Consider the following 230686-nt stretch of genomic DNA (forward strand, 5'->3'; position numbering starts at 1 on the left):
GGCGCCAATGGACATACCAGCGGCGCGATCGTGACCGAGTGTTGGGGGAAGTGATCGCGCGCCAACGCGCCTTCTGCGCCAGAGCAAAAAGCCGGCTGGATGCCGGCTTTTTGCATGCCTGCACGGGCGTCAGGGGGCGGCTGGGCATGATGCACAGCCATCTTCAAGCCTCCATGGCTGAGGCACGCTGGATTCAGTCCTCGGAGGAGTGGGCTTGAATGTCCGCCCAATTCAGCCCAAAGCGGGCCAGGTATTTGCGCAGGCGGTCGCTGTCGTTGGCGGTGCTGCGCCGGGTGCGCGAGTGGTTGAATAGCTGGCGTCCGGCATCGGCCAGGCTGGCGCTGCGCTGGCACAGGGCGATGACGGCGCGCAGTTGCAGGCGGTCGAACAGGTCGAGCGCGGCCAGCCGTTCGGGCCCGAGCAGGGCGTGCAGCAGTGCGTCTTCGTCGTGGCCGTGGTTGGCGGCAGTGCCATCGGCGTCATTGCCAGCGGGCGCGGCATCGGCACCGGCTTCGGCCTTGCCGTGCCACAGCCATTCGAGGCGGGCGATTTCGGCTTCGACCAGGGCGCTGCCGATGCGGCCGCCTTCGGCCAGGGTGGCCAGGCGGGTGATGCTGGCGGCCAGGTCGCGGAAGTTGCCGCGCCAGGGCGCCCTGGGCGATTGGGCAAAGGCGAGATAGCGCGCCCGCGCCTCGCTGCTGAAGCGCGCCAGGCGGCCGTCTTCGCTGGCGTGGCGCGCGAGCAGGTGGTTGATGTTGGGGGCGATGTCTTCGGGCCGCTCGGCCAGTCCGGGCAGGTGGTAGGTCCAGAGGTTGATGCGCGCGAACAGGTCTTCGCGAAAGCGCCCGGCGGCTACCTCGGCGCGCAGGTCGCGGTGGGTGCCGGCGATGAGCTGGAAGTCGCTGGCCACCTCCTGGTCGCTGCCCATCGGGTAGAAGCGTTTTTCCTCCACGGCCTTGAGCAGCATGGCCTGTTCGTCCAGGCCCAGCTCGCCGATCTCGTCCAGAAACAGCACCCCGCCATCGGCGCTGCGCAGCAGCCCGGCGCGGTCGGCGGCGGCGCCGGTGAAGGCGCCGCGCTTGTGGCCAAACAGGGTGGAGGCGGCGCCATCGCCGCGCAGGGTGGCGCAGTTGACCTCGACAAAAGCGCCCTGCACCTGGTGGCGGGCCTTTTTCAGTTCGTACATGCGCCGCGCCAAGTGCGATTTGCCCGCGCCGGTGGGGCCAACCAGCAGGATGGGCGCGCGCGAGCGCACCGCCACGCGCTCGATTTCGTCGATCAGCGCATTGAAGCGCGCATTGCGCGTGGCGATGCCGCTTTTGAGGTGCGCGCGTGCCTCGCGCTGGGCCTGGCGAAAGCGTTGGGCCAGCGCGTCGTAGCGCGAAAGATCCAGGTCGATCAGGGTCAGGCTGCCGGGCTGCTCGCCGTTTTGCCGCCGGGGCGGGCTGGTTTGCAGCAGCACGCCGGGGATGAAGCGCGCCTCCACCAGCAGGAACAGGCAGATCTGCGCCACGTGGGTGCCGGTGGTGATGTGCACCCGGTAGTCCTCGCGCGCGCTGTCGAAGGGGTAGCTGCGCGCCCAGTCGTACAGCCCGGCATAGACCTCGCCGAAGTCCCAGGGGTCGTTCAACTCCATCGGGACGAGCTTGACCTGGGTCGCGGGCGACAGCTCGGCAATGTCGGCCAGCACGCGGTCTGCCAGGCGCTGATAGCGGCTGGCGTAGAACAGCTCCAGCCTGTCCACTGGCCAGGCCGCCTGCTGCACCAGCGACACCGTGGGCCGCCATTTCTCCCACCGGCCCTTGCCGCCGCCTGCATCCAGCTGTGTGCCCAGGTAGCCGATGACGACGTTTTTCTTGCGCATATCGAATCTAGATCAAAAGATAGAAATGACGGATTGATTCGCCAATATTCTATTTTCAGCCATGCAACCAATCAGCAAGATGCTCATGTGCATTTTGGTTGAAAAAAATAATTCCTCATTGAAATCAATGGCTTAAAAACAATTTCAGCCCATCTGGGGCGACTTGGCACGGCCTTTGCGATCCACCAGAGTGTCAGGCGTATGCGCCAGTCGCTCGCAGGCCAGGGTTGGGGCCAAAGGCCCGCCCTGCCGGTGCCGGTGGCCGCCCGCTGAGGTTGATGAAACCGCCACGGGTGTTGTGCATCCGGTATGCCGCGCGGCGCGAGCGTCTGACAGGGCATGGGCCGTTTGGGGCCACCTTCGTGTCCGGTTCGACTCCGGGCATGCCTCCACTGGTAGCTCAGTTGGATAGAGCAACGTGCTGATAACACGTGTGTCGCGGGTTCGACTCCCGCCCATCCTTCCCCAGCCGTAAGGCTGGCTACAAGTGAAACGGTCGCAAGACCACCCGCCGAACCGTGGCAGGCCGGGCAGGGCAGGGCCTTTGGGGCTTGAACTGCACCGGCCAGCCACACGCCCTGGCGGCTTTGCGCTGGCGGCGTCCGGTTACGTGCTTACACGCAACCGGGCGCAGGCCGCGAGGCCGCGGCGGCATGGCCAGCCGGGCCGGATGCGCGTGTTTTTTCGCGCCATCCCACCCCGGCCCGCCATGCCCCGCCCCCGCGCCACGCCAGCCCGTCGTTAGAGCCTGTGCAGCGTCTCGGCGCGAGTGGGCAAGAAGCGGTTTGGGATGGGCTGCAAGGCGCAAAACGCAGCCGGGCCGGTTGGCCCGGCGAGGCTTTGCAACGCAGCAGATCGCCCAAATCCGCTTCATGGCCCGCCGTGCAGAGACGTTGAACAGGCTCTCGGGCGAGGTTCGGCACCTTTTGATGTTGTTGTTGTGAGAGAGAAGAAAACCATGAAAACCTACGGCTTCAAGACTTTCCAGGTGAACAAGAACGAGCGCGGCCTGCTGCTGCGCGGCGGCGACTTCGCGCGCGTGCTGGGCCCCGGCAAGCACCGCATCTGGGCCTTGGGCGAGGCGCTGCAAGTGCAGCGCTTCGGGCAGGACGCGCCCGCCTTCACCCACCCGCTGGCCGACTACCTGATGGCGCACGAGCCCGAGGTGCTGGCCCAGCACTTCGTGCGCGCCGAGCTGGGCGAATCAGAAGTGGGCCTGCGCTACGAGGACGGCCTGCTGGCCGAAGTGCTGCCGCCCGGCACCCGCCGCCTGTACTGGAAGCACCTGCACGAAGTGCGCGTGGAGGTGCTGCCGTTGCCGGCTGACGCCCGCATCGCGCCCGAGCTGGCCGCGCGCCTGCAACAACTGGCCGAGCGCCGCGACCCGGCCAGCCTGGCCGGCGGCGTGCTGCTGACGCAGGTGCCGCAGTTCCACACCGGCCTGCTGTGGCTGGACGGCCAGTTGCAGGCCGCGCTGGCGCCCGGCGTGCACGGCTTCTGGCGCTTTGGCCGCAGCCTGGCGGTGGAGGTGGTGGACCTGCGCGCCCAAACCGCCGAGGTCGCCGGGCAGGACATCCTCACCCGCGACAAGGTCGGCCTGCGCCTGAACCTGGCCGCCGTGTGGCGCTATGCCGATGTGCAGGCCGCCTTCGCGCAGCTGCCCAAGCCGGCCGAGCACGTCTACCGCGAGCTGCAATTCGCGCTGCGCGCCGCCGTTGGCCAGCGCACGCTCGATGCGCTGCTGGACGACAAGGCCGCCATCGACAGCGCCGTGCTCCAAGCCGTGCGCGCCAAGCTGGCCGGCTGCGGCATCGCGCTGGAGAGCGTGGGCGTCAAGGACATCATCCTGCCCGGCGAGATGCGCAGCATCCTGGCGCAAGTGGTGGAGGCCGAGAAGGCCGCCCAGGCCAACGTCATCCGCCGCCGCGAGGAAACGGCGGCCACGCGCTCGCTGCTCAACACCGCCAAGGTCATGGAAGACAACCCCGTGGCCCTGCGCATGAAAGAGCTGGAAACCCTGGAGCGCGTGGCCGAGCGCATCGACAAGATCTCCGTCGTGGGCGGGCTGGATCAGGTCTTGAACGGGCTGGTCAAGTTGCGTTGAAGGGAGGTTGAACGTTGAACGTTCGGCGTTCAACCTGCCCGGACAGTTTTTTTGACACACACAGGATTTCAGGGCGCGCTGGCACAGAAGGGAGCGCCACTGCCAAAAATGTTTGTGAACAACCGGCAGTCCGGGTAACACCGGGTGCGGCAGGCAAGTTGGTTGGCGAGCAAGGTTGAGGATGCAGGTGCTGGCTCCGATGACGGGTCTGTCACTGGCGCGCGTTTCCAATCGCCGACTGGGCCAGTGGATTCGAACACCCTGGTTGCCGCACTGATGCGGGTTCGAATCCCGTCGCGTCCACCAACATCCACAAGAAAAACACCATGAGACACACCCATGAAAAGCGCACGAAAACCCAAGCGCACCACCGCGCCAGACTGGACGCCACAGGCCATGGGACTGGCAGAAAACAAATACCAGGCAGCCTTGCGCTACCTGTTCGACCGCCCCGTGCCTGCCCGGCATGGGCAAGAGTGGTACTGGAACTGGGATGGAACGGAGGCCCCGTTCGACGCCACCCCGCTGGAGTGGACGCGCATCCAGACGGTGCTGTTTGCCAACGCGGGGCGCGACTTGGCGCCCTACAGCGACGAGCAAGTCGGCATGGGCCTGCACCATGTCATGAGCAACGATGCGGGCGATATTCCACTGGCCGCCATCGACCCCAGCGTACCGCTGGCCGAAGCCATGCGCATGATGCAGGCCTTCCCCAGGCTCTGGCAGGACTGCATCGGCCCGCGCCTGGCGCATGCGCGCACCGCCATCGGCCATGAGCCAGGGCGGCTGGGCTTTGTCTGCTACATGTGGTTCGACGTCTGGCCTACTTTCTACCTGGCCAGGCAGCGGTTCGAGAACCTGTCCGCGGTCTCGGCGCGAGAGGGCAAGGTATGGCGCGATGCGATGTGGCACGTGCTCTCGGCCATGCTGGACGTGCCTTGTCGCGCCGTGCAAATCGCCGCCTTGCATGGACTGGGGCATGAGGGAGAGCATCTGCAACGCGAGCGGGAAATCCATGCGCGCATCGACGGCTTCATTCAATCACTGCGCGGCCAGGATCAGGAACTGGCCGACTACGCCCGCGCCGCCCGGCAAGGCAGGGTGCAGTGAGCATTCATCAATACCGGAGCAAAGTGATGCCCTATATTTGTCGCATCCCGGACGATTGCATGGGCAAAAAGCGCTATCCGCTATTCATTGCTTGTAATGAGCCAGCGCTTCAACAGCGCCCAAGACCTGCAACAAACGCTGCTGCGCTACGTGGCCTTGTACAACCACCAACTGCCACAGTCTGTCCTCAAGGGTCAAACGCCCATGCAGACCATGAAACTATGGTATCGAGAGCGGCCTGATCTGTTCAATATGCGCCCATATGATCGGGCGGGATTTGACACCTAGGGTCTGTTCACACCGTTTCCGACCAGAAACTCACTCCAAATCGATCAAATACACCCCAGACTCCACCAAAATACCCGAGAAGGCACGGTCAACTTTTCGGATGGTGCAGTGCCTCATTAAAACTTGCGTGCCGTCAGTCGACTTCTTTTCTTCTTGCCCAAGCACCTTATTGTTCAATGATATCTGATTGAGTGGGGATTCCGAGCAGCGAATGCGCTCATCCAGCGCACTGTTCCAAACCCCCATCTGCACGGATCTCAACAAATCACTGCCCGATTGAAATCCAAACATCAATGCGGCATCCCCGCCATTCACCTTGTAGCACAGCTCATAATATGGAACTTCATACAGGTTTTTGGATTCCTGTGCGGCCCCAAAAATTTTCTCCACCTCAGCACGGGTGGTTTTATTCAAAACCAATGATTTGTCATTGACTTTGACTTCCTGAACGCATTCCTGTGATGCAAATACCATTGAAGAGAAAAACCCCAAAAAAACAATCAGTACCCTCATCGAACTACCTCCAATAAGTCACCGCTTCTGAGTCGGTCGCGCACCTCGCGCGGCATGATGATGCATCCTTCAGAAGCATCATTGGCTCGGTTGTCCCCATGAATTTGAAAGGCTCCGAGGCCACCGGCAAATCGCCCACTTGGGCAAACCCACCTGAACTCGCCTGTATTCCGCATTTTCACCATGCTCCGCCTCACCTTCCTCGGCACCTCCTCTGGCCTGCCCACGCGCTGGCGCAATGTGTCGGCCCTGGCCGTGCAAGCGCCCTTGGCCGGGCCAGGCTGGTATTTGGTGGACTGCGGCGAAGGCACGCAGCAGCAATTGCTGCGCACGCCGCTGGCCCTGCGCGATTTGGCTGGCGTGTGCATCAGCCACGTGCATGGCGACCACTGCCTGGGCCTGCCCGGCCTGTTGGCCAGCGCGGGCATGCACGGGCGCAGCCAGCCTTTGATGCTGGTGGCCCCGCTGCCGGTGTGGCAGTGGTGGCAGGCCACGCAGCAATGCACGGGCACGCACCTGCCCTATCCGGTGCACTTCATACCGGTGGAAAGCCTGCGCGCGCAGCCGCTGGATCTTCCCAGCGCTTCCGGCCAGGCGCAAGCCCATGTGCAAACCTATGTGCAATTGCGCCTGAGCACGTACGCGCAGCGCCACCGCGTGCCCAGCCACGCCTTCCGCTTTGATTTGCACCAGCAGCTGCGCCAGATCGACGCGCCCACCCTGCGCGCGGCGGGCCTGCCGCCCGGCCCCGCCTGGGGCCAGCTGCAAGCGGGGCAAGACGTGTGGCATGCTGGCCGCACCCTGCGCAGCGCAGACTTTGTGCGCACCCACACCCGCCGCCTGGCTGCCGTGATGGGCGGCGACAACGCCGAGGCGAGTGTGCTGCGCGCCGCCTGCCAAGGCGCGGCCCTGCTGGTGCATGAGGCCACCTACAGCCGCGCCGCGCTGGACAAGGTTGGCCCTGCCTACATGCACAGCGCCGCGCACGACGTGGCCGCCTTTGCCCAGTCGGCGGGGCTGCCTGGCCTCATCCTCACCCACTTCAGCGCCCGCCACCACAGCGACGCGCAGCAAGCCCTGCTGATGCAGGAAGTGCAGGCCGCCTACCAGGGCGCGGCCTTTCTGGCACGGGACTTTGACGTGTTCACCCTGGACTTTGACGGGGCCTTGCGCCACATCCCATCGGGGGCTCACGCATGAAAAGCAGCAACAAGCAAAGGCGCGCCCAGCAGCAACAGCAACGGCTGGCGCGCACGCAAGACTGGCCAACGCGCAAGAGGCCCGCGCCCTCATCGCCCAAGCCGCGTGCCAGGGCGAGGGTGTGGCACTGGTCGACCAGGCCGTGCTGGCCCAGCACAACAACGCCACCTTTCTGCCCGGCTACTACATCGACCAACCCTTTCACCTGCTGCCGCTGCGGCGCGCAAGAGGTGTGGACCGCCAAGCAGCAAAAGTGGTGGTACGAAGTGGCGCACGGCCCCATCTACAGCGGCGCCAAGCATTGCCGTGCCTGCCGCGACTGCGCGTATTGGTAATTTGCAGCGTTAAGCGGTGAAAGTAGCGGCAAGAAGCGCACAGTAAAGAAACAGCCATGAACACCATGTCTTCCGCCTTGGCGGCTGCCATTGAACACGCCTACCGTGTTTTCAGCGCCTGCCCGCCGCCTGCTGGGCCGCTGGATGTGTGCATGCCCTGTTGCGTGGAGCCCGAGATGGAAGAACAACTGCGTCGCCTGCCGTTGCGCCAGCTCACGCCCAAGCACCTTTATGAATACAACAACTCGGCCAAAAACGATGTGCAGAGCATCGCCGAGGTGGGCTATTTCCTGCCCCGTTTGCTGGAGCTGATTGCGCAAGGTAAAGAATTGCATCACAGCACCGAGCTGTATCTGGACCGCCTGGGCCGCTGCCCGGCGGACAGCCTCAGCCCCGAGCAATGGCAGGCCGTGCAAGCGGTGGCACAGGCGTTGTTTGCCGATTGCCTGGCCCGCTATCCGTGGGAGCGCGGCGGGCCTTGGAACGGCTACACGCTGGTTGACGTGCTGCTCATGCTCCACATCGGCGGGCTTGACATCCAGCCTTTGCTGGATCTTTGGCTGCGCACCGACACGCCCCAAGCCACGCTGCATTACGCCAACGCGGCCTGGTTCGACTACTGGCTGGATGGATGCGTCAGCAACGCGTTTACCAAGGATCGGCCCGACTACATCACCTGCGTGGATGGGTGGATGCGCCATGAAGCGCATCGCCTGATTTTTATGCAACGTCTGTTGGCGCTGGAGACGACGCGCATCCCGCATTTCGACCGATGGGAATGCGGTTGCCGATTCACGCCCGCACAAGTCATCCAGAACTGCATCGACGCCATGCGTCTGGATAGACCCGAAAGCGCTCGCCAACAGCGATCGAGCGATGAAAGGAGAAACCCATGAAAAACCAAGAAAACCTGAATGCCGAAACCATCCAGCAAGAGGGCAGGCGCTTCGTCTGAGCGCGACCATTGCCGATTGCCCTGAAGCGCTCGCCTTGGTCCGGTGAAGTTTGCTATCGCTTCAATCACCGTGGGCAAGACCTCCAGCCCTTGCTGCACAAGCTGGTGGAGCACGCTTCAATTCAGAGCATCAACCCCGTTCTGATTCGCAGAAGCCAGCAATTGCACGCCCCCGGCGCCAGTGCATCAAGACTTTCAAGCCATCAAAACAAGCGTTATGACCATATCTGCCGACATCATTCCCTCCACCGATACCGTGCGCGGCGTTTTGCTGGGCCTTGCCTTGGGCGACACGTTGGGAGCGCCGTATGAGGGCGGACTGCTGGCGCGCGGCCTGTGGGCGCTGCTGGGCCGCACACCCGAGGGCCTGCGCCGCTTTACCGACGACACGCAAATGAGCCTGGATTTGGCCGAATCCTTGCTGGCCTGTGGCGGCCTGAATCAGGACGATCTGGCGCAGCGCTTTGCCCGCAGCTACCAGTGGCGGCGCGGCTATGGGCCTGGCGCAGCCAAGGTGCTGCGCCGCATCCGCGCGGGCCAATCTTGGCGGCAGGCCAACCGCAGCGTTCACCCCCAGGGCTCATGGGGCAATGGCGCAGCCATGCGCGCGCCCGTGCTGGCGCTGTGGCCTTTTGTCACCGAGCAGGCGCTGGCGCAGGCTGCACGCCAGTCGGCGCAAGTGACCCATGCCCACCCGCAGGGCATGGCGGGTGCGGTGCTGCTGGCCCTGGCGACCCGCGCCCTCATGACGCCTGGCACCAACGCTGACGCCGTGTTGACTGCCGCCCGCGGCGCCCTGTCGGATGCTGAAGCAGAAGCATTCGATCCCGCCTTGCGCACCGCTTCAGCCTGGCTGGCCCAGGGCGATGCGCCCACCCCGCGCCAGGTGGCGCGCATGCTGGGTCACGGCATCACGGCCCGCACCTCTTGTGTGACTGCGCTGTACCTGGCGCTGCGCCACCTTGAGCAGCCTTTCGAGGCGCTGATCCGCTTTGCCACGGCCTGCCGGGGCGACACCGACACCATTGCTGCCATGGCCGGCGCGCTGTGGGGCGCCCGGCGCGGCGCCCAGGCCCTGCCCACGCTGCGGCTGGAGCAGCAAGGCCGCCTGGAAGATGTCGCTGGGCGCTTGCAGCGCTGCTGGCTGGATGCTGCGGCTTGAATGAATCATTGGCGGCAGAGCGCCGCATCGACGAACCATCGCACGCCCGAAGCGGGCCTGCCAACGGCACGCACCCTGCAAAGACGGTTGCACCCACCTGATCCACACACAACAACAAAATCACCCATGCGCACCGAACAAAGCACCGCGAACATGACCGCCGCCGATGACGCCGCCGCTGTCCGTCTCGCCCGCCGCCTGGCCACCGCGCAATCGCGCCATGCGCCTGCTGAAGAAAAGCCGCAGCCCGAGATCGTGGAAATCCGGGGCGAGCACGGCAGCCATCTGCACGTGCAGCAAGGCAGCGCCGCGCCCATCAAGATGTGGACGCAGGGCGTGCCGGTGGAGGACGAGGCGCGCCAGCAATTGCAAAACGTTGCCAGCCTGCCCATCGTGTTCAAGCATGTGGCGGTGATGCCCGATGTGCACTACGGCATTGGGGCAACCATCGGCTCGGTCATTCCCACCGTGCGCGCCATCATCCCCGCCGCCGTGGGCGTGGACATCGGCTGCGGCATGATGGCCTGCAAAACCACGCTGACCGCTAGCGACCTGCCCGACAACCTCGGCCCCTTGCGCGCGGCCATCGAAAAAGCCGTGCCGCACGGCATGACGCCCAAAAAATACGGCCGCGACAAGGGCGGCTGGGAAACCCCGCCCGAGGAAACCGACGCTGCCTGGGCGCGGCTGGTGGATGAGTTCAACGCCATCTGCGACAAGCACCCGCGCATGCGCAACACCAACAACCACAAGCACCTGGGCACGCTGGGCGGCGGCAACCACTTCATCGAAATCTGCCTGGACGAAGCGCAAAGCGTGTGGATCATGCTGCACAGCGGCTCGCGCGGCGTGGGCAACGCCATTGGCACCCACTTCATCGAGCTGGCCAAGAAAGATGCCGAGCTGCACCAGCGCAACCTGCCCGATGCCAATCTGGCCTACTTCGAGGAAGGCGCGCAGTACTTTGGCGACTACGTGCAGGCCGTGGGCTGGGCGCAAAAGTTTGCCGCCGCCAACCGCGAGGTGATGATGACGCGCGTCATCCACGCGCTGCGCCAAGTCATCGCCAAGCCCTTCGACACGCACGTGGAAGCCGTGAACTGCCACCACAACTACGTGCAGAAAGAAACGCACTTCGGGCAAGACGTGTTCGTCACCCGCAAGGGCGCGGTCAATGCCGAAAAAGGGCGGCTGGGCATCATCCCGGGGAGCATGGGCGCCAAAAGCTATATCGTGCGCGGCAAGGGCAACCCTGACAGCTTCAACAGCTGCAGCCACGGCGCAGGCCGCACCATGAGCCGCACCCAGGCCAAAAAGCAATTCACCGTGGCCGACCAGATCGCCGCCACCGCCGGGGTGGAATGCCGCAAGGACGAGGCCGTGATTGACGAAATCCCGATGGCCTACAAGGACATCGACGCGGTGATGGCCGCCCAGCGCGACCTGGTGGACGTGGTGCACACGCTCAAGCAGGTGTTGTGCGTGAAGGGGTGAGGAGGCAGCAGCCCCCGGCTACTGCCTTTGCCATCCGCTTGTGCGGGCAATGCCGATTTTCAGATCGGATCCCGAGCGGGTGAAAATGTCACATGTTTTGGGTTTGCGCAATCATGATGGTTTTTGTACGGCAACCTGAATGCTTTAGCAGCCTGCCAATGGAATAAAGCCTGCGCAAGTGAAAAATTAGGATTTTTAATCAATCGCCATGATTGCCATTGAATTCGAGTCGCCAGAGGTGGAGCGCTGCAGCTGCTGCAATGAAGTCATTACCCGTTTGACACGTTTTGTGTACCAGGATCATGATGCCTTTGCGTATTACTATGCCTTGCTGGAGCAGCACGCAAACCCCAAGGTAGCCATGTGCCTTGTCGTGCTCTTGGAATGGGGCGAGAAAAATGATGAAATCATCGGGAAAACAGGCTTTCCGCTACGCATCTGGCAAGGTGAAAGCGGTTTCAATGCCATGCTTCTTGATGCGTCGGAATCCCCCTGGAAAGATATTCAAAATATTCAAATATTGAATAGAAATGAGAGTCTGCAACACCCCCAAAAAAGCGATGTCTTTCACATCGTGGATCATATGGTGGGGGAGGATCAAGAAATTTTGGCTTATTTCAAGGCTTGAGCACTGCGTTGTGTCATTGCATTAAAAAGGTGTTTCGCAAGGTCTATTGATCGCCATGCCGAAATTTTCATGGTTTAAGGATTTTCCTCGATCCACCCAGGCGCGTGCCCGGGCTTTTGCCCAATGGATGCGCGCCGCGCTTTGCCCGCAATCCCCCGTGCCAGCCGAGCGCCACAGTTTGTTGACCGAACTGCTCAGCCCCGATGGGCGGGTGCGCGAACGCGCCCTGAAGCGCATCACGCCAGGCAATGCCGATGCCGCCATCTGGCAAGCCGTGCTGCTGCGCCTGAACGACTGGGCGCCGCAAGTGCGCGCTGCCGCTTGGCAGGCCTTGCAGCGCTTGCTGCCGCAATGGGACTTTGCCACCGCGCTGCAGGCCTTGCCCGCCTTGCGGGCGCTGGAGCGCGGCCAGCGCGCGCACCACGGCGATGCGCTGGAGCTGGTGCGCCACAGCCTGCGCAAAAACCTGCAAGACATGGATGCTGCCCAGCGCCAGCCATTGCATGTCTTGGTGCGGCGCGGCGCGCCTGCGCAGGCCGTGTTTTGCTTTGATGCGCTGCTCGACTGGGCGCTGCATGCGCCGGGCGCCCAAGCCCTGGCCCAGGTGCTGGCCCCGGTGCTGGCCAGTGGGCTGGCCGCGCGCCAGCCGGCCATCACCCGCCGCGCCGTGCAATGGGTGCACAAGCTGCCCAGCCCTGAGCTGCGGCAAAGCCTGTATGAGCAAGCCCTGCGCACGCCCCATATCCGCACCCGTTTGAGCGCGTTGCGCGCATTGAGCCTCACGCTGAGGGCCGCGCACGGCAGCGCCGCCGCGCCAAGCCTGGGCAGCGGGCAAGCCCTCTGGCCCAATTGGTTGCAAGCGGCCCTGCTCGATGCCAGCCCCAGCGTGCGTTATCTGGCGATTCAATTGTGCGGCGGCCCCGGCGAAGATCTGCTGGCCCATGCCACGGCCACTTTGCACAGGCCCGATGCCCTGCCGCGCCAGCGCGCCGCTGCGCTGGGTTTGTTGGCCGATCTGGCCCTGCCGCAAGGCCGCCCGCTGGCGCTGGCCGCGTTGGATGATGCGTCGGTTCGTGTGCGCTGCGCCGCCTACGCTGCGGCCTACCGCCTGCAAGCGCAAGCGGCCGACGCGCTCACCCTGCGCGCGCTGCAAGACCCTGCGCGCGCCGTTTTCCGCGTCGCCCGGCTGCACACCGAGCGCAGCGGCAACGCGCCCACGTTGGAGATGCTCAAACCACACATGCGCGGCGAAAGCGCCGAGCACTGGCTGCGCCTGCTGAAGCTGAGCCGCCTGGGCGATGCGTGGAACCACTGCATCGTGCTGCTGAGCGTGCCCCGCGCTGCGTTGGGCGATGAGGCCTGCGCTGCGCGCCTCTTCCAGCCCTTGGCTGCGCGGTGGCTGGCGGTGGTGAGCCTGCATTGCTTCGTGCAGCCCACCGATGCGCAGCGCCAGCGCATCCGCGCGCTGCTGCCTGTTGCGCCCCTGCCGCAGCTGTTTGGCAGGGCCAAGCTGTTTGCTTTGGAGACAGTGGTCAAAGACCTGCAGCTGGACAGGCCCTGATCAGGCGGTTCAAAGCCACTGCACGGCAAGCAAGAAAGCGGGGTGGGGCGGGCTGCAGCGGCGTCGCAAAGCATTGCCGAGCCAATGGTTTGACTGTGTGTTGATGCTGGCGCTCCGCCCCAATCGCTGGCTGCCCATTCGCATCGCAATTCAGGCTTCAGTCGATGGCGCTGGGGGCCTGGCCAGCATGGGCGCGCTGCAGCAGGGCGCGCAGTGCGTGGCGCGCTTCAGGGCCTACGGGGCGCGGGTTCCAGTAGGGGTTGGCGACGGCCAGGTCTGCGGCGCGCTCCAGGTCTTGCTCGCGCATGCCGATGTCTTGCAAGGCCGTTGGCGCTCCGTTCTCGCGCGCCAATTGCTGCAGCCCTTGGGCGGCTGCGAGTGGGTCATCGGCCTCAATGCCCAGGGCGCGCGCGATTTTGCGCATGGCCTGTGGGGCAGCGGCTGCGTTGTAGGCGATGGCATGGGGCAGCACGACGGTATGCACTGGGGCATGCGGCAGGTTGAAGCTCCCGCCCAGGGTGTGGCAGAGCTTGTGGTGGATGGCCATGCCTACGCTGCCGAGTACGGAGCCGCACAGCCAGGCGCCATACAGGGCCTGGGCGCGTGCATCGAGGTGTGCCGGGTTTTGGCGCAACTGGGGCAGCGCTGCTGCAATGGCCCGGATGCCTTCTTCGGCCATGAGGCTGGTGACGGGGTTGCCGTCCTGGGCGTAAAGCCCTTCAGCCGCATGGGCGATGGCGTTGATGCCGCTGGTGACGCTCAAGTCAATTGGCAAGCCCACTGTCAGCTCGGGGTCGTAGATCACGGTTTGGGGCAGCACGCGGCGGTCGCGCCCGGTCTTCTTCACGCCGTTTTCGGTGATGCCCCAGATGGGCGTCATCTCGCTGCCGGCATAGGTGGTCGGGATGGCGATGATGGGCAGTGCGCTTTCCAGGGCGATGGCTTTGCCCAGGCCGGTGGTGGAGCCGCCGCCAATGGCCACGGCGCAGTCGGCGTTGAGGCGCTGGGCTTCCTGGCGCGCGGCGCGTGCCGTTTCGATGGGCACATGCATGACGGCCTTGGCAAATACGCCAGCGGCGCGCTGGCCCAGCAGGCTGGCTGCGCGCTCGGCCATGTGCGCTTGCTCCGGGGTGGACAGCACCAGCGCCCTTTGCAGGCCCAGGCGCTCGATCTCTTCGGGCAATGTGGCCAGCGCCCCTGCGCGGAAGACGACGCGGGTGGGCGCAGGCTCATGGATGAAGGACAGCATGGCGCGTTCACTCCAGCGAGAGGTTGCGTTCGCTGATCAGGCGCTGCCACTTGGCGTATTCGTCCGAGAGCGCCTGGGCGAATTGCGCCGGGGTATTGGCGATGGGCTGCAAGCCTTGCTCGGCAAGGCGCGCCTTGACGTCGGCGTTGTTGAGCGCGGCAGTCACCTCGGTGTGCAAGCGATCAATGATCGCACTGGGCGTGCCGGCAGGCGCCAACATGCCAACCCAGGATTCGACATGGAAATCCGGGTAACCGCTCTCGGCGACGGTAGGCACATCTCGGTAGGCATCGACGCGTTTGGCGCCCGTCTGCGCGAGCGCGCGCAGCTTGCCGGCGCGCACATGCGGCTGTGCGAGCACGGCCGAGAGGAACATCATTTGCACCTGTCCACCCAGCAGATCCTGTTGGGCCGGCCCACCGCCCTTGTAGGGGATGTGCGCCACGTCGATCCCGGCCACGCTCTTGAACCATTCGGCCGTCAGGTGATTGCTGCTGCCCGCGCCCACCGAGGCGTAATTGAGCGTGCCAGGCTTGGCCTTGGCCAGGGCGATCAGCTCTTGCAAGTTGTTGGCGGGCACGGAGGGGTTGACCACCAGCACGAGCGGGTTGCTGGCCATCTGCGTCACCGGCACCAGATCCTTGCGACTGTCGAAACCCAGGTTCGGATAGACCAGCGGGTAGGTGGTGAAGGCATCAAACACCATCCCCACCGTGTAGCCGTCGGGAGCGGAGCGTGCGACCTCGCGCACGCCCACGGTTCCGCCTGCGCCGGCGCGGTTGTCGATCAGCACCGTTTGGCCCAGTGCCGCTTGCAGGCGCGGCTGCAGCAGGCGCGCGACGCCATCGACCGTCCCGCCGGGCGGGAAAGGCACGACGATGCGAACGGTTTTTTGGGGCCATGCCGGCGGTGCGGCCAAGGCCGTGTTGGCGGCCAAGGCCAAGGCAGTGGCTGCCAGAAGCAGTTTGCGGCGCTGGGATGAGGCCAGAGTGTTCATAGCATGCTCCTTCAACGTGGATACCAGGGGGCAATCTGTGCGTCGACGTTCACCCACACGCTTTTGACCTGGGTGTACTCGTGCATGGCGTCAAATCCCATTTCCCGGCCGTAGCCGCTTTGGCCGTAACCGCCAAAGGGCGAGCCTGGGTTGACGCGCTTGTAGCTGTTGATCCAGACCATGCCGGCGTACAAGTCGCGTGCAAAGCGGTGCGCGCGCTGCAGCTGGCTTGTCCATAGCCCGCTGCCCAGGCCGTAGTCCGTGCTGTTGGCAATTTCGAGCGCCTCTTCATCCGTGCGGAAGGTCAGCACGGTGACAAAGGGGCCAAAAACTTCTTCCTGGGCAATGCGATCGCGCAAGGACTTCGCGCGCATCACGGTGGGCTCGACGTAGCAGCCCGCGCCCAGGCTGCCGGTTGGGGCGCGGCCACCTGTGAGCACCTGGCCGCCTTCCTGAAGCCCCACATCCACATAGCTGAGCACGCGATCGCGGTGTGTGGCGCTGGTCAGCGGGCCCATCTCCGTTTGCGGGTCCAGCGGATTGCCAAGGCGTATCGAGCGCGCCAAGGCGATGAACTTCTCCAGAAATTCATCGGCAATCTTCTCGTGCAGGATCAGCCTCGAGCCCGCAATGCATGCCTGGCCCTGGTTGTGGAAGATGGCCCAGGCGCTGCCGTTGACGGCCGCGTTCAGATTGGCATCTTCAAAGACGATGTTGGGCCCTTTGCCGCCCAGCTCCAGCTGCACTTTCTTCAGGTTGCCGGCGCTGGCCTGCACGATCTTGCGGCCAGTGGCGGTGCTGCCCGTGAATGCCACTTTGGCAATGCCCGGGTGCTGCGCGATCGCCTCGCCAGCCTCGTGCCCCAGGCCTGGCAACATGTTGACCACCCCATCGGGCATGCCCGCCTCAGACATCAGCTCGGCGATCTTCAGCGAGCTCAGCGGCGTGACCTCTGCCGGCTTCATGACGATGCAGTTGCCCGCTGCCAGGGCCGGCGCCATTTTCCAGCTGGTGAACATCAGCGGGAAATTCCAGGGCACGACCTGCCCGACGATGCCCAGCGGCTCGCGCAGCGTGTAATTCAGAAAGCCCGCTTCAACGGGAATCGTCTCGCCCTGAAACTTGTCTGCCATCCCCCCGAAATATCGGTAGCAGGCGGCCGTGCGTGGCACATCCAGCGCGCGCGAGTCGCGAATCGGGTGGCCTGTGTCGAGTGACTCTAGCCTGGCCAGCTCCTCGGCATTGGCCTCGATCAGGTCGGCCAGGCGCAGCAGAATGCGGCCGCGGTCTGCCGCAGGCATGCGGCTCCATTGGGGGTAGGCCGCCTGGGCTGCCGCAACGGCGCGGTCAACGTCCTCGGCATCGGCCATGGCCACATCGGCAATGGGCGTGTTGTCGTGCGGATTCAGCGTCGGCAGCGTTTTGCCCGACGCCGCATCGACAAAGCGGCCATTGATGAACAATTGGTGCCTGATGGCTTGCTTCAGGCCAGCGGCCGCAGCCACGTCTGCGGTGCTCTTGGTCATGCTTTCGTCTCCTTTCGTCCCAGAGCAAAAGAGCTCTTGATGCGTTGGACTGTAGGAGGCAGGCAGTCTTTGCAGAAGCCAGCAAAGCAAGGTCAGATTGTTCTTTTCTATCGAACAATCATGCGGGTTTTCCCTGTGACTGACCTGCAAAAACACCGTGCAGGGAAACGCGACTGGGGGCTGGGATGGAACGCGGGCGCGATGCAGGGCCTGCACGAATCCGCAGATGCATGCGCCTCAGCGATGCATTCGGGCCGTGCATCACATGCTCTAGGCTTCAATGATTTCCTCAGGGATGATTCCAGAGGCCAGAAGCTGGGCATCCCAGGATGGCAAGTGCGGGAATCTTGCCGTGACGTAGTCGAGAAACAGCTTCAGTTTGACGGCATTGCGCGAGGTGGGCGAGAACACCGCCGCCAGGGTCAAGGGCTTAACAGGTCATGGGGCAGCACAATCTTCAGCCGCCCATCGAGCAGGGCGGGCCAGGCCACGAAAGTGGGCAGGCAGACAATGGCCGAGTGCTCCAGCGCAAAGTTGTAGAGCAGGTGCACGCTGTTGGTCAGCAGCGCCGGGGCAATGGTCAATGTGCGCTCTTGCCCATTGCGATAGAACGCCCATTTGTCGCGGCTGGCGTATCGGGAGTAATACGCGATGCGGTGCTGGTGCAGATCCTGGGGCTCCTGCGGGGCGCCGTGCTGGGCCAGGTACTTGGGCGTGGCGCAGAAGAAGCGCCGTATCGGAAAGAGCGGCCGGCTGACCAGATCCAGGGAAGTGACGGGGTGGATTTGCATGGCGCAGTCCACGCCGGACTTGACCAAATCAATCAGCTCGTCACCAACGCCCAAATCAATGTGTATGCCAGGGTAGGCCTGCTGGAAGTCGCTGATGACAGGGGCGAAATGGCCTTGCACAAAACCCGTTGCAGCGTGGATTTTCAGCGTGCCTTGAGGGTTGTCGTACACATCGCGCATCTGGTCGATCAGCTCGTTGGCCTTGGCCACCAGCTCGGTGCATTCGCCAAGAAAGGCATGCCCGATCTGCGTCAACTGCACATTGCGTGTGCTGCGAAAGAACAAAGGCGCGCCGACGTGCGCCTCCAGTTGCTGGATTCGCGTGGTAACGACTGAGCGGGCCACGCGCAGCTGCCGGGCCGCTTCGGTGAAGTTCCGCGTCGCGGCAACGCGGACAAATGTCTCGATGTTCTGTAGCCGATCCATACGCGCTTTCTGAGAACTTGTTCCAAATCTCGGCGCGAGTGGGCAAGAAGCCAATTGCGGTGGGCAGCAAGGCGCAAAACACAGCCGTAGCCGTGACTGTTGGCTGTGGCGAAGTTTTGCAGTGCAGCAGGGCGCCCAACCCCATGCTCTTGCCCGCCCCGTGCAGAGATTTTGAACTGGTTCTGAGAGCCTGCCCGCGATCTTTGCACGGGCGCATGGCGGGCATGGGGCCCCAAGTGAGCAGCACAGCTCTCAGCGCGGCAGGTGCTGCCTGCCCAGGGCCGGGGTAGAGGCTGCGCTACAGCCCCAGAACGCGCGCCAGCCAGCTTTTGCGTGGCGCGGCTTCGGCGGCGGCAAAGGCTTCCCCGGCGGCCTCCAGATCCTGCTCCGCCTCCAAAGGCTGCGTGGGCAATTGCGTGGCGGGCTGCTGATCTCCCAGCAATCTGCGCTGATAGGCTTGCACGGCCTCCACATAGCCGTGGTCCTCATTGCGCACGTGGTTGAAAAGCCAGCGCGAGAGCATGTCGTGCAGCTCTGCGCTCACATCCTCGCCGCTGTCAAAGCGCCGTTGCATTTCAGTCACCTTGCGAGTGAACAGTTCATGCACTTTTTTGTGCGGCCCGGTGAAGATGTAGCCCGCCTCCTCGATCAGGGCCTCTTCAAAGGCGAAGTGCGAGATGGTGTAGTCCACCATTTCTGCAATCACCTCGCCCAGGCGCTGGCGGTCGTGCGTTTGCCGCGCTTCGTGCAGCATGTTGATGTATTCGACGATGCGCCGATGCTGCCTGTCGATTTCGACAATGCCGGTATCCATGTCCGGCGTCCACTGAAGAATGCTCATGGCGATGGTCTGATCGTGAAAATGTGAAGACGCTCACGCTGGTGAATGCGGTTGCCGAGGGCTTGTTGAGATGGAGTGCTGCGGCGGTGTTTTTGGTCAGAAAACCGCAACTGCTGGGCTTTCGCCTTGTGCATAGTGTGAACAGGCCCTAGCTTCATGCGGGGCATTCTCTTACATTTTTTTGACGATTGGTCGATGGCATAGTGCCGTGCAGGGAGACCGCTTGGCATGCCGGGCCCTTCCCTTTGGCCCTCCTTTGGGCCTTGTCCTGCGCCGCCAGCGCCTGCCCCAGCGCTGGCCTTGAGCGTTTGCAGAAGCGGGCATTGCCGCACAATCGCCTGCCATGACTGCAGCCGCCCATCGCCCAACCGTTTGCCCGCCGCCCGTATTGGACACCGCCACCTTGGTGCTGATGGCTTGCGCCTGCGGCCTGTGCGCAGGGGCCAATTACTTCAACCAGCCGCTGCTGCACTCCATGGCATTGGGCTTGAACATCAGTGATGCCTCGGCCGCCCTGACGGTGACGCTGGCCCAGCTGTCCTATGCCGCAGGGCTGTTGCTGCTCGTGCCCCTGGGCGACATGCTTGAGCGACGCCGCCTGGTGGTGGGCCTGATGCTGCTGGCCGCAGCGGGCATGTTGATCAGCGCCTTGGCGGGCAGCTTTGTGCAGCTGGCGCTTGGCACTGTGATGACGGGCCTGTTCTCCGTTGCCGCCCAGGTGCTGGTGCCCATGGCGGCCAGCTTTGCTGCGCCAGGCGCGGGCGGGCGGGCCGTCGGGCTGGTCATGAGCGGCTTGCTCGTGGGCATTCTGGCTGCACGCAGCGTGGCAGGCCTGCTCTCGGACTGGGGCGGCTGGCAAGCCGTGTACTGGGCAGGGGCGGCTGCGACCGCCGCCATGGCCTGGCTGCTTTGGCGCAAGCTGCCGCTCGCGCATCCGGCGCAGCGCATGCGTTACGCCGCCGTCATGGCCTCATTGCTGGCCCTGCTGCGCCAGCAGCCGCGCCTGCGCAGCCGGGCCTTGATTGGCGGCCTGGGCTTTGCCGCAGTCAGCACCTTGTTCTCCACCATGGCCTTGCTGTTGGCTGGCCCTGGCTACGGCTTCAGTGACGCACAAATTGGCCTGATCGGCCTGGCAGGCATTGCCGGCGCACTCATGGCCAATCTGGCCGGGCGGCTGGCCGATCGCGGCCTGGTGCTGCGCACCACGCAGGCTGGCGCTTGGCTCATGCTGGCTGGCTGGGCCGTGCTGTCGCAGGGCGGCGCCAATCTGTGGTGCTTTCTGGCAGGCCTGCTGATGGTGGACGCCGCACTGCAGGCGTTGCACATCAGCAACCAGAACGTGATCTATGCGCTGGCGCCCCAGGCGCGTTCGCGCGTCAACGCCATTTACATGACGGGCTACTTCATGGGCGCATCGCTGGGCTCGGCCCTGGGCTCTTATGCCTGGCTGCGCTGGGGCTGGGCAGGCGCCAGCGCCACAGGCCTGGCACTGGGCCTGGTTACGCTGGCTGCGGTGGCCTGGGATCGCGCCCTGGGGCGACAGACCATGGCATGACGCCAAGCCACGCATGGCCAGTGCGGGGCGTCTGGCCATGCTGCCCGCGCGCCACGATGGGCCGAGATCGGGCGCCTGTACTTCAGAAGCGGTACTTCAGGCTGGCCGTCACCGTGCGCGGCGTGCCGGGGTAGTAGCCCCAACCGTAGCTGGCGGCGTAGCGCTTGTTGGTCAGGTTGCTGAAGTTCAGCGCCGCCTGCCAGGGGCCGCGCTCGTAGCGCAGCGCGGCGTCCAGCAGGGTGTGGGCGGGCATGGCGATTTGGTTGTCGCTGTAGGCGTAGCGGCTGCCGGTGTGGCGCAGCCCGAGGCCGGCGCTCAGGCCTGGCGCGGCGGCAAAGCGGTAGTCCACCCAGGCTGAAGCCAGCACGCGGGGCACGTTGTCCACGCGGTTGCCCTGGTCGCCATCCTCGCTGCGAGCGATCTTCACGTCCTGCACGGTGAGCTGGGCAGTGAGCTTGAGCTGGCGCGTGAGCGCGCCCTTGGCTTCCAGCTCCAGCCCGCGCGAGCGGATTTCGCCGGTCTGGCGCTGAAAGCCGTAGTGCTGCGGATCGGTGGTCAGCACATTGGTCTTGCGCAGGTCGAACACGGCGGCGGTGAGCAGCAGCTCGCGCCCGCTGGGCTGCCACTTCAGGCCCAGCTCCCACTGCTGGCCGCGCGTGGGCTTGAACAGCGCGCCGTGGGCGTCGGCGCCGCTTTCGGGCAGGAAGGAGGTGGCGTAGCTCAGGTAAGGCGCCCAGCCGCTGGGCCAGACATGGCCCAGCGCCACTCGGCCGGAGAAGGCGCCGTTTTTCTCGCGCGTTTGCGAGCCGTCCAGACGGTTGTCCAAGCGCGTGCGCACGCGGTCATAGCGCCCGCCCAGCGTCAGCCGCCAGGGGCCGTGCTGCATCTGGTCTTGCACGTACAGGCCGATCTGGCGCTGGCGCGTTTGCTCGTCGGTATTGACTGTGGTGGGCGGCGGCACGGGGCGACTGTATTGCGGCTGCGGTGGCAAAAAGATGTTCAGGCTGTCGGCCGGATCGTCGCGATTGACGCTGGCAAAGCGCGATGCATGAGCGTCCAGCCCCAAAGCCAGCGTGTGGCGCACGCGGCCGCTGTGCCACTGGCCTTGCAGCTGCGTGTCCAGCGCGGTGTGGCGCATTCGGTTGTCGTTTTCATAGGCGGTTTGCGCCAGCTCGCCCGTTTGCGGGTCGGCCGGGCCTTCGCCATACAACCAGCCGCCATGAAAACGGTGGCTGCCGCTCACGAAGCGCTGCTGGATCGACCAGCCAGCGTGCAGGCGGTGGCTGAACTGGTAGCCCCATTCGCCTTGCCGGGTATTGCCGAAGCTGAAGTTCGGATTGCTGTTCGACCAACCGCTGGGCGACTGACGGTCGGCGCCCAGAAACTGCGTTTCCTGATCCGCCCCCTGCTTGCGGAACCAGCGGCCATGCAGCGTCAGCGTGGTGTCGGCATTGGGCGTCCAGGTCAATGAAGGGGCCAGCACATGGCCACGGTAAGTCTGCCGACCATGGCCGGGAATGGCGAAGAAATGCCGGTTGTGGTTGGCCGCGGCCACCACGCGCCAGTGCAGGCTGCGCTGCGCATCCAGGGCGCCGCCCACGTCCACGCCCAGCGCCTTGCGGTGGCTGCCCAGCTCGGCCTGCACCTGCCGCTCCGCTTCCGGCCCGGCCTGCTTGGTGATGACGTTGATGACGCCGCCCGCATCACCCAGGCCATACAGCGCCGAGCTGGGGCCGCGCAGCGCCTCGAAGCGCTCCACCTCGAACGGGTCCGTCAGCCGCGAGACATAGCCTGACGAAGGCGCGCGCAAACCGTTGACGTAGGTGGAAGCATTGGCATTGAAACCGCGCAGGCTGATCCAGTTGTAATGCGCGCCATTGCCATACGACTCCACCTGCACGCCGGCCGTATAACGGCCGATTTCCATCAAGTTGGTGGCGCCCCGGTCCTCGATCTCCTCGGCGCCGACCACGCTGACGGACTGCGGCGTCTCCAAGAGCGGCGTGTCCGTCTTGGTGGCCGTGGCGCTGCGGCGCGCGGCGTAGCCCAGCACCGGGCCGGTGGCGGTTTCGGGCGCGGCCTGCACGGTGACGGCGGGCAGGGTCTGGGCACCGCCCGCGCTGCTTGCGGCGGCAGCTTGCGCAGGGGTCGGGGCGGGCTGGATCGTCCAGGTCTGGCCCTGCTGGCGCGCTTGCAGGCCGGTGCCGCGCAGCATTTGCGCCAGCGCCGCGGCCACGCCAGGCGCGCCTTGCACGGCGGCGGCCTGTTTGCCCGCCACCAGCTCAGGTGCGTAGGCCAGCGATGCGCCGCTGCGCTGCGCCAGCGCGGCCAGGCTGTGCGCCAGCGGTTGGGCGGGCAGGTGGATGGCAGCAGCCGCTTGCGCAGGCGCGCTCGGTTGCGGGGCGCTTGGCGCAGTGGCTGGGGCCGTGGCCGGGTTGGTTGTTTGGGCCTGGGCTGCAGGCCAGGCGGCCAAGGTGCAGGCCAGCGCGGCTGCGGTGGCGGCGGCGCGGGGGCGGAACGGGGCAGCAAGCATGGTGGTGTCGTCCTTCGTCAAATGGGCAATGGGCGCGCGTGCGCGCGGCGAGGGAGCGGGTTGGGTTTGTGTTCTCGGCCTCGGCACGGTTGGAGCAGCGGGCGAATGGGGTGGCCTGCCGCTTGGCATGCCTTGCCCCAGCGGCTGCTTGCCAGCGCGTGCCAAGACGGTGGGCTGACGCCGCAACCCGCCCGGTTGACCAGCCCAAAGCGGGCCGTCATGGGTGTTGACGAACGACGCGGGCGTTTCCCTCAGGTTTTTTGTAACAGCGTGGCAGGCGCCCCCAAACGCGAGGGTTTGCGGCGCGGGTGCGCTGTGGCGGAGGGCCGCTGGCGCGGCCGCTTACCGCTGCGCGCGCGGATGGCTGCGCGGGGCAATGTGCCAGCCCTGGCCCTGGCGGCGCACGGTGACGGGCAGCACGGCGGGCAGGGATTGCAGCCAGTCGTGGGCGTGGCGCACGGGCACCTGGCCGCTGATGGCCAGCGCAGCCACGCGCGGATCAAGCTCAATGGGGGCGGCGTCTTCGCGCTGGTAGCGCGCCAGGCGGGCGATGGCGTGGGCCAGGGGTTCGGCGTGAAAGCGCAGGTGGCCGTGGCGCCAGGGGGCGGCGTGCTGGTCGGCGTCATCACCAAGGCCGGCGGCGCTGCTGGCGGGCAGTTCGATGGGGGCGGGGCTGGCGGCATGCAGGCGCAGGCCCTGGCCAGGGTGCAGATCGCGCTGGCTGCGTGGCTGGCCATCGGCGCCCAGCCATTCAACGCGCACGCGGCCCTGGGCCACGCGCACGTCGATGCCGGCGGGGGCCATGTCCACGCTGAAGCGGGTGCCCAACACGGTGATGCGCACGCGCGGGCGAGCATCTGGGGCATGGGGGGCGGCTTGGGCGATGCCGGTTGCGGCAGTGTCTGCGGTGGCGCCTGCGGAAGTGGCGGCGGCGGGCTGGGGCAGGGCGGCCTCGACGACGAAGGGGCGCTGGGGGTCGTGGGCCACTTCGGCAAACAGCGCGCCGTGCAGCAGTTGCACGTGGCGCAGGGCGCGGCGGTAGGTGATGTGGGCGCGGCTGGCGGCGTCGAGGGTGAGGGCGCTGCCGTCGGGCAGGGCCTGGCGGGCGAGCTGGCCGCGCGGGGTGTGCAGCGCCAGCTCCAGCAGGGGGCGGGCGGCGATGGATTGCCATACCCGCCAGCCCAGCAGGCCGCTGCCGCTGAGGGCGGCCAGGCCGAGCAGCGCGGTGAGCGAGCGGCGGCGAGTAGCAGGGGCGGTCTTGACGGATTGGGCCTCGTGGGCGTGCTGGGCGTGGTGGGCTTGGCTGGCGGCGTGGTCGCCGGGGTGTTCGCCGCGCCAGTGCAGCAGGGCGGTGTGCAGGCGGGCGTTGGCCTGTTGCAGGTCGCGCTCGATGGTGGCGAGGCTGACGCCGTGGCGCGCGGCCAGCTCGCCTTGGGGCGTGCCGTGCAGGCGGTGGGCGAGAAAGGCTTGGCGCGCGCGTTCGGGCAGGGCGTGCAAGGCGGCCTGCACGGCATCGAGCGCCTGGCGGTACATCAGGGATTCGGCGGCGTCGGGCTGGGCCTGCCAGGGGGCGATGGCATGGCCGCCGTCGTTATGACCATCGCCATCGCCGTTGCCGTTGCCGTGGCTGCCTTGGCGGGGCAGGCCGCAGCGGGCGGCGGTCTGCCGTTGGCGCAGGTGGTCGAGCGTGAGGTGGTGCGCCACGGCGCTGAGCCAGGCGGCGGGCTCGCGCAGTTGGCGCGCGGCCTCGCCTTGCTCCAGCAGGCGCAGCCAGGCGTCTTGCACCAGATCGCGCGCGTCTTCGGCGCAGCCGGTGCGCCGCTGCACCTGTTTTTGCAGGCGGGCCGTGATGGCGCGAAAGCCCGCCGGGGCGGGCCAGTTGGGGGCGTCGAGCGTGGGCGGTGGGGGCATGGGGTGCAATTATCAATGCGAATCATTGCTGTTTTCGCACTCTGCACCCCATGCGGGCGCGACTTTTGAGCAGCACCCTGGCCGCTGCGCTCAGTCGCCCATGAAGCGGTAGTCCTCGATGGGGGCGGGCTCGTCGCCGAGGTGGTTGATGCTTAGCCAACCCAGGCTGCCGTCGCTGGCCTGGATGAGCAGGAAGTCGCGGTAGTCGTCTTCCTTGCGCGGGCGGAAGGCGTCGTGCAGCAGCACCTGGAGTTTGTCGCCCTTGGCGATGCGGGCCACGGGCTCGCCCCCTTCGGGCTGGCTGCTGAGGGTGATGGGCGCCAGTGCCGTGCTTTTCAGGCCCACGTAGTAGAAGGCCTGCGCCACTTCGGCCAGCTGGCCATCGTCTTTCAGGCGGTATTTGCTGAAGGTCTGGTGGTGGCGGTTGATGTGGGTGCTGCTGTAGAGCGTGCCATTGCCGGGGAAGTAAAAGGTCTCCCCGCCCAGCATGCGCCCGGCGCCGAGCTGACCATCGGCGCGTTGCTTGAGGTCGGTCGCGTCGAGCAGCTCGCAGTATGGGTCGGCGCTCGGGCCAGGGCCGCATTCGAGCCGGTAGTTGCGATCATTGGCGGCAAACTGCCCTTGCAGCAGCACGTAGCTGTCCTCATTGCTTTGCGCCGCCGGCGTGAGCGGCTGGATGCGCTGCGGGTTGTAGTGCAGGGCAAAGGGCGGCAGGCCTTCGATCTTCAGGCCCTCGGGGATGGGGCTGAGTTTTTTCAGTTGGCTGAAGTCCTCGCTGTCGCGGCTGTCGGCAGCGGGCTGGGCGTCGGCGGCAATCCAGCCTGTCAGGCCAAGGCTGGTCTTGACCAGGTAATGCGCTTTGTCGGGCGTGGCCAACAGCACGGTCAGCGGGGCCTGGGCGGGCACGGTCGTCACCGGCGTGCCTTTGCCTGGTTGGCTGCTCAGCGCCAGCGGGGCCTTGGCCGTGGTCGCCTGGCCGACGTAGAGGTAGGGCGCCTTGCCCGTGCCGCTTGCAGCGGGGGCGATGGCATCGGCAAACAAGGCCTGCTGCGCCAGCGCAGGCAGGGCGGCCGCGCACAGCGCCGCCAGCAGCATGGGTTTTTTCATGGCTCGTCCTCTGGTTGTGAAATGACAGTGCGCGGTTGTACACCAAACCGCGCCTTGGGCCTTGGCAGGGGGCGCAGCCGTGGGTGTGGTTTGGATATATCTGTTGCAGAATGTGCGGCGTTGGGCTTTTTTATTTAGAGCGTGCTATGCACTTTGCGCTCTCGCGGGGGGCAAAAAGTGCATAGCACGCTCTAGAGAAGCCCAGGGCGTGTCGATGAACAAACAAGGAGCCTGGATGTACCTGCTTGCCATTTCTTTGATCCTGCTGGCCATGAAGTACTTTGCCTTCGGGCCGGTGGCCGATTGGCCTTGGTGGTGGATTGCCGTGCCGTTTGGCCTGACGGCGCTGTGGTGGGCTTGGGCCGACTGGTCTGGCTACACCAAGCGCAAGGTGGTCGAGAAGGAGAATGAGCGCAAGCAGGCGCGCATTGCCCGCGACCGCGAGCGCCTGGGCCTGATCGTGCGCAAGGGTAAGAAGTGAGGCCTTGAGCCACTTCTCGCGCCCGCCTCGCAAACAGCCCATGCGGCCTGCTGCCCATGGGCTGTGTCGTTCTGTGTTGGTGTGGCGCTGTCGCGTCTGGCAGCGCCTGAGGCCCGCCGCGTTTTGCGCAGCGGGCCCAGTGTGCTGCAAAATCCGGGCATTTTTTGGGCCGCTGCTCGGGCTATTGCCCGGGTGGCCGACTGGCCCTGCCGATGCTGCCTGTTTGCAAAGATTGCTTCATGACCGATACCGCCACTCTTGCCGATACCGCCGAACACCAGAGCGCTGCCAGCGTGGTGCGGCGCGAGGATTACCGCCCGCCCGCATTCTGGATCGACACGGTGGATCTGAGCTTTGACCTCGATCCTGCCAAGACCCGCGTGCTCAACAAAATGCGCGTGCGCCGCAACCTCGATGTGCCGGCCCAGCCGCTGCGGCTCGATGGCCAGGAGCTGAACCTGGCGCGCGTGCTGGTCAATGGCCAGGGCGCGAGCTTCAAGATGGAGGGCGAGCAGCTGGTGCTCTCCAACCTGCCCGAGGGGGCAGAGCCTTTCGAGCTGGAGATTTTCACTACCTGCCAGCCCGAGAAGAATACCCAGCTCTCGGGCCTGTACGTCAGCCAGGGCACCTTCTTCACGCAGTGCGAGGCCGAGGGCTTTCGTCGCATCACCTACTTTTTGGATCGGCCCGATGTGATGAGCGTCTTTACCGTGACGCTGCGCGCCGACAAGGCGGCCTACCCGGTGCTGCTGTCCAACGGTAATTTGCTGGAGCAAGGCGAGCTGGAAGACGGGCGCCACTTCGCCCGCTGGCACGACCCCTTCAAGAAGCCCAGCTACCTGTTTGCGTTGGTGGCCGGGCAATTGGTGGCGCGCGAGCAGGCCATCACGGCGCGCAATGGCAAGCAGCACCTGCTGCAGGTGTATGTGCGCCCGGGCGACCTGGAAAAGACCGAGCACGCCATGCGCTCGCTCATGGCCAGCATCGCCTGGGACGAGGCGCGCTTTGGCCTGCCGCTGGATCTGGAGCGCTTCATGATCGTGGCCACCAGCGACTTCAACATGGGCGCGATGGAGAACAAGGGCCTGAACATCTTCAATACCAAGTTCGTGCTGGCCAGCCAGGCTACGGCCACCGACCAGGACTTCGCCAACGTGGAAAGCGTGATCGGCCACGAATACTTCCACAACTGGACGGGCAACCGCATCACCTGCCGCGACTGGTTCCAGCTCTCGCTCAAAGAGGGGCTGACGGTGTTTCGCGACCAGGAGTTCTCCATGGACATGGCCGGCAGCGCCAGCGCCCGCGCCGTCAAGCGCATCGAGGACGTGCGCCTGCTGCGCACCATGCAGTTTGCCGAGGACGCTGGCCCCATGGCCCACCCCGTGCGGCCCGACAGCTACCAGGAAATCAACAACTTCTACACCCTGACCATTTACGAAAAGGGCGCCGAAGTGGTGCGCATGATGCACACCCTGGTGGGCGAGGCGGGCTTTCGCAAAGGCATGGCGCTGTACTTCGAGCGCCACGACGGCCAGGCCGTCACCTGCGACGACTTCGCCCAGGCCATTGCCGATGCCAACCCGGATAGCGCTCTGGCGATGCATCTGGCGCAGTTCAAGCGCTGGTATAGCCAGGCCGGCACGCCCCACGTGCAGGCCCAGGGCCAGTACGACGCCGCAGCACAGACTTACACCCTGACGCTGACGCAAACCACCCCGCCCACGCCGGGTCAGGGCGAAAAGCAGCCGCTCATCATCCCCGTGCGCCTGGGCCTGCTGGGCCGCAGCGGCGCCGCCCTGCCGCTGTGCCTGCAGAGTGAACAAGGCGTGCAAGAGCTGGGGCTGGAGACCACCTTGGTGCTGCACGAGCGCCAGCAAAGCTTCACCTTCACCCAGGTGGGCGAGTCGCCCGTGCCCTCGCTGCTGCGCGGCTTCAGCGCGCCGGTGGTGCTGCAACACAGCCTGGATGACGACGCGCTGGAGATCCTGCTGCAACACGATAGCGATCCCTTCAACCGCTGGGAGGCCAGCCAGCAATGGGCCCAGCGCATCATGCTGGCGGCCATCCAGAACCCCGAGGCCGAGATCGCACTGCCGGCGCGCTTCGTGCAGGCCATGCGTCAGGTGCTGGGCGATGCGCAGCTGGATGCGGCCTTCAAGGACCTGGTGCTGACGCTGCCCTCGGAGGGCTACATCGCCGAGCAGCTCAAACAGGTCGATCCGCAGCGCATCCACACCGTGCGCGAGGCCCTGCAGGACCAGCTCGCCCAGGCCTTGCAGAACGAGTGGCAAGCCGTGTGGGCGTTGCATCACGACACTGGGGCTTACCAGCCCGACGCCCACAGCGCAGGCCGCCGCGCCCTGGCTGGCAAGGCCTTGGCCATGCTGGTGCGCCAGGCCGGCCACAGCGGCGATGCCGTCTGGCCCGGCAAGGCCTATCAGCGCGTCAAGGACGCGGGCAACATGACCGACCGCTTCAACGCGCTGGCGGCGCTGGTGCAGGCGCGCCATCCGCTGGCCGAGCAGGCCCTGCAGCGCCTGCACCGCCAGTTCCGCGACGAAGCCCTGGTGCTGGACAAGTGGTTCCAGCTTCAGGCCATGACGCCCGACGTGGACGGCGACCTGCTGCCCAAGGTGCGCCAGCTGATGCGCCACCCGGACTTCAACCTGAAGAACCCCAATCGCGCGCGCAGCCTGATCTTCGCCTACAGCAGCCACAACCCGGCGGGCTTTCACCGCGCTGATGGCGCGGGCTACCAGTTCTGGGCCGAACAGGTGCTGGCGCTGGACGCCATCAACGCCCAGGTGGCCGCCCGCCTGGCGCGCGCCCTGGACGCCTGGCGCAAGCTGGCCGAGCCCTACCGCACCCACGCCGAGGCGGCGCTGCAGCAAGTGGCCGCGCAGCAGGGCCTGAGCAAGGATGTGCGCGAGATCGTCGGCAAGGCGCTGGCGGCGCAGTGATGCGTTTGCCGTTGCGGGCTTTTCCCTTCATGGATGGTCTGCACGAATCCGCAGATGCACACGGCGCTGCGATGGGTGCAGACCTTCCTTTCTCCAGCGGCGCCGGCGGCCAAGTTGCCCGGGCCTCTTTTCATTGGCTTTTCTGACCCACCATGTCCCAAAAACGCATTTCCCTCTCCCGTTACCTGGTCGAGCAGCAGCGCGTCGATGGCCGCATCCCGGCCCAGCTGCGCTTGCTGCTGGAGGTCGTGGCGCGCGCCTGCAAGCGCATCAGTTTTGAAGTCAACAAAGGCGCGCTGGGCGAGGCCATGGGCAGCGCCGGCAGCGAGAACGTGCAGGGCGAGGTGCAGAAAAAGCTCGACATCATCGCCAACGAGGTGCTGATCGAGGCCAACGAATGGGGCGGCCACCTGGCGGCCATGGCCAGCGAGGAGATGGAAGGCATTTACCTGGTGCCCAACCGCTACCCGCAGGGCGAGTACCTGTTGCTGTTCGACCCGCTCGATGGCTCGTCCAACATCGACGTCAACGTCAGCATCGGCACCATCTTCAGCGTGCTGGAAAAGCCCCAGGAGCAGCGCGGCGTGACGGTGGACGACTTTCTGCAGCCGGGCGCGCGGCAGGTGGCAGCGGGCTACTGCGTTTTTGGCCCGCAGACCACGCTGGTGCTGACCGTGGGCGACGGCGTGGCCATGTTCACGCTGGACCGCGAGCAAGGCTCGTTCGTGCTCATCGAGGAGAACGTCCGGATTCCCGAGGACACCAAGGAGTTCTCCATCAACATGAGCAATATGCGCCATTGGGACGGGGCCGTGCGGCGCTACATCGACGAGTGCCTGGCCGGCGAGGAGGGCCCGCGCGGCAAGAACTTCAACATGCGCTGGATCGCCAGCATGGTGGCCGACATCCACCGCATCCTCAGCCGTGGCGGCATCTTCATGTATCCCTGGGATCAGCGCGAGCCGGCCAAGCCCGGCAAGCTGCGCCTGATGTACGAGGCCAACCCCATGGGCTGGCTGATCGAGCAGGCCGGAGGCGTGGCCAGCAATGGCCGCCAGCGCATCCTGGAGATCCAGCCCACGCAATTGCACGAGCGCGTCTCGGTCATCATGGGCGCGAAGAATGAGGTCGAGCGCATCGAGCGTTACTACGCCGAGCTCGATGCCAGCCAGTCTTGAGCGCCCGCTCAAACCCTCGCGCCTAGCCGGTGTGCGAGCCGCAGTGAAAGGGCGCTATAATCGCGCCCTTTCACAAGGGCCGAATTAGCTCAGTTGGTAGAGCAGCTCATTCGTAATGAGAAGGTCGGGGGTTCGACTCCTCTATTCGGCACCACGCATTGCGCCACCGGCACCATGCCCGCCTGGTGGCAAGACTGGAAACGCCACTCTTCCCATGCGCGAAGGTGGCGTTTTTCCATTGGCTCCGCGCGCGGCTGGTTGTCTCAGCGTGCGTGCGCAGGCACAGCCCAGCTGCCATGTCCGAACTCAAATCCATCGCCCGCCATACCGGGGTCGTCTTTGTCGGCCAACTGGCCGTGATGGCCTTTGGCGTGACCGACACCATGGTGGCCGGACGCCATTCGGCCCAGGCGCTGGCTGCATTGTCGGTCGGCACGGCCATTTACATCAGCGTCTATGTGGGGCTGATGGGCGTGCTGCAGGCGCTGTTGCCGATCTGGGCCGAGTTGCAGGGCGCGCGCCGCCATGGCGAGGTCGGGCGCTCGCTGCGCCAGGCGCTGTATCTGTGCGCTGCCTGCATCGTGCTGGGCATGGCAGTGCTGCTGATGCCAGGGCCGCTGCTGCGCGCTGCCCAGGTGCCGCCGGCCTTGCAGGCCGAGGCCGAACGTTATCTGGCCGTGCTGGCCTGGGCGCTGCCGCCGGCGTTGCTGTTTCGCCTCTACAGCACACTCAACCAAAGCCTGGGCCATCCGCGCCTGGTCACGCTGCTGCAGGTCGGGGCGCTGCTGCCCAAGATCGCCTTGTCAGTGTGGCTGACGTTTGGCGGCGCTGGGCTGCCGCCGCAGGGCGCAGTCGGCTGCGCCTGGGCCACGCTGTTGGTCAATTGCGGGCTGCTGCTTGTGGCGCTGTGGTTGCTGCGCACGCAAGGCCTGTACGCCCCTTATGCCATTTGGCAACGCCTGGAGCGCCCCGACTGGCGCCAGCTGGCCGCCTTTGTGCGCCTGGGCGTGCCGGCCGGGCTGTCGGTGATGGTCGAGGTCACCTCGTTCACGCTGATGGCCTTGTTCATCGCCCGCCTGGGCACGCTGGCCTCGGCCAGCCATCAGATTGCCGGCAACGTGGCCGCGCTGCTGTACATGCTGCCGCTGGCGCTGGGCATTGCCACCAGCATGCGCGTGAGCCATTGGCGCGGCGCGGGCGATGCCGCCCGGGCCCGCCACGCCGCAGGCCTGGGTGTGGGCGCGGCGGCGGCGCTGGCCTTGTTGGCTGCGGCGGCGCTGGCCCTGGCCGCCGGCCCGGTGGCTGCGCTGTACGTGAGTGATCCAGCCATCGCCGCGGCCACGCAAGGGCTGTTGCTGTGGGTGGCTGCCTACCACCTGGGTGATGCGCTGCAGGCAGTGGCGCTGTTCGTGCTGCGCAGCTACCGCATCACGGTGCTGCCCTTCGTGCTTTACGCGCTGCTGCTGTGGGGCCTGGGCCTGAGCGGCGGCTACCTGCTGGCCTTCCAAGGGCTGGGGCAGTGGCCAGCCATGCAGGCGCCGCAGGCTTTCTGGATGACCAGCGCCACCGCGCTGCTGCTGGTGGCGGCGCTGCTGTGTGGCCTGCTGTGGCGTGTGGCGCGGGCCGATTGCTCGGATAATGGCGCGCCCTGCCGCAGCCCTGCCGGGCCTTGAATGAATCCGCCCATGCCTTTGCCCAACGCCTTGCCCCCATCCCCCCAGACCTTGCCGCAGGCCCTGGACGCGGCCACCCGGCCTTTGCGGGTGCTGGGCATCGAGTCCTCCTGCGACGAAACCGGCGTGGCCCTGGTGCAAACGCAACCGGCAGCGCCAGGCGCGGCCTGCCCGCCAGTGCCGCAGCTGCTGGCCCATGCGCTGCACAGCCAGATTGACATGCACCGGCTCTATGGCGGCGTGGTGCCCGAGCTGGCCAGCCGCGACCACATCCGCCGTGTGCTGCCGCTGACGCAACAGGTGTTGCAGCAGGCCGGCTGCAGTCTGCACGAGCTCGATGTCATTGCCTACACCAAGGGCCCGGGCCTGGCCGGGGCGCTGCTGGTCGGTGCGGGCGTGGCCTGCGCGCTGGGCGCAGCGCTGGGCACGCCGGTGCTGGGCGTGCACCATCTGGAAGGGCACTTGCTCTCGCCCTTCCTCAGCGCCGATCCGCCGCAATTTCCCTTTGTTGCGCTGCTCGTCTCGGGTGGGCACACCCAGCTGATGCGCGTCGATGGCGTGGGGCGCTATGAGCTGCTGGGCGAAACCATTGACGATGCTGCGGGCGAGGCCTTCGACAAATCGGCCAAGCTGTTGGGCCTGCCCTATCCGGGCGGGCCGGAGCTGGCGCGACTGGCCGAGCAGGGCGATGCCCAGGCCTTTGACCTGCCGCGCCCGCTGCTGCGCGGCGACAACCTGGACTTCTCCTTCGCGGGGCTGAAAACGGCTGTGCTCACCCAGGTGCAGCGCCTGGGCGAACAGGCGCAAGCGCGCCGCCACGACCTGGCTGCCAGCACCCAAGCGGCCATCGTTGACGTGCTGGTGCGCAAGGCCTTGCTGGCTTTGCGCCAGACCGGGTTGCAGCGCTTGGTGGTGGCCGGTGGCGTGGGCGCCAACCGTCTGCTGCGCGCCACGCTGGACGAGGCCTGCGCCCGGCGCGGTGTGCGCGTGCATTACCCCGAGCTGTACCTGTGCACCGACAACGGCGCCATGATTGCGCTGGCAGCCGCCATGCGATTGCAGGCTGGCCTGCAAGAACCCAGCCGCGCCTGGAGCTTTGATGTGCTGCCGCGCTGGCCGCTGGAAGACGTGGCGGTGTAAGAGCCTGTTCAAAGCCTCTGTACGGCGGGCTGGTCACTTGGGCTTTTGGGTGGTGCAGGTAAAGCGCGCCCGCGCCGGCATGCGCTCGGCGATGCGCGAGCGGTTCAGCGCCAGAGCTTGTTCGGTGGGCGTGTAGTCTTGCCACAGCGCCGGGTTTTCGGGCAGTGCCGCCGGCCAGATGTGCTGCACCTTGAAGCCGCGCGCCAGGCACTCGGCGTGCAGCGCTTCGTAGCGGCGCTGCAGGAATGCCAGCTTGTCGAAGAAAAAGCGCACGTGGCCTGTGCCCAGGCAATAGTCCTCGGGTTGGCCTTGCAAGCGGTATTTGCCCTTGGCGACGGCATTGGGGATGCGCGTGAGCTCACGGTGCTCGGCCAGCAGATGCTGGTCGCACAGTTCGGCGGGGGGGACGAGATTGATGCGGGTCATGCCAACGTGCCATCACTTGGCCGCGCCGCTGCCGCTGCAAGCCGAGCACAGGCCATAGAGCGTGATGTCGTGGCTTTGCAGCACAAAGCCTTCAGGCAGCAGGCGCGCAAAAGTGTCGTTGCAGCCATGCACGTCGAACACCTTTTCACAGTGCTGGCAGCGAAAGTGATGGTGGTGGTGCTCGGCTTGATGGGCCAGCTCGTAGTACAGACGATCGCCCGGCAGCGGCACGGGGCTGAGCTCGCCAGCCTCGACCATGGCCTTGAGGTTGCGGTACACCGTGGCAATGCCCAGACCAGGCACGAGCTGCTGCGCGGCGCTGAGCACTTCGGGCGGGGAGAGCGGGCGTGCCTCGCGCTGCAGCACGGCGCGGATGGCCGCGCGTTGACGCGTGGCGCGCTCGCCATGTGGCGGTCGGTCATGCGTTGTGCGGGCCTCGCCCGACGCGGGACTGGGGGCAGAGCGGGCAGTGGTGCGGGCTGTCGGCTTCATGGGGCGATTGTGCCATTGCTCTATCGTGCGCAGCAGAGCATGCAAATGCCTCGGCAGTCGCATCGGCGTGGCAGGGAGGGCACAAGCGCCAGCTTGTATTGCGCCGCCAGGCTGTTGCTATAATCGCGCGCTTTGCAGCGTCGTCGCTGGCCGGGTGGTCATGTCGCGTGTCTCTCAACGCTGCGGATTTTTTTTCGCATGTGCTGGGCGGGTTTTGTTTTATGCCAGCCATGCAGGCCCAAAGGAAATTCTCGCAATGGTCGTAATCAGACTCTCCCGCGGCGGCTCCAAGGCTCGTCCGTTCTACAACATCGTTGTTGCCGACAAGCGCGTGCGCCGCGATGGCCGTTTCATTGAGCGCATTGGCTACTACAACCCCAATGCCCGTGGCGCCGAGCAAGGCTTGCAACTCAGCCATGACCGCCTGAGCTACTGGCAAGGTGTGGGCGCCCAGGCTTCGGAGACCGTGCAGCGCCTGATCAAGCAATCGGCCAAGCAGCAAGTGGCTGCTTGATATGCAGTGTAGAGGCCCGTTGTGGGCCTCTCTTGCAAGATTTTTCGGGCCGTCTAATTTTTTAGTGCCGCCCGTTGCCATAGACAGGCTCTGGCCACGCAAGTGGTGCAGCGCCTGTTTTTTATTGTGCCCGGCGTGTGCGCCTGCTGCGTCTGGGCATGGGCCTTGCTTGGTGCCGTGGTTTTCATCGGCGCCGGCGTGTTCAAGCCACTGGAGACCTTGCTTTCATGCAGTATCGCAAGCGCAAGCCCACCCATTCCTCTGCAAGCTCCCGCGTGCAAGCCATGCCTAAGGCATTGGCCGATGCAGCTGCGCCAGCAGGGCCGCAGCTGCGCCAGGCATTGGCGCAATTGGCGGCTGAGGCGCCGCCCGAGCCGCTGATTGACCTGGCGCGCATCACTGGAGCGTGGGGCGTGCGCGGCTGGATCAAGCTCGCGCCGTTCAGCGCCGATGCCGATGCGCTGCACGAGGCGCGCGACTGGTTCATTGCCCCGCCCGATGCGCAGCGCCGCCAGGGCCCGCGCCATTTTGATGCGCCATTACAAGTGCGTGTGCTGCAGCTGAAGCCGCAAGGTGATGCGTTGGTGGCGCAGCTGCAGGGCATTGACGACCGCGACGTGGCGCAGGCCCTGCGCGGCGCCACCATTGCCTTGCCGCGAAGCGCCTTTCCGGCGTTGCCCGAGGGCGAGTTTTATTGGGTGGATCTGCTCGGCCTGCAGGTGCGCAACCGGCAGGCGGTGGTATTGGGCACGGTGGCGGAGATGCTCTCCAACGGCCCGCAGTCCGTGCTGGTGGTGCGCGAGCAGCCCCCGGCCGATGTGCTGAATGCACTCAATGCCCCCGGAGCGCCTGCGCCGCGCCTGCGCGAGCACCTGATCCCCTTCGTCGATGCCTATGTGGACAGCGTCTCGCTGGCCGATAGGCAAATCGTCGTGGACTGGCAGCCCGACTACTGATGGCGCCATGCCATGCGCACGCCTGCCGCGCGCAAGCAACTCAATGGAATTTCCCGTGACCGATCCCGAAACCTCTTCGCCCTTGCCCGAAGGCCTGCACCGCCAGAGCCTGGCCGTGCGCCAGGCCTTGGCGCCCAGCCAGTATGGCGAGCATTCCGAAGCCCTGTTCCTCACCAGCAGCTATGTGCAGCCCGATGCCCAGACCTCGGCGCAGCGCTTTGCCGGTGAGCAGCCGGGCTTTACCTACACCCGCACCGCCAACCCCACCGTCACCAGCTTCGAGCAGCGCCTGGCCGCACTTGAGGGCACCGAGTGCGCGCTGGGCACGGCCACCGGCATGGCGGCGATCGCCACGCTGGCCTATGGCCTGCTGCAAAGCGGCGACCACATCGTGGCATCGCGCTCCATGTTCGGCTCCACCATCAGGCTGCTGGGCAGTGAGCTGCAGCGCTTTGGCGTGGAAACCAGCTTCGTCTCCCAGACCGACGTGAACGAATGGCGCCAGACCATTCGCCCTGGGCGCACCAAACTGCTGTTTGCGGAGACGCCCACCAATCCGCTGACCGAAGTCTGTGACATCCAGGCCCTGGCCGATCTGGCGCACAACAGCGGCGCCTGGCTGGCGGTGGACAACTCCTTTCTGACGCCCGCGCTGCAACAGGCCGCTGCGCTGGGAGCCGATTTCGTGCTGCACTCGGGCACCAAATTCCTGGAAGGGCAGGGCCGGGTGATGGCTGGCGCAGTCTGCGGCAGCCATGCGCTGGTCGAGCAAAAGCTCGGCCCCTACCTGCGCACGGCCGGCTTCAGCCTCTCGCCCTTCAATGCCTGGGTCGTGCTCAAAAGCATGGAAACCCTGTTCGTGCGCATGCAGGCCCAGAGCCGCCATGCGCTGGCGCTGGCCCAGTGGCTGGAGCAGCACCCCAAGGTGGGGCGGGTTCATTACCCTGGCCTGGCCAGCCATCCGCAGCACGCGCTGGCCATGCGCCAGCAAGGCGGCGCCGGCGGCGCGGTACTGGCCTTTGAAGTGCCCGGCCAGTCGCCCGAGCAACTGCGCGCCAACGCCTTTGCCGTCATCGACCAATGCCAGCTGCTCAGCCGCACCACCAACCTCGGCGATGTCAAGACCACCATCTCGCACCCGGCCACCACCTCGCACGGCCGGTTGAGCGAGGCACAGCGCCAGGCCGCCGGCATTGGCCAGGGGCTGCTGCGCATCTCGGTCGGGCTGGAGCACCCGGACGACCTGCAGCGCGACCTGCAGCGCGGCCTGCAGGCCTTGTGAGCCGCCATTCGAGCCCCCATTCGCCCTACTCAACACCACCGCACGCACCATGAGCACCCAACCCACTGGCGGCAAAGTCCGCACCCGTTTTGCCCCGTCGCCCACCGGCTTCATCCACCTGGGCAACATCCGCTCCGCGCTCTACCCCTGGGCCTTTGCCAAAGCCAATGGCGGCGACTTCATCCTGCGCATCGAAGATACCGATCAGGAGCGCTCCACCCAGGCCGCCGTCGATGTGATCCTGGAAAGCATGGCCTGGCTGGGCATGGAGCCCGACGAAGGCCCGTTCTATCAAATGCAGCGCATGGAGCGTTACAAAGAGGTGCTGGCGCAGATGCAGGCCCAAGGTTTGGTCTACCCCTGCTACATGAGCGTGGCCGAGCTCGACGCGCTGCGTGAGCGCCAAATGGCCGCCAAGCAAAAGCCCCGCTACGACGGCACCTGGCGCCCCGAGCCGGGCAAACAACTGCCGCCCGTGCCCGAAGGCGTGCAGCCTGTGCTGCGCTTCAAGAACCCGCAAGGCGGCGTGGTCGCGTGGGACGACAAGGTCAAAGGCCGCATCGAGATCAGCAATGACGAGCTGGACGATTTGGTCATCGCCCGCCCCGATGGCACGCCCACCTACAACTTCTGCGTGGTGGTGGACGACATCGACATGGGCATCACCCACGTCATCCGAGGTGATGACCACGTCAACAACACCCCGCGCCAGATCAATATCTTCCGCGCGCTGGGCAAGGAGCCGCCCGTGTATGCCCACCTGCCCACCGTGCTCAACGAGCAGGGCGAGAAGATGAGCAAGCGCCACGGCGCCAAGGCCGTGACGCAATACCGCGACGAAGGCTACCTGGCCGATGCCATGGTCAACTATCTGGCGCGTCTGGGCTGGAGCCACGGCGACGACGAAATCTTCTCGCGCGAACAATTCCTGCAATGGTTTGATCTCGACCATCTGGGCAGCAGTGCTGCGCGCTTTGACGAAGCCAAGCTGCGCTGGGTCAATGCACAGCACATGAAAATGGCCAGCGACGCAGCCCTGGCCGAGCTGCTGGCGCCGCGCCTGACTGCGCGAGGCATCCAGGCCAGCGCCCTGGCCGATGGCCGCCTGCCGGCCATCGTCGCGCTCTTCAAGGATCGTTGCGAAACCCTTGAAGATCTGGCCCGTTGGGCCCAGCCGTTCTACAGCGAGCAGCCCAGCATCAACCAGGCGGACTACGAGCAGCACGTCACCGAAACCATCCGCCCGGCGCTTGACGCCTTGGCTCAGGCCCTGGCCGCACTGCCTCAGTGGCAGGCTGCGCACATCAGCGCCGCCTTCAAGCAAGTGCTCAAGGAGCAGGGCCTGAAAATGCCCCAGCTGGCCATGCCCGCGCGCGTGCTGACCATGGGCGTGGCGCAGACGCCATCCATCGATGCCGTGTTCGAATTGATGGGACAGAAAAAAATTCTCGAACTTTTGCAAAAGCGCTGAAAATTGCTATACAATGCGAGGATTCGCTGATGACGAAATCTTGAAAGCCAAGTTAAAGACAAAAGGCTGGCAAGAAGAAAGCAAAAGCGGAGACCAGCAAAAGCCCTGGGGCAACCCAAGGCAGCAAAATTCGGGGGTATAGCTCAGCTGGGAGAGCGCTTGCATGGCATGCAAGAGGTCAGCGGTTCGATCCCGCTTACCTCCACCAAAATACCAGGCCGCAAGGCCTGAGTCCAAAGGCTACGACCCTATCGTCTAGAGGCCTAGGACACCACCCTTTCACGGTGGGTACCGGGGTTCGAATCCCCGTAGGGTCGCCAAGTTCAGAGCACTTGGCCGGTTGCATCAAAAGCCGGCGAACGCTCCGCTACCAGGAGCGGTAGTTCAGTTGGTTAGAATACCGGCCTGTCACGCCGGGGGTCGCGGGTTCGAGCCCCGTCCGCTCCGCCAAAATAAACCCCTTTGCAGCATCGGTTGCAAAGGGGTTTTTTCTTGCGCAAAGCCTGCACAGCTTGCACAGCTGCTGGCAGCGGCACACAGTTTTCTCGTTGCAAAGCGCAGCCGGGCCGCCAGGCCCGGCGGGCGCTCACCAGCGCCAGCTCACGCTGGCTATCACCTTGCGAGCCTCTCCGTAGAAGCCCCGGTAGGTGCAGCTGGCGAGGTAGCGTTTGCCGGTGAGGTTGCGCACGTTCAGGCAGCGGCCAAGAGGCGCTTCAGAAGCGGTACTTCGCGCTCAGCACCACGGTGCGGCGCTGGGTATAGAAGCACTCGAAACCGCCCCCGGCGCCGTTGAAGCAGGACGGGATGTGCACCTTGTCGGCCAGGTTGTTCACGCTCAGCGCCATGCGCCAGGGGCCGCGCTCGTAGCTCAGGCTGGCGTCGATGAAGGTGGCCGAGGGGTTTTTCCAGGTGTTGGCGGCGTCGTTGTAGGTGCTGCCTACGTGGCGCACGCCCAAGCCTGCGCCCAGGCCGCTGAGGGAGCCTTGGGGCGCGCGCCAGTTCAGCCAGGCGCTGGCGGTCTGGCGCGGTACGAAGGCGGGCACTTTGCCAATGTCGCCGTCGTTGCTGTGGGTGATCTTCAGATCGTTGTAGGTGTAGTTGGCCAGCACTTCCCATTGCCGTGACAGGGCCGCCTTGGCTTCCAGCTCGATGCCGCGCGAGCGGACAGCGCCGGTCTGCTTGTTGTGATCGGGGTTGTCCAAGTCGGTGGTCAGCACGTTGGTCTTGCGCAGGTCGTAGAGGGCGGCGGTGAACAGTTGGCGGCCGCCTTCAGGGGCGTATTTCACGCCCAGTTCGTACAGCTTGCCGTGCGTGGGCTTGAAGGCGCGGCCCTGGGCGTCGGTGCCGATTTCCGGCTTGAACGATTCGGCGTAGCTGAAGTACGGCGTCCAGCCCGAGGGCAGCAGCCAGTTCAGGCCCAGCCGTCCGCTGAACTGGCGGTCGCGCTGGCTTTGATGGCTGCCTGCCAGCAAGTCTCGCTGGTGCTGGCGCACCCAGTCCATGCGGCCGCCCACGGTCAGCAGCCATTGGGGCGACAGGCGCATCTGGTCTTGCACGTACAGGCCGAGCTGGCGGCGACGTTCGTTGTTGTGGGTGTCGTCCGGCTCCGGCGAGACGGTGACGGGGCCTTGCCCATAGCGCGGGTTGTCCACGTCCAGCGGGGGCGCGCTGCCGTTGTGGGTGCGTTCACGCAGGCGCTGCCACTCCGCATCCAGGCCCAGCAGCAGCTGGTGGCTGACGCCGCCGGTGTGCATGCGCCCTTGCAAATGGGTGTCCATGCCCAGTTGCTGGCTTTTCTCGCGAAACAGGTTCACCCAGCGTGTCAGGGTGCGGCCATCGGGCTGCATCTCATCTTCGTTGATGCGGCGGAATTCAGCATCCACGCTGGCGTAGCGCAAGTTCTGGTGCAAGGACCAGGCGGGGCTGAAGCGGTGCTGCAACTGGTAGCCGATGGAGGCCTGATCGTGGTCGAAGCCACTGAAGTCTGGCTCTCCCATCAGCAGGGCTTCGTCCGGGTTCCAGACGGAGCGGCCGCGCGGCGTGTGCGGGAAGGCAAAGCCCTTGTTGCGGTCACGCAGAAGTTCGGTCGACAGCGTGAAAGAGGTGTCGGCATGGGGCTGCCAGGTCAGCGAGGGCGCCAGATAGAGACGCTGGTTGCGCACGTGCTCGCCGCTGGCGTAGCGTTCGGGGTAATCCGTGCCCATGCCCACGCCCACCAGGCGGTACAGCAGCTTGCCCTGCGCATCGGCCTTGCCGCCCACATCAAAGGCCAGCTGGCGGCGGCGCTGGTTGCCCAGCTGCACTTCCACCTCGCGCACGGCCTCGGCCTGCGGGCGCTTGCTCACACGGTTGATGAGGCCGCCTGCGTCGCCCTTGCCGTACATCGTGCCGGCCGGGCCGCGCAGCACTTCCACGCGCTCCAGCCCGTAAGGGTCAACGCGCTGGTTGGCGAAGTAGCCATGCGTGGTGCGCAGTCCGTCGAGAAACTGGCCGTCATTGACCACCAGGAAGCCGCGCACATGCGCCCAGTCGAAACCGCGCGCGTCCGGCCCGTAGACCTCGGTGGACACGCCGGGCGAATAGCGCACGGCGTCCATCACGGAAATCGCGCCGCGGTCTTCCAGCTCGGCGCGGCCAATCACGCTGACGGACTGCGGCGTCTCCAAGAGCGGCGTATCGGTCTTGGTGGCCGTGGCGCTGCGGCGCGCGGCGTAGCCGGTGACGGGGCCGGTGGCCGTTTCGGGCGCGGCCTGCACGGTGACGGCGGGCAGGGTTTGCGCGCTGGCGCCGGCGGCGCGTGCGGGGGCCGGGGCGCGGCGCAGCGTGAAGCTGCCGTCGGCCTGTTGCTCGGCTTGCAGGCCGCTGCCGGCCAGCAGCGCGGTCAGGCCGCTTTGCGGGCTGTGGCGGCCTTGCAGGGCGGGGGCCTGGCGGCCCTGGGTCAGCGCGGGGTCGAAGGACAGCAGCAGCCCGGCCTGCCCGGCAAAGGCCGCCAGCGAGGCGCCCAGCGGCCCGGCGGGCAGGTTGTAGTGGCGCGTGGCCGGGGTGGTGGCTGGGGTGGCTGTGGTGATGGCGGCAGCGGTTTGGGCCTGGGCGCTGCGGGCGGGCAGCAGCGCGCCGCCAGCGGCCAGGCTGGCCGTGGCGAATGCGGCCAATGCCAGCGCGCTGGGGCGCAGGCCATGCGGCTGCGCCCGTGCCTGTATGGCGGCTGGCGTGAGGCGGCGGGGGCGGCCTGTGGCCAGAGTGGCGGCAATGGCTGTGGGGCCGGCGGCGGGAATGACGGCGGAAATGACAGGGGGAAAAGCGATGGAAATGGCGCGGCGGGCCATGGGTGCTCCTTTCGTGGCGGCATGGGAGGGTCAATCAAGCTGTGGCTTGGCGCGCCCTGCCGCCCACGCACCTGCATGCACCTAGGGCACATGCAGGGCCGGGGCAGCCACACGCCTGGCTACCCCCTATGCCGCATGAGCGCGCAAAAGGGATACGGGCGGGGTGAAATTTTTTTGTGAAGGCAGGTCCGCAGGGCTGGCAGGCAGGCGCGGGCCGAAATCAAACGGCGGTTTGCCGGGCGCTGCGCCTATGGCGCTGGCGCCCACGGGTTGACGAGCGGCACGCCGGTGGGCGCGAAGTCGGCCAGGTTGCGCGTGGCCACGCGCATGCCATGCACCAGTGCCGTGGCGGCGATGAGGGCGTCGCGCTCGGCGCGCCGATCAGGCACGTGCAGCCGGGCGCAGCGCTGGGCCACGGCGGTGTCGATGGGCAGGGTGCGGGTGGCGAATTCGGGCAGCACGCGCTGCTCCAGCCAGGCGCGCAGCAGGGCGCCCTGGGCGGCGTCCTTGCGTTCGATGGAGAGCACGCCCAGCTCCAGCTCCATGACGGTGATGGCGGAAATGAACAAGTCGGCCGCGTCCACGCTGCGCGCCCAGGCGGCGACCTGGGGATCGGCCTTGCCGCCTTGCACGTTGCGCAGCTCGGACAGGACGTTGGTGTCGAGCAGGTACATCATGCGAGATCGGCGGGCTCGGCGCCCAGGCGCAGGCGCGGGGGCTCGAAGGCGATGTCCTCCACGCCGGGCATGGCCAGCGCATCGGCAATGCTGCGCTGCTGCCGGGTCAGGCGCTGGTAGTCCTCGAAGCTGAGCAGCACGTGCGCGGGCCGGCCACGGTCGGTGATGAGCACGGGGCCGCACTGGGTGGCTTTCTTGGCGCGCGTCACGTCCTGGTTCAGCTCCCGGCTGGATAGGGTGGTGATGGTCATGGGCGGCCTCCTTTTGAACAGGTGCTTAAAAAGTAGGTAAGTTACTACTTTCGTGGCGGCTCGGCAAGCAGGGTGTTGGCAAAGGCCCTTGCGCAGGGGCGTTTCAACCAATCTCCACCACTGCGCCTTCGCCCTGGCCCCGCTGGCGGATGCGCAGGCGCAAGGTGGCGGCGAGCATGCGCAGGGCGCGGTCGGGGTCGCTCAAGGGAAAGGTGCCGGAGATGCGCAGCGCCTGGGCGGCGGGCAGCACGCGGATGGCGCGGCCGCTGTGGCGGGCCAGGGCGGCGGCCCAGTCGGGCAGGGGCATGGCGTCGGCGATGAGCAGGCCCTGGCGCCAGGCGGTGTCGGCCTCGCGGGCGGCGGTGGCGGGGGCGATGGCCTTGCGCGTGAAGCGGGCCTGCTGGCCGGCGTGCAGGGTGCGGTGCGCGGCGCTCGGGGCGTCGTCCGGCTCGATGCGCACCGCGCCTTCGTAAACGGCGAGCAGGGTGCTGCCGCCATCGCCGCCGGGTGCTGCGTCCGGCTGCCCGTCCAGTTGCCCATCCAGCTGCCGCACGGCAAAGCGCGTGCCCAGGGCCTGCATGCGCCCGTGCGCGGTGCTGACGATGAAGGGGCGCGGCGGCTGGGCGTTGTCGGCGGCGGTGTGCACGTACAGCTCGCCTTGGCGCAGGTGCAGCAGGCGCTGGCGGCGGCTGTAGCGCACGTCGAGCTGGCTGCCAGCGTGCAGGCTGAGTTGGCTGCCGTCGTCCAGTTGCAAGTCCAGGTTCTGGCCGGGCAGGGCGGCGTAGTCGGCGTCCATCCAGTGGCGCCAGTGCTGCCAGGGCTGGCGCTGCCACAGCAGCCAGCTGGCGGGGGCGATCAGCAGTACCAGGGCCGTGCCTTTGGCCACATTGGCAATGCGGGCCAGGCTTTCGCGGCGGCTGGCTTGCGTGCTGGCGTGCAGGGCGGGGCCGGCCAGCGGGGCTGGCAGGGCGTTGAGCTGGCCCAGCAGGCGCTCGGCGCGCTGCCAGGCGCGCTGGTGCTGCGGGCTTTGCTGGCGCCAGGCGGCCAAGCGGGCTTGTTCGGCGGGGGGCAGGGGGCCGTCTTGCAGCTGGGCCAGCCAGGCGGCGGCTTCGGCCAGGATGCGCTCGTCGATGGGCTCGGCGATGGGGGCGCTGGCAGGGTGGTTGAGCGGCTCGGCCATGGGGCGCGGCGTCAGTCCTCGGGCATGAGGTGCAGGCAGGCCAGCCAGGCGCGCTGCATGTATTTTTTGACGGTGGGCACGGACAGGCCCAGGGCGGCGGCGATGTCGCGCTGCTTCATGCCGTCGAACTGTGCCATCAGAAAGGCTTGGCGCACGCGCGCGGGCAGGGTGTGCAGGGCGTCGTCGAGCTGGTGCAGGGTTTGCAGGGTGATGGCGCGCCGCTCGGGCGAAGGGGCGTGCGCCTCGGGCAGGGCGGCCAGGGTTTGCAGCCAGGCGGCTTCCAGCGCGCGGCGGCGCAAATGGCTGGCGGCCAGGCCGTGGGCAATGGTGCCCAGATAGGCGCGCGGCTCGCGCAGCTCGTGCAGCGCATGCGGGCGGCCCAGCAGGCGCACGAAGGTGTCGTGCGCCAGGTCGGCGGCGGCATCGCCATCGCCCAGGCGGCGGCGCAGCCAGCTGTGCAGCCAGCCGTGATGGCGCAGATACAGGGCTTGGACTTGCTGCTGATAAGCGGGCGCGAGGGACATTGGCTGGGCCTGGCCGGGACGGTATCGAGAGTGGTTCTTATTCTATTCAGGGCCAGGCATGGCTTGGCGCAGTCAGGGGCAGTGAGCGGAAAAAAAGCCAGCGCAGGCGCTGGCTTGGAGGGTTGCGCCGGTTGCCCGGCGCTCAGTGATCAGAGTGGTTGGCGCGATCAGCGGTTGGCGCGCTCGAAGCGTTCGAGCTGCTCGTTGCCGCGCTGCACGATGGCTTCCAGGGCCTCTTTAGGGGTTTTCTTGCCGGCCCAGATCTGCTCGGTTTCCTCATCGGCAATGGTGCGGATCTGCACGAAGTTGCCCAGGCGGATGCCGCGCGATTTGTCCGTGGTCTTGCGGATCATCTGCGTCACGGCCACGTCGGTGCCGGGGTTTTGCCCGTAGAAGCCAGCCTTTTCCGTCAGCTCGAAGGCGGCGGTGGTCACGGGCAGGTAGCCGGTGCGCTGGTGGCTGGCCGCCTGCACTTCGGGGCTGGAGAGGAAGCGGAAGAAGTCGGCCACGCCCTTGTATTCCTTCTCGCTCTTGCCGGCCATCACCCACAGGCTGGCGCCGCCGATGGCGGTGTTCTGCGGCGCGCCTTCGACGTCGGGGTAGTAGGGCAGGGTGGAGATGCCGTAGGGGAACTTGGCCTCCTTGCGCACGCGGGCGTACAGGCCCGAGGAGCCGGTGATCATGGCGCATTCGCCCGATGGGAAGGTGGCGTCGGCGGTGTTGCCGCGGCCCTTGTAGACGAAGCTGCCGTCCTTGGCGGCCTTGGCCAGGTTCTCGAAGTGGCGCAGGTGCAGCGGCGAGTTCACCAGCAGGCGGGCGCCGTTGCCGTCAAAGCCGTTGTTGGCGCTGGCAAACAAGGTGTTGTGCCACAGCGAGAAGCTCTCCAGCTGCGTCCAGCTGATCCAGCTGGTGGTCAGCGCGCACTTGTGGCCGCTGTCCTTGAGCTTGCCGGCCGCCTCGAACACTTCGGGCCAGGTCTTTGGGGCCTTTTCCGGGTCCAGGCCGGCGGCTTTGAAGGCGTCCTTGTTGTAGTAGAAGACCGTGGTGGAGCTGTTGAAGGGGAAGCTCAGCATCTGGCCGTTGGGCGCGGTGTAGTAGCCGCTGACGGCGGAGATGTAGGCGCCTTGGTCGAACTTCAGGCCGGCATCCTCCATGACCTTGCTCACGGGCATGGTCGCCCCCTTGGCGGCCATCATGGTGGCGGTGCCAACCTCGAAGACTTGCAGGATGTGCGGCGCATTGCCGGCGCGGAAGGCGGCAATGGCGGCCGTCATGGATTCGTCGTATTTGCCCTTGTAAGTGGGCACGATGCGGTACTCGCTCTGGCTTTCGTTGTATTGCTTGGCCAGGTCGTTGACCCAGTCGCCCAGCGCGGCAGACATCGAATGCCACCATTGGATTTCAGTCTGGGCCTGGGCGCTGCCAACGGCCAGGGCGGCTGCAGCGGCGAGAGCGAAGTGACGCAGTTTCATTGGAACTCCTTGCGTATTTGGGGAAGCGGATGAAAACCGAGGGGGCTGCCGCAAGATCTGCGGCAGGCGCCTTCTGAAAGCGGGGGCGATGGTAAGGCAGTTTTGTGACAAAAAAGTGTCAAGGTTTTCCCCAGGTTGGGCCTCTTGAGCGGGCCTGGGACAGCAGGTGTTACCTAGGGTTAATGCTAATATCCGCACTTTTCGCGCAGGCGGTCAGGGCATCTTGTTCTGGCTTGCGCTGGATGCATTTCGGGTGGGCAAATCATGGGTAAGACATCGCTGGACAAGGGCAAGATCAAGTTTCTGTTGCTGGAGGGCATCCACCCCTCTGCCGTGGATGTGCTCAGGCAGGCCGGCTACGACAATGTGGAGACGGTCTCCAGCGCGCTGCAAGGCGATGAGCTCAAGGAAAAGCTCGCCGACGTGCATTTTCTGGGCATTCGCTCGCGCACGCAGCTGACGGCCGATGCGCTGGCTGCGGCCAACAAGCTGGTGGCCGTGGGGGCGTTTTGCATCGGCACGAACCAGATTGACCTGCAGGCCGCGCGGCAAAAAGGGGTGGCGGTGTTCAACGCGCCCTATTCGAATACGCGCTCGGTGGCCGAGCTGGTGCTGGGTGAGCTGATCCTGCTGCTGCGCGGCATTCCGCAGAAGAACGCAGTGGCGCACCGCGGCGGCTGGCTCAAGTCGGCCACCAATTCGTATGAGACGCGTGGCAAGACGCTGGGCATCGTCGGCTATGGCTCCATCGGCTCGCAGCTGTCGGTGCTGGCCGAGTCGCTGGGCATGCACGTGATTTTTTACGATGCCATCACCAAGCTGCCGCTGGGCAATGCGCAGCAGGTGGGCAGCCTCAAGGAGCTGCTCGAACGCAGCGACGTGGTGACGCTGCACGTGCCCGAGCTGCCTTCTACCAAGTGGATGATCGGCGCCAAGGAGCTGGCCGCGATGAAGGATGGCGCCATCCTCATCAACGCCTCGCGCGGCACGGTGGTGGAGATCGAGCCGCTGGCCGAGGCCTTGAGGAGCAAGAAGCTGCTGGGCGCGGCCATCGACGTGTTCCCGGTCGAGCCCAAGTCCAATCAGGATGAGTTCGTCTCCCCGCTGCGCGGCATGGACAACGTCATCATCACGCCGCACATCGGCGGCTCGACCATGGAGGCGCAGGCCAACATCGGCCTGGAAGTGGCGGAAAAGCTGGTGCGCTACTCGGACAACGGCACCACCACCACCTCGGTGAACTTCCCCGAGGCGGCGCTGCCGGCGCACGCCGGGCGCGACCGCATCCTGCACATCCACAAGAATGTGCCGGGCGTGATGTCGGCCATCAACCAGATCTTCTCTGACGCCCAGCTGAACGTGGCGGCGCAGTACCTGCAGACCGATGAGGCCATTGGCTACGTGGTGATCGACACCGAGCCGGGTGGCGCCAGCAAGGTGCTGGAGCCGCTGCGCCGCGTGCCTGGCACGATCCGCGCTAGGGTGCTGTTCTGATCGGATCACCGGGCTGGCCCAGGGGCTGGCGCCGGCCTCACGGCGCAAGCTCTGCCGCCCGCGAGGTGCGCCATGCCCCAAGAAAAAGCCGCTGATTCCAGCGGCTTTTTCTTGGCGCGAGCAGGTTCTGCTCGCGCCGAGGGCATGAGCCGGCGAACCGGCTCTTGGGTTCAGCTCAGATGCACGCGCGCGAACTTGCGCTTGCCCACCTGCACCACGTAGCTGCCGGCAGTGAGTTTGAGGCCGCGATCGCCGACGGTGCTGCCATCGACGCGCACGCCGTGGCCATCGATCAGGCGGTTGGCCTCGCCGGTGGAGGCCGTCAGCCCGGCGGATTTGAGGATCTGCCCGATGCCCAGAGGCGCGCCGCTGAGTTGCACTTCGGGGATGTCCTCGGGAACGCCGCCTTTGCTGCGGTTGATGAAATCCTGCTCGGCGGCCTCGGCGGCGGCGGCGCTGTGAAAGCGCGCGGTGATTTCTTTGGCCAGCAACACCTTGGCGTCCTTGGGATTGCGGCCTTGGGCGACCTCCTTGCGCAGCGCGTCGATTTCGGCCAGCGAGCGAAAAGACAGCAGCGTGTACCAGTCCCACATCAGCTCGTCGGAGATCGACAGCACCTTGGCAAACATGGTGTTGGCGTCCTCGGTGATGCCGATGTAGTTGTTCTTGGACTTGGACATCTTGTCCACGCCATCGAGGCCGACCAGCAGGGGCATGGTCAGCACGCACTGCGGCTCTTGGCCGTATTCCTGCTGCAGATGGCGCCCCATGAGCAGGTTGAATTTCTGGTCGGTGCCGCCCAGCTCCAGGTCGGCCTTGAGCGCCACGGAGTCATAGCCCTGCATCAGCGGGTAGAGGAACTCGTGGATGCTGATCGACTGGCCGCCATGAAAGCGCTTGTGGAAGTCATCGCGCTCCATCATGCGCGCCACGGTGTATTTGGAGGCCAGCGCAATCATGTCCGCCGCGCCCAGGCCATTGCTCCATTCGCTGTTGTAGCGGATCTCGGTCCTGTCCGGATCCAACACCAGGCTGGCCTGGGTGTAGTAGGTCTGGGCGTTGGCCTTGATCTGCTCCTCGGTCAGCGGCGGGCGGGTGCTGTTGCGCCCGGAAGGATCGCCAATGCGGCCGGTGAAGTCGCCGATCAGGAAGATCACTTGGTGCCCCAGGTCCTGCAACTGGCGCATCTTGTTGAGCACCACGGTATGGCCCAGGTGGATGTCCGGGGCGGTGGGGTCCAGCCCCAGCTTGATGCGCAGCGGCTGGCCGCTGGCCTCGGCGCGTTGCAGCTTGGCCAGCCAGTCGGCCTGCGGCAGCAATTCCTCTGCGCCACGCAGGCTGATGGCCAGGGCTTGCTGCACGGCGGCGCTGGGCGGTTGCGAGGGGTGGGGGCTGGGGGAGGCAATAGTTGACATGAGAATAAAAGTAAATCCGCTTGGTAAAACGGGCAATCCCGCTATACTGCCCTGTGTTTTTGCGGGCTTATTGTATGGAAGCTCAGGCAGCAAATGAACTTTCCCAGGTGTCGCTGATCTGCCTGCTTCGTGCCATTGGCCGCATTTTTTGAATCTTCTTCCAAGCCTGCTTTGTGCCGCATGCATGGCCGATGCATCGGGTACGGTGGCTACAACCGCCTGATCCCTTGCGTGGCATGCGTGCTGCAACATTCTTTTGCATGCGTCTGGAGCCAAGCCCTGAGCTTTGACCCCGGGCAAGCGCAGTTGCAGTCGCTGTGGCGGAGGCGCTTTCCGGGGCGCTTTTTGCACTCTTGTGGCTGCATGTGAAAGGATGGCAGGTTTGTTTTTGTGTCAGGACAGTCCCTTGAACTCCGAGCAGTCAGCTTTCCCGCACCCTGTTTCTCAAGACGCTGCACCGACTTTCCCCGAAGCGTTGCCGCATCCGATGGCCCCACAAGGCCAAGCCGATGCAACGCCTGCAACTGGGCGCAGCCCGGTGGCCAAACGCCTGATGGGCGCAGTCAGCGCATTGCTGCTGTTGGGCGGTGGCGGCGCCTTTGCCGTGGCCAACTTGCAGGGCGAGCAGGAGTTGATTTTTCCGCGTCTGGCACAGTACGAAGTGCCTTCGCTGTTGGATGGGCAGAACATCGGCAGCCTGCTGGGCCAGAGCGATTACCTGCTCTACCGCAGTGAGCGTCTGCGCGCCAACGATACGGCCGAGGGCCTGTTGCAGCGCCTGGGCGTGAGCGATCCAGCGGCTGCAGCCTTTCTGCGCCGCAATGCCCTGGCGCACAAGAATTTGTGGGGCCGCCATGGTCGCTTTGTCACCGCTGAGGTCAATGCCAACCACGAGCTCGAACGCCTGACGGCGCGCTGGGTCAACGACGACAGCGGCTTCTTCCAGCGTCTGGTGGTGCAGCGTGGCACCGATGGCGAAACCTTCTCGGCCGAGTTGGATCGTGGCGAGCTGACCAAGAGCACCCGCCTGGCCAGTGGCGTGATCCGCAGCTCGCTGTTTGCGGCCACCGATGAGGCCAACCTGCCCGATCCGGTGGCGGTGCAGATCGCCGAGATGTTCTCTGCCGAGGTGAACTTCCACAAGGACTTGCGCAAGGGCGATACCTTCACCGTGGTCTACGAAACCCTGGAAGCCGATGGCGAGCCACTGCGCAGCGGCCGCGTGCTCAGCGCTGAATTCGTCAACAAGGGCAAGGCCCACCAGGCGCTCTGGTTCCAGGAGAGCGAGCACGACAAGGGCGCGTATTACGCGCTCGATGGCTCCAATTTGCGTCGGGCTTTCCTGTCCTCGCCGCTGGAGTTCTCGCGCGTCTCCAGCAGCTTTGGCAGCCGCTTCCACCCGATCAAGAAGACCTGGCGCAACCACAATGGCATCGATTACGCAGCGCGCACCGGCACTCCCATTCGCACCATCGGCGATGGCGTGGTGCAGGAGTCGACCTGGAGCAACAGCTATGGCAATGTGGTGTACATCGACCATGGCGAAGGCAAGGTCACGGTCTATGCGCACATGGATCGCCGCGATGTGAAGAAGGGCGACAAGGTCACGCAGGGCCAGTTCATCGGCACCGTGGGCTCAACCGGCATGTCCACCGGGCCGCACCTGCACTTTGAATTCCGCATCAACGGCGAATTCAAGGACCCGCAGATCATCGCCAAGGACAGTGCTGCCGCAGCGCCGATCGCCAAGGAAATCAAGCAGCGCTTTGATACTTTGGCCGAAGCCGCGCGCATGCACTTCGAACTCGCTCCGCTGATGACCCAGGCCAGCGCCGAGTGATCGGCCCGGGCGGGCGCGGCATCTGCAGCGTTTGCACCTTCTGCCTGAAATGGCAGCCACGTTGCTGACTTGCGCCGACATGGCAGCGCTGCGCGCCCCCGAGCCCATGCGGCATCGCAACCCGCAGGAATATGCGCATGACCGAACAAGCCGCAGCAGATCTTGCCAATGCGCAGTGGCAGCCCGCCGCGCCGGCCTGCCCCTCATGCCGTGAGCCTATGCAGGCGCTGCACGTGCAGTCCCACCGTGGCGAGCCGGTGGAGCTGGACTTGTGCTTTGCCTGCCATGGCATCTGGTTCGACTGGCGTGAAAACCTGCAGCTCTCGGCCCAGGGCGTGCTGGCGCTGTTCAAGACCTTGCATGAGCACCGCGATGAGCCGCACCGCCCGCTGGGCCAGCGCATGCAGTGCCCGGCCTGCCGCACGACACTGCAGCGCGGCACGGACCGTACCCTCAGCGGCGCTTACGTCACCTACCGTTGCCCGGCGCGACATGGGCGCTTTGGCACTTTCTCCTCGTTCATGGTCGAGAAAGGTTTTGTGCGCCACCTCAACCCAGCGCAGCTGCATGCGTTGGCCGAGACGGTGCGAACCATCCATTGCAGCAGTTGCGGCGCCACCGTCGATCTGCGCCGCGATCACGCTTGCCCTTACTGCCGCTCGGCCTTTGCATTGCTGGATCCGCAGGCCGTGGAGAGGGCCTTGCAGAAGTACCACGGCAAGGCGGCCCCCGCTGCTGCCGATGCAGACAGCGAAAAGTTGCGCGAAGCCACGGCCCGGGCCGAATGGCTGATGGCGCAGGAGCGCATCCGGGCCCAGAACGCGCAGCGAGAGCGTGAGGAGGGCGGAGGTCTATGGGGCAAGGACCGCTTCGCCGACGAGCTGTGGTCCATGGGGCTGGATACGCTGTGGCGTCTGCTGTCGCGCTGGCTGCGCTGAGAGGGCTTGTTCACACGCCCTCAGCTTGACAGGGCAAAAGCAGCCGATTGGGCCAGTCTGCGATGCTGAAAGACCGTACCGGGGCACTGGCCCTGTGTGCGCCATGGCAGCTTGCATCCCATCATCATCCCAAGCCCCTTTGAGCCCACTGCGCCGAGGCTGGTGGGCAGAAGGCTTTCAGCTATCGCGCTGCTCGGGGCTGGGGTTCAGCGGCAGCTGTGGCGCGGGGTTGTGGCGCAGCTGGTTCTCGATCTGGCCGATGTAGGCTGCGGTGCTGTTGTCGGAGTCGTCCACGCGGCTGTAGATGTGGTCTTCCAGCTCTTCCATCTGGCGCAGCAATTCTTCCTGGCCCTGCTTGTGCTGCTCGGCCAGGAAGCTGCGCAGCTCGGTAAAGCGCGAGGCCTCGGCCTTGTCGGCCAGCTCGCGCTGCTGCTTGAGCTCTTTGGTGTAGCGGTGGTAATCCATGATGACCGTGCTGTGCAGCCACAGTACATAGGCGATGAACAAGGAGCCCAGCAGGCACATCAGCACCAGCAGGATGATGCCGATGGGCGCATGCACCACGGCAAAGCCCAGCGAAACATCGGTGGGCACGATCAGCGCGTCCCAGTTGAAGTAGTACAGCAGGCCGATGCCCAGGGCCAGAAGAATGATGAGTCCCAGTCGTGCGTTCATGCGTGCAATCCTTGTGTGATGTGGTGGGCCAAGGCGAGGCCAAAGTGTCCCGCCGGTGTCGGCCGCTGCGGTTTCCCGCTGGCCTTGGGCTGGGCGCGTCGTGCGGCGAGATTATCATGTATCGCCTCTTGCCTGCGTCGTGGTGGCGCAGGCGTTCGAGCCCCTAGCCCTGGAAAGTACCGCATGCCCCCGACGACTCTTTCTGCAGACTCTCAGACCGATGCCCGTGGCCTGGGATTGATGCGCCTGTGGCGCCGTTTCATGGGTGGGCGCGAGCATGGCGAAGAAGTCGCCAGCGCCAGTGAGGCGCTGGACAAGCGCCAATGGCAAAAGATTGACACCCTATTGCACGAGGCGGCCACGCAGACCGACAGTGACAGCCGCGTGCGCGCCCGTGCGCGGCAACTGCTTGACGCCTATTTGCATGCCAATGCTGCCGACAGGCTGCTGTTCATGCTGCGCCTGGCCCAGGGCTTTCATGTGGACAAGGCGGCGCTTGATCGGGCCATTACCGCCTATCAGGCCGCTTCCGAAGGGCCTGAGAGCCTGCGTGCCCAAGCCGAGCTGGCCCAGGCGTTGGAATCCCCTCGGCTGCGCGTGCTGCGGCAATTCAACCTGCTGCCCAACGGCATCCACGCCTTGGTGCAAATGCGCGCCGAGCTGCTGCGCTCGGCCCACCAGGAAGAGCTGCAGCCGCTGGAGCAGGATTTGCTGCGCCTGTTCACCCTGTGGTTCGATGCCGGCTTTCTGGAGCTGCAGCGCATTGGCTGGGGCTCGCCGGCCTCGCTGTTGGAGAAAGTCATCCGCTACGAGGCGGTGCACGAAATCAAGTCCTGGAACGACCTGCGCAACCGACTCGACTCCGACCGCCGCTGCTATGCCTTTTTCCATGGTCGCATGCCCGATGAGCCCTTGATTTTCGTCGAGGTGGCCTTGGTCAAGGCCCTGGCCGACAATGTGCAGGCCCTGCTCGACGAGGCCCAGCCCACGCAGGATCCGGCCCAGGCCACGACGGCGATTTTTTATTCCATCTCCAACGCCCAGTCCGGTCTGCGCGGCGTGAGCATGGGCGAATTCCTCATCAAGCGCGTGGTCGAGCAGCTCACGCACGAATTCCCCAAGCTGCAGAAGTTCGCCACCTTGTCGCCCGTGCCGGGTTTTGCCAAATGGCTGCAGGGTCGGCTGGAGGATGCCCAATACCGTCAGCGCATTCCGCTGCAGGTCAAGCTCCTCATCGAGGAAGAAGAGCAAGGGGCACAGGCGCCGCTGGAGCGGCTGCGCCAGCTGCTGCGCGCGCCGCAGGAGGCAGCGCAGCCCGGGCAACAGTCCGCTGGCGAGGCGCTGGGCAAGGACGACATGGCGGCGCTGCGCCAATGGCTCATGGCCGAATGCGCGCACTACCTGCTGCTGGAAAAGCGCCGCCAGGAGCCGCTGGACCCCGTAGCGCGCTTTCACTTCGGCAATGGCGCCAGCCTGCAACAAATCAACTGGATGGGCGACAGCTCGGACAACGGCATGCGCCAGTCGCTGGGCCTGATGGTCAATTACCTCTATCGCCTCGACGCCATCGACGAGCAGTACCAAGCCTATGCGCGCGAGGGCAAACTGGCCTACTCGCCCGAGGTCAAGAAACTGCTGGCCAGCAAGCAGCCGCAGCGCTGAGGGCCTGCTCGCGGCTGAGGGCTGTCATCAAAATTGCCGCGAATGGCGCTCGTCCCAGGTCGGGATGGGCGCGGCGCGATGATTCTGATGACAGGCCCAGGCGCTGCGGGCCATTGAGGCAAGGTTTGCTGTTGGCGCTGCTGACGCTGATGGCGCGCGCTGAGATTCGCGCACAATACACGCCCTTTGGATTTGAAAGCCCAGCGGCGGGGCGCAGTGCCCCCGCTTGCCTTGCCTTGTGCCGTATGCCTACACGCATTCTTGATTCCACCTGGCCCACCAGCGCGGCCGCCGCGCCAGCGTCGTTGCGGGCGGATGGCCCCAATGGCTCGCACGCCCTGCGCAGCCCCGGAGCATGCTGGCTGGTTGGCGCCGGGCCTGGTGATCCCGAGCTGCTCACGCTCAAGGCCGTGCGCGCCATTGGCCAAGCCACGGTGCTGCTGGTCGATGACTTGGTGGGCGAGCAGGTACTGGCCTTTGCCGCGCCCACGGTGCGAATCATCCACGTGGGCAAGCGCGGCGGTGGCCGCAGCACGCCTCAGGCCGAGATCGAGCGCTTGATGATCGAGCAGGCCATGGCCGGCGAGACGGTGGTGCGCCTCAAGGGTGGGGATCCTGCGATCTTCGGTCGCTGCGGCGAGGAGCTGCAGCGACTGCATGAGGCGGGCGTGGCCGCGCAGGTGGTCAACGGCGTGTCCTCCGGCGTGGCGGCGGCCACGGCGCTGGCCGCGCCGCTGACGCACCGCGACTTTGCCCATGGCGTGCTGCTGGTGACGGGCCATCTTGCGCCAGGCCAGCCTGCCATGGATTGGCCGGCGCTGGCGGCCACGGCCCATGCCTGCCGCCTGACCCTGGTGATCTACATGGGGGTGCGCGGCGCGCAGGCGATTCAGGCAGGTCTGCTGCAAGGCCTGCCGGCGCACACGCCGGTGGCGGTGGTGCAATCGGCCTCGCTGCCGGGCGAGAAACGCCTGCTGACCGAGCTGGGTGCGATGGCGGCGGACATGCAGGCGCAGCACATCGCCAGCCCAGCCATCATCATCGTGGGCGATGTGCTCAAGGCGCGCCAGTGGCTGGAGCAGGCGCCGCAGGCCGCTGCGCTGGCGGCTGCGCCCTGCTGATGGCCATGGACTCGCCACCCATGCCACTGCAGGCCAGCGCTGCAGCCTCGTCGGCCCAGTTCGACGCCATCGTGCTGGGCGCGGGCGCAGCTGGCCTGTTCTGCGCGGCGCAGGCGGGCCAGCGTGGGCTGAAGGTGCTGCTGATTGACCATGCGCGCCGCCTGGCCGAGAAGATTCGCATCTCCGGCGGCGGGCGGTGCAACTTCACCAACCGCGATCTGGACGTGCGCGCGCCGCAGCGGCATTTCATCAGCGAGAACCCGCACTTCTGCCGTTCGGCGCTGTCGCGTTTCACGCCCCAGGACTTCATGGCGCTGCTGCAGCAGCACGGCATCGGCTTTCATGAAAAGCACAAAGGCCAGCTGTTTTGCGACCAGGGGGCGCAGCACATCATCGACATGCTGCGCCGGCTGTGCGAGCAGGCCGGCGTGCAGCTCTGGCAGGGCTGCGAAGTGCAAGGCGTGGAGCAACTGCCGCAGGCGCTGGCGCAGCCTGTCGATCAGACCAGCGCCGCGCCGCGCTATGCCGTGCGCACCGCGTGCGGCCAGGTGCAGGCCGCGCAGCTGGTGGTGGCCACAGGCGGGCTGTCCATCCCCAAGATTGGTGCCAGCGACCTGGGCCACCGCATTGCCCGCCAATTCGGGCTGCCGCTGGTGCCTTGCCGTCCAGGATTGGTGCCGCTGACTTTTGCCGCTGCCGATTGGGCTGCCTATGCCGCACTGGCGGGCTTGGCCGTGCCCGTGGCCATCGGGACGGCAAACGCGGCAGGTACGGCGCCCGGCGGCAAAGGGCGCGCGGCGGCTGCGCCGGTATTCCATGAGGATTTGCTGTTCACGCACCGGGGCCTGTCCGGCCCGGCCATCCTGCAGATATCGAGCTACTGGCAGCCCGGGCAGGCGTTGCAGATCAACTGGCTGCCCGGGCTGGATGTGCCGCAGGCCTTGCAGGAGGCCAAGCGCAGCAGCCGGCGCCTGCTGAGCAATGTGCTGGCGCAGTGGCTGCCGGCGCGGCTGGCTGATGCCTTGCTGGCCCAGCAACCGCAATGGCAGCGCCCCATCGACCAGGTGGGCGACAAGGCCCTGCAAGCGCTGGCGGTGCAGCTGACGCAGTGGCGCATCATCCCCAGCGGCACCGAGGGCTATGCCAAGGCCGAGGTCACCATCGGCGGCGTGGACACGCGTGCGCTGTCCTCCAAGACCATGCAGAGCACGGCGCACCCAGGCCTGTTCTTTATTGGCGAAGTGATGGATGTGACCGGCTGGCTGGGCGGCTACAACTTCCAGTGGGCCTGGGCCAGCGCCTATGCCTGCGCACAGGCGCTGGAGAAAACCTGCCCGGCGCAAGCGCAAGCGCAAGCGCTATAATTTGCAGCTTTGCTGGCAATTGCCCCGTTGGCCATACTAGTTACTGAACAAACGGGGCGAAACCGCCGGATGCCGGTTGCAAGGCCTGATCTCCCTTGTACAGCGCATTTGGCCATATTTGATTGATCTGAATGACTACCATCCGCGTCAAAGAAAACGAGCCGTACGAAATCGCCTTGCGCCGCTTCAAGCGCACGATCGAAAAACTGGGCCTGCTCAACGAGCTGCGCGCCCGTGAGTTCTACGAAAAGCCCACGACTGAGCGCAAGCGCAAGAAAGCCGCTGCCGTCAAGCGCCACTACAAGCGCGTGCGCAGCATGCAGCTGCCCAAAAAGCTGTACTGATTGCCTGCTGCCATGGCGCACGCCGTGGCCTGCGCCTGAAAAAACCGCTCCAGGGACGCCTGGCGCGGTTTTTTTGTGCCTACGGCGCGCACGGCGCCGTAAGCCTGCCCGCTGGCTGGCTGGCTGGATGCGCAGCGCGTGCACAATGGCGCATTTGCGAAAACTACGGAGAAATACCGTCATGAGCCTCAAAGAACGCATCACCGAAGACATGAAGGCTGCCATGCGCGCCAAGGAAAGCCAGCGGCTGGGCACGATCCGCATGCTGCAGGCGGCCATCAAGCAGCGCGAGGTGGATGAGCGCATCGAATTGGACGACGCGGCCATCGTGGCCATCGTGGACAAGCTCATCAAGCAGCGCAAGGATTCCATCGCCGCCTTCGAGCAGGCTGGGCGGCAGGATCTGGTCGCGCAGGAGCAGGCCGAGCTGCAGGTGCTGCAGGTCTATCTGCCTGCACGCCTGTCGGCCCAGGAGGTGGCTGCCGCCGTGGCGCGCATCGTTGCCGATGTGGGCGCCAGCGGCCCGGCAGACATGGGCAAGGTCATGGCCCAGGCCAAGCAGGAGCTGGCCGGCAAGGCCGACATGGGGGCTGTCTCGGCAGCGGTGAAAGCCGCGTTGGCAGGCTGAGTCTGCCGCCCATTTGCGCCGCGATCGTCCATCGCTGCGATTCGTGCTGAGCTGCCCGTGGGGGATTTGCCATGAATCTTGTGTTTCTTGCGCTGGTCGTGGTGGCCTTTGCCACAGCCGCCTGGCGTCAATGGCACTGGCAGCCGCCGGTGCAGGCGCCCGGCGCGGCGGCTGAAGGTGTGGCTGCACAGGGGGCGCACGCCGCGCAGGCCGCCAGCAGCCCGATGGAGCAGCTCTCGGCTGGCATGATCTCCTCGGCCAGCGGCGCGATCGAGCTGGCCATCGGCCTGGTGGGCGTGATGGCCTTGTTCCTCGGGCTGATGAAGGTGGCCGAGGAAGGCGGCATGCTGGTGGTGCTGGCCAAGCTGATCCGGCCCTTGCTGGTGCGGCTGTTCCCGCAGGTGCCGGCCAACCATCCGGCCATGGGCGCGATGGTGCTGAACATGTCGGCCAATGCGCTGGGCCTGGGCAATGCCGCCACGCCCTTTGGCATCCGCGCCATGCAGGCGCTCGATGCGCTCAACCCGCGCCCGGGAACGGCCACCAATGCCATGGTGATGTTCCTGGCCATCAACACCTCCAGCGTGACGCTGCTGCCGGCCAAGGTCATCGCCATCCGCGCGGCTTCGGGCTCGATGGATCCGGCCGGGGTGCTGCCCACGACGCTGTTTGCCACGGCCGCCTCCACGCTGGCGGCCATTGCCGCGGTCTGGTGCTTGCAGCGCTTCTTCCCGGTTGGGCAGGCCACGCCGCAGGAGATGGCCATGCAGCGACCCTGGGTGAGCGAGCCGGCAGGCGGCGAGGACGACAGCGCCCTGGCGCAGCAGCAGGCCTACCCACTGTGGGTCAGCCTGCTGGCGCTGGTGGCCATTGCGCTGGCCATCCCTGCCAGCATCGTCTGGGGCAAGCGCATCGCGCCCTGGATTGTGCCGGGCATGATGGTGGGTTTTTTGCTGTTTGGCTGGCTGCGCGGGGTGCGCATCTACGAAGCCTTCGTCGAGGGCGCCAAGGGCGGCTTCGAGGTGGCGCTGCGCATCATGCCTTACCTGGTGGCCATTCTGGTGGCGGTGGGCATGCTGCGCAGCAGTGGCGCGCTGGATGTGCTGGTGGGCGCGCTGGCGGTGTTCACCGCGCCGCTGGGCCTGCCGGCCGAGGCCTTGCCCATGGCCTTGTTGCGCCCGCTGTCGGGCTCGGGCGCCTATAGCGTGATGACGGCCACGCTGACCGATCCGGCCATTGGGCCGGACAGCTATGTGGGCTATCTGGTCTCCACCATCATGGGTTCGTCCGAAACCACCTTTTATGTGCTGGCCGTGTACTTTGGCGCGGTGCAGGTACGGCGCATTCGCCATGCACTGGCGGCGGCGCTGCTGGCCGATGTGGTGGCCGTCATGGCCGCGGTGGCCATTTGCAGCTATTTGTTTGCTGGCCGCTGAGGGCTTGTCTTCAAGCGCGCCCAACCCAAGGGGTAGCCTTGCTGCGTTTGCGCCAGCTGGTTGTTGGTTGCTGGGTGCAAACAGCATCTTGTTCGCCAGCGTCGAGAGATTTGCACGGCTCTGGCGCTGAGAGATAGAGGATCTTGGAGCAGTGGCGCGCTGCAAGAAATCAAAAAATGAAAAGAATTCTTACTTTGCAAATAAGAGTTATTTATAATTGAGAGACTAGATTGACAATCTGCGGAAGCAGTCGCCCGATCCTATTGGGCCAAGCGTGTCTTGCTCAGCCGAGGCCAGACCGGCCTGACACGCGCTTTACACAGATGCCATCCTAGGGCTTGTTGAGATTGAGTGTTGCGGCGGTGTTTTCGGTCGAAAAACCGCAACTGCTGTGTTGAAAACGCTTGCAAGCTGCCCAGGCCTTGTGCGCGTTTGCGCCTTGCATTTGCGACTTTGGCCTCGAAAAACCGCTTTGCAAACCCAATCTCAACAACCCTGGCCCCTTCGATAGGGGGCGGATGCCAAAAACCCCTCGATGCGTGTTTCGTCAAGGCCCAGTCGCGCCGCTTTGTGCGCAGCTGGGCCTGTTGTTGTATCCCAGAGGAGTTTTTATGCCATTTGCCCGCAAGCCCATTGCCTTGTTGGTCGCGCACATCTGCTGCGGCTGCGCTTTTGCCCAAACAGGAGGCGCAGTCGCGGCGGCACAGGCCGATCAGTTGCCGACCGTGACCGTCAGCGCCCAGCCGCAGCCGCAGACCACGGTGATCGGCCAGGAGCAGCTCGAGAAAGAGCCGCCCAGAAACATCCGTGGCGTGTTCGACAACACGCCGGGTGTGGATTTTTCCACCATGACCGGTGTGCTGGGCGACATTGAAATCCGCGGCATGGGCGGCATTGGCGATGGCCTGGGTGTGGGCAGCGACCGCGTGACTGTGGAGCTCGACGGCATGGACATCACGCAGAGCTTTTCCTTCGGCCACAGCATGCACTATGGCCGTCAGCTCTTTGATCCGGCAGACCTCAAGCAGGTCAACGTGCACAAGGGCCCGGGGGCCAATGGCCTGGCCGGCAGCGTGCAGTTCCGCACCAAGGATCCGGCCGATTACCTGCGCCCTGGCCAGCGCCTGGGCGGCGATGTGCGCGCCGGCTACAGCGGCGACACCCGCGACATTGCCGCCGGCTTCAGCCTGGCGGCGTTGATCGACGAGCGCCAGAGCGCCTCGCTGAGCTATACGCGCCGTTCGTACCAGGAGCTGGACAACAAGGGCGGGCTGGACATCGACGGCCCCCAGCGCACCAAGAGCCTGCCGGTGGATGGGCGCAGCCACTCGCTCAATGGCAAATGGGTGTTGCAACCCAATCGCGACCACAAGCTCACGCTTAACGCCCAGTACTACGGCGCCCACAGCGACATCGACCGGCGCAATGCGCTGGGCACCAGCACCTCCAGCCGCGGCAGCACCACCACGCACAGCGCCACGGAAGAGCGCAAAAACACCCGCAGCGCCCTGTCGCTCAGCCATGACCTGAACGCCGCCAACGCGCTGTTCGATGGCATGAGCTGGCAGCTGTCCATGCAAAGAACGCGCGGCCAGAACCTGGGCATCACCGACCGCACCGGCACGACCGGCGCGCGCACGCTGACCACGGACAAGAACTATTTCAAGACCAGCTCTTACACCTTCAAGGCCGATTTCGACAAGGCCATCGCGCCCGCAGGCGCCAGCCTGCGCCAGGACTGGAGCTATGGCTTCAAGCTGCAGCGCAGCGAGGCCGAGCTGGATCTGGTGCGCACAGTGGGCAGCCGCATCAGCAACCCTACGTACTTCCCGCGCAACCAGCAGTGGCAGGCCAGCGTGCACGTCGCCAACCGCCTGGGCCTGGGCGAGAGCGGCGTGAGCCTGACGCCCTCGGCCAAGGTCTCGCACATCCGCATCGATCCATCGTTCGATGCCGGTGTCACGCCTGTGGAGGGCACGCGCAAGTACAGCAAGACCGCTGTGGGCGGCGGCCTGCTGTTGGACTGGAAGCTCAATGACAACCACCTGCTGTCGGCCAGCTTCAACCGCAGCACCCGACTGCCGGGCTACGGTGAGAGCAATGGCCAAAGCTATGGCCACTGGCCCTCGCGCCCCAACCCCAATCTGAAGCCGGAAACAGCCACGGGCGTGGAGTTGGCCTGGAGCAGCTTTGGCGCGCTGGGGCGGCAAAAGGCCACGGTGTTCCACAACGCCTATAGCAACATGATCGAGGTCGATTGCGGCGACTATGGCCACGATGCCGTCTGCACGGTCTTCAACGAGCCGGGGCGCACCAAAGTCCATGGCTTCGAGTGGGAAGGCAGCCTGAACCTGGGCGCGCTGGGCGCGGCCCATGGCCTGCACCTGGATGGCGCGCTGGCTTATTCCAAGGGCAAGCAAGACGATGGCAAGCCGCTGCTGCGCGTCAACCCGTTGCATGGCCACGTGGGCTTGCGCTATGCCGAACCCGGCGATCGCTGGGGCGGGCAGTTGCGCGTGAAATGGTCGGCAGCGAAGAAAAAGGCCGATCTGCCCAGCAGCCGCTACGCCTCGCTGCCCGGCTACGGTGTTGTGGACCTGACCGCTTACTACAAGCCCACGGCCAACCTCACCCTCAGCGGCGGCATCTACAACATCGGCGACAAGCGTTACGCACTGTGGAATCGCGCGCGCGGCATCACCAAGCCCGACTTTTCCAGCTACACCGAGGCTGGCCGCTACGTTGGCGTGAACCTGCGCTATCAGTTCTGATCGCTCATACCGGACACGCACGGCAAAAAAACAGCCCATGGCGCAGCACAGGCCATGGGCTGTTTTTTTGCGGCCTTGCCGGCTTCAGCGCGGCGTTTGCAGTTGCGCGGCCAGTGCCGCGCGCCAATGCGGCGCGCTGGTGTCGATGCGGCGCACGAAGGGCAGCTCCTCCTCGCCCCATGGCTGCTGCCCCTGCAGCTGCTGGGCCACCAGCTCGGGCGTGGCTTCGGAAGGATCCTGCGCGGCGCTGCGGCGCTGGGCGATGCGCTGGCGCAGCGTCTGGGCCGGGGCCTCGCAGGCGAGGATGGCAAATGGCAGTTGCAGGCGTTGGGCCAGCGCGCGCAAGGCATCGCGCTGCTCGCATCGCAAAAAGGCCGCATCGACCACCACCGGCCAGCCCGCCTGCAGCGCCACTTCGGCCAGCTCGCCCAGGCGGGCAAAGGTGCGCTGCGTGGCCTCGGGCGTGTAAATGTTCAGGCCCTGGGCATGCGAGTTGGCCAGGGCATCCAGGCCGAACAGGCGCTTGCGCTCCACGTCCGAGCGGATGCGGATGGCGCCCAGCTGCTCCATGCAGGCCGCGGCCACGGTGGACTTGCCCGAGCCCGAGGCGCCGCAGGTGATGAACAGCGCCGGCGCGGGCGCGGCCTGGCACCACTGCTGGGCGCAGTGCGCGTACTGCTGCCCGGCCGGTGGCGCATCGGCCCCGGTCGCCCCGGCCGCCGGCGGGGAGATTTGCGCCACCATGGCGCGCACCAGCGCGCGGTAGACCTCGTAAAAGCGCCAGGTTTGCAGCGCGGCAAAGTCGCCGCTGTGCTGCAGCCAGCCGTCCATCACATGGGCCGCCAGGTCGCTGCGGCCGTGGGCGTGCAAATCCATGCTGAGAAAGGCCATGTCGTTGGCCACGTCGATCCAGCGCATCGCGGGCTGGAACTCGATGCAGTCAAAGGGCAGGATGGCGTCGCCCAGCAGCACCAGGTTGCCCAGGTGCAGATCGCCATGGCCTTCGCGCACGAAGCCGCCGGCGCGCCTGGCCTGCCAGATGGGGCGCAGCGCCGCGCACTGCCGCTCCAGCCAGGCTTGCCACTGCGGCACCAGCTCGGCAAAGGCGCTGCGCTGCAGTGGCGTGAATAGCGCGCGCACATCGGCCTCGATGCGCTCGGCGCTGCCGTACTCGGTCTGCGGCACTGCCGCGCCAGCCCCTTGGGCATGAAAGCGCGCCAGCCGCTGGCCCAGCTGGTGCAGCGCAGCGGGCGGGGGCGCTGCGCCGGCGTCGAAGCGGGTGCGCAGCAGCGCGTCATCGGCAAAGCGCCGCATGCGCACGGCCCACTCGGCTGCGGGCTGGTCGGGCGCAGGGGGATCGAAGTCCAGCAGGCCCTGGGCATTGCGCCACAGCGGCTGCACGTCCAGGTACAGCTGCGGAGCCAGGCGCTGGTTCAGGCGCAGCTCCTCATCGCAGAAATGGCGGCGCTGCGCCAGCGTGCTGAAGTCGGCAAAGGGCAGGCGCACTGGCTTTTTGATCTTCCAGGCCTGCTCATGGCCCAGCAGCAGCCAGGAGATGTGGGTTTGCAGCAGCTGGGCATGGCGCTGGCCGCGTGCCTGCAAACATTGGCGCAGGGCTTGCAGATCGGCGGCGTCGGCGCCGCGTTCGGGCGTGTGGAGGGCGGTGGGCGGCAGGGACATGGTGTTCAAGAGCCTGGTCAAACGCTTGGCACGAGGATTTTGAGGACAGGCTCTGAGAGCGGGAAAGAATGGCAAAGCAGCCGCTATGATGCCGCGTCTTGCCCCGCCCATGCCGCATGTTCGCCACCCAAAATGCGCTCGGCAGAAGCGCCCCCTGCTGTTCATCGAGAGCCAAGCCCCATGGAATTTGCCCAGCGCCTGAGCCAGGTCGAGACATCGGCCATCCGTGAAATCTTCAAACTGCTGGGTCGCCCCGGCATCATCAGCTTTGCCGGCGGCTTTCCCGATGCGGCGCTGTTCGATGCCCAAGGCATGGAGCTGGCTGCCCAGCGCGCCTTGCGCGAGCATGCCGCGCTGGCCTTGCAGTACGGCCCGACCGAGGGCCATCAGCCGCTGCGTGAGCAGATCGCCGCCCAGCTGCAAGGGCAGGGCGCGCAGGTGCAGGCCCAGGAGCTGATCGTCACCACCGGCAGCCAGCAGGCGCTGGATCTGTTGGGCAAGACCATGATTTCCCCGGGCGATACGGTGCTGGTGGAAGGGCCGACCTTTCTGGCCACCATCCAGTGCTTCAGGCTGTATGGCGCGCAGGTGGTGTCGGTGCCCATCGACCAGCAGGGCGTGCAGGTCGATCGGCTGGAGCAGGCCATCGTGCAGCACCGGCCGCGACTGGTGTACCTGATCCCCACCTTCGGCAACCCTAGCGGCGCGCTGCTGGGCCTGCAGCGGCGCAAGCGCATTCTGGAGCTGGCTGCGCGCCACCAGGTGCTGGTGGTCGAGGACAACCCCTACGGCGAGCTGTACTTCGATGCCCCGCCGCCGCCGACCCTGCTGGCGTTGAGCGAGCAGGTGCCCGGCAGCCGCGATTGGCTGGCCTATTGCGGCAGCTTCTCCAAAGTGCTTTCGCCTGGGCTGCGTCTGGGCTGGCTGGTGGCGCCGCCGGCGCTGCTGGCCCAGGCCGTGATGTGCAAGCAGTTCAGCGACGCCAACAGCAGCATGCTGGCGCAGGTCACGGCCAGCGAATATCTGGCCAGCGGCCGCCTGCAGCCGGCGCTGCAGAACGTGCAGCGCGTCTATGCCGGCCGCGCTGCGCTGATGATGCAATGCCTGCAAGAACAGTTGGGCGATGCGCTGCATTACACCCCGCCGCAAGGCGGCATGTTCATCTGGGCCCGGCTGACAGCGCCGGGCGCGCAGGCGGCGCCGTTCGTGCAGCGTGGCATCGAGCAGGGCGTGGCCGTGGTGCCCGGCGCGCCGTTCTACGCCACCGACCCCGACCCAGCCGCATTCCGCATGAGCTATGCCACGGTGCCCGATGACCGCATCGTTGAAGGGGTGCGCCGCTTGGCGCAAGCGCTGTGAGCCGCAGTCCTCGCGCTGAGCGCCAAAGCGCATGGCCAGGCCGTACCGGCAGGCCTTCGGCCCTGGCCTGCGCGCGGTCTGCTCTGATTGCCTTGGCCGACGATCGGGTAGCAGCATGAGCGTGCTGGCCTTGTTCGTTGCACTGCTGCTTGAGCAGCTGCGCCCGTTGCATGCCCGCCAGCGTTGGCACGGGGCATTGCAAGCGCTGCGCTGGCGCTTGCAGTACGCGCTGGATGCGGGCACGCCCGGCCAGGCCTGGGTGTTGTGGGCTTTGGCCGTATGCCTGCCGGCTGTGATCGTCTGGCTGATATTCGCGTTGCTGCAGGCGGGCCTGGGGCGCTTTGCGGCCTTTCTCTGGTCGGTGTTTGTGCTCTATGCCGTGCTGCGCTTTCGCGCTTTTGGGCCATATTTCACGCAGGTGCGCAACGCCATCAACACCGGCGATCGCCAGGCCGCCGCCCAGGCCCTGGAGCGCTGGCGCCATGCGCTGGAGGGTGGCTGGGCCCAAGGCCATGCACAGGGCGATGAGGGCGATGGGCTGAGAGAGCATGCGCAGCCCGACACGGTGCCTGCACAGGACGATGGCCCGGCCGCGCTGCTGGCTGCCAGCGTGACCTATTCCGTGCAGCACATGCATCACTACGTGTTTGGGGTGTTTGCCGCCTATTTGCTGCTGGCCTTTCTCGGGCTGGGGCCGATGGGGGCCGTATTGTTTTGCCTGGCGCAGGCTGCGCATGGCCTGTGGTGGCGCGCAGCAGGGCGGCACGATGACCCGCACGGCGCCAGCATGGCCCTGGCGCGCGTGGCGCGGCAGGGCTGGCAATGGGTCAATTGGCTGCCAGCGCGCATCACGGCCGGTATGTTCGCTGCCGTGGGGCGCTACGACGAAGCCATCAGCGCCTGGCGCGCCTGCACGGCGCGCCGCCCAGGCGATGGCGATGCGTTGGTGCTGGCGGCAGGCAGTGCAGCGCTGGGCTTGCCAGGGCGTAGCGTGCAATGGATCCTGGCGTGGCCGCATTGGCAAGGGCGCACGCCCTCGCGCATTCTGGATGGGGCAGAGCAGGGCAGCGACGAGCTGGTGGCCGGCCTGCTGCACAGGCTGGCCTCGCTGATGTGGCGCACGCTGGTGCTGTGGGTGCTGCTCTGGCTGGTGATCGGGCTGATCGGCGCGGTGCTGTAGACCGCCCGGGCCGCTGCGCAAAAGGCTTGGGGAGCGGTTTTCAGGCCTTGGCTTCGGCCTCGAACAAGCCTACGCGCAGATCATTGGCGGTGTAGATCTCCTGGCCGTCGGCCAGCAGGCGAGCGTCGCCGATGGCCATGTTGAGCTTGCGGCGGATAACGCGCTTGATGTCGATTTCGTAGGTCACCAGCTTCACGTCGGGCTTGACCTCGCCGGTGAATTTGACTTCGCCAGCGCCCAGGGCGCGGCCTTTGCCGGGCAGGCGCAGCCAGGTGAGGTAGAAGCCGATGAGTTGCCACATGGCATCCAGGCCCAGGCAGCCGGGCATGACAGGATCGTCCTTGAAGTGGCAGGCGAAGAACCAGAGCTCGGGCTTGACGTCCAGCTCGGCCACGATGCGGCCCAGGCCATGGGCGCCGCCTTCGTCGTCGATGTGGGTGATGCGGTCGAACATCAGCATGGGCGGCAACGGCAGCTTGCCGCTGTTGGGGCCAAACAGGCGCCCTTCGCCAGACGCGATCAATTGCTCGTAGGTAAAGGATTCAACCATGTGCGTGCGAGAAGGCCAAAAGGCCGCAAGTATATCGCTGGCATTGTGTGGCATTGCGCGGGCGCACCCGTGCAGCGCCTTTGCGAGAGGCGCTCATGGCCGCTGCCAGGGCGCCCATTGCTGAGCCGCAGGCAGGCGCTGCAGTGGTTGCTGCTGCGCCAGTTGCGCGCGGGTGGCGGCTTCTCCAGCCAACACAGGGTCGATGTCGGCCAGCGGCAACAGCACGAAGGCGCGCTGATACATGCGCGGGTGCGGCAGGCTCAGTTGCGGGCCATCCATCTGCATGGGCACGCCAGCCGGATCGTGGTAGCGCAGCAGATCCAGGTCCAGGGTGCGCGGGGCGTTGCGGTAAGGGCGCTGGCGGCCGGCGGCCTGTTCGATGCTCTGCAGGGCGTGCAGCAACGCCAGCGGCGCCAGCTCGGTGGCCAGGCGGGCCACGGCATTGAGGTAGTCAGGGCCGTCGGCATCGACTGGGCTGGATCGGTACAGCGGCGAGACGGCTTCCAGCCGGGTGCCGGGCAGCTGCGCCAGTGCGTCGCGCGCCGCGTGCAAGGTGGCCAGCGGCTCGCCCAAGTTGGCACCCAGTCCGACCCAGGCGCGGCTGGTGGGTTGCTCAGCCATGGCCTGCGTCGCAGGAGGGCGTCTGGGCCGCGCCTGGGCCGGAGGCATCGGCTGGGGCGGCCGCTGCGTTGCCAGAGGATTTCCTGCGCCGGCGGCGACGCTTGGCGCTGCTGCTGGATGCGGGCTGGGCCGGCTCCGTATGTTCTTGCCGCTCTGCGTCTTCAGGAAGGGTGCTCTCGATCAGGGCCAAGGCGGCGGCGTCGTTTTGCTGCGCTGCGCTGCGCTGGCGTGATTTCTTGGTCTTGCGACCGCTCTCACCAGCCTGTTTGGTCTGTTGGTTGCGCTGGCGCTCTTGCTCGAGCATGTCGGCGCGGGTGGCATCGTCGGCCAGGCTGAATTCCTCCCACCACGGGGCCCAGTCTTGTGCGGCTTCGCCTGCACGACCGCGCAGGCGAAGAAAGTCCAGCCCGGCGCGAAAGCGCGGCTGCTGCACCAGGCTGTAGGGGCCTTTGCCGCTGCGGCGCGCAAAGCGCGGCTGCATGGTCCAGATTTCGCGGATGTCGGCGCCGAGCTTGCCGCGCCCGGAGACATCGCCGACGCGGCGCTCGAACACTTCGCTGATGGCGTGCGACAGCGCCGGGCTGGGGTGCTGGCCGCGCTGCTGCTCGCGTTCCCAGGCCTGCTGCACGTCGTCCCACAGCACGCAGGCCAGCAGGAAGCTGGGCGCAACCGGCTTGCCTTCTTCGACGCGCCGATCGGTATCGCGCAGCGCCAGCTCGACCAACGGCCAGTCGGCGCGCTCGACGATCAGATCCAGCAGCGGGTAAATGCCCTTGGCCAGCCCCAGCGCGCGCAGTTGCGCCACGGAGGCCATGGCATGGCCGGTTTGCAGCAGCTTGAGCATTTCGTCAAACAGGCGGCTGGGCGGGATGTCCTGCAGCAACGGGCGCAAAGCGGCGATGGGCTGGGCGGTTTTGCTGCCCAGGGTGAAGCCCAGCGCGTCGAGCTTGGCGGCAAAGCGGATGGCCCGGATCATGCGCACCGGGTCTTCGCGGTAGCGCGCTTCGGGGTCACCGATCATGCGGATGGTGCGCCTGCGTGCATCGTCGATGCCATGGTGGTAATCAACCACGATCTGCGAGCGCGGGTCGTAGTACATGGCGTTGATGCTGAAGTCGCGCCGCGCTGCATCTTCCTGCTGGCTGCCCCAGACGTTGTCGCGCAGCACGCGGCCGCTGGCATCGACGGCATGTTGCACTCCCGCCAGCGCCTGGCGGCTGGTTTTTTCATTGCCGCTGATGCGGTCGGCGGCCTGGTTGTCCAGATAGGCGCGGAAGGTGGTGACTTCGATCACCTCGTGCTCGCGCCCCCGGCCGAACACCACGTGCACGATGCGAAAGCGCCGCCCGATGATGAAGGCGCGGCGAAACAGGCTTTTGACCTGCTCGGGCGTGGCGTTGGTGGCCACGTCGAAATCCTTGGGGCGCAGGCCCAGCAGCAGGTCGCGCACTGCGCCGCCGACGATGTAGGCCTCGAAGCCCTTGCTTTGAAGCGTATCGACCACTTCCAGCGCGCGCCGGTCCACCAGGGAGGGATCGATGCCGTGTTCGCTGGCGGGCACTTCATGGCGCTTGCCGAAAATCTTGCGCTGGGCGCTGGCGGTACCGGCGGCATTGGCGCGGCCGCTGCGCGCACTGGCCTCGGGGGCTTGGCCGGCCTGGGCAGCCGGGCGCTGGCGCGGGCGCTTGGCCAGCAGCTTTTCGATGAATTGCTTGATCATGAGGGCAGGGTGCTGGCAGGGGCGCAGCTCATGCGGGGGCGAATAGATCCATGATGGCCCAGCCGCGCTGCTGCGCGTGCTGGCGCAGCATGGGGTCGGGGTTGACGGCCACGGGCACGTCCACCTGCTCGAGCAGGGGCAGATCGTTGCGCGAATCACTGTAGAAAGTGGTGTGCACCTGTGACCAGGCCCAGCCGCGCTGCTGCAACCACTGCGCCACGCGCGTGACCTTGCCCTCGCGCATGCTGGGCACGCCGGCAATTTGGCCGTTGTACCAGCCGCTGTGCGCATCGCGCTCGAGCTCCACGGCCAGCAGGTGTGAACGGGGCACGCCCAGGGCCAGTGCAATGGGCTCGGTGACGAAGATGTTGGTGGCGGTGACGATCAGCACCTCGTCGCCGGCATCGCGATGGCGCTGCAGCAGCGCCTGCGCCGGCGGCAGAATGGCTGGGGCAATGACCTCGGCCATGAAGCGCTGGCGCGCGGCCAGGCTGGCATCGGGGCCCAGGCGGCAGATGGCCTCGGTGGCAAAGCGGATGTACTGCGCCAGATCCAGAGTGCCGGCGCGGTATTGCTCGAAAAACTCGGCATTGCGCTGCGCAAATGCCTGACCCTCGACCAGCCCTTGGCGCACGCTGAACTGGCCCCACTCGTAGTCGGAGTCCAGCGGCAGCAGGGTGTGGTCCAGGTCGAACAGCGCCAGGCGAACCCGGGTGTCAGCGGCAGGGGGTGAGGCGGTGGTGGTGGCGTGGCTTGGCATCAGGCAATGGAGCAGGCTACGTGTGCGGCGTGGCGCATGCGGCCTCTGAGCGCTTGGCGCTGGGGCAAAGGCGGCGATTTTCGCACGAACCGCAGCCCGGCCTCTGGCTGCGGTAGGGCTGTGCCGGCCCTGCTGCTTGTTGAGATTGAGTGTTGCGGCGGTGTTTTCGGTCAAAAACCGGCAACTGCTGCGCTGGAAACACTTGCAAGGAGTCTGGGCTTGCGCTCTAGCCTTGCGTCTGCGGTTTTTGCCTCGAAAAACCGCTTCGCAAACCAAACTTCAACAGTTCCTGGCGCTTCAGGCCAGCAGCTTTTGCAGCTCGCCCGACTCGTACATCTCCATCATGATGTCAGAGCCGCCAATGAATTCGCCCTTGACGTAGAGCTGCGGGATAGTGGGCCACTGGCTGTAGTCCTTGATGCCCTGGCGGATTTCCGGGTCTTCGAGCACGTTGACGGCCATCAGCGACTTCAAATCCACGCCGCAGGCCTTGAGGATTTGCGTGGCGCGGCCGGAGAAGCCGCACATGGGGAAGCTGGCCGTGCCTTTCATGAAGAGCACTACGGGGTGGGACTTGACCAGTTGGTCGATGCGTTGCTGAACGTCGCTCATGGGTGAATGTCCTGTTGGTTTTGTTGTTTGAGATGCGCTGCAAAGCCCGCGATTGTGACAAATTTGCGCTTGCCCTGCAGTTGGGGCCTGTGCATGGGCGGCTCAGAACCTATTCAAAATCTCAGTGCGAGTGGGCAAGAAGCGGTTTGGGATGGGCTGCAAGGCGCCACCTTGCGCATGTCACGCAGTCATAGCTGGGGCTATGGCGAGGCTTTGCAACGCGGCAGACCGCCCAAATCCGCTTGGTTGCACACCGCGCAGAGATTTTGAACAGGTTCTCAGGCCAAGGGGCATCGCTTACGGCGTCAACGCAGCCGGCAGCCGCAGGTCTGCGCCTGGGGGGCTTTCGAGTGCGATTGGTGCGCCGCTGTGCGGGTGCGTGAAACGCAGTCGCCAGGCATGCAGGTACATGCGCGCCAGCCCTTGTTTGGCCAGGCGGCGGTTCCAGTCAAAGTCGCCGTACTTGTCGTCGCCAGCAATGGGGTGGCCGCTGCTGGCGGTGTGCACGCGGATCTGGTGGGTGCGGCCGGTCTTGATCGTCACTTCCAGCAAGCTGGTGGCTGGCAGGCCGGCTTGCGACACGGCCTCGTGGCGCTGGCGCACGCGCACCAGCGACAGCGCGCGCTGGCCATCGGGGTCTTCGGCGTTGGTGGGGCGCACGCGACGCTCGCCGTCGGGCAGCAGGTATTTGTGCAGCGGCGTGTCCACCACTTTCAGACGCTCGGGCCAGTGGCCCTTGACCAGCGCCAGGTAGGTTTTGCCGGTGCTGCGGGCGCGGAATTGGTCCTGCAGGTGTGTCAGGGCGCTGCGCCGCTTGGCGATCAGCAAAATGCCGCTGGTTTCGCGGTCCAGCCGGTGCACCAGCTCCAGGTAGCGCGCTTGCGGCCTGGCGGCGCGCAGCTGCTCGATGACGCCAAAGCTCACGCCGCTGCCGCCATGCACGGCCACGCCAGCGGGCTTGTCGATGGCCAGCAGCCAGTCGTCCTCATGCAGCACGCTGAACTGTCGCGCGGGCGCCGGGGCGCTGGGCGCAGCGCCCCCACCAGTGCCTGCGCTCTGGGCGCTGCGCACGGGCGGGATGCGCACCACATCGCCGGCGTTCAGGCGGGTCTCGGCTTGGGCGCGCCCCTTGTTGATGCGCACCTGGCCGCTGCGAATCAGCCGGTAGATGTGCGTCTTGGGCACGCCCTTGACGGTGCGAAAGAGGAAGTTGTCCAGCCGCTGGCCGGCGCTTTCCTCGTCCACGGCCAGCTGGCGCACGGTTGGGGCTTCAGTCGTCATAGTGGCCCCGGCACTGTGCGATCACCAGCTCTTCGCCTTCCATCCGGTAGACCACGCGGTGCTCGTCCGTGATGCGGCGCGACCAGAAGCCCGAGAGCTCGTTTTTCAGCGCTTCGGGCTTGCCGATGCCGCCGAAGGGGTCGCGCTGGATGTCGCGGATGAGCCGGTTGAGCTTGCCCAGCACCTGGCGGTCGTGCTGTTGCCACCAGAGGTAGTCGTCCCAGGCGGCGTCTTCGAAGGAAATCATTCGTCGATCAGCTCGCGCTGGGTCAGGTTGCGCCGGTTGCGGATGTTCTCCACCGACTTCAGCAGCCGGGGGCCGTTCTTGCCGCGCAGCAAGAACAGGGTTTCCTTCCACGACTCGAACTCGCGCAGGCTCATCAGCACGGCGGCCTCGCCCTTTTGGCGCGTGATGACGGTGAAATCGCAGTCGTTGACCACCCGGTCCAGGTGCTTGGCCAGGTTGTTGCGGGCTTCAGAATAGGTGATGGCTTGCATGGCTTTTGCCTCCTGCACATGAAAGAGCTGCAATTGTACAAAAAATTGTTCAATCTTGCGGCCCTGTTGCACCATGCCCGTGCCCCTATAATGCGCCCACCTGAGCCCGAGCGGAGCCAAGAGCTTGTATTGCCTTGGTGATTTTTTGACGCGAAAACGGTTGTATCTGCCCTTGTGGCTCAGGCCGGTCGATGCCCTTGGGGCCGGTTGGGGTTGCCGAAGAACCATCTACCCAGACTCTGGCCCCGCCCTTTTCGGCGCGACGCGATAGAACACTGAATACGGAATCACTCCGGCTGGCCGGCATAGCACACGCTAGTGACAGCGTGCACTGCTGGCGAGCTGGATTCGAGCGAGCAAGCACACCATGTTGATGGCCTTGGCAAACCTGCTTTGGCACTGGCTGCGGCCAGCGGCCCCGGTGCCTTTGGGCTGGACAGCGCTCGCCACCCATCAGCCGCTGCTGGCAATGCGCTGGCCTGCAAACAGGCTCGGCGGCGCCCTCGCAGTCATGCAAGCCCCTTTGCCTGTGCCGCGCTGCTGAAGCGCCTATGCGCGTTCAGCAGCCCTGGGCCGCCATTGACGCGCGGCCGTTGGGGCGCAGGGGCCACAGGCCGCCACGGCGGCGTTTCCGTTGTGTCATCGCGAAGCCCGGATACAGGCATCGGGCGCCCCGCTGGGGCATGGATTGCTTTGACACAAAGGAACACGCATCATGAAACGGATGCTCATCAATGCCACGCAGGCCGAGGAACGCCGCCTGGCCATCGTCGACGGGCAGAAATTGCTCGATTACGAAATCGAGATCGAAGGGCGCGAGCAGCGCAAGGGCAACATCTACAAGGCGGTGGTGACCCGCATCGAGCCCAGCCTGGAGGCCTGCTTCGTCGATTACGGTGAGGAGCGCCACGGTTTTCTGCCGTTCAAGGAAATCTCCCGCCAGTACTTTGCCGAAGGCGTGGCCGTCAGCCAGGCGCGCATCAACGACGTCATCCGCGAGGGCCAGGAGCTGCTGGTGCAGGTCGAGAAGGAAGAGCGCGGCAACAAAGGCGCGGCGCTGACCACCTTCATCAGCCTGGCCGGGCGCTACGTGGTGCTGATGCCCAACAACCCGCGCGGCGGCGGGGTGTCGCGCCGCATCGAGGGCAGCGAGCGCAGCGAGCTGAAAGAGGCCATGGACCAGCTCGAATACCCCAAGGGCATGTCCATCATCGCGCGCACCGCTGGCATTGGCCGCAGCGCCGAAGAACTGCAATGGGACTTGAACTTCCTGCTCAAGGTTTGGTGCGCCATTGAGGAGGCCGCCGACGGCCTGCGCAAGCCCGAGCTGATCTACCAGGAATCCAGCCTGGTGATCCGCGCCATGCGCGACTACTTCCGCAACGACATCGGTGAAATCCTCATCGACACCGACGACATCTACGAACAAGCGCGCCAATTCATGGGCTACGTCATGCCCGAGAACGCCGCGCGCGTCAAACGCTACCGCGATCCGGCGGCGCTGTTCTCGCGCTTCCAGATCGAGCACCAGATCGAATCGGCCTACGCGCGCACCGTGCAACTGCCCTCGGGCGGCGCCATCGTCATCGACCAGACCGAGGCGCTGGTGGCCATCGACGTGAACTCCGCGCGCGCCATCAAAGGCGGCGACATCGAGGAAACGGCCACCCGCACCAACCTGGAAGCCGCCGACGAAGTGGCGCGCCAGATGCGCCTGCGCGACCTGGGCGGCCTGGTGGTGATCGACTTCATCGACATGGAGGACAGCAAGAACCGCCGCGAAGTCGAAAACCGCCTGCGCGATGCGCTGCGCCAGGACCGCGCGCGCGTGCAGTTTGGCTCCATCAGCAAGTTTGGCCTGCTGGAGATGAGCCGTCAGCGCCTCAAGCCCGCCCTGAGCGAGGGCAGCTCCATTCCCTGCCCGCGCTGCGGCGGCACCGGCCACGTGCGCGACATTGAAAGCTCGGCGCTGCAAATCCTGCGCGTCATCCAGGAAGAATCCATGAAGGACAACACCGCCGCCGTGCACTGCCAGGTGCCGGTGGAGGTCGCCAGCTTCCTGCTCAACGAAAAGCGCACCGAGGTCACCAAGATCGAAATCCAGCAGCGCGTCAACGTGCAAATCGTCGCCAATAAAACGCTGGAAACGCCCAACTACCGGCTGGAGCGCCTGAAGGTGGATGACAGCCGCCTGGACAGCCCCGAAGCCAGCTACAAGCTGGCCGAGGAAATCGAAGACCCGCTGGCCACATCGCGCCGCTCCAAGGAGCCCACCAACCGCCAGACCCCGCTCATCAAGAGCGTGCTGCCCGATGCCCCGCCGCCTGCGGCGACCAAGCCCGAGCCTGTGGCGGAAGCCGCGCCGACGGTTGCGGCAAGCCTGAGCAGCACCTTGGCCGGTTGGGTGGAGCGCCTGAAAACGCTGTTTGGCTTTGGCGCGCCAGCCACCCCCGCCGTGCAGCCCCAGGCCCAGCCTGAAGAAGGCGGCAAGGCCGGTGCTGCACGCAGTGGTGAGCGCCGCCGCAGCGGCGGCGAGCGCAACGAACGCCGCAGCGGCGAACAGCGCAGCCGCAACCAGCGCAGCAGCAATGGCCAGGGCGGGCGTGGCGGCAACGGGCGTCAGGAAGGCGCTGGCGCTGCCGAAGCCCCGCGCCAGGAGCGCAGCGAGCGCCGTGGCGGCGAGCGTGGCGGCCGTGACCGTAGCCAAGAGCGCGCCGAGGCCGCGCGCCAGCCGCAGCGCCAGCGCCGCGAAGCTGCGCCGACCGAGGCCAGCGCCGCGCTGGATGCCGAAAACGGCCAGCGCAGCCGCCGCCAGCCGCGCGCCGAACGCGATCCGGGTGGCGCTCGCGATGAGGAGCAGCGCACTTCCTTGAGCGTTGAAGCTGGCGCCATGACAGCCAGCTTGCCGCTGGCCGATGTCACCGCTTCCGATGCACCAGCTGCGGCGCCGCAGGGCAATACCGCGGCCGAAGGCGTCGAGGCCGATGGCCAAGGCCAAGAGCGCCGCGAACGCCGCCAGCGTGACCGCTATGGCCGCCATCGCCGCCGTCAGGATCGTGACGGCACCTCGGCCGATGCAGATCAGGCTGCGCAAGCGCAGGAGATGGACGAGCAGGCTCAAACAGGCTGGGCCGAGCCGCAGGGCTCGCAAGCGCCGCAGGAGCCAGCGCCGCGCCGCCGCAGCTATTTCGACCGCGCTGCGCAGGACGAAGCCGCGCCGCAGGCCGAGTCTGCGCCGCAGGCTGCTGCAGGTGAAGCAGCCGATGCTGCCCCAGCGGTTTCTATCGAGCCGGCCGCCCCCGTGGCTGCCCTGGCTGTGGAGTCGGCCCAGCCCTTGGCGGTATCCGACGAGCCAGTGCCTCAGCCAGAGCCCCTGCCCGCACCACAGGCAGAATCGCCTCAGCTTGCACAGCCTTCGGCAGAGCCTGCCCCCGCGCCTGCTGCAGAGCAGCAGCCTGCCCCACAGGCCGCTGCGCCAGTTGCAGCGCAGCCCTTTGTGCTCGATGTACAGGCGCTCTCGCACATCGTCACCACGGCTGGACTGGACTGGGTGCATTCGGATGCCGACAAGGTCGCGCGCGCGCAGGCCGAAATGGCCGCCGCCCCCAGGCCCGTACACGTGCCGCGTGAGCGGCCGCCGGTGCCGGTGCTTGACCAGGGCCCGCTGGTGTTGGTCGAGACGCGTCGGGATCTGCGCCAGCAGCAATACCCGTTTGACCCATCTGCACATGGCGTACAGGGCCACGCAGAGCAGCTTTGATACGGGGGAGGCGCTGCCATGCTGTTTCTGCTCTCGCCAGCCAAGTCGCTGGATTACGACAGCCCGGTGGATGCGGCCTTGCCTGCCACCGAGCCGCACTTCATGCCCCGGTCGGAGCAGCTGATGCAGGTGCTGCGCCAGAAGAATGTTGCTCAATTGGCTCAGCTCATGGGCATCAGCGACAAGCTGGCACAGCTGAACGTGCAGCGCAACCAGGCCTGGCAGCTGCAATCCACGCCGCAAAACTCGCGCCAGGCCGTGCTGGCCTTCAATGGCGACGTTTATGAAGGCCTGCAAGCGGCCAGCCTGAGCGCTCAGGATCTGGACTGGGCGCAGCAGCACCTGCTGATCCTCAGCGGCCTGTACGGCGCGCTGCGCCCGCTCGATAGCCTGCAGCCTTATCGGCTTGAAATGGGCACGCGCCTTCCCGTGGGCAGTGCCGAAAACCTTTATCAGTTCTGGGCCGAGCCGCTGGCCGAGTACCTGGCGCAGCGCCTGCAGCAGCAGAAAACGCCGCTGATTGTCAACCTGGCGTCGGGCGAGTATTTCAAGGCCGTCGATCGCCGGCGCCTGAAGGCGCGGGTGGTGGACTGTGTCTTCTATGACGAAAAAGGCGGGCAGTACAAGATCATCAGCTTCCTGGCCAAGCGCGCACGCGGGCTGATGGCGCGATTTGCCATCGAGCAGCGCGCCGAGCACCCCGAGCAGCTGCAGGCCTTTGCCAGCGAAGGCTACGCCTTCGATGCCCAAGCCTCCAGCCTCGATCAGCTGGTGTTTCGCCGTCTGGAGTCGGCCCGTCCAGCCCAGGCATAACACGCTCTAGGCTCGGCACATCGGCCCGCAAGCTGTGTGCGGCTGACGCGATTCCAGCCAGGCCGCGCTGCATCGCGCAGCCGCAGATTGTGAGAACATGCAGGCTTTGCCCTGGCTGCATGTTTTTGACGCCATGCAGCAGCGGCAGACACTGCGCATCGATGTTCAATATTCATAGGGAGGAAGCAGGACATGAGCGAGATCGCCACCACCACCAACCCCCATCTGGCCGCCGTGACGCCGGAGCTGCGCGCCTGGATCGTGGAGCAGGCTCAGGCCGGCGTCTCCGCGCCGCGCGTGTTGCAGGCCATGCTCGATGCAGGCTGGTGTGAAGAGGTAGCTCTGGCGGCCATGGAAGCCGTGCTCTCCGAACACCTGCAGGGCACGGCCGCAGCAGCCGTGCAGCCGCAGGCGCAGGCGCAGGCGCAGGCGCGCAGCGAGAATGTGCCGCCTGCCGTGCCGGTGCCCGATCTGACGCTGCAGCAGCATCCGGCCTTTCTGGATGCAGGCGATCGCCAAGTGCGTGTGGTGATGAACCTGCAGCAGCCGCGTGTGGTGGTCCTCGATGGCGTGCTCGATGCGCACGAATGTCAGCAGCTCATCGAGCTGGCCCAGCCGCGCATGAAGCGCTCGATGACGGTGGATAACAACAGCGGCGGCGACGAGCTCAACGCCGACCGCACCAGCGAGGGCATGTTCTTCGAGCGCGGCGAGCACCCCGTGGTGGCAGCGCTGGAGGCGCGCATCGCCCGTTTGCTGGACTGGCCACTGGAAAACGGCGAGGGCCTGCAGGTGCTGCGCTATGGGCCGGGTGCCGAGTACAAGCCCCATTACGACTACTTCGAGCTGGGCCAGCCCAGCACGGCCACCTTGCTGCGCCGTGGCGGCCAGCGCGTGGCCACCTTTCTCGTCTACCTGAACACGCCGCCCGAGGGCGGGGGCACCACCTTCCCCAATGCCGGGCTGGAAGTCACCGCCCAGCAGGGCATGGCCGTGTTCTTCAGCTACGACAAGCCACACCCCAGCACGCTGTCGCTGCACGGCGGCGCGCCCGTCATCTCAGGTGAGAAATGGGTGGCCACCAAGTGGCTGCGCGAGCGCGAGTTCCATTGACCTATGGCGGTGCCAGAGCCTCGCTCCTGGCCCAAGGCCTATTGCCTGTTTTCAGAGCATGTTGTCCCGTCTGCGAGCCGATATCCGATGCATTCTTGAGCGCGACCCCGCAGCGCGCAACGCCTGGGAGGTCGTGACCTGCTACCCTGGCCTGCACGCCATTTGGCTGCACCGCATTGCGCATTGGTTCTGGCGGCATCGGCTGTACTGGCTGGGGCGGCTGACCTCGCATTTCGGGCGTTGGTGCACCGGCATCGAGATCCATCCCGGCGCGCGCATCGGCCAGGGCGTGTTCATCGACCACGGCATGGGCGTGGTGATTGGCGAAACCGCCGAAATCCACGATGGCGTGACCATCTACCAGGGCGTCACGCTGGGCGGTACCTCGTTGCACAAGGGCAGCAAGCGCCACCCCACCATCGGCGCAGGTGCCGTCATCGGCGCTGGCGCGCAGGTGCTCGGCGGTTTTGAAGTGGGCGCTGGCGCCAAGGTCGGCAGCAATGCCGTAGTCACCAAGCCTGTGCCGGCAGGGGCCACGGCCGTGGGCAATCCGGCGCGTATCATCCAGGCCGACAGCGACCGTCGCCGCGAGGAGGCCTCGGCCCGCATGGGCTTTTCCGCCTACGGCGTCACGCAAAGCGACGACCCCGTCTCCCAGGCGCTGCGCGGCCTGATCGACACCGCCGCACACTACGAAGAGCAAATCGCCCGCCTGTGGCAGGAGATCGAGCGCCTCTCCGGCCAACAGCCCCGGGCCGCAGAGGCCCCGGCAGAGGCTGCGCCGGGCGAAGAATCCGAACTGAAAAAACTGCGCGAGCTGGTGGACGAGTAACGCACCGCGCCTGAGCGCGGTCGCGCTGGCCAAGCGCGCGCTGGTCGCCCGCACACTGCGCTAACATCTTGCGCATTGCCCGCACATGGCCCATGTCGCCCCAGCACGGCGCGTGGGCCGCGCTTTTTCATGGAAGCCCCGGCCATGGTCTTGCTCTATCGCCCCCATCAGGAACCTTCTTCCTATGCCATTGCGCTGCGCCCTGGCGTGGCAGCCGGCATGCGGGTCTGGGCCGGCCCTGGCCAGGGTGAGGCGGTGGCCTGGCATGTCTGCCCGCCTGCGGCCGACATGGATGCCCAGGCCGCCCAGCAGCGCGTGCAGCGCCTGGTGGCGGCGCGCGCGCGTGAGGGCTTTGTCGAACAGCAGGGCGCAGCGGGCAGCGCGGCCCAGGAGCCGCTGGCGCAGCTCTCGCTGGCCCTGCCGCCTTGGCAGGCAGAGCCAGCTTTGGCGCAGGCGCTGAGCCAGCGCCTGCACCCCGATGTCTGGCGCACCCTCTCGCCGCGCCAGCGCAGCCGCCTGGTCTGGCGCATTGGCGAAGTGCGGCTGACGGGCGTGGCCGGGCAGTTGCTGGCCTATGCCGGCAGTGGCGATGCCATGCTCGACTACTGCCTGGCCTGGGCCTTGTGCCGCTGTACGGCCGAGCACGATGCCCAGGCCGATGCCGTGCGCGCGCAACTGCAGCGTTGGGCCCGGCAAGCGCCCGATGCCGCCTTGCAATACCTGGCCGGCGTGGCCTGGTTGGCCCTGAGCAGCCAGGCCGAGCGTGAGCGGCATGCCCAGGCGCTGATGGCCGACTGGCCTGCGCGCCTGCGCGAAGCCAGCGCGGCCGCCACGCCGGCCAGCTTCGCCGCTGCGCTGGCCGAAGGCGCGCTGGATGGCAGCCCGAATGGCGGCCCGGATGGTGACCTGTGGCAGCGCCTGCCGCACGGGCAATGGCTGGAGCAGCTCGACCAGGTCGCCCAGTCGCCCGCGCACCGCCATTGGGCCCGACCCCTGCTGCTGCAGCAATTGCAGACGCTGCCGCTGGAGTACGGCAGCTTTCGCAGCCTGCGGCGCCTGTACAAGGCCGCGCAGCTGCGCCTGGACGCGCAGCTGTTGGGGCTGCTGAACTGGCGCTTCGAGACCACGCCGCACAGGCCGCCGCCCGATCCTGATGCGGCCCGCCCGTCGGCCCAGCCAGCGCTGGCCCACGCCTGGGGCCGGCGCACGCGCCAATACTTTCTGCGCCGCAGCTGGCGCACGCTGCGCCGCCTGGGGCAATTGGGCAGCCCGCACTACGTGCTGCTGGCCACGGCGGCCTTGCTGGCTTATGACGAGCAGCCACCCCAGGCCGGCAGCAGCTGGACCTTGCTCGAACACATCGCAGGCCAGGCCGCGCAGCAGGTGGCCGCAGCCGGCGGTGCAGGGCAGGGCGTGCCATTTGCCGCGCTGTGGGCGCAATGCCCGCAGGCCGTGCCGCTGCTGCTGCATGCGCGCAACCCGGCCGTGGCGGCGCTGGCCGTGCGCCTGATGCAGCAGCAGCCGGCCTTGCAGGCCAGCCAGACGCCCGATGCCTGGTTGCAGCTGCTGGACAGCCGCCATGCCTGCGTGGCCCGGTACGCGCTGGAGCAAGTGCGCCACCTGCTCGACGCCGGGCGCGGCGATGCCCAGCAGCACAGGCGTTGGCTGACGCAACTGGCCCGCGCCACCTTGCCCGAAGCACAGGCGCTGGTGCTTCAGACCCTGAGCCAGGATCCGCGTCGCCACGGTCGCGACCCCGAGCTGCTGCTGGCGCTGTTGCTGGCGCCGCAGCCGCCGATGCGGCAAATGGCGCGCCTGCTGCTCGACAGCGCAGCCCACGAGCCGGGCGTGGCGCGCGCCTGCATCCAGGCCCTGCAGCATTGGCTGGAGGACGCCGAGCCATGGAGCGCCGCCTGGCAGGATGCCGAGCCCGACGTGCTCTGGGCCCTGCGGGAGCCGCTGCTGCATGCGGCAGCCACGCAAGCCTATGCGCCATTGCTGCCCCTGCTCGAGCACCACGTGCCGCAGGCCGTGTGCTGGGCTGCGGCCTGGCTGGCGCAGCACCCGGGCTTTGCCGCGCAGCCGCCCATGGCTGCCTTGCAGCGCCTGCTGGACAGCCGCGACGAGCCGTTGCACCAGCGCGCAGCCGCGCTGCTGTTTGCCGCGTTGCCAATGCGCCTGCAGCAACAAGAGCCGGCGCTGCTGCAGGCCTTTGCCGGCAGCGCCCATGCGCCGGTGCGGGCCGTGGCGCACAGCGCCATCGCCGAGCTGGCTCGGCAGCGCCCAGCGGGCTTTGAAGCGTTGGCCCAGGCCTTGGTGCCGGGGCTGCTGGATTTGCTGTTTCGCGCCGAGCCCGCACCGGGCCTGCATGCCGATCTGCTGGCCCTGCTGCAAGGCCCGCTGCAACAGGCCGCGCAGGCGCTGGATGCCGCCACCGTGCTGCGCCTGCTGCTGGCCAAAAGCCAGGGCGCGCAGCAACTGGGGCTGTGGCTGCTGCCCGGCCAGCCGCGCAGCGCCTGGGCGGTGGGCGAATGGGCCGCGTTGGCGCGCAGCCCGCTGCAGGCCGCGCGCCAATGGGCCATCGAGGCCTACCGCAGCCAGCCCGAGCAGGTGCAGGCCAAACTGGAAGACGCGCTGCGCATTTTCGACAGCCGCTGGGACGACGCGCTGGACTTCGCCTGTGGCTACTTCCAGCAGCCGGCCTTTGTGCAGGCCGCGCTCTGGCCGCACGCGCGCCTGATCGGCCTGTGCGACCACAGCCAGCCCCAGGCCCAGCAATGCGGCCGCGCTCTGCTGGCGCAGCTGGTGCCCATGCCCGAGCTGCTGCACTACCTGCTGCAGCTGAGCCAGCACCCCAGCGCCGCCATGCAGCAGCTGGTGGCCGATTGGCTGGAGCAAGGCGCGCTCGATGGCGCTGCCGATGCCGTGCATGCGGCCCATACTGAAGATGGAGCATCCACCGCAGATGCCGCAGCTCAGGCCCCAGCCCGGCAGCTGGCGCGGCTGCAGCAGCTGCGGCCGTACTTCGTGCAGGTGCTCTCGCAGGTCAACCGCGCGCGCCAGCTCAAGAGCCGGGTGCAGCGCTTTTTGTTGGCCCAGGCGCTGCAATCGCCCGAGGCCGCAGCCTTTGTCAGCGGCCTGTACGAGCGCCTGGTGGTGGGTATGGCTGTGGGCGACCGGGAGCACTACCTGCACAGCCTGCTGGCCATCCAGGCGCGCTACCCGCAGGTTGCCACGCCGCTGCACATCCTGGCCACGCCGCTGTGGCGAAGGGAAAAGCCGCACGAATCCAGCGATCCCGTGTGCGCTGCGACTCGCGCAGGTCTGGCCAAGGGCGCAGCCGCGCAGCAGGGGGCCTTGCCATGAAGTTCCAGTACCGCTACCTGGGCCACAGCACGGCCCACAGCACGGCCCAGGCCACCCAGCTCTCGTTCGCGCCCGACACGCTGCGCAGCCCGGTGTTCTTCGAGGCCGAGCTGGCGCAGCAGCTGCCGTTTCGCGAAGCCATCAGCGCACTGCACGACGTGGTGCTCAGCGACCTGCGCCCGCAGCAGCAGGACCGCACGGCCTACTTCGCCTGGCTGCAGGCGCATGAGCCGCAGCTGCTGGCCGACTTCATGGCCCAGGAGCAGGCCGTGCGCCAGGAGATGGCCCAGACGCGCCGCGAGCTCGACGCCGTGCGGGCCGAAAAACATGCGCTGCAGGCCCCGTTCCTCAAGGCGCAGCAGCGCTATTTCGACTACCTCTACCAGCAGCACCGCGATGCCTGGTTCGTGCTCGATCCGGTCATCACCGTGCACCCGGACAAGCTGTTCTTCGAATGCTTCAGCCGCGATGAGGCCAGCTACGCCGCGCTCAGCTGCAGCCACGAGAGCTTTCGCCACCACGGCGCTTTCTCTTGCGGCACGACCAACATCGACTACTCGTCCGGCCTGTACCAAGAGTTCCAGCAAATCCGCGACTACCGCAAGACCACGCTGGCCGTGGCCGCCGACGGCTTTGCCGTGCAGCATGGCCAGGCTGCGGCCTTCGTCGAGAGCCAGATCGAGCTGCCCGACAGCTGGGTGCGCGGCTTTCTGCAAGTGAGCAGCGCCATGACGCTGCCGGCCCACACCGTGCAGCTGCACCCCATGGACGTTTACAACATCTGCCATGTGCTGCGCCGCCGCCGCGAGCGTACAGGGCCGCGCTCGATCCGCTTTTTCCTGCAGCCCGGCGCGCCGCTGCGCATGCGCTTCGAGCCCTGGAGCGTGGATGTGCACTGCCCGCGCTCCATCTACACCGGCAGCCAGGAGGCCGAAATCCGCATCTGGGGCCGCAGGCGCTTGCTGACGCTGCAGCGTCTGATCCCCGTGGCCGAGCGCTTCACCGTGCATTTGCTGGGCAGTGGCATGCCCAGCTTCTGGATCGCCCACCTGCCCGGCGGCATGCAATTCACGCTGGGCCTGTCGGGCTGGACGGCCAACGACTGGGCCAGCCAGGCGCAGTTCGACCTGCTGGGCCCGCGCCACAGCGTGGCACCGCAGGCCACGGCGCAGGTGCTGGCCGCGCTGCAGCAACACTGGCTGGGCAGCACGGCGCAGCTGGCGGCGCAGACCGGCCTGCCATCGCCCACCGTGGTGGCCGCGCTGGTGCTGCTGACCCAGGCTGGGCGCGTGGTTTTCGACTTGGTGCAAGGCCTTTGGCGGTTGCGCGAGCTCAGCGCCCAGCCCTTGCCGTTGGAGAGGCTGCGCTACGCCAGCGAGCGCGAAGCCCAGGCTGCGGCCTTGCTGCACGGTGCGCAGCAGGCCGGCCAGCCTGTGCAGGTGGCGCGCCAGGCGCTGGGCGGCGGCCGCGAGTGCCTGCAAGCCAGCGTGGCCGATGGCGCGCAGCGCCACGAAGTGCAGCTGGAGCTGGACGCCGACGCCCGGCTGGAATCGGGCCGCTGCCAGTGCAACTTCTTCACCCAGAACCAACTGCGCCGCGGCCCCTGCGCCCACATGCTGGCCGTGCGCATGGCCGACACCGCGCAGCGCATGCTGCAGCCCCAGGCCAATGCCGCAGCGCCTGCCTGGGCTGAAGTGCCAGGCGGGGATGAGGCATAGCCATCGCCCGTGATGGGCAGGGGCCATGTGCAGGCGCTGGACTTGCCCGCAGTGGCCACCTTGTCTGGCAATTGGCTGGTTTGGCTGGTTTGGCTGGTTTGTGACTGGCGCACGCCAATGCTTTTCCTTCAGCGCCGGCCCGCTGCCGCTGCGTTTTGCGCTCCCATCCCCAACCGCCTCTGGCCCGCTCTTGCCGAAGTTTTGAACAGGTTCTGAGCGAGTGGGCCTGCGCGAAGGTTTCATAATGCGCCCATGATTTATGGCATTGGCACCGACATTTGCGACATCCGCCGCATCGAGCAGGCGCTGCAGCGCTATGGCGAGCGTTTTGCGCAGAAAGTGCTGGCCGATGGCGAGCTGGCCACTTGGCGGGCCCGCGCGGCGCGTTCGCCGCAGCGCGGCGTGCGCTTTGTGGCCACGCGCTTTGCCGTCAAGGAGGCCTTCAGCAAGGCCATTGGCCTGGGCATGCGCCAGCCCATGGGCTGGCGCGATTGTGAAGTGGCCAATGGCGCATCGGGCCAGCCGCAGATCATCACGCATGGCGCCTTGCGCCAGTGGTGCGCGCAGCGTGGGCTGCAGTTCCACATTTCGCTCTCGGATGAGCAGGACTATGCCGTGGCCTTTTGCATTGCGCAGATCGGCGCCGCGCCAGGCACAGGCGCTATGGGAAGTACAGGAGGAGGCAGCGATGAGTGATCGAGCAGACCGGCTTGCCGCCAGTCCGGCAGCCGTTGCGGGAGATGCGGCGCTGGATGCGGATTTGCAGCACATGAGCGCCGCGCAACTGTCCGACGAGGTGCGCCGCCTGCGCGCTGGCATCCGCGCGCACCGCGACAGCTCCGGCCATGATCTGTGCTGGTACCACCCGCAGCTGTGGCAACTGCTGCCCGAGCAGGTGCAGCCCAGCCCTGAAGTGCCCGACTGGCCGCAATTCATGCGCGGCTGCATCCGCTACCGCCAATCGCTCGACGCGCAATGCCCTCAGGCGCCTCGCACACAGCAGGAATTCGATGCGCCGCCTGATGCTCCCAGCCGCTGACGCACAGCCGCAAGGCATCTTTTTCTTCTTTCCTTGTCTTCCATGTACGCACACGCCCCTTTGTTCATTGATGTGGCCGGCACCAGCCTGCAGGCCATCGACCGCGAGCGTCTGGCCCACCCGCTGGTGGGCGGCCTGACTCTGTTTGCCCGCAATTGGGAGGATCGTCGCCAGCTCGTGCAGCTGTGCGCGCAGATCAAGGCCGTGCGCAGCGATCTGCTCATCTGTGTGGACCAGGAAGGCGGGCGCGTGCAGCGCTTTCGCAGCGATGGCTTCACGCCCTTGCCGCCCATGCGCGCGCTGGGCGCGATGTGGGAGCAGGACGACCGCCGCGGCCCGCACCGGGGCCTGCCGGGCACGGGCGCGCTGCGGGCATTGGGCGCGGCCACGGCGCTGGGCCAGGTGCTGGCCAGCGAGCTGCGCGCCTGTGGCGTGGACCTGAGCTTCACCCCCGTGGTCGATCTGGACTGGGGCGGCAGCACCGTGATCGGCGATCGCGCGCTGCACGCCGATGCGCGCGTGGTCAGCCTGCTGGCCAAGGCGCTGATGCAGGGCCTGCTGCAAGGCGGCATGGCCCACTGCGCCAAGCACTTCCCTGGGCACGGCTTCGTGCACGCCGATTCGCACACGGAAATCCCCGTGGACCGGCGCAGCCTGCGCGCCATCCTGCAGGACGACGCCGCCCCCTACGGCTGGCTGCGCTCCAGCCTGGCGGCGGTGATGGTGGCGCACGTGGTCTATGCCCGCGTCGATGCCCGGCCGGCCGGCTACTCGGCGCGCTGGCTGCGCGACATCCTGCGCGGGCAGCTGCAGTTCGATGGCGCCATCTTCAGCGACGACCTGAGCATGGAAGGCGGGCGCCGCCTGGACGGCCGCGCCGTGGATGCTACCGAGGCCGGCGTGGCCGCGCTCAACGCCGGCTGCGACCTGCTGCTGCTGTGCAACCAAAGCCTGGACGGCGGCGCGGCCCTGGACGCCTGGATCGACGGCATGGCCGCCGCCCTCAAGGCCGGCGACTGGCAGTGCGACCCGCACAGCGAGCGCCGCCGCCAGGCCCTGCTGCCCACCACGCCGCCGCAGCCCTGGGACATGCTGATGCAAGACCCGGCCTACCTGCAGGCGCTGGAGCAACTGCCGTAAATCGCCATCGAGCTACCGCCATGCAAGCCAACACCATGCACCAAGCCACTGCCAACCCCGCCCCCATGCCTGCCTCCATGCCCACCTGTCGCGCCGCCGGGCCAAGCGCCATCTGGCGGCACTGGTGGCGCTGGCTGGCCGCGCTGCTGCTGGCCGCCGCTGCCGTGCTGGGCCTGCTGGCCGCTCCTGCGGCCCAGGCCGGTGAGCGGCTCGACCGCATCATGGAAAAAAAGCTGCTGCGCGTGGGCACGCCCGGTGACTACCGGCCCTTTGCCATCAAGACCGAGGGCGGCTACTCCGGCCACGACATCGACCTCATCGAGCTCATCGCCAAGGAGCTGGGCGTGCGCATCGAATACGTGCCCACGACCTGGAAAACCCTGCTGCCCGATTTGCAGGCCGACCGCTTCGACATCGCCATCGGCGGCATCACGCGCAACGTCGCGCGCCTGAGCCAGGCCGACATGCTGCCCGGCTATGCGCCTTTCGGCAAAGTGGCGCTGGTGCGCGCCGAGCACAAAGATCGCTTCACCACGCTGCAAAGCCTGAACCAGCCCGATGTGCGCGTCATCAAGAACCCGGGCGGCACCAACGAACTGTTCGTCGATGCGCATCTGGGCCAGGCCCAGGTGCGCACCCATGAGCACAACGCGCAGATCCCGGCCCTGATCGCCGAAGGCCAGGGCGACGTGATGATCACCGAAACCTACGAGGCGCTGCACTACGCCCGCGCAGACCCGCGCCTGCACGCCGCCTTCATCGAGCAGCCGCTGACGCCGCGCAACTGGCTGGGCTTTCTGCTGCCGCTGGACGACGCCGACTACCGCCGCGTGATGCACTTCGTCTGGCAGCAAATGCACGAGCGTGGCCAGCTGCGCGAGGCCCAGACCAAGTGGCTGGCGCCTTGAGCGTTTTCTGCACTGGCTGAGCAGGCGCGCAGCCCCTGAGTGGCTGCCGCCCAACCCATTGCGATCGCCGCGCACGGCGCCTTGAGCAAGGCGGTGTGCGCGGCATGGCGTTTCTTGTTTTCAATCCAAACCCATGACCCAGTCCGCTGCCCCCAACGCCGCCAACACCGCCAGTGCCGGTACTGGCCCGGCCGACTTTGCCACGCTGGCCCAATGGCTGGCCTACTGTGAGCGCATCCACCCCCAGCAGATCGAGCTGGGGCTGCAGCGCGTGCGCCAGGTGGCGCAGGCGCTGGAGCTGCGCTTTGACTGCCCGCTGATCACCGTGGCTGGCACGAACGGCAAGGGCTCGAGCTGCGCCATGCTCGAAGCCATTGCGCTGCAGGCCGGTTATCGCACCGGCGTCTACACCTCGCCGCACCTGGTGCATTTCGAGGAGCGCTGCCGCATTGGCGGCGAGAACGCCACGGCCGAGCAGCTGCTGCCGCACTTTGCCGCAGTCGAGCAGGCGCGCTGGCGCGCCGGGCAGGGCGGTGAGCCGGTGTCGCTGAGCTATTTCGAGTTCACCACGCTGGCCATTGCCCGTCTGCTCAGCCACAGCCGGCTGGACGTGGCCATCCTGGAAGTGGGCCTGGGCGGGCGGCTGGATGCGACCAATCTGTTCGATACCGACTGCGCGCTGATCACCAGCGTGGACATCGACCACGTGGACTACCTAGGCCCGGACCGCGAATCGATTGGCCGTGAAAAAGCCGGCATCATGCGCCCCGGCGTGCCGGCCATCGTGGCCGACCCGATGCCGCCGCAATCCCTGCAGGCCCATGCCGAGCGCATCGGCGCAGACCTGTGGCTGGCCGGGCGCGATTTCAATTACGCTGGCGACCGCCAGCAATGGAGCTGGGCCGGGCGTGGCAAGCGCCTGCACGGCCTGGCCTACCCGGCGCTGCGCGGCGCCAATCAGCTGGTCAATGCCTCTGGCGTGCTGGCGGCCCTGCAGGCGCTGCGCCAGCGCCTTCCCGTTACCGCCCAGGCCATCCGCCAGGGCCTGGCGCTGGTGCAGGTGCCGGGGCGCTTTCAGATCGTGCCAGGCCAGCCCACGCTGGTGCTGGACGTGGCGCACAACCCGCACTCGGTGGCGGCGCTGGCGGCCAATCTGGATGCCATGGGCTTCTTCCCCACCACGCACGCGGTGTTCGGCGCCATGCACGACAAGGACTTGAACGCCGTGCTGCAGCGCATTGGGCCGTTGGTCGATCGCTGGTATTTCACCGATTTGCCGCTGCCGCGCGCCGAGCAGGCGGCAGCGCTGGTGCAGCGCTGGCAGGCCCTGCAGGTGGCGGCCCAGCGCCCGCGCCAGGTGCCCGCGCAGGCCTTTGCCAGCCCGCAATTGGCGCTTGATGCGGCGGCGGCGGCGGCGGAGCCGGCTGATAGAATCGTCGTTTTTGGCTCGTTTCATACCGTTGGCGGTGTGCTCGCCCAGGGCGTGCCGCAGCTTGGGGCGCGCCACCTGCAGTAAGTTCTATGGCTTTATTCGACACGCGCGCTGCCGACAGCGGCGCAGAAAGCACCGGCCAGCGTGCGCGCGGCGCGCGCGCGCCAGTGAATCTGCTGGAAGACATGCGCCGCAGGGCGCGCCATCGGCTGATTGGGGCCTGTCTGCTGGTGCTGGTGGCGATCGTGGTCTTCCCGATGTTGTTCGACACCGAGCACAGGCCCACTGTGGTGGATGCACGCGTGAGCATCACGGGTGGCGAGACCGTGCCGGCCGCAGGGGAGGATCCGGCCCAGGTTGCGGTGCTCACGCCTTCAGCGCCCAACCGCTACGGTCTGGCCGATGACGAGGAAGTCATGGACCTGGACGCGCTGCCGCCCGCACGGGCCGGTCGTGGCCAGGCCAGCCCGGCACAGTCCGCAGCCGGCAATCAGCAGGCGACCGCGCGCAGCAAGCCCCAGGCGGCGCAGGAGCCACGAAGCCTGGCTGCCCAGCGCGCTCAAGAGGCCAAACAGCCCGCGGCCAAGCAGCCAGCGGCCAAGCCAGAGAGCAAACCGACCGAGGCCAAGCCCACCGAGAACAAACCCAAGGCCAAGCCTGAGGCCAAGCCCGCCGAGAGCAAGCCTGCGCCCAAACCAGAGACCAAGCCCAGCGCCAAACCCGAGGCCAAACCCGAAGCCAAACCAGAGAGCAAGCCCGAGGCCAAGCCAGCCGAAAGCAAGCCGGCGCGGCCCACCCAGGTGGCCGTGGCCACGCCCCCGCCAGCGCCAGCGGCCAAGCCCGCAGCCGCCCGCGATGAATCTGCGCGCGCGCGCGCCTTGCTCGAAGGCAAGCCCGTGGCAACCACCACGCCCGCCGGCCGTTCTGACGAAGGGCGCTTCATCGTGCAGATCGGCGCATTTTCGGACGATGCCAAAGTGCGTGAGATCCGCCAAAAGCTGCAAGGCATGGGGCTGCGCACCTACACGCAAGTGGTGCAAACCGGCGCCGGGCGGGCCACGCGCGTGCGCGTCGGGCCATTTGCCAGCCGCGCAGAGGCAGACCGCGCAGCAGAGCGCGTGCGGGGCGCCAGCCTGCCTGCGGCCATTGTCTCCATGTGAGCTTTCCATGCCCATGCGCGTGCAATCCCTCACGGCGGCGCGGCCGCTGCTGGCTGTGGCCGCCGCTGCACTTGAACGGGGCCGCCTGCGATGACGCTCAACGGCTTCGACCTGGTTTTTCTGATGCTGGCCTTCGTGTCCGTGGCCGTGGGCATCTGGCGCGGCTTCGTGTTCGAAAGCCTGGCCGTGCTCGGCTGGGGCCTGGGCGCGTTTGCAGCAATGCGCCTGGGGCCTGCGCTGGGCATGTGGCTGCCAGGCCAATCGCTGGGCATGCCGGCGCGGCGCGTGCTGGGCATGCTGGCGCTGTTCATTGCGGCAGTTTTTGGTTCGTCCGTCCTGGCCACCATGGCGCGGCGCTCGATCAAGGCCCTGGGCATGCGCGCGGCCGATCGCTTCGTCGGGGCGCTGTTTGGCGCATTGCGCATTGCGCTGGTCGGCGTGGTGCTGGCGGTGGCCGTACATGCCCTGCGCTGGCAAACGCAGCCGTGGTGGAGCGGCTCGGCCGTGGGGCCGGCGCTCGACGCCGCCCGGCTGGAGCTGGCCAGATTGCTGCCCGACTGGACCATTTTGCAAACCCCCGAGCCGTTGGAATTGCCTGCCGTGCCCATGCTGCCCGCTGGCACCGCGATGGAAGCCCTGGGCCGGCACCAGGGCAGCGCTGCTGGCAGCAGGCCCTGATGGCTGGCGCATGGCATTGCCTATGGGCCGTGGGGCCGCAACGCTTGCTTTCGTCTCCCTCCTTGAATCCGACTACTAGATAGGACTTACTGCCATGTGTGGAATCGTCGGCGTGGTCAGCCGCCATCCGGTCAACCAATTGATTTATGACTCGCTGCTGCTGTTGCAGCACCGTGGGCAGGATGCGGCGGGCATCGTCACGCAGCTCGATCGCAAATTCTTCATGCACAAGGCCAAGGGCATGGTGCGCGACGTATTTCGCACGCGCAACATGCGCGCGCTGCCGGGCAATGCCGGCCTGGGCCAGGTGCGCTATCCCACGGCCGGCGACGCCAACAGCGAGGAAGAGGCCCAGCCGTTCTACGTCAATGCGCCGTTTGGCATCGTCATGGTGCACAACGGCAACATCACCAATGCCAAGGCGCTGCGCCGCGAGTTGTTCGACACCGACCACCGCCACACCAACACCACCAGCGATTCCGAGGTGTTGCTCAACGTGCTGGCGCATGAGCTGGGCCGCGCCACAGGGGGGCGTCGGCTCTCTGCCGATTGCGTGTTCGAGGCCGTGCGCGCCGTGCATCGGCGCGTGCGCGGCTCGTATGCGGTCATTGCCATGATCGCCGGACACGGCATGCTGGCTTTCCGCGATCCGCATGGCATCCGCCCGCTGTGCCTGAGCCGCCCCAGCGAGGACGGCACCGTCATGCTGGCCAGCGAATCCGTGGCGCTGGAGGGCACGGGCTATGCGCTGGAGCGCGACATCCAGCCGGGCGAGGCGGTGTTCATCGGCTTCGATGGCAGCGTCAGCAGTGCGCTGTGTGTCGAGCCTGGCAAAGCCGTGCACGCGCCGTGCATTTTTGAATACATCTACCTGGCGCGGCCCGACTCGGTGCTGGACGGCATCTCCGTGTATCGCGCGCGTTTGAACTTGGGCGAGACCCTGGCCAAGCGCGTGCTGTCCATGGTGCCGCCCAAGGACATCGATGTGGTCATTCCCATCCCCGAATCCAGCCGCCCCAGCGCCATGCAGCTGGCCGAGCTGATCGGCAAGCCCTACCGCGAGGGCTTTGTGAAGAACCGCTATGTGGGCCGCACCTTCATCATGCCCGGCCAGAGCGTGCGCAAAAAATCCGTGCGGCAAAAGCTCAATGCCATTGCCAGCGAGTTCGAAGGCCGCAATGTGCTGCTGGTGGACGACTCCATCGTGCGCGGCACGACCTCCAAGGAGATCGTGCAAATGGCGCGCGAGGCCGGGGCGCGCAAGGTCTATCTGGCCAGCGCCGCGCCGCCGGTGCGCTTTCCCAACGTGTACGGCATCGACATGCCCACGCGCGAGGAGCTGGTCGCGCATGGCCGCGACATTGAGCAAATCCGCCAGCTCATCGGCTGCGATGCGTTGATCTACCAGGATGTGGAGGGCATGCGCCGCGCGGTTGGTGCGCTCAGCAGCACGCTGACTGATTTCGATGCCTCGTGCTTTGACGGGCGCTACATCACCGGCGACGTCACGCCCGATTCCATCGACGCCCTCAACCAGGGCCGCAACCCGGCCCAGACCCAGGACGAGGAAGCGCCAGGCTCGCGCCTGGCACTGCCCAACGCGCAGGACGAGTAATCACCGCCCAGACCGCTAAAGCGGCCCCTGCGCAAACAAAAAACCGCGCCATGGCGCGGTTTTTTGTTTGTCTGCGGGGCAAAGGCCTTGCCAGGCCCAAGGCTCAAAAGCTCAAAGCTGCGCCAGGTGCAGGATTTCCTGCCCCATCAGCAGGCACTGGCCACCTTGGGTGTAGTAGCTCAGGCGCATGCGGTACTCGCCCTTGTAGACAAAGCCCATCACTTCCAGCACCTCAAAACGCTGCTTGCGGTTGGCGGGGTTGGCGCGCGCGGGCAGGGCCTTGACGCTGCTGGCATCCACCTCGGCGCGGTCGTCGCCGTCGCTGTGAAACGCCAGCAGCTTGCGCGCCTGCGCCACGGCCTCGTCCTTGCAGGCAGGGGCCTGCTCGGTCGCCAGCGCAGAGCTGGCCAGCGCGGCCACAAAAAGGCGGGAAATGGTGTGTTTCATGGGTTGCTCCTCCCAATGGGCTCATTCGTCCACGGCCAGCATCACGTTCGAGGCCTTGATGACGCCAAAGGCCTGCGCGCCTTCCTTCAGGCCCAGTGCCTCGGCCGAGTGCGTGGTGATGGTCGAGACGACTTGCAGGCCGGGGGCCAGCTCCAGCGTGACCTCGGTGGTGACGGGGCCTTTGTGGATGGCCACGACCTTGCCGGGCAACACATTGCGAGCGCTGATTTTCATGGTGATGTCCTCTGTAGGGGGTGCTGCAAAAGCGGCCATTGTGCCAGGGCCTTGCCCCCGTCTGGGCAGCAGGACTTTTTTCCGCTCAGCAAGAGGGGGCGTGCTGCGCCGCCAGCCACTGCGCATGGCCGCGGGCGCGCAGCTGGCAGGCCGGGCAGTGACCGCAGCCATAGCCCCAGCTGTGCAATGTCTGGCGCTGGCCCAGGTAGCAGGTGTGGGAATGCAGCCGGATCAGCTCGACCAGCGCATTGCCGCCCAGTGCATGTGCCAGGGCCCAGGTCTGGGCCTTGTCGCGCCACATCAGCGGCGTGGCCAGGTTCAAAGGCCGGTCAATGCCCAGGCTGAGCGCCACCTGCAAGGCCTTGAGGGTGTTGTCGCGGCAATCGGGGTAGCCGGAGTAGTCGGTCTCGGAGACGCCGCACACCAGTACCTGCAGGTCGCGCCGGTAGGCCAGGGCGGCGGCCAGCGTCAGAAAGAGCAGATTGCGCCCGGGCACGAAGGTGTTGGGCAAGCCATCGGCCTGCATGGCGATGGCCACGTCCTCGGTCATGGCGCTGCTGCCCAGCTGCGCCAGCGCATCGACTTGCAGCAGGTGGTCGGGGCCGAGCGCGGTGCGCCAGTCTGGGCGCAGTGCGGCCATGCCATCGCGCAGCCGCTGGCGGCAGTCGAGCTCGACGCGGTGGCGCTGGCCGTAATCGAAGCCCAGGGTCTCGACATGGGCAAAACGCGCCAGCGCCCAGGCCAGGGTGGTGGCCGAATCCTGCCCGCCCGAGAGCAGCACCAGCGCGCGGCGCTGGGCCTTGAGCACGCGATTGCAGGAGGCTGCGCTGGAGTCAGCGGGGGCCGGGCACAAGGCGCCCGTCATGGCGCAGCGCTGCGGCAGGCGGTGCTGGCGCAGGCCGGAGCAGCGGGCGCGGGCGTCTTGATGCGCCGCACGATGGCCGCCAGCATCAGCCCGTAGGCGGGCACGAACAGCGCCAGGCTCACCAGCAGCTTGATGACGTAATCCACCAGCGCAATCTCGCCCCAGTGCGCGGCCATGAAGGGGTCGCTGCTGCGCCAGAACGCGATGGAGAAGAAGGCGGCCGTATCCAGCGCCTGGCCGAGGATGGAGGAAGCCGTGGGTGCCAGCCACCAGGCCTTGTAGCTGCGGCGCATGCGGTCAAACACCTGGATGTCCAGCAACTGCCCCAGTACGTAGGCGGCAAAGCTGGCCAAGGCGATGCGGAATACGAAGCCGTTGAACTCGCCCAATGCCGCCAGACCATTGAAGCGCCCTTCGTGGAACAGCACCGAGACCACGTAGGAGGCCAGCAGCGCCGGCAGCATGACGCGGGCAATGACGCGCCGCGCCGGCTGCTTGCCGATCAGGCGCACGGTCAGGTCGGTGGCCAGGAAGATGAACGGGAAGCTGAAGGCCCCCCAGGTGCTGTGAAAGCCCAGCAGATCAATGGGCAGCTGCACCAGATAGTTGCTGGCGATGATGATGGCAATGTGCAGCGCCACCAGCAGGGCCAGCGCTTTGGATACCCGTGGCGACGGGTCGGCAAACGCGGTCATGGCAATCCTTTTTGATGAATGGGGTGAGGGAACCCATTGCGATGAAAAACCAGACGGGCACATGCGCCGCGCCTGGGCAACCGGCGATTGTAGCTGCTGGTGACAGTCTTTTTCGAGGCTTCAGGCCAGCTCTTCCGGGCTGCGCCACTGCACCGCCTGGCCGCTGGTCAGCAGGCCGACGCGGTTGGCCATGATGCGCGCTTCCTGTTTGTTGTGCGTGACCAGGATGGCTGTGTGCTGGCCCTGGCGCAGGATGTCGCGCACTTCGTGCGCCAGGTGTTCGCGCAGCTCGGTGTCGAGGTTGGAGAACGGCTCGTCGAGCAGCAGCAACGCTGGCGAGGGCGCCAGCGCCCGTGCCAGCGCCACGCGTTGCTGCTGGCCGCCGGAGAGCTCATGCGGCCAGGCCTTGGCCGCCTGGGGCAGGCCCACCAGTTCGAGCATCTCGGCCACGCGCGCCTGGCGCTGGACGCGACCCAGCGTGCGCAGCCCGAAGGCGATGTTGTGAAACACGTTCAGGTGCGGGAACAGCGCGTAGTCCTGAAACATCATGCCCACTTGGCGCTGTTCGGGCGGCACGCTCTGGGCGGGGGAGGACAGCAGCTTGCCACCCAGATGTATGCTGCCTTCGCGCAGCGGCTCGAAGCCGGCGATGGCGCGCAGGATGGTGGATTTGCCGCAGCCGGAGGCGCCGATCAGGCAGGCGGTCTGGCCGCGCGGCAGCTGCAGCGAGAAGTCGCGCACGATCTCGCGCAGGCCCTGGGGCGTGTCATAGCCCAGGCGCAGCCGGTCAATGCCAAGAAAGGCGGCTTCCGGGCCGGTCTGCGGTGTGGCTTGCGTGGCGGGGAGCATCGTTTGCGACATAGGTGGCATAGGGCAATTCATGCGATGGCCTGGCGCTGCGCGGCTACGGGCTGGGACGGCTTGGGCGCCTGTGGCCGCCCCGACGGGCCGTTGCCGCCCACGGCCAGCTGGGTGCGCGCCAGCACGATCACCGGCAACAGGCCGGCCAACACAATGGCCAGGGCGGCGATGGCGCCTTCTTCATAGGTGCCGCGCGCAGCCTCGGCATACAGCCGTGTGGCCAAGGTTTCGAAGTTCAGCGGGCGCAGCAGCAGCGTAGCGGGCAGCTCTTTCATGGTATCGACGAATACCAGCAGCGCGGCTGCGGCCAGCGCCGGGCGCAGCAGCGGCAGGTGCACGCGCCAGAGCGTGGCGGCGCTGCCGTGGCCCAGCAGGCGTGCGGCCTGCTCCAGCGAGGGCGGGATGCGCGCCAGTCCGGCCTCGATGCCGCCAATGGCAATGGCCATGAAGCGCAGCACATAGGCCATGACCAGCGCTGCGCTGCTGGCCATCAGCCACAGGCCCGGCTCGCGCAGCAGTGCAGAGATGCCCCGATCCATCAGCGCCAGCGGGCTGAGCAGACCGATGGCCAGGATGGTGCCCGGAATGGCATAGCCCAGGTGGCCGATGCGGGCGCAGGCCATGGCCCAGCGGCTGCGCTGCCCGTCGATGGCCAGGCGCGCCTGCCAGGCCAGCAGCAGGCCGCACAGCAGCGCGATGCCGGTGGCCGCCAGCGCCAGCGCCACGGTGTTGCGCAGGCTCGTCCACAGCGCTGGGGAGATGCTGTGCGCCTCGTGCAGGCGCTCGGCAGCGGCGCCGGCCAGGTAGGCGGCGGGCACGACAAAACCCAGCAGCACGGGCAGTGCGCCCAGCAGCAGCGCCAGCCAGGCGCGGCCGCCGTGCAATTGGCGCGGCTGCGCCGGGCGCAGGCGCTGGGCGGTGGCAAAGCGCTGGCGCTGGCGGCCGCGCCGCTCCAGCAGGATCAGGGCCACGACCAGCAGCAGCATCAGCAGCGCCAGCTGCGCTGCGCCGCCCAGGTCGGAGCGCGTCACCCAGGTGTTGTAGGTGGCCACGGTCATGGTGCGCACGCCGAGGAACTCGGAGGCGCCGATGTCGTTGAGCGTCTCCAGCAGCGCCAGCGCCACGCCGGTGGCGATGCCCGGGCGCGCCATGGGCAGGGCCACGCGCCAGAACGCGCCGGCGGCCGAGCAGCCCAAGGTGCGCGCCGCCTCCAGCAGGCTGGCGCTCTGGCTCATGAACATGAAGCGCGTGCTCAGGTACACATAGGGGTAGAGCACCAGCGACAGCAGCGCGATGGCGCCGGGCAGCGAGCGCACATCGGGCAGGCGAAACTCGCGCGGGCTGCTGTAGCCCAGCAGTTCGCGCACCCAGCCTTGCAGCGGGCCGATGGGGTGCAGCACGTCCAGGTAGGCGTAGGCGATCACGTAGCTGGGGATGGCCATGGGCAGCAGCAGCGCCCAGACCAGCAGGCCACGGCCGGGGAAGCGGTAGGCCGTCACCAGCCAGGCCGCGCCCGTGCCGATGGCCGTGACCAGCAGCCCCACGCCCAGCAGCAGCAGCAGCGTGTTGCGCGCCGCCACGGGCAGCACGTGCCGGGCCAGGTGCGACCAATGGTCCCATTGCGCATGCTGGGCATGCCACAGCAGCGCGGCGATGGGCGCCAGCGCCAACAGCGCCAGCAGGGTGCAGGCCAGGCCGGCGGGCCAGCCCAGGCGGTGCGGGGCGCGCAGCGGCGCGGAAAGGGGCAGGGCGGTGTCGGACAAGGCGGGTCAAAGGCCCCAGGGGCCGAAGAAAAGCAGCCGGCGGTGGTGCTGCGCGTCAATGGCAAAACGCCGCCCAGTGCTGGGCGGCGGCGAGGAGGGGCAGCTGCGCTGGCCCGCCATGGACGGCGGGGCGCAGCTGGCAGGCAAGATCTGCGATTGCGATCAGTTGTCGAAGCCGACCTTGTCCACCAGTTCGCTGGCGAGCTTGCGGTGCTTGGCCACTTCCGTCAGCTGCAGGGTGTCTGCCTTGAGCGGGCCGAAGGATTCGGTCACCGGATCGAGCTTGACGCCTTCGCGGATCGGGTACTCGTAGTTGGCGTTGGCGTAGAGCTCTTGGGCCGGCACGGACACCAGGTACTCCAGCAGCTTGACGGCGTTGTCCTTGTTGGGGGCATTCTTGGCCACGGCGCCGCCGGAGATATTCACGTGCGTGCCGCCGTCCTTGCCGAAGGTCGGGCGCACCACTTTGATGGCCTGGCCCCACTTGTAGTCGTCGCTCTCGGGCTTGGCATTCTTCATGCGGCCCACGTAGTAGTTGTTGGCGATGCCGATGTCGCAGATGCCGCCCAGGATGTCGCGCGCCACGTTGCGGTCGCCGCCGGTGGCCTTGCGCGCCAGGTTGGCCTTGACGCCCTTGAGCCACTGCTCGGTGGCCTCGGCGCCGTTGTGCGCGATCATGGCCGAGATCAGCGCCGTGTTGTAGGGGTGCTGGCCGGCGCGGATGCAGACCTTGCCCTTCCACTTCGGGTCGGCCAGGTCTTCATAGGTGAAGCTGGACAGATCCAGATCCTTGTCCACGTACAGCACGCGGTCGCGCAGCGACAGCGCAAACCACTCGCCATTGGCGCCGCGCAGGTGTGCAGGCAGCGTGCTGGTCAGCGCCTCGGACTGGATCGGCTGTGTGACGCCGGCATTGACCAGATCCAGTAGGTTGCCGATGTCCACCACCATGAACACGTCCGCAGGCGATTGCGCGCCCTCGGCCTTGGCGCGCTCGAGCAGGCCATCCTTGACGAACACCGTATTGACCTTGGTGCCGCTGTCTTTCTCGAAGGCCTTGAGCAGCGGCTCGATCAGCGCCGGCTCGCGCGTGGTGTAGAGGTTGACCTCGCCAGCGGCCAGGGCAGCGGGCGAGAAAGCGCCTGCGCCCAGGGCGAGCAGGGCGGCGCACAGGGTGTTGCGCTTGAAGTTGCGAGCGGACATGGGAAAACCTCCGTCTTGGGGTGGGATGAAATACAGCAAAGCCGCCATTGTAGGCCGGGGCTGCGTGTGAGAATCAAAATCAATCATCACAGACAGAATGGTAAAGGCCTGGCCCAGCGCCGGGCCGGGCTGGGCCGGGTTGGCGCTGGGCAATAATCGGCGCGATGGACCCCCTACTGGATCACGACGAAGACGGCGGCAGCTTCGAGGCGTATTTCCGCGCCCCGGCGCTGGCCGCTGAAGCGCCCCTGGCCTGGGCGCTGGGGCAGCGGCTGGAACTGCTGGATGCGCTGCGCAGCCTGTTTTCCGGGCCGCGCCACGTGGTGCAGCTGCGCCTGTGGTGCTTTCTGGAACTGGCCAGCACGCCCAAGGGGCGTGTGGCGCGCGATGATCTGAACCTGCTGTTTCACGCCCTGCAGCCGCAGGCGCTGGAGAACGTGCTCAAGCGCCTGCGCGAGGCCGGCTTGCTGGTGTGGGATGCCACCCAGCAGGACTACGCCCTGTCCGATCTGGCGCGGCAGGTGCACAGCCTGCTGGCGCCGCTGACGCAGACCGCCGGCGAGGACGATGACCTGGCCGGCCTGCTGGCCCAGGTCGCTGGCGCGCAGGCCCTGGGCCTGGCCGATGCCACGCAGCTCAAGCACCTGCATGCCCAGTTGGCGCGCTTGCACGATGAGTTTGCCGATGCCATTGCCAGCGGCTCCGAGGCGCGGCTGCGCCAGGCCCAGCCGCGCTTTGCGCGCGCGCTGGCCCTGGTCGAGCGCGCCGGGCAGGCGCTGACGGCGCTGATCCGCAGCGACAGCGGCGATGTGCGGCTTGAGCGCGAGGCGCGCGCGCTGGGCTATGCCCAGGCGCGGCTGCTGTCCATGGCCAGCCAGTTCAACCGCGCCATGCAGCAGGCCGACCGCCAGCGCGTCACGCTGGGCAGCACCGGCGTGACCAACTCCGACGTGCGCGACTGGTTGCGCGAGCAGGCCGCCCTTCCTGAGCTGCTGTGCGGCGCGCTGGCCGTGGGGGTGCAGCCCTGGCTGCTCAGCCAGCACGATTTGCTGGACGTGGCCGAGGCCGAATTCGAGCGCGACCGGCCCGACCCGCAGCGCAGCAGCGCCTTGCCGCCGCCGGCCGATGCCGCAGGCGGCACGCTGGACGTGCCCAGCCTGCCCGAGGAGCTGCATGGCCTGATCGAGCTGCTGGCGCAGTGGCAGGCGTCGGCCCAGCAGGCCGGGCCGGCCGAGGCGCAGCCAGATACCCAGCCCGATGGCCCAGCCGCCGCGCCGCCGCGCCCGCTGCATGAGGCCGTGCTGGGCGGGCGTTTCGCCCAGGCTGCCTACCGCATGCAATTGCTGCCGCTGCTGGGCGATGCCCAGGCGCAAACCCTCAAGGGCCAGACTGGTGAGCTGGCGCGCTCAGGCTGGCGCGCTTCGCTCTCGCCGCGCGTGCTGCCGGTGCAGCACCACGCCGTGCAGGCCATGAGCGAAGGCTGCCTGCACCCTGAACAATCCCAGCCGCCGCCCTGGCCGGCCATGGCGTTGCCAACTGCCCAGGCCGCCCAGGCTGTGGCCGCCGGCCCGCGCCGTGGCCGCCCCCCGCGAAAAAATTCTTCCAAACCATGAACAGCACAACCGACGAAGCGGCCCTGCTGGCCGCCGAGCTGCTGGCGCGCCGCTGGCTGCCGCGCCAGCATCCGCGCATCCGCCGCGCCCTGGTCGATGCCGAACTCTGGCAGGCGCTGGAGCAGCGCCTGGCCGGCGTGGGCCTGCGCCTGGTGGACAACATCCACGCCGACCACGTCACCGTGGCGCTGGCGCGCAGCGCCGAGAACGCTGTGCTGGGCGAGACTGGGCTGGCCAGCCACAACAACTTTGACCTTCCGCGCGATGGCGTCTCGCTGCTGGTGGTGCTGTGGGCGCTGATCGTGCTTCCCAAGCGCGAGCGCCAGGCCGCGCGCGGCAACGCCGCCGATGCCCCCGGCCAGGGCGAGATGTTCGCCAGCGAAAAGCCCATGCCCAAGGCCGCCAGCGTCAGCCCGCTGGTTTCCTACAAAGCGCTGCTGGCCGACTTTGGCCCGCAGCTGGGCAAGAAAACCCGGCTGGACATGAACCTCAAGCGGCTGGAGAACCACGGCTTCATCCTGCGCCGTGGCGACGACATTGCCGAAGGCCCGCTGCTGGATCTGCTGCTGGACTACGACGTGATGGCGCCGCGCATTCTGGAAGGCACGCTGGCCCAGGTGCTGGAGCGCGCCCGCGCGGCCGAGGCCCAGGCTGCGCCGGCAGAAGCCGCATCGGAAGAGGCCACGCCACAGGCTGCGCCTGAAGCCACGCCCGCGCCCCCATCGGATGCGCGCCCCGATGTCGCGCCCGCGCGGCCCGAGGCCCAGCCGCCCGTCGCCTGAACCGAACCTGCCCCATGTTTCATCTCCAATCCATCGAACTGCTGCACTGGGACTACTGCCAGCGCCTGAGCCTGCCGCTGGACGGCGCCATCATCACCGTGGCCGGGCCCAACGGCTCGGGCAAGACCACGCTGCTGGATGCCATGCGCACCCTGCTGGGCCTGGAATGCTCGGGCGGGCGCAGCTTCAAGACCTACGCGCGCCACGCCAACGCCGATGCCTCCTGGCTGCGTGCAGTGGTGGACAACCGCCCGCGCACGCGGCAAAGCTCCAGCCGCCCCTTTGCGCGCAACCTGCTGTATGCCGACCAGGTCACGCTGGCCTGCCGCATCCAGCGCAACAGCGGCGACTGGCAGCGGCGCTACTACATGGCCGATGGCGACGTGGCCATCGAGCAGCTGCTGGAGTTGCCCGACAAGGACTGGCTGGGCATCGAGCACTGGCGCCGCCGGCTGGAGACGGCTGGCCTCTCGCGCGCCATCGCCCGCGTGCTGGCACTGGAGCAGGGCCAGACCGACCGCCTGTGCGAATACTCGCCCAAGGAGCTGCTGCGCCTGGTGTTCGACGTGTTCGGAGACCAGGAAGTGCTCGATCGCTACGAAGAAGCGCGCCGCCACCAGCGTGACGTGGCCGACGAAGCCGAGGCCGCCGCCAAAGAGCTGGCCCACGGCCAGGCCCAGCTGGCGCTGGTGGAGGCGCGCCTGAACCTCTACCGCCAGTACCAGGCCAAGCTGCGCGAGCGCGAGCGCCTGCACACCGAAGTCATCCCCGTGCTGGAATGGCGCGACGCGCGCGACGCCATGCTGGCCGAGGCCCAGGACTTGCACCGCCAGCGCCTGGAGCATGGCAAAAGCCTGGCGCGCCAGCGCCAGGACCGCCAGGCGCTGCTGCAGCTGGCGCAGCAGCAAGAGCAACTGGCCGTACAGCTGGCCCAGGCCGAGGCCCAGCGCAAAGCCGCGCAAGAGGCCCTGAGCGAAGCGCGCGGCCACGAAACCCCGGTCGAGGACCTGGTGCGGCAAGCCGACGAGCTGCATGCGCTGGCCCAGGTCGAAGGCGATGCGGAGCAACTGGCCCTGCGCGTGCAGCAACTGCAGCAACAGTGCCAGGCGCACGAGCGCGATTGGCACACCCGTCAGCAGGAACGCGAGGCCGCGCAGCGCGCCCTCGAACAATTGCGCAGCGCCCGCACCGCCCCGCGCCCGGAGGAAGCCACGCGCTTTGCCCAGCTGCTGTGCCAGCAGGGCATTGCCCATCACTTTGTGGCCGAGGCCATCGAAATCATCGACGAGCAATGGCGCGCGGCCGCCGAAGGCGTGCTGCGCAGCGCGCGCTGGGTGGTGGTGCTGGACGATCCCGCCGACGAAGCCCGCGCCAGCCAGCTGGCCGAGCAGCAGCGCTACCGCCACTACCTCGTGGCCGATGCCGCGCCCGCGCCCGAGCGCGTGCCGCCGCACAGCCTGCTGGCCGCGCTGCACGTGGCCGCGCCGCTGCCCGTGTGGCTGCTCAGGACGCTGGCGGTCATCCGCTGCGTGCCCGACACCGCCGCCGGTTTTGCCGCTGGCGGCGAGTGGATCACCCCGCAGGCCTACTGGCGCGACGTCCGCGGCGGGCGCAGCGTTTGGGTGCCGCCCGGCCAGCACCAGTTCGGCGCCGCTGCGCTGGCCGCGCGGCGCGAATCCATCGAACAGCGCCTGGCCGAGCTGGATGCGCAGCTGCAGGCCATCGCCCAGCAGCAGCGCGAGAGCGAGCGCCAGCTGCAGGCCGCCAAGGCCGCCGCCGCTGGCCACCGCGCTGCCGAGGAGCTGGCGCGCCGCAGCGAGGAATTTGCCACCGCGCGCAGCCAGCTGGCGCAGCTGCGCCAGGCGCGCATCAGCGCTGGCCAGCGCTACGCCGAACTCGATCAGCAGCACCAGCGCCTGGGCGAGCAGCTGCGCCAGGCGCAAAGCCAGTACCAGCAAACCCAGCAACGCCTGCAGGGCGACGAATCGGCTGCCAGCCGCTTTGCGCGCGAATGGCAGGGCCGCCGCGATGCGCTGCGCACGCGCAGCGCCCAATCGCGCCGTCAGCGCGGCCAATTCCCCCCGCGCTGGATCGCGCCCGAGGCCATCGCGCAACTGCGCGAGCAGTTCACCAACGCCACGCAGGCGCGGCTGCGCGGCCAGGCCGTGGCCCGCGAGCTGGAGGAGGGCGAATGGGAAACCGACCCCAGCATCGAGGAGCGCCACACGCTGATGGTCGCCCAAGTGGCTGGCCAGCAGGCCCAGTTGCAGCAGCGCCAGGCCAGCAACGAGTCGGCCCGCATCGCCGTGGACAACGCCCGCGAGCGCTACATCGATGTGCTGCGCGCCACCGTGCGCCGCTACCGCAAGAACATCACCGAGCTGGGCGAGCTGGCTGGCGTGGCCGTGCAAGCCGATACACCGCACCTGGAAAACGACGACGCGGCGCTGCGCCAGGCCGAGCTGAGGGTGCATTTCAACTTCGATGGCAAGGGGCAGATCGGCCTGAACGACGGCGAGGCTTCGGGCGGGCAGCAGGTCATCAAATCGCTGATCCTGCTGGTGGGCCTGCTCAAGGACGACGAAGCCTCGGGCGGCTTCGTCTTCATCGACGAGCCCTTTGCGCACCTGGACGTGCGCAACATCCAGCTGGTGGGGCACTTTCTCAAGTCCACGCGCGCGCAGTACGTGCTGACCACGCCGATCACGCACAACGTCGAGGTCTTCGAGCCGGCCGACGTCACCCTGGTCACCGCCAAGAAAAAGCCTGGCGAGCGCTGGGCCCCGCCCATTGGCGTGCTGCAGCGCCGCGTGGCGCCCGAGCAGTATTGAAGAAGGGCCAGAACACCATGCCCAGCGACACGCCACTGCCGAGCGCCGCCGCCCTGGATGAGCTGCCCGGCCAGCCCTGGTGGCCGCAGCTGACGCCGCCCATGCGCGCCATCGTCACCGGCATGGCGCGCGCCCAGCGCGCGCCGCTGCACACGCTCACGCCGCAGCAGGCGCGGCAGGCCTATCGCAGCGGCGCGCAGGTGCTCGAAGAAGATCGGCCGGCGCAGGTGCAGCACCGCGACGCGCACATTCCGGCGCGCGATGGCCATGCGCTGGCGGTGCGGCTCTATACGCCTCAGGCTCAGCGCGGCCCGGCCGCCGCGCCCTGGCCGGTATTGCTGTACCTGCACGGCGGGGGCTTTGTCGTGGGCGATCTGGACACGCACGACGTGCTGTGCGCGCGCATCGCCCACAACGCGCAGCTGGCCGTGCTGGCGCTCGATTACCGGCTGGCGCCGCAGTGGCGCTTCCCTACGGCGCTGCACGATGGCTGGGACGCGCTGTGCTGGCTGACGCGCCACGGCGCGCAGTGGGGGCTGGACGGCCAGCGCCTGGCCGTGGGCGGCGACAGCGCTGGCGGCACGCTGGCGGCGGTGTTGGCGCTGATGGCACGCGATGCAGCCCTGCCGCTGCAGGCGCAGCTGCTGATCCACCCGGGCACCAGCGCCTGGCAGGACACGGCCTCGCACCAGCGCCATGCCCGCGGCCCGGTGCTGAGCGCGGCGCTGCTGCAATGGTTTTTCGCCCACTACATCGAGCCGGCGCAGCGCCAGGACTGGCGCTTTGCGCCGCTGCTGGCGCCCGAGGTGCAGGCCGTGGCCCCGGCGCTGTTCGTGCTGGCCGAGTGTGACCCACTGTGCGACGAAGCCCTGGCCTATGCCGATCGGCTGCGCATGCAGGCCGTGCCGGTGGAGCTGGAGCTGTACCGGGGCGTGGCGCACGAGTTCATCAAGATGGGTCGCCTGCTGCCCGAAGCGGCCTGGGCCCATGCGGCCATCGGCCAGTTCCTGCGGGCGCGCCTGCACGCCTGAATGGGCGGCAAAACCGCTTATGCTTGCGGGATTTTTCGCAATCCGGGCCGGTTGCCGCAGACCGCCGCCACCATGGTGCCAGCGGCCCAGCATGCGCCTTTGAACCCTTGATGGAGAACACATGCAATTCATTCGTTTCAGCGATTTGTGCGCCCAGGGCCAGGCCCAGGGCAAGCGGGTCTTCATTCGCGCGGACTTGAACGTGCCGCTGGACGAGCAGGGGCAAATCAGCGAGGACACGCGCATCCGCGCCTCGGTGCCGGCCATCCGCATGGCTCTGGATGCAGGCGCTGCCGTGATGGTCACCAGCCACCTGGGCCGCCCCAAGGAAGGGCAGTTGCAGCCGGGCGATTCGCTGGCGCCGGTGGCGCAGCGCCTGGGCGAGTTGCTGGGCCAGGAGGTGCCGCTGGTGCGCGACTGGGTCGATGGCGTGGACGTGGCGCCTGGCCAGGTGTTGCTGCTGGAGAACTGCCGCGGCAATGTGGGCGAGAAGAAGAACGACGCAGAGCTGGCGCGCAAGATGGCGGCGCTGTGCGACATCTTCGTGCATGACGCCTTCGGCACGGCTCACCGGGCCGAGGCCTCGACCTACGGCATTGCGCAGTACGCGCCCGTGGCCTGCGCCGGCCCGTTGCTGGCCGCCGAGATCGATGCGCTGGGCAAGGCGCTGCGCGAGCCCAAGCGGCCGCTGGTGGCCATCGTGGGCGGCTCCAAGGTTTCGACCAAGCTGACCATTCTGCGCAGTCTGGCTGAAAAGGTCGATGCGCTGATCGTGGGCGGCGGCATTGCCAACACCTTCATGCTGGCCGCTGGGCTGCCGATCGGCAAAAGCCTGGCCGAGCCCGACCTGGTGGGCGAGGCCAAGGCCATCATCGACATGATGCGCGCGCGCGGCTGCGCCGTGCCCATCCCGCAGGACGTGGTGGTGGCCCAGCGCTTTGCCGCCGATGCGCAAGCCCAGACCAAGCCGGCCAGCGAAGTGCAGGCCGATGACCTGATCCTGGACATTGGCCCCAAGACGGCCGCCGAGCTGGCCGCGCAGCTGCAGCAGGCCGGCACCATCGTCTGGAACGGGCCAGTGGGCGTGTTTGAGTTCGATGCCTTCGAGCAGGGCACGCGCACCCTCTCGCACGCCATTGCCGATTCGCAGGCCTTCAGCATCGCCGGCGGCGGCGACACCTTGGCGGCCATTGCCAAGTACGGCCTGGAGCCGCGCATTGGCTACATCTCCACCGGCGGCGGCGCCTTCCTGGAAGTGCTGGAGGGTAAGCAATTGCCGGCTTTTGAAATCCTGGCGAAACGGGCGCAGTGAGGATGCAATCAGGGCGCAAGCGGCGGCAAAAACGTGGCTTTCCTGCCAATCACTGCCAATTTTTTGCAAACAATCGAAAAAAATTGCAGATCGCTGGTGAGGAATCGCTTATCTTGTTTTCCAATATGACATTAGGTGACTAAACGTTACTTTGTGAATGTGGGCCGCCGATTCAGCGGCCTGTCAATACTAGGAGAGTCATGATGCATCAACGCGTTTTTCACGCCGCCGCGCTGGCAGTGGCCGTCGCTGGTCTGGTGGGCTGCGGCAGCAGCGCAATCCCCCTGTCGCGCAATTTCGATCAGGCCGACCAGTACAAGGTCCGCTCGGCGCAGCATTGGAGCGTGATCAGCGCCGATGCGGCCAACCGCACCGCCGCCGCCCTGGAGGCCGCAGGCGTTACGCAGGGCTCGCCCATTTACGTGGCCATCCCGGAGAACGCCGGCCAGTTCGAGTGGGCCTTCCGCGACATGCTGATGACGCGCCTGGTCGAGCGCGGCGCGGCCGTGCAGCAGCACCCCGTGGCTGGCCAGTACACCGTGGTTTATCACTCTCAAGTGGTGCGTCACCCCTCCAATCTGTGGGTGGGCGGCCATGGCGGGCGCGATTACTACAACCTGGGCGATGGCGTGAGCGTGCGCTATGGCCGCCACAATGTGCAGACCACGCCGCTGGCGCCCCATTACGACCACGATGGTCCGCTGCGCAGCTATTCCGGCCAGTCCGGCACGGAGTTGGTGCTGACGACTGCCGTGCTGCACAATGAGCGCTTCCTCTCGCGCACGACCGACGTCTACTATCTGGAGAATGTGGACGCCGGCCTGTTCCAAAGCAGCTTCAAGAACATCAATATGAAAGTGGTGAACCAATGAAAGTCCAATTTCTTGCATCTGCGCTGGCTGCGGCCGCACTGGTCGCTGGCTGCGCGAATCACACCAACACCGTCCGTGTCGAGCCCAGCTACCAGGACGCGGCCAGCAACAGCTTTCTGAAAACCAACCAGAACGCTGCGCAGCAGTTGATCAGCGGCTACGACACCACGGCCTTTCAGAACAGCCCGCTGCTGGTGGCCACCATTGTGGACGTCAACGACACGCGCGTGTCCGCCCCGCTGGGCCGCACGCTCTCCGAGCAGTACGCCTCGACCCTGGCCAATGCAGGCTTGAACGTGCGCGAGATCAAGCTGCGCGGCAATGTTTTCGTGCAGGAAGGCACGGGCGAGCTGCTGCTCTCGCGTGAGATTCAGGACATCGCCAAGAGCCAGAACTCCGGCGTGGTGCTGGTGGGCACCTACTCTGCTGCAGCGCGCTTCACCTACGTCAGCCTGAAGCTGGTGCGCACGCAGGACAGCCGCATCATCAGCGCTTACGACTACACCCTGCCCAACAACCGCGACGTGCGCCGCCTGCTGCAGTCGAACTGATGGCTTGCGATGCCTGCGCCGGCTTGATGGCGCGGGCAGGCGCCAATTGGAAAAAATGCCAGCAACTCCTCGGGGCTGCTGGCATTGCTCGTTTTGGGGCCTGTGCTGTGGGCCTGCACTTTGGCGGCCTTGCGCTGGAGTTATCGCATCAACGCGGCTACCAGCCCAGGCCCAGGCGCAAAGGCAGATAAACCAGCATGCCGGTGATGATGGTGCCCAGAATGCCTCGGCGCAAAAAGAAGTACAGGCAGGCCGCTGGCGTGGCCCAGAGCCGGGCGTCGCGCCAGGTGTCAATCAATTGCCCATCGCTCATGAGCAGCTCCGGGATGATGACAGCCGCCAGCGCTGCCAAGGGGGCGTATTTCAGGCCACGGCGCAGCCAGTCGGGCAGCGGCAACTCACGGCGCGGGATGACGAAAAAAGCCCGCGTGATCAGCGTCACCAGGGTCAGGCCCAGGATGGCTGCCAGGGTGTACCAGTCGTTGCTGTCCATGGGGTGCGGCCTTATTGCGTCTTGGTGGGCGTCTTGGCGGATGTCTGGGCGTTCTGGCGCTCGCGCACGATACGTTGGGTGTGGTCGAACAGCAGGCCCAGTACCACGGCCGCGCCAATGGCCACCAGGATGTTGAGCCTGAGCGGCAAGCCGTAGGCCGCGATGGCCACGCCGCCGGCGACCAGCGCGGCCAGGGCGGTGTAGCGGTCCACCAGCATGGACAGCGTCACGCCCAGCAGGGCCAGGATGCCAGCAAAGCCCAGGCCCCAGTGCATAGGGATGAAGTTGGCCAGCAAGATGCCCAGCATCGAAGGGACTTGCCAGGCCAGCCAAGTCACGCCCACGCTGCCCCAGAGGTAGGGCTCATGCTCCGGGCTGGGGCTGGGGTCCTGAAAGCGCTTGAAGAACAGCACGAACACCATGTCCGTGGCCAGGTAGGTCATCAGCAGCCGTTTGATGGGCGGCCAGTGGGCGAGCGGCGTGCGCCACATGCTGCTGAAGATGACAAAGCGCAGGTTGACGCACAGGCCCGTCAGCCAGATCACCCACAGCGGCGATTGCAAGGCCAGCAAGGGCAGCACCGCCAGCTGCGAGCTGCCGGCATAGACCAGCAGCGACATCAGCACCGCCATGGGCACCGACAGCCCGCTTTTCACCATGGCCACGCCAGTGACCAGGCCCCAGGCGCCGATGCCCAGCGCCACTTGCAGCTGGGCGCGCGCACCTTCGCGAAAGGCCGGGTGGCGCAGCAAGGCCTGCATCCTCGTCTGGCCATGCGGCGCGGACTCGGGGGCGGGTGTGGGCGACAAGGGGGCGGGCATGGCGTGGGGCGCTCGGGGTTGGGACGGAGCGGATTCAGCCGCGCGCCTCGTGCGCGGTGGCTGCATCGGTGCCGACAGCGGCAAAGCCATCTCCGGCGGCGATGATAAAGCCGTTGAGAAACTGCTGCACAGGCTGGCGCTTGCCGCCGGCGCGCTGCAATTGCAGCAGGCGCAGCACGCTGCCTTGGCCGCAGGCCACGTCTACGCCTTGGCGATTGACCTGCAGCACGGTGCCTGGCGCAGCCGTTGCTCCGGTGCTGGCATCCGCATCTGCATTTGCATCTGTGGCCGGGGCTGGCAAGGCCTGGGCCTGCCAGATTTTCAGCGTCTGCACTGCGTCGCCGGTTGCGGCTTGGAACAGCGCCTGCGCACCGGGAAAGGGATCGAAAGCGCAAATCTGGCGCGCCAACTCATGGGCCGGGCGCTGCCAGTCGAGCTGGCTTTGCGAGCGTTCGATCTTGTGCGCATAGCTGATGCCCTCGGCCGGCTGGGGCTGGCTGGGCAGCGGCGCCTGGGTTTGCTGCAGCTGCTCAAGCGCTGTGACGATGCACTGGCCGCCCAGCTGCGCCAGGCGGTCGTGCAGTTGCGCCGTGCTTTCGCCGGCGTGGATCGGGATGGCCTGGCGGGAGACGATGGCGCCGGTGTCCAGGCCCTCGTCCATCTGCATGATGCTGATGCCGGTTTCGGCGTCGCCAGCCTCAATGGCGCGGTGAATGGGCGCTGCGCCGCGCCAGCGCGGCAACAGGCTGGCGTGGATGTTCAGGCAGCCGTAGCGCGGCATCTGCAGCAACCAGGTCGGCAGAATCAGCCCATAGGCGGCCACGACCATCAAGTCCAGCTGCAGCTCGGCCAGCGCCTGTTGGGCGGCGGCAGCATCGGCTGCGTACTTGCCATCCAGCCGCAGCCCTTGGGGTTGCAGCACGGCAATGCCGTGCGCCTGGGCGAGCTGCTTGACCGGCGAGGGCGCAAGGCGCAGGCCCCGGCCAGCGGGGCGGTCGGGCTGTGTCAGCACCACAACGGGGCGAAAGCCCGCCGCCAGCATGGCGGCCAGGGCCTGTTGGGCAAACTCCGGCGTGCCGGCAAAAGCAATGCGCATGAGGGCTCCTGGCGGTGGGCGATGCACGATGAATGAAGTGCGCCCGCTGTGTTGCGGGCGCGTGAGGTCAGGGGCTGTGAACGCGGTGCTCAGACCTGAGCAGGGGCCTCGCTCTTGCTGCGCTTGAGCATCTTGGTCTTGATGCGATTGCGCTTGAGCGGCGAGAGGTAATCAATGAACAGCTTGCCTTTGAGGTGGTCCATCTCGTGCTGGATGCACACGGCCTGCAGGCCTTCGGCCTCGATGGTGCGCCACTGGCCGTGCTCGTCCTGGGCCCTGACGTGCACGCGGGCATGGCGCTGCACCCCATCGTAAATGCCGGGGATGGACAGGCAACCTTCCTCGCCGCTGTGCATTTCCTCGCTGACCCAGACCAGCTCCGGGTTGATCAGCACTTGGGGCTGGTTGCGCTCTTCAGAGACATCCATCACGAACAGGCGCTCGTGCACGTCCACCTGCGTGGCGGCCAAGCCTACGCCGTTGGATTCGTACATGGTCTCCAGCATGTCGGCGGCGATTTGCTGAATGCGCGGCCCCACTTCCGTGACGGGGGCGGCCACCTTGTGCAGGCGCGGGTCTGGGTAGTGAAGAATGGGCAGAAGGGCCATGGCGTCTGTAAAACTCTTTTGTAAACTGTCGTTATTTTCGCCATTTTTGCCCTGGATGACCGCTGCGGCATAAAAAATCATTGATTTGTAAGGGCCATCGAATCAGAATCCCCTGCAATTTGTCACAAATTGGGACGTTTGTTAGTAAAGCCTGCTGCCGCGCCCATGCAGGTGTTTAGGGTCTAGTGCTCTGGTCATGCGCACCAGCCCAGCAGAGGGGGCATTCACTTGTTGTACGACACCATGAATCACATCAGAACAAACCAAATCGCTGTTCGTCTTGCAAGCCCGGTGGGGAGGCTGCTGTCCGTTGCGGTGGCGTGTGCGGCGCTGCTGGCCCCGGCGGCGCAGGCGCAGAAATACCCCATTACCCAGCAGCAGCGGGCCATTGCCCAGCAAGTGGCCGCGCGCGGCATTCCGGTGCGCGAGCTCAAGGCCGATGCGCCCAGCACTTATACCGTGCGCCGTGGCGACACGCTGTGGGCCATCTCCGGCATGTATTTGCACCGCCCTTGGCGCTGGCCGGCCCTGTGGGGCATGAACATGGATACGGTGCGTAATCCACACCTGATCTACCCGGGCCAGGTGCTGCACCTGGACGTGCGCGATGGCTATGCACGCCTGGGGCTGGCCCCTGGCGGCGGTGGCACGATCAAGCTCTCGCCTTCGGTGCGCTCCGAACCGCTCAGCGCCGCTGCGCTGCCCACCGTGCGGCGCGATCTGATCGAGCCCTTCCTGGTGCGCCCGTTCATCAAGAGCCTGGAAGACCTGAGCGGGCTGCCCGACATCGTCGCCTCGGTGGACGAGCGTCTGGTCATGGGCAATGGCGATCTGATCTACGTGCGCGGCACGGACAGCGTGCCCCTGGCGGTCAAGGATGGTGCGCCGCGCAATCTGTCCATCTTCCGCAAGGCCAAGCCACTGCAGGATCCGGAAACCAAGGAAATCCTGGGCTACGAGGGCGAATACGTGGGTCAGGCGCGCATCGTGCGCGATGAATACTTCGTCGAGCAGACCGATCGGCGCGGCCGCGTCATCGAGGAATACCGCCCAGCCACGCTGGAAATCACCTCGGTGGCCACGGACGTGCGCGTGGGCGACCGTCTGGACCTGATCAACGAGGAAGGAAATTACGACAACTTCGTGCCGCGCCTGCCGGCCAAGGATGTGCAAGGCCGCGTGGTGGCGCTGTACGGTGACCAGGCCGTGAAGAATGCCTCCTCGGGCCAGGTGGTGGCCATCAACCTGGGGCGCGACGATGCCATCGAGCAAGGCCATGTGCTGCAAATCCTGCGCCAGGGCCGGCTGGCGCGCGATCCCGAGCGTGGGCGCAACGCGCGCATCCGCCTGCCCGATGAGCCCAATGGCGTGTTGCTGATCTTCCGCGTCTTCGACCGCGTCTCCTATGGCCTGATCATGGATACGCACGATCCCGTCTCGGTGGGCGACAAGCTCGTCGTGCCCGAGTGATCCTGCACTGCAAGCGGCAGCATCAAAAAACAAGCGGCCTGTGGGCCGCTTGTTTTTTTGATACGCACGATCCGATGCAAAAACCGCAGATGCAAGGCGAAGACGCGCGCAAGGCTTGAACGCTTTGCAAGCGTCTTCAACGCGGCAGCTGCACAGTTTTGACCGAAATCGCCGTCGCAATACTGAGTCTCAACAAGCCTTAGCATCCTGCTAAGGGCCACGCAGCACGCGCACCGGATTGCCGCGATCGACCTGCCAGTGCAGTTGCGTGCGCGCCTGGCGTGCGGCGGCCTGGCGGGCCTGGGCCTGCTCAGCCAGCCGCAGTGCGATCAGGGCCCGGGCCAGCTGCTTGTTGGCATGCTGGCTGCGGGCGCTCATGACCTTGACGGCAATGCCGCTGGGGCGGTGCACGGCATGCACGGCCGAGTCGGTGGTGTTGACGTGCTGGCCGCCCTTGCCGCTGGCGCGGCAGGCCTGGTAGTCGATGTCCTCCTCGCGCAGGGCTGGGTGCGGGCCTTCGCCGGCCGTGGGGCAGCGCTGCACGGCCACAAACCAATTCTTGCGCCGGTGGCCGGGCCGCAGCGGGCTGGGGAAGATGCACTGGATGCTGCCCAGCCAGCCCTGCAGCCAGGCTTGCAGCCCGCGCTCATCGCCGGGCCTTGGCGGCTGCAGCTGCAGCAGCACGGATTTGTAGCCCGCTGCCGTGGCCAGGCTCTCGACCTGCTCGGCCTGCACGCCGGCGCGCCGGGCGTCGTCCAGCAGGGCCTGCAGCGTCAGTCGCACAGCCAGTTCGCACTCGGCCGGCCCTTGGGCGGCGGTGATCTGGATCAGCAGCATGGCTGGTCTCCTTTCTTGTAGGTCAGCAGCGGCTTGAAGCGTGCCAGCAGTCGCACCAGGCCGGCGTCGAGCAGGCTGGCGATGACGCTGTCGATGGCTTTGTAGGCCTGTGGCGCCTCCTCGTACAGCAGCGCCTTGTCGTTGCAGACCACGGTGCTGCCCAGGCGGGTCTTGCGCAAGGCGCTGGCCTGAAAGCGCGGCGCCAGCCGGCCCATGCAATCGCTGCGCGCCCACTTGCGCCCGGCGCCGTGTGCCAGCGAGTTCAGCGCCGCATCGCAGCCGGGCAGCGGTTGCACCAGGTAGCTGTAGTCGCCGCGCGAGCCGGGGATGAACACCGGCCCGACATCGGCCGGCGTGGCGCCCTTGCGGTGGATGAAGCCTTGCAGGCCGCCGTGGGTGGCGGGCAGCACGTGGTTGTGGCTCACGTCCAGCAGCGGCAGGCCGTCGCTGCGCAGCGCCTGCAAAAAGCGCTGCGCGATGGCCTCGCGGTTCAGGCGAGCGTAGCGCAGCGCGGCCTCGTGCTGCATGAGGTAGTGCTGCGCCTGGGGCGTATCGGCGGCCAGGCCGGCGTGGCCATGGGCCTCGACCTGGGCGCGCAGGATGGCGCCGCCCAGGCCGCGCGAGCCGCTGTGCACCAGCAGGTACACGGCCTTGGGGTCGAGCGCCGCGCACAGTGCAGTCGTGGCTGCGGCATCGGCAGAGTCGTCGCCTTCGGGCACGGCGTACAGCTGCTCGCAGGCCAGCAGCTCGGCAAAGTGGTTGCCGCCGCCGATACTGCCCAGGCTGCCTGCCAGCTGCGCGGCGGACAGCGGCAGTGCAGCGTCGTGGCACAGGGCGGTCAGCTCGGGCTGCGCCTGGGCCAGCAGCGCCTCAGGCAAAGGCCCTTCCTGGCTGCCCAGCAGTTTTTCCAGCCGGGCAGGAGAGGTTTTGTGCGCTTTCAGCCCTGTGCGCCACAAGGCCATGCCGCAGCCTATGTCGCCGCCCACCAGCGCCGGGTACAGATGGCCGACTGAGAAAAACGCCGCGCCGATGGGGTAGCCGCGGCCGGCGTGCAGGTCTGGCAGGCCAACGGCTGCGTGGATGTGCGGCAGTTGCGCCGTGGTGTGCAGCTGCGCCACGGCATTGGCTTCCAGCCAAACGTCGTTGTTGGCAAACACGCGCACCTTGTCCGCGCTGGGTTTGCCTTGCAAAGAATTGCCCATGAGAAATCCTTGTCGGGAAAACAAACACGATGTGATGGGCAACCTGGGGCGCTGCAGGCCCATGCGGCCACGGCGCGGCCAGCGTGCGCCTGCCGCAGAAGCGGGCATGGCACACGGGGCTGGCGTTGCTGTGTCGGGGATGGCGCGTGAGATACGCTGCGGGCCGGGTGGTCAGGCGATGGGCCTGCTCAGCCCACCGGCGCGGGCGCGCTGTCGCACGGGGTGCGTGCGCAGTTTCTTAAACCCTGCTCAGGACTTCAAAGCGCAGGCCACGGCGCTGCCAGGTTGCAAAGTGCGGGGGCATGGCGTTGGGTCATGGGTGGCTCCTTTGCAAATGGTGGGGCAGGGTGAAAAGGTGGGCAGAGCGCAGGGGGCTTTCCCCTGCCCTGTGGGGCAGGCATGGCAGTGCGCGCTGCGCCGCCTAACGAAAGCGCGCAAGTCTAAATGCCCTGGTGCTGGCAGGGCAAGGTTTGGCCGGGCCTGATGCAACGGCAGGCGGGCATGTGTTGCGCGCCTGCTGCATGGGCATGCCGGGGCGCTCTCACGGGGGGCGGAAAGTGCATAACACGCTCTAGCCTTGGCGCGTTTTTTTCGCAGGCTTGACCTGGGCATGCTGCTGCAGGTAGCGCTCAAAGGCATCCAGTGTGGCCTGGCTGACGTGGTGCTCCATGCCTTCGGCGTCGCGGCTGGCGCATTCCGGGTCCACGCCCAGGGCCAGCAAAAACGATTCCACCAGTTGGTGGCGCTGGCGGCTGTAGTTGGCCGTTTGCTCGCCTTTTTCGGTGAGCAGCACCCCTTGATAGGGGCGCAACTGCACGTAGCCCTCGCTGTGCAGGCGCTTGAGCATTTTGGCCACCGTGGGCTGGGCCACGCCCAGGCGCTGGGCGATTTGCACCTGCCGGGCCTGGCCGGTGCTGTGCAGCAGGTCGGAGATCAGCTCCACATAGTCCTCGATGATTTCCATGCGGTGCGCTTGGCGAACCTGCTGGAAACCGGCCACCTGCGCCTGGGTGTCGGGCAGGGTTGTGGGCTGGGCGGGGCGATTCATCGTTTTGGGTGTGGGGCGGGCCGTCGGCAGCGCGGCGGGCGTTGCGGCGACCCGCAGGGACGTGTTTACTTGGCGCTGACCACGCGTGCCAGATCCAGGCACTTGTTGGAGTAGCCCCATTCGTTGTCGTACCAGGAGACGAGCTTGACGAAGGTGCCATCGAGCGCGATGCCGGCGTCGGCGTCGAAGATCGAAGTGCGCGGGTCGCCACGGAAGTCGGTGGCCACGACCTTGTCCTCGGTGTAGCCCAGGATGCCCTTGAGCTTGCCTTCGGACTGGGCCTTCATCTCGGCGCAGATTTCTTCATAGGTGGCGGGCTTTTCCAGCTCCACGGTCAGATCGACCACGCTCACATCGGAGGTCGGCACGCGGAATGCCATGCCGGTGAGCTTGCCCTTGAGCGCTGGCAGCACCACGCCCACAGCCTTGGCCGCGCCGGTGGAGCTGGGGATGATGTTTTCCAGAATGCCGCGGCCGCCGCGCCAGTCCTTGGAGGAGGGGCCATCGACGGTTTTCTGCGTGGCTGTGGCTGCATGCACAGTGGTCATCAGGCCGCGCTTGATGCCCCACTTGTCGTGCAGCACCTTGGCCAGCGGCGCCAGACAGTTGGTGGTGCACGAGGCGTTGGAGACGATGGCCTGGCCGGCATAGCTTTGGCAGTTCACGCCGACCACGAACATGGGCGTGTCGTCCTTGGAGGGGGCCGAGAGAATGACCTTCTTGGCGCCGGCGTCGATGTGCTTTTGCGCCGTTTCCTTGGTCAGGAACAGGCCGGTGGACTCCAGCACCACTTCGGCGCCGACCTCGTCCCACTTCAGATTGGCCGGGTCCTTCTCCTGGGTCAGGCGGATCTTCTTGCCGTTGACGATCAGGGTGTTGCCCTCGACGGCCAGTTCGCCCTTGAAGCGCCCATGCACGCTGTCGTACTGCAGCATGTAGGCCAGGTAGTTGGGTTCGAGCAGGTCGTTGATGCCGACGACTTCGATGTCGTCAAAGTTCTGCACTGCAGCGCGCAGTACGTTGCGACCGATGCGGCCAAAGCCGTTGATCCCCAGCTTGATGGTCATGGCGGGTGGTTCCTTCCTGTGTTGATGGCGGAAATGACAGCCCGGCAATGTGCGGCCGGGCTGGAGGGCAAAGCGCGATTTTATGTGCAGTGATCTGGCGGACAGCACACCAGGCCGGTGATGCGCATCACTGACCGCTGAGCGGCGGCCCAAAAAACAGGGAGCCCGGCAGGCTCCCTGTGGCAGGGGGCGAGCGCTGGCTCAGCCCATGTGCAGACCGCCGTTGCAGGAGAAGTCCGCGCCGGTGGTGAAGCCCGAATCCTCACCAGCCAGCCAGGCGACGATGGAGCCGATCTCCTCGGGCGTGCCCAGGCGCTTGACGGGGATGGTGGCAACGATTTTCTCCAGCACGTCGGGGCGGATGGCCTTGACCATGTCGGTGCCGATGTAACCGGGGCTGACGGTGTTGACCGTCACGCCCTTGCCTGCCAGCTCCTGGGCCAGCGCCATGGTGAAGCCGTGCATGCCGGCCTTGGCGGCCGAGTAGTTGGTCTGGCCGGCCTGGCCTTTTTCGCCGTTGACGGAGCTGATCTGGATTACGCGGCCCCAGCCTTTTTCCACCATGTCCGGGATCACCTGCTTGGTGACGTTGAACATGCTGGTGAGGTTGGTGCTGATGACGGCGTCCCAGTCCTCGCGGGTCATCTTCAGGAACATGCGATCGCGCGTGATGCCTGCGTTGTTGACCAGCACGTCAATCGGGCCGTGCTCGGCCTTGGCCTGGGCAAAGGCCTGCACGGTGGATTCCCAATCGGCCACGTTGCCCACGCTGGCGTAGAACGTGAAGCCCTGGGCCTTTTGCTCGTCCAGCCATTTCTGGTAGTCGCGCGTGGGGCCGCAGCCGGCAATCACCTTGAAGCCATCCTGATGCAGGCGTCGGCAGATGGCTGTGCCGATACCGCCCATGCCGCCGGTGACGTAGGCTACTTTTTGCGTCATGCAATGCTCTCCTTGTGTTGTTGCAATGGCCGTTAATCTAGCCAAACTGGGGGCTGCTGCGCTATGCGCATAAACCCTTCATTGGCCGCGCGGGCTGCAGTTTTCAGGGTTTTTCCTGGGTGGGCGCGGGCAGTGCAAAGCGCTGCTGCAGCCATTGCTGCAGGCCCAGTTGCTCGGCCATGGCCTGCAGGCGCTCGCGCGCACTGCGCTGGCGCTGGCCAGTCCAACGGGCAATGATGAGCTCATTTTTCATGCTGTGCTCCCAGCCGGTCAGCTCGGTGACGGTGACCTGGTAGCCGCAGGCCTGCAGGTACAGGCAGCGCATGACGTTGGTGACGTGGCTGCCCAGCTCGCGCGTGTGCAGCGGGTGGCGCCAGAGCTCGGCCAGCGGGGTGCGCGCCAGCTGCAGGGCCTTGTTGCGGCGCAGGTGCGCGGCGACCTCGGCCTGGCAGCAGGGCACCAGCACCATGGCCTGGGCCTGCTTGGCCAGGCCGAAGGCGATGGCATCGTCGGTGGCGGTGTCGCAGGCGTGCAGCGCGGTGACGATGTCCACCCGCGCGGGCAGGCCCGGGTGCTTCTGGGCATCGGCCACGGCCATGGGCAGAAAGTCCATGCGTGCAAAGCCCTGGCGCTGGGCCAGCGCCTGTGATTGCGCCACCAGGGCCGGGCGCCATTCCACGCCGATGACGCGACCGCGCCCCAGCGGGCGCAGCACCAGGTCGTAGAGGATGAAGCCCAGGTAGGACTTGCCCGCGCCGTGGTCAACCAGCACGGGGCCGGCATCGACTGTGCCATCAGCGCTCTCGGCGCTCTGGGCGCCGCGCTGGCGGTCGATGTCGTGGATCAGCGGCTCGATGAATTGCACCAGATGCAGCACCTGCTTGAGTTTGCGGCGCGAGTCCTGGTTCAGCCGGCCTTCGCGCGTGAGGATGTGCAGCGCCTGCAGCAGCTCGATGCTGGCGCCGGCGGGTAGGCCCAGCTCGGCCAGTGCGGCTTGCCCTTGGGCAGCGGCGTCTTGCCGCGCGCGTCGATCCTGCTGCGCTTGCGGGGCCGGGCGGCGGCGCGCGCCGGGCTGCCTGGGTGCGGGGCTGGGGGTGAGCTTGCCTGTCATGACTGCTGCGGCCCGGCGGGGGGCGCGGGAGGGGTGGCGGCATCGGTGCTGGGCACGGCGGCATCGGCTGGGCCGAGGCCCAGCGCCTGCCAGCCGGCCAGGCCCAGGGCTTCGAGGGTGGCGATGTTGCGCTCGAAGATGGCGCTGGCATCGGGCACGGCCTGCACGGCCTGGGCGATGCTGTCCTCGCGCAGCAGGTGCAGCGTGGGGTAGGGCGCGCGGTTGGTGTAGTTGGCGATGTCCTCGGGCTCGGTGCCGGCGAACTGGTATTGCGGGTGAAAGTCGGCAATTTGCAGCACGCCCTCCAGCCCTAGGCGTTCGAGCAGGGCGTCGGCCTCGTCCAGGAAATCGTTGAAGTCCAGAAAGTCGTGCAGCATGTCCGGCACGATCAGCAGGCTGGTGTCGCGCTGTTCGGGGGGCAGGTCGGCCAGCGCCAGCAGCTCGCGCGCCAGATCCTTGAGCAGCTGCTGCGGCGTTTGAGCGCGGCTGACGGCGTAGTGCACCAGGCCCTTGTGCTGCACGGCCTTGGCGAAGGGGCAGAGGTTCAGGCCGATGACGGCCACATCGACCCAGCGCCGCGTGGCGGCGATCAAGGCTTGGTCGGGGGCGGGGTCAGGCGTGGGGTGTATTGCAGTCGGGTTGGTCATTCATTGCGCGGCCTTCGTGGCCGAGTCGGTCGTCGTGGGGAATGCAGCGCGGGGCATGATCCAGCGCAGGCTGAGGCGGTACAGCGGTCGCTCGATCAGGCGGTAGTGGATCCAGGCATAGACCAGGCAGGCCAGCAGCGCCAGCAAGTAGCTGGGCACGTGGCGCCACAGGCCCAGCAGGCCGGGCACCAGCGGCATCAGGATGTACATGCCGCGCAGCGCCAGCAGATGGGTGAGGTACAGCGAGTACGAGGCATCGCCCAGCCGGGCCGCCAGCAGCGCCGGGCGGCTGCGCGGCTCGGGCAGGCACAGGGCCACGACCAGCAGGCCGCAGGCCGGGATGCCAAACAGCATCACGCGCTCGGGGTAGTGGAAGTAGCCGGCCATGCCCGAGCCGCGCATCAGGCTGCTGCTCTGATAGAGATAGGCCGCAATGCAAAACAGCAAGCTGGCGGCCAGCCACAGTTGCCAGGGCTGTTGCGGGTGGCGGCGTACCCAGTCGCAGACCAGAAAGCCAGCAATGAATTCCAGCAGAAAGGGCGAGCAGGTGAACTCCACCAGCAGCGGCAGCCGGCCCAGGCCATCGGGGCTGTAGATGCCCTGCTGCGCAAAGGCCACGGTCAGCGTGGCGATGGCCAGCCCCAGCAGGAACAGAATGCGCAGCTGCGTGGCCCGCTGGCACAGCAGCAGCACGGCCACCAGCAGATAGAAGTACAGCTCGTACACCAGCGTCCAGACGATGGGCAGCAGCTGCGCATCCAGCGGCTGGGGCAGCAGCAGGAAGGACTTGAGCAGATTGATGTTCTTGCCCTCGTAGGCATTGCTGCCCAGGTACAGCGCCAGGAAGATCAGGAACACCGGCCACCAGCCGCTGTAGACGCGTGCAAAGCGCTTGACGGCAAAGCCCGCAGCGCTGCGCAGCCCGGGTTGTAGCTGGCGCGTGGTCTCGGCCATGATGGCGCCGCTGATGACGAAGAAGATGTCCACCCCGGCAAAGCCGATCTTGGCGATCTGGTGCAGTACCGGGATTTCCGGATAAACGATTTGCCACACGATGGGCGGCGTGGCGTGGTGCAGCGTGACCAGCAAGGCGGCGACGAAGCGCAGGATCTGGATGTTCTGGATCATGGGCAGATGGCCTGGGGTGTGATGGATGTGGGCGCTGCGGCGCGCTTCATGGATAGACCATCTGCACGCCGGCGCCGCCGTTGTGCACGCGCAGCGCGTGCAGGGCCTGCTCGCTGGGGAAGATGGCCTGCGCCTCGGGCAGCAGCAGCTCGGCGGCGGCGTGCTGGCCCTGCGCGCCGTGGCAGCGCAGGCGGATGCGCAGGCGCACGCCGCGCTTGCGCGGCGGTTCGGCCTCATCGTCCTCGGCATGGGCGGCTTGGATTTCGGCAGCGGGGCTGGCGTGCGCTGCGGGCTGGTGCGCCTGGATCCAGGCCTGCAATTGCTGCAATGGCTGCTGCGTGTTGCCCGCCTGCTCAGGCGCCAGCCAGTCCAGCTTCAGCCAGCGGCCGAAGGCGCAGCGGGCGCTGGGCAAATCCAGCGCGTCCTGCACGTTCAGGCGCGGCTCGAAGCCGTTGCGCCCTGGCTGGTAGCGGGCGTTGAGCACCAGCAGCTCATCTTCGCGGATGTGCTGGCCGCAGCGCGCCATCAGCGCCTCGTCGGCCACGGCCTCGATGGCGCCGCTTTTGTCGTCCAGCGTAAAGATGGTGACCTTGCCACGCGGGCCGTTGGCGCTGCGCAGGCCGCTGACGATGCCGGCCACGCGCTGCGTTTCGCGGCTGTCCTCCAGCGCGGCCACGGGCGTGCGCACGAACTGGCGTACCTCGGCCTCGTATTCGTCGAACAGGTGGCCGGAGAGGAAAAAGCCCAGCGCGGTTTTCTCGTGCAGCAGCTGCTCGCGCACGCCCCAGGGCAGGGTGGCCTGCAGCGGCGGCTCCTGGCCGCTGGCGCCCACGGCGTCTTCGCCCAGCATGTCGAACAGCCCGCCCTGGTTGGCATTGGCCAGCTGCGTGGCGGCCCATTCGAAGGCCATGTCCAGCGAGGCCAGCAGCGCAGCGCGATCGGCGTGGATGGTGTCGAAAGCGCCGGCCTTGATCAGCGCCTCGACCGTGCGCTTGTTGATTTTTTGCTTGTCCACGCGCAGGCAGAAGTCGAACAGGCTTTTGAACGGCCCGCTTTGGCGGCCCTTGTCGCCCTCGCCCCGGCCTTCGCGCGCGGCGATGATGGCTTCGATGGCGGCCTGGCCCGTGCCTTTGACGGCGCCCAGGCCGTAGCGGATGAGGCGGTTGGACACCGGCTCGAAACGGTAAGCGCCGTGGTTGACGTCCGGCGGCTCGAAGCGGATGCCGAATTTTTGCGCATCCTCCAGCAAGACCTTGAGCTTGTCCGTGTCGTCCATCTCAATGGTCATGTTGGCGCAGAAGAACTCGGCCGTGTAATGCACTTTGAGCCAGGCCGTGTGGTAGGCCAGCAGCGAGTAAGCAGCGGCGTGCGATTTGTTGAAGCCGTAGCCGGCGAACTTCTCCATCAAGTCGAAGACTTCGTCGGCCTTGGCCTCGCTGATGCCGTTCTTGGCCGCGCCCTCGCGGAAGATCAGGCGGTGCTTGGCCATTTCCTCGGGCTTTTTCTTGCCCATGGCGCGGCGCAGCAAGTCGGCGCCGCCCAGGCTGTAGCCGCCCAGGATCTGCGCGGTCTGCATCACCTGCTCCTGATAGACCATGATGCCGTAGGTCTCGCTCAGCACCTTTTCCACCAGCGGGTGCGGGTACTCGACCTCCTCCTTGCCGTGCTTGCGCGCCACGAAGCTGGGGATCAGGTCCATCGGGCCGGGGCGGTACAGGGCGTTGAGGGCGATGAGGTCTTCCAGGCGGCTGGGGCGCGCTTCCTTGAGCATGCCTTGCATGCCGCGGCTTTCGAACTGGAACACGGCCTCGGTGCGCCCTTCCTGAAACAGCTTGTAGGTGGCCTTGTCGTCCAGCGGCAGCTTTTCAAAGGCGAAGTCCTGCTGGCCGGGGTGGCGGGCGATGATGAACTGGCGCGCCAGCTCCAGGATGGTGAGCGTGGCCAGGCCCAGAAAGTCGAACTTGACCAGGCCGATGGCCTCCACGTCGTCCTTGTCGTACTGGCTCACGGCCGCATCGCTGCCGGGCTGCTGGTACAGCGGGCAGAAATCGGTGAGCTTGCCCGGCGCGATCAGCACGCCGCCGGCGTGCATGCCGATGTTGCGCGTCAGCCCTTCGAGCTTTTGCGCCATCTCGATCAGGGATTTGACTTCCTCCTCGTTCTCGATGCGCGCGGCCAGCAGCGGCTCGGCGGCGATGGCGTATTTCTCCTTGTCGGCCTCGCTGAGGTTCTCTGGCGGGTATTGCAGGGTGACGGGCTTGCCCGGCTTGTTGGGGATGAGCTTGCTGATGCCGTCGCAGAAGGTGTAGCTCATGTCCATCACCCGGCCCACGTCGCGGATGGCCGCGCGCGCGGCCATGGTGCCGAAGGTGGCGATCTGGCTGACGGCCTCGCGCCCGTACTTTTGCTTGACGTACTCGATCACGCGGTCGCGGTTGGTCTGGCAAAAGTCGATGTCGAAGTCGGGCATGGAGACCCGCTCCGGGTTCAGAAAGCGCTCGAACAGCAGGTTGTATTGCAGCGGGTCCAGATCGGTGATGGACAGCGCATAGGCCACCAGCGAGCCCGCGCCCGAGCCGCGCCCCGGCCCCACCGGGCAGCCGTTGGCCTTGGCCCACTGGATGAAGTCCGACACGATCAGGAAGTAGCCGGGAAAGCCCATTTTCAGGATGGTCTCCAGCTCGAACTCCAGCCGCTGCACGTAGCGAGGGCGCTCGGCTTCCCGCCGTGCGGCGTCGGGGTACAGCAGCGCCAGGCGCTGCTCCAGCCCGGCGTGCGATTGCTGGCGGAAGTAGCTCTCGATGGTTTCCCCCTCGGGGATGGGGAAGTCCGGCAGGCGCGGCTTGCCCAGCACCAGCGTCAGATTGCAGCGCTTGGCGATTTCCACCGTATTGGCGATGGCGCTGGGGATGTCGGCAAACAGCGCCTGCATTTGCGCGGCGGTCTTGAAATGCTGCTCAGGCGTGAAGCGGCGCTGGCGCTTTTGATCGCCCAGGATTTCGCCCTCGGCAATGCACACGCGCGCCTCATGGGCCTCGAACTCGTCGGCATCGAGAAACTGGATCGGGTGCGTGGCCACCACCGGCAGCCCGGCCTTGGCCGCCAACTGCACGGCCTGGGCGATGTAGCGCTCGTCATCGCGGCGGCCCGCGCGTTGCAGCTCAATGTAAAAGCGCCGGGGGAAGATGCGCGCCAGCTCCATCGCCCGCTCGAACGCCTGCGGGAAATCGCCATTGAGCAAGCTGCGCCCCACCGCCCCCTGCTGCGCGCCCGAGAGTGCAATCAGCCCCTGGCTGTGCTGCTCCAGTTGCGCCATGCTCACCTGCCCCATGCCCTGGGCCTGCGCGGCGGCGTGTTGCTTGTCCGTCCAGGCCAGCGCCAGCAGCGCGTTCAGGCTCAAATAGCCCTGCCAGTCTTGCACCAGCAGCAGCAGCCGCGTGGGCGCATCGCCAGGCGCCCCGGCCACCACCACCTCGGCGCCCAAAATGGGCTTGAGCCCCTTGCCGCGCGCCTTGGTATAGAACTTGACGGCGCCAAACAGATTGTTCAAATCGCTGATGGCCAGGGCCGGCTGCCCATCCTTGGCCGCGCGCGCGACCACATCGCCAATGCGGGCCGTGCCATCGACGACGGAAAACTCAGTGTGCAAACGCAGGTGAATAAACATGGGGCGCGATTGTAGGAGGGGGCATGGCCTGCCGGAAAAGCAAGGCATCACGCCGCCCACAGCGCGGGCTTGTTCACCATCAGCCAGTACACCAGCACCATGGCGATGAAGGCCGGGTAGCCCAGCGCCTCCCACCAGCGGGCCAGGCGTGCGTATTCATGGGGCAGGGCGCTGCCGCTGGCGTGGGCGGCCTGGGCCATGCGCGCCATGCGCAGTTGCAGCCACAGCACGGGCAGCCAGCAGGCGCCGGCCAGCGCGTACAGCGCCAGCGAGGCGGCCAGCCACGGCGTGCTCAGCGGCCAGCCGGCCCAGTAGGCCAGCAGCACGCCGGTGACGGGCTGCACGATGACGGCCGGCGTGGTGAACCAGGTGTCGGCGCGCACCACCAGGCGGCTGACCACGGCCTGCGCGGCCACGTTGCCCGAGCGGTTGGCAAAGAACATGTAGAAGGCCGAGCCAAAGCCCGTGCCAACCATCAGCACGCTGCTGAGGATGTGCAGCCATTTGACGATGAGATAGCTGTTCATGGGGCGCTCCGGTAGAGGACGAAAAGAATGGCCAGGATGGGCAGGTTCTTGCTCAGCGGGCCGATGGGGTGCAGCCACAGCGCGGGCAGCAGCGCGGTGGCGGCCAGCGTCAGGCCCAGCACGGCCAGGGCCGTGAGGGCGTAGGTGGCGCGGGTGGGCCGCCAGGTCAGCGCCAGCGCCAGGGCGATGTCCAGCGCCACGCCGCCGCCGATGAGCGCGTGCGCCAGCGGCCCCGGCGGCACGCCGCCAGCATGCAGCAGCGCCAGGCTTTGGCCGTTCCATTCGATCAGGCTGGCGGCCACGGTGAGCCAGCACACGGCGATCAGGCTGGCGCGCAGCAGGCGCAGTGCGCCAGGGGCGTGGATGTCATGCGGGGCGTGGCTGGTTGCGGGTGTGTTTGGCATGTCAGCCTCCGGCGGATGCGGCCAGGCCCGCGATGAAGCGCGCCGGGGGCGAGGCCGGGCGGCCCAGCAGCGCGGGCAGGGTGTGGGCGTCGGCCACGTTGTCGCTGGCCAGCAGGGCCAGCGATTGGCTGCACCAGGGGGAAAAGGGCAGGGCATCGCCCAGGCGCGCGCTGGCTTGGGTCAGCCAATGGGGCAGGGGCCAGATGCGGGCGGGGCGGGCGGGCGCTTTGCCATCCAGCGCACCCAGTTGCGTGCGCAGCAGGGCGATGTACTCGGCCAGCGTCATGGCCTGCGGGCCGGCCAGATCGGCCAGGCCGGTGAATGCGGCGGTGTTGTCGGCGATGTTGTTGGCGGTGAAGTCAGTGGTGGCGCTTGTGGCCGTGGCCGCGCCAGCGGGCGGCGGCAGCAGGCGCGCCACGGCACCGGCCAGGTCCCACACGGCCAGGGGCTGCACGCGCGCTTGCAGCACCGGGCGCGGCAAGGCCAGCCAGGGCAGGCGCGCCAGCGCCAGGAATAGGCGCGTGCTCTCGCCGCCCGCGCCAAACACCAGGCTGGGGCGCAGCACCGCGCCGTCGAGCTGGCCGGCCTCGGTCAGCGCCAGCAGGTGGGCGTCGGCGGCGCGCTTGGTGCGGGCGTAGGGGGTAGCGCCATGGGCGATGCCCAGCGCGGAGATCTGCACCACGCGGCGCAGGCCGTGGGCGGCGCAGGCGTCGAACAGGGCGCGCGGGGCGGCATCGTGCACCAGCGCCATGGGCCGTGCGCGGCTGTCGCGCAGCAGGCCCACGGCGTTGACCACCGCCTGCACGCCGTGCAGCAGCGGCGCCCAGTGAGCTGGCGTGCTGGCCTGGGTGAAATCCACAGCCGGGCTGCTGTGGCGGCTGGCGGCGCGCACCTGCCAGCCTGCGCGGCGCAGGGCCTGGGCGATGTGGCGGCCGATGAAGCCGTTGGCGCCGCACAGCAGCACGGTGGGGGCGGGGGCAGGTGTGGGGGCTGGGGCGGTCATAGAGCTTCTCCGGCATGGATTGGGGGAGTGGGGTCGCACAGATGGGCCAGGGCCTCGGCCTGGCGCCGGGCTTCGAGCAGGGCGGCCACTTGCCGCCAGACGCCGCGCGCGATCAGGGCCACGCTGACGAACACGCCGCCGCACATCAGCAGCAGGCTGTGGCGCAGGGCCTCGGCCGGTGCGGCGCTGGCGCGGAAATCGCCAAAGGCCAGCGCCAGCATCAGGCTGCCGCTGAGGGCCAGCAGGTAGGCGCAGCGCACCCAGAATTCGGCAGCGCTGCCGTCTTCGCACAGTGTGCGCAGCACGTGCACAAGGATGGGGCGCAGGTAGTGCACGGCCGCCAGCGGGCCGAGCAGGGCGATGAGCACGTTGGCCAGCAGCAGCGTCAGGTTCAAGGACTCGGTCGAAGTCATGGCAAGGCTCCTGTCAAGGTGGTGAAGAAGGGTTTGCTACTTTTTTAATAGCTGCTGGGGCTTGCTGGATGGGCGCTGGGGCGTGCTTTCATCCAGTCGGCAAGCGCCCGCCGGGCCGCAGCGCTGGCTGGCATGACGGGCGGCGTGGGCCTGTGCCTCCTGCAGGGGCTGTGCCAGGGGGCGCGCGAACAGCCAGCGCGCCAGCCAGCGGGGCAGACGCTGGCGGTGGCGCGCCAGGTGCGGGTAGAGCGCGCGGGCCAGCCAACCCAGCAGCGGATGGCGCAGGGCGCTTGCCACGCGGTGGCGGCCCACGGCGGCGTAGGCAGCCTCGAACGCGGGCACGCCCACCAGCACGCGGCCGTCGGCGGTCTGGGCGTGCATCAGGCGCATCAGCTCGGCCTGGGTGCAGCCGGCGGGTGCGCCGTCAAAGCCGGGGGGCGAGCAGTCCACCAGCCGCAGGCGGCCGTGTGCGTCGCGCTGCAAGAGCGCGTGCATCTCCGCCGCGCACAGCGGGCAGGAGGCGTCGTAGTACAGCGTCAGGGGGTAGGTGGCGGGCATGGTGATCTCCTTGGTTTTTAAAAATGGATATTTCAGAAAAAAGTGAAATCAAGGCGCAAAAAAAGGGGCGCGGCGGCTTGTGCTGCTTTTGCTGCTTTCGCGGCCTGGGCATGGCTCCAGGCTTTCGGCCAGGCGCTTGAGGGCGCGCAGGCGCTGGCGCGATTGGCGCTGCACGTAGCGGCCCACCAGCGGCGTGAGCAGCCAGGCCACGGCCCGGTGCAGGCGCAGGTGGTAAGTGAAGTGCACGCGGCAGCGCCCCGGCCCATCGGGCACGAAGCGCCAGCTGCCTGCCAGCGCGGCAAACAGCCAGGGCCCGCGCAGCAGGCGGAAGGCGGCCACGCGCGGGCGCTGAAAGCTGACGTAAGCCACGTCAAACGCCATGCCCAGCGGGGCCGGGCAGTGCGCCACGCGCGTGCCGTCGGCTGCGGTGGCGGGCCGGGCGTGCGGGGTCAGGCTGTCCCACAGCGGGCGCAGGGCGTAGTCCTGGCTCAGATCGAAGCAGGTGGCGGCGCTGGCCGCGATGTCGATGTGGGTTTGAATGCGCATGGGCGGCTCCTGGTCGGTTAAGGGTTCAGCGCACCAGCTTCTGCACGCTGGCGCCGAGCTTGAGCACTTTTTCCAGCGTGCTGGGCGACAGGCGCAGCATCTCCTCGCTCCAGGCGCCCAGCGCCTGCATGAAGCGCAGGGTTTCGCGCAGGCGGTCTTGCGCGTCGGGCGGCTCGGCGGCGAAGTCCTCGCGCGCCACCAGCTCGGCCAGCAGGCGCGTGGTGGGGTCGAACTCGCGCTCCTTGCGTTCGCGCACGATGGTGCGAAACAGCGCCCACACGTCGCTGGAGGTTTCAAAGTAATCGCGCCGGTCGCCCAGCACGTGGGTGACGCGGATCAGGTTCCAGTTCTGCAGCTCCTTGAGGCTGTTGCTCACGTTCGAGCGCGCCACGCCCAGGGTCTCGGCCAGCGCCTCGGCATGCAGCGGGCGGCCGTGGATGAACAGCAGCGCATGGATTTGCGCCACCGTGCGGTTAACGCCCCAGGCGGAGCCCATTTCGCCCCAGTGGACGACGAAGCGGCGTGCGATATCGGTCAGTTCCATGGGGTGGTAATGTATAGGAACTGAAATTTCTGTCAAGACAGAAATTATTTTCGCGGCTTCCTGTCATGGGCGATGGCGGGAAAGTGCTCCTACCTGTTTGCAGCGTGTTTGGCGGGGCGAGACAGCGGCTGCCCATCGGCCTGTCGCACCGCCAGTGCTCAATGCTCCAGCACGGGCGCGAGCAGGCGGCGCAGTTCGTCCTCGGGCATGGCGCGGCGCTGGGCCATGTCTTGCAGTTGGTCCTGGCCGATCTTGCCCAGGGTGAAGTAGCTGCTCTCGGGGTGGGCGATGTAGAAGCCGCTGACGCTGGAGGCGGGCCACATGGCCAGGCTTTCGGTCAGGCGCATGCCGATTTCGTCGGTGCGCAGGGTCTCGAACAAGGCGATTTTGGCGCTGTGGTCGGGGCAGGCGGGGTAGCCGGGCGCGGGGCGGATGCCCTGGTATTTCTCGGCGATCAGCTCCTCGTTGGAGAGCGCCTCCTGCGCGGCGTAGCCCCACAGGTCGGTGCGCACGCGCCAGTGCAGGTATTCGGCAAAGGCTTCGGCCAGGCGGTCGGCCAGAGCCTTGAGCATGATGGCCGAGTAGTCGTCCAGCGCGCGCTCGAATTCCTTTTCTTTTTTCTCGATGTCCAGCCCGGCGGTGACGGCGAACATGCCGGCGTAGTCGGCAATGCCACTGCTTTGGGGCGCGACGAAATCGGCCAGGCAGCGGCTGGGGCGCATGACGCCGCCCACGGCCTGCTTGGGCGCTTGCTGGCGCAGGCCCCACCAGGTCATCAGCGGCTGGGTGCGGGCTTCATTGCGGTAGAAAACGATGTCGTCGCCCACGCTGTTGGCCGGGTACAGGCCCATCACGCCGCTGGCCTTGAGCCAGCGCCCGTCGATGATCTTGCGCAGCATGGCCTGGCCATCGGCATAGACGCGCCGCGCCTCGACGCCGACGATTTCGTCGTCCAGGATGGCGGGGAAGGGGCCAGCCAGATCCCAGGTCTGGAAGAACGGCCCCCAGTCGATGAAGCGCTCCAGCTCGCGCAAATCGATGTTGTGGAACACGCGCCGCCCCAGCGCGCGTGGCGTGGCGGGGCGCCAGGCGCTCCAGTCGATGGAGGTGGCGTTGGCGCGCGCCTTGTCCAGCGGCCAAAGCGCGGCGGGCTTTTTGTTGGCGTGCAATTGGCGCACGTGCTCGTAATCGGCCTGGGTCTCGGCGATGAAGGCGCTGGCGCCTTCGCCCAGCAGGTTTTGCGCAATGCCCACGCTGCGCGAGGCATCGGGCACGTAGACGACCGGGCCTTCATAGTGCGGCGCGATCTTCACGGCGGTGTGCACGCGGCTGGTGGTGGCGCCGCCGATGAGCAGCGGGATGCCGCGCTCCTTGAACCAGTTGTCCTTTTGCATCTCCCCGGCCACGTACTGCATTTCCTCCAGGCTGGGGGTGATCAGGCCGGAGAGGCCGATGATGTCCGCGCCTTCTTCCTTGGCTTTGGCGAGGATTTCGTGGCAGGGCACCATCACGCCCATGTTGACCACTTCAAAGTTGTTGCACTCGAGCACGACGGAGACGATGTTCTTGCCGATGTCGTGCACGTCGCCCTTGACGGTGGCCATGACGATTTTGCCGTTGCTCTTGACCTGCGCGCCGCTGGCCTGGAGCTGGCGTTTTTCCTCCTCGATGTAGGGCACCAGATGGGCCACGGCCTGCTTCATCACGCGCGCGGATTTGACCACCTGCGGCAAAAACATCTTGCCCTGGCCGAACAGGTCGCCCACGATGTTCATGCCGTCCATCAGCGGCCCTTCGATGACGTGCAGCGGCCGCCCGCCTTTGGCGCGAATGGCCTGCCAGGCCTCTTCCGTGTCCTGTACGATGAAGTCGGTGATGCCCTGCACCAGCGCATGGGCCAGGCGCTTTTCCACCGGCACGGGGTGTTCTGGCGTGCCGCGCCATTCGAGCTTTTTGCTCTCGTCCTTGGCCTGGCCCTTGGCGCTTTCGGCAATTTCCACCAGGCGCTCGCCCGCATCGGGGCGGCGGTTGAGGATCACGTCCTCCACGCGCTCGCGCAAGGTCGGCTCCAGGTCGTCATACACGCCAATCATGCCGGCGTTGACGATGCCCATGTCCATGCCCGCCGCAATGGCGTGGTAGAGGAACACGGTGTGGATGGCCTCGCGTACCGGGTCGTTGCCGCGAAAGCTGAAGGAGACGTTGCTCACCCCGCCCGAGACCTTTGCGCCCGGCAGGTTTTGCTTGATCCAGCGCGTGGCCTCGATGAACTCCACGGCGTAGTTGTCGTGCTCCTCAATGCCGGTGGCCACGGCGAAGATGTTGGGGTCGAAGATGATGTCCTCGGGCGGGAAGCCCACCTCATCGACCAGGATGCGATAGGCGCGCTCGCAGATTTCGATCTTGCGCGCGAAGGTGTCGGCCTGGCCCTTCTCGTCAAAGGCCATCACTACGGCCGCCGCGCCGTAGTGCTTGATGAGCGTGGCCTGGCGCTTGAACTCCTCCACCCCCTCCTTCATCGAGATGGAGTTGACCACGCCCTTGCCCTGGATGCAGCGCAGCCCGGCCTCGATCACCTCCCACTTGGAGGAATCGACCATGATGGGCACGCGCGCAATGTCCGGCTCGCTGGCAATCAGGTTCAGAAAGCGCACCATCGCCGCCTTGGAGTCCAGCATGGCCTCGTCCATGTTCACGTCGATGATTTGCGCGCCGTTCTCCACCTGCTGGCGCGCCACGGCCAGGGCTTCTTCATACTGGCCGTTGAGAATCATGCGCGCAAACGCCTTGGAGCCGGTGACGTTGGTGCGCTCGCCAATGTTGACGAACAGCGTGCCTTCGTCGATGGTCAAAGGCTCTAGCCCCGCCAGGCGCAGCGGCGGCATGGCAGGGGGCGTGGCAGAAGAGGCGGCAGGGGCAGCAGCGGCGCGGGTCATTGGCGCTCCGGGAAATGAGGGGGGCGGAAATCAGGCAAACCCGCTATTGTGCCAGCCCGCCGCCAGGCGGGCGCCCGGCCCGGTTGGCGGCGGGCGCCGATTGGCCTGGCTCAGCGCGCTTGAGTCTTGCCCGCCTGGGCCGGCGCGCCCTGCAGTGGCTGGGCGGCTGTGGGCAAGCCAAAGATGCGGTCAAAGCACCAGGTAAAGACGAAGGTGTAGACCAAGAAGAACAGCATCAGACCAAAGTCCATCACGAAAGCCTGCCAGAGGCTCACGCCCAGCAGCCAGGCCAGCAGCGGCACCAGGAAGAAGATCAGTCCGCCCTCGAAGCCCAGGGCGTGGGCCAGGCGGCGCCGAATGCTGCGGCCCCGGGTGGGTTGGCGCGCCTCCCAGCGCTCGAATAAGGTATTGAAGATGTAGTTCCAGGTCACTGCGGTGGCCGAGGCCGCCACGGCCGCCAGCAGCGCGCGCTGCATGCCGCTGCTGCTCAGCAGCGCCAGCCCCCAGCTGGAGACGGCAATGGCGATGGCCTCGTAGATCAGCACATAGACGATGCGGCGGCGTTTGCCCTGGAGTTTCATGGCGGCGAGTCGGTGGGGCGGCAAAGGGCGAGACTGTAGCGCCATTGGCTGGGCTTTGCGCGCCGGCGGCATGGACAAGGCCTGACGCCGCGCTTATGCTGCCGGCCGTTGCGTTGTACGTATAGAGGTAAGGAGATCAATATGCCCCCTTCTGGCAAGAACAAGTCGGCAGCCAAGGATGCCGCGAAGAAAAAGGACAAGGACGCCAAAGGCCGCGCCAAGCGCGAGGCGAAACACGCTGCCAAGGCCGCCAAGGGCCAGGGCGCCAAGCCGGCGGCAGCGCCGTCGTCGCCACTGTCGCAGCAGCATGCGCTGCCCTCGTATCTGGATCCGGCCCACCTGGGCCCCTGGGGCATTTACCTGAAGCAGGTCGATCGCGTCACGCCCTACCTGGGCCATTTGGCCAAGTGGGTCGAGACGCTCAAGCACCCCAAGCGCTCGCTGATTGTGGACGTTCCCATCGAGCTCGATGATGGCTCGGTGGCGCATTTCGAGGGCTATCGCGTGCAGCACAACCTCTCGCGCGGGCCTGGCAAGGGCGGCGTGCGCTTTCACCAGGATGTGACGCTCTCCGAAGTCATGGCCTTGTCGGCCTGGATGTCGATCAAGAACGCGGCCGTGAACGTGCCTTATGGCGGCGCCAAGGGCGGCATCCGCATCGACCCGCGCAAGTATTCGCAGGCCGAGCTCGAGCGCGTGGCGCGCCGCTACACCAGCGAGATCGGCCTGATCATCGGCCCAAACAAGGACATCCCCGCGCCGGACGTGAACACCAACGAGCGCACCATGGCCTGGATGATGGACACCTACTCCATGAACATCGGCGCCACGGCCACGGGCGTGGTCACCGGCAAGCCGGTGGAGATTGGCGGCTCATTGGGGCGGCGTGAGGCCACCGGGCGCGGCGTGTTCACCGTCGGCGTCGAGGCGGCCCGGCTCATCGGCCTGGACATCGAAGGCGCGCGCGTGGCCGTGCAGGGCCTGGGCAATGTGGGCGGCACGGCCGCGCGCCTGTTTGCCGAGGCGGGTGCCAAGATCGTCGCCGTGCAGGACCACACAGGCTCGCTCTACCGCGCCAGCGGGCTGGATGTCGAGGCCTTGCTGGCGCATGTGCGTGACAGCGGCGGCGTAGGCGGCTTCAAGAAGGCCGACAAGCTCAGCGGCGAGGAGTTCTGGGGCGTGGACTGCGACATCCTCATCCCGGCGGCGCTGGAAGGGCAGATCACCGAGGACAATGCGCCGCGCATCAAGGCGCGCATGGTGATCGAGGGAGCCAACGGCCCGACCACGCCCGGCGCCGATGACATCCTGGATGACAAGGGCGTGCTGGTGCTGCCCGACGTGATTGCCAACGCCGGCGGCGTGACGGTGAGCTACTTCGAGTGGGTGCAGGACTTCTCCAGCTTTTTCTGGACCGAGGACGAGATCAACCAGCGCCTGGTCAAGATCATGAAGGACGCCTTCCACGCCGTCTGGCAGGTGGCGCAGCAGCACCAGGTCAACCTGCGCACGGCCACCTTCATCGTGGCCTGCTCGCGCATCCTGCTCGCCCGCGAGCTGCGCGGCCTGTATCCTTGAGCGCCGCCCGCCGCCGTGCGGGCTTTGGCTTTGTTCGAGAACCTCTGCACTATCCGGCGCCAGCCGCTGGGGTAGTGCAGAGGTTTGCTTTGTTTTCTTGCCTTGTCGGTGTGCCATGCGGCCCTTGTTGCGCAAAACCCTGTTGCTGATCGTTCTGCTGCTGTCGCTGCTGCTGGCCTGGTGGTTGCAGCGCCCTGAGGGGCAGGCATTGCTGGCGCGCACGCTGGGCTGGCAGGCAGCGGGCAATACTGCGGCAGGGCAGGGGGAGCGGCCATCTGCAGGACCTGCAGCGCCCTTGAAGCCTGGGCCACAGGCCAATGCATCGGCCAGTGCCCCGGCCTTGATCGAGGTGGCCCAGGCCATTGGCCGGCCGCTGCGCGATGTGGCGCAGGCCACTGGCACGCTGCGCGCGCGCCAGAGCAGTGCGCTGCGCCCGCAGGCCAGCGGGCGGGTGCGCGCCATCCACTTCCGCGAAGGCCAGCCGGTGCGCAAGGGCCAGTTGCTGCTGCAGCTGGACGATCGGCTCGAGCGCGCCCATTGGCAGCAGGCCCAGGCCGAGCTGGAGCTGGCCCGCGCCAACCACGGCCGCAGCCGCGAGCTGGTGCAGCGCGGCTTCATCAGCCGCGCCGCGCTCGAAGAAAGCGCGGCCAAGCTGCAGATCGCCCAGGCACGGCGTGATCTGGCCCAGGCCCAGCTCGAGCGCCTGCGCATCCAGGCGCCGTTCGACGCAGTGGCCGGCCTGGCCGATGTGCACGTGGGCGACTACGTGCGCGAAGGCGAGGTGGTGCTGCAGCTGCAGGATTTGGATGTACTGCTGGTGGACTTTCGCCTGCCCGAGCGCGTGGCCGCGCAACTGGCCGTAGGCCAGGCCGTGCAGCTGCGCTTTGACGCGCTGCCCGGAGTGCAGCGCCAGGCCACGGTACAGGCCATCGACCCGCTGGTCGATGCGCAAGAGCGTGCGCTGGCATTGCGCGCGCGTCTGCCCAACCCCGACCGGCAGTTGCGCCCGGGCATGTCGGCCCAGGTGGAGCTGGTGCTGCAAGAGCGCGCCCAGGCCGTGCTGGTGCCAGAGCAGGCTGTGCTGAGCAATGCCCAGGGGCCTGCGCTGATCCGGGTGCAGCCCTGGCAGGCCCAGGCGCCCACGCCGCAGGGCGATGGCCGCCTGGGCTGGCCGCCGCAGACGGTGTTTCGCACCGAGCGCCTGCCGGTGCAACTGGGCCAGCGCCTGCCCGGCTGGGTGGAGGTGCGCGGTGAGGGCCTGGCAGTGGGCGATGTGGTGATGGTGGCCGGCCAGCACCGCGCCAACCGCTCGGGCCAGCGCGTGCGCATCCGCTGGGCCGAGCCTGAGCCGCCGCCGTTGTCCGATCACGCCACCCCCAGCCCCCATGATGGCCCCAGCCCCGAGGCGGGCCAGGACGCCGCATTCGGTGCAACGCTCAGTGCAGCGCCCGCGCCTGGGCAGCCGCTGCGCCGCAGTGCCATGCGGGGTGTGCCATGGGCCTGAGCGAGCTGTCGGTGCGCCGGCCGGTGCTGGCGACGGTGATGTCGCTGCTGCTGGTGCTGGTGGGGCTGGTGAGCTTTTTCACGCTCACGGTGCGCGAATACCCGCGCACCGACGAGCCGGTGGTGACGGTGCGCGCCAGCTACAGCGGCGCGTCGGCAGCAGTGGTGGAGTCGCGCGTGGCCAAGCCGCTGGAGGACTCGATCGCAGGCATCGAAGGCGTGGATGTGATCAGCTCCATCAGCCGCGCCGGGCAGGCGCAGATTACCGTGCGCTTCGTGCTGGAGAAGGACCCGGACAGCGCCGCCGCCGAGGTGCGCGACCGCGTCGCGCGCGTGCGCGCCCGCCTGCCGGCGGAGATTGACGAGCCGGTCGTGGCCAAGGTCGAGGCCGATGCCACGCCGGTGATCTGGCTGGCCTTCAGCTCGGCGCAGCGCAGCCCGCTGGAGATCAACGAGCTGATGCTGCGCATTGCGCGCCCATTGCTGCAAACCGTGCCGGGCGTGGCCGACACGCCCATTTTTGGCGAGCGCCGTTACGCCATGCGCGTCGCGCTGCAGCCCGAGCGCATGGCCGCGCACGGGCTGACGGTTGAGGAGATCGAGAGCGCCATCCGCGCCAGCAATCTGGAGCTGCCCGCAGGGCGCATCGAATCGCACGAGCGAGAGCTGAACGTCGTCTCGCACACAGAGCTGGTCACGCCCAGCCAGTTTGCCGACATCGTGCTGCGCCATGGCGCGGGCCTGAAGCTGCGCCTGGGCGACGTGGCCCAGGTCGAGGAAGGGCCGGCCAGCCTGCGCAGCCGCGTGCGCTTCAATGGGCAAGAGGCCGTTTCCATGGGCATCGTGCGCCAGGCCACGGCCAATCCGCTGGAGGTGGCCGCAGGCATTCGCCAGGCGCTGCAGCGCCTGCGCGCCGAGCTGCCCGGCGATGTGCAGGTCACCATCGCCAACGACAACGCGGTGTTCATCGAGCGCTCCATCGCCAGCGTGTACGCCACCATCGCCGAGGCTGTGCTGCTGGTGGTGCTGGTCATCGTGGTCTTTCTGGGCTCGCTGCGCGCGGCGCTGGTGCCCATCGTCACCATCCCCATCAGCCTGATTGGCACCTTTGCGCTGATGGCGCTGGCGGGCTTTTCGATCAATACGCTGACGCTGCTGGCCATGGTGCTGGCCATTGGCCTGGTGGTGGACGACGCCATCGTCATGCTGGAGAACATCCACCGCCACATTGAGGCCGGGCAGCGGCCCTTTGAGGCCGCCATCGCGGGCGCGCGCGAGATCGGCTTTGCCATCGTCGCCATGACGCTGACGCTGGCGGCCGTCTATGCGCCGCTGGCTTTTACGCCAGGGCGCACCGGGCGGCTGTTTGCCGAGTTCGCGCTCACGCTGGCCGGGGCCGTGCTGGTCTCGGGCTTTGTGGCGCTGACGCTCTCGCCCATGCTGTGCGCGCTGCTGTTGCGCCCCCATGCCCAGGCCGGGCGCTGGGCGCAGGCCGTGCAGCGGGCGCTGCGCGGGCTGGAGCGCGGCTATGCAAGCGTGCTGGGCTGGACGGTGCGCACACGCGCCGAGGCGGCCGGGCAGGCCCTGGCCGCCGCGAAAAAGACAGCGCCCGCGCCGCCACCGGCCGCATCAACCTTGTTGGCTGCAGCGGCGCAGCGACCAGTCTGGGCCGGGCGCATGGCCGTGTTGCTGGCCATGCTCGGCTGCGGTCTGGCACTGGCCTGGCTGTATCCGCGCCTGCCGGCCGAGCTGGCGCCAATGGAGGATCGCGGCACGCTGCAGGTGCGCATGAGCGCGCCCGATGGCGCCTCGCTGGACTACACCGACCGCTATGTGCGCGAGGCCGAGGCGCTGGTGCGGCGCCACCCGGAGTTCGACCGCGTTTTCGCCAGCGTTGGCAACCCCACGGTGCAAAACGGCACGCTGACCGTGCGCACCGTGGACTGGAGCGAGCGCCAGCGCGGCATCGAGGCCTTGGCCGCTCAGGTCGGGCGAGACATGCGCGAGGTGCCGGGCGTGTTCAGCTTTTTGAATACACCGCCGCCGCTGGGCATGGGCTTTAGCAGCCGACCGCTGCAGTATGTGATCCAGACCACCGGCAGCTATGAGCAGCTGCACGAGATCGTGCAGCAGTTCATGCAGGCTATGCGCGAGCACCCGGCCATCGACAGCCCGGATGTGGATCTGCGCCTGAGTGCGCCGCAGCTGCGCATCGAGGTCGATCGCGAGCGCGCGGCCGACCTGGGCGTGCAGCCGGCCACGGTGGCGCGCACATTGGAGAGCCTGCTGGGCGGGCGCATCGTCACGCGTTACAAGAAAGGCGCCGAGCAGTACGACGTTTGGGTGCAGCTGGCGGCGCCGGCGCGCGCCACGCCAGAGCAAATCGGCCGCATTCAGGTGCGCAGCGCCCAGGGCGCGCTGGTGCCGCTGTCGGCGCTGCTGCGCAGCGATGAGGGCGCGGCGCCGCGCGAGCTCAACCACTTCGGCCAGCGCCGCTCGGCCACGCTGACCGCTCGCATCGCGCCCGGCTACACGCTGGGCCAGGCGCTGGACTTCATGGATGAGCTGGCCGCACGCACCTTGCCGGCTGGCCAGGGCTATGCCACGGCTTTGAGCGGCGCATCGCGCGAGTACCGCAGCGCACAGGGCGCGCTGACGCTGGTTTTTGCGCTGGCGCTGCTGTTCATCTACCTGGCGCTGGCGGCACAGTTCGAAAGCTTCGTCGATCCGCTGGTCATCATGGTCTCGGTGCCCCTGTCCATGGTGGGCGCGCTGCTGGCCCTGTGGCTCAGCGGCGGCACGCTCAACGTCTATTCACAGATCGGGCTGATCACGCTGGTCGGGCTGATCACCAAGCACGGCATCCTGATCGTTGAGTTTGCCAACCAGATGCGCCAGCAGGGCATGGCGCTGGCGAAGGCCACGCGCACTGCCGCCGTGCAGCGCCTGCGCCCCATCCTGATGACCACGGCCGCAATGGCGCTGGGCGCGCTGCCGTTGGCCCTGGCCAGCGGCGCCGGGGCCGAAAGCCGGCGCCAGATTGGCTGGGTCATCGTCGGCGGCATGGGCCTGGGCACGCTGCTGACGCTGCTGCTGGTGCCCACGGTCTATTTGCTGCTGGCGCGCCGCCGGGTGCCGGGCGCGCGGGCATGAAAAAAGCCACGCGGGCCTGGCGGCTGCGTGGCTTGGCTGTGGTGCGCCCTGAATTGGCCAGGGCGTAGGCTGTCAGATCACATGCGCTCGAAGATGGCGGCAATGCCCTGACCGCCGCCGATGCACATCGTCACCAGCGCATAGCGACCGTTGATGCGCTGCAGCTCGTGCAGGGCCTTGACGGTGATCAGCGCGCCGGTGGCGCCGATGGGGTGGCCCAGCGAGATGCCCGAGCCGTTGGGGTTGACCTTGGCCGGATCCAGGCCCAGGTCGCGCGTGACGGCGCAGGCCTGGGCGGCAAAGGCTTCGTTGGCCTCGATCACGTCCAGGTCGTCAATGCTCAGGCCGGCTTTTTTCAGCGCCAGCTTGGAGGCGGGCACCGGGCCGATGCCCATGTACAGCGGCTCCACGCCGGCGTGCGCATAGGCCACCAGGCGCGCCATGGGCTTGAGGCCCTTGCTCCGGGCGGCCTTGGCCTCCATCAGCACCACGGCGGCGGCGGCGTCGTTCAGGCCCGAGGCATTGCCGGCCGTGACGCTGCCGTTTTCTTTGACGAACACCGGCTTGAGCTTGCCGAAGTCCTCCAGCTTGGCGCCGGCGCGGAAGTGCTCGTCGGTATCGAACACCACCTCGCCCTTGCGGGTCTTGATGCTCACGGGCACGATCTGGTCCTTGAAGTAGCCGCCGGCAGTGGCGCGCTCGGCGCGTTGGTGGCTCTCCAGCGCCAGCTGATCCTGGTCCTCACGGCTGATGCCCCACTTGGCGGCGATGTTCTCGGCCGTCACGCCCATGTGGACGGTGTTGAAGGGGTCGTGCAGCGCGCCGACCATCATGTCCACCAGGCTCACGTCGCCCATGCGCGCGCCCCAGCGGGTGTTGAGGCTGGCGTAGGGCGCGCGGCTCATGCTCTCGGCGCCCGCGCCAATGGCCACGTCGGCATCGCCCAGCAGAATGCTCTGGCTGGCCGAGACAATGGCCTGCAGGCCCGAGCCACACAGGCGGTTGACGTTGAAGGCCGGCGTCTCGATCGGGCAGCCGCCTTCGATGGCGGCCACGCGCGAGAGGTACATGTCGCGTGGCTCGGTATTGACGACGTGGCCAAAGACCACATGGCCCACATCCTTGCCTTCGAGCTGCGCGCGCTTGAGCGACTCCTTGAGCACCAGCGCCCCCAGCGCGGTGGGCGGCATGTCCTTGAGGCTGCCGCCATAGGTACCGATGGCAGTGCGCACGGCACTGACGACCACGACTTCACGACTCATTGTGTATTCCTTTGCTTGAGGTTGAAAAACAGCGCGGGCCCCGTCGATGTGCCCCATGGGCGGCGCGTGTGCAGCAGGCCCGCATCGATTCGCTGCATACGCATCGGACCAGCCTGCGATGATGACACGAAAAACCAAAGCCACAGCGCGGGTTTTCATGCAGGCTCGGCCTGCAGGCGCCGCTGGCTGGACGCTCAGGCAAAAAAAAGCCCGGCACGGGGCCGGGCTGAAGGGATCCATGAAAATGGTTTCGAAAGGATCCAAGGAGACAACTTGTAGGTGATCGCCCGGCCTGAGGCCAGAGCGCATGCACCAAAAGGATTACGAGCGGCGACGCGAAGCGGCCGACTTGGCGGCGTTGGTGGCGCTTTCGGTCACGGCGTTGAAGTTGGCCTGGGCCACGTCAGAAGCCTGCTTGACGGTTTTCTGCACCGATTCGAAGGCGTTGTTGGCTGCCGAGATGGCGCTGCGCACCACGGCCACGGAGGCTTCCGTGCCAACAGGGGCGTTCTTGGCAGCGCTTTCGACCAGGTTGTTCATGGCCTGCTGGGCTTCGGCAGTGCGCTCTTCGACCATGCGGTTGATTTCCTGACCGCTTTCCGAAGCGATTTCATACAGCTGGCGGCTGTAGTTGGAGACTTTCTCGGCCAGGGGCTGGAAGATGCTCGACTGCAGGGCGGCCAGTTCCTGAGCGTCCTTGATGGACAGCACGGCCTGGCTGTGCTTGGCGGCGTCGTTCAGGGCTTCGCGCGAGACCTTGACGTTCAGCTCGATGAGCTTTTCCACGCTTTCGAAGGCCTTGTTGGTCAGGCCGAACAGCTGCTCGATGTTGGCCTTGTGGGCAGCCAGGATTTGCTCAGGGGTCAGTGCCATTTTTCTCTCCCGATGAATAGTTGACGAGGGTTGATAAGGAACGGTGCTGGCACGGACGCTGGGCGTTGGAATACTTGTGTGTGGCCTCAAGCGTGGGCACATGCGAGCCTGGCCACCGTGGGCGAGAACTCATTGTGCGATGCAGCATGGTCGTGATTATGCGGCGGCTGCGCAAGGATGGCAAGCGGTTTTGCTGCAGTGCAGCAAATTAATCGATACTAAATGTATCGAAGGTGTTTCAGGCGCACATCGTGCTGGACCTATAGGCGGCGCACGCGCGCCAGCGGCGGGTGGTTGCGCAGGTAGGTCACGACGCCGGCGGCGATGGCATCGGCAATGCGGGCCTGGTACTGCGGGGAGTTGAGCAGGCGCTCCTCGTCCGGGTTGCTGATGAAGCCGGTTTCGATCAGCACGCTGGGCGTGTCGGGCGAGCGCAGCACGGCGAAGTTGGCCTGCTCGACGCTGCGCTTGTGCATGTGGGCGAATTGGGCGAGCTGGGCCGCCATGTAGCGCCCGAGCACCAGGCTGTCGCGGATTTGTGCCGAGGTGCTCATGTCGGCCAACATGCTTTGTACTTGGCGGTCGCGCGAGTGGATGTTCAACCCGCCTACGGCATCGGCCTTGTTTTCGTGCGCGGCCAGCATGCGCGCGGCGGTGCTGGTGGCGCCGCGCTGGCTGAGGGCGTAGACGCTGGAGCCGCGCGCGCGCCGGTTGAGCGCAGCGTCGGCATGGATGCTGACGAACAGGTCGGCCTGCACGCGCCGCGCGCGCTCGACGCGCGAAGCCAGCGGCACGAAGAAATCGCGGTCGCGCGTCATGTAGGCCTGCAGCGGCACACCGTTGACGCGCAGCCGGTTGATGCGCTCGCGCACCTGCAGAGCAATGGCGAGCACGACGTGTTTTTCATAGCTGCGGGCCGGGCCGATGGCGCCCGGGTCTTCGCCGCCGTGACCAGGGTCCAGCGCCACGATGTAAATGCGGTCGGTTTGCTGGCGCGTGGCTGGCGGGCTGGAGACAGGCGGCGGCGCCGGCGGGCGTGGCGCAGGGCTGGGGCGGGGCGCTGGCGGCACCGGGCGCGGCGCAGGCGCGGGGGCCGGGGCAGGCCTGGGGGCTGGCGCTGGTGGGCGCGAGCCATGCTGGCCAAACCACTCGTCCAGCGCATCTGGCCCGGGCGCTGGCTTTGGGGCCGGAGTAGGGGCTGGCGTTGGCGCAGGCGTTATCACAGGTGTTGGCGGCGCTTCAACGCTGGGCGCTTGCGCCAGGGTGCGCAGGCGTTCGTCGATGAGCTGGGCCATGGGATCGACCCGTTGCAGCGGGTACAGGTCGAAGACCAGCCGGTGCCGATAAGGCGCAATGGGCTTGAGGGTGAACACCTCTGGGCGCACGCGCTGCTTGAGGTCGATCACCATGCGCACCACGGTGGGCGAATGCTGGGCAATGCGGATGGCGGCGATGTTCGGGTCGTCGGACTTCACGCGCGTTTCCATGTTGCGCAGCTCCGGCCCCAGGCGCAGATTCTTGATGTCCACGTACAGGCGCGGCGGGTTGGCGACCAGGTCGTGCTGGGCCTCGAGCTTTTGATCCGACTCGATGGTCACGCGCGAATACTCGGGCGCGGGCCAGATGCGTAGCGCGACGATGCCTTTTTTGTTGCCCTTGGCGGCCGTTTGCGGGTAGTGGCGCTGGCTGATCTGGGCAAAGGCCACGTGCTCCACCCCCAGTGTGCACAGCAGGGCGCCGGCGCGCAGCAGGCTGCGGCGGTCCCAGCGCCGTGGCGCCGCTGCAGGCGGTTGCGCCTGGGGCGCAACCGGCATGGGGGCTGTGCTGGCAGCCAGCGGCTGAGCGTGATTGGGTGCGGGGGGGAGCGTGGCGGCGGCTTCGGCGCGGGCGGCGGCGGGCGCAGGCGGGGTCGGTGGGCTCATAGCGCGCATTGAAGCATATTTTTCGCCAATGCCTGGCCGGCTGGGCTGTAGGCCAGTAGCGCCAGTTGCCGCTGCTGTGGCTGCTGCGGCACGAATTGCAGATGCAGTGCCAAGTCGGGCAGCGGCAGTGCGTCGCCAGCCTTTTGCGGCCACTCGATCAGTTTCAGCCCGGCGCCTTGCACGGTTTCCAGCAAGCCCGAGTCCAGCCATTCCTGCGGGGTTTCGAGGCGATACAGGTCGAAATGATGCACCTGCTCAGGGGGGTGATCGAGGGCGTAGCTCTCCAGCAGCGCGTAGGTCGGGCTTTTGATGCGGCCTCGCACGCCCAGCGCACGCAGCAGGTGGCGCACCCAACTGGTCTTGCCCGCGCCCAGCGCGCCATAGAGGTGGATGCTGACTTGCGCCAGCGCCTGGCCCTGCGCGGCCAGGGCTTGGGCCAGGCGTTCGGTGGCGGTCTCGTCGGCCAGTGCAATGCTGGCTTGGGCCAGCGCGGTGGCAGTGGGCGGCTGTTCGGAGGCGGGCAGGGCTGCAGTGGTTGGGACGCTGGCGGGCATGGAGGTGCAGGCGGGCAGGTGCGATCGGGCGGGCAATGAGCGGGCGGGGCGCCCCCAGGCATTGCCTACAATTTTCCGCATGGCAGCAGAGCATGAACTTGTGCAGCAGATCCGCCACTGGGCGCGGGAGCTGGGATTCTCGCAGATCGGTGTGGCCGGCATCGACCTCTCGGATGCCGAGCCCGGGCTGCTGGCCTGGCTGGCACAGGGCTTTCATGGCGAGATGCACTATATGGAGCGCCACGGCCTCAAGCGTGCGCGGCCGGCGGAGCTGGTGCCTGGCACGCTGAGCATCGTCACCGCCCGTATGGATTACTTGGCGCCTGGCACGCCGCCGGGCTGGCAGGCGCTGGAGTTGGCGCGCCTGCAGCAGCCAGGGCAGGCCATGGTGTCGCTTTACGCGCGCGGCCGCGACTACCACAAGGTGCTGCGCCAGCGCCTGCAAAAACTGGCCGAGCGCATTGCCCAGGCGGTGGGCCCGTTGGGGCACCGGGTGTTCACCGATTCGGCGCCGGTGCTGGAGGCTGAGTTGGCCAGGCGCAGTGGCCTGGGCTGGCGCGGCAAGCACACGCTGCTGCTCTCGCGCCAGGCCGGCTCGATGTTCTTTCTGGGCGAGATCTTCCTGGATCTGGCCCTGCCGCCCACGCCGGCTACCAGCGCACACTGCGGCGCCTGCCGCGCCTGCATGGACATCTGCCCGACCCAGGCCATCGTTGCTCCGGGCCAGGTCGATGCGCGGCGCTGCATCTCCTACCTGACCATCGAGCACCCGGGCCCCATCCCCGAGCCGCTGCGCCCGGCCATGGGCAACCGCTTGTACGGCTGCGACGATTGCCAACTGGCCTGCCCGTGGAACAAGTTCGCCCAGCCCAGCGTGTTGGCCGACTTTGCCGCGCGCCCGGCGCTGCAGCAAGGCGATCTGCTGAGCCTGCTGGGCTGGAGCGAGGCCGAGTTCCTGCAGCACACCGAAGGCAGCCCCATCCGCCGCATTGGCTACGCGCGCTGGCAGCGCAACCTGGCCGTGGTCAGCGGCAATGCGCTGCGCGCAGCGCAACTGCCCCAGGCCCAGGCCCGTCTGTTGTGCCAGCATTTACAGCGCATGGTGCAGGATCCGGCCAGCGACGCCCTGGTGCGCGAGCACGCGGCCTGGGCGCTGGCGCAGGCTGGCATGGCCCTGGTCCAGCAGGGCTGACTGGCCTGGCCTTGCACCCATTGGGCCGCACCGCGCTACCATCACGGCCTTGCTTGACGCCTGCGCACAGGCCATCCAGACCAACGCCTTCAGCCAGCCGCTGGGCCCGCCCCATGAATGCCCCCATCGATGTTTCCTTTTTCCCGCGCCATGCCAAGCCATTGAGCGCCTACAAGCCCTATTGGGCCAAGCGCTTTGGCACCGCGCCTTTCCTGCCCATGAGCCGCGCCGAGATGGAGCAGCTGGGCTGGGACAGCTGCGACATCATCCTGGTGACGGGCGACGCCTACGTGGACCACCCCAGCTTTGGCATGGCCGTGATCGGCCGCGTGCTGGAGGCGCAGGGCTTTCGCGTGGGCATCATCGCCCAGCCCGACTGGCACAGCGCCGAGCCCTTCAAGGCGCTGGGCCGGCCCAACCTGTTCTGGGGCGTGACGGCAGGCAATATGGATTCGATGATCAACCGCTACACGGCCGATCGCAAAATCCGCAGCGACGACGCCTACACCCCCGGCAACGTGGGCGGCAAGCGGCCCGACCGCGCCGCCATCGTCTATAGCCAGCGCTGCCGCGAGGCCTACAAGGACGTGCCCATCATCCTGGGCGGCATCGAGGGCAGCCTGCGCCGCATCGCCCACTACGATTACTGGAGCGACAAGGTGCGCCGCTCCATCGTGGTGGACAGCAAGTGCGACCTGCTGCTGTACGGCAACGCCGAGCGCGCGCTGGTGGAAGTGGCGCACCGCCTGGCGCGGCGCGAGCCAGTGGCGCAGATCACCGACGTGCGCGGCACGGCCTTCGTGCGCCGCGCGCAGGATGAAGGCAAGCAGTGGTGGGAGCTGGACTCCACCGATGTGGACAGCCCCGGCCCGGTGGAGCCGCACATCAACCCCTATCTGACTGTGGGCGAGCAGGCCGCCAAGGCTGGCCAGGCGTGCCAGAACGGCCAATATGCCCCAAGCGATGCCCAGCCCGGCCACCCGGGCGAGGGGCAGGGCAGCGCCGGCCAGGCCGGCAGCGACCAGGCGGATGTGCGGCCCGTGCAATTCATGCCCAACCCGGCGTTGGCCGGGCGCAAGAACTCCCGCGCCCTGCCGCCGCGCGAACACACCGTCATTCGCCTGCCCAGCTACGAGCAGGTCAAGGCCGACCCGGTGCTCTACGCCCACGCCAACCGCGTGCTGCACCTGGAGACCAACCCTGGCAACGCCCGCGCCCTGGTGCAGCGCCACGGCGAAGGCGCGGCCGCGCGCGACGTGTGGCTCAACCCGCCGCCCATCCCGCTGACCACGGCCGAGATGGACCACGTCTTCGGCCTGCCCTACGCGCGCAGCCCGCACCCGCGCTATGCCGATGAACAGGGCAGCCACGACGGCGTGACCAAGATCCCGGCCTGGGAGATGATTCGCACCTCGGTGAACATCATGCGCGGTTGTTTTGGCGGCTGCACCTTCTGCTCCATCACCGAGCATGAAGGCCGCATCATCCAAAGCCGCTCGGAAGACTCCATCATTGGCGAGATCGAGGAGATCCGCGACAAGGTTCAGGGCTTTACCGGCGTCATCTCCGACCTGGGCGGGCCCACGGCCAACATGTACCGCCTGGGCTGTCGCTCGCCCGAAATCGAGGCTGCCTGCCGCAAGCCCAGCTGCGTTTACCCCGGCATCTGCCCCAATTTGCACACCGACCACGGCCCGCTGATCCGCATCTATCGCCGCGCGCGTGGCCTCAAGGGCATCAAGAAGATCCTCATCGGCTCGGGCCTGCGCTACGACCTGGCCGTGCAATCGCCCGAATACGTCAAGGAGCTGGTGCAGCACCATGTGGGCGGCTATTTGAAAATCGCGCCCGAGCACACCGAAGCCGGCCCGCTGTCGAAGATGATGAAGCCTGGCATCGGCACCTACGACCGCTTCAAGCAGATGTTCGAGCGCTACAGCGCCGAGGCCGGCAAGAAGCAGTACCTCATCCCCTACTTCATCGCCGCGCACCCGGGCACCAGCGACGAGGACATGATGAACCTGGCGCTGTGGTTGAAGAAAAACGGTTTTCGCGCCGACCAGGTGCAGACCTTCTACCCCAGCCCCATGGCCACAGCCACGGCCATGTACCACTCCGGGCGCAACCCGCTCAAGCGCGTGCGCCGCTGGATGCAGGACAAGAGCGAGGAGCAGGTGGACATCGTGCGTGGCGAGAAGCGCCGCCGCCTGCACAAGGCCTTTTTGCGCTGGCACGACCCAAACAACTGGCCGCTGCTGCGCCAAGCCCTCAAGGACATGGGCCGCGCCGACTTGATCGGCAATGGCAAGCAGCACCTCATCCCCACCTGGCAACCGCTGACCGACGGCAGCTACCAAAGCGCGCGGCGCAGCAACTCCACCCCCAAGCAAGCGCTGCAACCGCGCCGCGCCGATGCTGGCTCGGGCAGCGCCACCAAGCCAGGCCCCAAGGCCCGGCCCGGCCGCGCCAGCGCCCGCAAGCCCCAGGCGCAGCGCGGCAGTGCGCCCCAGCCCGGCCGGCTGCTGACCCAGCACACCGGCCTGCCGCCCCGGCCCGGCAAGTAGCCAGGCAATAGGCAGGTCAGGCAGTGCAAGGCGCTCTGCGCGCCATCACCAAAAAAGCCGCTGGGCGCTACAAAAAAACAAAAAACGCCTGCCCGGTCAAGGGCAGGCGTTGCTGTGAGCAGGGCAGGGCTGCAGCAATGATTCAAGTTTTCATGCGCGCTGCTTGACGTAGCTGCCGGGGGCGGGCTCCAGCACCTTGTAGGCGCTGCCTTTGCCCGGTTTTTTCGGCGCTGGGATCTGCTTGCCGGCGTGCTCGGCCAGCCATTGCGCCCAGTCCGGCCACCAGCTGCCGGGTTGCTGCTCGGCCGTCTCCAGCCACTGGCTCCAGTCCTCGGGGTATTGGCCGCTTTCGCTCTTCCAGTAGCTGCGCTTGCCGCGCGCCGGCGGGTTGATGACCCCGGCGATGTGGCCCGAGGCGCCCATGACGAAGCGCTTGGGCCCGCTGAACACCTGGGTGCTGGCGTAGGCGCCGCGGATGGGCACGATGTGGTCCTCGCGTGAGCCGTAGATGTACATCGAGGCCTTGATCTTGCTCAGGTCGATGGCTTCGCCGCAGACCATGGCCTGGCCGGGCTGCACCAGGCGGTTTTCCAGATAGGTGTTGCGCAGGTACCAGGCGTAGAACGGGCCGGGCAGGTTGGTGCCGTCGCTGTTCCAGTACAGCAGGTCGAACGGCGGCGGGGTCTCGCCCTTGAGGTAGTTGCCCACCACGTAGTTCCACACCAGTTCGTTGGGGCGCAGAAAGCTGAAGGTGGTGGCCAGATCCTGGCCGCGCATCAGGCCGCGCTGGCCCATTTGCATTTCACGGAACTGCACGACGTTCTCGTCGATGAAGATGTCCAGGATGCCCGTTTCGCTGAAGTCCACCAGCGTGGTCAGCAGCGTGGCGCTGTGCACCGGGTGCTGGCCGCGCGCGGCCAGCACGGCCAGCGCCGTGGTCAGGATGGTGCCGCCGACGCAAAAGCCCAGCGCGTTGATGGTCTCGGCGCCGGTGATGTCCTGCACTGCCTGGATGGCGCGCATGGCCGCATGCTCGATGTAGTCGTCCCAGGTCTTGGTGTCCATGCTCTGGTCGGGGTTGCGCCAGCTGACGACGAAGCAGCGATGCCCCTGGGAAACGGCGTATTCGATGAAGGAATTGCCCGGCTGCAAATCCAGGATGTAGTACTTGTTGATGCACGGCGGCACCAGCAGGAAAGGGCGCTCATGCACCTTGGCCGTGGTGGGCGTGTACTCGATGAGCTGGAAGAACTCGTTCTGAAACACCACCGAGCCGGGGGTGATGGCGATGTTGCGGCCGACCTCGAACTGTGCCTCGTCGGTCATCGAGATGTGGCCGCGCTGGATGTCCTCCCACATGTTCATCAGGCCCTTGGAGATGCTCTCGCCCTTGCTGCTCAGGGCCTTGACCTGGGCGTCCGGGTTCAGCGCCATGAAGTTGGTCGGCGCGGCTGCAGCCAGCCACTGGTCGACGGCGAACTGCAGGCGGGCGCGGGTTTTGGGGTCGGTCTCGGTGATCTCCACCAGCTTTTGCAAGGCGCTGGAATTGATCTGGTAGAGCGCGGCCGTCATGGCAGCCGGGCCATTTTCCAGCCAGGCCTGGCTGGAAAAGCGCCGATCCGAGCGCAGCACCTCGCCCAAATCCTTGGTCTCGCTCTGCGCCAGCTGCGAGATCTGCGCCAGATATTCCTGTTGCAGCGTCTGCAGCTTTTGCGGGGCGATGAACAGCCCGGCCAGCGGCGCGGCAGCGCCAGCATTGCCGCTTGACTGGGTTGGCATGAACGGGGCCAGAAAGCCCATAGGGCTGCCCAGCATGCCCATCATGGCCTCGGGCGTAAAAGGCGCTGCCTGGGCCGGGGCCTCTTGCCCGACTTGTTTAGGCTGCGCGGCCTTGGTTGGTTTGGCGCCCTTGCCGGTTGTGTCAGGCTGCTGGCTGGCACTGGCTGCGGCGGCCAGCGGCGCTTGCATGGCCTGCTGCGTCCATTGCATCCATTGGCCGAGCGCGGCCTGCTGAAACTGCTGCAGCTGCGCCCAGTAATCGGCCGGGCCTTGGCCTGGGGCAGCCTTGGGCTGGGCGTCGTGCTTGCTCATGGATGAAGTCTCCTTGTCGGTGGGTGTGTTGAAAATGCCGGGCAAAGGCCTTGCCAAGTAAGTGTGCGGCAGGCGTGCCTGTCGCCCGCGATCATAGAGAGCGCGGCAGAGCGCATTCAAGTGGGAAAACCCCGGGCTGCAGGCCACTGCAGGATGCTTTGGCAAGAAATTCTTGCAGCTTGCCCGTGCGGGGCAAAAACTGTGTCTATAATCTCGCTTCTTTACTGATGGCGCATTAGCTCAGTTGGTTAGAGCGACGGAATCATAATCCGCAGGTCCGGGGTTCGAGTCCCTGATGCGCCACCAAATTCCAGGGCTTGTAGAGTGATCTACAAGCCCTTTTGTTTTGGGCCGCGCAGCGTCAAGCGCAGCCCTCCGTCTACCCGTCTACCCTCTTCACATTCGCGCGCCTGTTCAAGAATCTTGGTGCGAGCTGAAAAAGTGAGCCCCCCATCGGTCAACCTCATCGCCTCGCGCGAGAACGCGCAGATCAAGCTCTGGCGCCGTCTGGCGCAGCAGAGCAATGCCTATCGCAAGCACGGCCAGCTTTGGCTGGAAGGCGAGCACCTGTGCGCCATGGCGCAGCAGGCGCGCCTGCCGGTGCAGGCGCTGGTGCTGTCGCGCACACGCTGGGAGGCCGGCGAGCTGGCGCAATGGATGCCATTTCAAGGAAGCGGCGGCGCGCCTGGTGCGACCCAGGCGCGGGCTTTTGTGCTCGAAGACGGGTTGTTCGCCCACGTCAGCGGGCTGGAAAGCCCGGCCGGCCTGGCCTATGTCACGACCTGGCAGGCCCAGGCCCAGCCCGTGCCAGGTCTGGCCACGGTGGTGCTCGATCGCCTGCAGGATGCGGGCAACGTCGGCGCCATCTTGCGCTGCGCGGCGGCTTTCGGCTTTGGCCAGGTGCTGGCGCTGGAGGGCACGGTGGCGCTGTATTCGCCCAAGGTGTTGCGCGCTGGCATGGGCGCGCACTTCAGCCTGCATCTGCTGGAGCAGGCCACGCTGGAGCAGGTGCAGGCGTTGCAGCTGCCGCTGCTGCTGACCAGCTCGCACGCCGGCCAATATGTGCACCAGGCCCAGTTGCCCTGGCCCTGCGCCTGGGTGCTGGGCCACGAAGGGCAGGGCGTGGCGCAGGCCTTGGCAGAGCTGCCACACCAGCCGCTGCGCATTGCCCAGCCGGGTGGGCAGGAGTCACTCAACGTCGCCACCGCTGCGGCCATTTGCCTGCATGCCAGCGCAGTGAGCGCCGCTGCAACTGGGGCTTGAACAGGCGCTTTTGGCTGGCGTTCCATAGGTGCTGGCAGCAGTGCTTTGCGGGTTTTCCTGATGCACATCGCAAGGAAATAGCTTGTTGCACAGGTTACAGTTGTTCCTGAATGAATGCATTTCTGCACTTCATGAACACTGGGGAGTCGGCATGCCTTTGCAGACACTGCCCCTGAAAGAGTGAGATCGCCCCATGCCCGACCCGCACACCACCCCCGTTGCCTGCTTCACAGAGCCTTTGCTTCGATATCGCCAGCACGGGCGCGCAGCCATGGCGGCGCTGGCCTTGGCCCTGGCCGCCGCACCGGCGCTGGCGACCTGCCCCATCAATGGCAAGCCAGGGCAATTTGAGGTTGTGCCCGAGAGCCACGGTGCGGAAGTCCGGGACACGGCCACCGGCCTGGTCTGGCGGCGGTGCAGCGAGGGCCAGAGCTGGAGCGGCACATCCTGTGTGGGCACCTTCAGCCGGATGACCTACGACGAGGCCATGGCCCATGCCGAAGGGCAGCCAGATGGGCGCTTGCCCAGCCTCAAAGAGCTGCAGACGTTGGTGAATCGAGACTGCACAAACCCTGCCATTGACACTGACACCTTCCCGAACACGCCCGGCACCTGGTATTGGACGAGGACGCCCTATGCAGGCAGCTCTGCCGATGCCTGGATCGTGGGCTTTTCCGAGGGCGGCTTTGCCGATTACTACTACCAGAACTTCCGTGGCGCGGTGCGCTTGGTGCGAACCGGCCGGTGATGCCGATGTATGTTGGGGGGCGGCTTGGCCGCCCTCGTTTTTGTGGCCATGGCCGGCGCTGTATGGTGAGCAGCTCGGCGTGGCGCGCCTGGCCGCCTTGCCTACAATCGCCATCTGCATGCTGCCGCTTGCCAGGCGGCATTTTTTTGATCTTTTTTCGCGCCGCACTGCGCTGGGGCGCTGCTGTTGTGTCTCTCTTCAAAGCTGCTTCCACGGTGTCCTTGCTGACGCTGGCCTCGCGCGTGACCGGGTTGGTGCGCGATCTGTTGATGGCCGCCGTCTTTGGCGCCAACGCCCTGACCGATGCCTTCAACGTGGCATTTCGCATTCCCAACTTGTTCCGGCGCCTGTTTGCCGAAGGGGCCTTCAGCCAGGCTTTCGTGCCGGTGCTGGCGGCCACGCGCGCGCAGCAGGGCGATGCGGCCACGCAGCAGCTGATCGACCGGGTGGCCACGGCGCTGCTGTGGGTGCTGCTGCTGTTCAGCGCCCTGGGCGTGCTGGCCGCGCCGCTGTTGGTGTGGCTGCTGGCCAGCGGCCTGCAGCAGGACGGCAGCTTCGATGCCGCAGTGCGCATGACGCGCTGGATGTTCCCCTACATCGCCTGCATGTCGCTGGTGGCGCTTTCGGCGGGCATTCTCAATACCTGGAAGCGCTATGCCGTGCCAGCGGCCACGCCGGTGTTGCTCAATCTGTGCATGATCGCCGCCGCGCTGGGGCTGGCGCCAGCGTTTGCGCGCGCGGGCATCGAGCCGATCTATGCCATGGCCGCAGGCGTCATGGCCGGTGGGCTGCTGCAGCTGGGCATCCAGGTGCCGGCCTTGCTGCGCATGGGCCTGCTGCCGCGCCTGGCGTTCAGCCCGGCGGGCATTGCCCAGGCCTGGCGCGACAGCGGCGTGCGGCGCATTCTGGCGCTGATGGGCCCGGCGCTGCTGGGTGTGGGCGTGGCGCAGATTTCGCTGATGATCAACACGCAGATTGCCTCTTACCTGCAGGCCGGCAGCGTGACCTGGCTGTTTTATGCCGATCGCCTGATGGAGTTCCCCACGGCCTTGCTGGGCGTGGCGCTGGGCGTGGTGTTGACGCCGCGCCTGGCTGCGGCCCAGGCCGCCGGTGATGGCGCGCAGTATTCGGCCATGCTCGACTGGGGGCTGCGCATGGTGGTGGCGCTGGCGTTGCCCTGTGCTGTGGGCCTGCTGTGTTTTGCCACGCCGCTGGTGGCCAGCCTGTTCCACTATGGCGCGCTGCGCGATGGCGATGTGCGGCAGATTGCGCTGGCCCTGATGGGCTATGGCGCGGGCCTGTTGGGGCTGGTGGCCGTGAAGGTGCTGGCGCCGGGCTACTACGCCAGCCAGGACATGCGCACGCCAGTCAAGGTGGCGGTGGTGGTGCTGGTATTGACGCAATGCCTCAATGCTGTGCTGGTGCCGGTGCTGGCCCATGCCGGGCTGGCGCTGTCGATCGGCATCGGGGCGCTGTGCAATGCCCTTTGGCTGCTGTTGGGCCTGCGTCGCCGTGGCGCCTATCGCCCTGCGCCGGGCTGGTGGCGTTTTGGCAGTCAGGTGTTGGCGGGCTTGATTGCGCTGGCGCTGTTTTTGCTGTGGGCAGCGCAGTCGCAGGATTGGCTGGCGCTGCGCGCCGCGCCGGGCTGGCGCATTCTGCACCTGGGCTGGATGCTGCTGGCGGCCGTGGGCGTGTACTTTGGCGTGTTGTTGGCCAGTCGTTTTGACTGGCGCGCGCTGCTGCGCGGGCCGCGTCAGTGGGATTGAACCTCGCACCCAATACTGCGCTCGGGTTTGGCGCAACAGGTCAGGGGCTGTTGCTACACTGACTGGCCCCTGGTTCGTCTTGCCTGCCCACGCCATGCCGCCCTTGAACCTGCTTCCCCCCACGCCGCTTGAGTACTTCGCCTGCCTGGTGCAGTCGGATCAGGACTTCCCGTTGCTGGAGGCGGCAGCCAGTCTGGCGCACGACGAATACCCGGAGCTGGACTTGCAGCAAGTGCTCTCGGAGGTGGATCACCTGCATGCGCGCCTGCGCCAGCGCCAGGCTGGGCGCGGCATCACGGCCGGCTCGGTGCTCGAGCGCATCCAGAGCCTGAACCGCTTTTTTTATGGCGAGCTGGGCTTTGCCGTCAACCGCAACGACTACTACGACCCGGAGAACAGCTACCTGCACCAGGTGCTGCAGACGCGCCGGGGCATCCCGATCTCGATTGGCGTGCTGTGGCTGGAGCTGGCGCGCGGCCTGGGGCTGGATGCGCACGGCGTGTCCTTCCCGGGGCACTTCATGCTCAAAGTGTTGCTGCCGCAGGGGCAGGTGATTCTGGATCCGCTCACGGGCCGGTCTTTCTCCAGTGAGGACTTGGCGCAGCAGCTGCAGGGGCAGCTCCCCAGGCTCACGCTTTACAACGACGAAACCTTGCCGCTGGGCCTGTTTCTGCAAAGCGCCTCGCCGCGCGAGACGATTGCGCGCATGCTGCGCAACCTCAAGGAGATCTTCCGCGTTCAAGGCGACGCCCAGCGTGCGCTGGCTGTGCAGCAGCGCCTGGTCGTGCTGCTGCCGCAGGACTGGGGCGAGCTGCGCGACCGCGGCTGGGCCTACGATGCGCTGGGCCAGTCACAGCCAGCCATTGCCGATCTGCAGGCCTATCTGGAGCACAACCCGCAGGCCCCCGACGCTCGGGAGGTCGAGCACAAGCTGCAGCAGTTGCGCGCGCAGACTTGAGAGACTGCCCTCAAAAAAACGCGCCCCGCGCTCATTGCCAGGATTGAGCGGTCTGCTGCCGCGCGGATTGCGGCGCTGTGCCGAGCGCCAAGCCTTGCATAGTGCATAACACGCTCTAACCCACGCGACAGGCCTTGCGCCGATCGTGCCGCGTTCTGCGCGGCGCGGCCCTCAAAGCCCTCTACACTTGCGCATGCTGTGATTCAACCCTGGAAGGAGGCATGCATGCGCATTGGTGTACCCCTGGAGACGGCCGCGGGCGAGACCCGGGTGGCAGCCACGCCCGAGACGGTCAAGAAGCTCGTGGCGCAAGGCCACGAGGTGCTGGTGCAATCGGAGGCTGGCCTGGCCGCGGCGGCCACGGACGAGGCCTACCGCGCAGCCGGCGCGCAAATCGTTGATGCCGCTGCGGCCTTGGGGGCCGAGCTGGTGCTGAAGGTGCGCGCACCCTCGGCGCAGGAGCTGCCCGCGCTGCAGCCCGGCGCGGTGCTGGTGGGCATGCTCAACCCCTTCGATGCGCAGGGCCTGCAGGCCCTGGCCGATGCGCGGCTGACGGCCTTCGCGCTGGAGGCCGCGCCGCGCACCACGCGCGCGCAAAGCATGGACGTGCTGTCCTCGCAGGCCAACATCGCTGGCTACAAGGCGGTGATCATGGCCGCCGATGCCTATCCGCGCTTCTTCCCCATGCTGATGACGGCCGCTGGCACCGTCAAGGCCGCCAAGGTGGTGGTATTGGGCGTGGGCGTGGCTGGGCTGCAAGCCATTGCCACGGCCAAGCGCCTGGGCGCCACGATCGAGGCCAGCGACGTTCGCCCCAGCGTGAAGGAGCAGGTCGAGTCGCTGGGCGCGAAGTTCATCGACGTGCCCTATGAGACCGATGAGGAGCGCGAGGCCGCCGAAGGCGTGGGCGGTTACGCCCGGCCCATGCCGGCGAGCTGGCTGGAGCGCCAGAAGGCCGAGGTGGCCAAGCGCGTGGCCGCAGCCGACGTGGTCATCACCACGGCCTTGATCCCCGGCCGCGCCGCGCCCACGCTGGTGACCGAGGACATGGTGCGCGCCATGAAGCCCGGCGCAGTGATCGTGGACATCGCCGCCGGCCGTGGCGAGGGCGGCGTGGGCGGCAACTGCCCGCTGACGCAGGCCGACGCCACCGTGGTGCGCCACGGCGTGACCATCATCGGCCAGACCAATCTGCCGGCGCTGGTGGCCGCTGACGCCTCGCAGCTGTATGCGCGCAACGTGCTCGACTTCCTCAAGCTCATCCTGCCCAAGGACGAGGGCCTGAAGATCGACACCGAAGACGACATCGTCGCCGCCTGCCTGGTGGCGCGCGATGGCCAGCTGCTGCGGCGCTGAGGCCCGCCGCCCCGCTTTGCATGAACCCACCGAGTCAAGGAGAGAAGGCATGGATTTCGTATCCCCGATCGTGACCAATCTGATCATCTTCGTGCTGGCCATTTACGTGGGCTACCACGTGGTCTGGAACGTCACCCCCGCGCTGCACACGCCGCTGATGGCGGTGACCAACGCCATTTCCGCCATCGTCATCGTCGGCGCCATGCTGGCTGCCGCGCTCACCGAGGGCGGCTTTGCCAAGCTCATGGGCGTGCTGGCCGTGGCGCTGGCAGCCGTGAACGTCTTTGGCGGTTTCCTGGTCACGCGCCGCATGCTGGAGATGTTCAAGAAGAAGGAGCGCAAGCCCGCTGCCGAGGCCAAGAAAGGGGGCGCGGCATGAATCTGGTCACCCTGCTGTATCTGCTGGCCAGCGTCTGCTTCATTCAGGCGCTCAAGGGCCTGTCGCACCCGACCACCTCGATCCGAGGCAATATCTTCGGCATGACCGGCATGCTCATTGCCGTGCTGACCACGGCTGGGCTGATCATCAAGCTCGGCGGCGCGGGCGGCTTGGGCTGGGTCATCCTGGGCCTGCTGGCCGGTGGCACGGCCGGCGCCATCATGGCCAAGCGTGTGGAAATGACGAAGATGCCCGAGTTGGTGGCCTTCATGCACAGCATGATTGGCCTGGCCGCGGTCTTTATCGCCGTGGCCGCCGTGGCTGAGCCCTGGGCTTTCGGCATCAGCGCCAAAGGCCAGCCCATTCCGGGCGGCAACCGCATCGAGCTGGCGCTGGGCGCCTTCATCGGGGCCATCACCTTCACCGGCTCGGTCATTGCCTTTGGCAAGCTCTCGGGCAAGTACAAGTTCCGCCTGTTCCAGGGCAAGCCGGTGGTGTTTTCCGGCCAGCATTGGCTGAACCTGGCGCTGGGCCTGCTGGCGCTGATCTTCGTGCTGACGTTCTGGGGCGGCCAGGGCTGGTTCTCCATGACCATGGTGATCGCGCTGGGCTTTGCGCTGGGCGTGCTGCTCATCATCCCCATCGGCGGGGCAGACATGCCTGTGGTGGTGTCCATGCTCAACAGCTACTCGGGCTGGGCCGCAGCAGGCATTGGCTTCTCGCTCAACAACAGCATGCTCATCATCGCCGGCTCGCTGGTGGGCAGCTCGGGCGCCATCCTCAGCTACATCATGTGCAAGGCCATGAACCGCTCGTTCTTCAACGTCATCCTGGGCGGCTTTGGCGGCGATGCGGCCGCAGCCGCTGGCGGCGAGCAGGAGCAGCGCAGCGTCAAGAGCGGCAGCGCCGACGATGCGGCCTTCGTGCTGGGCAATGCCGACAGCGTGGTCATCGTGCCCGGCTACGGCCTGGCCGTGGCGCGCGCGCAGCATGCCGTCAAGGAGCTGGCGGCCAAGCTGACGGAAAAAGGCATCGACGTGAAGTACGCCATCCACCCCGTGGCAGGCCGCATGCCCGGCCACATGAACGTGCTGCTGGCCGAGGCCGAGGTGCCTTACGACCAGGTGTTCGAGATGGAAGACATCAACGGCGAGTTCGGCCAGGTGGACGTGGCCATCGTGCTGGGCGCCAATGACGTGGTCAACCCCGTGGCGCTGCAAAAAGGCAGCCCGATCTACGGCATGCCCATTCTGGAGGCCTACAAGGCCAAGACCGTCATCGTCAACAAGCGCTCCATGGCCGCCGGCTACGCCGGGCTGGACAACGAACTGTTCTACATGGACAAGACCATGATGGTCTTTGGCGATGCCAAGAAGGTGGTGGAGGACATCACCAAGGCCATTGAGTGATGTCCCGCATGCCCATGCGCGCGGGCCAGGCAACAGGGCTTAACTGGCCCGCCTGGCCTGCTGGCGTTTTCACTGCTTGAGGATGTGCCCTGCCATGCTGACCTCGCCTTTGCCCTCACTGTGCCGCGCGGGCTGTGCGGCAGCCCTGGCCTTGGCTGTGTTGGCCGGTTGCGCCTCCAAGCCCGATGTCGTCACCCCGCCGAGCCTGATGTACGCGCTGACCGTGGCTTACCCCGCCAAGGCCCTGCGGCAGGGGCTGGAGGGCAAGGCCGTGGTCGAGCTGCATTACGACGCGCAAGGCCAGGTGCTGCAGGCGCACATCCAGCAAAGCAGCGGCCATCCCGAGCTGGATGCCGCAGCCCTGGAAGCGGCTGGCAAGGCCCGCCTGCAACCGGGCACGCGCAATGGCAAGCCCGAGGCCGGCCGCGTCGGTCTGCCTGTGCAATTTGTGATCCCCAAGCCCGCAGCGCCTGCGCCTGCAGCCACGCCTGAGCCTGCGGCCCATCCCTTTGCGACCCCAATCCAACGATCGAGCACCCCATGAGCAAACAAGAATGGGCCCCTGGCCTGGAAATCCAGGGCATCAAGCCGCCGCTGGCGCTGCAAGACTTTCGCCTCATCGCCTTCGACATGGACTCCACGCTGGTGACCTCCGAATGCGTGGACGAGATTGCCGACGTGGTGGGCAAGAAGGCCGAAGTGGCCGCCATCACCGAGGCGGCCATGCAAGGCATCATCACCGACTACAAGGAAAGCCTGCGCCAGCGCGTGGCGCTGCTGCAGGGCGTGACGCTGGCGCAGCTTGAGCAGGTCTATGCCGAGCGCGTGGCCCTGACCCCCGGCGCAGAGCAGCTGGTGCAGGCCTGCCAGCGCGCCGGCCTCAAGACCATGCTGGTCTCCGGGGGCTTTACCTTCTTCACCGACCGCATCAAGCAGCGCCTGGCGTTGGACTTTGCGCGCTCCAATCAGTTGGAGGTACAGGATGGCGTGCTCACCGGCCGCATGCTGGACCAATCCTGGGGCGATATTTGCGACGGAGATGAAAAGCGCCGCGCCGTGCTGGACCTGGCCTCGCTGATGGGAATCTCGCCCGAGCAGGTCATCGCCGTGGGCGACGGCGCCAACGACATCCCGATGATGCAGGCCGTGGGCCTGTCGGTGGCCTTCCACGCCAAGCCGCGCGTGCGCGCCCAGGCCAAGGTTGCCATCAACCAGGGCGGGCTGGAGCGTCTGCTGGAAGTGTTCAAGGCTTGAGCCACCATTCTTTTCAGAACCTGCTCAAAAGTTCTGCACAGTGAGCAACCCAGCGGATTGTGGCGATCTGCTGCATTGCAAAGCCCCGCTGGGTCAAACAGCCCGGCTGCGTGATGTGCGCAAAGTGGTTTGGGCTGCGAGCCGCCGCACCCAAAAGGCGATGGCTCAACCTGCGCCCAATCTTGGCGCGGGTGGCCCGCCGGGCGCTCAGCGCGGCAGCAGTCCCGGCAGGCACGCCCCCGATGGGGCGCAGCAATTGCAGCACGCGGGGTAGCCCGCTTGCGGCTCGGCGCAAACCCCCTCCGCTTGCCAGCGCGCGGCCTTGGGATTTGCCGCGTAACGCTTCATGAACGCCGGCGGCGGATCGACGAACTCCGTAAACAGTCAGGCATTCATGAAAATCAAGGCAAAGCCATAGCCGATCATCAGCACCCAGAGGTGAACGGAAATCTCTCTGTAAATTCCATGGGCCTTGTAGGAATCCATCTTCCCTTTGATTTCCCGGGACAGATGGTCGAAATTCATCTTGACCACAAAAAACACCGCCACTGCCTGGCCGCTCACCAAAATCGGGAAAAACCCAAAAAACGAACTGCCATTGATGACCAAAAAATCCTTGAGCACATCCCTGTTCTCGATGGCAACAAAATACAAAATCCCCACGATGTAAACCAGCCCAAACGCCAGGCCATTCTGGGTGAAATTGAAGTGCCCCGATTCATTCGTCAACTGCTTGCCCTCGGTAAACACCTTGCTGATGCAGGACACCAGCACAAACAGCAGGCACCAGCCCACAATCACCACAAACAGCTTGATGAAGACCTTTTCCATCTGGAAGTTCATGCGCTCGCCCTCCACCGCGATGCGCACCTCCCAGAGGCTCAGCGCCATGGCCATCAGGGCCAGCGTGAAAAACAGCACCACCGCCCCGCCCAGCAGCGCCACCCCACCTGCCGCCGATTTCTTCTGCAGCACGTACACGACCTCATCTACTGCCTCGAACACGCACCACGGTGGCATAGACAGCGTACGTGGCCCTGGCCTTTCGCAACGCACGCGGCGGCCGGCACCGCGCCGTCATCGACGCTGCGCTGGCCATCCTGCACCAACGCTTTGCAAGCAGCGAAACCGCTGAGGACTACCGCAAGGATGGCCCGGTATCGGTCGCCAAATTCGAGCTGGGCGAAGGCAATGCGCCAGAACTGCGCGAAGTCCGGGCGCTGCGGCAGCCGCAAGCCAGCGAGGTGATCGAGCAACTGCTGGCCCGGCTTGGGTAAAAGCTGACCGCAGGGGCTTGAGCAGGTTCCAAGGCCAGCCACATGCCCTTCGCTGCCCGCAAAGTGCTGTCAATAAAGCCCAATCCAAACCATCGTAGCGTTCTGTTACATAAAATTTATTTGCAATTTAGCGCCCGACCATAAAAGCACAGCGCCACAAGCAACCGAAATTGAAGATTCTACGGGCCAGATCGCACTAAGCGCACCGCCGTTTTTATGCTACGCTCGTCACCACTTGCATTTCCATACTCAAAATTTACATACCAAGCAAGCTCAGAATAACCGAAGTTACCAGGAGTTGAAGACCAGAATTCAATTGGCGGCGTTTGAGGAAAAATATTTTTATTAATGGATGGAAAAGAGCAACCCTCATCCACCAAGGAGCTAAGCTCCTTTATATTCGGCAAGCGCCATTGATTGGCTAGATTTTTTGCATATTGAAGAGCTTCATCGTGGGTCATCAAATTTGGGACTCCAGTACAGGTTGTGCCGTTCCAAACCTGTCCTACGGCGCACCGCCCCCAAATCAAGCCGGTTCCGGTGTCTGTCACCTCTGCCTCATTAGGAATAAAGCGATTAAATGTATCGCTTGGGCAAGCGCTGAATACTGGAGTGGCAGCAAAAATTGCTATCAATGCAACCATAGTTAAGTGCCCGCTAGAGGCGGAAAATAATTTTCTCATAAATTCCCCATCATTTTTAAAAAGAAGATTGCGGTGATTTTTTTCAGAAGCCATAATATTCTCCTACTTATTAAAATCATGAGGTACGGCGCACCAGGCGAACGTAATTTTGACGCACACGGGAACCCGAACTAAAACTACCAACGCGTCCATAAAAGAAATCTACAGTCCACATATAACTCACATCTTCAGCAAAAATAGAACCAGTCCAAAACCATCCGTTCGTAGAATTAATAAACCATTGAGAATCAATTGTTGGGCCAGCAAAAGATTTGCTGTAGTCCACCAGGCTTTGCAGCTCCCGCACGGTGGGCAGGCGCCAGTCGTTGAAGCCGCACAGGCCCTGGGCGTTGACTGCCGCCACGTAGGCGCTGGCATCGCCCGGCTGGTTGTTGTCCAGGTTGGTGTAGCGGTTTGCGTAATGCCGCAAGTGCCCGCTTTGGTTGAGCTTGCCTTCCCAGATCAGGCCGGTGGTGTTGTCCTTGACGCATTCGGTCTTGTCGTAATGGCCGCCGCCGGGCTTGGGTACGTGGGCATAGCTCATGGCGTTGATGTGGCGGCGCATGCCGTCTTGCTTTTCCGCGCCGCTCAGGGCAATGGCCTCGGGGCTGTCGCAGGCCACCAGGTCGTTGCTGCCGGCCCGGTAGCACTGCTGGCCGGTGATGCCGGTGTGGGGCAGCTTGGCGGGGCTGGCCGCGCCCGTCTTGCGCACGGTGATGCGCACCTGCACGCCTGCGCCGGGGGCGGTTTGCGTGAACTCGGCCCGCACGATCTGGCCGGGGGCGGCGGCAGTGCCCGGCGGCTGGGCGATGACGGCGCTGCCCGCATGGGCGGGCGGGGGCGCGCCCAGGCCCAGCGCGCCCAGCGCGATGGCGCCCAGCAGGCCCAGCGGAGCGCTGCCGCCCATGCCCGGCCCATTTATGCGCCCGTTCATGTGCATGCCCTGGCGGCCGCGCCAGGCCAGCGCGGCCAGGCCCAGGGCCAGCAGCAACCAGGCCGTGCCGCCCAGCGTGGGCACGGGCTGCACGCCGCCGGGGCTGCCGCTGCCCAGCAGCCCGCCCAGGCTGCCGCCCAGCACGCTGAGCACGTTGCCGCTGACGGTGGAGGTGAGCATCACCCCCTGCGGCGCGCTGGGGAACAGCGCCGCAGGCAGCGTGCCGGTGAGGATGAGTTGCTGCGCATCCTGCGGATCGGGGGCCACGGCCCAGCCGCTGGTGGCAAAGGGCGCGGGCGCTTGCAGCGCGCCGCCGCTGCATTCGGCGCTTTGGGCCTGGGTGACGGCCAGGCTGGCGTCGTCAAAGGCAATGCGCACCTGGCGCTCGAAGCCATTGATGGCCTGGCCGGCGGCCACGGTGTGGCAGCCGGTGGCGGCGGAGCCGTCCAGATCAAAGAAAAAGTCAATCTGCACGGGCGCGGCCTGGGCCGCCAGCGGCAGGGCCAGGGCCGCGCCCAGCGCGGCGGTGTTCAGCCAGCGCAGGGCGCGCTGGCGCAAGGTGGGGTGCATGGGGTGGCTCCTTCAGGCAAGTGAGGGGGGGACAAGGGGAACAAGGGGTGGCGCCATGCAGGCCAATGGCAGATGACGAGGGGAAAAGCCCAAACGCAAAAACCCGGCAACGCGCAAGGCGTGGCCGGGTGGGCGAGAGATGGCGATGGAAGCAGGCGAAAAGAATTTCGCCTGGCAGGGAACTTTTACGGCACGCGCATCAAATCGCTGCGTGCTGCGTGCTGCGTGCTGCGTGCTGCGTGCTGCGTGCTGCGTGCTGCGTGCTGCGTGCTGCGTGCTGCGTGCTGCGTGCTGCGGCGGTCAGTTCCCAGGTATTCATGGGGCTGCAATTGTAGCCAGGTGCAAGCAGTTGTAATCCATGCGACAGCCCATTTTTTGCGCAAAGCGCCTCAGGAAAACCCTGGGTGCTGCAGATGTTGGCCGCGTTGTGCGCCTTGCTGCCCATCCCGACCTTGGGGCGCGCGCCAGGCGCGGCGCATTGGAGGGCAGGTTCTCAAGCCCATGCCTGTCAAGGCCTTGCCCTGTTGCGCTCGGCTTCACCAAACTGTGCGGAAATACTGTTTCGCGCAGAAACCGCCGCGCCGCTCAATGCCCCGCCATGCCGGCTTGCGTCGGCCTGACGGAATCGGGCCTTGGTGCGCATTGCCAAGGGCGCGGCGGCTATGTCTGGGCGTCGGCTGCGTCAGCATCGGCCGTGCCGTCACTGGCCGTGCTGCCGCTGGCCGGGGCGGCGGCGTCTTGCTGGTTGCGTGCGGCCAGGCGGCGCACGGCTTCGGCAAAGCCGCTGCGGCTGCGCATGCGCGCCATGGGCGGCAGGTTGGCCAGCAGCTGCCGGCCATAGCCCTTGTGCACGATGCGCGGGTCGCACAGCACCAGGATGCCCTTGTCCGTCTCGGTGCGGATGAGCCGGCCGGCGCCTTGCTTGAGGGCGATGGCCGCCTCGGGGACGAACAGCCGGGTGAAGGCGTTTTCGCCCTGGGATTCGTAGCGCCGCGCCCGCGCCTGCACCAGCGGGTCGTGCGGCGGCGGGAAGGGCAGTTTGTCGATCACCACCAGCTGCAAGGCGTTGCCGGGCACGTCAAAGCCTTCCCAGAACGTGGCCGATGCCACCAGCACGCGGCCATGCTGCGTGGCGCTGGCGGGCTGGCGAAAGCGCTGCATCAGGCGCTGCTTGGATTCATCGCCCTGCACCAGCACCTCGATGCCGCTGTCGTTGCCCAACTGCGCGCGCAGCGCATCGCCGATCAGGCGCAAGGCCTTGAGTGTGGTGGTCAGCACCAGGGTGCGCCCGCCCAGGGCCAGTGCGCCTTGCGCGGCCAGCTCGGCCACGGCCTGGCCATGGGCCTGCACGTCGGACGGCGCGGGCATGTCCGAAGGCACGTACAGCATGGATTGGCGGGCGAAGTCAAACGGGCTGGGCACTTGCAGAATGCGCGCGGCCTCCAGCCCGCAGGCTTGGGTGAAGTGGCTCAGGCTGGCATCGGCGCCCAGGGTGGCGGAGGTGAAGATCCAGGCATGCGATGGCGCAGGCAGGGCGGGCGTGGCGGCGGCCAGATCGGCCTGCGGGGCATGGCCATCGGCGTTGGTGTTGGGGCTGGCATCGGCGGCATCGCGCGCTTGGCTGTCTGCGCCCAGGCGCCAGTGCGCGCGCATGTCTTCGGCAATGTCCAGCGGGCTTTCCACCATGCGGATGGTGACTTGCCCGACTTCCATCCAGCGCACGCGCCCCAGCCTGGCCGAGCCGGCAAACAGGCGCGCCTTTTGCCAGTGGGCATGGCAACGCTGCTCCAGGCGGGCCAGCTCCGGGGCGGAGTCCTTGACGGTTTGCAAGGCGTCGTGCAGGGCGTGCAAGGCATCGGCCTGGGCCTGCAGGGCTTGCTGCCAGGCCTGTGGGGCGATGCCTTCGGGCGCGCCCTCGTCCCAGTTCAGACGCAGGTTGCTGGCCTCGCCCACGCAGCGCATCCATTGCTTGCAGGCTTCGTCCACCTCGAACACCAGCTGGGCCCAGTCGCCCAGGCCGCGCGCCAGCTTGTTGCAGGTGCGCAGGGTTTCGCGCGCGAAGTCCAGCAGCTGGGAGTTGCTCCACTGCTCGCCCAGGAAGTTGACGCCGGTTTCATTGAATTGGTGGGCCTCGTCGATCACCACGGCGCGCACGCTGGGCAGCAGCTCGGCCATGCCGCTTTCGCGCACCTGCAGGTCGGCAAAGAACAGGTGGTGGTTGATGACCACCAGGTCTGCGGCCAGGGCCTGCTTGCGCGCCTTGTTGACGTAGCACTGCGCAAAGCTGGGGCATTGCGAGCCCAGGCAGTTCTCGCGCGTGGAGGTCACCAGCGGCAAGTGCGGCGAGCGTTCGGTAAAGCCGGGCATCTCGCTCATGTCCCCCGATTGCGTGGTGTTGGCCCAGCGCCGCACGCGGGCCAGCCAACGCAGCTGTGCTTCGCCGCTGCCATCGAGCTCGGATTCGGCCAGCTCCAACCGGTAGGGGCACAGGTAGCTGCTGCGCCCTTTGAGCAGCGCGGCCTGCAAGGAGATGCCCAGGGCCTTGCGCAGAAATGGCAGGTCGCGAAAAAAAATCTGATCCTGTAGGGCCTTGGTGGCAGTGGATACGAGAATGCGCTCGCCGCTGAGCAGGGCAGGGATGAGGTAGGCAAAGGTCTTGCCCACGCCCGTGCCGGCTTCCACCACCAGCGCCCCGCCGTCGCTCAAGGTCTGGGCCACGGCGCGGGCCATGAGCAGCTGGCCTTCGCGCAGCTTGTAGCTCGGGTTGGCCTTGGCCAGCGCCCCCTCAGGCGCGAAAGTGGCATCGACGATTTCAGGCAGATTCATGGGCTGGGCAGGCGGCAAGAGGGCGATTGTCGCCAAATTTCCCGGCAAGTAGCGCGCAAGCCAGAACTTGCCAAAACCGGCCCCGAAAACAGCATAGAATACGCGCCGCCGTGGAGGCGCTGGCCATCGCACCGCTGTGCTGGCCGGTTGGTATCGGGGTGTAGCTTAGCCTGGTAGAGCGCTACGTTCGGGACGTAGAGGCCGGAGGTTCGAATCCTCTCACCCCGACCAGTTTCCACACAAACATTGCACGTTTGCGGCCCTTGTGGGACACGGCGTTGGAGCAAAGCCCAGCAGCATCTGCCTGGGCTTTTTTGTTGCCTGTCGCTGGGGGAGGGGCCTGCTTGCGGCAGGCCATTACGGCCGCCCACGCGGGGCGAGGCGTGGCAGGCGCTCCAGGGCTATTGCCGGGCCGTGCGCCAGTTGCGCGGTGCGGTGTGGGGGCTGCTGCTGCGCCAGGGGTTGATGTCCAGGCCGCCGCGCCGGGTGTAGCGCGCATAGACGCTCAGCTGTGTGGGCTGGCAGCGCTGCCAGATGTCCAGGAAGATGCGCTCCACGCAGTTTTCGTGAAAGCCCGTGTGGTTGCGAAAGCTGACGATGTACTGCAGCAGCGCGGCCTGGTCGATGGGGGCGCCGGTGTAGCGGATTTGTACGCTGGCCCAGTCGGGCTGCCCGGTTACGGGGCAGTTGCTTTTGAGCAGGCGGCTGCACAGGGTTTCGCTGACAGGGGGCTCGCCCTGAGCGCTGCGCAGCAGGTCTGGCTGCGGCGTGTAGTGCTGGCATTCGACGTCGAGGCGGTCGAGGTCGATGCCGTCGAGCTCAGCCAGTTGCTCGGCGCCGAAATCGGCGGCTTCAACCAGTTGCACGCCGATGCTCGCTTGCTGCCCGCTGCCGCGCCAGGCGGCTTCGGAGATGTCATCGAGCAGGCACTGGCGCAGCGCGGCGCTGTCGGTAAAACGGTGGTTATTCAGGCTGTTGAGGTAGAGCTTGAGGGACTTGCTTTCGATGATGTTGGGCGTCTCGCACGGGAACACCAGGTGGGCGATGGCCACCTGGGGCTTGCCGCGCGGGTTGAGCCAGCTCAGCTCGAAGGCGCTCCAGATGTCGGCGCCGATGAATGGCAGGCGCTTGGCCGAGCCAAGGCCCAGTTCCGTGCGCTGCGCCGCACGCGGGATGGGATAGAGCAGCGTGCGGTCGTAGCGGCTGGGGTAGTTGACCTCGCGGCCCAGCGGCAGGGCGCTGGCACAAGGAGCGGAACTGGGCGCTGGCGTGTTCATCGCGTGATACTGCTTTGATTGAACAGACGCTCAAGCCAGGGTGCGAACCCAGCCGCGGGTGTCGGGCAGCTTGCCACGTTGCAGACCCAGCAGCTGCTCGCGCAACGCGCTGGTGACGGGGCCGCTTTCGCCATTGCCGATGCTGAAGCTGCCGCCCTCGAACTGCACTTCACCGATGGAGGCCACCACGGCTGCGGTGCCGCAAGCAAAAACTTCCGTGACATTGCCGCTTTCGACATCGGCACGCCATTCGTCGAAGGCGTATTTGCGCTCTTGCACGTCGATGCCCTGGCTGCGGGCCAGCTCGATCAGCGAGGCGCGCGTGATGCCTGGCAGGATGGTGCCCAATGGGGTGGTGAACAGGCTACCGTCCTTGCGCACGAAAAAGATGTTCATGCCGCCCAGCTCTTCGATCCAGCGGTGCTCGGCGGCATCGAGAAAGACCACCTGCTCACAGCCGTTTTGCTGCGCCTGGGCCTGGGCGATGAGGCTGGCGGCGTAATTGCCACCGCACTTGGCCGCGCCAGTGCCGCCTTCGGCCGCACGCGTGTACTGCTGCGAGACCCAGACCTTGACCGGCTTGGGGCCGTTCTTGAAATAGTCGCCCACGGGCGATGCGATCACGCAGAAGGTGAACTGGTGCGCTGGACGCACGCCCAGAAACGGTTCGCTGGCGAACATGAAGGGGCGCAGGTAGAGACTGCCGTTGCCGCCGGGGATCCAGTCCTTGTCGATGCGCACGAGCGCTTCCACGGCTTCGAGGAACACGGCCTCGGGCAGGGTTGGCATGGCCATGCGTTGTGCCGAAGCATTGAAGCGACGGGCATTTTCATCGGGGCGGAACAAGGTGATGCGGTCGCCTTCGCCACGGTAGGCCTTCATGCCTTCGAAGATCTCCTGGCCGTAATGCAGCACGGATGCTGCAGGGTCGATGGAGAACGGCGCACGCTTGCGGATGCGCGCATCGTGCCAGCCACGGTCCTTGCTCCATTCGATCGTAGCCATATGGTCGGTAAATGCCGTGCCAAAGCTGCCTTTGGCCAGAATGGCCTCGCGTTCTGCCGCGGGGGTTGGGGTGTCGCTGGGCAAGACCTCGAACTTCAACGCATGGGACATGGAAAAACTCCTGACAGAGGGTGAAAGAGCGGGCCTGCCCATCGGTGGGATGCAGGCCTGAAACTGGGGTGTGGCGCTTGTGGTAATCAATTGCAATTGCTTGTGAGGCAAGCTCTTGCAACTGCCCGAAAGCACAGTTTTTTCGTGCTGTACGGGGATGGAATGCAGGCGCCAAGCAAACAGCTGCACATGATAGTCGCAGCGCAGACCTTCCATCGCCTGAGCGGGGGAGGCAGGCAGCAGGGTGCGGGTGGTGTGCGGCCCAGGCCGGGTTGGCGCGCCCAGCGTCAAGAATGCGCTGAGATCACGGATTTTTTGCAGGCCTTGCTGAATCGGCTACAATGCGCGGCTTTTCCGGAGAGATGGATGAGTGGTTTAAGTCGCACGCCTGGAAAGCGTGTGTGGGTTAATAGCCCACCGCGGGTTCGAATCCCGCTCTCTCCGCCACGTGGCTTGGCCCATGCTGTTGAGTAATGATTGACAGCATGCGTGCTTCGAATTGCCAATCCTGTGCTCATTGACGATCTGTACACCCCATGCATCAAACCCTTGTAATTCGCTGCGAGTTACAAGGGTTTTCTCGTTCTATGTGGTGACGGATTGGGTGTGGCTTTGATGGCCACAGCCGAGCGCCGGTCTTTTCTGGCTCGATCCTGGCTGGCGTCGTGATTTATCGCTAACCCCCTGTGCCCAGGCAAATCCCGGGCGATTGCTGGCATTGCTATGGCCTCTTCCAATTTGCACACCAACTTGTCTGAACCGCTGTTGCCGGCAGAGGCATTGTCTGAGGTGGCTTCTGCGGCGGAGGCAGGGGCGGCGGGCAGTGATGAGGCTGAATATCCAGGCAATTTGTTCGTGGTTGCAGCGCCCAGCGGGGCGGGAAAATCCAGCTTGGTCAAAGCCTTGCTTGAACTGGATACGAGGGTGTTTCCTACGGTGTCGCACACCACGCGTGCGCCGCGCGGGCAGGAAAAGCATGGGCGAGAGTATTTTTTCATCCCCGCTCATGAGTTCGATGCCATGGTGGCAGCCGATGCCTTTATCGAATGGGCGAATGTCCATGGCAACCGTTATGGCACGGCGAAAAAGGCTGTTGAAGACCGCATTCAGCAGGGCGCCGATGTGGTGCTGGAGATTGATTTCCAGGGCGCGATGCAAATCCGCAATGTCTTTGCCAACGCGGTGTTGATTTTCATACTCCCACCCAGCTTGGAGGAGTTGCGCTCCCGTCTGGAGCGACGCGGCGAGGACAGGCCTGACGTGATTGAGCTGCGCATGCGCAATGCCCGTGTGGAAATGGCTCAGGCTGGCAATTTTGATTATGTGATCATCAATGATGTGTTCGAGCGTGCGTTGTTTGATCTGAAAAGCATCGTGCATGCACAGCGTTTGCGCTACAGCGCGCAGCAGCGCGCCCAGGCGCAGGTGTTTCGTGCATTGGGAATACAGGCCTGATTAGGCAATATGTTTTATTCTTTCTTCTCGGCAAGCAATGCAGTCTTGCTGTTGCATGCGGAAGATTCTTTGAAGTGAGGTTCTTATGGCTCGTATTACTGTGGAAGACAGCTTGGCGCAAATCCCCAATCGGTTCCAGTTGGTGCTGGCAGCGACTTATCGCGCCCGTATGATCAACCAAGGCCACACGCCCAAGGTGGAAAGCAGCAACAAGGCGGCGGTGACGGCTCTGCGTGAAATCGCGGACGGGAAAACTGGCATCGAGATGCTGCGCCGAGTCCCTACCTGATGCTGGCGGCTGGTTGCTGCGCCGTGCAATAACGATGCCCGCTCATACAGCGGGCATTGCGCATTTTGCAGGGTAGGGATCTGCTGCGGTGGCAGCCAGTCGATGCGGTATGGATTGCGCTGGTATTGCGATGCTGCAACGCTTCAGCCTGCATGGCCTGCGCAGTGCATGGACGGGGGCGTTGTTGCGGCGTTCTTGCGTTAAGATCGTAAAAAATGCTTGAAAACGTGGCAACGCAAAGAGTGTTTTTTGATGCCTTGCGTTGCCTGCGTGCGATGGCTGCAGCGGGTGGTTGGCGCGCCATCCCTGCCGGTTCCCAACCTTGCTCGGTGTCCACTTCTTCCAGACATGTACGATGAAAACGGCAGACCAGGTAGATTCTGCAGGCCAAGAGCCTGCGATGTCGGCGGAGCATGAGGCCCTCGTGGCCCAGACGTTTGCTGCGTTTGCCAGCACTGTCGAGTACCTGAGCGAGCAGGATCGCGCCCGTGTGGCCGATGCCTTTGCCTTTGCCAAGAAAGCGCATGCGGGCCAGTACCGCAACAGCGGAGAGCCCTACATCACCCACCCGATTGCCGTTGCCGCGCTGTGCGCGCAGTGGCGTTTGGATGCCCCGGCGCTGATGGCTGCGCTGCTGCACGATGCCATGGAGGATTGCGGCATCGTCAAGCAGGACATCGCACAGGCCTTTGGCGCGGATGTGGCCGAACTGGTCGATGGGCTGACCAAACTGGAAAAACTCGAATTTCTCTCGCGCGAGGAAAATCAGGCGCAGTCGTTTCGCAAGATGCTGCTGGCCATGGCCAAGGATGTGCGCGTCATTCTGATCAAGCTGGCCGATCGCACGCACAACATGCGCACCCTGTCTCTGGCGCCGCGCAGCAAATGGGCGCGCATTGCACGGGAGACGCTGGAGATCTATGCCCCCATCGCCAGTCGGCTGGGCGTGAATGCTGCATGCCGGGAGCTGCAAGAGCTGGCGTTTGCCCATTTGTACCCTTGGCGCTGCCAGACCCTGACCAAGGCGGTGGAGAAAGTCCAGCGCCGCCGGCATGGCATGGCGCAGAAGATCCGCGCGGAGCTGGAGGCTGCCTTTGCCCAGCGCGGCATCCCCGTGCGGCTTTTGGAACAGCAGCAGGAGCTCTATCAGATCTATCTGCAAATGACCCGCAAGGGCATGAGCTTTGCCAAAGTCAATGACATCTTTGGCGTTCAGGTGCTGCTGGAGGATGTGAGTGCCTGCTATGCAGGCCTGGGGGTGCTGCATCAGACCTACCGCCCTGTGCCTGGCCATTTTCGGGACTACATCGCCAATGCCAAGCCCAATGGCTACCAGTCCTTGCACACCACTTTGCAAGGCCCTTCCGGGGTGCAGGTGGAGGCCCAGATACGCACCGAAACCATGCACCTGGTGGCTGAGGCGGGCATTGCGGCGCATTGGCTGTACCAGTCCCAAGGGCTGGATGGGTTGCTGGCCGATCAGCTCAATGGCCGTTGGCTGGCCTCGATGCTGGAGATTGAAAACTCTTCGGCCGATGCGACGGATTTTCTCAACGACGTCAAGGTGGATTTGCACCCGGCCTCGGTTTACGTCTTTACACCCAAGAACCAGGTAGTGACGCTGCCCGTGGGCGCCACAGTAGTGGATTTTGCCTACGCCATTCACAGCCGCGTGGGCGATCACATCGCCGCGGCACAGGTCAATGGGGCGGCGGTGTCGCCGCATACGGTGTTGAAAAACGGCGATACGGTGCAGATCATCACTTCTGAGCAGGCAAGACCACAGCTGGGCTGGATCGAGTTCGTCAAGACCGGGCGGGCACGCTCACGCATTCGAAGCTATTTCAAGCACGTGGATCAGCAGGAAGGGCTGGCGCTGGGCCAGCGGCTGTTCAATCGAGCTCTGCGCGTGGCCGGTTATGCGGCGTTGCCTGCGCCGGAGACCGAGCAGGCGCAAGCCATTTGGCGGCAGCTGGGGGTTTTGTACCAGGGCAAGTCGCGCGAGCAGTTGTTGCTGGAAATGGCGCACGGCCGTTTGATCGCTGGCGAGCTGGTGGCGCAGATAGGCCGTTTTCTGCAGGACGTGGGGCTACGCCCGGATGCGTTGGTCATGTCCAAGGAGCGGATGGTGGCGCAGCAGGTTGCGCCGGTCGTGCTGGCCGTTGGCGGGGCCGATGGCGCGCCGGCGCGCTATGCGGTTTGCTGTCGCCCATTGCCGGGCGATGCCATCGCAGGGCAGCTGGTCAGTGGCCGCGGGCTGGAGGTGCACCGTCTGGAATGCCCTGTGGGCCAGCGCCGTCGCGACAAAGAGCCTGCGTCGGCCATGGCGCTGGAGTGGGTGGATGAGCCGCAGGCCGAGTTCGATGCCACGCTGCTGCTGCATTTGCGCAATACCCAGGGAGCCTTGGCTGAGGCCGCCTTGGCGGTTGCGCGCGCCGGGGTCAATATCTTGCGACTGGAGATGCTCGAGGAAGGTCGGCTGGAAATTCTGGAGGCGCGCATGAATGTGGCTGTGCGCAACCGAGGGCATCTGGAGCAACTGTTGAAAAACCTGCGCCGCGTCCGCTCTGTACAGCGCGTCGAGCGCTTCATGGCTGAGTAGGCTGCGTTTCCCGGCGCACTGTGGCAGCGTCAGGCACAGTAGAATCCAGGCGCTGTCAGACAGGGCTGGCGGGCTCACACTCGGTGTATTGGATTGTTTTTTTGAGCTCAAGCCCCATGGCCAGTTCTCCAGGCATTGCGTGCGCGTCGGGCCCAGGCGCGCTTTTTCGTGCGCGCCAGCCGGTACGCGCTCTTATTTTTTGACATGAACCATATTCGCAACTTCTCCATCATCGCCCACATCGATCATGGCAAGTCCACACTGGCTGATCGCCTGATCGAGTACAGCGGTGGCTTGAGCAAGCGTGAGATGTCCGCCCAGGTGCTCGACTCCATGGACATCGAAAAGGAGCGGGGCATCACCATCAAGGCCCAGACGGCGGCCTTGCACTACAAGGCCAAGGATGGCCAGGTCTACAACCTGAACCTGATCGACACGCCCGGCCACGTGGACTTCTCCTATGAAGTCTCGCGCTCGCTCTCGGCTTGTGAAGGGGCTTTGCTGGTGGTTGATGCCTCGCAGGGTGTGGAAGCGCAGACCGTAGCCAATTGCTACACGGCACTGGATCTGGGCGTGGAAGTGCTGCCCGTGCTCAACAAGATGGACCTGCCCCAGGCCGACCCCGAGCGGGCCAAGGCCGAGATCGAGGACGTCATTGGCATCGATGCCTCCGAGGCCGTGCCGGTCTCGGCCAAGACGGGCATGGGCATCGAGGAAATCCTCGAGCTGATCGTGCAAAAAGTGCCGCCGCCCAAGGGTGATGCGCAGGGGCCATTGCGCGCCATGATCATCGACAGCTGGTTCGATGCATACGTGGGCGTGGTGATGCTGGTGCGCGTGGTCGATGGCCAGCTGCGCAAGGGCGAGCGCATCCGCCTGATGGCCACCGGAGCTGTGTACGAGGCAGGCAGCCTGGGCGTGTTCACGCCGGCGTCCTCGCCGCGCGAGCTGTTGCAGGCCGGGGAGGTGGGCTTTGTCATCGCCGGCATCAAGGAGCTCAAGGCCGCCAAGGTGGGCGACACCATCACGCTGGAGAAAAAGCTGCCCAACAATGCCGGGCCGGCCCAGCAGCCGCTGCCGGGCTTCAAGGAAATCCAGCCGCAGGTGTTTGCCGGCCTGTACCCGACCGAGGCCAACCAGTACGACGCGCTGCGCGATGCGATGGAGAAGCTGCAGCTCAACGACGCGGCCTTGCAGTTCGACCCGGAAGTCTCGCAGGCTCTGGGCTTTGGCTTTCGCTGCGGTTTTCTGGGCCTGCTGCACATGGAGATCGTGCAGGAGCGCTTGGAGCGCGAATTCAACCAGGACCTGATCACGACTGCGCCCAGCGTGGTTTATGAAGTGGTCAAGTCCGATGGTGAAGTCGTGATGGTGGAAAACCCCTCGAAGATGCCCGATGCGGGCAAAGTGCAGGAGGTGCGCGAGCCCATCGTCACCGTGCATTTGTATCTGCCGCAGGACTACGTGGGCGCGGTCATGACGCTGTGCAATCAAAAGCGCGGCATCCAGCTGAACATGGCCTACCACGGCCGGCAGGTGATGCTGACCTACGACATGCCGCTGGCTGAGATCGTGCTGGACTTCTTCGACAAGCTCAAGTCCGTCAGCCGCGGCTATGCCTCGATGGACTACGAATTCAAGGAATATCGGCCCTCGGATGTGGTCAAGGTTGACATCCTGCTCAATGGCGAGCGCGTCGATGCGCTGTCCATCATCGTGCACCGCAGCCAGGCACAGTACCGAGGCCGGGCGGTGGTGGCCAAGATGCGCGAGGTCATCGACCGGCAGATGTTCGACGTGGCCATCCAGGCGGCCATCGGTGGCCAGATCATTGCCCGCGAGACCGTCAAGGCGCTGCGCAAAAACGTGCTGGCCAAGTGCTACGGCGGCGACATCACGCGCAAGCGCAAGCTGCTGGAAAAGCAAAAGGCTGGCAAGAAACGCATGAAGCAGATCGGCTCGGTGGAAGTGCCGCAGGAGGCCTTCCTGGCGATTTTGCAAGTTGAGGATTGACGCAAGTGAAAGCAATCGCTGTTCTGACCGGGGCCCTGCTGGCGGGCGTCGCTGCTTATCTGCTGTTGTGGCTGACTGGGCAGATCGAAGGCAATTTCCCCCTGCTGCTGATGCTGGCCACGCTGGTGTCCGGTGCGTATTGGCTGGCCGAAAAGCTGTACTTTCTGCCGCGCCGCCGCCGCCAGGCGCAGCAGCTGGTGCAGCAGCTCAAGGAGAGGCACAGCGCCTTGCAAGCCCAGGGCGTGGTCACTGAGGAATTGGATGTGGCAGCTGCCGCCAACCAGGTGCTGCGCCAGCCCTGGTGGCTGGACTGGACTGCCGGGCTGTTTCCCGTCATCGCGGCGGTGTTTGTGCTGCGTTCCTTCGTCTACGAGCCATTTCGCATTCCCAGCGGCTCCATGATCCCGACGCTGCAGGTTGGGGATTTGATTCTGGTGGATAAGTACACCTACGGCCTGCGCCTTCCTGTATGGAATGCGGCGCTGACTCAGGGGCGTCGACCCGCGCGCGGTGAAGTTGTGGTGTTCCGCTACCCGCCCAACCCGCGCATGGACTACATCAAGCGCGTGATTGGTTTGCCTGGTGATACGGTCAGCTACCACAACAAACGATTGACGGTCAATGGCCAGGCGGTCAACTCCGTGCCGCAGCCCGATTACTTCGACAAGGACTCCGTCATCCATGCCAAGCGCTGGGAAGAAACCCTGGGCGGTCGCACCTACGAAGTGCTGAACAATCCGCAAATGCCAGCCATGGTGATGGGGGCGGGCGATTTCCCCTTCCGCGACCAGTGCGAGTACAGCGTGGAGGGCGTGAGCTGTCGCGTGCCTGAAGGGCATTACTTCGTCATGGGCGACAATCGCGACAATTCGCTCGATTCGCGTGCCTGGGGCTTCGTTCCCGATGCCAACATCGTTGGGCGCGCCGTAGTGGTCTGGATGAATTTTTCAGACTTGGGTCGCGTAGGTAAAATTCAGTAACTGAATCGGCGCAGCCCCTGTGCCGATGGTGTTTTGTCGAACGCATTCATTGATGGCCAACCGGCTGCGCACTGCAGCCGCGCTGGCGTGAAAACCAAAGAGGGACTTGCTGTGCACGCACTGAACAACACAAAAAAAGCCACCACGATTTCGCTGGCGCAACGGCAGCGCGGCATGTCATTCATCGGCTTGTGCATGCTGGCTGCGATCATCGTGTTTCTGGGCTATGTGGGTTTCAAGTCGGTGCCCGTTGTGACTGAGTACGCGGCCGTTCAGCGGGCTTTGAAGAAAGCTTCGGAGGGCGGCACGGTGCTTGAAGTGCGGCAATTGTTCGACCGCCAGGCCAGCATCGATTATCTGGATCAGTACGCCAATCCTCTCAGCTCCAAGGATCTGATCGTCAGCAAGAAAAACGACTCGGTGGTCGTCGAGGTGGAGTACGACCGCGAGATCCCACTGGTGGGGCCAGCTTTTCTGGTTTACAAGCTGCATGCCAGTTCCCATTGAGGGCCTGGCGGCAGCGGCTGTGGAGCAGTTCTTTTGAGCAATATGGGGTTGGAGCGGCTGGCGCGCAGCCTGGGATGGGATGGCACCGACTGGACCTTGCTGCAGCAGGCTTTGACGCATCGCAGCTTCAGTGCCGACCACAATGAACGCCTGGAGTTTTTGGGCGATGCAGTGCTCAATCTGTGTGTGTCGCGCTGGCTGATGCAGCGCCTGCCGCAGGCCAGCGAGGGCGAGTTGTCGCGCACGCGGGCCAATCTGGTGCGAGAGCAGTCTTTGCACCACATTGCGCTGGGCTTGGGGTTGCCTGGATTATTGCGACTGGGCGAGGGTGAGAAGAAGTCCGGCGGGCAGCAGCGCCCCTCGATGCTGGCCGATGCGCTGGAGGCTTTGCTGGGAGCCGTGTTCTTGCACATGGGCTTTGCCGCCGTAGAGCAGCTGGTGCAGCGCTTGTTTGCACAGGTGGATCTCTCGACCAGCGCCCAGACCCACGCCAAGGATCCCAAGACGCGTCTGCAGGAGCTGCTGCAAGGCCGCTATCTGGCCCTGCCGCATTACGAGCTGCAGGAGGTGCGAGGCGCTGATCATCAGCAACTGTTCGTCGTGCAATGCACCCTGCAAACCCCGCCGCTGCAGGCAAAAGGCCAGGGGCCTTCGCGCAAGGCGGCGGAGCAGCAAGCGGCTGAGCAATTGCTTGAGCAATTGCAGCAGCATGGCCAGTGGCAGGCCAAAACCAAGCAGCGGCGGGCAACGACCGCAGTGCCCGTGCGCACCGGGCGTGCGCCTACAGCGCCGTTGCAGGGCAAAGGCAAGAAACGACCAGGATCGACTGGGAAAGGATGGGTGGCGTGAGCATGATGTCTTCTTCTGAGCCTGCGGTGCAGGGCGGCGCCGACGCGCCGCAGCGCTGCGGCCTGATTGCCCTGGTCGGGCGCCCCAACGTGGGCAAGTCCACGTTGATGAATGCACTGGTGGGGCAGAAGGTCAGCATCACTTCGCACAAAGCCCAAACCACGCGCCATCGCATCACTGGCATTCGTACCGAAGGCCAGGCGCAGTTCGTGTTCGTGGATACGCCGGGCTTTCAGACGCGCTACCAATCGGCCCTGAATCAATCCCTGAACAAGGCGGTCACGGGCACGATCTCTGACGTGGATCTGGTGCTGTTCGTGGTCGAGGCGGGCAGCTTCTCGCTCAAGGACGCCCAGGTGCTGGCCTTGCTCAAACAGCGCATTCCGACCATCCTGGTGGCCAACAAGCTCGACACCGTACACCGCCGCTCCGAGCTGGCGCCGTGGCTCAAAAGCATGCAGGAACGCCATGATTTTGCGGAGTTCGTGCCCATGTCGGCCAAGGATCCCAAGGATGTCGCCCGCCTATTGGCTGTGTGCGAGCGTTATCTGCCTGAGCAGCCCTGGTGGTACGACGAGGAAGAGCTCACTGACAAGAGCGAACGCTTTTTGGCGGCCGAGATCGTGCGCGAAAAGCTGTTTCGTCTCACCGGCGATGAGCTGCCCTACACCTCGACCGTGTTGATCGACCGCTTCTTGGAAGAGCCTGGTCGGCAGGTGCAGCGCATGGTGCGCATTGCTGCGAGCATCGTCGTCGAGCGCGAAAGCCACAAGGCCATGGTGATTGGCGAGAAGGGTGAGCGCCTCAAGCGCATCGGCAGCGAAGCGCGCCAGGATCTGGAAAGGCTGCTGGATGCCAAGGTTTTTCTGGAGCTGTGGGTCAAGGTGCGCTCGGGTTGGTCGGACGATGCTGCGCGCCTGCGTGCCTACGGCTATGAGTAAGTTGGGCCAGCTGCAGGCATGATGACCAGCGCCGCAGCGCAGGCAGTGGATGGCGCAGCAGATACTGCCATGCCGGCCGGACCGGCAACGCCAATCAGTCGCAGAGGCAGGGGTGCCGCAAGCGCGCTGCCAGCGCGGCGCACACGCCGCATCAGCGGGCAGCAGGCTTTCGTGCTGCACCAGTACCCCTACAGCGAATCCAGCCTGATCGTCGATTTGTTCACCCGCGACCATGGCCGCCTCATGGCCCTGGCCAAGGGTGCGAAAAAGCCCACCTCCAACTTCCGCGCGCTATTGCTGCCCTTGCAGCTGTTGCGCCTGGATTGCAGTTGGCTGGAGCAGGAGCAGGGCGTGATTGCCACGATCCGCAGCGTTGAGCGCGCTGGTGGCCCGGCCGTGCCGCGCGGCGAGCCGCTGCTGGCCGGCCTTTATCTGAATGAGCTGCTGGCCCGCCTGTTGGTGCGCGGCGATGCCCATTCTGCCGTCTTCGATGCCTACCAAATGACCTTGCATGTGCTGGCCAGTGCGCCAGGCCAGGCGCTGGAAGTGCTGCTGCGGGCCTTTGAGCTGGTGCTGTTGCAACAGCTGGGCATGCTGCCTGATCTGACGGTGCAGACTCAGGATCAGCAGCCGCTGGGCGAGCGCAAGCGCTATGCGCTCATCCCTGAAATGGGCCTGCACGAAGTCTGGGATGGTCGGCGCAGTCTCTCGGGCCAGCAGTGGCAGACCATAGCCCAGGCGCTGGCTGGCCCCCAGGCGCTGGCTGCGTGTATGCGCGCGCTGGGGGATGCCGCCGCCGATCTCAAGCCCCAGTTGCGCGCAGCTCTGGCCCATTACCTGGGCGCGGAGCTGCACACGCAGCGTCTGATGCGCGGCCTGCGCACGCTGTAGCGATGGGGCAAGTCATGGGGGTGGCGCAATTCCTTGCCCATGTCGGGGCCTTGCTGTTGCCAGCCTGGGCAGTGGCCGCGCTGTTGGTGGGGATGAGCCGTGCCCTGCTGCGCCGCGCGCGCTGGCGCATGCGCTTCTGGGTCAATCTGCTGGCCGCTGGCTTGCTTGGCTCGCTGGTGCTGTTGGCGGGCTTGTTGTTCAGCGGTGAAGACGGGCGCATGGGCAGCTACGCCGCCTTGCTGCTGGCCTTGGCGAGCCTGCAGGCCTGGGCGGCTGGGCCTCAGCGGTAGCACACCCGTGCCTATCGCAGGGGCGCAGGTTACCAGTGGGCCGTATTGCGCAGCACCAGGTCGCGCAGGGCGCTGATCCAGGCCGGGTGGTCGTTCAGGCAGGGGATGTAGCGAAATTCCTGCCCCCCATGCGCCAAAAAGGCCTGGCGCACTTCCATGTCGATTTCTTCCAGGGTTTCCAGACAGTCGCTGGAAAAACCGGGGCAGATCAAATCCACCGTCTTGACGCCCTCGCGCGCCAACTGCTCCAGTGTGGGCTGGGTGTAGGGCTGAAGCCATTGTGCAGGGCCAAAGCGAGACTGGAATGTCACGCGGTATTGCGCGGGCTGCAGGCCCAGCTGCTGCGCCAGCAGGGTGGCGCTTTGCTGGCATTGCTGCGCATAAGGGTCGCCCTTGGCCACGTTGCGTGCCGGAATGCCGTGGTAGCTCATCACCAGCACTTCAGGCCGGCCATGGGTCTGCCAGTGCTCCAGCGTGCGCCGAGCCAGGGCGGCGATGTAGCCGGCATCGTCGGCGTAGTGCTTGACGATGCGCAGCTCGGGCATGTTGCGCTTGCTGCCAGCCCAGGCGTGGGCCTGGTCGATGACGCTGGCTGTAGTGGTGGCCGAATACTGTGGGTACAACGGCAGCAGCAGCATTTTTTCCACGCCCAGGGAGTGCCAGCGCTGCAGCTGCGCAACGATGCCAGGTTGCCCATAGCGCATGGCCGCTTGCACGTCAACATCGTGCAGCCCAGCTTCGCCCAGCCAGCCGCGCAGCATCAGAGCCTGCTTGCGTGTGTAGTTCAGCAGGGGGGAGCCACCTTCTTCAGGGCGCCAGATTTTTTCGTATTTGCGAGCCGACTCCTTGGCGCGCAGCGGCAGAATGGCCAGCCGCAGCAGGGGCTGCCAGAGCAGCTGCGGCAGTTCGACCACGCGCGGATCGCTGAGAAATTCGGCCAGGTAGCGTTTGACGGCTGCAGGCGTTGGCGCATCGGGTGTCCCCAGATTGCACAGCAGCACTCCCAGGCGAGGCGTAGAGGCGCTGAAAGAGGCCGGTGCAGCGGCAGCTCCGCCGTGGGCAGTGGTATGTGGGGCAGTGGTTGGCATGAAGCTGTCCGGCAGCGAGGGCTGCGCAGCAGAAAGAAGGGTTGTGCGGTCTGGAAGTGCCCAGCGGGTCTGGCAATGTGACACAGATCCGCCGGGGGCTTGATTGGAGCACACATTCGCACTGCATATGCAGATCTGGGGCCACAGGCGCTGGTGTGCTGGGCTGGCCCGACGGTTTATGTCTGGGCGCCGTGAATGAATTGGCTTTCAAACTCGCCAACGGGAAGGGGCTTGCTGATGAAGTAACCCTGCCAGTGATAGCAGTCGTAGGACTTGAGGATTTCTACCTGAGCGGCCTCCTCGACGCCTTTGGCCATGGCCCTGATGCCCAGGTTGTGGCAGAGCTGAACGATGCCGTGCACGGTGCGGGCATTTTGTGTGGCGCTGCCCAGGTCACGCACGATGCGGTAGTCGATGCCGACTTCATCCAACGGCAGTTGCTGCAGCAGTTTCAGCGAGGATTCGCCCCTGCCGAAGCCGTCCAGCGCAAAGCCCACGCCATAAGCGCGCAGCTGGCGTATGCAGGCAATGGATTGGGCCAGATCATGTTGCAGCACCTCTTCCGTCAGCTCCAGCACCAGGCGATGCGCTGGGGCCGAGGTGCTGGCAATGGTTTGCAGCACCATGGCGGCAAAGTTGTCCTGCCAAAACTGCTTGGCGCTGATGTTGATGGACAGGCTCAGGCTTGCCGTCCGAGGGTGCTGGGCCCAGGTGGCCAATAGCCTGCAGGCCTGGGCCAGCACCCAGTGGCCCAGAGGCACGATGAGGTTGCTGTGCTCTGCCGTGGCGAGAAACTGCTCTGGCTCGATGACTTCCTGGCCCTGGCCGCTGCGCCAGCGCAGTAGCACCTCGGCGCCAGTCAGTTGGTGATTGCGTACCTGCGGTTGCAAATACAGCACGAACTGTTGCATGGCAATGCCAGTGCGAATACTTTCTTCGAGCAGCGCATTGGCGTTGACTGCGGCCTGCATATCCGGATCGAAAAAACATGGCTCCTTGAGCTGCTGGCGATGGGCTTGTTCCAGCGCCTGATGCGCATGCTGCCAAAGTGTGTTGGCGCTTTCAGAGCTTTGCCCGTGGAATAACACGATGCCAAGAAAGGCCTTGAGGGCGATGCTCTGCCCGCTATGCCGGAATGGCGCCTGCATGGCGTGCAAGATGGTATAGCCCAAGTCCTTGCTTTGGTGCATGGCTTCGCTGCCATGGGGCGTGGCAGTATTGATCAGCAGTGCGAATTGGCCCGGCCCCGTATGTGCCAATGTTTGCCCCAACGGGCAGCAGGCTTTCAGACGGGCAGCCACCTCGCGAACCATTGGCGCGGCCCAGCTGTGCTCCTGCAGGTTATGTGCCTCGCTCAGCGGGGCCACATCCAGCAGCAGCAAGGCGCCGTACTGCTGCTGCACGGTGCCTTGCAGGGCTTGTTGCAGGCGGTCAAGCAGCAAGAAGCGGTTGGGCAGGCTGCTGATGCGGTCGTACAGCGCCTGCAGTTGCAGCGCATGCTGCGCGCGCTTGTGGGCGCTGACATCCACCAGTGTCAACACCATTTGATCGTCCATGACCAGTGCGGAGAGTTCCAGCGTGACGCTGAGGCCGACCGCATTGACATCTTGTGAGGCGGCCCAGGCAGGCTGCAGGCTGATTTCCACGGGGCGCACGATGCCATTGCCGGCGATGGCCCGGGCCAGCTGCGCGTCCCAGCGCTCACGAGCGCTTTGACGCAGGCCCACATCGGCAATGGCGCACTGCCACCACTCCTCCAGGCTTTCGGGCATTGGGGCCTTGAGCTGACTGATGCGCTTGAAGCCTTGGTTCATGAACTGGATGCGCATCTGGTTGTCCAGAATGCACAAGCCCAAGGGCACTTGCTCAAGGATGGCCGCCTGCCGCTGGATGCGGCGATTGAGCTGCGCCTGCAGGGTGCGCGTCTCGCTCTGGTCGCGCATGATGACCAGCCTGTGCCCTTGCAAAGCGCTGGCGCCGTGTGGCTCCTGGGGGCTGATCTCCAGCAAATCCACCCAAACCACATGCCCCAGACTGTGCAGCAAGCGCAAATTGGCGATGCGCCCATAGCGATAGCGCGTGTCGCCGGCTTGTTGCTGCTGCAGTGCTTGAGGCTGGTGCAGGCGCTGCACGTCCTCCGGGTGGGCCAGGCTGGCCAGCGTCAGGCGCTGCATGCTGTCCTGGCTGTAGCCCAGCAGCTGTGCCAGCCGGGGGGAGACGGAAATGAACTGACCGGCCGCGCCTTCCACCTCAGCCACGGCCAGCAGCGGGTGGTTAATCAGCGCCAAATAATGCTCGCGGCTGTCACTGGCGTATTCGCGCCAGCGTTGCATCTGCAACTGCGCGCGCCGCATGAGCCAGGCGCGCAGCAACAGATACAGCAGCAATGCCAGCAGTGCGATCAGGACGGGGGGCCACAGTACGTATTGCCCTGCGTCATGGGCGGAGTTGGCAGGGGTGGTTGCTGTGGGCAGTGAATCGGCCCCGACAGCGCTGCCCGGCGGTGGCGCGGTGAAAACCAGCTCCAGCGACTGGCCCAGGATTGTTAGCCGGGTATGCAGCTGCTCTTGGCGCCATTGCTGCTCTGGCCAAGTCGATGGCTTGCCACTGTCCCCTTGCTGCGCAGCGGCTGCCTGCTCCAGATACAGGCCCTGCGGCAAGCTGGGATCAAGCCCCAGATTGCGCTGAACCTCGCGCAGCCAGCTGTCATAGCGCAAATCCAGCGCCAGCAGTTGATGCTGGGGGCCGGCGGCAGTTTGGTGCAATGCTGGTGTGAACAGCGTCAGGCCCTCGGGCCGAGCCAATGCTTGCGGCATGGGCGTCAAAGGCTGGCGTGCGGCAGCCCAGAGCGCCGCATCATCCGGGGGCAGCACGGCCAGGTCGGTGGGCGGCGCTGGCAGCAGGCGCAGCGTGGAGGCATTGATGAGGCTGGAGTTTTGCTGCGCGGCATCCCATTGCGTTTGCAGCAACGCAGTGTCCTGCGCGGGATTGCCGCTCAGCTTGGCTTGAATGCTGTGCAGCATGCGTGCATAGCCCTGGGCGCTGATCTGCAGGGCGTAGGCATAGCGCAGCGCCTGGGTTTGCGCCTGAGCCTGCACGGCCTGCTGCTGCAAGAGGCTGCTGTGCTTGTGCAGCCAGAACAGGGCCACCAGCACGGCAACGGTGGCCATCAGGCCTGCCAGCCGGTACAGGGTGCGCAGCAGGCCCAAACTTTGCGTGGGCGGCGGCGCGGGGGAGAGGGGCGTGATGGGCGGGCTCACAAAGCAGGCTGCGCGGCTGGGCGAAGGGAATGAAAATTATAGGCAGCGTCATGACACTGGCGGCGCGGGTTGCCAGCGTTGCAGGGCCTGCACCCACAGGCGCGCGGGCAGTTTCCAGCGTGCCTCGATGGCCTCGGCGCGTTGGCGCATCAGCGGGCGGGAGACTTCGGCACCCCCCTTGCGCGCCAGCAAGATGGTGTTGCCCTCGTGCGTGGGTTTGAAGTGCCACAGCGCCTGCGCCCCGAAAGCGGCGGCGATGTGGCGCATGTTGCGCTCGAAGCTGGCCGTGCGGCCAAACAGATTGACGCTCATGCAGCCGCCTTCGGCCAGCATGGCGTGGCAGTGGCCGTAGAACTCGGCGCTCTCCAGCACCGGCCCGGCCGCGTCGTGGTCGTAGAGATCCACCTGCAGCGCATCGACGCTGCCGAGCCAATCCGGGTCTTGCACCGCGTCCTGGGCATTGGCCACCAGCACCTGCAGGCGCTCGTCGTTCTCGGGCAGGCGAAACCAGCGCATGCAGGCGGCCACAACCTGGGGGTTGAGCTCGATGGTCGTGGTGCGCATGCCCAGGCGCTTGTAGCAAAACTTGGTCAGCGCTGCCGCGCCCAGGCCCAGCTGCATGGCGTGCAGGTCGGGTACGGCATCGGGCTCGACGAACAACAGCCAGGCCATCATGCGCTGCACGTATTCCAACTCCAGATCCAGGGGCTTGGCAATGCGCATCGAGCCCTGAATCCAAGGCGAATCCAGGTGCAGGTGGCGCACGCCATCCTCTTCGGAGATGCTGACATCGGGCAGCGCGGCGGGCTGGGGTTTGCGGGCGTTGGCGCGGGCGGGGGTGCGGGGGGCTTTCATTGCGAGGCGGGGGATGTGGGAGCAGGGGCGTGGCCGGGCGCTGTAGGCAGCGCAGGCGAGGGTGTGGGCAATAGCGCTGGCAGCAGCGCGGCGCGCCAGGCGGCCAGCTTGCGCTCGAAGCTCCAGCTGGCGTTGGCCGGGCTGGTCGAGGGCAGGCGCAGCACAGGCAGGCCCAGCGCCTCGGTCAGGCGGCGGTGGCGGTAGCTCTCGCCGCCGTTGTGGGCGATCAACGCCAGCTGTGGGCAGCGCTGGCGCAGGCTGTGCAGCGCGTTGACGCGGGCGTTGCGGATGGCGCTGTCCAGGCTGCCCTGGCGTTCGCAGCTGGCGTACACATCCCACAGGCCAATGCCTTGTTGCAGCAGCCACTGCCGGCGTGCGGCGTAGTCCGGCGGCAGCGCCGGCCAGGCCGGCGGCGTATGCAGCGCGGCCAGAATGGGCCAGAACTGATTGCGCGGGTGGGCGTAGTACTGCCCGGCTGCCAGCGAGGCCGCGCCGGGAAAGCTGCCCAGCACCAACACGCGCGTGCGCGCATCAAGGATGGGCGCCAGCCCATGCAGCAGCGTCGCAGCCTGGCTGGCATCGGCTGCGCAGTGCGCCGGGGCAAGGGGCGCTGCCGAATCCGGGGCTGGCGATGGCGCCGGGCGCTGGGCCATGCTCATTTTTGCGCGGCGCCGTGGCCCGCTGGCGCTGGCGGCAGCAGCGCGCGCAGGCGGGGCAGGGCGGCCATGGCGTTGGCGCTGCTCTGTGCCTGCCATTGCGCCAGGGGCAGGCCGCGCAGCTCGGCCACGGCGGCGGCAATGCGCGGCAGCTCGGCGGGGCTGTTGCGGCCCTGGGGCTGGCCCTGCGCGCGCGCCTGGGCTGGGGTGTAAAGCCAGTGCGGCGGCATGTCTGGCGCATCGGTTTCCATGACGATGGCCTCGGCCGGCAATTGCGCGGCCAGGCGGCGCAGCTGCTGGGCGCGCTCGAAGGTCACCGCTCCGCCAAAGCCCAGCTTGAAGCCCAAATCCAGAAAAGCATGGGCCTGTTGCAGGCTGCCGTTGAAGGCGTGGGCGATGCCACCGCAGTGAAAGTGCGCTGCGCGCAACTGCTTGAGCACCTGATCGACGCTGCGCCGCACGTGCAGCAGCACCGGCAGTGCATGGGCCTTGGCCAGGCGCAGCTGGGCGCTGTAGACCTGGGTCTGCCAGCCAGGCTCCAGCCCGGTGAAGAAGTCCAGCCCGATCTCGCCCACGGCCACCAGCCGCGCGTCCTGTGCATGGCGCTGCAAGGCTGCATCCAGGGCGTCGAGGTCGGCCTGGCTGGCCCCTGGCGTGTACAGCGGGTGAATGCCCAGCGCATAGGCATCGCCTTCGGCATGGGCCAGTTGTCGCAATGCCTCGAAGCCAGACGCTTGCACGGCCGGCAGCACACAGCAGCGCACCCCGGCGGCGCGGGCGCGCTCGCGCTCGGCGCGGCGGTCGGCGTCGAACTCGGCCGCATCGAGATGGCAATGGGTGTCGATCCAGAACGGCATGATGCGGCGCGCTGTGGCCTCAGCTCTGCGGCGCTGGCTGGCCGGGCTCTTGCAGCTGGCCCGATTGCATGCGCAGCTGGCGGTCGCAGCGCGCGGCCAGATCCTGGTCGTGCGTGACCAGCACGAAGGCCGTGCCGCGCTCGCGCGCCAGCTGCATCATCAGCGCGAACACGGCGTCGGCCGTTTCGCGATCCAGGTTGCCAGTGGGCTCGTCGGCCAGCACGCACACCGGCTCGGTGACCAGCGCACGGGCGATGGCCACGCGCTGGCGCTCGCCGCCGGAGAGCTCGGCCGGGCGGTGCTGCAAGCGCTCGCCCAGGCCGACCTGGCGCAGCATGGCGCTGGCCTTGTCCGTGCATTCCTGGGCGCTGGCGCGGCGGATGCGCAGCGGCATGGCCACGTTCTCCAGCGCGCTCAGCTCAGGCAGCAGGTGGTGGAACTGGTAGACAAAGCCCAGCTTGCGATTGCGCAGCACGCCGCGTTGGTTGGCGCTCATGCCCTCTAGCGGCTGGCCTTGCAGCAGCACGCTGCCGCTGCTGGGCTTGTCCAGCCCGCCGAGGATGTGCAGCAGCGTGCTCTTGCCCGAGCCCGAGGCGCCGACGATGGCCAGCGTCTGGCCGGCGTACACGTCCAGCGACAGGCCCTTGAGCACGGTCACGTCCAGCGGGCCTTCGCAAAAGCGCTTGACCACCTGGCGCGCCGAGAGCACCACCGGCGGCTGCGCCGGTGCAGGGGGGCGAAAGTGTTCACTCATAGCGCAGGGCCTCGGCGGGGTTGATGCGGCTGGCGCGCCAGCTCGGGTAGAGGGTGACGACGAAAGCCAGCGCCAGCGCCACGGCGCAGATCGAGGCGATGTCGCGCAGCTGCGGGTCGCTGGGGATCTGGCTGATCAGGTACATCTCCGGCGGCAGGAACTGAAAGCCCAGCAGCCGCTCGATGAAGGGCACGATGACGTCGATGTTGTGCGCCACGGCCAGGCCCAGCAGCAGCCCGGCCAGCGTGCCGATGATGCCCACCATGGCGCCTTGCACGACGAAGATCGCCATGATGCTGGCCGAGCTGGCGCCCAGCGTGCGCAGGATGGCGATGTCGGCGCGCTTGTCGGCCACCGTCATCACCAGCGTGGCCACCAGGTTGAAGGCGGCCACGCCGACGATCAGCGTCAGGATGATGAACATCATGCGCTTTTCCATCTGCACGGCCATGAACCAGTTGCGGTTCTGCATGGTCCAGTCGCGCAGCAGCAGCGGGTCGCTCAGGCTGTTGGCCAGTTGCTGCACCACCTCGGGCGCCTGGTGCAAATCCTGCAGCTTCAGGCGGATGCCGCTGGGCGACTCCAGGCGGAAGATGCGCTGCGCGTCCTCGATGTGCAGCATGGCCATGCCCGAGTCGTACTCGAAATGGCCCGAGTCGAAAGTGCCCACCACCGTCATCTGCTTCAGGCGCGGCACCACCCCGGCGGGCGTGACCTGGCCCGAAGGCGCCACCAGCGTGACCTGCCCGCCGGGCACCACGCCCAGCTGCTTGGCCAGCTCGTGCCCGAGCACGATGTGAAAGCTGCCCGGCGTGAGCTGCTGCAGCACCTGCTGGCGCAGGCTGCCGGCCAGCTCCGTGACCTCGGGCTCCAGCGCCGGATCGATGCCGCGCACGATGGCGCCGCGCATGTCGTCGCCGCGCGCGATGAGCGCCTGCACCGAGACGAAGGGCGCCAGGCCCACGACCTGCGGGTTTTGGCGCACCTGGGCCGAGACGCGTTCCACGCTGGGCAGCGTGCCGCCGCGCGGCGCGAACACCTCGATGTGCGAGACCACCGAGAGCATGCGGTCGCGCACATCGCGCTGAAAGCCGTTCATCACGCTGAGCACAATGATCAGCGCCGCCACGCCCAGCGCAATGCCGATGGCCGAGACGCTGGCGACGAAGGAAAGCAGGCCCTTGCTGCGGCTGGTGCGCCCCGCACGGGTATAGCGCCAGCCCATGGCCCATTCATAGGGAGTTTGCATAGTCGTTGGCGCGCGCCGTGGCGGCCATTGGGGGAAAAACAGGAGGGCGCAGGCCAGGCGCTGGCTCTTGAGCCAGGCACAGCCCGCAGCCCGTCGTCACCCGATCCACTTGCGGGCATTGCGCCACAGGCGCATCCAGGGGCTTTTGGCGCCCAGGCCGCCGGTGGCGGGCAGATCCGTCCAGCTCATTTGGGCGTTGCGGAACACGCGCTCGGGGTGCGGCATCATGGCCGTGAAGCGGCCGTCGGCCGTGGTCACGGCGGCCAGGCCGCCGGGGCTGCCATTGGGGTTGAGCGGGTATTGCTCGGTGGGCTGGCCCAGGTGATCCACGTAGCGCAGCGCGGCGATGGCGGCGCTGGCGTTGCCGCGCTGGCTGAAGTTGGCAAAGCCTTCGCCATGGGCGACGACGATGGGCAGGCGGCTGCCTGCCATGCCGGCGAAGAACAGGCTGGGCGAGTCGGGCACCAGCGCCTGCACCAGGCGGGCCTCATAGCGCTCGCTGCGGTTGGTGGTAAAGCGCGGCCAGGCCTGCGCGCCGGGGATGATGCCGGCCAGCTCGGCAAACATCTGGCAGCCGTTGCACACGCCCAGGCCGAAGGTGTCGCCGCGCGCAAAGAATTGCTGGAATTGCTCGGCCAGCGCGGGGTTGAAGGTGATGGAGCGCGCCCAGCCTACGCCCGCGCCCAGGGTGTCGCCGTAGCTGAAGCCGCCGCAGGCCACCAGGCCCTGAAATTGCGCCAGGTTTTCGCGCCCGGCCTGCAGGTCGCTCATGTGCACGTCGATGGCCTCAAAGCCCGCTTCGCTGAAGGCGTAGGCCATTTCGACGTGGGAGTTCACGCCCTGCTCGCGCAGCACGGCCACACGCGGGCGGGCCTGGCTGCCGATGAAGGGGGCGGCCACGTCCTCGGCCGGGTCGAAGCTCAGCTGCACGTGCAGGCCGGGGTCGTCCATGCGGCCGGCGGCGGCGTGCTCCTGATCGGCGCAATCCGGGTTGTCGCGCTCGCGGGCGATCTTCCAGCTCACGCTGTCCCAGACCTGGAACAGGTCGTACAGCTCGGCGCTGAAGACGTTCTTGGTATCGCGCCAGATTTGCAGCTGGCCCTTGCCGTCCTCCAGCGGGGCCTGGGCCGGGCGGGTCTTGCCGATGAAGTGGCTGTGCTTGGACAGGCCGTGCGCGCGCAGCGTCTGCATGACGGCGTCGCGCTCGGAGGTGCGCACTTGCAGCACCACGCCCAGCTCTTCGTTGAACAGGGCCTTGAGGGTCAGTTCCTCGCGGCGCGCGCTGATTTGCTGCGCCCAGTTCTTGGCGTCGCCGTATTCGGCACGGCTGTCGCTGATGCCGTCGCTTTCGGTGATGAGCATGTCCACATTCAGCGCCACGCCCACGCGCCCGGCAAAGGCCATTTCGGCCACGGTGGCCAGCAGGCCGCCGTCGCTGCGGTCGTGGTAGGCCAGCAGCTTGCCTTCGCGGCGCAGTTGGTTGACGGCATCGACCAGGCGCACCAAGTCTTGCGCGTCGTCCAGATCGGCGGTGGCGCCGCCCTCCTGGCCCAGCACCTGCGCCAGCATGGAGCCGCCCATGCGCATCTGGCCGCGGCCCAGGTCGATGAGGACGAGGGTGGTGTCGGCCTCGTCGCGATTGAGTTGCGGCGTGAGCGTGCCGGTGATGTGGGGCAGGGTGCAGAAGGCGCTGGCGATCAGCGTCACGGGGGAGGTGACCTTGCGCGGCTGGCCCTCGTGCTGCCAGACGGTGCGCATGGACAGGCTGTCCTTGCCCACGGGGATGGAGATGCCCAGCTGCGGGCACAGCTCCAGGCCGACGGCGCGCACGGTGGCGTACAGGTCGGCGTCCTCGCCCGGTTCGCCGCAGGCGGCCATCCAGTTGGCCGAGAGCTTGACGCGCGCCAGCTCGATGGGCGCGGCCAGCAGGTTGGTGATGGCCTCGGCAATGGCCAGGCGGCCTGAGGCCGGGGCGTTGAGGGCAGCCACCGGGCTGCGCTCGCCCATGCTCATGGCCTCGCCCGCCAGCCCTTGGAAGTCGGCCAGGGTGACGGCGCAATCGGCCACCGGCACTTGCCAGGGGCCGACCATTTGATCGCGGTGCGTGAGGCCGCCCACGGTGCGGTCGCCAATGGTGATGAGAAAGCGCTTGCTGGCCACCGTGGGGTGGCTGAGCACGCCGATGATGGCCTCTTGCAGGCCCACGCCGGTGACATCCAGCGGCTGGGGCGTGCGCGCCACGCTGCGCACGTCGCGGTGCATCTTGGGCGGCTTGCCCAGCAGCACGTCCATGGGCATGTCCACGGGGTGCGGGACGGTGGTGGCTTCGGTGTTGTCCTTGCCGTCCTCGCCGTCGGTCACGCGCAGTTCGCGCGCCTCGGTGGTTACGCCGACCACGGCAAACGGGCAGCGCTCGCGCGCGCACAGCGCCTCGAAGCGCGCCAGCGCCTCGGGGGCGATGGCCATGACGTAGCGCTCCTGGCTTTCGTTGCTCCAGATCTCCTTGGGCGAGAGGCCGCTTTCCTCCAGCGGCACGGCGCGCAAATCAAAGCGCGCGCCGCGCCCGGCGTCGTTGACCAGCTCGGGGAAGGCGTTGGACAAGCCGCCCGCGCCCACGTCGTGGATGGCTAGGATGGGGTTGTCCTGGCCCAATTGCCAGCACTGGTTGATGACTTCCTGCGCGCGGCGCTCAATCTCGGGGTTGCCGCGCTGCACGGAATCAAAGTCCAGATCGGCCGCGTTCACGCCGCTGGCCAGCGAGCTGGCCGCGCCGCCGCCCATGCCGATGCGCATGCCCGGCCCGCCCAGTTGCACCAGCAGCGTGCCAGCGGGGAATTGCACTTTCTTGACCTGCGTGGCATCGATCTGCCCCAGGCCGCCGGCGATCATGATGGGCTTGTGAAAGCCGCGCTGCACGCCCGCGACTTCTTGCTCGTATTCGCGGAAATAACCGGCCAGATTGGGGCGGCCAAACTCGTTGTTGAAGGCCGCGCCGCCCAGCGGGCCTTCGGTCATGATCTCCAGCGGGCTGGCCATGTGGGCGGGCTTGCCGCCGGGCTGCTCGCTCAGCCCGCCCCAGAGCTTGGAGACGGTAAAGCCCGTCAGCCCGGCCTTGGGCCGCGCGCCACGGCCGGTGGCGCCTTCGTCGCGGATCTCGCCGCCCGCGCCGGTGGCCGCGCCGGGGAAGGGCGAGATGGCCGTGGGGTGGTTGTGCGTCTCCACCTTCATCAGCACGTCGTGGCGGGCCGGCTCGCGCACGTACTGGCGCGGGGCCTGGGCGTCGCCGGCGCGGGCGACGAAGCGCTCGATGGCATGGCCTTCCATCACCGAGGCGTTGTCGGCATAGGCCACGACGGTGTGCTGCGGCGCCATCTGGTGCGTGTGGCGGATCATGCCGAACAGGCTTTTGTCCTGGCGCTGGCCGTCGATGGTGAAGTCGGCGTTGAAGATCTTGTGGCGGCAGTGCTCGCTGTTGGCCTGGGCGAACATCATCAGCTCCACGTCCGTGGGGTTGCGGCCCAGTTGCGTGAAGGCGGCTACGAGGTAGTCGATCTCGTCCTCGGCCAGTGCCAGGCCCCAGTCGCGGTTGGCCGCTTCCAGCGCCTGCCTGCCTTGCTCGGGGCCGCCGCTGAGCACATCCACCGTTTGCAGCGATGCGGCAGGCAGGCTCTCGAACAGGCCGTGGGCTTGCTGGCGCTCGCGCAGCGCCGATTCAGTCATGCGATCGTGCAGCAAAGCGGCGACCTGCTGCCACTGCGCATCGTCCAACGCCTCACGCTGGCCCAGCAGGCCAGGCTTGAGGTGCAGGCGGTACTCCACGGCGCGCTCGATACGGCGCACTGGCAGGGCGCAGTTGTGCGCAATGTCCGTGGCCTTGGAGGCCCAGGGGCTGACCGTGCCCAGCCGGGGCGTGACCAGCACCAAAGCATCGGCTGCGCCGGCCTGCGCCGGGGCAAAAGGCTCGCCATAGTCCAGCAGGCGCGCCAGTTGCTGCGCCAGCGCATCGCTCATGGGCTGCTCGGTAGCGACCAGATGCAAAAAGCGCGCATCAATGGCCTGGATTTTGGGATGGATGGCCTGCAGTGCAGGCAGCAGCTTGGCTGCGCGGAAGGGCGACAGGGCGCGACCGCCCTCGAATTCGGTGACGAACAAAGACACGGCGGAATGTCCCAGGGCAAGAAAAACGCAGGGTGGGGCATTGGCCTGCCAGGAGGGACTCGAACCCCCGACCTGCTGCTTAGAAGGCAGCTGCTCTATCCAGTTGAGCTACTGGCAGTTGGCTTGCAACCCTTGGAGTCGGCTCCAAGGCCCGGCCTGCCCATGCCGGCCGGGATGCGCGAAAGGCGCGCATCATACCAGTGCGGCCCTAGGGAAAATCTGCACCGATCGCACAGGGGCGCGGCGCTGCGATGCGTGAACAGGCCCTGGCGTGATAATGGCCGCTTTTTTCAGGGGGCAGGCGCTCAATGCCTGCGCCCCATTTGCCCTGAGCCCCACTTGCCGCCATGCCTTCGCCCATGACTCTTTCAATCTGTGTCGCACAACTCAACCCCGTCGCGGGGGATGTACAGGGCAATCTGGCCCAAGCCCTGCAGGCCGCTGCTCAGGCGCAGGCGCAAGGCTGCCAGCTGTTGGTATTGCCCGAGTTGTTCCTCAGCGGGCCGGGTGCGGGCGATTTGCTTTGCCGTCCGCTGTTTCTGCAAGACTGCGCGCAGGCGCTGCAGCAGCTGGTGGCCGCCAGTGCGCAATGGCCACATTTGCACATTGTGCTGGGCCATCCGGAGGCAGTGGCCGAGCCTGAGCATGCTGCAGCAGCAGACCCGCTGCAGTTGCTGCCCAGGCCGCTGGCCTGCAATGCGGCCAGCTTGATTGGCGCAGGGCAGTTGTTGGCGCGTTGGCGGCAGCAGGGCGGGCAGGGCTGGCAAAGTGGCGAGCAGCGCCATTTCATTGGCGGCTCGCTTGGGGCGCAGCCAGAGGTGATCTCGGTGCAGGGCGTGCCGCTGGCGGTGCTCATTGGCGCTGATGTCTGGCAACCCAAGCTGGCGCAGCAGGCCCGCCAGGCAGGCGCTCGCCTGCTGCTGGCGCTGGATGCCTCGCCCTTCGTGCAGGGCCGGCCGGCGCAGCGTGCGGCAGCGCTGGGCGCTTGTGCCCAGGCCGCCGGGTTGCCGCTCTTGTATGCCAACACGGTGGGCGGTCAGGATGAGCGGGTGTTCGATGGCCATTCGCTGGCACTGCAGGCCGACGGCCAGATTGCGGGCTGGGCCCCAGGCTTTGCTGCTTGCCTGTGGCCGCTGCAGTGGCAGGGCGATACGGCAGAAGCAGTCGAGCCAGGGCAGTGGCTGCTGGAGCCTGGGCAGAACCACGCGCTGGGCGAGGAGCTGCTGCAAGTCTGGCAGGCTTTGGTGTTGGCCACGCGCGACTATGTGCGCAAGAACGGCTTTGGCCAGGTGTTGCTGGGCCTGTCGGGCGGGCTTGATTCGGCCCTGGTGCTGGCGCTGGCGGTGGACGCGCTGGGCGCGCAGCAGGTGCATGCGGTGATGATGCCTTCGCCCTATACGGCGGCCATCAGCCTGGAGGATTCGCGCGAGATGGTGCGCCGCCTGGGCGTGCGCTATGACGAGATCTCCATCCGCGAGCCTTTCGAGACGCTGCAGCACAGCTTGGCGCCGCTGTTCGAACAGCGCCCGGTCGATGCCACGGAGGAAAACCTGCAGGCGCGCATCCGGGGCGTGCTGCTCATGGCCTTGTCCAACAAGTTTGGGGGGCTGCTGCTGGCCACCAGCAACAAGAGCGAGGTCGCCATGGGCTACTCCACGCTGTATGGCGACATGTGCGGCGGCTTTGCGCCGCTGAAGGACTTGTACAAGACCGAGGCCTTTGCATTGGCGCGCTGGCGCAATGCGCATGTGCCTGCATGCGCCGCAGGCCAGGCCGTGGCGCAGCCCATCCCCGAGCGCATCATCACCCGCCCGCCCAGCGCCGAGCTGCGCGAGAACCAGACCGATCAGGACAGCCTGCCGCCCTACGAGGTGCTCGACGCCATTGTGCAGCTGCGCCTGGAGCAAGAGCGCTCGGCCGATGAGATCGTCGCCGCCGGCTACCCGCGCGAGCGTGTCGAGCAGGTGTTCAGGTTGCTGCGCATCAGCGAATACAAGCGCCAGCAAAGCGCACCCGGCCCCAAGCTCAGCGCACGCAGCTTTGGCCTCGATTGGCGCTATCCAGTCACCAATGGCTATCAGCGTTGAGGCTCAGCAAAAGCAGTGCATTTGAGCCACCCAGGCAAGCCATGGGCCAGGCAAATGGCGTTACCATTGCGGGCTTTTCGGGCGGCTTAGCCATTTTTCTGGGCGCAGACTCTGTCTCAGACAGCCGCCGCGCGCCTTTGAATTGCCGCATCCCAGGCAAGGAGTTTTGCAATGAGCATGAAATTGATCACCGCCATCATCAAGCCCTTCAAGCTCGATGATGTGCGAGAGGCCTTGGCCGAGTCGGGCATCACTGGCTTGACGGTGACCGAGGTCAAGGGTTTTGGCCGCCAGAAGGGCCATACGGAGCTGTACCGTGGCGCAGAGTACGTGGTGGATTTTCTGCCCAAGGTGAAGATTGAGATCGCCGTGACGGACGCCGTGGTGGACAGCTGTATCGAGACCATCGCCAAGGCTGCGCGCACCGGCAAGATTGGCGACGGCAAGATCTTCGTCTCCCCGCTGGAGCAGGTGGTGCGCATCCGCACCGGCGAGCAGGACGAGGCGGCTGTCTGATGAGGTCAGGGCCTGTTTTTTGAACAGTCCCTGATGCTTTGCCGCCTCTGCCGGGCGGCACCATGGACGACACACTGGCCTGTGCGGGCAACCGCGCAGGCGGGCGCGCAGCGCATGGGCCGGTCACAGAGCGCGGTTCCATGCGTTGCGCGCTGGCGTTTTCTTCTTCACCACCCCTTCAGGAGCCCCAAGCCATGGCACTGCCCAGCAAAGTCAAACTGGTGGAAGTCGGCCCACGCGATGGCCTGCAAAACGAAAAACAACTGGTGCCGGCCGAGGTCAAGATCGGCCTGGTGCAGCGCCTGCAGGATGCAGGCCTGAAGGAGATCGAGGTCACCAGCTTCGTTTCGCCCAAATGGGTGCCGCAAATGGCCGACAACAGCCAGGTCATGGCGGGCATTGAGCGCCGTCCCGGCGTGCGCTACTCGGTGCTGGTGCCCAATATGAAGGGGCTGGAAGCGGCCTTGCCCAGCCAACCCGATGAGATCGTGGTCTTTGCCTCGGCCAGCGAAACCTTCAGCCAGAAGAACATCAACTGCTCGATTGCCGAGAGCATCGAGCGTTTTGCGCCGGTGGTGGAGGCCGCGCGGGCGCGGGGCATCTATGTGCGCGGCGCCATGTCCTGCACCGTCGGTTGCCCGTATGAGGGGGAGGTCTCGCCCCAGCAGGTCGAGTCGCTGGCGCGCCAGCTCAAGTCCATCGGTGTACAGCACGCCGGCGTGGCCGACACCATTGGCGTAGGTACGCCGCTGAAGGTGCAGCGCGCCATTGAGGCCACGCTCAAGCACTACGCGCTTGACGACGTCTCGGGCCACTTCCACGACACCTACGGTCAGGGCGTGGTCAACACGCTGGCGGCACTGCAGCTGGGCGTGTGGCAATTTGATGCTGCTGTGGCTGGTCTGGGCGGCTGCCCTTACGCCAAGGGCGCCACTGGCAACGTGGCCACTGAGGATCTGGTCTATCTGCTGCACGGCATGGGCATCGAGACGGGCGTTGATCTGGAAAAGCTGGTTGATGCCGGCCTGTACATCAGCAGCTTTCTGCAGCGCCCCTCCAGCTCGCGCGCAGGCACGGCCATCGCCAAGAAGCGGCCCGAGGCCGTGGCCTGCGGCTGATAAGTGGCCGGCCCCTTGGCCTTGCGCAAATTGTCCGCTGCAGTCACGCAGCCACTGCCCGAACGGCTGCCCGAGCCGGTGCAGCGCGTGCAGCAGGCTTTGTGCGCCTGGCCGCAGTTGGGGCAGCCCCAATGGCTGGGGCGGCCTGCACGCAGCTTGCGGCAGACTGCCGAGTGGCTGGGCGTGGCGCCGGGCCAACTGGCGCGTGGCGTGGTGCTGCGGCGCTTGGTCGATGCTGCCCCGGTGCTGGTCATGGCGGCGGGCGATCGCCGCGTCGATCGCGCCAAGGTGTCCCGCCTGTTGGGGCAAACGGCCAGTGCCGATGCCCAATTCGTGCGAGAGCGCACAGGGTTTGCCGCAGGGGTCGTTGCGCCGCTGGGCCATCTCGAACCGCTGTTGTGCTTGCTTGACGACAGCTTGCAGCGCTTCGATGCGCTTTGGGTCTGGTGCGGCCATGCGCGCGCGCTGCTGGCGCTTAGCCCGGAGCAATTGCACCACTGCACCGATGCCCCTTGGGCCGATGTTGTGCAGACTTTTTCAGGGGGCTTGCCCAGCCATGCCGCCGTCCGAAACTGAGCGCAGGCCGCTCAACCCCGTGCAAGCGGCTCAGCGCCTGTTGGCGCGCGCCCAGCAGTTGCGCGCGCAGGGCTTGCTGCACGATGGCGCGCAGGAGCCGCCGCCTTCGCCTTGTATCCAGGTGTGCGCCATGAGCGCCGAGCTGGCAGCAGCCGATGCGCCAGCGCCTTATTGCCTGGGCTGCTATCGCCAGCTCGATGAAATCGCCCAGTGGGGCCAAGCCAGCGCTGCGTGCAAGCGCGCCATCTGGCAGGCTATGCTGCAGCGCGCCGCAGCGCGCCTGCGCCAGCTCTGATGGCCTCAAGGTTCTCAACCCCTCAATGCAAGGCCCGCCATGCAGCCCATCCATTTCTATTTTGATTTTGTCTCGCCCTATGCCCACCTGGCATTTCATGCCCTGCCGCAGGCGCTCAAGGGCGGCGGCTACCAGGTGCTGTACAAGCCGGTGCTGTTGGGGGCCTTGTTCAAGGCCCAGGGTGTGACATCGCCAGCCAGCATTGCCAGCAAGCATGGCTGGATCCAGCGCCACACGCAGTGGCTGGCCGAACAGCAGGCCCAGGCGCAGCAATGCCTGGCAGAGCAAGAGCCCGGCACGCTGCCAGCGGCCATGCAGGCGCAGCAACAGGCGGGCTTTGCCTGGCCGGCCCAGCACCCCTTCAACAGCCTGCCGCTGCTGCGCTTGGCCATGGCTTGCAGCACGGATGGCAGCATCAATCGCTACACGGCGCAGTGCATTTTTGAACACGTCTGGCAGTCTGGCGGGGCCGATGCTCTGCAGCCCGAGCGCTTGGCGCAGTTGGAGCAATGCCTGGCGCAGCAGCTGCGCATCGATGGTGGCCCAGACAGTGCGCTTTGCAAAGAGCTGCTGCGCGCCAACACCGATCAGGCTCAGGTCGCTGGCGTCTTTGGCGTGCCGGCCTTCGTCGTCGATGGCGAGCTGTTCTGGGGCCTGGATGCTCTGCCCATGCTGCGTGAGCGGATCGTGGGAGCAGGCCTTTCTTGACGGCGGGCTCTGAACCGTCGATCAGCGTGGGCCTTGCGCGCCGCCGGTCGGCGCCGTCACCGCCCCCGCCGGGGCAGTGGGCTTTTTGCTTTTGAGCGTGCTGAACATGCCGTAGAAGACCACGGCAGTGATGGCCAGCAGCACGAACAGGCTGGTCAGAAGTCGTTTCATGGCAGGCGGGGCAAATACGGCAACAGCGCCAGCGGGCACTGTAATGGCATTTGTGCACCAAGCCCGCGTGCCGCGTCAGCGGGGCTGGTATTTGTGCGTATCATCGCGCGCGCACGCGCGCAGCAGCCCTGACGGGCCGATTGCTGCGCCGTTGCGTTTGCATCGCCGGCTTGCTGCAGCGTGGCGCCGCAGCGGGCAGGCGATGCCCAGTCACTCACAAGACACGCCATGGACGAACCTATTCTTACCATGCAGGAACGCGAGGCGATCAATGCAGGTCGCTGGTTCAACACACTTTCGCCGACGCTGCGGCACGATATCCTGCGATGTGCATACGTCAAACGCTACAAGGACGGCGCGCTGATTTGCGCGCGCGGCGATCCGCCCGAGGAGTGGATTGCGTGCGCCAAGGGCGCAGTGCGCGTGAGCTCGACTTCGTTGACGGGCAAGCAAATCACGCTGACCTATGTCGAGCCGGGCATCTGGTTTGGCGACGTGGCCTTGCTCGACGGCGACAAGCGCACCCACGATGCCTATGCGCATGGCAACACCACCATCGTGGGGGTGAGCAAGAGCGATTTCTTCAAGATCCTGCAGACCCATGTGGAGTTCTACCAGGCCATTTTGCGCCTGCATGCGCGGCGCATTCGCGGCCTGTATGGGCTGGTCGAGGACTTGAACACGCTGCCGCTGCGCGCGCGCCTGGCCAAGCAGCTGTTGCACCTGGCGCGCAGCTATGGCATTGCCGACCTCAGCGGCGGCAGTCACATCCGCATCGGTTTGCAGCTGGCGCAGGAGGAGCTGGCGCAGCTGCTGGGCGCTTCGCGTCAGCGCGTCAATCAGGAGCTCAAGGGCATGGAGCGCGAGGGCATCATCCGCATCGAAACAGGGGGGCTGGTGGTCCTCGATCGCGAAGCGCTGCTCCGCATTGGCGAGGCGGCCGCGTAGCCGCCTGGCCCGCAGCCTGCACTGGGCGTCTCGAAGCCTGGCAGGCAAGGGCATTCAAAAACCAAAGAAAAACACGCCGCAACCGGCGCGCCCTGGTGCGCACTGGTTGCGGCGTTGTTGTTGGCAGGCCGTGTGGCGCATCGCCTTGCCAATGCAGCGATGGAAACAGCAAATGATGGAGATGGCATGAGTGATTTCGAGCATTTTGTGGGCACGCGCGAGGTCAGCGCCGAGCACGCCTTCGACGCGGCTGCACTGCAGCGCTGGATGCAGCAGCACGTCGAAGGGTTTGACGGCCCGCTGTCGGTGGCGATGTTCAAGGGCGGGCAATCCAACCCGACCTATGAGCTGACGACCCCGACGCAGCGCTACGTGATGCGCGCCAAACCAGGCCCGGTGGCCAAGCTGCTGCCCTCGGCCCACGCCATTGAGCGCGAGTTCGCCGTGATGCGCGCGCTGGCCGATACGCCGGTGCCGGTGCCGCGCATGTATGCGTTGTGCGAGGATGAGTCGGTCATCGGCCGGGCCTTCTACATCATGGAGTTCAAAACCGGCCGTGTGCTGTGGGATCAGGCGCTGCCAGGCCTGAGCCCGCAGGAGCGCAGCGCGATCTACGACGAGATGAACCGCGTCATCGCCGCGCTGCACTCGGTGGACTACCGCGCCTGCGGGCTGGGCGATTTTGGTCGGCCGGGCAACTACTTCGAGCGCCAGATCGGCCGCTGGAGCAAGCAGTACCGCGCCAGCGAGACCGGGCCCATCGAGGCCATGGACAGGCTCATCGAATGGCTGCCGGCCAACATCCCGGCATCGGCGCGCGATGAGCGCCTCAGCGCCATCGTGCACGGCGACTTCCGGCTGGACAACCTGATGTTTGCCAACGATGCGCCACAGGCCATCGCCGTGCTGGATTGGGAGCTGAGCACCATCGGCCACCCCTTTGCCGACTTCAGCTACCACTGCATGGCCTGGCACATCCCCAGCGGCGTGTTCCGTGGCATTGCCGACGTGCCCTATGCCAGTCTGGGCATCCCCAGCGAGCAGGAATACATCCGCCGCTATTGCGAGCGCACCGGCTTTGCCACGGCCGAGGAGTTGACGGCCGACTGGAACTTCTACCTGGCCTACAACATGTTCCGCCTGGCGGCCATCCTGCAAGGCGTGGCCAAGCGCGCCCAAGAAGGGCTGGCCAGCAGCGCGCGCGCCAAGGCCCAAGGTGAGAACACGCGTCCGTTGGCCGAGATGGCCTGGCGCAAGGCGCAGCAGGCCGGCGCCTGATCGCCCCTGCCCATGCATGCCAGGCGCCATGTGCGTTGCCATGCCCAACCCGATCCCGACGAAGAAGGAGCACAGCGATGGATTTTGACTACTCTGACAAGACCAAGGCCTTGCAGGACAAGCTGCAGCAGTTCATGCAGCAGCACATCTACCCCAACGAGCAGGTCTACCACGAGGAAATGCAGGCCAATACGGCCGCCGGCAAGCGCTGGACACCGCTTCAGACCATCGAGAAGCTCAAGCCCATCGCGCGCCAGCAGGGCCTGTGGAACCTGTTTCTGCCTGTGGACACGGCCGCGGCCTCAGGCTATGAGGGCGCGGGGCTGACCAATCAGGAATACGCACCGCTGGCCGAGATCATGGGCCGCGTGCCCTGGGCCTCGGAGGTGTTCAACTGCTCGGCGCCCGACACCGGCAACATGGAGACCCTGGCGCGCTACGGCAGCGAGGAAATCAAGCAGCGCTGGTTCAAGCCCCTGCTCGAAGGCGAAATCCGCTCGGCCTTTGCCATGACAGAGCCGGCCGTGGCCTCCAGCGACGCCACCAATATCGAGACGCGCATCGAGCGCCAGGGCGACGAATACGTCATCAATGGGCGCAAGTGGTGGATCTCTGGTGCAGGCGATCCGCGCTGCAAAGTCTTCATTACCATGGGCAAAAGCGACTTCGACGCGCCGCGCCACTCCCAGCAAAGCATGATCGTCGTGCCGGCTGACACGCCGGGCGTGAAAATCCTGCGCCCGCTGAATGTGCTGGGCTATGACGACGCGCCGCATGGCCACATGGAAATGCTGTTCGAGAACGTGCGCGTGCCCGCTGCCAACATCCTGCTGGGTGAGGGCCGTGGCTTCGAGATCGCCCAGGGCCGCCTGGGGCCAGGGCGCATCCACCACTGCATGCGCCTGATCGGCCAGGCCGAGCGCGCGTTGGAATACCTGTGTCGCCGCGCCCTCAGCCGCGTGGCATTCGGCAAGACCATCGCCCAGCAGACCGTCACGCAAGAGCGCATCGCCCAGGCGCGCTGCGAGATCGACATGGCGCGCTTGCTCACGCTCAAGGCCGCCTGGATGATGGACACCGTGGGCAACAAAGTCGCGCGCACCGAGATCGCCATGATCAAAGTCGTGGCTCCCAGCATGGCCTGCCGCGTCATCGACTGGGCCATTCAGGTGCACGGCGGCGGCGGCCTCAGCGACGACTTCCCGCTGGCCTACAGCTACGCCAACGCCCGCACGCTGCGCTTTGCCGATGGCCCGGATGAAGTACACCGCAACGCCATTGCCAAGTGGGAGCTGGGCAAATACGCCGACACGCCGCCCAAGGCCGGCGAGATGGATCCGCCAGTCACGCGCGGTTTCTGATCGACGGGCCCTGGCACTGCGCTTGCGCAGTTCAGAGGCGGCGCACAGCCCCTGCAAAAGCCCCGCCGGGCGGCTGGCCTGGCGGGGCTTTTGCGCTCTGTGGCCTGCATCGTGCGCAGGCCACGGCATCGTGGGCAGGGCTTGGCTGGATAATGCGCCCATGACGGACGTGCATTTCTACTTCAACGTGCCAGACAAGCTGCACTTTGCCTGCCGTCTGGCGCGCAAGGCATTCATGCAGCAAACGCCGCTGCTGCTCAGCGCTGCGCCGCAGCAGTTGCAGCAGCTCGATGCCATGCTCTGGCAGATGGCCCCGGCCGATTTTGTCGCCCACGACTGGTTGGACGCGCCGGATGGGCATGGCAGCGCCCCGGCCGGGCCTGCCGCGCCCAGCGTGCAAGCGCCCATCCTGCTGTGCGAGCGCATCGACCCGCAGGCCCTGCATGGCCGGGTTCACGCCTTGCTCAGTCTGTGGGATGAAGTGCCAGCAGGTTTCAGCCATTTCGAGCATTTGTATGAGCTGGTATCGCCAGACGCCCATGACCGCCAGTGCGCCCGCCAACGCTGGCGGCATTACCAGCAGCGCGGCTATGCCATCCTCAGCCACGATCTGGGCCAAGCCACAGGCGCTGCTTGATGGGCTTGTCTTAGAGCCTGTTCAAAATCTTTGCACGGCGGTCAAGAGAGCGGATTTGGGCGCTCTGCTACGTTGCAAAGCCAGCCCCAGCTATGGCTGCGTTTTGCGCCTTGCAGCCCACCCCAAACCGCTTCTTGCCCACTCGCGCCGAGATTTTGAACAGGCTCTTAGGGGGATTGACATTCAGTATTGCGGCGGTGTTTTCGCTCAAAACCCGCAACTGCCGCGTTGAAAATGCCTGCAGGGTGTTCAGGTCTTGCACGAACTCCCGCCTTCCATTTGCAGCTTTTGCCACGAAAAACCGCTTCGCCAACCCAGTCTCAGCAACCCAGCCAGCCAACCGAAGATTTCCGCCATGACTGAGCGCGCACACGATCCATACCGCCCCCAGACCGTGCCCACACTGACCGACATCGTGCAGGCCCAGCCCGCGAGCGATGGCTCCGGTGCTGCCCACGACGCACAGCCGCCAGCTGACGCTGGCCTGCGGGCCGCCGCGCCTGCGGACATACCGGCGGACATGCCGGTGCCGCTGGCGCAAATCCCCACGCTGATGCCCGAGCCGCAGCCCGACGTGGCGCTGCGCACCTCGCGCTACATCGAGCGTGCGCTCAATGCCGTTGGCGGTGCGGCCAGCGCCGATGCTGCGCCGCCATCACAGCCTCTGCAGCCTGAGCCCTCGGCAGGCCCGGACGCCTCGGCTTGGCAGGGCGCCTTCGACGATTTGCAGCCATTGCACCCCCCCGCTGCGAATGCGCTGCACGGCCTGCAGGATGGCGCGCGGCCGCACGGCGACGCAGCCCCCGGCCAGCCCATGCAGGCGCCGCCACCGCGCGATGCAGCCAGTGAGCTGGCCGAGCGCGTGGCCTGGGAAATGCTGCAGCTGGGCCAGGCTGCCCCGGTGCCGTCCGCGCAGCCTGAGTTGCAGTTGCCTGCCATGGCCGCGCCCCCGGATGCGGCCGAGCCGCTGCCGATGGCGGCCGATGGCGTACAGGCCGAAGGCTTTTGCGCCGTGGCGGCCCGGGCCGCGCAGGCCGACGCCTGGCCGGATGCCGCCGCCTTGCGAGGCTTGCTGCCGGGCGATTTCGAAGAGCAGCTGGTGCACCGGGTCATGCAGCGCGTCGATGCCGTGCTCACCGACCGGGTGGGCGAGGTCATTGCCGTCGTCATCGAGCGCCAGACCCGCTCGCTGCTGCCCAGTATCCGTGAGGAGCTGGAGTTCGCCATCCGCAAAAGCGTGTACGAAGCCATGGCCGACGAACTGGCTGGCATCCAGGCCAGTGGCTTGGAGGGCGCGCCGCAGTGAGCAGGTGCGGCGACTCTGAATGAACGGGCTCCGAGGGCGACGGGCGCTGCGCACCGGCCCGTGCAGGCCCTGGCTTCAAGACATTTCGGGTGACGCCTGCCAGCCCATGAAATCCAGCACCTGCTGGCTGCGCCGCAGCGTGTCTTGCTCGCCCAGTGCGATCAGCTCCTGCGTAAAGGCCGCCTCGAACAGCAGATAGCTCACCAGGGCCGAATGGCCCAGCTCGCGCGCATCGCTGCCCGTGCCCAGCGCCCCCAGCAGGGCGCGGATGCTGGCGGGCAGCTGCTGCAGGTGGCGCGCGGCCAGCGCGTCGATGTCCTGCGACGGGGTGATGGCCAGCAGCTCGATGGGGCGCAATTGGCTGCGCGCCTGCTGCTCAGGCGTGAGCAGGCGCAGCGTCTGGTTGATGCGCTGCAGGCGCTCGATGTCGGTGGCCAGGGTGTCCAGGAAGATGCTCGATAGCGCGTGCCCGGCGATCTGCGCCAGCGAAGGCGCGCTGGCGCCTGCGGCGCTTCCCGCCGTTGTCACGCCGCGCCCCACGCCAATGACCAGAATGCGCTGCGCGCCCAGGTGGATGGCCGGAGCCATGGGCGCTTGCTGGCGCATGGAGCCATCGCCGAAGAACTCCAGGCCATGGGGCAGGGGCAGCTGTTGTGCGGGAAAGACGAAGGGAATGGCCGCCGAGGCCAGCAAGTGCCCGTGGTGCAGGGCCGTGGCGCAGGCCAGATGCAGCGAGCGCTGCCAGGGCTGGATGGGTGCGGCCGATTGGTAAAAGCTCATGTGGCGGCCGCTGCTGTAGCTGGAGGCCGTGACGGCCACGGCGCGCAGGTGGCCGCGCTCGATCAGTGCCGGGATGCGCGCCATGGCGATGCGCGCTTGCAGCAGCTCGGCCAGCGGCTGGTTATCCAACAGCGCCTGCGGCTGGCCGCGCCGCCAGCGCGCCACCGCCCAGCCCAGCGAGAGCAGGCGCAGCCAGCGTGTGCCAGTGCGCAGCACGCTCCAGGAGTCGCTGCGGTAGACCTGCTCGGTGTGCAGCCCGGCCCAGGTCTGTTCGAGCTGCGCGACGGCTTGAGCGAAATGGTCGGCACCGCTGGCCAGCGCCGCCACGTTGATGGCCCCGGCCGAAGTGCCCACCAGAATGCCGAACGGACTTTGCCGCAGCCGCTGCGGCTGCGTGCCATGCAGGCGCGCCAGGGCCTTGAGCACGCCGACCTGGTAGGCGGCGCGGGCCCCGCCGCCACAGCACACCAGGGCGGTTTGCGCTGCACGCTGTTGCTGGGCATGGCGCGCGACCGGTGACATTGGCCGGGGCGAATGGATGGATGGGGATGCGCCAGTGTGTGGCACGGCAGCTTGCTTTGCGACCCGCTGTGATCAGACGCCGGGGCGCTTGCCCAGCAGGAACAGCGACAGGGCGTCGCCCAGCCAGATCTGGATGTTGTGCTCGCGTGCAAAACGCTGTGCGGGCGGGCTGAGTTCGCCGCCGGCGGCGATGTACAGCCCGTGGCCGATGCCGCTGTCCTCCATCGCGCGGGCCAGTTGGCGCAGTGGCTCAAGCCCATGCACTGAGGCTTTCCAGCGGCGCGCCAGCACCAAGGTGTACTGGCCTTCGCGGGTGATGCGCCAGTCCGCGCCGGGGTGCTCGGGCGCGCTGGCGTGGATGCCTTGCAGGCGCCAGCTTTGCTGCAGGCGCCTTGAGAAATCCTCCCAACTCAGCTGGGCAGCCTCTTGCAATACCTGGCTGCGCTTTTCCTCGCTGGGGGCATGCCATTGCTGCCAGGCGGCCACAGCCCCGACGATCAGCAGCGGCAAGGTGCCGGTCAGGGCCAGCAGCACATATTCGCGCGGCATCAGCGCCGCCAGGGCCGCGCCCAGCACGGCGGCCAGCATAATGCTGACCCACCACGGGGAGCGCAGCAGCAGGCCGAAAAGCGAATGGCGTGGAATGGTGAATTTCACGGCGAAGACGCAGCGAACGGGCAAGATACGGCCGCGGCAAATGGCTGGGGCTGCGCGCGCAGGCTCCGGCCGCCGTGGGTTTGCCCTTGGATTGATGGAAAACAGTGGATTGACTATGGCAGTGCAGCAAGAGCGCCTGCTCGCAGAGCTGGCGAGTGTAAGAGATATTTTTACGGGCGAGGACTTTGCCTCGCCCAAGCGCATGCAGGCGCACATTGAGGGCGAGCAGGTGCAGCTGCGCGTGCGCATGCCGTACCCGGCGCAGTCGCAGCAGGCGCTGTGGCGCGAGCAGCTCACGCAGGCCGCGCAGCGCGCCGGCGCCGGGCAGGTGCAGCTGCAGTTCGAGCTGGAGGTGGCTGCCCATGCGGTACGCCCAGGGCTGACGCCGCTGCCGCAGGTGCGCAACATCATCGCCGTGGCCTCGGGCAAGGGCGGCGTGGGCAAGAGCACCACGGCCGTCAACCTGGCGCTGGCGCTGGTGCAGGAGGGCGCGCGCGTAGGCCTGCTCGATGCCGATGTCTACGGCCCCAGCTTGCCGATGATGCTGGGCCTGGACCAACGCCCCGAGAGCCTGGACGGCAAGAGCATGCAGCCGCTGCAACGCCACGGCGTGCAGGCCATGTCCATTGGCTTTCTGGCCCGGCCCGACGACGCCATGATCTGGCGCGGGCCCATGGCCGTACAGGCGCTGGAGCAAATGCTGCGCCAGACCAATTGGGACGATCTGGACTACCTGCTCATCGACATGCCGCCGGGCACCGGCGACATCCACCTGAGCCTGAGCCAGCGCGTGCCGCTGACCGGCGCCATCATCGTCACCACGCCGCAGGACATTGCGCTGCTCGATGCGCGCAAGGGCATTCGCATGTTTGAGAAGGTCGGCGTGCCCATCCTGGGCCTGGTGGAGAACATGGCCATGCACGTGTGCAGCCAGTGCGGCCACATCGAGCACGTGTTCGGCCAGGACGGCGGCCAGCACCTGGCGGCCGAGCTGGGCCTGGCCTATCTGGGCGCACTGCCGCTGGACATGCAAATCCGTTTGCAGGCCGATGGCGGCAGCCCCAGCGTGGTGGCCGAGCCTGAAGGCCCCATCGCGGCGCAGTACCGCCACATTGCGCTGCAGGCCGCAGCCAAGGTGGCGCTGCGCGGCAGGGACTATTCGCAGCGCCTGGCCGGCATCAAGGTCAGCGCGCAGTAAGGGGGGGGAGATTGAGTCAACCCCTGATGCTCGGGCCACGGCGGCCCAGCATGCGGCGCGCCGTGTCGTCGCGCCAGATGAAATGGTGCACCAGCACCATGGCGATGTGCCCGGCAATCACGGCCAGCAGCAGCCAGCCCAGCAGCCCATGCCAGCTGGCGCCCAGGCTGTCGCGTGGGGCGTTGATGGCCTGCACCAAGGCCTGATTGGGCGCGGAGGCGCTAAAGATTGGCAACTGCCCGAACAGCGCAAAGGCCCGGCCCGATGCGTACAAGCGCATCACGGCCAGCGTAGGCACCAGCAGCATCAGCAGATACAGCAGCCCATGCCCGGCGCGCGCACATTGGGCGATGAAGCCTGGGCCGTAGGCCGGGCGCTGCGGCCATTGCGCCAGCGCCCAGAGGGCGCGCAGCACGGCCAGCAGCCACAGCACCATGCCCACGTGGTTGTGCGTGCCCACCAGCCAGGAGTCGCGCGGGCTTAGATCAAAAGCCAGCTTGAGCGCCATGCCGATGAACTGCCAGGCCAGCAGCAGCGCCATGGCCCAGTGCAGCAGCCGGCTGATGCGGCCAAAGCGCAGCGGGCTGTCCCGCCAGGGCGGGGCAGGCGGGGCGGCGCGCAAGTGGCTGCCGGAATGGTTTGGTGCAGGCATGGCGTTGCCGGGGCCGGTCAAACCTTCAGGGCGTAGCCCAGCACGATGCCGGCCAGCAGCGTCAGGCCCAGCCAGTGGTTTTGCGTGAAGGCGCGAAAGCAGTCCTCGCGGCGGCGCAGGCGGATCAGCCAGCCATGCCAGAGTACCTGCGCGGCGGCCAGCGCCAGGGCCAAATGCCAGGGCCAGCCCAGCGCCTGCGGCTGCAGCACCCAGGCCCAGCAGGCCAGGAACAGGCCATAGCAGAGCACGATGGCGGCCACATCCCAGCGGCCCAGGGTGATGGCCGAGGTCTTCATGCCCAGGCGCAGGTCGTCGTCGCGATCGACCATGGCGTACTCGGTGTCGTAGGCGATGACCCAGCACAGATTGCCCAGCAGCAGCCACCAGGCCGCAGCCGGGATCTGCGCCTGCACGGCGGCAAACGCCATGGGGATGCCGAAGCTGAAGGCCACGCCGAGCACGGCCTGCGGCATGGAGAAAAAGCGCTTGGTGTAGGGGTAGAAGACGGTGATGGCCACGGCGAAGACCGAGCAGGCAATCGTCAGCGCATTGGTGCTGAGCACCAGCGCGAAGGCCAGCAGGGTCAGCACCAGCGCCACGGCCAGCGCTTCGCGCACGCTGATGCGCCCGGTGGTGATGGGGCGCTGTGCGGTGCGCTTGACGTGGCGGTCGAATTTCCGGTCGGCAATGTCGTTGACGCAGCAACCGGCGCTGCGCATCAGGATGGTGCCCAGCGTGAATACCAGCAGCAAATGCCAGCCGGGAAAGCCCTGCGCGGCAATCCACAGCGCGCTGAGCGTGGGCCACAGCAACAGCAGCCAGCCCGCCGGACGGTTCCAGCGGATCAGGTCCAGGTAGTTGCGCAGCCGCTGCGCCAGATCGATCGGCGCAGCGGGAGGGCGGGGCTCGGCGTGCATGCGGGGGGCTGGCCTTAGCGGAACACCACCGTCTTGTGGCCGTTGAGCAGGATGCGGTGCTCGCTGTGCCATTTCACGGCGCGCGCCAGCACCTGGCTTTCGGTGTCGCGCCCGCGCGCGGTCAGGTCCTCGACCGTGTCGGTGTGCGAGGCGCGCGCCACGTCCTGCTCGATGATGGGGCCTTCGTCCAGGTCGGCGGTGACGTAGTGCGCCGTGGCGCCGATGAGTTTGACGCCCCGGTCGTGTGCCTGGTAGTAGGGCTTGGCGCCCTTGAAGCTGGGCAGAAAGCTGTGGTGGATGTTGATGGCGCGGCCTGCGAGCTTCTGGCTCAGGTCGTCCGAGAGGATTTGCATGTAGCGCGCCAGCACCACCAGCTCGGCCTGTTCGCTTTGGATGATCTCGTACTGCCGCGCCTCGGCCTGGGCCTTGTTGTCCTTGGTGACCGGGATGTGGTGGAAGGGCACGTTGTAGCTGGCCGCGAGCTGGTAGAAGTCGCGGTGGTTGCTGATGATGGCGCGGATGTCGATGGGCAGCAGCCCGCTCTTCCAGCGAAACAGCAGATCGTTGAGGCAATGCCCCTCGCGGCTGACGAACACCACCGTGGGCACGGGCTGGGCCGCGTCGTGCAGGCTCCAGCGCATTTGCAGCGGCTGGGCAAAATCTTGCAGGGCCTCTTGCAGTTGCTCCAGGCTGCGCTGCTGCACGGAAAACTGCAGCCGCATGAAGAACAGGCCGGTGGAGTGGTCGTTGAATTGCGCAGCTTCTTCGATGTTGCCGCCTTGCTCAAGCAAAAAGCCGGAGACGGCATGCACCAGCCCTTTCTGGTCAGGGCAGGAGAGGGTCAGAATGAAAGTAGGGCAAGCGTGACTCATAAGGGGCGTGATTGTCGCACCGAATGCGCGCCGCCCGGGCCATGGCTTTCAGGTCACTGGCTGCGCTGGTAGGCGGTTTGGTCCAGGTTCAGCCAGCGGCGTTGGGCGTCGGTGAAATAGCCAATCAGCTGCTGTGTGCGGCCATCGTCGTCGCGCAGTTCAAGCACGTGTGGGCCCAGCAGCCGCCAGGTGCCTTGGCCCTCGCGGCTGTGGCTGCGCGAGGTGCTGGCGCGCGGCGTGGTGATGGCGTCGCCCATTTGGGTGTGGCCGCTGAAGCCGCGCTCGGCCTCGAAGCGGCCGTTGGCCAGCAGGCGCAGGCGGTTGCGTGTCACGGCGCTGGTGGTGCCGAAGGAGGCGCCACGGTCGGCATTGAAGCTGCCCACCAGGGCCTGGGCCGTCAGGCCATGCACGGTATCGCCCAGCAGGGCCTGCCAGCCGCTGCCCTGGCCCCGCTGTTGGTAGCCGCTGCCGGCCTTGCGCCACTGGCCCTGGGCCTGGCCATTGGTGTAGAGGCGGCCATTTTTCAGCAGCACGTGCGTGGTTTCGATCACCTCCAGGCCGTAGACCTCGTAGCTGGTTTCGCTGTGGTTGAGCACGGCGTGAATATCGCATGGCGCAAAGGGCAGCAGGGCACTGGCAGCCTGGCGGTGTTGGCCCGCTTGAGGTTGGGGCGATGGGGCTGGGCGCTGGCGGCCCGCCGGACTGTGATCATTGCCACGTTCGTTTGCGGCTGCAGACGCCTGGGCGGCGGCGCGGATGGCTGGCGCTTCCCGCAGCGCCGAGGCGATGATTTGCGCGCCGCCCTCGGCATAGCGCTGCAGCAGGGCGTCCTGGCCCAGCATCACGGCGATGCGCGCCTGATCGGGCGCATGCACGAAGGCGTGGTAGAAGGCGCTGAGCGCCTGGCCTTGTACCTGCAGCCGGTGCTGCACACGCCACAGCGGCGCCTGAAAGCCAGGGCTGCCGCGCGAGAGCAGCTTGCCGTAACTGTCCGAAAGCCTGTCGGCCATCTGCCGGGCCCACTCCTGCAGTGGCAGGCCATTCATCGGCAGCGGCGCCGAGAGCAACATGACGAAACGCCCCTGCTCCTGCTGACTCAGGCCAGGTGGCACGAAGGCCGTCATGTTCTGCTGGGTTTGCATGGCCCAGCCCGCAGGGGCGGTCAGGGCTTGTGCCAGTGGGGCGGCAGCCATCAGCCCCAGCGCCAGCAGGCCCTGGCAGATCAGACGCAGCCCAGCCTGGGTGTGGCGCTGCGGGGCTGACCGGGCGGGGCGGGGCATGCCGGGGGCGGGCGTTCAGTGCACCAGCACAGGGTGTTGGGCCAGGCCGGTGTAGCTGTCCAGCGTGTCCTCCACTTCTTCCTGCGTGGGGGTGTTGCGCTGCCATTCCTGGATCTGGGCGTGGAACAGCTCGGCCCAGCTGCCGTCCAGATAGACCTCCCGGCCGGAGCGTTTGTCCACGATTTCAAAGCCATGGCGCACCAGTTGCGCGCCTGCAGCTTGGCTGGGGCGCTGCCCATCCTGCTGCGGCGGGGCGATGTCCTGCTGCATGTGCACGACCGAAAAGGCTTCGGAGTCATAAAGCGTGTTCATGGAATCCTCCAGTGCGATGGGATCATGACTCATGGATGGGGTCCGGGGCTGGGCTTTCAAGAGGTGTGGGCAGGGTTAGGTTGTATGGGGCCAGTATGCACGAAAAGCATGGCCTTTCCGGTCTTGCGCGGGGTGTGGCAATCGGGGTTTGCCCGCAAGCGGCAGATAGGCTGTGACGGCAGTTCTTGGCGCAGGCTCTCAGCTCAGATAAAGCGCGCCAGCAGTTTGCGTGAGGCTTTAGGCAAGGATTCGACGTCGTCAATCTGGTATTGCAGGCTGTGCTTGTCGGTGATGCGCAGGCATTGGCCCTCGGCATCGAGCTTGCGGATATCGTCCTCGCTTTGCAGCAGCAGTGAGGTGGGGCCGCGGTCGGTGTGCACCTGCCACAGCGAGGGGGTAGAGAAGCTGCTGACTGAGTCGATGGCGGTGATCTTTGGGATGAACTCGCGCCCGGCCAGGGCGGCGGCAATGGCTTGCTGGCAGGGTTGGGGCAGGGCGTCGAGCCGCTCGATGTAAGCGCGCTCCTTGCCTTGCAAATCGACCAGCGAGAGGCATTGCCGAGGCGCGCTCAGGGCAAAAGCGGGTATGGGCTGCACGGCGATGGGGTGATGCCGCTGTGCCGTGGCGACAGGATCTGGCTCACTGCTCTCATCGCTGATGCTGGCCTGCGCGGGCAGGTGCAGGATCAATTGACCGTGCTGGTCCAGTTGGATGCGCTCGGCTGGCGTGTCGGCGTCGAGCACCAGTACGTGCGCGGGCAGGTAGCGCAGGTGCGAGGCGCTGGGCTTGGCAGGGGGCTGGGCGGTCATGGCGTGTCCTTGCGATGGGGCGTGGCGGGCTGTACTGCGGGGGCGTCAGTCAGCCGCCGAGCTGCTGCTGGTGCTGCTGTTGCTCGCGGCGCTGCTGGGCCTGGTAGAGCCGCCAGTACGCGCCCTGGCGCGCCAGCAGCTCGTCGTGGCCGCCCACTTCGACGATGTGGCCGCGGTCCATGACGACGAGGCGGTTGGCCTTGCGCAGGGTGGAGAGGCGGTGCGCCACGGCGATGGTGGTGCGGCCTTGCACGAGGTTGTCCAGCGCTTTCTGGATTTCCTTTTCGGTCTCGGTGTCCACGGCGGAGGTGGCCTCGTCCATGATGAGGATGGCCGGGTCGATCAGCAGCGCGCGGGCGATGCTGATGCGCTGCCTCTCGCCGCCTGAGAGGCTTTGGCCCCGCTCGCCCACCAGCGAGTCGTAGCCGTGGGGCAGGCGCAGGATGAAGTCGTGCGCGTGCGCGGCGCGCGCGGCGGCGATGATTTCCTCGCGCGTGGCATCGGGCTTGCCGTAGGCAATGTTCTCGGCCACGGTGCCGAAGAACAAAAACGGCTCTTGCAGCACCAGGCCGATGTGGCGGCGGTAGTCGGCCACGGCGATGTGGCGCAAGTCGATGCCGTCGCAGAGGATGGCGCCTTCGCTGGCGTCGTAGAAGCGGCAGATGAGGTTGACCAGTGTGGATTTGCCCGAGCCGCTGTGGCCTACCAGGCCGATCATCTCGCCCGGCGCGATCTCCAGGTTGAGGTTGCGCAGCACGGTGCGGCTGCCGTAGCGAAAGCCCAGGTTCTTCAGGCGCAGATGGCCTTGCACGGCGGGCAGGGGCGTGGGCTGGGCCGGCTCGGGCACGGTGGAGACGTGGTCGAGGATGTCGAAGATGCGCTTGGCCCCGGCGGCGGCGCGCTGGGTGATGCTGACGATGCGGCTCATGGAATCGAGCCGCGTGTAAAAGCGCCCGATGTAGGCGATGAAGGCCGCCAGCACGCCTACGGTGATGGTGTTGCCCGCCACCAGCCAGATGCCAAAGGCCCAGACGACGAGGGTGCCCACCTCGGTCATCAGCGTGACGGTGGGCGAGAACAGCGACCAGACGCGGTTGACGCGGTCGTTGGCAATCAGGTTGACGCGGTTGGCCTCGGCAAAGCGCTCCTGCTCGCGCTTTTCCTGCGCAAAGGCCTTGACCACGCGCACGCCGGGGATGGCATCGGCCAGCACGTTGGTGATTTGCGACCAGACGCGGCTGGAGCGCTCAAAGCCCACCTTGAGCTTGGCGCGCACGCGCTGGATGAGGATGAAGATGAAGGGCAGCGGCACGAGGGCGGCCAGCGCCAGCGTGGGGTCGATGGACAGCAAGATGGCCGCCGTCATGACGATCATGATGACGTCGGTGGCGAAATCCAGCGCGTGCAGCGAGAGAAAGGTGTTGATGCGGTCGGTCTCGGAGCCGATGCGGGTGATGAGATCGCCTGTGCGGCGGCTGCTGAAGTAGTCCAGCGACAGGCGCATGAGGTGGTTGAAGGTGGTGGTGCGCAAATCGGCGCCGATGCGCTCGGACACCAGCGAGAGCACGTAGGTGCGGCTCCAGCCCAGCGCCCAGGCGACGATGGCCGATAGCAGCAGCGCCCCCAGGTACCAGGCCACCAACGAGGCGTCGATGGGCTGGCCCGATTGGTAGGGGATGAGGATGTCGTCCATCAGCGGGATGGTCAGGTACGGCGGCACCAGCGTGGCGGCCGTCGATGCCAGCGTCAGCACAAAGCCCAGCGCGATGAGCTTGCGGTAGGGCTTGGCAAAGCGCAGCAGGCGCAGCAGCACCCAACTGGAGACGGGCGCTTCTTCTTCCTTCTCGGCGCAGGCTTGGCAGGCGCTGCTGTCTTGCGGCAGGGCGGCGCCGCAGGCCGTGCAGGTGGACATGTCCTGCGCGCGCTGTGCGCTTTGCGCGTCGCCATGCACCTGGGCCTTGAAATGCTCGATCAGGCGCTGCGCTTGAATGCTGCCTTGCTGGCTCAGATGCCAGTGCGCCAGCCGCTGTTCGGGCGTGTGCAGGCCCAGCGTCAACAGGCCGGCGTGTTCGTGCAATTGCAGCGTGTGGCGGGCATCTAGCCGGCCGCTGGCCGGCCAGCGCTGGTATTGCGCCTGGCCTGCTTGCCAGCCATACAGCGCTTGGTCGGTGAGCACCACGCGCCCGGGCGCGAAGCGCAACTCCTGGCTCAGGTCAACGTCAAGCGCACACAGCACGTTCTCGTGCGCAGCCAAAGGCAGTCGCGGTGCAGCAGAGGGCGGTGAAACAGCAGTCATGTCGTGTGATTGTTGGGAGCCGCTATCTTGCCACCGGGTTCTGGGTACTACGCTCTTGCAGAGCCGGGCGGCCAGCGGCCGTAAGCTGCCGACAACGCGTCGGCATGCCCCTTTGTTGACACGCACGGTCTGGCTAATGCGCAACTGGCGCGCGTGCAACAGCTTCTGTTGTTTGCAGACTGGCTTGCATAGCGGGCATGCCACAATCGCCGCCATTCGCGCGGGGCATCCCCAAAGCCGTTTTGCACCATCATCAAACCATCACCACATGCCAGTTTTCGAGGATATTGCGCTGTTGCGCGTGAACTACCTGCGCGGCCCCAGCATCTGGACCTACCGCGAGGTGTTGGAGGTCTGGTTGGATCTGGGTAAGTTGGAGGACTTTCCCTCCAACAAGATCGAGGGTTTTGCAGGGCGGCTCAAGGCCTGGCTGCCCGGCCTGATCGAGCACCACTGCGGCGTGGGTGAGCGCGGCGGCTTTTTGATGCGGCTGGACGAAGGCACCTGGTGCGGCCACATCCTGGAGCACATCATCATCGAGCTGCTGAATCTGGCGGGCATGCCCACGGCCTTTGGCCAGACGCGCAGCACTTCGCAGCCGGGCGTGTACCGCATGGTGTTCCGCGCCCGTGACGAGCAGGTCGCGCGCGCAGCGCTGCGCGAGGGCCACCGGCTCATCATGGCGGCCATCAATGACCAAGCTTTCGATGTGCCCGCGGCTGTGGCGGCGATCCGCGAAGTGATCGACGAGCGCTACCTGGGCCCGAGCACGACGGCCATCGTCGATGCCGCGTTCGAGCGTCGCATCCCGGCCTTCCGCCTCAACGACGGTAATCTGGTGCAACTGGGCTATGGCGCGGCACAAAAACGCATCTGGACCACCGAAACGGCCAACACCAGCGCCATTGCCGAGGGCATTGCCAACGACAAGGACATGACCAAGACGCTGATCCAGATCTGCGGCGTGCCGGTGCCCGAGTGGCAGATTGCCGCCAGCGCACAGCAGGCCTGGGAGGCCGCGCAGGACATCGGCCTGCCTGTGGTCGTCAAACCCTCGGACGCTTCGCGCAATCGCGGCGTGTTCGTCAACCTGCAGACTCAGGAAGAAGTCGAGGCCGCCTGGCACGCGGCCGAGCCGCATGGCTACGAGGTTATGGTCGAGCGCATGGTGCCGGGCAACGAACACCGCCTGCTGGTAGTGGGCGGGCGCGTGGTGGCTGCCGCGCGCAGTGAGTCGCTCAAAGTCACCGGCGATGGCGTCTTGACCGTGCAGCAGCTGGTGCAGGCGCAGCTCAACAGCGACCCACACCGCCGCAGCGCGGCTGCGGCCGAGGATGGCGCGGGCGAGGAGGCGGCGGTCGCAGTGCAGGCGGTGGACGTGCAGCAGCCAGACGTGCTGCGCGAGCTCAAGGCCCAGGATTTGACGCCGCACAGTGTGCCTGCGCGCGGCAAGCTGGTGTTGATCCAGCGCAGCAGCACCGTGGTGGTGGATTGCACCGACGAGGTACACCCGGAAACCGCCGAAGCGGCGGCGCTGGCCGCGCGCGTGGTCGGCCTGGACATTGCCGGCGTGGACGTAATGGCGCAGGACATCGCCCGCCCGCTGGCCGAGCAGGGCGGGGCGGTGATTGAGGTCAACGCTGGCCCGGGGCTGCTGATGCACCTCAGGCCGGCCGTGGGCTCGCCCCAGCCAGTGGGGCAGGCCATCGTCGAATACCTGTTCCCGACGCCGCCGCTGCAGGACGGCGCCGACCTCTCCGGGCGCATTCCCATCATTGGCATTGCCGGGCGCCACGGAACCACGGGCATTGCGCGGCTGGTGGGCTGGCTGCTGCACCTTTCGGGCAGGCACGTGGGCGTCGCCTGCCGCCAGGGCATCTTCCTGGACAAGCGCCTCATCGACCGGCGCGCCAGCGACCACTGGGAGGCCGGCAACCGCCTGCTGATGAACCAGCAAATCGAGGTGGCCGTGATCGAGAACAGCCCGCGCAGCATCCTGGCCGAAGGCCTGAGCTACGACCGCTGCCACATTGGCGCCGTCACCGACATGGCCGGCCATGAGGAACTGGCCGATTACGACATTCAGGAAAAGCAGCAGATGACCCGTGTGCTGCGCACCCAGGTGGATGTGGTGCTGGCCAGTGGCGTGGCCGTGCTCAATGCCGACGATGAGCAGATCACGGCGCTGGCGCCGCTGTGCGATGGCGCGCTGGTGTTTTACGCCAGCGATGCCACTGCGCGCCAGCGCTGGCTGCAGGAGCAGCAGGCGCAGGATGGTCAGCAGGGCGACGAGCCAGCGCCGGATGCGGCCCAGGCGCGCTGGGTGCTGCCTGGCGAGAGTGTCCTTGAACTGCACGACGAAGCTGGCTGCGAGCGCATCGAGGATTGGACGGCACTGTGCCAGCACGCGGCCACGCTGGGCCTGCAGCAAACGCAGCTGCTGGCCGCAGTGGCCATGGCATGGACCATGGGCATCGCGCCGGAGCTCATCGGCGCAGGCATCCGCACCTTTGACCCTCGCCTGCCTGGGCTACAGGCTGCGCGCAAGCAGGCCCTTGTCTGACAAGACTTTTCCCCGATTACCCCCACACGCTGCACGCCATGGAAATTCTGCGAACTCGCGCCCTGCGCGGCCCCAACCTGTGGAGCCGCAAGACCGCCATGCTGGTTACGGTGCACTGCACGCCCGAGGAATGCGACATCACGCGCCTGCCTGGCCTGGCCCAGCGCCTTCGGGCGCTGTTCCCGGCGATTGGCACACTCACCACGGAAGACGGCAGCCCGACCTCGCTGGCGCATGTGTTGCAGTTTGCCGCTGCGGTGCTGCAGCAGGAGGCGGGCGTGGCCATTGGCTTTGCGCGCACCGTGCCGACGAACGAAACTGGCGTTTACCAGGTCGTGGTCGAGTACCGTGAGGAGGCCGTGGGGCGTCAGGCCATCGATGCGGCGCTGGCGTTGATCCAGGCCGCTTCTGGCCAAGCGCAGGCCGCTTTTGATGGCGCGGCCGTGATCAATGGTTTGCGTGAGCTCGACGAGCACGAGCGCCTGGGGCCCAGCACCGGCTCCATTGCCCAGGCCGCGCTGGCGCGCGGCATCCCCTTGCGGCGGCTCACGCGCGGCTCGCTGGTGCAATTTGGCTGGGGCTCGCGCCAGCGTCGCATCCAGGCTGCCGAGGTCGATGCCACCAGCACTGTGGCTGAGTCGATTGCGCAAGACAAGGAGCTGACCAAGAAGCTGCTGCTGGCCGCTGGCGTGCCCGTGCCGCTGGGCCGCCCGGTGGCCTCCCTGGACGAGGCTTGGCAGGTGGCGCAAGAAGTGGGCCTGCCAGTGGTGGCCAAGCCGCAGGATGGCAACCAAGGCAAGGGCGTGACGGTCAACATCCAAACCTTCGCTGAACTCGAAGCCGCCTACCTCGCAGCGGAAAAGTACGGCGTGGTGATGGTGGAGAAATACCTGCCCGGGCAGGACTACCGCCTGCTGGTGGTGGGCAACCGCCTGGCCGCTGCCGCGCGGCGCGAGCCGCCGCAGGTCATCGGTGACGGCCAGCACAGCGTGCGCGAGCTGGTGGACACCGTCAACCTCGATCCGCGCCGAAGCGATGGCCATGCCACCTCCCTCACGCGCATTCGGCTCGACGACATCGCGCTGGGGCAATTGCAGTTGCAAGGGCTGACGCCCGAGTCCGTGCCCGAGCCAGGACGCAAAGTGGTGCTGCGCCACAACGCCAACCTCAGCACGGGCGGCTCCGCCACCGATGTGACCGACTCCGTGCATCCAGCCGTGGCCGCCAGCGCCGTGGCCGCTGCGCAGATGGTGGGGCTGGACATTTGCGGCGTGGACGTGGTGTGCGAGAGCGTCGAGCGCCCGCTGGAGGAGCAGGCCGGCGGCGTGGTCGAGGTCAATGCCGCGCCCGGGCTGCGCATGCACCTGGCGCCCTCATTCGGCCAGCCCCGCCCGATCGGCAAATACGTCGTCGACATGCTGTTCGAGAAAGGCAACGATGGTCGTATTCCGCTGGTCAGCGTCACCGGCACCAACGGCAAGACCACCACGGCGCGCCTGATCGCGCATCTGCTCATGGCCCATGGCTTGACCACTGGCATGACCAACACCGATGGCATCTACATCAATGGCCGGCAAATCGAAAGCGGTGACTGCAGCGGCCCGCGCAGTGCGCGCAACGTGCTGTTTCATCCGTTGGTGGATGCGGCTGTGCTGGAAGTGGCGCGCGGCGGCATCCTGCGCGAAGGGCTGGGTTTCGACCAGAGCCAGGTGGCCGTAGTCACGAACATTGGCGAGGGCGACCACCTCGGGTTGAACTACATCGACACTGTGCAGGAATTGGCCCAGGTCAAAGCCGTGACGGTGCGCAACGTCTCCCCCAAAGGCTATGCCGTGCTCAATGCCGAAGACCCGCTGGTGGCGGCCATGGCCAGCGCCACGCCGGGGAAGGTGATTTACTTTGCGATGGACAAGCACCATCCCATTTTGGCGGCGCACCGCTCGCAAGGGCGGCGCAGCGTGTTCGTCGAGGGCGAGGCCATCGTAGCCACCGAAGGCGCTTGGCGCGACAGTATCCCGTTGGCCGAAATCCCCATCACGCAGCACGGCCGCATTGGCTTTCAGGTGCAAAACGTCATGGCCGCCGTGGCTGCGGCCTGGGCCGTGGGGCTGCCGGCGCAGACCATCCGGCGCGGCCTGGCCAGCTTCGTCAATGACACCGACAACGCGCCAGGGCGCTTCAATACGCTGCAAATCAACGGCGCCACCGTCGTGGCCGACTATGGCCACAACCCCGACGCCATGCGTGCGTTGGTGCAGGTGGTGCAGGCCACGCCGGCGGGCAAACGGGTGCTGGTCATCAGCGCTGCGGGCGACCGGCGTGATGAGGATATCCGGGCGCAGACTTCGATCCTGGCCACGGCCTTTGACGAGGCCTTTCTCTATCAGGACGCCGCCCAGCGCGGCCGCGCGCATGGCGAGGTGCTGGCGCTGCTGCGCGAGGGCTTTGAGCGCATGCGCGATCAGCCCGGCTACCGCATCCGCCATCTGGAAGAAATTCAGGGCGAGATGCGCGCCATCGACGCCGCCATTGCCCGCCTGCAGCCCGGTGACTTCTGCCTGGTGCTGATCGACCAGGTGGAGCAGGCGCTGGCCCACCTGCGGCGTTTGGCTGCGCTGTGAAAGCTTTTTTGCGCGGCAGCGGTGTATTTCGATGGCCCTGCCCAGAGGGGCTTGAAAAAAGGCGCGCGAATATAATATGAAGCTGTGAATCTGTGGGCGGCCCATGCTTGGCATGGCTTCCGAAGGGCGCTGCATCGCTTGAGGTCGCCATGCAGATTCAGACTTTTTTGCGCGCCCGACAGGCCCGAACCAGCAAGCGCGACAGCAGCACCTCCGGAGCAGGCAAGCGTGTCCAGGACAAACACCGCCTCAATGACCGCAAGGACTGTATGCCAAATGTTCGCCCCCCAGCTTGCCCCTTGCCTGTTGGCCGATCGGCCGCCCGCCTTGCCCGTGCCCGGGGCCTTTGCAACAGCCGCTGCTGTTTGCTGTCCGGACATGGCCTGAGCGGTCGCATCATGGCGCTGCAGCGCTCGAGACTGCAAAGCAGGCATGGCGCCAAGCCGCTTGGCGCGGTCTGGCCATTGCGTGTCTTGCCCATTGATCGTGTCCAAATCGAATGAGAGTGCACCATGGCCACCAGTAAGAAATCCAGCAATCAGCCCAAGGCTGCCGCGCCCAGCGCTCAGCGTGCCGGCAAGGCGGCAGCCGAGAGCGTGGAAAGCGCAGCTCCAGCCGGCCAGACCAAGCCTGTGCGCTCGCGCGCTAGCCAAACGCCCAAATCCACCCCAACCACCTCGCCCAGCAAGACAGTGACTACAGAGAAAAAAACCACCGCTGCCAGCAAAGCCGGCGCCGCCACGAAGACGGCTGCCAAGACTGAGAAGAAAACCACCAAGGCCAGCAAGACCAAGGCCCAGGAGCCGCTGCAGGAAGTCGAGCTCGACGCCGAAGCCGGCAAGAAGCCGCGCGCGGCCGCCAAGAAAACCAGCAAGGCCGCAGCTGCGCCTGACAAGCCTGCCAAGACGACGGCCAAGGCCAGCAAGTCTTCTGCCAAAGGCGGCAAGGCCGCTGCCAAGAAGGGCAAGGGCAAGGAAAAGGCCTCTGCATTCGATGACGAGGACAATTTCGACCTCGACGACGATCTGGAATTCGAAGACGAAACCGAAGAGGACAGCGCGGCCGACACCGCAGAGGCCAGCGGTGATGAAGCTGAAAAGGCCAAGCCGCTGCGCATGAAGATCAGCAAGGCCAAGGAGCGCGCCTTGATGAAGGAGTTTGGCCTGGATGAGGGCGAAATCTCCGAAGAGGAGGACCGCGAGCGCCGCGAGCGTCTGAAGATGCTGATCAAAATGGGGCGTACGCGCGGCTATCTCACGCACGGCGAGATCAACGACCACCTGCCCGACAAGCTGATTGAGACCGAGACCCTGGAAGTCGTGGTGGCCCTGCTGCGCGACATGGGTGTGGACGTTTACGAGCAAACCCCCGATGCCGAAACGCTGCTGCTGTCCAACAGCGGCCAGAACGTGACCACCGAGGAAGAGGCCGAGGAAGAGGCTGAAGCCGCGCTGTCCAACGTGGACAGCGAGTTCGGCCGCACCACTGACCCGGTGCGCATGTACATGCGCGAGATGGGCACGGTGGAGCTGCTCACGCGCGAGGGCGAGATCGAGATCGCCAAGCGCATCGAGGGCGGCATGCAGGACATGATGGAAGCCATCAGCACCTCGCCGGCCATCATTGCCGCTGTGCTCAACATGGGCGAGGAAATCCGCGAGGGCAAGGTGCTGATCACCACCATCGTGGACGGCTTTGCCGACCCCGATGAGGCCGATGACTTCGTCGCTGAGGAGGACTTTGACGAGTTCGACGAGGACGATGACGACGACGGCAAGGGCGGCTCCAAGGCCATGACCAAGCGCCTTGAGGAGCTCAAGAACAAGGCCATGGCGCATTTCGAGCATTTGCGCGAGCTGTTCGAGGGCCTGCACAAGGCCTACGACCGCCACGGCTGGGGCTCCAAGCAGTACAACGAGCAGCAGGCCACGCTCACGCGCGAGCTGATGACCATCCGCTTCACGGCCAAGACCATCGACACGCTGTGCGACATGGTGCGCGAGCAGGTCAAGTCCATCCGCGAAGCCGAGCGCAAGATCAAGGCCATCGTCGTGGACAAGTGCGGCATGCCGCAAGAGCGCTTCATCGCCGAGTTCCCGCCCAACCTGCTGAACCTGCAATGGGTTGAGCGCGAGGCTGCGGGCAAGCACCCCTGGAGCGGCATCCTCGGGCGCAACGTGCCGGCGGTGCAGGAGCTGCAGCAAGGCCTGTTGGATCTGCAAAACCAGGTTGTCGTGCCGCTGGAGGAGCTCAAGAACATCAACAAGCGCATGCTCGCGGGCGAAAAGGCCTCGCGCGATGCCAAGAAGGAGATGACCGAGGCCAACCTGCGCCTGGTGATCTCGATTGCCAAGAAGTACACCAACCGTGGTTTGCAGTTCCTGGACCTGATCCAGGAAGGCAACATCGGCCTGATGAAGGCCGTGGACAAGTTCGAATTCCGCCGCGGCTTCAAGTTCTCGACCTATGCCACCTGGTGGATCCGCCAGGCCATCACGCGCTCGATCGCCGACCAGGCGCGCACCATCCGCATCCCGGTGCACATGATCGAGACCATCAACAAGATGAACCGCATCTCGCGCCAGCATTTGCAGGAATTTGGCTACGAGCCCGATGCCTCCATCCTGGCCGAGAAGATGGAAATCCCCGAGGACAAGATCCGCAAGATCATGAAGATCGCCAAGGAGCCGATCTCGATGGAAACCCCCATCGGCGACGACGACGACAGCCACCTGGGCGACTTCATTGAGGACACCAGCAATGTCGCGCCCATGGACGCGGCCATGCAAGCCGGCCTGCGCGATGTGGTCAAAGACATTCTCGACAGCCTCACCCCGCGAGAGGCCAAGGTGCTGCGCATGCGTTTTGGCATCGAGATGAGCACCGACCACACGCTGGAGGAAGTGGGTAAGCAGTTCGACGTCACGCGCGAGCGCATCCGCCAGATCGAGGCCAAGGCGCTGCGCAAGCTCAAACACCCCAGCCGCTCGGACAAGCTGCGCAGCTTCATCGACAACCTGTGACCTGCGCCGCCCTGGCCCGCAGCCAACCCGCCCAAGCCCTGGGCGGGTTTTTTTGTGCCTGCCGCCAGTGCAGGCCTGTAACGAAGGTGACGCCAAATGACTCAAGGGGCGCACACCCTGGGGCTGACACCATTGAGCGCGACGGCATTTGCTTTTAGAACCTGTCCCAGAACGTTTGTCTGGCGGGGTGCTCTTGCGCCCCATGCCATTTCTGCCATTCCCATTGAAGGAGCGCGTTGACCATGACCTTGCACCATGCCCACTGGCCCAAGAACATGCCACACCAGATTCCGCAGTCCGCCACTTCGGTCTGGCACAACCTGGCCGTGAGCGCGCAGCGCTTTCCGCACAAGCCTGCGCTGGTCTTTTTCGGCACCCAGACCAGCTATGCCCAGCTGGCCGAGCAGGTCGAGCGCCTGGCGGCCTTTCTGCACAGTCTGGGTGTGCGGCAAGGTGATCGCGTCATCGTGCTGATGCAGAACTGCCCGCAGCTGGTGGCCGCGCACTATGCGGTGCTGCGCGCCAATGCGGTGGTGGTGCCGGTCAACCCAATGAACTTGGCCCAGGAGCTGCAGCATTACATTGCCGACTCGGGTGCGCGCGTGGCGTTGGTCACCGGTGACCTGGCGCCGCAGCTGGCCCAGGCCAGTGATGCCCTGGAGGAGCAGCAGCGCCTGCAGCACTTGATCGTGACGCAGTTCACCGACGCTTTCGAGGCCAATGTGCAGGGCGACGATGCGCCGCCGCCGGCTTGGCGTGATTGGCTGTGCACGCACTACCCGGCGCCATCCGCGCAAGGCGTGCAGGTGCACCGCTACCTCGACGCCCTGGCCTGCGAGGCCGAGCCGCCTGCGCACTGCGCCACGGCCGAGGACCTGGCCGTGCTGCCCTACACCAGCGGCACCACGGGCCTGCCCAAGGGCTGCATGCACCTGCACCGCAGCATCAACTACAACATCATGGCCGCGGCCCTGTGGGGGCGGCAAAGCATGGCCTCGGTGACTTTGTCTGTGGTGCCGATGTTCCACATCACGGGCATGGTGGTCGTCATGCACGGCGGCATTTACCTGGGGGCTACGCAGATTCTGATGCCCCGCTGGGATCGGGAGCTGGCCGGGCGGCTGATCTCCAAGTGGCGCGTCAACAGCTGGACCAACATCCCCACCATGGTGATCGACCTGATGGCCAGCCCCAACTTTGCCCAGTTCGACCTCAGCAGCCTGCAGCACATCGGCGGTGGCGGCGCGGCCATGCCGCAGGCCGTGGCCCAGCGGCTGTACGACCAGTTCGGGCTGCGCTACATCGAAGGCTATGGCCTGACTGAAACGGCTGCGCCCTCGCACAGCAACCCGATGGAAAACCCCAAGCTGCAGTGTCTGGGCATCCCCTTCATTGGCGTGCAGGCGCGTGTGGTGGATCCGGATAAGCTGCAAACTCTGCCACCGGGCGAGCAGGGCGAAATTCTGGTCAGCGGGCCGCAGGTTTTTGAAGGCTATTGGCAGCAGCCCGAGGCCACGCAGCAGGCCTTCGTCACCCTTGACGGGCAGCGCTTTTTCCGCACCGGCGACCTGGGCCATGTGGATGAAGAAGGCTACTTTTTCCTCACCGATCGTCTCAAGCGCATGATCAACGCCTCGGGCTTCAAGGTCTGGCCTGCAGAGGTCGAGTCGCTGATGTACCGCCACCCTGCCATCCAGGAGGCATGCATCATTGCCGCGCGCGATGATTACCGGGGCGAGACCGTCAAGGCCGTGGTTGTGCTGCGCCCCGATCATGCGCAGACCTCGGCCGAGGACATCCTGGCCTGGTGCCGTGACAACATGGCGGTTTACAAAGTGCCGCGTCTGATCGAGTTTGTGCCAGCCCTGCCCAAGAGCGGCAGCGGCAAGGTGATGTGGCGCGTGCTGCAGGAGCAGGAGTTGAGCCAGGCGGGCCAGGCGAGCCAACTGGCCTGATGCGCCGAGCCGGCCCGGGGCAAACGGGTGTTGCAAGGCCCAGGGCGCTGCTGGCATAGTGGCGGCGCCCGCATTCTCCGTAATGCCCCATTTTGTTTGAGGAGAGTCCGTCATGCCCCTGCGCCACTACCCTGGCATTCCCACTTCCCCCTCTCAGGCCTGGCGCCGCCCCCGCTGGGCGGCGCGGTGCGCATGGGCCGCTGGCGTGCTGCTGGCGTGTGTGCTCACGCACAATGCCCATGCCTGGGGCATTGGCAGCTACTACCAGGATCACTGGATCGCCCAGGACATGCTGCGGCGCACTTACGAAAACCACAACCGCGCCTTCAGCCAGGGCAGCAGCCGCAAGGCGAAACAGGGCAAGGCCCAGCAGCCGGCCAGCAACCCCAAGGCCTATCAATACACCTTCTCGCAGGCTGTCAGCGATCAGGTGGCCACTGAGTTCATCGAGCAATTGCTGGCAGACACCCGCAAACGCGGCGCGCTGGATGCGGCCACGGAGCAAAAAATCCGCACCATGGCCGGCTGGAACTTCGTGCCTGCCGTGCGTGAGCGGCTGCACAAAAAAGCCGGCTCGCCCAAGAAAGACAACGTGGCTCAGGCCATCGCCTTTTGGCTGTTGATCAACTACGGCACCATCCACAAGGCACAGAACACTGACATGGCCACAGGCCAGCTAGTGCAACAATTCGAGGTCGCGCTGAGCAAGGACCAAAGCATGCTCAGCATGAGCGATGCCGACAAGCAGCGCATGGCCGAAAGCCTGCTGTGGCAATCACTGGTGCAAATAGTCGCACAAGAGGAAGCGGGCAATGACCCCGCCCGCCTGCAAGCCGCCGCCGATCAGGCCCGCGCGAATCTGCGCAGCGTGGGCATCGATGCCGACACCTTGCAAATGACCAAGCAGGGCCTGGCCCTAAGCCATTGAGCAAGCCCTGATTGCCAGCTCGCGCTGCCTGCCGCACTGGCAAGCCGGTGCGTGCAGGCAGCATTTACTTGCCCATCCTTCACACCTGCATGCGCCTGCGCCCATTCTCCCGCCGTATTCCAGCCGCCAGCCGTCGTCTGGCGCCGCGCAGGTTGCTGCCCTGGCCTTTGCGCCTGCTGATGCTGGTGGCCTTGCTGATGCTGCTTTATGGCGGGATGCGTTGGGGACAGGAGCTGCTGGCGCGCTGGCGCGAGCAGGCCGAGGCGCAGCAGCAATTGCAGCGCCTGCGCCAAGACATGCAGGCGCTGCAGCAGCAACTGCAACGCCAGGCCCAGACCACCCAGGTCGTCATTGGCCCGGCGGCTGCACAGCGCCAGGGCGATGGCGCAGCACCGCCGTCAATCGAAGAAGGCTCGGGCAAACAGCCGCTGCCCGATGCGCTTCGTCTGGCGCACGCGGCCACCGTCGCTCAGTTGCAGCAGCACATCGAGCAGTTGCAGGCAGAAAACCAGCGCCTGCGAGATGACCTGGGTTTTTACGAAAACCTTCTGCCGGCTGGCGAGGGCGGGGCCTTGAGCATCCGCAGCCTGGACGCGCAACGCAGCGACGATGACCAGCAGCTGCACTGGCAGATCCTGCTGATGCAGCCACGCCGTGATGCGGTGCCGTTCAATGGCCAATTGCACTGGCAGATCGACGCGCAGCAAGGCGGTAAGCCCTGGAGGCTGCCGCCCGCGCAGCGCCAGCAGGCGCTGCAGTTCGATCGCTATCAACGCCTGGAGGGGTATTGGCAAGTGCCCGCCGCCGTACAGGTGCGCAGCATCACCGCCATCGTGCGTGAGGGCGGGCAAGAGCGCGCGCGGCAAACAGTTCGACTGGGCCCGGCCCAGGCCGCGAAAGTGCAGGCTTCACCCGCACCTTGAGCCTGCTAGAGGCCATGCTCGCGTTCCGTAGTACCCTTGCGGCTTTCAGTGTCTGTGCCGCCGCCATCGTGCGCGGGCGTAGCGCTCGCCCGTAGCGCATCTTCTTTTGCCAGAAAGCCAACGATGTTTTCCAAAAGCAAGCAACCCCCCATCCGAAGCCTGATTGCCGAAGGTTGCCACGTGCATGGCGACATCTCCTTTGCCGATGGCATCCGCATCGATGGCACGGTCGAGGGCACGCTCTCGGGCAATGAGGCCAAGTCCAAGAAAGGCACGCTGGTGTTTGTCTCCGAGCACGGGCGAGTCAGCGGCGGCATTCATGCCGACACCATCATCGTCAATGGCGTAGTCGAAGGCCCCTTACATGCGGCGCTGATGCTGGACTTGCAGCCCAAGGCGCGCGTCAATGGCGACGTCAGCTACCGGCAGCTTGAAATGCATCAAGGCGCCCTGATCTCTGGGCGCATGCAGCCCATTGTGTCGCCAGCAGCCTCCGTGGCTGAGGATCGTGGGCCCGCAGCAGCACAGGCGGCCGCTTCTGGCGTACCCGGAGCCGCCATGCCCGCAGCCGCGAGTGCACCCGCCCAGACCCGCATCACGCCATTGCAGCGCGCCCAGGGCGCACAGCCCTCAGCAGCGCCGGACAATCCGCTGCAAGCGCTGGATGCGCTCGATGCCGCGCGCCGCAATGCCGCTGCAGCAAAGACCAGCCCAGCAGCGCAGCCATCCAAATTGGCCTAGCATCGCTGGCTGCGCAGCCAACTATTTTGCATTTGCCATCGACCGGAGAAATACGATGAATACCGCCGTTGAAAACACCACCAGCCCTGAGGCCTCGTCCATGCCTGCCCCGATCCACTTCACGGACGCCGCTGCCGCCAAAGTGGCCGATTTGATCGCCGAAGAGGGCAACCCGGATCTGAAGCTGCGTGTTTTCGTCCAGGGCGGCGGTTGCTCGGGCTTTCAGTACGGCTTTACCTTCGACGAGATCACCAACGAGGACGACACGACCATGACCAAGAATGGCGTCTCGCTGCTGATCGACGCCATGAGTTACCAGTACCTGCTGGGCGCAGAGATCGACTACAAGGAAGACCTGCAAGGGGCGCAGTTCGTTATCAAGAACCCCAATGCCACTACCACTTGTGGCTGCGGCTCCAGCTTCTCGGTGTAAGCCTCTCGGGGGTGTTGTTGAGATTGGATTTGCGAAGCAGCTTTTCGAGGCAAAAGCCGCAAATGCAAGGCGAGACAGCGCGCAAGACCTGTACACCTTGCAAGCATTTTCAATGCAGCAGTTGTGGAGTTTTGATCGAAAACACCGCTGCAACATCCAAGCTCGACAAGCCCTAGAGCGTGTTATGCACTTTTCGCCCCCGAGCCCAATGTGAGGGCAGGCCCGAAGGCCGTCACTGAAGGGCGAAGGGCAGCACAAAGTTCCAAAGCAAAGCCCCGTCAGACTGGCGTCTGCGGGGCTTTTTGCATGGCTGTGCGCGGCGCTCGGTTGGAGCGGGCGCGCGGGGCGCGGAATCAGCCGCGCTTGAGCAATACCTTCAGAGCAGCCTGCAACCGCTTGCTGCTTTGTGCATCGGCGGCGCCGGCCAGGACGTTGCGCGCATCCTCGGCCCAGGTCTGCTCAGGGCCAACGGCATGGCGCTGGGTGAGCAACTGCAGCTGCAGTGTGCGGCGTTCGCCCAGGTGTTCGGCCGGCGTGGGCACGTCGGCGGCCACTTCCAGACGCAACAGAGCCTGGGCCTGGGCCTCGGAGCCGGTGCTGACGGGCTGGCCGATTTGCTGTTTCCATTCGTTGTATTGGCTGGCCGGCAGCTGCTTGCCCAATTGGGCGTGCGCGGGCACGGCTTGGGCATCGCGCTGGCTCCAGGCTTGTAGCAGCTGAGTCAGGGTCTCGCCATGGGCCTGTGCAGCCAGCTTGCGCAGCGCGGCCTGGGCATTGTCCAGCGCCTGACGTTGGGCGCGGAAGGCGGCATCGCCCAGGCGCGGCGCGGCAGTGGGCCGCTCGCGGCGCTCATGGCGTTCGTTGCGCTCATGGCGCTCGCGGCGGGCATCAGGGCGTGCGACAGGCCTTGCGCTGCGCGCTGCGGCCTGTGCGGCGCTGGCGGGCTGTGCGCCTGGGCGGTCGTCGCCGCGCACGGCAATGACGGGCTTGGCTGGCGCGGCGGCAGGGGCGCTGGCTGCGGCGGGAGCCTGAGCGTTGGCTTCATCGCTGGCCGATTCGGGCGCGCCGCTTTCGGCTGGCGCGGCGGGTTCTGCCCCGTCGGCGGCGCCTGCATCGGGTGCGGCGGCTGGGGCCGGTTGGGCCTCGGCGTTGGCGGCAGCCTCATTGCCGGTCTCGGCGGCCGGTGGCGTGCTGCCAGCCGCGGCCGGGGCGCTGTCTGCCGGGGCGCTGCGCACGGCGGATTGCAGGGCTTGCATGGCATCGCGGATGCTTTGGGCATCGCCGCCGGCCACGGCCTGCTCCAGGGCCTGGGCGGCTTGCAGCACGGCCTGATCGTGGGCTGAGGCGGCTGCCTGGGCCTGATGGCGCTGCTCGCTCTTGCGGTTGAAGGCGGCGTCCAGCGGTTGGCGGAAGGCGTCCCAGAGTTTGTGTTCGAGCTTGCGCTCCAGCGGCACGCGCTGGGCTTCTGCCTGCCAGCGTTGCTGTAGCTCTTTGATGGCGCGAATGTCCAATGGCTGGCGTTCGGCCAGGGCCTGAGCCTGCTCGATCAGGTTGCGGCGCAGTGCAGTGCTGTGCTTGCGGGCCTGCTCCAGCGGGGCGCTGGCGGCGTCGTAGGCTTCTTTCCACTGGGTTTGCAGCTGGGTGAAGACTTTGTCGCTGACATGGCCTGCGTTGCGCCAGCGCTCGGCCAATTGCCGCAGCTGGCGGTGCAGGGTTTTGAGATCGCCGTTGGCCTGTTCTGGGCTGCTGGCCAGGGCGCGCAGCTCGTCGATGAGGGCCTGACGCTGGGCTTTATGGGCTTGGCTTTCGGCCTTGACCTTGCTGAGCCATTCGTCCACGACGGCGCGGGCCTTGCCCATGGCCTCGTCAAAGCGCTTCCACAGGTGGCCGTTGGGAGGGCTGGATCGATCAACCTGGCGCCATTGCTCGTGCAGCTCGCGCACTTGGGTCTGCAGGGCCTTGCCGCTGGCTTGAGGCTTGCCGTCGGCATTCATGAGTTGCTCGGCGCGGGCAATCAGCTCTTCACGCACTTGGTTGGCGCCCCAGCGCTGCCAGCCTTGCAGGTCGCCCGCGTCAATCAGGGCGCGATTGATGCGGCGCTCCAGCTCGGCATCCACGCTGCCGTGCAGCTCCTTGAGGCTGTCGCGCAATGCGGCAGCGGCCTGGCTGCTTTGCTTGGCCTGGCCTTGCCGAACGGTTTGTTCCAGGGCCTTGAGGGCAGCGTTGATTTTGGCCTGCTGCTCGGGCGAGAGTGGCGCGGCGGCTTGGCCGGCACTGGCTGCGGCCGGGCCGCCGTGCAGGGCGCGCAGCTCATCGGCCCAGACTTGCACCTGTGGCAGTGGCGCCTGAGGGTCTTCGGCGGCTTGGCGGGCTTGCGCCAGCGCGGCGCTGAAGGCATCGAACACTTGCTGCAGTTGCACGCGCGAGCTGTCGATGGCGTTGCTGTGGCGTGGCTCGACACTGCCCCACAGCTCAGCCTGGCTGAGTTCTTGCGCGGTGGCATGCCATTTCTGCATGTCTTGGGCCAGCGTGGCCTCGGCCTCGCTGGCGTGCTGCCAGGGCTTGGTCGAGAGCACGTCGATGCGCTGCGCCAGCAGCACGGCGGCTTCTTTCTGCACCATGGCCTTGTGTTGCAGGTCTTCCAGGGCCTTGACGCGCTCGGCGATGCGGCTGCGCAGCTCGGCCAGGGGTTCCTTGGACAGCGGTGCGCCGGCCTTGGCGGCATCGCGCAGCCAGGCCATGCCGTCGGCAATGCGGAAGGTGCCGGCGCCGAGGATTTTTTCAGCTTTGGCGGCCCAGTCCTGGCTGGCTTCTTCCTGGTGTTGGGATTGGCGGATGTCGTTCATACGTTGGCGAATGGGTTTGGCAGCGCCCTGGTCGCGGGCGCTGAGGGCTTTATAGACTTGTTGCAGCAGCGTGGCGTCTGGCTGGCTTTGCAGCCACTGGGCCACGCGCTCTTGACGCTGGGCGGAATTTTCAGCGGAAAAAATGCCGCCAGTTGCGGCGTCGAGCGGGTGGGGCTGTGCAGCCGGGGCGGCGGCAGGGGGCTTGGCCTGCGCAGGCGGCACTGCGGGCGCCGGAGCGTTTTTGTTGCGCGAGAAGAACGGGAACAGGGCCATGGCCTTTTCATCCAATCAAGCAAACAAAGGGCTGTCAAAGAGGGCTTGCCGCCGGTAGCGGCGGGGCCCGCATGGCGAAGCCGGCAGTGGGCCAGGGCTCAGCCAGCGCGCCCTGCCGCGGCACATACGGATGCAGGGGCGTTCATGCCGCTGGAGCCTCGCCCGGGCTGGCTGCAGCAGCGCTTTCGTCGATAGCGTCTGGCGCAGCTTGCTCACTGACTTCAGGCACGGCAGGCAGGCCCAGCACTTGGCGCAGCGCGCGCGAGCGCGTGGCCACTTCCAGCTTGGCTTGCGCGCCTGCAAAGCGGCTGTATTTGCCCAGGATAGGCACCAGCTGCCCGTAAACGCGCGGCGCTGCGGCCATGCATTCGCGCTGTTCGAGGAAGTCGGCCTCACCCGTGAAATTGCCCACCAGGCCACCGGCCTCGGTCACCAGCAGACTGCCGGCGGCCACGTCCCAGATGTTCAGGCCAGTTTCGAAGAAGCCGTCGCTGAAGCCTGCGGCCACATAGGCCAAGTCCAGCGCTGCAGCGCCGGGGCGGCGCAGGCCGGCGGTTTTTTGCGTCAGCTCGGTGAAGATCTGCAGGTACTGGGCCCAATCATCGCCCTTGCGGAACGGAAAGCCGGTGCAGATCAGGCAGTCGTGCAGCTGGGTGCGCTTGCTCACGCGGATGCGGCGGTCGTTGAGGAAAGCGCCGCGCCCCAGTGTGGCGGTGAACAAGTCGTTGCGGCTGGGGTCGTAGACCACGGCCTGCTCGATGCGGCCCTTGACGGCCAGCGCGATGCTGACGCAGTAGACCGGGAAGCCGTGGATGAAATTGGTCGTGCCGTCCAGCGGGTCGATGATCCAGACGTGCTCGGCATTGGGGTTGCCGTGCCGCTGGCCGCTTTCTTCGGCCAGGATGCCGTGTTTGGGGTAAGCGCCCAGCAGGGTTTGCACGATGGCCTCTTCGGCGGCGGTATCGACTTCGGTGACGAAGTCATTGATCTGCTTTTGGGAAACGCGCACGGCCTCCACATCCAGCGCGGCGCGGTTGATGACGCTGCCGGCCGCGCGCGCCGCCTTGATGGCAACGTTGAGCATGGGGTGGAGGCTGGTGGAACTGGTGCTCATGAGGGCGATGGTGGGGCAAAAACATGCTTGCAGCCCTGCGGCCAGGGCGCTTGCCCGACTGCGTGCTGCGGCAATGGTGGTCGATGGTGTTGGGGCCGTGGCAGCGAGCGCTGCAGCGCAACAAAATGCAGGCACACTCAACATCCATTGAGCGCGCCTGCCAGAGCGGGATTTTACCCGCGCCCTGGGCGCTCCACCTTCATCACTTACTCCTGTTCTTCCCCGGCCATGTTGCACACCCGCTTTGTTCTCATTCAGACCAGCCATGCAGGCAATGTGGGGGCGGTGGCGCGTGCCATGCGCACCATGGGCTTCGATGACTTGGTGCTGGTCGCGCCCCGCTGGCCCGATGTGCTGCAGCGCCAGGAGGCCATCGAGCGCGCCAGTGGTGCCACCGACGTATTGGCCAAGGCCCGCACCGTGGCCACGCTGGATGAGGCCTTGCAGGGCATGCACCATGTGTGCGCAACGGCCATGGTGGCCCGTGATTTCGGCCCGCCTACCCGTAGCCCGCGCCAGCACATGGCTTGGCTGCGAGAGCAGCTGGGGCAGAGCCTGCAGGGCCCGGCGCCGTATGGCGTGGCCTTTGTCTTTGGCAGCGAGCGCTATGGCATGCGCAACCAGGATGTGTACCGCTGCCACGTGGCCCTGCAAATCCCCACCGTGTCGGATTTTGGCTCGCTGAATCTGGCAGCGGCCGTGCAGGTCATCGCCTATGAGTGGCGGCTGCTGCTCGACGGCCTGGGGCGTGGCGAGGAGCTGGGGGGCACGCCTGCTGGCGACGGCGCTGCCCAGCCCGCGCCGGCAAGCATGCGCCGCGCCGATGCCCAGGCGGTACAGGCCATGCTGCAGCATTGGCAGCAGGGCCTGCAGGCGATTGGTTATTTGGATCCGGCGGCGCCGAAAAAATTGATGCCGCGATTGCAGCAACTGTTCAATCGGGCCGATTTGCGCGAGCAGGAGATCCACATCCTGCGCGGTATTGCCAAGGCCATGTTGGAAGCGGCCGGCCAGCCCCAGCGGCGCGAGTGAGCAGAGTGACAAGGCGCGGTACAGGTCGCTGGCGCCGCCTTCAAACATCCTCGCGCTGCACTCATCGCCAGGATTGGCAGCCTGCTGCGTGACAGCACTTGCCAAGCAGCGTGGGCCATTGGCTGCGTTTTGCGCCTTGCAGCCCATCCCGACCTGTGGCGAGCGCTATTGGCGAGGGTTTTGAACGGGCTCTTGCGGCGTGCGCACCTGCCCCTGCAGCCAGGCGCCAAAGGGGGCAGCAATGTGGCTGGGGCTGAGTGTGTACAGCGCCGGAAGCTCGTAAGGGTGCTGGCTTTGCAGCCAATCGCACAGTGCGGCGTGGCCTTTGGGCGTGGTCTTGAACCACAGCCGCCACTCGGGCTGTTGTTCGACCTGGCCCTGCCATTGGTAGACGCTGTTGATGGCGTCGATGTGCACGCAGGCTGCCAGGCCCTGGATCACGGCCTGCTGGGCCAGACGACGGGCGTCGGCCTGTTGGGCCACGGTGGTGACGACGATCAGTAGTTCCATTGCCGGGAGCGTGTCCGAGGAGGGCGCCAGCTTCAAGGCGTGGCGCTGGCAAGGTCAGATGCGACAAACCCGCGCCTGGCGAAAACCCTCGACAAGAGGGGCCAGCAGCGCGGGCTGCGGTGAAAGCTGAAATGGGGTACCAGGGCTGCCAAGCAGCGCCATCGTGCGCACCCCAGGGGCCACAATGGCCCTGTGGCAGCGATTATTTCTCGACGTTCTTGCCGATCAGGCCGGCCAGCTCGAACATGGTGATCTGGTCCTTGCCAAACAGCGGGCGCAGCTTGGCGTCGGCATTGATGTTGCGCTTGTTTGTGGCGTCTTGCAGGTTGTTGGCCTTGATGTAGTCCCACAGCTTCTTGACGATTTCGGTGCGCGGCAGCGGGGTGTTGCCAATCACAGCGGCGAGTTGGGCATTGGGCTGGAGCGGCTTCATGAAAGCGGCATTGGGAGTGCGTTTCTTGGCTGTGGCCATGGGGAAAGTCCTCTGAATCAGGTTGATGGTGAAAGTGAACCGGCAAATCGTCGCAACAGGCCCCGGCCTGCTGCTTTAGGTCTGCGACGGGGTATTGGGCCCAGACAGGTGTGCGGTATGCGGTGCTTGGCCCGGCAGGCCTGAATGCCGGCGCACGCGCCAGGGGCAGCATGCAGCAAGAGCGGGCAGTATGGCGCATTTGCTGCTGGCCGCAGGCGATTTTGTGTGCCTTTCATCGTAAACATGTGTTGCAGCTGGGCGTTTTGGCGGATCCCTGCAACAGTTGGGCGGGCGCATACAATGCACGACTTTTTTTGAATATCGTTCTCATTACTTTTGCGCCAGCCATGGCTGGGGCACGGCAATGGGCACCGTGATTGCTGTTTGGAAGGGCGGGACTGGCCATGTGGAAATCTGCGCAAAGGCGCCTTGGCGGGGCCTTGGTATCTGGAGCGTTGGCGCTGTTGATGAGCCAAGCGCTGGCTGCTGGGCCAGCGGCAGTTGAGGGCGGTGCAGCGGCGAGCATGGAGTTCGCCCATGCCCAGGGCAGTGTGCGTTTGAACAAGCCGCTGGCTCGGGTGGTGGTGTTCGATCTGGCCACGCTGGACATGCTCCAGGCCCTGGGCGTCGAGGCGGCGGTGGTGGGCGTGCCGGCATTCAAGATGCCGCAGTTTTTGAGCGCATTCGAAGGCGATGCGCACACCAAGGTCGGTAGTCTGTTCGAGCCCAATTACGAAGCCATTCGCGCGCTGCAGCCCGATGCGATTTTCGTGGGCCGCCGGGCGCAGGCGCGCTATGCGCAGTTGTCGCTGCTGGCCCCGACGCTGGACATGGCCATTGACGAGGCCGATGCGGTGCAAAGCATCTTCAGCAACTTGCGCAAGCTGGGGCAATTGTTCGGACGCGAGCAGCGCGCCGAGGAGCTGATCGCCCAGGCCGAGCAGGAAATTGCCGCGCTGCGCGCGCTGGCGCCCTCGGCGGGCAAGGCCATGCTGCTGCTGGTCAGCGGCGGGCGCATCAACAGTTACGGGCCCGATTCGCGCATGGGCATGTTGTTCACGGCCTTTGGCGTGCAGCCGGCCCAGGCCCGTGGCGGGCAGGAGCGCCACGGCCAGTCGATTTCCTTTGAGTACATCCTGCAGGCCAACCCGGATTGGCTGCTGGTGCTCGACCGCGACGCTGCCATCGGCCGCGAAGGCGCGGCGGCTCAGCGCCTGCTGGACAACGCCCTGATCAAGGCCACCAATGCGGGCAAGAGGGGCCAGATCGCCTATCTGGACGCCATGAACTGGTACGTGCTCGATGGCGCGGGCATCACTGCGCTGCGCCAGAACGTGCGCCAGCTGCAGCAGGTGCTGGGCGCGGCAAA

At 66.4% G+C, this 230686-nt stretch carries 191 protein-coding genes, 9 tRNA genes and 4 pseudogenes (2 of these 204 cut by a window edge); 110 read left to right on the plus strand and 94 right to left on the minus strand.

From position 1 onward, the window contains the following. A protein-coding gene (locus tag CK620_RS00465) for a type IV pilin protein (RefSeq protein ID WP_095548675.1) crosses the window boundary here: on the plus strand, nt 1–54 show its 3' portion. It extends 354 nt beyond the left edge of the window; the window shows 54 of its 408 coding nt (coding positions 355–408); its start codon lies off the left edge, out of view; its stop codon occupies nt 52–54. A 139-nt stretch (nt 55–193) separates the two neighbouring features. Here CK620_RS00465 and rtcR read toward each other — a convergent pair whose 3' ends face one another. Then, nucleotides 194–1864 (minus strand): RNA repair transcriptional activator RtcR, encoded by a 1671-nt coding sequence (gene rtcR / locus CK620_RS00470; RefSeq protein ID WP_095548676.1) that lies wholly within the window; start codon nt 1862–1864, stop codon nt 194–196. A gap of 394 nt (nt 1865–2258) precedes the next feature. Here rtcR and CK620_RS00475 point away from each other — a divergent pair. The 4 genes and pseudogenes from CK620_RS00475 to CK620_RS13955 all read left to right on the plus strand — a co-directional run. Then, a tRNA-Ile gene (locus CK620_RS00475) sits at nt 2259–2332 on the plus strand. Between the two features lie 490 nt (nt 2333–2822). Then, nucleotides 2823–3968 carry a slipin family protein gene (locus CK620_RS00480; protein ID WP_095548677.1) on the plus strand — a complete coding sequence of 382 codons (1146 nt, stop codon included), beginning with the start codon at nt 2823–2825 and terminating at the stop codon, nt 3966–3968. Nucleotides 3969–4307: 339 nt separating this feature from the next. Continuing rightward, entirely contained in the window at nt 4308–5078 is a 771-nt protein-coding gene (locus CK620_RS00485) for a hypothetical protein (protein ID WP_095548678.1), read from the plus strand. Nucleotides 5079–5180: 102 nt separating this feature from the next. Then, a pseudogene (locus CK620_RS13955) lies at nt 5181–5366 on the plus strand (IS481 family transposase); the annotation flags it as partial. Between the two features lie 30 nt (nt 5367–5396). On the opposite strand, the gene CK620_RS00495 reads toward CK620_RS13955, so the two are convergent. Further along, on the minus strand, nt 5397–5879 hold the full coding sequence (locus CK620_RS00495; RefSeq protein WP_143325841.1) for a hypothetical protein: 483 nt from the start codon (nt 5877–5879) through the stop codon (nt 5397–5399). 183 nt (nt 5880–6062) lie between these two features. On the opposite strand from CK620_RS00495, the gene CK620_RS00500 reads away from it, so the two are divergent. The 7 genes from CK620_RS00500 to CK620_RS00530 all read left to right on the plus strand — a co-directional run bounded on the left by CK620_RS00500 (nt 6063) and on the right by CK620_RS00530 (nt 13214). After that, nucleotides 6063–7079 carry a ribonuclease Z gene (locus CK620_RS00500; protein ID WP_095548681.1) on the plus strand — a complete coding sequence of 339 codons (1017 nt, stop codon included), beginning with the start codon at nt 6063–6065 and terminating at the stop codon, nt 7077–7079. Beyond that, entirely contained in the window at nt 7076–7414 is a 339-nt protein-coding gene (locus CK620_RS00505; protein ID WP_238945951.1) for a zinc-ribbon domain containing protein, read from the plus strand. The genes CK620_RS00500 and CK620_RS00505 overlap by 4 nt, the downstream gene beginning before the upstream one ends. 65 nt (nt 7415–7479) lie before the next feature. Then, entirely contained in the window at nt 7480–8310 is an 831-nt protein-coding gene (locus CK620_RS00510; RefSeq protein WP_179290528.1) for a hypothetical protein, read from the plus strand. 276 nt (nt 8311–8586) lie between these two features. Next, on the plus strand, nt 8587–9531 hold the full coding sequence (locus CK620_RS00515; protein ID WP_095548683.1) for an ADP-ribosylglycohydrolase family protein: 945 nt from the start codon (nt 8587–8589) through the stop codon (nt 9529–9531). 321 nt (nt 9532–9852) lie between these two features. Continuing rightward, nucleotides 9853–11025 (plus strand): RtcB family protein, encoded by a 1173-nt coding sequence (locus CK620_RS00520; RefSeq protein ID WP_095543486.1) that lies wholly within the window; start codon nt 9853–9855, stop codon nt 11023–11025. 208 nt (nt 11026–11233) lie between these two features. Beyond that, nucleotides 11234–11653 carry a hypothetical protein gene (locus CK620_RS00525; RefSeq protein ID WP_095548684.1) on the plus strand — a complete coding sequence of 140 codons (420 nt, stop codon included), beginning with the start codon at nt 11234–11236 and terminating at the stop codon, nt 11651–11653. Between the two features lie 157 nt (nt 11654–11810). Further along, nucleotides 11811–13214 (plus strand): hypothetical protein, encoded by a 1404-nt coding sequence (locus CK620_RS00530; protein ID WP_172424363.1) that lies wholly within the window; start codon nt 11811–11813, stop codon nt 13212–13214. Between the two features lie 157 nt (nt 13215–13371). Here the strand turns inward: CK620_RS00530 and CK620_RS00535 are convergent, their stop codons facing one another. The 6 genes from CK620_RS00535 to CK620_RS00555 form a co-directional block, all read right to left on the minus strand. Next, a complete protein-coding gene (locus CK620_RS00535; protein ID WP_095548685.1) occupies nt 13372–14463 on the minus strand; it encodes a maleylacetate reductase in 1092 nt (363 codons plus the stop codon). 7 nt (nt 14464–14470) lie between these two features. Further along, nucleotides 14471–15460, minus strand: a complete 990-nt coding sequence (locus tag CK620_RS00540) for a tripartite tricarboxylate transporter substrate binding protein (protein WP_095548686.1) — start codon at nt 15458–15460, stop codon at nt 14471–14473. An 11-nt stretch (nt 15461–15471) separates the two neighbouring features. After that, nucleotides 15472–16935, minus strand: a complete 1464-nt coding sequence (locus CK620_RS00545) for an aldehyde dehydrogenase family protein (protein WP_095549054.1) — start codon at nt 16933–16935, stop codon at nt 15472–15474. A 321-nt stretch (nt 16936–17256) separates the two neighbouring features. Beyond that, nucleotides 17257–17412, minus strand: a complete 156-nt coding sequence (locus CK620_RS14170) for a hypothetical protein (RefSeq protein WP_238945952.1) — start codon at nt 17410–17412, stop codon at nt 17257–17259. Next, nucleotides 17409–18203, minus strand: coding sequence for a LysR family transcriptional regulator (locus CK620_RS00550; RefSeq protein ID WP_238945953.1), 795 nt, complete (start codon nt 18201–18203; stop codon nt 17409–17411). Before CK620_RS00550 ends, CK620_RS14170 begins: the two co-directional genes overlap by 4 nt. Before the next feature lie 298 nt (nt 18204–18501). Next, nucleotides 18502–19044: a bacteriohemerythrin gene (locus tag CK620_RS00555; RefSeq protein ID WP_095548687.1), complete on the minus strand. Its 543-nt coding sequence runs from the start codon at nt 19042–19044 to the stop codon at nt 18502–18504. Nucleotides 19045–19387: 343 nt separating this feature from the next. On the opposite strand from CK620_RS00555, the gene CK620_RS00560 reads away from it, so the two are divergent. After that, entirely contained in the window at nt 19388–20599 is a 1212-nt protein-coding gene (locus CK620_RS00560; RefSeq protein ID WP_179290529.1) for an MFS transporter, read from the plus strand. Between the two features lie 82 nt (nt 20600–20681). Here CK620_RS00560 and CK620_RS00565 read toward each other — a convergent pair whose 3' ends face one another. The 3 genes from CK620_RS00565 to CK620_RS00575 form a co-directional block, all read right to left on the minus strand. Then, on the minus strand, nt 20682–23132 hold the full coding sequence (locus tag CK620_RS00565) for a TonB-dependent siderophore receptor (protein WP_179290530.1): 2451 nt from the start codon (nt 23130–23132) through the stop codon (nt 20682–20684). A 342-nt stretch (nt 23133–23474) separates the two neighbouring features. After that, nucleotides 23475–25043: a sigma-70 family RNA polymerase sigma factor gene (locus tag CK620_RS00570; RefSeq protein ID WP_095548689.1), complete on the minus strand. Its 1569-nt coding sequence runs from the start codon at nt 25041–25043 to the stop codon at nt 23475–23477. 90 nt (nt 25044–25133) lie between these two features. Then, nucleotides 25134–26150: a hypothetical protein gene (locus CK620_RS00575; RefSeq protein WP_095548690.1), complete on the minus strand. Its 1017-nt coding sequence runs from the start codon at nt 26148–26150 to the stop codon at nt 25134–25136. Between the two features lie 235 nt (nt 26151–26385). Here CK620_RS00575 and CK620_RS00580 point away from each other — a divergent pair, with 235 nt between their 5' ends. The 6 genes from CK620_RS00580 (at nt 26386) to tsaD (ending at nt 33585) form a co-directional block, all read left to right on the plus strand. Further along, nucleotides 26386–26631: a TIGR04438 family Trp-rich protein gene (locus tag CK620_RS00580; RefSeq protein WP_095540538.1), complete on the plus strand. Its 246-nt coding sequence runs from the start codon at nt 26386–26388 to the stop codon at nt 26629–26631. Between the two features lie 239 nt (nt 26632–26870). After that, the gene (gene pepN / locus CK620_RS00585; protein ID WP_095549056.1) at nt 26871–29594 is read left to right on the plus strand and encodes an aminopeptidase N; all 2724 of its coding nucleotides are present in this window, start codon (nt 26871–26873) and stop codon (nt 29592–29594) included. A gap of 152 nt (nt 29595–29746) precedes the next feature. After that, nucleotides 29747–30772 carry a class 1 fructose-bisphosphatase gene (locus tag CK620_RS00590; RefSeq protein WP_095548691.1) on the plus strand — a complete coding sequence of 342 codons (1026 nt, stop codon included), beginning with the start codon at nt 29747–29749 and terminating at the stop codon, nt 30770–30772. Nucleotides 30773–30850: 78 nt separating this feature from the next. Continuing rightward, nucleotides 30851–30926: transfer RNA gene (locus tag CK620_RS00595), tRNA-Thr, on the plus strand. Between the two features lie 142 nt (nt 30927–31068). Next, entirely contained in the window at nt 31069–32445 is a 1377-nt protein-coding gene (locus CK620_RS00600) for an MATE family efflux transporter (RefSeq protein ID WP_095548692.1), read from the plus strand. 12 nt (nt 32446–32457) lie between these two features. Then, nucleotides 32458–33585 carry a tRNA (adenosine(37)-N6)-threonylcarbamoyltransferase complex transferase subunit TsaD gene (gene tsaD / locus CK620_RS00605; RefSeq protein WP_095549057.1) on the plus strand — a complete coding sequence of 376 codons (1128 nt, stop codon included), beginning with the start codon at nt 32458–32460 and terminating at the stop codon, nt 33583–33585. A gap of 33 nt (nt 33586–33618) precedes the next feature. Here the strand turns inward: tsaD and CK620_RS00610 are convergent, their stop codons facing one another. Continuing rightward, complete coding sequence (locus CK620_RS00610; protein ID WP_095543580.1) at nt 33619–34011, minus strand: pyrimidine dimer DNA glycosylase/endonuclease V; 393 nt, start codon at nt 34009–34011, stop codon at nt 33619–33621. Between the two features lie 12 nt (nt 34012–34023). After that, nucleotides 34024–34503, minus strand: coding sequence for a Fur family transcriptional regulator (locus CK620_RS00615; RefSeq protein WP_095543581.1), 480 nt, complete (start codon nt 34501–34503; stop codon nt 34024–34026). A 256-nt stretch (nt 34504–34759) separates the two neighbouring features. Here CK620_RS00615 and rpsP point away from each other — a divergent pair, with 256 nt between their 5' ends. The 7 genes from rpsP (at nt 34760) to CK620_RS00650 (ending at nt 39176) form a co-directional block, all read left to right on the plus strand. Next, complete coding sequence (rpsP, locus tag CK620_RS00620; protein ID WP_095540567.1) at nt 34760–35017, plus strand: 30S ribosomal protein S16; 258 nt, start codon at nt 34760–34762, stop codon at nt 35015–35017. A 284-nt stretch (nt 35018–35301) separates the two neighbouring features. Continuing rightward, a complete protein-coding gene (rimM, locus tag CK620_RS00625) occupies nt 35302–35973 on the plus strand; it encodes a ribosome maturation factor RimM (protein WP_095549058.1) in 672 nt (223 codons plus the stop codon). A gap of 43 nt (nt 35974–36016) precedes the next feature. Beyond that, the gene (locus CK620_RS00630; RefSeq protein ID WP_095548693.1) at nt 36017–37255 is read left to right on the plus strand and encodes an O-succinylhomoserine sulfhydrylase; all 1239 of its coding nucleotides are present in this window, start codon (nt 36017–36019) and stop codon (nt 37253–37255) included. A gap of 49 nt (nt 37256–37304) precedes the next feature. Continuing rightward, on the plus strand, nt 37305–38726 hold the full coding sequence (gene gltX, locus CK620_RS00635) for a glutamate--tRNA ligase (protein ID WP_095548694.1): 1422 nt from the start codon (nt 37305–37307) through the stop codon (nt 38724–38726). 132 nt (nt 38727–38858) lie between these two features. Then, a tRNA-Ala gene (locus CK620_RS00640) sits at nt 38859–38934 on the plus strand. A gap of 36 nt (nt 38935–38970) precedes the next feature. Then, nucleotides 38971–39046 (plus strand) — tRNA-Glu (locus tag CK620_RS00645). Between the two features lie 53 nt (nt 39047–39099). Next, nucleotides 39100–39176 (plus strand) — tRNA-Asp (locus tag CK620_RS00650). A gap of 263 nt (nt 39177–39439) precedes the next feature. Here the strand turns inward: CK620_RS00650 and CK620_RS00655 are convergent. The 6 genes from CK620_RS00655 to ugpB all read right to left on the minus strand — a co-directional run bounded on the left by CK620_RS00655 (nt 39440) and on the right by ugpB (nt 46156). Then, nucleotides 39440–42052 (minus strand): TonB-dependent siderophore receptor, encoded by a 2613-nt coding sequence (locus CK620_RS00655; protein ID WP_095548695.1) that lies wholly within the window; start codon nt 42050–42052, stop codon nt 39440–39442. 248 nt (nt 42053–42300) lie between these two features. After that, nucleotides 42301–42729: a type II toxin-antitoxin system VapC family toxin gene (locus CK620_RS00660; RefSeq protein WP_238945955.1), complete on the minus strand. Its 429-nt coding sequence runs from the start codon at nt 42727–42729 to the stop codon at nt 42301–42303. After that, nucleotides 42726–42980: a type II toxin-antitoxin system Phd/YefM family antitoxin gene (locus CK620_RS00665; protein ID WP_095548697.1), complete on the minus strand. Its 255-nt coding sequence runs from the start codon at nt 42978–42980 to the stop codon at nt 42726–42728. The genes CK620_RS00660 and CK620_RS00665 overlap by 4 nt, the downstream gene beginning before the upstream one ends. A gap of 103 nt (nt 42981–43083) precedes the next feature. After that, a complete protein-coding gene (locus CK620_RS00670; RefSeq protein WP_095548698.1) occupies nt 43084–44160 on the minus strand; it encodes a FecR domain-containing protein in 1077 nt (358 codons plus the stop codon). Nucleotides 44161–44171: 11 nt separating this feature from the next. Then, the gene (locus tag CK620_RS00675) at nt 44172–44684 is read right to left on the minus strand and encodes a sigma-70 family RNA polymerase sigma factor (RefSeq protein ID WP_095542850.1); all 513 of its coding nucleotides are present in this window, start codon (nt 44682–44684) and stop codon (nt 44172–44174) included. Nucleotides 44685–44851: 167 nt separating this feature from the next. Next, nucleotides 44852–46156 (minus strand): sn-glycerol-3-phosphate ABC transporter substrate-binding protein UgpB, encoded by a 1305-nt coding sequence (gene ugpB / locus CK620_RS00680; RefSeq protein WP_095548699.1) that lies wholly within the window; start codon nt 46154–46156, stop codon nt 44852–44854. Between the two features lie 264 nt (nt 46157–46420). Here ugpB and serA point away from each other — a divergent pair, with 264 nt between their 5' ends. Continuing rightward, complete coding sequence (gene serA, locus CK620_RS00685; RefSeq protein WP_095542852.1) at nt 46421–47650, plus strand: phosphoglycerate dehydrogenase; 1230 nt, start codon at nt 46421–46423, stop codon at nt 47648–47650. A 170-nt stretch (nt 47651–47820) separates the two neighbouring features. On the opposite strand, the gene tyrS is transcribed toward serA, so the two are convergent. Continuing rightward, nucleotides 47821–49065, minus strand: coding sequence for a tyrosine--tRNA ligase (tyrS, locus tag CK620_RS00690; protein WP_095548700.1), 1245 nt, complete (start codon nt 49063–49065; stop codon nt 47821–47823). Between the two features lie 487 nt (nt 49066–49552). Here tyrS and CK620_RS00695 point away from each other — a divergent pair, with 487 nt between their 5' ends. Both CK620_RS00695 and CK620_RS00700 read left to right on the plus strand, forming a co-directional pair. Then, nucleotides 49553–50905, plus strand: a complete 1353-nt coding sequence (locus CK620_RS00695) for a M23 family metallopeptidase (RefSeq protein ID WP_095548701.1) — start codon at nt 49553–49555, stop codon at nt 50903–50905. A 137-nt stretch (nt 50906–51042) separates the two neighbouring features. Continuing rightward, entirely contained in the window at nt 51043–51843 is an 801-nt protein-coding gene (locus tag CK620_RS00700) for a zf-TFIIB domain-containing protein (RefSeq protein ID WP_095549059.1), read from the plus strand. Between the two features lie 177 nt (nt 51844–52020). Here CK620_RS00700 and CK620_RS00705 read toward each other — a convergent pair whose 3' ends face one another. Continuing rightward, nucleotides 52021–52518 (minus strand): Signal transduction histidine kinase, encoded by a 498-nt coding sequence (locus tag CK620_RS00705; protein WP_095542854.1) that lies wholly within the window; start codon nt 52516–52518, stop codon nt 52021–52023. A gap of 183 nt (nt 52519–52701) precedes the next feature. Here CK620_RS00705 and CK620_RS00710 point away from each other — a divergent pair, with 183 nt between their 5' ends. From CK620_RS00710 to CK620_RS00740, 7 genes are all read left to right on the plus strand, one after another. After that, nucleotides 52702–54180, plus strand: a complete 1479-nt coding sequence (locus tag CK620_RS00710; protein ID WP_179290531.1) for a malonyl-CoA decarboxylase — start codon at nt 52702–52704, stop codon at nt 54178–54180. A 245-nt stretch (nt 54181–54425) separates the two neighbouring features. Beyond that, entirely contained in the window at nt 54426–55301 is an 876-nt protein-coding gene (gene cobA / locus CK620_RS00715) for a uroporphyrinogen-III C-methyltransferase (protein WP_095549060.1), read from the plus strand. 20 nt (nt 55302–55321) lie between these two features. Next, nucleotides 55322–56665: a BaiN/RdsA family NAD(P)/FAD-dependent oxidoreductase gene (locus CK620_RS00720; RefSeq protein ID WP_095549061.1), complete on the plus strand. Its 1344-nt coding sequence runs from the start codon at nt 55322–55324 to the stop codon at nt 56663–56665. Between the two features lie 131 nt (nt 56666–56796). Next, nucleotides 56797–57009: a 30S ribosomal protein S21 gene (gene rpsU / locus CK620_RS00725; protein ID WP_095540517.1), complete on the plus strand. Its 213-nt coding sequence runs from the start codon at nt 56797–56799 to the stop codon at nt 57007–57009. A 181-nt stretch (nt 57010–57190) separates the two neighbouring features. After that, the gene (locus CK620_RS00730) at nt 57191–57637 is read left to right on the plus strand and encodes a GatB/YqeY domain-containing protein (RefSeq protein ID WP_095548703.1); all 447 of its coding nucleotides are present in this window, start codon (nt 57191–57193) and stop codon (nt 57635–57637) included. A gap of 71 nt (nt 57638–57708) precedes the next feature. Then, nucleotides 57709–59073 (plus strand): nucleoside recognition domain-containing protein, encoded by a 1365-nt coding sequence (locus CK620_RS00735; RefSeq protein WP_095548704.1) that lies wholly within the window; start codon nt 57709–57711, stop codon nt 59071–59073. 611 nt (nt 59074–59684) lie between these two features. Further along, complete coding sequence (locus CK620_RS00740; protein WP_179290532.1) at nt 59685–61844, plus strand: TonB-dependent receptor domain-containing protein; 2160 nt, start codon at nt 59685–59687, stop codon at nt 61842–61844. A gap of 84 nt (nt 61845–61928) precedes the next feature. Here CK620_RS00740 and CK620_RS00745 read toward each other — a convergent pair whose 3' ends face one another. After that, complete coding sequence (locus CK620_RS00745; RefSeq protein ID WP_143325849.1) at nt 61929–63524, minus strand: bifunctional aminoglycoside phosphotransferase/ATP-binding protein; 1596 nt, start codon at nt 63522–63524, stop codon at nt 61929–61931. 180 nt (nt 63525–63704) lie between these two features. On the opposite strand from CK620_RS00745, the gene CK620_RS00750 reads away from it, so the two are divergent. Beyond that, nucleotides 63705–64883 carry an aminotransferase-like domain-containing protein gene (locus CK620_RS00750; RefSeq protein WP_095548707.1) on the plus strand — a complete coding sequence of 393 codons (1179 nt, stop codon included), beginning with the start codon at nt 63705–63707 and terminating at the stop codon, nt 64881–64883. A 115-nt stretch (nt 64884–64998) separates the two neighbouring features. After that, nucleotides 64999–66063 (plus strand): CobD/CbiB family protein, encoded by a 1065-nt coding sequence (locus CK620_RS00755; protein WP_095548708.1) that lies wholly within the window; start codon nt 64999–65001, stop codon nt 66061–66063. A 40-nt stretch (nt 66064–66103) separates the two neighbouring features. On the opposite strand, the gene fabA is transcribed toward CK620_RS00755, so the two are convergent. The 8 genes from fabA to CK620_RS00795 form a co-directional block, all read right to left on the minus strand. After that, entirely contained in the window at nt 66104–66613 is a 510-nt protein-coding gene (gene fabA / locus CK620_RS00760) for a bifunctional 3-hydroxydecanoyl-ACP dehydratase/trans-2-decenoyl-ACP isomerase (RefSeq protein ID WP_095542863.1), read from the minus strand. A gap of 93 nt (nt 66614–66706) precedes the next feature. Next, on the minus strand, nt 66707–67234 hold the full coding sequence (gene folK / locus CK620_RS00765) for a 2-amino-4-hydroxy-6-hydroxymethyldihydropteridine diphosphokinase (RefSeq protein ID WP_095548709.1): 528 nt from the start codon (nt 67232–67234) through the stop codon (nt 66707–66709). Further along, entirely contained in the window at nt 67227–68954 is a 1728-nt protein-coding gene (gene pcnB / locus CK620_RS00770) for a polynucleotide adenylyltransferase PcnB (RefSeq protein ID WP_095548710.1), read from the minus strand. The genes folK and pcnB overlap by 8 nt, the downstream gene beginning before the upstream one ends. A 28-nt stretch (nt 68955–68982) precedes the next feature. Beyond that, nucleotides 68983–69714, minus strand: coding sequence for an HAD family hydrolase (locus CK620_RS00775; RefSeq protein WP_095548711.1), 732 nt, complete (start codon nt 69712–69714; stop codon nt 68983–68985). Between the two features lie 297 nt (nt 69715–70011). Beyond that, nucleotides 70012–70326, minus strand: a complete 315-nt coding sequence (gene grxD, locus CK620_RS00780) for a Grx4 family monothiol glutaredoxin (protein ID WP_095548712.1) — start codon at nt 70324–70326, stop codon at nt 70012–70014. Between the two features lie 297 nt (nt 70327–70623). Beyond that, on the minus strand, nt 70624–71607 hold the full coding sequence (locus CK620_RS00785; RefSeq protein WP_095548713.1) for an RluA family pseudouridine synthase: 984 nt from the start codon (nt 71605–71607) through the stop codon (nt 70624–70626). Further along, the gene (locus CK620_RS00790) at nt 71597–71854 is read right to left on the minus strand and encodes a Txe/YoeB family addiction module toxin (RefSeq protein ID WP_095548714.1); all 258 of its coding nucleotides are present in this window, start codon (nt 71852–71854) and stop codon (nt 71597–71599) included. The genes CK620_RS00785 and CK620_RS00790 overlap by 11 nt, the downstream gene beginning before the upstream one ends. After that, nucleotides 71851–72105: a type II toxin-antitoxin system Phd/YefM family antitoxin gene (locus CK620_RS00795; RefSeq protein ID WP_095549062.1), complete on the minus strand. Its 255-nt coding sequence runs from the start codon at nt 72103–72105 to the stop codon at nt 71851–71853. Before CK620_RS00795 ends, CK620_RS00790 begins: the two co-directional genes overlap by 4 nt. A gap of 715 nt (nt 72106–72820) precedes the next feature. Between CK620_RS00795 and CK620_RS00800 the strand changes: the two genes are divergently transcribed. The 14 genes from CK620_RS00800 (at nt 72821) to purF (ending at nt 91679) form a co-directional block, all read left to right on the plus strand. Beyond that, entirely contained in the window at nt 72821–75865 is a 3045-nt protein-coding gene (locus CK620_RS00800) for a ribonuclease E/G (protein ID WP_095548715.1), read from the plus strand. Between the two features lie 18 nt (nt 75866–75883). Beyond that, the gene (gene yaaA / locus CK620_RS00805; RefSeq protein WP_095548716.1) at nt 75884–76678 is read left to right on the plus strand and encodes a peroxide stress protein YaaA; all 795 of its coding nucleotides are present in this window, start codon (nt 75884–75886) and stop codon (nt 76676–76678) included. Between the two features lie 192 nt (nt 76679–76870). Next, nucleotides 76871–77791, plus strand: coding sequence for a 2OG-Fe(II) oxygenase (locus tag CK620_RS00810; RefSeq protein WP_095548717.1), 921 nt, complete (start codon nt 76871–76873; stop codon nt 77789–77791). A 58-nt stretch (nt 77792–77849) separates the two neighbouring features. Beyond that, nucleotides 77850–78623: a serine O-acetyltransferase gene (gene cysE, locus CK620_RS00815; RefSeq protein ID WP_095548718.1), complete on the plus strand. Its 774-nt coding sequence runs from the start codon at nt 77850–77852 to the stop codon at nt 78621–78623. A 144-nt stretch (nt 78624–78767) separates the two neighbouring features. Beyond that, complete coding sequence (locus tag CK620_RS00820) at nt 78768–81989, plus strand: hypothetical protein (protein WP_143325851.1); 3222 nt, start codon at nt 78768–78770, stop codon at nt 81987–81989. After that, on the plus strand, nt 81986–83707 hold the full coding sequence (locus CK620_RS00825; protein WP_095548720.1) for an SWIM zinc finger family protein: 1722 nt from the start codon (nt 81986–81988) through the stop codon (nt 83705–83707). Before CK620_RS00820 ends, CK620_RS00825 begins: the two co-directional genes overlap by 4 nt. Before the next feature lie 252 nt (nt 83708–83959). Then, a complete protein-coding gene (gene acpS, locus CK620_RS00830; RefSeq protein WP_095548721.1) occupies nt 83960–84403 on the plus strand; it encodes a holo-ACP synthase in 444 nt (147 codons plus the stop codon). Continuing rightward, entirely contained in the window at nt 84396–84746 is a 351-nt protein-coding gene (locus tag CK620_RS00835) for a hypothetical protein (protein ID WP_238945956.1), read from the plus strand. The genes acpS and CK620_RS00835 overlap by 8 nt, the downstream gene beginning before the upstream one ends. 42 nt (nt 84747–84788) lie before the next feature. After that, the gene (nagZ, locus tag CK620_RS00840; protein ID WP_095538397.1) at nt 84789–85886 is read left to right on the plus strand and encodes a beta-N-acetylhexosaminidase; all 1098 of its coding nucleotides are present in this window, start codon (nt 84789–84791) and stop codon (nt 85884–85886) included. 77 nt (nt 85887–85963) lie between these two features. After that, nucleotides 85964–86794: a transporter substrate-binding domain-containing protein gene (locus tag CK620_RS00845; RefSeq protein ID WP_095549064.1), complete on the plus strand. Its 831-nt coding sequence runs from the start codon at nt 85964–85966 to the stop codon at nt 86792–86794. 133 nt (nt 86795–86927) lie between these two features. Further along, nucleotides 86928–88310, plus strand: coding sequence for a bifunctional tetrahydrofolate synthase/dihydrofolate synthase (gene folC / locus CK620_RS00850; RefSeq protein WP_095548722.1), 1383 nt, complete (start codon nt 86928–86930; stop codon nt 88308–88310). A 5-nt stretch (nt 88311–88315) separates the two neighbouring features. Beyond that, nucleotides 88316–89386 carry an SPOR domain-containing protein gene (locus CK620_RS14380; protein WP_095548723.1) on the plus strand — a complete coding sequence of 357 codons (1071 nt, stop codon included), beginning with the start codon at nt 88316–88318 and terminating at the stop codon, nt 89384–89386. Nucleotides 89387–89476: 90 nt separating this feature from the next. Next, nucleotides 89477–90064, plus strand: a complete 588-nt coding sequence (locus tag CK620_RS00860; RefSeq protein WP_095548724.1) for a CvpA family protein — start codon at nt 89477–89479, stop codon at nt 90062–90064. 94 nt (nt 90065–90158) lie between these two features. Next, the gene (gene purF, locus CK620_RS00865) at nt 90159–91679 is read left to right on the plus strand and encodes an amidophosphoribosyltransferase (protein ID WP_095548725.1); all 1521 of its coding nucleotides are present in this window, start codon (nt 90159–90161) and stop codon (nt 91677–91679) included. Between the two features lie 111 nt (nt 91680–91790). Here purF and CK620_RS00870 read toward each other — a convergent pair whose 3' ends face one another. The 7 genes and pseudogenes from CK620_RS00870 to CK620_RS00900 all read right to left on the minus strand — a co-directional run bounded on the left by CK620_RS00870 (nt 91791) and on the right by CK620_RS00900 (nt 97747). Further along, complete coding sequence (locus CK620_RS00870) at nt 91791–92126, minus strand: hypothetical protein (protein WP_095548726.1); 336 nt, start codon at nt 92124–92126, stop codon at nt 91791–91793. Between the two features lie 21 nt (nt 92127–92147). Then, complete coding sequence (locus CK620_RS00875; RefSeq protein WP_095548727.1) at nt 92148–92360, minus strand: TOBE domain-containing protein; 213 nt, start codon at nt 92358–92360, stop codon at nt 92148–92150. Between the two features lie 85 nt (nt 92361–92445). After that, entirely contained in the window at nt 92446–93225 is a 780-nt protein-coding gene (gene queC / locus CK620_RS00880) for a 7-cyano-7-deazaguanine synthase QueC (RefSeq protein ID WP_095548728.1), read from the minus strand. After that, nucleotides 93222–93920 carry a 7-cyano-7-deazaguanine/7-aminomethyl-7-deazaguanine transporter gene (locus CK620_RS00885; protein WP_095548729.1) on the minus strand — a complete coding sequence of 233 codons (699 nt, stop codon included), beginning with the start codon at nt 93918–93920 and terminating at the stop codon, nt 93222–93224. Before CK620_RS00885 ends, queC begins: the two co-directional genes overlap by 4 nt. Nucleotides 93921–94046: 126 nt before the next feature. After that, a pseudogene (locus tag CK620_RS00890) lies at nt 94047–94769 on the minus strand (ABC transporter ATP-binding protein); the annotation flags it as partial. 107 nt (nt 94770–94876) lie between these two features. Next, nucleotides 94877–96544 (minus strand): annotated as a pseudogene (locus CK620_RS00895) (ABC transporter permease); the annotation flags it as partial. Nucleotides 96545–96706: 162 nt separating this feature from the next. Beyond that, complete coding sequence (locus CK620_RS00900; RefSeq protein WP_095549066.1) at nt 96707–97747, minus strand: Fe(3+) ABC transporter substrate-binding protein; 1041 nt, start codon at nt 97745–97747, stop codon at nt 96707–96709. A gap of 164 nt (nt 97748–97911) precedes the next feature. Between CK620_RS00900 and CK620_RS00905 the strand changes: the two genes are divergently transcribed. The 7 genes from CK620_RS00905 (at nt 97912) to CK620_RS00935 (ending at nt 106739) form a co-directional block, all read left to right on the plus strand. Further along, a complete protein-coding gene (locus CK620_RS00905) occupies nt 97912–99360 on the plus strand; it encodes a hypothetical protein (protein WP_238945958.1) in 1449 nt (482 codons plus the stop codon). Then, the gene (locus CK620_RS00910; RefSeq protein WP_238945959.1) at nt 99357–100142 is read left to right on the plus strand and encodes a hypothetical protein; all 786 of its coding nucleotides are present in this window, start codon (nt 99357–99359) and stop codon (nt 100140–100142) included. The genes CK620_RS00905 and CK620_RS00910 overlap by 4 nt, the downstream gene beginning before the upstream one ends. 14 nt (nt 100143–100156) lie before the next feature. Beyond that, nucleotides 100157–102973: an ATP-binding protein gene (locus CK620_RS00915; protein WP_095548731.1), complete on the plus strand. Its 2817-nt coding sequence runs from the start codon at nt 100157–100159 to the stop codon at nt 102971–102973. Between the two features lie 17 nt (nt 102974–102990). Continuing rightward, nucleotides 102991–104004: an alpha/beta hydrolase gene (locus CK620_RS00920; protein WP_420894187.1), complete on the plus strand. Its 1014-nt coding sequence runs from the start codon at nt 102991–102993 to the stop codon at nt 104002–104004. A 121-nt stretch (nt 104005–104125) separates the two neighbouring features. Next, a complete protein-coding gene (locus CK620_RS00925; RefSeq protein ID WP_095548732.1) occupies nt 104126–105316 on the plus strand; it encodes a phosphoglycerate kinase in 1191 nt (396 codons plus the stop codon). 203 nt (nt 105317–105519) lie between these two features. Further along, on the plus strand, nt 105520–106188 hold the full coding sequence (locus CK620_RS00930; RefSeq protein ID WP_238944807.1) for a hypothetical protein: 669 nt from the start codon (nt 105520–105522) through the stop codon (nt 106186–106188). Continuing rightward, entirely contained in the window at nt 106185–106739 is a 555-nt protein-coding gene (locus CK620_RS00935) for a FlgO family outer membrane protein (RefSeq protein ID WP_095538410.1), read from the plus strand. The genes CK620_RS00930 and CK620_RS00935 overlap by 4 nt, the downstream gene beginning before the upstream one ends. A gap of 157 nt (nt 106740–106896) precedes the next feature. On the opposite strand, the gene CK620_RS00940 is transcribed toward CK620_RS00935, so the two are convergent. From CK620_RS00940 to def, 4 genes are all read right to left on the minus strand, one after another. Then, nucleotides 106897–107232 (minus strand): AzlD domain-containing protein, encoded by a 336-nt coding sequence (locus tag CK620_RS00940; protein ID WP_095548733.1) that lies wholly within the window; start codon nt 107230–107232, stop codon nt 106897–106899. Between the two features lie 11 nt (nt 107233–107243). Next, complete coding sequence (locus tag CK620_RS00945) at nt 107244–108053, minus strand: AzlC family ABC transporter permease (protein ID WP_420894188.1); 810 nt, start codon at nt 108051–108053, stop codon at nt 107244–107246. A 34-nt stretch (nt 108054–108087) separates the two neighbouring features. Further along, nucleotides 108088–109149: a methionyl-tRNA formyltransferase gene (fmt, locus tag CK620_RS00950; RefSeq protein ID WP_095548735.1), complete on the minus strand. Its 1062-nt coding sequence runs from the start codon at nt 109147–109149 to the stop codon at nt 108088–108090. Nucleotides 109150–109238: 89 nt separating this feature from the next. Then, entirely contained in the window at nt 109239–109757 is a 519-nt protein-coding gene (def, locus tag CK620_RS00955) for a peptide deformylase (protein ID WP_095549068.1), read from the minus strand. A 243-nt stretch (nt 109758–110000) separates the two neighbouring features. Here def and CK620_RS00960 point away from each other — a divergent pair, with 243 nt between their 5' ends. Next, the gene (locus tag CK620_RS00960) at nt 110001–111227 is read left to right on the plus strand and encodes a LysM peptidoglycan-binding domain-containing protein (protein WP_095542892.1); all 1227 of its coding nucleotides are present in this window, start codon (nt 110001–110003) and stop codon (nt 111225–111227) included. 210 nt (nt 111228–111437) lie between these two features. Here CK620_RS00960 and prfH read toward each other — a convergent pair whose 3' ends face one another. The 18 genes from prfH to CK620_RS01050 form a co-directional block, all read right to left on the minus strand. Next, nucleotides 111438–112064, minus strand: a complete 627-nt coding sequence (gene prfH, locus CK620_RS00965; RefSeq protein WP_095548736.1) for a peptide chain release factor H — start codon at nt 112062–112064, stop codon at nt 111438–111440. Beyond that, nucleotides 112055–113266 carry an RNA ligase RtcB family protein gene (locus CK620_RS00970; RefSeq protein ID WP_095548737.1) on the minus strand — a complete coding sequence of 404 codons (1212 nt, stop codon included), beginning with the start codon at nt 113264–113266 and terminating at the stop codon, nt 112055–112057. The genes prfH and CK620_RS00970 overlap by 10 nt, the downstream gene beginning before the upstream one ends. A 571-nt stretch (nt 113267–113837) precedes the next feature. Then, a complete protein-coding gene (gene mntR, locus CK620_RS00975) occupies nt 113838–114314 on the minus strand; it encodes a manganese-binding transcriptional regulator MntR (protein ID WP_095548738.1) in 477 nt (158 codons plus the stop codon). A gap of 65 nt (nt 114315–114379) precedes the next feature. Continuing rightward, nucleotides 114380–115381, minus strand: a complete 1002-nt coding sequence (gene gap, locus CK620_RS00980; RefSeq protein WP_095538294.1) for a type I glyceraldehyde-3-phosphate dehydrogenase — start codon at nt 115379–115381, stop codon at nt 114380–114382. A gap of 201 nt (nt 115382–115582) precedes the next feature. Then, nucleotides 115583–116320, minus strand: coding sequence for an acetoacetyl-CoA reductase (gene phbB, locus CK620_RS00985; RefSeq protein WP_095542896.1), 738 nt, complete (start codon nt 116318–116320; stop codon nt 115583–115585). A 103-nt stretch (nt 116321–116423) separates the two neighbouring features. Then, nucleotides 116424–117431 carry a class I SAM-dependent methyltransferase gene (locus CK620_RS00990; protein ID WP_095548739.1) on the minus strand — a complete coding sequence of 336 codons (1008 nt, stop codon included), beginning with the start codon at nt 117429–117431 and terminating at the stop codon, nt 116424–116426. Continuing rightward, on the minus strand, nt 117428–118078 hold the full coding sequence (locus tag CK620_RS00995; protein ID WP_095548740.1) for a DUF1415 domain-containing protein: 651 nt from the start codon (nt 118076–118078) through the stop codon (nt 117428–117430). The genes CK620_RS00990 and CK620_RS00995 overlap by 4 nt, the downstream gene beginning before the upstream one ends. Continuing rightward, nucleotides 118079–119206, minus strand: a complete 1128-nt coding sequence (locus CK620_RS01000) for an acyltransferase family protein (RefSeq protein ID WP_095543693.1) — start codon at nt 119204–119206, stop codon at nt 118079–118081. It abuts the gene before it with no gap. Nucleotides 119207–119252: 46 nt separating this feature from the next. Further along, nucleotides 119253–122873: a DNA polymerase III subunit alpha gene (gene dnaE, locus CK620_RS01005; protein WP_095548741.1), complete on the minus strand. Its 3621-nt coding sequence runs from the start codon at nt 122871–122873 to the stop codon at nt 119253–119255. 47 nt (nt 122874–122920) lie between these two features. Further along, nucleotides 122921–123400, minus strand: a complete 480-nt coding sequence (locus CK620_RS01010; protein WP_095548742.1) for a DUF2269 family protein — start codon at nt 123398–123400, stop codon at nt 122921–122923. Further along, nucleotides 123397–123804 carry a DoxX-like family protein gene (locus tag CK620_RS01015; RefSeq protein WP_095548743.1) on the minus strand — a complete coding sequence of 136 codons (408 nt, stop codon included), beginning with the start codon at nt 123802–123804 and terminating at the stop codon, nt 123397–123399. The genes CK620_RS01010 and CK620_RS01015 overlap by 4 nt, the downstream gene beginning before the upstream one ends. Before the next feature lies 1 nt (nt 123805). Next, entirely contained in the window at nt 123806–124807 is a 1002-nt protein-coding gene (locus CK620_RS01020; protein ID WP_095548744.1) for an NAD-dependent epimerase/dehydratase family protein, read from the minus strand. Continuing rightward, complete coding sequence (locus tag CK620_RS01025) at nt 124804–125220, minus strand: hypothetical protein (RefSeq protein ID WP_122253552.1); 417 nt, start codon at nt 125218–125220, stop codon at nt 124804–124806. Before CK620_RS01025 ends, CK620_RS01020 begins: the two co-directional genes overlap by 4 nt. Nucleotides 125221–125256: 36 nt before the next feature. After that, a complete protein-coding gene (locus CK620_RS01030; RefSeq protein ID WP_095548746.1) occupies nt 125257–125778 on the minus strand; it encodes a thiol-disulfide oxidoreductase DCC family protein in 522 nt (173 codons plus the stop codon). A 48-nt stretch (nt 125779–125826) separates the two neighbouring features. Then, nucleotides 125827–126324 carry a type II toxin-antitoxin system RatA family toxin gene (locus CK620_RS01035; protein WP_095548747.1) on the minus strand — a complete coding sequence of 166 codons (498 nt, stop codon included), beginning with the start codon at nt 126322–126324 and terminating at the stop codon, nt 125827–125829. 25 nt (nt 126325–126349) lie between these two features. Next, a complete protein-coding gene (locus CK620_RS01040) occupies nt 126350–126868 on the minus strand; it encodes a GbsR/MarR family transcriptional regulator (protein ID WP_095538306.1) in 519 nt (172 codons plus the stop codon). A 158-nt stretch (nt 126869–127026) separates the two neighbouring features. Continuing rightward, nucleotides 127027–129804, minus strand: a complete 2778-nt coding sequence (gene metH / locus CK620_RS01045; RefSeq protein WP_095548748.1) for a methionine synthase — start codon at nt 129802–129804, stop codon at nt 127027–127029. Between the two features lie 110 nt (nt 129805–129914). Beyond that, nucleotides 129915–130385 carry a PACE efflux transporter gene (locus CK620_RS01050; protein WP_095548749.1) on the minus strand — a complete coding sequence of 157 codons (471 nt, stop codon included), beginning with the start codon at nt 130383–130385 and terminating at the stop codon, nt 129915–129917. Between the two features lie 141 nt (nt 130386–130526). Here CK620_RS01050 and CK620_RS01055 point away from each other — a divergent pair, with 141 nt between their 5' ends. The 3 genes from CK620_RS01055 to CK620_RS01065 all read left to right on the plus strand — a co-directional run bounded on the left by CK620_RS01055 (nt 130527) and on the right by CK620_RS01065 (nt 136619). Then, nucleotides 130527–131963, plus strand: coding sequence for a Glu/Leu/Phe/Val family dehydrogenase (locus tag CK620_RS01055; protein ID WP_095543616.1), 1437 nt, complete (start codon nt 130527–130529; stop codon nt 131961–131963). Between the two features lie 115 nt (nt 131964–132078). Further along, a complete protein-coding gene (locus CK620_RS01060) occupies nt 132079–133467 on the plus strand; it encodes an efflux RND transporter periplasmic adaptor subunit (RefSeq protein WP_095548750.1) in 1389 nt (462 codons plus the stop codon). Continuing rightward, nucleotides 133458–136619, plus strand: coding sequence for an efflux RND transporter permease subunit (locus CK620_RS01065; protein WP_095548751.1), 3162 nt, complete (start codon nt 133458–133460; stop codon nt 136617–136619). Before CK620_RS01060 ends, CK620_RS01065 begins: the two co-directional genes overlap by 10 nt. 77 nt (nt 136620–136696) lie before the next feature. Here the strand turns inward: CK620_RS01065 and bktB are convergent, their stop codons facing one another. From bktB to tsaE, 4 genes are all read right to left on the minus strand, one after another. Then, complete coding sequence (gene bktB, locus CK620_RS01070; protein WP_095548752.1) at nt 136697–137881, minus strand: beta-ketothiolase BktB; 1185 nt, start codon at nt 137879–137881, stop codon at nt 136697–136699. Nucleotides 137882–138202: 321 nt separating this feature from the next. Beyond that, nucleotides 138203–138754 (minus strand): phasin family protein, encoded by a 552-nt coding sequence (locus CK620_RS01075; protein WP_095548753.1) that lies wholly within the window; start codon nt 138752–138754, stop codon nt 138203–138205. Nucleotides 138755–139014: 260 nt separating this feature from the next. After that, nucleotides 139015–140568, minus strand: a complete 1554-nt coding sequence (locus CK620_RS01080; RefSeq protein ID WP_095549069.1) for an N-acetylmuramoyl-L-alanine amidase — start codon at nt 140566–140568, stop codon at nt 139015–139017. 104 nt (nt 140569–140672) lie between these two features. Next, nucleotides 140673–141230, minus strand: a complete 558-nt coding sequence (gene tsaE, locus CK620_RS01085) for a tRNA (adenosine(37)-N6)-threonylcarbamoyltransferase complex ATPase subunit type 1 TsaE (RefSeq protein WP_095548754.1) — start codon at nt 141228–141230, stop codon at nt 140673–140675. A 79-nt stretch (nt 141231–141309) separates the two neighbouring features. On the opposite strand from tsaE, the gene queG reads away from it, so the two are divergent. Further along, complete coding sequence (gene queG / locus CK620_RS01090; protein ID WP_179290533.1) at nt 141310–142422, plus strand: tRNA epoxyqueuosine(34) reductase QueG; 1113 nt, start codon at nt 141310–141312, stop codon at nt 142420–142422. 113 nt (nt 142423–142535) lie between these two features. Next, a complete protein-coding gene (locus tag CK620_RS01095) occupies nt 142536–144986 on the plus strand; it encodes a YgiQ family radical SAM protein (RefSeq protein ID WP_095548755.1) in 2451 nt (816 codons plus the stop codon). Nucleotides 144987–145136: 150 nt separating this feature from the next. Here CK620_RS01095 and CK620_RS01100 read toward each other — a convergent pair whose 3' ends face one another. Continuing rightward, nucleotides 145137–146786: a PHA/PHB synthase family protein gene (locus CK620_RS01100; RefSeq protein ID WP_420894197.1), complete on the minus strand. Its 1650-nt coding sequence runs from the start codon at nt 146784–146786 to the stop codon at nt 145137–145139. Nucleotides 146787–147306: 520 nt separating this feature from the next. Here CK620_RS01100 and CK620_RS01105 point away from each other — a divergent pair. The 10 genes from CK620_RS01105 to serB all read left to right on the plus strand — a co-directional run bounded on the left by CK620_RS01105 (nt 147307) and on the right by serB (nt 156210). After that, nucleotides 147307–147383 (plus strand) — tRNA-Met (locus CK620_RS01105). Between the two features lie 135 nt (nt 147384–147518). After that, the gene (locus CK620_RS01110) at nt 147519–148340 is read left to right on the plus strand and encodes a TrmH family RNA methyltransferase (protein WP_095549072.1); all 822 of its coding nucleotides are present in this window, start codon (nt 147519–147521) and stop codon (nt 148338–148340) included. A 193-nt stretch (nt 148341–148533) separates the two neighbouring features. After that, nucleotides 148534–149088, plus strand: coding sequence for an Lcl C-terminal domain-containing protein (locus tag CK620_RS01115; protein ID WP_095548756.1), 555 nt, complete (start codon nt 148534–148536; stop codon nt 149086–149088). A gap of 188 nt (nt 149089–149276) precedes the next feature. After that, nucleotides 149277–150854: a murein biosynthesis integral membrane protein MurJ gene (murJ, locus tag CK620_RS01120; protein ID WP_095549073.1), complete on the plus strand. Its 1578-nt coding sequence runs from the start codon at nt 149277–149279 to the stop codon at nt 150852–150854. Between the two features lie 94 nt (nt 150855–150948). Further along, nucleotides 150949–151812: a SirB1 family protein gene (locus CK620_RS01125; protein ID WP_095548757.1), complete on the plus strand. Its 864-nt coding sequence runs from the start codon at nt 150949–150951 to the stop codon at nt 151810–151812. Between the two features lie 225 nt (nt 151813–152037). Further along, nucleotides 152038–153168 (plus strand): Re/Si-specific NAD(P)(+) transhydrogenase subunit alpha, encoded by a 1131-nt coding sequence (locus tag CK620_RS01130; protein ID WP_095541153.1) that lies wholly within the window; start codon nt 152038–152040, stop codon nt 153166–153168. Nucleotides 153169–153217: 49 nt separating this feature from the next. Continuing rightward, the gene (locus CK620_RS01135; protein ID WP_095548758.1) at nt 153218–153547 is read left to right on the plus strand and encodes an NAD(P) transhydrogenase subunit alpha part 2; all 330 of its coding nucleotides are present in this window, start codon (nt 153218–153220) and stop codon (nt 153545–153547) included. Beyond that, nucleotides 153544–154956, plus strand: a complete 1413-nt coding sequence (locus tag CK620_RS01140; protein WP_095548759.1) for an NAD(P)(+) transhydrogenase (Re/Si-specific) subunit beta — start codon at nt 153544–153546, stop codon at nt 154954–154956. Before CK620_RS01135 ends, CK620_RS01140 begins: the two co-directional genes overlap by 4 nt. 94 nt (nt 154957–155050) lie before the next feature. Continuing rightward, entirely contained in the window at nt 155051–155500 is a 450-nt protein-coding gene (locus tag CK620_RS01145) for an energy transducer TonB (protein WP_179290534.1), read from the plus strand. Further along, the gene (serB, locus tag CK620_RS01150; RefSeq protein WP_095548761.1) at nt 155497–156210 is read left to right on the plus strand and encodes a phosphoserine phosphatase SerB; all 714 of its coding nucleotides are present in this window, start codon (nt 155497–155499) and stop codon (nt 156208–156210) included. The genes CK620_RS01145 and serB overlap by 4 nt, the downstream gene beginning before the upstream one ends. Before the next feature lie 384 nt (nt 156211–156594). On the opposite strand, the gene CK620_RS01160 is transcribed toward serB, so the two are convergent. Further along, entirely contained in the window at nt 156595–157185 is a 591-nt protein-coding gene (locus tag CK620_RS01160) for a hypothetical protein (RefSeq protein ID WP_143325853.1), read from the minus strand. Nucleotides 157186–157241: 56 nt separating this feature from the next. On the opposite strand from CK620_RS01160, the gene CK620_RS01165 reads away from it, so the two are divergent. Then, a complete protein-coding gene (locus tag CK620_RS01165) occupies nt 157242–157487 on the plus strand; it encodes a hypothetical protein (RefSeq protein WP_095548764.1) in 246 nt (81 codons plus the stop codon). A gap of 179 nt (nt 157488–157666) precedes the next feature. Here the strand turns inward: CK620_RS01165 and CK620_RS01170 are convergent, their stop codons facing one another. The 3 genes from CK620_RS01170 to CK620_RS01185 all read right to left on the minus strand — a co-directional run bounded on the left by CK620_RS01170 (nt 157667) and on the right by CK620_RS01185 (nt 162500). Beyond that, nucleotides 157667–158224, minus strand: a complete 558-nt coding sequence (locus tag CK620_RS01170) for an Lcl C-terminal domain-containing protein (protein WP_095548765.1) — start codon at nt 158222–158224, stop codon at nt 157667–157669. Nucleotides 158225–158246: 22 nt separating this feature from the next. Next, complete coding sequence (locus CK620_RS01175; protein ID WP_095548766.1) at nt 158247–159674, minus strand: Lcl C-terminal domain-containing protein; 1428 nt, start codon at nt 159672–159674, stop codon at nt 158247–158249. 660 nt (nt 159675–160334) lie between these two features. After that, on the minus strand, nt 160335–162500 hold the full coding sequence (locus CK620_RS01185; protein ID WP_238945960.1) for a DNA repair helicase YoaA: 2166 nt from the start codon (nt 162498–162500) through the stop codon (nt 160335–160337). Between the two features lie 154 nt (nt 162501–162654). Between CK620_RS01185 and CK620_RS01190 the strand changes: the two genes are divergently transcribed. Further along, nucleotides 162655–162731 (plus strand) — tRNA-Pro (locus CK620_RS01190). A gap of 170 nt (nt 162732–162901) precedes the next feature. On the opposite strand, the gene queF is transcribed toward CK620_RS01190, so the two are convergent. Beyond that, the gene (gene queF / locus CK620_RS01195; protein ID WP_095548768.1) at nt 162902–163777 is read right to left on the minus strand and encodes an NADPH-dependent 7-cyano-7-deazaguanine reductase QueF; all 876 of its coding nucleotides are present in this window, start codon (nt 163775–163777) and stop codon (nt 162902–162904) included. Between the two features lie 30 nt (nt 163778–163807). Next, nucleotides 163808–164893 (minus strand): branched-chain amino acid aminotransferase, encoded by a 1086-nt coding sequence (locus CK620_RS01200; RefSeq protein WP_095548769.1) that lies wholly within the window; start codon nt 164891–164893, stop codon nt 163808–163810. A gap of 356 nt (nt 164894–165249) precedes the next feature. On the opposite strand from CK620_RS01200, the gene CK620_RS01205 reads away from it, so the two are divergent. The 11 genes and pseudogenes from CK620_RS01205 (at nt 165250) to CK620_RS01255 (ending at nt 175710) form a co-directional block, all read left to right on the plus strand. Further along, a tRNA-Ser gene (locus tag CK620_RS01205) sits at nt 165250–165340 on the plus strand. A gap of 342 nt (nt 165341–165682) precedes the next feature. Further along, entirely contained in the window at nt 165683–166348 is a 666-nt protein-coding gene (gmk, locus tag CK620_RS01210) for a guanylate kinase (protein ID WP_238945995.1), read from the plus strand. A gap of 85 nt (nt 166349–166433) precedes the next feature. Then, complete coding sequence (rpoZ, locus tag CK620_RS01215) at nt 166434–166637, plus strand: DNA-directed RNA polymerase subunit omega (protein ID WP_095538330.1); 204 nt, start codon at nt 166434–166436, stop codon at nt 166635–166637. Between the two features lie 355 nt (nt 166638–166992). Continuing rightward, a complete protein-coding gene (locus CK620_RS01220) occupies nt 166993–169239 on the plus strand; it encodes a RelA/SpoT family protein (protein WP_420894190.1) in 2247 nt (748 codons plus the stop codon). Between the two features lie 204 nt (nt 169240–169443). Beyond that, nucleotides 169444–171252 (plus strand): translation elongation factor 4, encoded by a 1809-nt coding sequence (gene lepA / locus CK620_RS01225; RefSeq protein WP_095541379.1) that lies wholly within the window; start codon nt 169444–169446, stop codon nt 171250–171252. Between the two features lie 5 nt (nt 171253–171257). After that, nucleotides 171258–172232 carry a signal peptidase I gene (gene lepB, locus CK620_RS01230; RefSeq protein ID WP_095549076.1) on the plus strand — a complete coding sequence of 325 codons (975 nt, stop codon included), beginning with the start codon at nt 171258–171260 and terminating at the stop codon, nt 172230–172232. A gap of 87 nt (nt 172233–172319) precedes the next feature. Then, nucleotides 172320–172739, plus strand: a complete 420-nt coding sequence (locus CK620_RS01235) for a DUF4845 domain-containing protein (RefSeq protein WP_238945962.1) — start codon at nt 172320–172322, stop codon at nt 172737–172739. A gap of 42 nt (nt 172740–172781) precedes the next feature. Then, nucleotides 172782–173444 (plus strand): annotated as a pseudogene (gene rnc, locus CK620_RS01240) (ribonuclease III); the annotation flags it as partial. 146 nt (nt 173445–173590) lie between these two features. Further along, nucleotides 173591–174529, plus strand: a complete 939-nt coding sequence (gene era, locus CK620_RS01245) for a GTPase Era (RefSeq protein WP_095549078.1) — start codon at nt 173591–173593, stop codon at nt 174527–174529. Between the two features lie 171 nt (nt 174530–174700). Next, nucleotides 174701–175420, plus strand: coding sequence for a DNA repair protein RecO (gene recO / locus CK620_RS01250; RefSeq protein WP_238945963.1), 720 nt, complete (start codon nt 174701–174703; stop codon nt 175418–175420). A 92-nt stretch (nt 175421–175512) separates the two neighbouring features. Further along, nucleotides 175513–175710, plus strand: a complete 198-nt coding sequence (locus CK620_RS01255) for a hypothetical protein (RefSeq protein ID WP_143325855.1) — start codon at nt 175513–175515, stop codon at nt 175708–175710. Between the two features lie 29 nt (nt 175711–175739). Here CK620_RS01255 and hemH read toward each other — a convergent pair whose 3' ends face one another. The 9 genes from hemH to CK620_RS01300 all read right to left on the minus strand — a co-directional run bounded on the left by hemH (nt 175740) and on the right by CK620_RS01300 (nt 188705). Then, nucleotides 175740–176798, minus strand: coding sequence for a ferrochelatase (hemH, locus tag CK620_RS01260; RefSeq protein ID WP_095548773.1), 1059 nt, complete (start codon nt 176796–176798; stop codon nt 175740–175742). A gap of 176 nt (nt 176799–176974) precedes the next feature. Continuing rightward, nucleotides 176975–180058 (minus strand): putative bifunctional diguanylate cyclase/phosphodiesterase, encoded by a 3084-nt coding sequence (locus CK620_RS01265; protein WP_095548774.1) that lies wholly within the window; start codon nt 180056–180058, stop codon nt 176975–176977. A gap of 48 nt (nt 180059–180106) precedes the next feature. Next, nucleotides 180107–180913 (minus strand): class I SAM-dependent methyltransferase, encoded by an 807-nt coding sequence (locus CK620_RS01270; protein WP_095548775.1) that lies wholly within the window; start codon nt 180911–180913, stop codon nt 180107–180109. Then, on the minus strand, nt 180910–181572 hold the full coding sequence (locus CK620_RS01275) for a DNA-deoxyinosine glycosylase (protein ID WP_420894191.1): 663 nt from the start codon (nt 181570–181572) through the stop codon (nt 180910–180912). Before CK620_RS01275 ends, CK620_RS01270 begins: the two co-directional genes overlap by 4 nt. Beyond that, nucleotides 181569–182426, minus strand: a complete 858-nt coding sequence (locus tag CK620_RS01280) for a TatD family hydrolase (RefSeq protein WP_095548777.1) — start codon at nt 182424–182426, stop codon at nt 181569–181571. The genes CK620_RS01275 and CK620_RS01280 overlap by 4 nt, the downstream gene beginning before the upstream one ends. 19 nt (nt 182427–182445) lie before the next feature. Beyond that, complete coding sequence (gene lolD, locus CK620_RS01285; RefSeq protein ID WP_095548778.1) at nt 182446–183180, minus strand: lipoprotein-releasing ABC transporter ATP-binding protein LolD; 735 nt, start codon at nt 183178–183180, stop codon at nt 182446–182448. Then, nucleotides 183173–184429: a lipoprotein-releasing ABC transporter permease subunit gene (locus tag CK620_RS01290; protein WP_095541168.1), complete on the minus strand. Its 1257-nt coding sequence runs from the start codon at nt 184427–184429 to the stop codon at nt 183173–183175. The genes lolD and CK620_RS01290 overlap by 8 nt, the downstream gene beginning before the upstream one ends. A gap of 96 nt (nt 184430–184525) precedes the next feature. Beyond that, nucleotides 184526–188587, minus strand: a complete 4062-nt coding sequence (gene purL / locus CK620_RS01295; protein WP_095548779.1) for a phosphoribosylformylglycinamidine synthase — start codon at nt 188585–188587, stop codon at nt 184526–184528. Nucleotides 188588–188628: 41 nt separating this feature from the next. After that, nucleotides 188629–188705: transfer RNA gene (locus CK620_RS01300), tRNA-Arg, on the minus strand. Nucleotides 188706–188946: 241 nt separating this feature from the next. On the opposite strand from CK620_RS01300, the gene CK620_RS01305 reads away from it, so the two are divergent. The 6 genes from CK620_RS01305 (at nt 188947) to CK620_RS01330 (ending at nt 193887) form a co-directional block, all read left to right on the plus strand. Next, nucleotides 188947–190674, plus strand: coding sequence for an NAD+ synthase (locus CK620_RS01305; RefSeq protein ID WP_095549080.1), 1728 nt, complete (start codon nt 188947–188949; stop codon nt 190672–190674). A gap of 177 nt (nt 190675–190851) precedes the next feature. Further along, on the plus strand, nt 190852–191190 hold the full coding sequence (gene glnK / locus CK620_RS01310; protein ID WP_095541386.1) for a P-II family nitrogen regulator: 339 nt from the start codon (nt 190852–190854) through the stop codon (nt 191188–191190). Between the two features lie 194 nt (nt 191191–191384). Beyond that, nucleotides 191385–192308: a hydroxymethylglutaryl-CoA lyase gene (locus tag CK620_RS01315; RefSeq protein WP_095548780.1), complete on the plus strand. Its 924-nt coding sequence runs from the start codon at nt 191385–191387 to the stop codon at nt 192306–192308. A 30-nt stretch (nt 192309–192338) separates the two neighbouring features. Next, nucleotides 192339–192884, plus strand: coding sequence for a YbaK/EbsC family protein (locus tag CK620_RS01320; RefSeq protein WP_179290536.1), 546 nt, complete (start codon nt 192339–192341; stop codon nt 192882–192884). Continuing rightward, entirely contained in the window at nt 192865–193179 is a 315-nt protein-coding gene (locus CK620_RS01325; protein ID WP_095548782.1) for a DUF1289 domain-containing protein, read from the plus strand. Before CK620_RS01320 ends, CK620_RS01325 begins: the two co-directional genes overlap by 20 nt. Nucleotides 193180–193218: 39 nt before the next feature. Beyond that, complete coding sequence (locus CK620_RS01330) at nt 193219–193887, plus strand: 2-hydroxychromene-2-carboxylate isomerase (RefSeq protein WP_095548783.1); 669 nt, start codon at nt 193219–193221, stop codon at nt 193885–193887. 21 nt (nt 193888–193908) lie between these two features. Here CK620_RS01330 and CK620_RS13960 read toward each other — a convergent pair whose 3' ends face one another. Continuing rightward, complete coding sequence (locus CK620_RS13960) at nt 193909–194058, minus strand: hypothetical protein (protein ID WP_172424435.1); 150 nt, start codon at nt 194056–194058, stop codon at nt 193909–193911. Between the two features lie 228 nt (nt 194059–194286). On the opposite strand from CK620_RS13960, the gene CK620_RS01335 reads away from it, so the two are divergent. From CK620_RS01335 to CK620_RS01350, 4 genes are all read left to right on the plus strand, one after another. After that, nucleotides 194287–195006 carry a Crp/Fnr family transcriptional regulator gene (locus CK620_RS01335; RefSeq protein WP_095548784.1) on the plus strand — a complete coding sequence of 240 codons (720 nt, stop codon included), beginning with the start codon at nt 194287–194289 and terminating at the stop codon, nt 195004–195006. Nucleotides 195007–195192: 186 nt separating this feature from the next. Further along, complete coding sequence (locus tag CK620_RS01340; RefSeq protein ID WP_095549081.1) at nt 195193–196284, plus strand: phosphotransferase; 1092 nt, start codon at nt 195193–195195, stop codon at nt 196282–196284. Nucleotides 196285–196361: 77 nt separating this feature from the next. Further along, the gene (locus tag CK620_RS01345; protein WP_095548785.1) at nt 196362–197645 is read left to right on the plus strand and encodes an acyl-CoA dehydrogenase family protein; all 1284 of its coding nucleotides are present in this window, start codon (nt 196362–196364) and stop codon (nt 197643–197645) included. A gap of 160 nt (nt 197646–197805) precedes the next feature. Continuing rightward, nucleotides 197806–198282: a DNA polymerase III subunit chi gene (locus CK620_RS01350; RefSeq protein ID WP_095548786.1), complete on the plus strand. Its 477-nt coding sequence runs from the start codon at nt 197806–197808 to the stop codon at nt 198280–198282. Between the two features lie 67 nt (nt 198283–198349). Here CK620_RS01350 and CK620_RS13675 read toward each other — a convergent pair whose 3' ends face one another. Then, on the minus strand, nt 198350–198544 hold the full coding sequence (locus tag CK620_RS13675; RefSeq protein WP_143325857.1) for a hypothetical protein: 195 nt from the start codon (nt 198542–198544) through the stop codon (nt 198350–198352). A 93-nt stretch (nt 198545–198637) separates the two neighbouring features. Between CK620_RS13675 and CK620_RS14185 the strand changes: the two genes are divergently transcribed. Continuing rightward, nucleotides 198638–199588, plus strand: coding sequence for a hypothetical protein (locus tag CK620_RS14185; protein ID WP_238945964.1), 951 nt, complete (start codon nt 198638–198640; stop codon nt 199586–199588). 75 nt (nt 199589–199663) lie between these two features. Here the strand turns inward: CK620_RS14185 and CK620_RS01360 are convergent, their stop codons facing one another. Beyond that, a complete protein-coding gene (locus CK620_RS01360; protein ID WP_095548787.1) occupies nt 199664–200890 on the minus strand; it encodes a patatin-like phospholipase family protein in 1227 nt (408 codons plus the stop codon). A 72-nt stretch (nt 200891–200962) separates the two neighbouring features. Beyond that, nucleotides 200963–201547: a restriction endonuclease gene (locus CK620_RS01365; protein ID WP_172424186.1), complete on the minus strand. Its 585-nt coding sequence runs from the start codon at nt 201545–201547 to the stop codon at nt 200963–200965. A gap of 115 nt (nt 201548–201662) precedes the next feature. Between CK620_RS01365 and apbC the strand changes: the two genes are divergently transcribed. Then, nucleotides 201663–202745 carry an iron-sulfur cluster carrier protein ApbC gene (gene apbC / locus CK620_RS01370; RefSeq protein ID WP_095548788.1) on the plus strand — a complete coding sequence of 361 codons (1083 nt, stop codon included), beginning with the start codon at nt 201663–201665 and terminating at the stop codon, nt 202743–202745. A 16-nt stretch (nt 202746–202761) separates the two neighbouring features. Here the strand turns inward: apbC and CK620_RS01375 are convergent, their stop codons facing one another. The 7 genes from CK620_RS01375 to CK620_RS01405 form a co-directional block, all read right to left on the minus strand. Next, entirely contained in the window at nt 202762–203397 is a 636-nt protein-coding gene (locus CK620_RS01375) for a cytochrome b (RefSeq protein WP_095549084.1), read from the minus strand. 17 nt (nt 203398–203414) lie between these two features. Continuing rightward, on the minus strand, nt 203415–204314 hold the full coding sequence (ubiA, locus tag CK620_RS01380) for a 4-hydroxybenzoate octaprenyltransferase (RefSeq protein WP_095548789.1): 900 nt from the start codon (nt 204312–204314) through the stop codon (nt 203415–203417). 14 nt (nt 204315–204328) lie between these two features. Continuing rightward, a complete protein-coding gene (gene purU, locus CK620_RS01385; protein ID WP_095541178.1) occupies nt 204329–205186 on the minus strand; it encodes a formyltetrahydrofolate deformylase in 858 nt (285 codons plus the stop codon). A gap of 53 nt (nt 205187–205239) precedes the next feature. Next, a complete protein-coding gene (locus tag CK620_RS01390) occupies nt 205240–206466 on the minus strand; it encodes a hypothetical protein (RefSeq protein WP_095548790.1) in 1227 nt (408 codons plus the stop codon). 15 nt (nt 206467–206481) lie between these two features. After that, a complete protein-coding gene (locus CK620_RS01395; RefSeq protein ID WP_095549085.1) occupies nt 206482–206778 on the minus strand; it encodes a BTH_I0359 family protein in 297 nt (98 codons plus the stop codon). Nucleotides 206779–206981: 203 nt separating this feature from the next. Continuing rightward, nucleotides 206982–207587, minus strand: coding sequence for a cyanophycin metabolism-associated DUF1854 family protein (locus CK620_RS01400; RefSeq protein WP_095548791.1), 606 nt, complete (start codon nt 207585–207587; stop codon nt 206982–206984). 49 nt (nt 207588–207636) lie between these two features. Further along, nucleotides 207637–209883 carry a cyanophycin metabolism-associated ABC transporter gene (locus CK620_RS01405; protein ID WP_095548792.1) on the minus strand — a complete coding sequence of 749 codons (2247 nt, stop codon included), beginning with the start codon at nt 209881–209883 and terminating at the stop codon, nt 207637–207639. Nucleotides 209884–210151: 268 nt separating this feature from the next. Between CK620_RS01405 and CK620_RS01410 the strand changes: the two genes are divergently transcribed. From CK620_RS01410 to erpA, 8 genes are all read left to right on the plus strand, one after another. Continuing rightward, nucleotides 210152–212446, plus strand: coding sequence for a cyanophycin synthetase (locus CK620_RS01410; RefSeq protein WP_095548793.1), 2295 nt, complete (start codon nt 210152–210154; stop codon nt 212444–212446). Nucleotides 212447–212484: 38 nt separating this feature from the next. Then, a complete protein-coding gene (gene cphA / locus CK620_RS01415) occupies nt 212485–215067 on the plus strand; it encodes a cyanophycin synthetase (RefSeq protein WP_095548794.1) in 2583 nt (860 codons plus the stop codon). A gap of 512 nt (nt 215068–215579) precedes the next feature. After that, nucleotides 215580–218090 carry an RNA polymerase sigma factor RpoD gene (rpoD, locus tag CK620_RS01420; protein WP_179290537.1) on the plus strand — a complete coding sequence of 837 codons (2511 nt, stop codon included), beginning with the start codon at nt 215580–215582 and terminating at the stop codon, nt 218088–218090. Between the two features lie 242 nt (nt 218091–218332). Further along, the gene (locus tag CK620_RS01425) at nt 218333–220045 is read left to right on the plus strand and encodes a long-chain fatty acid--CoA ligase (RefSeq protein WP_095548795.1); all 1713 of its coding nucleotides are present in this window, start codon (nt 218333–218335) and stop codon (nt 220043–220045) included. Nucleotides 220046–220157: 112 nt separating this feature from the next. Further along, nucleotides 220158–220973 (plus strand): DUF6683 family protein, encoded by an 816-nt coding sequence (locus CK620_RS01430; protein ID WP_095548796.1) that lies wholly within the window; start codon nt 220158–220160, stop codon nt 220971–220973. Nucleotides 220974–221062: 89 nt separating this feature from the next. Further along, nucleotides 221063–221896 (plus strand): DUF6776 family protein, encoded by an 834-nt coding sequence (locus CK620_RS01435; RefSeq protein WP_143325858.1) that lies wholly within the window; start codon nt 221063–221065, stop codon nt 221894–221896. Nucleotides 221897–222019: 123 nt separating this feature from the next. Further along, nucleotides 222020–222637, plus strand: a complete 618-nt coding sequence (locus CK620_RS14430; RefSeq protein WP_095548798.1) for a bactofilin family protein — start codon at nt 222020–222022, stop codon at nt 222635–222637. Nucleotides 222638–222692: 55 nt separating this feature from the next. After that, nucleotides 222693–223070, plus strand: a complete 378-nt coding sequence (gene erpA / locus CK620_RS01445; RefSeq protein WP_172424187.1) for an iron-sulfur cluster insertion protein ErpA — start codon at nt 222693–222695, stop codon at nt 223068–223070. Between the two features lie 353 nt (nt 223071–223423). Here the strand turns inward: erpA and CK620_RS01450 are convergent, their stop codons facing one another. Both CK620_RS01450 and CK620_RS01455 read right to left on the minus strand, forming a co-directional pair. Continuing rightward, nucleotides 223424–226189: a DUF349 domain-containing protein gene (locus CK620_RS01450; RefSeq protein WP_095549087.1), complete on the minus strand. Its 2766-nt coding sequence runs from the start codon at nt 226187–226189 to the stop codon at nt 223424–223426. A 142-nt stretch (nt 226190–226331) separates the two neighbouring features. Further along, nucleotides 226332–227303 carry an inositol monophosphatase family protein gene (locus CK620_RS01455; protein WP_095541189.1) on the minus strand — a complete coding sequence of 324 codons (972 nt, stop codon included), beginning with the start codon at nt 227301–227303 and terminating at the stop codon, nt 226332–226334. A gap of 231 nt (nt 227304–227534) precedes the next feature. Here CK620_RS01455 and CK620_RS01460 point away from each other — a divergent pair, with 231 nt between their 5' ends. Continuing rightward, entirely contained in the window at nt 227535–228335 is an 801-nt protein-coding gene (locus CK620_RS01460) for an RNA methyltransferase (RefSeq protein ID WP_095549088.1), read from the plus strand. 165 nt (nt 228336–228500) lie between these two features. Here the strand turns inward: CK620_RS01460 and cutA are convergent, their stop codons facing one another. Next, nucleotides 228501–228845 carry a divalent-cation tolerance protein CutA gene (cutA, locus tag CK620_RS01465; protein ID WP_095548799.1) on the minus strand — a complete coding sequence of 115 codons (345 nt, stop codon included), beginning with the start codon at nt 228843–228845 and terminating at the stop codon, nt 228501–228503. Between the two features lie 202 nt (nt 228846–229047). Continuing rightward, nucleotides 229048–229317, minus strand: a complete 270-nt coding sequence (locus CK620_RS01470) for an SWIB/MDM2 domain-containing protein (RefSeq protein WP_095541191.1) — start codon at nt 229315–229317, stop codon at nt 229048–229050. Between the two features lie 467 nt (nt 229318–229784). On the opposite strand from CK620_RS01470, the gene CK620_RS01475 reads away from it, so the two are divergent. After that, nucleotides 229785–230686: the 5' portion of a siderophore ABC transporter substrate-binding protein gene (locus CK620_RS01475; protein WP_179290538.1), read on the plus strand. Its footprint extends 19 nt past the window's final position; only the first 902 of its 921 coding nucleotides appear in the window; it begins with the start codon at nt 229785–229787; its stop codon lies beyond the right edge, outside the window.

The sequence above is a fragment of the Vandammella animalimorsus genome (genome assembly GCF_002285285.1).
GTDB classification, from domain to species: domain Bacteria; phylum Pseudomonadota; class Gammaproteobacteria; order Burkholderiales; family Burkholderiaceae_C; genus Lampropedia; species Lampropedia animalimorsus.

Bases quoted from the DNA above. Each gene is read 5' to 3' on its own strand.
- grxD (WP_095548712.1), bottom strand. From the start codon at position 70,326: ATGAGCGACGTTCAGCAACGCATCGACCAACTGGTCAAGTCCCACCCC.
- CK620_RS01400 (WP_095548791.1), bottom strand. From the start codon at position 207,587: ATGACCGCCCAGCCCCCTGCCAAGCCCAGCGCCTCGCACCTGCGCTAC.
- CK620_RS00735 (WP_095548704.1), top strand. From the start codon at position 57,709: ATGAATCTTGTGTTTCTTGCGCTGGTCGTGGTGGCCTTTGCCACAGCC.
- nagZ (WP_095538397.1), top strand. From the start codon at position 84,789: ATGTACGCACACGCCCCTTTGTTCATTGATGTGGCCGGCACCAGCCTG.
- CK620_RS00835 (WP_238945956.1), top strand. From the start codon at position 84,396: ATGAGTGATCGAGCAGACCGGCTTGCCGCCAGTCCGGCAGCCGTTGCG.
- CK620_RS01430 (WP_095548796.1), top strand. From the start codon at position 220,158: ATGCCCCTGCGCCACTACCCTGGCATTCCCACTTCCCCCTCTCAGGCC.
- CK620_RS00825 (WP_095548720.1), top strand. From the start codon at position 81,986: ATGAAGTTCCAGTACCGCTACCTGGGCCACAGCACGGCCCACAGCACG.
- CK620_RS01390 (WP_095548790.1), bottom strand. From the start codon at position 206,466: ATGCCCCGCCCCGCCCGGTCAGCCCCGCAGCGCCACACCCAGGCTGGG.
- CK620_RS00660 (WP_238945955.1), bottom strand. From the start codon at position 42,729: ATGATGTACCTGCTCGACACCAACGTCCTGTCCGAGCTGCGCAACGTG.
- CK620_RS00485 (WP_095548678.1), top strand. From the start codon at position 4,308: ATGAAAAGCGCACGAAAACCCAAGCGCACCACCGCGCCAGACTGGACG.
- lolD (WP_095548778.1), bottom strand. From the start codon at position 183,180: ATGAGTGAACACTTTCGCCCCCCTGCACCGGCGCAGCCGCCGGTGGTG.
- phbB (WP_095542896.1), bottom strand. From the start codon at position 116,320: ATGACGCAAAAAGTAGCCTACGTCACCGGCGGCATGGGCGGTATCGGC.
- CK620_RS00670 (WP_095548698.1), bottom strand. From the start codon at position 44,160: ATGGCCGAGCCGCTCAACCACCCTGCCAGCGCCCCCATCGCCGAGCCC.
- erpA (WP_172424187.1), top strand. From the start codon at position 222,693: ATGAATACCGCCGTTGAAAACACCACCAGCCCTGAGGCCTCGTCCATG.
- CK620_RS00960 (WP_095542892.1), top strand. From the start codon at position 110,001: ATGAATCACATCAGAACAAACCAAATCGCTGTTCGTCTTGCAAGCCCG.
- CK620_RS00550 (WP_238945953.1), bottom strand. From the start codon at position 18,203: ATGGATCGGCTACAGAACATCGAGACATTTGTCCGCGTTGCCGCGACG.
- CK620_RS00610 (WP_095543580.1), bottom strand. From the start codon at position 34,011: ATGACCCGCATCAATCTCGTCCCCCCCGCCGAACTGTGCGACCAGCAT.
- CK620_RS01405 (WP_095548792.1), bottom strand. From the start codon at position 209,883: ATGACTGCTGTTTCACCGCCCTCTGCTGCACCGCGACTGCCTTTGGCT.
- CK620_RS00870 (WP_095548726.1), bottom strand. From the start codon at position 92,126: ATGAAACACACCATTTCCCGCCTTTTTGTGGCCGCGCTGGCCAGCTCT.
- CK620_RS00590 (WP_095548691.1), top strand. From the start codon at position 29,747: ATGTCCCAAAAACGCATTTCCCTCTCCCGTTACCTGGTCGAGCAGCAG.
- CK620_RS00615 (WP_095543581.1), bottom strand. From the start codon at position 34,503: ATGAAGCCGACAGCCCGCACCACTGCCCGCTCTGCCCCCAGTCCCGCG.
- CK620_RS01200 (WP_095548769.1), bottom strand. From the start codon at position 164,893: ATGTCCCATGCGTTGAAGTTCGAGGTCTTGCCCAGCGACACCCCAACC.
- CK620_RS01450 (WP_095549087.1), bottom strand. From the start codon at position 226,189: ATGGCCCTGTTCCCGTTCTTCTCGCGCAACAAAAACGCTCCGGCGCCC.
- tsaD (WP_095549057.1), top strand. From the start codon at position 32,458: ATGCCTTTGCCCAACGCCTTGCCCCCATCCCCCCAGACCTTGCCGCAG.
- purU (WP_095541178.1), bottom strand. From the start codon at position 205,186: ATGAGTCACGCTTGCCCTACTTTCATTCTGACCCTCTCCTGCCCTGAC.
- bktB (WP_095548752.1), bottom strand. From the start codon at position 137,881: ATGAGTCGTGAAGTCGTGGTCGTCAGTGCCGTGCGCACTGCCATCGGT.
- CK620_RS00755 (WP_095548708.1), top strand. From the start codon at position 64,999: ATGAGCGTGCTGGCCTTGTTCGTTGCACTGCTGCTTGAGCAGCTGCGC.
- CK620_RS00785 (WP_095548713.1), bottom strand. From the start codon at position 71,607: ATGACGACTGAAGCCCCAACCGTGCGCCAGCTGGCCGTGGACGAGGAA.
- CK620_RS01030 (WP_095548746.1), bottom strand. From the start codon at position 125,778: ATGCCCGCCACCTACCCCCTGACGCTGTACTACGACGCCTCCTGCCCG.
- CK620_RS01325 (WP_095548782.1), top strand. From the start codon at position 192,865: ATGCCGCCGTCCGAAACTGAGCGCAGGCCGCTCAACCCCGTGCAAGCG.
- CK620_RS00990 (WP_095548739.1), bottom strand. From the start codon at position 117,431: ATGACAGGCAAGCTCACCCCCAGCCCCGCACCCAGGCAGCCCGGCGCG.
- CK620_RS00885 (WP_095548729.1), bottom strand. From the start codon at position 93,920: ATGACCGCGTTTGCCGACCCGTCGCCACGGGTATCCAAAGCGCTGGCC.
- CK620_RS01435 (WP_143325858.1), top strand. From the start codon at position 221,063: ATGCGCCTGCGCCCATTCTCCCGCCGTATTCCAGCCGCCAGCCGTCGT.
- CK620_RS00705 (WP_095542854.1), bottom strand. From the start codon at position 52,518: ATGAACGCACGACTGGGACTCATCATTCTTCTGGCCCTGGGCATCGGC.
- CK620_RS01315 (WP_095548780.1), top strand. From the start codon at position 191,385: ATGGCACTGCCCAGCAAAGTCAAACTGGTGGAAGTCGGCCCACGCGAT.
- tsaE (WP_095548754.1), bottom strand. From the start codon at position 141,230: ATGCCCGCCAGCGTCCCAACCACTGCAGCCCTGCCCGCCTCCGAACAG.
- CK620_RS00875 (WP_095548727.1), bottom strand. From the start codon at position 92,360: ATGAAAATCAGCGCTCGCAATGTGTTGCCCGGCAAGGTCGTGGCCATC.
- CK620_RS01125 (WP_095548757.1), top strand. From the start codon at position 150,949: ATGCCGCCCTTGAACCTGCTTCCCCCCACGCCGCTTGAGTACTTCGCC.
- CK620_RS01025 (WP_122253552.1), bottom strand. From the start codon at position 125,220: ATGACTTCGACCGAGTCCTTGAACCTGACGCTGCTGCTGGCCAACGTG.
- CK620_RS00730 (WP_095548703.1), top strand. From the start codon at position 57,191: ATGAGCCTCAAAGAACGCATCACCGAAGACATGAAGGCTGCCATGCGC.
- CK620_RS01270 (WP_095548775.1), bottom strand. From the start codon at position 180,913: ATGAAAGCCCCCCGCACCCCCGCCCGCGCCAACGCCCGCAAACCCCAG.
- CK620_RS00505 (WP_238945951.1), top strand. From the start codon at position 7,076: ATGAAAAGCAGCAACAAGCAAAGGCGCGCCCAGCAGCAACAGCAACGG.
- lepA (WP_095541379.1), top strand. From the start codon at position 169,444: ATGAACCATATTCGCAACTTCTCCATCATCGCCCACATCGATCATGGC.
- CK620_RS00520 (WP_095543486.1), top strand. From the start codon at position 9,853: ATGTGGACGCAGGGCGTGCCGGTGGAGGACGAGGCGCGCCAGCAATTG.
- CK620_RS00795 (WP_095549062.1), bottom strand. From the start codon at position 72,105: ATGCAAGCCATCACCTATTCTGAAGCCCGCAACAACCTGGCCAAGCAC.
- CK620_RS01040 (WP_095538306.1), bottom strand. From the start codon at position 126,868: ATGGAACTGACCGATATCGCACGCCGCTTCGTCGTCCACTGGGGCGAA.
- CK620_RS00665 (WP_095548697.1), bottom strand. From the start codon at position 42,980: ATGACCATCACCACCCTATCCAGCCGGGAGCTGAACCAGGACGTGACG.
- CK620_RS01145 (WP_179290534.1), top strand. From the start codon at position 155,051: ATGCTGACCTCGCCTTTGCCCTCACTGTGCCGCGCGGGCTGTGCGGCA.
- CK620_RS01080 (WP_095549069.1), bottom strand. From the start codon at position 140,568: ATGCCGGTTGCGCCCCAGGCGCAACCGCCTGCAGCGGCGCCACGGCGC.
- CK620_RS00570 (WP_095548689.1), bottom strand. From the start codon at position 25,043: ATGCCCCCACCGCCCACGCTCGACGCCCCCAACTGGCCCGCCCCGGCG.
- tyrS (WP_095548700.1), bottom strand. From the start codon at position 49,065: ATGTCAACTATTGCCTCCCCCAGCCCCCACCCCTCGCAACCGCCCAGC.
- CK620_RS00940 (WP_095548733.1), bottom strand. From the start codon at position 107,232: ATGGACAGCAACGACTGGTACACCCTGGCAGCCATCCTGGGCCTGACC.
- CK620_RS01280 (WP_095548777.1), bottom strand. From the start codon at position 182,426: ATGCCGTTCTGGATCGACACCCATTGCCATCTCGATGCGGCCGAGTTC.
- CK620_RS00720 (WP_095549061.1), top strand. From the start codon at position 55,322: ATGCCACTGCAGGCCAGCGCTGCAGCCTCGTCGGCCCAGTTCGACGCC.
- CK620_RS00945 (WP_420894188.1), bottom strand. From the start codon at position 108,053: ATGCCCGCCCCCTTGTCGCCCACACCCGCCCCCGAGTCCGCGCCGCAT.
- CK620_RS00575 (WP_095548690.1), bottom strand. From the start codon at position 26,150: ATGAAAAAACCCATGCTGCTGGCGGCGCTGTGCGCGGCCGCCCTGCCT.
- rpoZ (WP_095538330.1), top strand. From the start codon at position 166,434: ATGGCTCGTATTACTGTGGAAGACAGCTTGGCGCAAATCCCCAATCGG.
- serB (WP_095548761.1), top strand. From the start codon at position 155,497: ATGAGCAAACAAGAATGGGCCCCTGGCCTGGAAATCCAGGGCATCAAG.
- CK620_RS01140 (WP_095548759.1), top strand. From the start codon at position 153,544: ATGAATCTGGTCACCCTGCTGTATCTGCTGGCCAGCGTCTGCTTCATT.
- rpoD (WP_179290537.1), top strand. From the start codon at position 215,580: ATGGCCACCAGTAAGAAATCCAGCAATCAGCCCAAGGCTGCCGCGCCC.
- CK620_RS01410 (WP_095548793.1), top strand. From the start codon at position 210,152: ATGCCAGTTTTCGAGGATATTGCGCTGTTGCGCGTGAACTACCTGCGC.
- CK620_RS01000 (WP_095543693.1), bottom strand. From the start codon at position 119,206: ATGATCCAGAACATCCAGATCCTGCGCTTCGTCGCCGCCTTGCTGGTC.
- CK620_RS01035 (WP_095548747.1), bottom strand. From the start codon at position 126,324: ATGCGCATTCAAACCCACATCGACATCGCGGCCAGCGCCGCCACCTGC.
- CK620_RS01375 (WP_095549084.1), bottom strand. From the start codon at position 203,397: ATGCCTGCACCAAACCATTCCGGCAGCCACTTGCGCGCCGCCCCGCCT.
- CK620_RS00905 (WP_238945958.1), top strand. From the start codon at position 97,912: ATGGACCCCCTACTGGATCACGACGAAGACGGCGGCAGCTTCGAGGCG.
- CK620_RS14430 (WP_095548798.1), top strand. From the start codon at position 222,020: ATGTTTTCCAAAAGCAAGCAACCCCCCATCCGAAGCCTGATTGCCGAA.
- acpS (WP_095548721.1), top strand. From the start codon at position 83,960: ATGATTTATGGCATTGGCACCGACATTTGCGACATCCGCCGCATCGAG.
- CK620_RS00480 (WP_095548677.1), top strand. From the start codon at position 2,823: ATGAAAACCTACGGCTTCAAGACTTTCCAGGTGAACAAGAACGAGCGC.
- def (WP_095549068.1), bottom strand. From the start codon at position 109,757: ATGGCCCTTCTGCCCATTCTTCACTACCCAGACCCGCGCCTGCACAAG.
- CK620_RS01175 (WP_095548766.1), bottom strand. From the start codon at position 159,674: ATGCACCCCACCTTGCGCCAGCGCGCCCTGCGCTGGCTGAACACCGCC.
- CK620_RS00910 (WP_238945959.1), top strand. From the start codon at position 99,357: ATGAACAGCACAACCGACGAAGCGGCCCTGCTGGCCGCCGAGCTGCTG.
- CK620_RS00820 (WP_143325851.1), top strand. From the start codon at position 78,768: ATGGTCTTGCTCTATCGCCCCCATCAGGAACCTTCTTCCTATGCCATT.
- CK620_RS00790 (WP_095548714.1), bottom strand. From the start codon at position 71,854: ATGATTTCCTTCGAAGACGCCGCCTGGGACGACTACCTCTGGTGGCAA.
- queC (WP_095548728.1), bottom strand. From the start codon at position 93,225: ATGACGGGCGCCTTGTGCCCGGCCCCCGCTGACTCCAGCGCAGCCTCC.
- dnaE (WP_095548741.1), bottom strand. From the start codon at position 122,873: ATGTTTATTCACCTGCGTTTGCACACTGAGTTTTCCGTCGTCGATGGC.
- fmt (WP_095548735.1), bottom strand. From the start codon at position 109,149: ATGCGCATTGCTTTTGCCGGCACGCCGGAGTTTGCCCAACAGGCCCTG.
- CK620_RS01305 (WP_095549080.1), top strand. From the start codon at position 188,947: ATGACTCTTTCAATCTGTGTCGCACAACTCAACCCCGTCGCGGGGGAT.
- glnK (WP_095541386.1), top strand. From the start codon at position 190,852: ATGAAATTGATCACCGCCATCATCAAGCCCTTCAAGCTCGATGATGTG.
- CK620_RS01335 (WP_095548784.1), top strand. From the start codon at position 194,287: ATGGACGAACCTATTCTTACCATGCAGGAACGCGAGGCGATCAATGCA.
- cutA (WP_095548799.1), bottom strand. From the start codon at position 228,845: ATGGAACTACTGATCGTCGTCACCACCGTGGCCCAACAGGCCGACGCC.
- pcnB (WP_095548710.1), bottom strand. From the start codon at position 68,954: ATGATCAAGCAATTCATCGAAAAGCTGCTGGCCAAGCGCCCGCGCCAG.
- CK620_RS01020 (WP_095548744.1), bottom strand. From the start codon at position 124,807: ATGACCGCCCCAGCCCCCACACCTGCCCCCGCCCCCACCGTGCTGCTG.
- CK620_RS00695 (WP_095548701.1), top strand. From the start codon at position 49,553: ATGGCCCCACAAGGCCAAGCCGATGCAACGCCTGCAACTGGGCGCAGC.
- CK620_RS01220 (WP_420894190.1), top strand. From the start codon at position 166,993: ATGAAAACGGCAGACCAGGTAGATTCTGCAGGCCAAGAGCCTGCGATG.
- hemH (WP_095548773.1), bottom strand. From the start codon at position 176,798: ATGCCAACCACTGCCCCACATACCACTGCCCACGGCGGAGCTGCCGCT.
- CK620_RS01275 (WP_420894191.1), bottom strand. From the start codon at position 181,572: ATGAGCATGGCCCAGCGCCCGGCGCCATCGCCAGCCCCGGATTCGGCA.
- CK620_RS00525 (WP_095548684.1), top strand. From the start codon at position 11,234: ATGATTGCCATTGAATTCGAGTCGCCAGAGGTGGAGCGCTGCAGCTGC.
- CK620_RS01065 (WP_095548751.1), top strand. From the start codon at position 133,458: ATGGGCCTGAGCGAGCTGTCGGTGCGCCGGCCGGTGCTGGCGACGGTG.
- CK620_RS00515 (WP_095548683.1), top strand. From the start codon at position 8,587: ATGACCATATCTGCCGACATCATTCCCTCCACCGATACCGTGCGCGGC.
- rtcR (WP_095548676.1), bottom strand. From the start codon at position 1,864: ATGCGCAAGAAAAACGTCGTCATCGGCTACCTGGGCACACAGCTGGAT.
- CK620_RS00935 (WP_095538410.1), top strand. From the start codon at position 106,185: ATGAAAGTCCAATTTCTTGCATCTGCGCTGGCTGCGGCCGCACTGGTC.
- CK620_RS01130 (WP_095541153.1), top strand. From the start codon at position 152,038: ATGCGCATTGGTGTACCCCTGGAGACGGCCGCGGGCGAGACCCGGGTG.
- CK620_RS00740 (WP_179290532.1), top strand. From the start codon at position 59,685: ATGCCATTTGCCCGCAAGCCCATTGCCTTGTTGGTCGCGCACATCTGC.
- CK620_RS01470 (WP_095541191.1), bottom strand. From the start codon at position 229,317: ATGGCCACAGCCAAGAAACGCACTCCCAATGCCGCTTTCATGAAGCCG.
- mntR (WP_095548738.1), bottom strand. From the start codon at position 114,314: ATGAATCGCCCCGCCCAGCCCACAACCCTGCCCGACACCCAGGCGCAG.
- CK620_RS00900 (WP_095549066.1), bottom strand. From the start codon at position 97,747: ATGTCCGCTCGCAACTTCAAGCGCAACACCCTGTGCGCCGCCCTGCTC.
- CK620_RS00845 (WP_095549064.1), top strand. From the start codon at position 85,964: ATGCCCACCTGTCGCGCCGCCGGGCCAAGCGCCATCTGGCGGCACTGG.
- CK620_RS00560 (WP_179290529.1), top strand. From the start codon at position 19,388: ATGACTGCAGCCGCCCATCGCCCAACCGTTTGCCCGCCGCCCGTATTG.
- CK620_RS01115 (WP_095548756.1), top strand. From the start codon at position 148,534: ATGCCCGACCCGCACACCACCCCCGTTGCCTGCTTCACAGAGCCTTTG.
- CK620_RS01340 (WP_095549081.1), top strand. From the start codon at position 195,193: ATGAGTGATTTCGAGCATTTTGTGGGCACGCGCGAGGTCAGCGCCGAG.
- ugpB (WP_095548699.1), bottom strand. From the start codon at position 46,156: ATGAAACTGCGTCACTTCGCTCTCGCCGCTGCAGCCGCCCTGGCCGTT.
- CK620_RS00565 (WP_179290530.1), bottom strand. From the start codon at position 23,132: ATGCTTGCTGCCCCGTTCCGCCCCCGCGCCGCCGCCACCGCAGCCGCG.
- CK620_RS13960 (WP_172424435.1), bottom strand. From the start codon at position 194,058: ATGAAACGACTTCTGACCAGCCTGTTCGTGCTGCTGGCCATCACTGCC.
- gap (WP_095538294.1), bottom strand. From the start codon at position 115,381: ATGACCATCAAGCTGGGGATCAACGGCTTTGGCCGCATCGGTCGCAAC.
- fabA (WP_095542863.1), bottom strand. From the start codon at position 66,613: ATGGTTGAATCCTTTACCTACGAGCAATTGATCGCGTCTGGCGAAGGG.
- CK620_RS01395 (WP_095549085.1), bottom strand. From the start codon at position 206,778: ATGAACACGCTTTATGACTCCGAAGCCTTTTCGGTCGTGCACATGCAG.
- CK620_RS00800 (WP_095548715.1), top strand. From the start codon at position 72,821: ATGAAACGGATGCTCATCAATGCCACGCAGGCCGAGGAACGCCGCCTG.
- CK620_RS00700 (WP_095549059.1), top strand. From the start codon at position 51,043: ATGACCGAACAAGCCGCAGCAGATCTTGCCAATGCGCAGTGGCAGCCC.
- queG (WP_179290533.1), top strand. From the start codon at position 141,310: ATGGCAGCAGAGCATGAACTTGTGCAGCAGATCCGCCACTGGGCGCGG.
- queF (WP_095548768.1), bottom strand. From the start codon at position 163,777: ATGAACACGCCAGCGCCCAGTTCCGCTCCTTGTGCCAGCGCCCTGCCG.
- CK620_RS01290 (WP_095541168.1), bottom strand. From the start codon at position 184,429: ATGCAAACTCCCTATGAATGGGCCATGGGCTGGCGCTATACCCGTGCG.
- CK620_RS00915 (WP_095548731.1), top strand. From the start codon at position 100,157: ATGTTTCATCTCCAATCCATCGAACTGCTGCACTGGGACTACTGCCAG.
- CK620_RS00540 (WP_095548686.1), bottom strand. From the start codon at position 15,460: ATGAACACTCTGGCCTCATCCCAGCGCCGCAAACTGCTTCTGGCAGCC.
- CK620_RS01255 (WP_143325855.1), top strand. From the start codon at position 175,513: ATGAGCCGTGCCCTGCTGCGCCGCGCGCGCTGGCGCATGCGCTTCTGG.
- rpsU (WP_095540517.1), top strand. From the start codon at position 56,797: ATGACTACCATCCGCGTCAAAGAAAACGAGCCGTACGAAATCGCCTTG.
- CK620_RS01075 (WP_095548753.1), bottom strand. From the start codon at position 138,754: ATGGCACTGACCCCTGAGCAAATCCTGGCTGCCCACAAGGCCAACATC.
- CK620_RS14380 (WP_095548723.1), top strand. From the start codon at position 88,316: ATGGCTTTATTCGACACGCGCGCTGCCGACAGCGGCGCAGAAAGCACC.
- CK620_RS01350 (WP_095548786.1), top strand. From the start codon at position 197,806: ATGACGGACGTGCATTTCTACTTCAACGTGCCAGACAAGCTGCACTTT.
- CK620_RS01455 (WP_095541189.1), bottom strand. From the start codon at position 227,303: ATGAGCACCAGTTCCACCAGCCTCCACCCCATGCTCAACGTTGCCATC.
- CK620_RS00970 (WP_095548737.1), bottom strand. From the start codon at position 113,266: ATGGGCAATTCTTTGCAAGGCAAACCCAGCGCGGACAAGGTGCGCGTG.
- CK620_RS01050 (WP_095548749.1), bottom strand. From the start codon at position 130,385: ATGAAACTCCAGGGCAAACGCCGCCGCATCGTCTATGTGCTGATCTAC.
- CK620_RS00510 (WP_179290528.1), top strand. From the start codon at position 7,480: ATGTCTTCCGCCTTGGCGGCTGCCATTGAACACGCCTACCGTGTTTTC.
- CK620_RS00710 (WP_179290531.1), top strand. From the start codon at position 52,702: ATGCCCCCGACGACTCTTTCTGCAGACTCTCAGACCGATGCCCGTGGC.
- era (WP_095549078.1), top strand. From the start codon at position 173,591: ATGATGTCTTCTTCTGAGCCTGCGGTGCAGGGCGGCGCCGACGCGCCG.
- CK620_RS00495 (WP_143325841.1), bottom strand. From the start codon at position 5,879: ATGAGGGTACTGATTGTTTTTTTGGGGTTTTTCTCTTCAATGGTATTT.
- CK620_RS00600 (WP_095548692.1), top strand. From the start codon at position 31,069: ATGTCCGAACTCAAATCCATCGCCCGCCATACCGGGGTCGTCTTTGTC.
- CK620_RS01425 (WP_095548795.1), top strand. From the start codon at position 218,333: ATGACCTTGCACCATGCCCACTGGCCCAAGAACATGCCACACCAGATT.
- CK620_RS00750 (WP_095548707.1), top strand. From the start codon at position 63,705: ATGGAATTTGCCCAGCGCCTGAGCCAGGTCGAGACATCGGCCATCCGT.
- CK620_RS00535 (WP_095548685.1), bottom strand. From the start codon at position 14,463: ATGCTGTCCTTCATCCATGAGCCTGCGCCCACCCGCGTCGTCTTCCGC.
- CK620_RS00675 (WP_095542850.1), bottom strand. From the start codon at position 44,684: ATGTCCCTCGCGCCCGCTTATCAGCAGCAAGTCCAAGCCCTGTATCTG.
- CK620_RS01330 (WP_095548783.1), top strand. From the start codon at position 193,219: ATGCAGCCCATCCATTTCTATTTTGATTTTGTCTCGCCCTATGCCCAC.
- CK620_RS01170 (WP_095548765.1), bottom strand. From the start codon at position 158,224: ATGGCTTCTGAAAAAAATCACCGCAATCTTCTTTTTAAAAATGATGGG.
- CK620_RS00655 (WP_095548695.1), bottom strand. From the start codon at position 42,052: ATGGCCCGCCGCGCCATTTCCATCGCTTTTCCCCCTGTCATTTCCGCC.
- CK620_RS01360 (WP_095548787.1), bottom strand. From the start codon at position 200,890: ATGTCACCGGTCGCGCGCCATGCCCAGCAACAGCGTGCAGCGCAAACC.
- serA (WP_095542852.1), top strand. From the start codon at position 46,421: ATGGGTAAGACATCGCTGGACAAGGGCAAGATCAAGTTTCTGTTGCTG.
- CK620_RS00500 (WP_095548681.1), top strand. From the start codon at position 6,063: ATGCTCCGCCTCACCTTCCTCGGCACCTCCTCTGGCCTGCCCACGCGC.
- CK620_RS01095 (WP_095548755.1), top strand. From the start codon at position 142,536: ATGAATGCCCCCATCGATGTTTCCTTTTTCCCGCGCCATGCCAAGCCA.
- ubiA (WP_095548789.1), bottom strand. From the start codon at position 204,314: ATGCACGCCGAGCCCCGCCCTCCCGCTGCGCCGATCGATCTGGCGCAG.
- CK620_RS01135 (WP_095548758.1), top strand. From the start codon at position 153,218: ATGGATTTCGTATCCCCGATCGTGACCAATCTGATCATCTTCGTGCTG.
- CK620_RS00925 (WP_095548732.1), top strand. From the start codon at position 104,126: ATGCAATTCATTCGTTTCAGCGATTTGTGCGCCCAGGGCCAGGCCCAG.
- cobA (WP_095549060.1), top strand. From the start codon at position 54,426: ATGCCTACACGCATTCTTGATTCCACCTGGCCCACCAGCGCGGCCGCC.
- rpsP (WP_095540567.1), top strand. From the start codon at position 34,760: ATGGTCGTAATCAGACTCTCCCGCGGCGGCTCCAAGGCTCGTCCGTTC.
- rimM (WP_095549058.1), top strand. From the start codon at position 35,302: ATGCCTAAGGCATTGGCCGATGCAGCTGCGCCAGCAGGGCCGCAGCTG.
- CK620_RS00630 (WP_095548693.1), top strand. From the start codon at position 36,017: ATGGAATTTCCCGTGACCGATCCCGAAACCTCTTCGCCCTTGCCCGAA.
- CK620_RS01345 (WP_095548785.1), top strand. From the start codon at position 196,362: ATGGATTTTGACTACTCTGACAAGACCAAGGCCTTGCAGGACAAGCTG.
- CK620_RS00555 (WP_095548687.1), bottom strand. From the start codon at position 19,044: ATGAGCATTCTTCAGTGGACGCCGGACATGGATACCGGCATTGTCGAA.
- CK620_RS01010 (WP_095548742.1), bottom strand. From the start codon at position 123,400: ATGAACAGCTATCTCATCGTCAAATGGCTGCACATCCTCAGCAGCGTG.
- cysE (WP_095548718.1), top strand. From the start codon at position 77,850: ATGTTGTCCCGTCTGCGAGCCGATATCCGATGCATTCTTGAGCGCGAC.
- CK620_RS00810 (WP_095548717.1), top strand. From the start codon at position 76,871: ATGAGCGAGATCGCCACCACCACCAACCCCCATCTGGCCGCCGTGACG.
- pepN (WP_095549056.1), top strand. From the start codon at position 26,871: ATGACCGATACCGCCACTCTTGCCGATACCGCCGAACACCAGAGCGCT.
- CK620_RS00995 (WP_095548740.1), bottom strand. From the start codon at position 118,078: ATGACCAACCCGACTGCAATACACCCCACGCCTGACCCCGCCCCCGAC.
- purF (WP_095548725.1), top strand. From the start codon at position 90,159: ATGTGTGGAATCGTCGGCGTGGTCAGCCGCCATCCGGTCAACCAATTG.
- gltX (WP_095548694.1), top strand. From the start codon at position 37,305: ATGAGCACCCAACCCACTGGCGGCAAAGTCCGCACCCGTTTTGCCCCG.
- CK620_RS01060 (WP_095548750.1), top strand. From the start codon at position 132,079: ATGCGGCCCTTGTTGCGCAAAACCCTGTTGCTGATCGTTCTGCTGCTG.
- CK620_RS14185 (WP_238945964.1), top strand. From the start codon at position 198,638: ATGACTGAGCGCGCACACGATCCATACCGCCCCCAGACCGTGCCCACA.
- metH (WP_095548748.1), bottom strand. From the start codon at position 129,804: ATGACCCGCGCCGCTGCTGCCCCTGCCGCCTCTTCTGCCACGCCCCCT.
- CK620_RS01015 (WP_095548743.1), bottom strand. From the start codon at position 123,804: ATGCCAAACACACCCGCAACCAGCCACGCCCCGCATGACATCCACGCC.
- CK620_RS00930 (WP_238944807.1), top strand. From the start codon at position 105,520: ATGCATCAACGCGTTTTTCACGCCGCCGCGCTGGCAGTGGCCGTCGCT.
- CK620_RS00775 (WP_095548711.1), bottom strand. From the start codon at position 69,714: ATGCCAAGCCACGCCACCACCACCGCCTCACCCCCTGCCGCTGACACC.
- prfH (WP_095548736.1), bottom strand. From the start codon at position 112,064: ATGCTGCTGATCCAGATCACCGCCGCCCAAGGGCCGGCCGAGTGCGAA.
- yaaA (WP_095548716.1), top strand. From the start codon at position 75,884: ATGCTGTTTCTGCTCTCGCCAGCCAAGTCGCTGGATTACGACAGCCCG.
- CK620_RS00920 (WP_420894187.1), top strand. From the start codon at position 102,991: ATGCCCAGCGACACGCCACTGCCGAGCGCCGCCGCCCTGGATGAGCTG.
- folK (WP_095548709.1), bottom strand. From the start codon at position 67,234: ATGGCTGAGCAACCCACCAGCCGCGCCTGGGTCGGACTGGGTGCCAAC.
- CK620_RS01185 (WP_238945960.1), bottom strand. From the start codon at position 162,500: ATGAATCTGCCTGAAATCGTCGATGCCACTTTCGCGCCTGAGGGGGCG.
- cphA (WP_095548794.1), top strand. From the start codon at position 212,485: ATGGAAATTCTGCGAACTCGCGCCCTGCGCGGCCCCAACCTGTGGAGC.
- CK620_RS00580 (WP_095540538.1), top strand. From the start codon at position 26,386: ATGTACCTGCTTGCCATTTCTTTGATCCTGCTGGCCATGAAGTACTTT.
- CK620_RS00745 (WP_143325849.1), bottom strand. From the start codon at position 63,524: ATGTCCCTGCCGCCCACCGCCCTCCACACGCCCGAACGCGGCGCCGAC.
- folC (WP_095548722.1), top strand. From the start codon at position 86,928: ATGACCCAGTCCGCTGCCCCCAACGCCGCCAACACCGCCAGTGCCGGT.
- apbC (WP_095548788.1), top strand. From the start codon at position 201,663: ATGGCAGTGCAGCAAGAGCGCCTGCTCGCAGAGCTGGCGAGTGTAAGA.
- CK620_RS01055 (WP_095543616.1), top strand. From the start codon at position 130,527: ATGCCCCCTTCTGGCAAGAACAAGTCGGCAGCCAAGGATGCCGCGAAG.
- CK620_RS00860 (WP_095548724.1), top strand. From the start codon at position 89,477: ATGACGCTCAACGGCTTCGACCTGGTTTTTCTGATGCTGGCCTTCGTG.
- CK620_RS01100 (WP_420894197.1), bottom strand. From the start codon at position 146,786: ATGGGCTTTCTGGCCCCGTTCATGCCAACCCAGTCAAGCGGCAATGCT.